Origin of the sequence: Buttiauxella sp. A111 (genome assembly GCF_014189855.1) — a bacterium.
In the GTDB taxonomy this organism is placed as follows: domain Bacteria; phylum Pseudomonadota; class Gammaproteobacteria; order Enterobacterales; family Enterobacteriaceae; genus Buttiauxella; species Buttiauxella selenatireducens.
In genome coordinates, this window is record NZ_BJFN01000004.1 from 1 (window position 1) to 230,686 (window position 230,686).

Genomic DNA, 230,686 nt, shown 5'->3' on the forward strand with positions numbered 1-230,686 from the left:
GGCTGCCAGAGACAACACATCGGTCTGGCCCAGCACGTTATCGGCAATCATTTTCAGGGTGCCGGAACGAATATCGGTATTCCCGACATAATCGTTGAGCGTGTTGGACAACGACACGGTGTTGCCCACGCCAGTGTCAATCGCCAGGTCACCGGTACCGGTGATTTTTGCGCTCAGGTCAGCCGCGTTGCCGCTCAGGCCTGCTGCATTCAGCGCCAGCGCATCAGCACCTGCCGTCAGCAGGTCAACCTGGGTCAGACCGTAGCTGATGTACAGGCCGTCAGCCGCATCACCGCTGGTCAGACGGTAGTCATAGGTGCCTTTCGCCACCGTACTGCCGTTCTGGGCAATATCTGCCGTAGTGCTGTCGCTAATAACGTTATCGTTCTGATCCTTGAGGATAAGTGCACCACCACCGCCGATAGCGGTGGTGTCAGACGCCGCCAGCTGTACCATCGTGGTGGCATCGTCCTGCGCCAGGATATCCAGCAACGTATCTGCCAGCGGGTGATCGTTGCTCACGCTGCCTTTGGCTACCTGCACTACGCCAGATCCGCTCAGATCCATGGATTCGGTGGTGTGTACGCTACCTTTGGCCACGGTTTCACCCGGGGTGCCGCTGTCAAATTTCAGCGTACCGCCGTTGAACTTCAGGCCACCGATGGTCTGCTTGCCGTCACCTACGTGCACGGTGCTGTAGCCGTCAAGACGCAGGGTTGCATCCGACAGCGCCTGGGTGTTGACGCCCGCCAGTTCCATATTGGCACGGCTCAGTGCCACGGTACCGTCAAAACCATCAGCCGCGTTTTTGCTGGTGAAGGTAAAGTTTTTATCTGTCCCCAGCTTCACCTGCATCAGACCCGTACCCGCCAGATGGCTTGCAAACACCACATCGTTAGCATGGGAGAGTGTCAGTGAACTGTCAGCATCGATATTAAAGCCTGTACCTGTTGCATCATTCTGACCGTCGCCCAGCGGCATCAGGGTATTATCCAGCGTCAGGTTGGAGCCACTGGTGGTGCCCTTAACGAGATTGACCTTTTCAAAACCGGATAACGACTCAGGGCTCGATAGATTGTAATCACTGCCAGTGATATTCAGGGTATCAGTCCCGCTACCTGCAACCAGGTGGTCAAACACGCCAATCGTATTTTCCCCCAGGTTATTGAGGTTAAAGGTGTCATTCCCTTCATCAGTGGTGAAATCAGTCCCTTTACTGCCCGCATCCAGGTTGACGGTGTTATTACCGGCCATCAGGTTCACGTGGCCGACAATCTTACCGCTGTTCTGGTTAGTGAAGGACATGCCCGTCCCTGTCAGCGTTTCTACCGCATTCTGATCTTTACTCGCCGCCTGAATGGTGCCGCTGTTTTTGAAGCTGGAGACAGCACCGTTATCAATATCGACGACGCTGCTGGTTGTGGACTTAGAGGTCAGAACGCCAGACTGGTTAATCTTTTTAGTCGTACCGTTAACGATAATCGCTGAACCGCCTGAGGCGTTGTTAACGTTGACGCTGACGCCGGTATCCAGATCGGTACTGGAGTTGGTCACCAGCCCTTTGCCCTGCGCCGAGGTCACATTAATGACCAGCTCCGACGAATGAGACATGTCCAGTTTGTTGGTTGTGGTAGAGGCATTAATATTTTCAAACAGGATCCCCGTGCCGCTGCCATTGACCGTGATAGTGCCGCTGTTTTGTTCCGCCATCGAAGCACCTGTGTGAACGCCGATACCATTACCCACATTAATGCGGGTTTTGGTCAGCGCAATGCCGGCGATATTGGCTTTGTTTTCAATAGCATTGCCACTGCCCGTTGCGGACATATTAATCGTCGCATTTTCGACTGTCAGGCCCGTCGAACCGGTATCCAGCAGCACACCATGCGCAGTACCTGCGGCGGAGGTTATCCCCGTACCGGTCAGCGCCAGCGAAGAACCGCTGTCCACATGATAGGCAGCCAGACCATCAACAGCATGAACTGAAGCGCTACCTGAGTTGGTGACCGTTGAATCACCCTTAATATGCACACCCGTTCCGTTGACCTTGATAGAGCTGCTGTTTGCCAGAATACCGGAGTCAACCAGAACCCCGGTGCTGCCAGCGCTGGTGAAGTTAATGGTTCCCTGGTGATCGAGTTTACCGCCGTTACGGGCGATATAGCCGGACGCGCCGCCCGAGGTATTTGCAGAGGTCAGGTCGGCATAACTGGTCAGCACTGAATTGCCTTTCAGGCTCGTCACTTCCGTGCCGTCGAGGCCATAATACTTACCGTCCACAATCCCAACGGTTGTCCCCGTACCGCTGATTTCACCGATGTCAGAACCGGCACTCAGTATCCCCTTAGCACCACCTTCTACCTTCACGGCTGTTGCACCGTCACCGGTGATATTAAGCTGAACATCCCCGCTGTCGAGCAGCGTGCCCGCGCCAGTGGCCAGAATGGCCGTAGAATTCACCCCGGAAGCCGTTATGTTCGTCGTATTACCAGAGGTATCCATAAAGCGAGCACCGGTATCGATGCGGTACAGGGTGGAGTCTTTCGTCGCCACTTCCTGGTTGGCATTACCCTGGCGCTCCACCATGGTGCCTGCGCCATAGGCGTAATAGCCAATTTGTTTTTCACCGGTGTTAAAGTTAACGGAACTGGAATCGGTAATAACGATTTTGCCTTTATTACGGGCATGGTGAGCAACGGCATTGTCGCCGTTAAGGTTCGTCGTGCCGGAAGCATTATATTTAGAGCCAGTCCCCTCCACCCAGGAGCCATAGTTAGCTAATTTCGTAACCGGGTCGAAGCCGCCGTTGATATTAATCACGCCGGTATTAGTAAATTCGCTGCCGCTCGTCAGTTTGAATGCAACGCTGTTGGCACCGTTGATGTTCACGGTGCCCGAGTTAGTCAGCTTGTTCTCCCCGGAGCCTGCACCGCCCGCAGCAATGACACCAATATTTTGCAGAACATTGCTTCCGTCACCGACCCCGTTAAGGTTAATGGTACCCTGCTGCTCAAGGCTGACACCTTTTCCACTTACAGACAATGCAACTGCATTACGCGCTTTGCTACCGACGGTGATAACGGAATCCGCCAGGGTCTGCACACGGGTATTTTGTTGAGCCCGGATCCCATAGGCTGGCATGGTAACAGCCAGATCGTCAACGGCTTCAGTCAACGAACCCATTGGCTTGCGACCAATATAGATCTCCCCGTCCTGAATCAGCGATGCGCTACCAGTCAGCTGTATACCCGTTGAATACATCAGATTGGTGACCCCCGGACCATCAGGCCGCGTTGCAATGTTAATCACCCCGCTGTTTTTGACTGTAGTGGTATCTCTGGCGTCTATACCATCCATCTCAGAAGTATAAACACCCAGTCCCCCAACGTTAATTATCCCATTGTTGGTGACATCGCTGGCCCCATAGGCTATCACGCCACGACCGGGGTGACGGCTGAGTTCGTCTGTAACAAGAGCGCGCGTAGTCCCCACATCAATCACGCCATTGTTCATCACGACAGCGTTGATGGCCCCGACAGCGTCTGCGCGGCCAAATTCAGACGATACGCCTATCTCACCGTTGTTGGTCAGAACAGCACCATCCTCCACTTTAATCACAGTCAAATCACTATTTTCTGTCTGCAGGCTGGCATCCGCAGCAATATTGACTTTGGCATCCGCCCCGGCGGCGTGAATAAATATACTGTTAGTTAAGTACCCAGGCTGGAGGATATCATCGGTCGCTTCAACAGGGTGCTCTGGCTTAATACCGATTACATTTAAGGCAGTACTGTAAGCCTTCGCCAGTTCGGCATCATATTTAGTGGGGGCTAACGCTCCAGACTGAATCGCGGCTATCACCGCATCGTTATATACTCTGAGGTCGTCGATATTGTTAACGGTGACGGATTCGCCTTTGTAGTTGTTGAATTTTCCCTGGTAAGTAATTTCATTAAATGAAATTGATGCAATTGCACCATTTTCATCCAGTGCCCCAATACCTGGACTGATATGATCGATATGTGTCTTTGAGTTATAATTCAGCGTTCCGCCAGCCTCAACGTCAAATACATTGCCGTTTTTGAAAATAGCGTTGAACTGATTTTCAGCCTGACTTTCCCAGTCGCTGCCATGGGAACCAATATCAACCGTCAGGTCGCCTCCGGACTTAACGGTGGCAATACGCATATTGATATATTGCTTATCACCCACCGCCTCCGGGCGGTATACATAGAAGCTGTCGATGTCTGTGGTGGTTAAATCATTGCTGTTATAAACAGGTAAAGCGACTTGTGTCTGGGTAATAGGGTCAAAATAGGTAATTGATTCTTTAGAGGGCAGCCTAAAAGCTTGACCACCATGACCTGCTGAGCCGGACGTAATTCGATCGTCATCAACAGCATGCTGTATGCTCTCTTTTACAAGACCAGCATCACCTCTTTCAAGCGCATTAAACCCTTTGCCCGAAGCGTCATTGGTCAATACCTGCCCACCAGAACTGATAATATGCTGCCCAAATAAATCATCGTTATCAGTCGGATTATAACTTTGAATATCAAGCGCAAAAGCCGAAGTCGCATGTAAAACTAAGGCTGATGAAATTAGCCTTGCCAGCAATGAGCGAGACAATTTGAATGATGAAGTATTTCTTGAAACTTCGTTGCTAACAACTGAGTTAGCACTCTTCACTGCGCCAAAGTTCCGAGCTAATTCTGAAGTAACCACAAAGCATTGCAGGCTAGTACTCCAAATCACTTTAAAAAATTTATTCATTACATCAACCTTACAGAAATCATTGTATTTAATTAAAAAATAAGGAGGTGTGCTTACGTTGTAGGGGTCAGGCTAAAATTAAATAATTGCCATCTGCCATAAGCCTTACACTCGCATGTGATTACTCGAGCATAGAAAACAGCATTTGAAGACACCGGCTTCATTGAGTTATTAACGAAAAATAAAGAACACGCGTAATTTATTCCAAAATTAAAATTCAGACAAACTACCAATGTTAATGACATGTTGTTTTTAATGTTAAAACCCGGGCTGGGTATAAAACAAACTCCATTGCTAATTCCTTTTATTTGAATGAGATGGCAAAAATATTTTTTTAGATCCCCAATCCGTAAAAACACAAATAAAATAAACAGAGCAAAATATCTACCATCGATCATGTCACCATTAAAAACGTCAAGAAAAATTTAATATATAAATAAATAATGCGTCCGAAAAAGTACTAAAAATACATTTAATTTATAAATTTATTCATTAGTCTTTTAAGGAAATTGTTTTTTTGAAATCTACTACTATCTTTATACGGTAACACTTGAGGATTCTTACTTGATTGTTCATGGATGGTTTACTCAGACTAAGGTTTCAACATGCACACGACTCCCCCTACACGACCAGAGGCTTCGATCAAGAGAATATTTTCAGCTTTAAAGCCGGTCAGCACTCCGCTGGAGGTCGTACCCAATAAAAGGTTGTCATGGGAGATCAAAGACATCCCTCAACTCTATATTGTTGAGCGTGGTGAGATTTCTGTGATTCGGGTATCCGATGGTTTGCTTATTGCCACATCCTACGATCAGAATATTTTCGGTATGTCAGAAGCCATACAGCCCATGCGCAGCCATTATTTGCGCTCGGAAAAGTCAGGGGTCATATTACGTGTGGATGCCAGCGTCGGCTTTGATGTGATCAGAACGCAAAACCTTTGGGAAGACGTCTCGATTGTGCTGTCTTACTATAATGGCTATCTTTTTTATCGGGACGCGTTGGTAGTGCAACAAAGAATTTATAAAATAGTCAGAGCTTATATACTTGAAATGGCGGAACTTTCAGTTGAGTCGCGTTTAACGATTCCTATTCTTGAATATATCCAGAAAAGAACTCACTTGTCTCGTAGTAGCATTTTAAATGCTGTCCAAATTTTAACAAACGGAGGCTATATTGAAGTTAAAAGAGGTGGCTATTTACTAAAAGCAGGAAAAATACCCAGAGATTATTAACGCATTCTGTTAGACGCCATGGCAGGTAAAGTTATAATAATAATACATCAGACAGTTCATCTTATGGTCTTTACATACCATAAGACACTTATCATTTTATCTTATTAAAAAACACAGTAAACACATTAAATTAATTTCACAACACACCAGATATAAAAGGATTTTGAATCATGTTTAATATAATTGTCATCCATTCAGACCAGTATTGGAAACAAGGGGCGGAGTCTATTCTGCGCAATCTAATAAATAAAGATGTCACCACCCGAGTATCGACAATGTTTAATCCTGGCATCGATATTGTTCTTATCGATCACGCTTCATTGCTGACCCTAAGTGAAAGTGAATGGAGTGGTAAAGCCATTGTTCTTGTTCATGATATTTCACCTCGCGATATGCTAAATGCTGGAGAGAAATGTAAGAATATTATTTACTCTGATGACACACCGGAACAGCTCAGCAATAAATTTTTAACGGCTGTCAAATTTATACACACAGGAAAATGGAGTCACGAAGCGAAAGCCCCTAATCTCAGATACCGGCTAACAAATAAGGAAATATCAATAATTAATGACCTGGCGAGAGGAATTGATTCCAGGGTGGTTGCTATGATGCACAAAACTACGATAAAAAATGTCAGCGCCCATAAACGCAATGCCATGCAAAAATTAAACGTCAGAACAACGAAGTCTCTTTTAAGCCGGCTTTCTCATATGCATGAGAATACTGCATCTATTCTTCTGCAACGTCATGTGCAAGGCTCGGTTGACGTAAGCACACCTTTTTAACGGTAGCTAATCTATACCCGTCATACTTCAAGCTGCTTATGCGTTGGCTGCACCCACTCACCCCAGTCACTTACTTGAGTAAGCTCCTGGGGATTCTCGTGTTTGCCGCCTTCAAGCAACTCGAATTATTTTGGGTATGAATTGACGCTCTCCCCTAAAAGAGAGCGCCATTCAACACGCATTCAATGCTAATTCAATTTCGCTTTCGAGAAATCGCTACCGTTGGTGCTTACCGTGTAACCCGTCACATTGCTGCGGGTCGCGTAGAAGGTTTTACCATTCGCCAGTGGGATCCACGGCGCTTGCTCATAAAACACCTCTTGTGCCTGCTCGTATAGTTTGGCGCGAACCGCAGGGTCGCTGGTCAATTTCGCTTTCTGCGTCAGCGCATCGTACTGTTTATCGCACCAACGCGCGGCGTTCGAACCACTTTCGATACTGCCGCAACCGAGCAGTGTATCCGCGAAGTTATCCGGGTCACCGTTATCGCTCATCCAGCCAAACAGTGCAGAGGAGTGTTCGCCTTTGCGCATGCCGGAGAGATACTCGCCCCACTCGAAAGTGACGATTTTCGCGTTTACACCGACTTTCGCCCAGTCATTCTGAATCATCTCAGCGATGCGGCGTGAGTTCGGGTTATAAGGACGTTGCACCGGCATCGACCATAAATCGGTTTCGAATCCCTTCTCAAATCCAGCTTGTTTCAACAACGCTTTGGCTTTCTCAGGATCATAACTGCGATCGCTCAGATCTTTATTAAAACCTAACATTGCTGGTGGAATAGGTGATTTCGCCACGGTGCCAGAGCCCATAAACACCGCATTAATAATCGCCTGTTTATCAACGGCGTAATTCAGAGCCTGGCGCACCAGCACGTTATCAAACGGTTTTTTCGTGGTGTTAAACGCCAGGTAACCGACGTTCAGGCCGTCGACGGTATGCAGTTGGAGGTCTTTGTTGGCCTTGATGGCTTCAAACTGGACCGGTGCCGGAGCCGGGATAATCTGGCATTCGTTCTTCTGCAATTTCGCCATACGGGTCTGCACATTTGGCGTGATGGAGAAGATCAGGTGTTTGGTTGGCACTTCGCCATTCCAGTAATTCGGGTTCGCCACATAGCGAATCAATGAATCGACTTTGTATTCCTGCAACGCATACGGGCCGGTGCCGATAGGTGCAGTATCCACCTTCTCAGGCGTCCCCGCTTTTAGCATTGCGTCGGCATATTCCGCCGACAGAATCGAGGCGAAATCCATGCCCCAGTCGGCAAGGAATGCCGCATTAGGTTCGCTCAGAGTGAACTGGACGTGATTGTCATCGATTTTCTTCACCTCAGTGATGAGCTTATCGAAGCCCACATCATTGAAGTATTCGTAATTGGCTTTTGAGACATTGTGGTACGGGTTTTTAGGGTCTTTCTGGCGCATCACCGAGAAAACAACGTCGTCTGCGTTAAAATCGCGCGTCGGTTTAAACGCTTTATTACTGTTGAATTTCACACCTTTACGCAGGGTAAACGTATAGGTTTTGCCATCCTTGCTGATGTCCCAGGCCGTTGCCAACGACGGCACCGGCACGTTATCGCTCGGGCGGAATTCTACCAGGCGGTTGTACAGCGTTTGCGAGCTGGCAACAAACGTGGGACCGGAGCTGGCGATTTGCGGGTTGAAGGATTCTGGAGAGGCTTCTGAACAGTAAACTAACGTGTTATTCGCGGCAGCGAAGGCGGTTGTTGCGGGTAATAGACTACTGAGCAACAGCGCGAGAAGTGTTTTCCCTGTCGACATATTTTTGCCTTTTGATGGATTTTTTCACAGGTCGACTGCGAACAGCGCCAGCCGACAAAACCTTTTTAGTGCAATCATCACAACATAGCCCATCGGGGCTGACAAATAACAAACCGCTATCATGTTATTCAAATTTGGCTGAATTTGCTCATTTCGACAGCAAGTGCGCCACAAACCGCTGCAAAGTACAGTCGCACAAAACCTGATAACCCCCCAATGACTTAAGTGCAATCCGTCGATAATTAGAAAAAATACCCGTCTCTTCCACCGTTTACTTGCGGAAAGTTTACGTAAAGTGGCAAGCGTGAAGATGGCTCAAGTTGAGCTGAAAACAGCAGGATTGATGACGTGGCAAAAACATTATTGCGCAGCGGATGCCTTGATGACTTCCTTTCGCTTGGCGAAAACGGGCAGACGGTGTTCGACTCAGCACTACAAATTCGCGAAACGTTACGCTTACGCAAACAGCAGGCTGTGGTCGACAGTCTGGCGATACCTCAGCCAAATGATGAAGGTGACAGAGTCGACTGGTATGCGCCTTTCGAAGGCACCGTCATCAGTTGGGCGGCGGCCAGCGACGAACAACGTAAAAAAGCCCTGCGCTATCTTGATAATGCCCAGGCCAACGTCGCGTCGTTAATTCAGCGCTGCCAACAGGCTGAAAAAACCGCTATCCAACTGTTTGGTTCGTTACTCGCCAATGCGTTGCAGTTCCCTGGCAGCCAGCATGTATATCTTGTTGACGGCAAACCGGTGCTCACGTTTTGGGGTTTTGTGAACCTCAATAGTGGCGCCCGTACTGATGCGCTGGATTGTTTGCGCATCAATGAAGAGCATGAACCGGTTATCGAGTTCCTGGCAGAACCGCCACCAGCCGCACCACCGGTCATCATACTCAGCGAACCGGATGAGCCACTCTATAGCATTGCGCCACCGGTTATTACAGCACCGGCAAATGAAACGCCGCAGGTGCAAGACCCCGCTCCTGAAATCGTGCCTCACGTGCTGCCAGTTAAAAAATCCAGGCGTTTGTTGCCCGTCGCCGCCATGATTGTTGCCTGCATCGCCGCCCCACTCACTTACTACCGGGTATCGGCATCGCACGCAGAACCTTTAGCTCAGGTTGCAGCCGAAGTTAAACCACAGCCGATCGCACCTGCTGTGATCCAGCCGGAACCCGTAAGCCAGGCTTCGACCCTGCCCGTTAGCCATGCGGCGGTAGTAGAAACACGGGTATCGCAGCCGGAACCCGTCGCGGTTGTCACCGCGCCGCCTGTCGACATCCCTAAAGGCGCGATGATTTTACCTGCTGATGCACTGAAACTCGGCTCCACCAAATTCCTTAACGGCACCTGGCGTGTGGTCATCAACGTTAAAGACTCCATCACCGGCAAGCCGCCAACGCTGCGTTATCAAATTGCCAATAACAAAGGCACTGTGCGCCTGGTACATGGCGACAGCATTGTGTGCAAAGCGGAGGTGTTTTCGGGATTGATGCAGTCCGGCACGCTGATGATCAAAACCCGTGGCAATGCGCGCTGTAGCGATGGTTCGCGTTACCCGTTGCCTGAAATTTCCTGCAATGCGGGTGTCAGCGATGTGGCGGAGTGCACCGGGCGCTACGAGGGCGACACCGTGGTTCCTGTGACGTTTAAAAAAGTGAGTGATTAATCCATGTTTGCCACCCTGTATCCCTATAAGCCGAGCGTGACGCTCATAAAAGACAGCGGCATTCAGTTTCTGGATTTCGGCCTTGCCCCACAACCAAACGCGCCGCACACCGGTCGCTTTGTGCGTAAAACGGCGAATGGCCCACTGCTTCGTCTTGATTACGACGTGGTGCCTGGCAAATTTACCCTGCCTGGCAGCATGGGTGCGGCGCCCGAAGTCGTCAAACCTGAAAGCACCATTACACTCGGCCATTCGCTGAAACTGCTGGATAAAACCTGGCTTCCGCTGCCTTTCCTGCGCTTTAACCCGCCACGTACTTTTGTGGGCGGCCCGGATAACTGGGCGCGAGTACAAATTCGTTGTCTTGAAACGCCCGATTCCGCAGGCAACACCGTGCGCATTACTCTGGCGCTGGATACCAAAATTCTTGCCGACGACAACCCTGCCGCACATCTGGCGCCGACACAAAGCGATGTGCGTAACGGTGCTCGCTTTGCGCTGGCCTGGCAAAACGAAGAAATTAACGATTTTATCGACCAGACCTGGGTTGATGGCTGGCTGCGTGAAGTGTTCACGCAGTTCGCTTCACGCCATGAGTCACGCAGCGAGCGCGAAATCAGTAACGCACTGAAAACCTTTGAGTATCAGGCGCATTACCTGAATATCATCGAGATGCTCGGCGCACAGCTTGCGGTGCCAGAGGTCAAAATAGTCACGGCGACGTTGCAATCTCCCGCTATCCCCGTTGATTTAGTTTTGGACGTGGGCAACACCCACACCTGCGGCGTATTAATCGAAGATCACGGTGAAGCGAATGACGGCCTGCGCCAGACCGCCGAGTTGCAAATTCGCTCGCTGAGCGAACCGCAAACCATTAATGAAGCGATGTTCACCAGCCGCCTCGAGTTCTCAGAAGCCAAATTCGGCAAGCAGCACTTCTCGGTCGAAAGTGGCCGCGATGACGCGTTTGTCTGGCCGTCGATTGCGCGTGTCGGTGATGAAGCCCGTAGCATGGCTTCCGCCCGTTTAGGCACTGAGGGAGCCAGCGGTATTTCCAGCCCTCGCCGCTACTTGTGGGATGAAACCCCTGCCAACCAGGACTGGCGCTTTAGCCAGATGGGGGTGAAAACACAACGCGAACCGCTGGCAACCGCTTATCCATTGATGAACTTAATGAATGACGACGGACAACCGCTTTATTCGCTGCCGTTAGAAGAAAGGCTGCCGGTTTTTTCACCGCATTACAGTCGCAGTTCGTTGATGACCTTGATGCTGTGCGAGCTGCTGGCGCAGGCGCTGATGCAAATCAACAGCGTCGGCTCGCGTCAAAGCATGGGCCATATCAATGCACCGCGTCAGTTGCGCACTCTTATCCTCACATTGCCTTCGGCGATGCCGAAACAAGAGCGTGAAATCTTCCGCCAGCGCATGCAGGAAGCGGTTGGTCTGGTGTGGAAAGCAATGGAGTGGCACCCGACAGACGACGGTTTTAGCAACGATCGAGATTTCCAGAAAAGCGTGGTTCCAGTACCCGATGTGCAGATGGAATGGGACGAAGCGACCTGTGGGCAACTGGTGTGGCTGTATAACGAAGCGCTGGTTAACTATGCCGGACAGAGCGGTAACTTCTTCAAAAGCCTCGCCCGTCCAGACCGCAAATTAGCCGCCGATGAGCTACCGGGGAAAACCTTGCGTGTCGCCTCGATTGATATTGGCGGGGGCACGACGGATATGGCCATCACGCAGTATCATCTGGATGATGGCGTCGGCAGCAATGTGAAAATCACCCCGCGCTTACTGTTCCGCGAAGGCTTTAAAGTCGCGGGTGACGACATTCTGCTGGATGTTATCCAGCGTTGCGTGCTCCCCGCGCTACAGGCGCAAATCCATCAAGCTGGAGTTGCGGACAGCACAGGATTAATGACCACGCTGTTTGGTGAGTCCGGGCGCATGGATACCCGTGGCACGCTGCGCCAGCAAACCGCGTTGCAACTGTTTATCCCTCTCGGCCATGCGGTGTTGTCGTGTTGGGAAAATAGCGATCCTGATGACCACCACGCCATGCTGGAAGCGACCTTTGGCGAGCTGTTAACCCAGCGCCCAACTGATAACGTGATTAACTATGTGCAACAGGCTGTGCAACATGCCCTGCCTGCCGACGCGCCCGCGTTTGATTTATTCAGCGTACCGCTACATGTTGAATTGGCTGATTTGCAAGACGCGCTGCTTGCCGGACACTTTACGCTAACTGCACCGCTGCAAGCGCTGTGTGAAGTGATCAACCACTACTGTTGCGATGTGTTGTTGGTCACCGGACGACCAGGCTGTTTGCCCGGCGTTCAGGCGCTATTACGCTACCAACAACCGGTGCCGGTAAACCGCATCGTCTGGCTGGATAACTATCAGACTCATGAATGGTATCCGTTTAGCCAACAAGGCCGCATCGGCAACCCGAAATCCACGGCGGCCGTGGGGGCGATGCTGTGCAGCCTGGCAATGGATTTACGACTGCCTGGTTTTAACTTTAAAGCGTCTGATATTCAGGCTTACTCCACGGTGCGCTATCTGGGGATGCTGGATGGCAACAATACGCTGGTTGAGAAAAACATTTGGTATCGCGATATCGATCTCGACGACCCTAAATCTACGCTGGATACGCGCCTGCATTTCCCACTGCGCGGCAATGCATGCCTGGGATTCCGCCAGCTCGATGATGCGCGCTGGCCCGCCACGCCGTTGTACACCCTCGCGATAAACTCGCCGCACCTGGCAAAAGCCATCGCCGGCGAAGGCGTGCTGAATGTGCGTTTACAGCAAACCCGTGAAGCTGACGCCTTTGTGCTGGCCGAAGCGTGGTTGCAGGATGGCAGCAAAGTGCCGCTCAACCAATTAAGTTTTAAATTGAATACGCTGGCTGGAAGCTATAGCGGTGCCAGCCATTACTGGATTGACAGCGGGAGCGTGTATCAAAAATGAATTCAACAACCTCAACGCTGCAACAGTTAGAAGATTGGGTTCAGCAGACTCGTCTGTCGGTTCCGTTAGTGGATAACGAAGCCGATGGGCTATTGCAAAAATTGGTCGCCATTCAACAACGCCAGCACCAGATTGACCTACAGACGGAGCAACCACTAACAATTGGGTTGTATGGTCACTCGGTGGCGGGTAAACATCACCTGCTCACCACACTGCTGGGCGATAACCACGAACGCATTGAGATTTTGCTCGGCGGGAAAGTGCTGGATTACCTGACGCACATCAACCCCGGCCACGCTCCTGACGTTGCGGTGCGTTTTACCTGTCGCGAGTTACCGGTTGCAGAACACTATCCCTTGCTGTTGACGTTGTATAACGCCTGCGAACTTGCCCAGCGCATGATTCGCCAGTATCACGCCACGTCATCTCCTCGTTTTGCGCAGCCGGAAGTTATCGCCGCAAAACTTAAAGAGTTACAGGTCAAACGCCTGGCACAACCGACACCAGGGATAACGCAGCATCAGCTGTCTGACATTGCCCAGACTTATCATGAAGCCGTGCGCCGTCAGTATCATCTGGATAATGCGCTGTGGCAGCAAATGGCAGAACTGCTGCCATGGTTGAGCAGTGCTGACCAGGCTTCGTTGCTGGCACCGCTTTGGGGCGACAACGCCATCCAAACCGCGCGCTGGCAGCAGCTTGTCGACATGCTTAATCACCTGGGCTGCGCCCGCAAGATTTTGGCTCCGGCTAATTTGCTGGTCGATACCTTCTTGCTGCCTGTTGAAGGTTTTTTGTTCCCGGCAACGCCGGACATGCAGGAAATCAGTGCCGACGTACTAGTCTGCCCGCTGTTCAATCACGAAATCGGTACCCAGGTGAGCCTCGCACAGCATGATTTGCAGCAACTCTGCGCGGAAATCACCCTGACGCTTAACCAGCCGCCGAAGCTTGCGCAGGTCGAGGTGGTGGATATTCCACTTGAGCAACTCGACAATTACGGCAACGCTCTCCAGCCCGATAAATTAGTGGTGTGTAATGCCGCCTCCGTTCGACAAGAAGTGAACGCTGCCGGTAAAATGCTGGCACGTTGGGTGGATAAAACCCAGGCCAACCACGCTACGACGCCCGGCTTAATTTGGGCGATTACACCGCGTGATGCCCGTTTTAGCGGAGCTAATCTGGATGAAGGTGTGCAACGTGTTATCGGTCTGCCGGGGAAACGTTGGGGTACGCTGCAAGCGCTGGACAGCCGCAATATGCACCGTTTGCTGGAGTGGCTTACGGACGCGCTGATCCCCGCGCAACGTACCCGTCGCATTGAGATGTTACACGCCGCGCTTAACACGAAAATCAACGATCTGTTCGCTCATCTTATCGAAGGCGAAGACCTGACGCCGGAGCGCGCACGTTCGCAGGCAGAAGATCTGGTGCGTACTCTGCAATCCCGCGCTGCCATTCATGGCGAACTGATCGCCAGCCTGTTGCCTGAGCGCCAGGTACTGCAACAATGCTGGTTGAACCATCAGCAATTACGCAAACAACAACCTGCCGAGTTTAGCCTCGATATCGACCTGTTCGCCGATGAAGAGAGCCATACTGCACAAATCAGCGATGTCAGTAACTTCGCCAATACGGTGCATGTGTTGTGGATTAATCATTTGCGCCAGTTGGCAACACGTCGGGAAATCGCCCATCTTTCAGGCATCGACAATACGCAACTCCAGGCGCTGTGCCAGTTACTGATTGTCGCCAGTTATCGACTGAAATTATCTCAGCAAATCGACACGGCATTGCGTCAGGGAGATGGCAGCATGGCGCAGGAAATTACCTGCGCCTGCGCGGTGCTGGGTGATTTTGTCAGTTGGTTAGGCTACGCACATATCGAACCAACGTTACGTCCCGCAAGCCGCGTCAATAAAGGCTCACCGGTATTTACTCCGCAAGCCCAGGCCAGCGCCAGTACACGGCTGGTTCGGTTAGGCGACCAACCTGCTCGCGGCAATACGCTGTATGTCTACGACTGGCTGGTTGCACTGTATACCCGAGCGCTTGAGAACATCGGTTATCGTCACCCGCAGGATGTTAGTGATGTCCAGAAAGCGCAGTTAGTTGCGCTACTTGGGGAGTAACCAGGCAGATGAGATTCTGGGTGAGTGAGTTATTCTCACCCAGATGACGGTGTTCAAAAAGCGGTCATCAGAATGTACGTTGCTTCCTTTCTCGTGTGTTGATCAATCAACGGGACCAACCGTCTGAAATGCTCACTGGCGCAATGCGCATCCAGCGCCGCACGATCAAACCATTCCTCTATAAAAATGAAATGACCTGACCTGGGTCCTTCCCATCAATATACAAATCATAGGCAATACAAAGAGGCTCTTGTTTAGTGGCCTCAACCAGCTCCCGGTACAAAGGGATGACAATTTCAACGTCCTCGGGCTTTATAAAATCTTCGGCGATGACTTTTAACATTTTGTCCTCAAATCTATTAGCTGACGTATCACTATATGGGGTTTGAGCGCGCGCGGGGTAAAAATATCAGCGCGGGTAAATCGCTGGGAAAACAACCTTATTCTGGCTACACTGGATGGCACCTTAACATTTCAATAACAAAAGAGGTGTCACATGCCGAACTCATCCCCTGTCTCTATTTCTATGCTCATCAATGGATTACCTGTTGGGGCACAGAACCAGGCCACATTTGAACGTCGTAATCCCCTCGATGAACAGGTCGCCACTATCGCCCCCGCCGCGACGGTCAACGATGCTCGTGCTGCGGTGGAAGCCGCAAACCAGGCCTTCGTCAGTTGGTCGCAAACCGGGCCGAATCAACGCCGCGCTTTGCTTCTGAAAGCGGCGGATGCGCTGGAAGCGAAACAAACCGCGTTTATCGCCGCGATGGCTTCAGAAACCGGTGCAACGGCGCAATGGGCAGAATTTAACGTGCATCTGGGGGCCGGACTGCTGCGTGAAGCCGCAGCACTCACTACGCAAATCAACGGCGACGTGATCCCTTCCGATGTGCCTGGCAATCTGGCCATGGCAATCCGCCAGCCTGCAGGTGTGGTACTGGGAATGGCACCGTGGAATGCGCCCGTCATCCTCGGCGTGCGGGCGATTGCTACCCCACTCGCGTGTGGTAACTGCGTCGTTCTCAAAGGCTCAGAAATATCGCCCGCCACTCACGGTTTAATTATCGACGCACTCAATGAAGCCGGATTCCCCGCTGGGGTTGTTAACTTTGTGACGAATGCCCCACAAGATGCCGCAAGTGTCGTCGAGGCGATGATTGCCCATCCGGCGGTGCGACGTGTGAATTTTACCGGCTCGACACACGTCGGGCGGATCATCGCCCAAACGTGTGCACGCTACCTGAAACCAGTGGTTTTGGAATTGGGTGGCAAAGCTCCGTTGCTGGTGCTGCACGACGCTGATATTGAGCTGGCAGTGAATTGTGCGGCCTTCGGGGCTTTTGCCAACTCGGGGCAAATCTGCATGTCGACTGAGCGAATTATTGTCGATGAGCGGATCGCCGATGACTTTGTCGCGAGGTTTGCTGCTAAGGCTGCGAGTTTGCCGTGTGGCGACCCGCGTCACGGCCCGACCGTTTTGGGCTCGGTCGTGGATGTGCAGACGGTTTCACGTTGCAATGATTTGATCGATGACGCGCTGGAAAAAGGCGCAAAACTGGTTGCGGGCGGCAAAGCGGATTCAACATTAATGCCTGCCACGGTTCTGGATTTTGTCACCTCAGATATGCGCATCTACCACGAAGAATCCTTTGGCCCGGTGAAAGGGATTATCCGCGCAAAAAGCGACGAGGAAGCGCTGGCTATAGCCAATGATAACGACCTCGGGCTTTCAGCCGCCGTATTCAGCCGCGACACCGCACGGGCATGGAATATTGCCAGCCGTATTCAAAGTGGAATTTGCCACATCAATAGTCCAACCGTACACGATGAAGCACAAATGCCGTTTGGCGGCGTCAAAGAGTCAGGTTACGGTCGATTTGGCGGGCTTGCGGGCGTCAACGAATTTACTGAGTTACGCTGGATAACTCTGCAAATGCAGCCACGTCCGCTGCCGTTCTGACAGCCGGGATAACGTACGCCAACCTGGCGTACGTTTTCTGCTAAGCCACTGGAATTCCCCTCGCTTTTCTGCCAGGATTTCACCACCTATCAACCCATTGAATATATAAGGAGGATCCCATGCTGTTTTGTGAAATGTTGTCTATTTCGCATACCCTTGGTGATCGCCATAGCTCAAGCGTTATCGATATCGCACTGCGATAATCCGGCTTGAGCGAAGCTAACGACTGCACCAACTAAACCTTCCCTCGGGCTTACCGGGTTATCGTCGAATTTGACGAGGCGTTCTATCGCCTAACTCTTGAGTAAGCACAATGAGCACATTATTAACCGCACAATCTCTTAGCCTTGATACCGCCTTTGGCCCACTGCTGGCAGACATTACCTTTACGCTGAAAAAAGGCGATCGCCTGGGTTTAATCGGCCACAACGGCTGCGGTAAAAGTACCCTTCTGAAACTGCTCGATGGCACTATTTCTGCAAATAGTGGCAGCGTGACGCGTGCGCATCACTGCCTGCTGGCGCGTGTCGAACAACATCTTCCTGAAGATTTGCATGCACTGACGCTACTCGATGCTGTGATGGCGCGACTAAGTGACGCGCAACAGCATACTGACGGCTGGCGGGCACAGGCTCTTCTGGCCAGCATGGGGTTTGATGAAGCCGCGTGGCAACTCACCGCCGGAACATTGAGTGGCGGCCAACATACGCGTTTATTGCTGGCGCGTGCGTTGATTACCGAGCCGGATCTTCTGCTGCTTGATGAACCCAGCAACCACCTCGATTTACCCACTTTGCTGTGGCTTGAACAGTTCTTACAAAACTGGAATGGCAGCTTTGTGTTGGTTTCCCACGATCAACATCTGCTGGATAGTGTGACCAACGGCACGTGGATTTTGCGCGACCGCACACTCAGTTTCTTCCAGTTACCCTGCTCTGTTGCACGCGCGGCCCTGGTTGAACGTGACCGTACCGACGCGCACCGCCATCAGGCGGAGCAAAAGGAAATCGACCGTATTGCAGCCAGTGCGAAGCGTCTCGCAATTTGGGGTCGGGTTTACGATAACGAAGACCTGGCGCGCAAAGCCAAGCAGATGGAAAAGCGCATCGACAAATTAAAAGACAGCCAAACCGAACTGAGTGAGGCAAATCTGTGGCAACTGATATTAAAAGGTGCAGCGTTACCGGCGGATCGTTTGCTGGAAATGCAAAACCTGGCTGTCAGCCCTGCGCCCGATTGCTCACCGCTGTTTACCCTGGCAATGCAGCGCCTGAAAAGTGGTGATCGGGTGGCAATAATTGGCCGCAACGGATGTGGTAAATCGTCGCTGTTACGCATGCTGTGGCAGCACTATTTACAGTCACAAAATCAGCCGCCGCAGGATGAATCTGGGATCCGCCTGCATCCTCGCGTCGAGATGGGTTATTACGACCAAACGTTGCACCAGTTAAAAGATGACGACACGTTGCTTCAAGCGCTCGAACCTTTTGCCCCATTAACCGAGCGCGACCGCAAAATGGCGTTAATCAGCGCGGGTTTTGCCTGGTTGCGGCACGGGCAAACGGTCAGCACATTAAGCGGTGGCGAGCGTTCCAGGCTGTTATTTGTTGGCTTGACGTTGGCGCGTTATTCATTGCTGCTGCTTGATGAGCCGACCAACCACCTGGATATGGAAGGCAAAGAGGCGTTGGCCGAAACGCTGCAAAGCTACGAAGGTGGCGTGTTGTTGGTGACGCACGACCGGACGTTAATCGCTAAAAGCTGTAATCGCTTCTGGTTGATTGATGATGGCGAGCTTAGCGAATGGCACTCTTTGGATGGATTGTATGCGCAACTGGCGAGTGAGAATGCGAGCGTTACGTTGTCACCATCAGCGTCGGAGTTGCCAACCGTGGTGGCAAACCCTTCGGCAGCAGATAGCTGGCTGGAACGGTTGGTCGAACTCGAGGAGAAGCTGACTCAGGACTTAGCACGCAAACCCGGCCATCAAAAACCGGCGTTACAGCAGCAGTGGCGCGAGGAGATAGCATCACTTAATTTGCGGCTGGAACTGGAGTAAGCGTTAATGTCGGATGTCGCTACGCTAACCCACTTACACAGACCCGTCACAGGGTCGTTGTAGGGGATTAGCGGCAGCGACATCCTTCAATTAATCGCGGTTAAAAAGTCGCCCAGTTATCGTCATCGTTCACCACGGTGCGCGCCCTGGACGAGGGCTGCTTAGGTTTTTCCTTCTTAGCCGCTATCGTGTGATGCTGGTTGTCTAAACGGAAAATGCCTACCGCCGCGGTTAAACGTGCAGCCTGTTCCTCAAGGGACGTCGCCGCCGCAGACGCTTCTTCAACCAGGGAAGCGTTCTGTTGCGTCACGTTATCCATCTCATGGATGGCAATACCCACTTGCTCAATACCACGGCTTTGCTCATCTGATGCTGCGGCAATTTCCTGCATAATATCGGTGACACGCCGCACGGCACTCACAATACCGGTCATGGTTTCTCCGGCGTGCGCAACCTGGTTTGAGCCACTATCAATCAGCGATACCGATTCACTGATCAGCCCCTCAATTTCTTTTGCCGCCTGGGCACTGCGTTGTGCCAGAGTGCGCACTTCGCTTGCGACCACCGCAAAACCGCGCCCTTGTTCACCGGCACGCGCAGCTTCTACTGCCGCATTGAGCGCCAGAATATTGGTCTGGAATGCGATGCTGTTGATCACCGCCGTGATCTCAGAAATTTTCTTCGAACTGGACGAGATATTGTTCATGGTGCTAACGACACCCGAAACAATCCGCCCGCCATCACTGGCTTTATTCGACGCCTCTTCCGCCAGTTTGGTGGCGTGATGGGCGTTATCCGCGTTCTGTTTTACGGTCGCCGTTAGCTGTTCCATGCTGGCTGCCGTTTCTTCAAGCGCCGCCACTTGCTGCTCGGTGCGTGCAGATAAATCCGTGTTGCCGGCAGAAATCTCGCTGGTGCCTTGATAAATTGCTTCGGCACCTGAACGCACCTCACCGACGGTGTTCACCAGTGAAGCCTGCATTTCCTGTAGGTTCTGATTGAGCTTGCCAATTTCGCTGCGTCCATGAGCGATCAACGCCTGGGTTAAATCCCCTTGAGCTATGTGTTCGATGCGCGTAGCCGCCTGTTGCAGCGGTTGAATCACCACCCGACGCAGCACCACAAAGGTGAAAACGGTCATGAAAATGGCCAGTGCAAATGCGCCAGCCATCAGCATCACACTCAGGTGCGAGCGAGCCTGAGCCTGTTCTTTAAGGGCAATCGCACGGTCGGTACGGATCTGAGCCGCTTGCACTAAGAGCTTGTTATAGTCGGCATCCAGCTTACGCGCTTGTTCGTTTTCATGGTTGATGATGGCTTCAAACATGCCGTTTTTGGCATATTTCATCATCGGAGCCATGCCTTTCGTCAGGTACTCGTTGAAGCGTTCGCGTAATTGGTTCTCCAGCGCTTCGCCTTCCTCAACTTTGTTAGCACGCGCCATATAGATGTCAAAACCGGCTTGTGCTTGCTTTATCAGCCTGTCGGCTTCAGCGATATTTGACTTCATATCCTCCATATCAGCCACGCGCCCGGCTGCACCCGCATGAATGATGTTTAAACGTGCACTGCGCAGATCGGTTGAACTGTCTGATAGACCGATGCGTACCTGAATTTCATTAGTGACGTCTTGCAGCGCTTTTTCACTTTGCACTAAATAGTAGCTCGCCAGGCCAACGCATAACGCGAACAGCACCAGAATCCCCACCAGGATGGAGGTAAACAACGGCACCAACCGAATGTGATGCCAGAAACGAACATTCCCCTGCGGGGCGATTTTTGTCTTTGCCATATCCTTGGTTTCTCTTTTTGTAAAAAGGGGTTTCTGTAAATGAGTCATCGGCCCTGCGAAACCAAAGGTTGAATGCAAAGTTACCGTTTTGTGGTGGGGTTAACACATTCATGCCTAAAAGATAGCCCGATCACAATTCCCCAGAAAAGTAGCCTGGCTTACAGACTGGTTAAAGAGGAGTAAACTATTTGTCATGATGAATGGCGTCACCGCGTGCGGTCGCCGTCGCCCAAAGGATAGATACCGGTAATATGAAATTTAAATCTGCTATTAAACCCTATCACGCTGCGGCCGGTGGCTGGGGCTCGCTTGAAGCCACGACTCGCTTTGTTATCGACAGCAAACACGCCTTAAAAAACCTGCGCAACCTGATGCGTATGAATAAAGCCAAAGGGTTTGACTGCCCGGGATGCGCGTGGGGCGATGACAATAAAAGTACTTTTAGCTTCTGCGAGAACGGCGCGAAGGCCGTCACCTGGGAAGCGACTCGCCGATTCATCGACCATGCGTTTTTTGCGCAGCACAGCGTCAGTAAACTGTACCAACAAAGCGATTATTTCCTTGAATATCAAGGGCGTTTAACCGAACCGCTCAGTTACAATCCACAAACCGACCATTACGAAGCGATAAGCTGGGATGATGCCTTTAAGTTGATCGCTCAACATATCAATGCGCTGGATAATCCCGACCAGATGGAGCTGTATACCTCCGGGCGCGCCAGCAACGAAGCCTCTTATCTGTATCAACTTTTTGGCCGTATGGTCGGGACGAACAACTTCCCTGATTGCTCGAATATGTGTCACGAAGCCAGCGGCAGCGGCCTGAAGCGCAGTATCGGCGTGGGTAAAGGCACGATTCATCTCAACGATTTTGATAAAGCCAATGCCATTTTCGTGTTTGGCCAAAACCCAGGGACCAATCACCCACGCATGTTGCACAGCTTGCGTCATGCCGCTGAAAACGGCGCGCAAATTGTCACCTTTAATACGCTGCGTGAACGCGGCCTCGAGCGATTCGCCGATCCGCAAAAGCCGTTAGAAGTGGTCACGCCGCTGGCGGGCAACATCAGCACGTATTATTACCAGCCCAATTTGGGCGGCGATATGGCGGCCATTCGCGGCATGGCGAAAGCGTTGCTGGAAACTCATCGTCAGCAACTGGCGCAAGGTCATGCAGGTATTTTTGACGCGAAATTTATCGCTGAACACACGCAAGGCGTGGAGGCCTGGTTTGCCGAAATCGACAACACCAGTTGGGAGCACATCACCCAACAATCAGGATTAACCGAACAGCAATTACGCGATGCCGCCGCGGTCTGGCAGCAGGCCGAGCGCGTGATTTGTACCTGGGCGATGGGGATAACCCAGCATAAACATTCGCTCAATACGGTACGTGAAATCGTTAACCTGCAACTGTTGGGCGGCCATTTGGGCAAAGAAGGTGCCGGACTTTGCCCGGTACGCGGCCACAGTAATGTGCAGGGTAATCGCACGATGGGGATTGATGAAAAACCCTCTGCGGCATTGCTCGATAGCCTGGCGGCGCATTTTGATTTTGAGCCTCCACGCGCGCGAGGTCATAACACCGTGGAAGCGCTTGCCGCCATGCTGCGTGATGAAGTTAAAGTGTTGATTGCACTTGGCGGGAATCTTGCGGCAGCAGCACCAGACAGCCCGCGCACCGAAGAAGCCTTGCAGCGCTGCGGCCTGACGGTCCATATCAGCACCAAACTCAACCGCAGCCATTTGGTGCCAGGTAAAGCGGCATTGATTTTGCCCACCCTTGGCCGTACCGAAGAAGATATGCAGGCCAGCGGGCGGCAGTTCATCACCGTCGAAGATTCGTTCAGTATGGTGCACGCTTCCGAAGGGATTGGGAAACCGATTGCTGACACTCAACGCTCAGAAACAGCGATTGTCACTGGTATTGCCGCGGCCGTTCTGGGGTGCGAGAAAGTAGACTGGCGAGCGTTGGCAGACAACTACGATTTAATCCGCGACCACATTGCCGCCACCCTGCCCGGTTTTAAAGACTTCAACCGGCAATGCGAAAAACCCGGTGGATTCTGGCTTGGGAATGCGGCCGCGCAGTTGCGCTTTAATACGCCATCGGGCAAAGCCGAATTCAGCGCCGCTCCGCTGCCAGAGTCTTTGTTCGGTGAGTTAACGGCACCGTTTGTACTCCAGACGCTGCGCTCCCATGACCAGTACAACACCACCATTTATGGGTTGGACGATCGTTACCGTGGCGTTTACGGCCAACGTGAGGTGTTGTTTATTAATCCGGAAGATCTTAGCGCGCTGGACTTACATGACGGTGATTTGGTGGATATTGAAACCATCTGGAATGATGGCATTACCCGTAAAGTCAGCGGATTCAAAATCGTGCCGTACAATATTCCGCGTGGCAATTTAGCCGCGTATTACCCCGAAACGAACCCATTGGTTCCACTGACAAGCGTCGGTGACGATACAGGTACGCCAACATCAAAATCTGTACCGGTAAAAATCAGCCGTACAGCTTCTGTGGCAGATAAACGTATCGCTTAAAAAGCAAAAACCTTTTGTTGTCTATACTTTGAAAAATAGACAACAAAAGGTGACTTATGCTTTGGCTTGAGCAAGGACTCTACGTAAAAATAGTGGAAATGGACAATGGGCCACGTCCGTTGCCTCTCCAGAGCGGTTTCAACTCCGAAACCTGTTATCGGGCGCTGGGGTGCTTTAATCCTTCTGAATCGTCTGACGCCTGGTACATTCTTTCTAACGACCGCGATGAAATCTGGTTTATCAGTAACCGACATTTACGCACCGTTTTCCTGAAACCCGAATTGCGTGAGTTTCGTCTCCCGCTGTCGACAACCCATCATTAAACCCTTGCCGGGTAATATTCCGATTACCCGACTCTCTCCCTCTTCTCACTCACCTTTTCGCAATAAATGCGAAATCTCTCATTAACAACTTTGCAATATCATAACGGGAGATTATGATACCCAGACATTAACCATTTGGTTCATTATTATGTGTCACACCGTTTTAACCCTCGTTAAAATCGAACGATCACATCAATTATTACACCAGACGGTACAAATCAAACGATCTCCTGCGACAAGGAGACGTTGTTGCACATGAAGTGTGCGGAACACACTTCGACAGGAGAACGTTATGGAAATTTACACTCCCCCACGCGGCCTGGCATTAGGATTGCTGTGGGTTCTTGGCGGGCTGATGGGTTTGATCGGCCTCGCTATTGGCATTGGCGGTGCTTATCTCGTGGCTCTTGGCGGAAGCTTTTATTTCCTGCTGATGGGCATCGCCATGCTCATCTCCGCCGTTTTGATTTTGAAAAAGAAAACTGCGGGCCTGGTGCTGTATGGCCTGGCATTCATCTGCTCACTATTTTGGGCCATCAGCGATGCAGGGATGGATTTTTGGCCGTTATTTTCGCGCCTGTTTACCTTTGCAGTGCTGGCATTTCTGTCCGCCATTAGCTGGCCGATTTTACGAGCTACGCACAGTAAGGCTGCGGTAAAAAAAGCGCCTGCTTATGGCATCGCCGCTCTGCTCGCTGTTTGTATGCTGGTGAGCGCAGGCTGGATGTTCGTGCCACAGGTACAAGTAGCCGCCAATGAAGACGTGCCGGTAAAACCGGTTGCGCCGGGTGATACGCAAAAAGACTGGAAACACTGGGGTAATACCCCTCACGGTGACCGTTTTGCCGCGCTCGATCAAATCAACAAAGCTAACGTCAGCAATCTGAAAGTGGCCTGGGTTGCTCACACGGGAGATATTCCGCAAAGCAACGGTTCAGGCGCTGAAGATCAAAACACCCCATTACAAGTAGGCGATACGCTGTTTGTCTGCACGCCGTACAGCAAAGTGCTGGCGCTGGATGTGGATTCTGGCAAAGAAAAATGGCGTTTTGACAGCAAGGCGACCGCACCAAACTGGCAACGCTGCCGTGGTTTAGGTTATTACGAAGAAACCACTCAACACGCCGTAGCGCCTGTGGCAGAGACTGCGCAACCTGCGCTCTGCCCTCGCCGCCTGTTCCTGCCGACCACCGATGCACGTCTGCTGGCGATTAACGCCGATAACGGCAAATTGTGCGAAGACTTTGGTGACCACGGTACCGTGGATTTGAAAGTCGGTATGGGCGAAGTCAAACCGGGTTATTACCAGCAAACCTCTACGCCATTGGTAGCGGGGAATGTCGTGGTTGTGGGCGGACGCGTGGCGGATAACTTCTCCACGGGTGAACCTCCTGGTGTGGTGCGCGCTTATGACGTTCACACCGGCAAACTGGCATGGGCGTGGGACCCAGGCAACCCGGCGATTACCGACGTTCCACCGGAAGGCCAGACCTATACACGCGGCACGCCGAACGTCTGGTCCGCAATGTCATACGACGAGAAACTCGGTTTGATTTACCTGCCGACCGGTAACGCAACACCTGATTTCTTCGGCGGCACACGTACTGCACAAGATGACAAATACAGCTCCTCTATTGTTGCGGTCGATGCGTCAACGGGCCAGGTACGCTGGCATTATCAAACCACCCATCACGATCTGTGGGATTTCGACCTGCCATCACAACCACTGCTATATGACTTACCCGACGGCAAAGGCGCTACCACGCCAGTCATTGTCCAGACTTCCAAACAGGGCATGATTTTCATGCTTAACCGCGAAACCGGTGAACCTGTTGCGAAAGTGGAAGAGCGTCCGGTTCCGCAGGGCAATATTGAAGGCGAACGCTATTCGAAAACCCAGCCGTACTCCGTCGGAATGCCAATGATTGGCAATGAAACCCTGACCGAGTCGGACATGTGGGGCGCAACCCCGATCGACTTGTTGATTTGCCGCATCGAATTTAAAGGGATGCGTCACGAAGGTGTATACACACCGCCTGGTCTGGATCGTTCCCTGCAATTCCCTGGGTCGCTTGGGGGAATGAACTGGGGCAGTGTTTCCGTTGACCCAAACAACAGCCTGATGTTTGTTAACGATATGCGTCTGGGGCTGGCAAATTACATGGTGCCGCGTGCAAACGTTGCGAAAAATGCCAGCGGCATCGAGATGGGTATTGTTCCAATGGACGGCACACCATTTGGCGCGATGCGCGAACGTTTCCTCTCACCGCTGGGCATTCCCTGCCAAAAACCTCCGTTCGGTACCATGTCAGCCGTTGACCTGAAATCAGGGAAAATCGTCTGGCAGGTGCCGGTGGGTACTGTGCAGGACACCGGCCCGCTTGGGATCCGCATGCGCCTGCCGATTCCAATCGGCATGCCAACGCTCGGTGCGTCGTTGTCCACGCAGTCCGGCCTGCTGTTCTTCGCGGGTACACAGGATTTCTATCTGCGCGCGTTTGATACCGCAAACGGTAAGGAAATCTGGAAATCACGTCTGCCGGTGGGCAGCCAGTCAGGCCCGATGACCTATGTGTCACCGAAAACCGGTAAGCAGTACATTGTGATTAACGCAGGCGGCGCTCGTCAGTCTCCTGACAGGGGTGATTACATCATCGCTTACGCGTTACCGGACGAGGAATAAGTAAAAAAAAGCGGGTGCACAATGCACCCGCTTCTTATGAGTTCCTGCCAGCCTACTTCACATCCACCTGATAAAAAATATGCTTACCAAACGGATCGACTTCGTATCCGGTGACTTCTTTGCGAACCGGCTCGAAAATCGTCGAGTGCGCAATCATTACCGCAGGCATTTGATCATGCATCATCTGCTGCGCTTCTTTGTATAACGCCACGCGTTTTTCATGATCGCTCGACGCCCTTGCCTCGAGAATCAGCTTATCAAACGGCTGATAACACCATTTTGCTGAGTTGGAACCCCCCTCTGCTGAACGGCAGGTAAACAGCGGGCCGAAGAAGTTATCCGGGTCGCCCGTGGCTGTCGTCCAGCCCATCAACGCAGCCTGATGCTCGCCACTTTTCACCCGTTTTAAATACTCGCCCCATTCGTAAGTGACGACTTTTGCCGTGACGCCGATTTTCGCCCAGTCAGCCTGAATCATTTCGGCCATACGTTTGGCGTTCGGATTATAAGGACGCTGCACGGGCATCGCCCAAAGATCGATGGTCATACCGTCGGCAAAACCGGCCTCTTTAAGCAGCGCTTTGGCTTTCTCTGGGTCATATTCGTAATCTTTAATCGTGTCGTCAGCGCTCCACACCCCCGGAGGCAAAAGGTTTTTCGCCGCCGTTCCGGTGCCACGGAATACCGCTTCAATAATGGCGGGTTTATTAATCGCCATCGCCAGCGCCTGGCGTACTTTTACGTTATCCAGCGGCGCTTTCTGGGTATTAAATGCCAGGAAACCGGTATTCAGCCCTGCTTTTTGCATCAGGTTAATATCGGCATTTTCCTTCAGGCGCGGCAAATCTGCCGGATTAGGGAATGGCATGACCTGGCACTCGTTTTTCTCAAGTTTTGCCACGCGAACTGAGGCATCCGGCGTTATTGAAAACACCAGCTTGTCGATTTTAGCTTTGCCTTGCCAGTATTCCGGGAACGCGGTAAACAGAATGCGCGAATCTTTTTGATATTGCGCCAGACGGTATGGCCCCGTGCCGACAGGATCCATATCCACACGTTCCGGCGTGCCGGCCTTTAACATCGCATCGGCGTACTCAGCAGAAAGTATGGAGGCGAAATACCAGCCCAAATCGGCAATAAATGGCGCTTCGGCGTGAGCTAATGTAAAGCGAACGGTATTATCATCGACTTTATCAATCGCCGTTATTAATTTGCCAAATTCAAGACTTTCGAAATTAGAATAGTTTCCATTGGAAACATTATGGTATGGGTGCTTTGGATCTTTCTGCCGCATAAATGAGAAGATGACATCGTCTGCGGTAAAATCGCGGGTCGGTTTGAAGTATTTATTGCTCTGGAACTTCACCCCTTTGCGCAGATGGAAGGTATAAACCTTACCATCGTCGCTTATGTCCCAACTTTCAGCCAGACTTGGCTGCAACTCAGTGGTGCCGGTTTTAAAATCAACGAGACGGTTATAAACCGGTACCGCACTGGCATCCACGCTGGTTCCCGATGTATATAACTGCGGATTAAAGTTTTCCGGTGAACCCTCGGAACAATATACCAAAGTCTTTGCCGCGACAGTGGAACTGACTGTCAGCGCTGCTATTACCAATGCGAGTTTTGTGGTTGTTGTGGTGATTGTTTTCATGCCTGCCCTTTTATTTATAATTTTTACCCAGAATAACGCTTGAACAAAGCAGCTTAATAAATAACATTAAAAGTCGATTGCAAACAAACGAATATATTCAATAAAGGAATAACAATGTCATCGCCGCTCGCAGACCAATTAACCGAACGCTTCTTCCGCTATCTGGCGATAACCAGCCAAAGCAAGGCAGGTGCAGCCACGCTGCCAAGCACGCCGGGTCAACATGAAATGGCGCAATTACTGGCACGCGAGCTGCGAGAACTGGGTCTGGATAACGTGGTTATCGACGAACATGCCACCGTGACTGCCGTCAAAAAAGGCAATGTTGCAGGTGCTCCACGCGTGGGGTTTATCACGCATATTGACACGGTTGATGTCGGGTTATCACCCGATATTTACCCGCAAGTTTTACGCTTTAACGGCAATGATTTATGCCTTAATCAAGAAAAGGATATTTGGCTGCGTACCGCTGAGCATCCGGAAATCCTCGCCTATCCAAACGAAGATATCATTTTTAGCGATGGCACCAGTGTTCTTGGGGCAGATAATAAAGCCGCCGTCACGGTGGTCATGGCGCTGCTTGAAAACCTGACACCAGACATGCAGCACGGCGATATTGTCGTCGCCTTTGTGCCCGATGAGGAAATTGGTTTATGTGGCGCAAAAGCGTTAGATCTCGCGCGCTTTGATGTTGATTTCGCCTGGACTATCGATTGTTGCGAATTAGGCGAAGTGGTTTATGAAAACTTTAACGCCGCGCATGCCGAGATTCGTTTCACCGGTGTGACCGCGCATCCCATGTCCGCAAAAGGCGTATTAGTGAACCCGCTGTTAATGGCTCATGATTTCATCAGCCATTTTGACCGAAACCAAACGCCTGAAAATACCGAAGGCCGTGAAGGTTATATTTGGTTTAACGGGATGAATACCACACAAAATGAAGCGATATTAAAAGCGAATATCCGTGATTTTGATAGCCACTCGTTTGAATCACGTAAACAACAGATCCGTGATGTCGCCGTTAAAATTGCCGCCCAACACCCGACAGCTAAAGTCGATGTCGAGATAAGCGACACTTACAGCAATATCAGTAATGCGATTAAAGAAGACCGTCGTGCGATTGATCTGATTTTTGACGCCATGAAAGAGCTGAATATTGAGCCTAAGATCATTCCGATGCGCGGCGGTACTGACGGCGCGGCACTTTCGGCAAAAGGCTTATTAACGCCGAACTTCTTCACCGGTGCGCATAACTTCCATTCCAAATTTGAATTCTTACCCCTGCGAGCCTTTGAGGCCTCATATAACGTAGCGCTAAAGCTCTGCCTGTTAGCGGCTAAATAAAAATCGATTGTCCTGAACAGTTGTTTTAATAAACCAGGCAAATTCAGCAGACCGTTGTTAGTATTATGTTACAAACACGTCATGAGGTGATGTAATGCAACAACAATGGTCTGCTGTAGATGAATATCTCGTGAATTCCTTGATCCCAGACGATCCCATTTTTGCAAAAATCCTTGCCAACAATAGCGCCGCCGGGCTTCCCGCCATTGATGTCGCCCCCAACCAGGGGCAATTTCTCCAGTTGTTGGTACAGATAACCCAGGCTACACGCATTCTTGAGATTGGCACGCTCGGGGCTTACAGCTCAGTATGGATGGCACGTGCATTGCCCGCTGATGGCAAGTTAGTGACGCTTGAGGCCAGCCCGCACCATGCAGAGGTTGCAAAGAAAAATATTCAGCTTGCGGGCCTTGAAACAGTTATCGAATTGCATCTTGGTCCCGCGGTGGAAACTCTACCGAAACTGGCTGGCTGCGCACCTTTTGATCTGATCTTTATTGATGCCGACAAACCGTCAAACCCCATTTATCTGGAGTGGGCATTGAAATACTCCCGTCCTGGCACACTGATTATTGGTGATAACGTGGTGAGAAATGGCGGCGTGATTAACCCTGAGAGCACCGACCCTGGCATAAAAGGGACACGCACATTTATCGAGTTGATGGGCAATAATCCCCGCCTTACTGCCACTGCGTTACAGACAGTCGGTAGCAAAGGCTGGGATGGTTTTTCTATCGCGCGCGTGAAAGGGCCAGATGTAGAAAACTGAAATATTTATAGGAGGCCAGTATTTGAAAATACTGGCCTCCCTGTTATTTCCGTCAGAAGCTGTACTTCACGCCGACCATCGCCGAGGTGTCGCTGTAGCCTTTATCCCCCACCTGTACTGCGACATTCCCCCACAGATTCAGGTTTGGATTAAGTTGCCCTTCCACGCCGGTTTTGATCTCCCCGACATCCTGTGCTCCCGCCTGGTTGAAGCTCACCGCGTCCATCCGGGTGCCGTATTTCTCGGTGTTGTGGATCCAGTTCACTTCCACAAACGGCTGGAAAGTCCGGTTTTTGCCGTCATCAATTTTATTATGCCCTTTCAGGAAGGTCCGCACGCCCAGACGCGTCTGCACATTATTATCCCCTTCACCCCTGACGCGGGTACCGTTACTCTCACGATGGTCGTCGGCGGTGACCCCCATCCAGATAACCTGCGCCTGCGGCTGAATGAACCATTCATTCAGTCCCCCCTGACTGCCGGCGTACTCGCTCAGCTTATGGGTGTAGCCCGCTTCCAGTGAGGCGGTGAGGCCGCTGGATTTGTAGGACTCGCCCTGAATATTCTGCCCTTTCACGTCATTATTAAACCAGCTGTACTGGGCCCAGCTGTCCAGATACAGGCCCTGTTTTGTCTCGTCATTCTGGTACCAGGTCGCGTAGAGCCCGGCACTGTAGCCACTGACGGTGCCATCTGAATGGTAGCCGGTAACATGCGAACGGCTGTTGCTGTTGTTGTGGCCATACCCGCCCATCACGCCAAGATGCCAGCGCTGCAGCTCATCCGGACTCCACTGCGCGATATCCCCACCCATCTGGATCACGTAACGGTTACTCTGGGTGTTGATTTGCCCGCTACTGTCTTTCGAGCGGTTATGCCCGCCGACCTGACGCAGCCACAGGCTGGTGACGTTTTTCTCGCCGGTCAGCGCATCGGTATACTGCGGCTCGCCCAGACGGTCATGCAATCGGGTGTTGAACAGGGTATTGGCCGCCACCAGGTTGGCGGTATAGCTGGCCGTTTCCGGACGAATAACCGGCGTACCCGGAGCATCCGGTGTTTTTGGGGAGACCGGTGTAGCTGGAGTTGCCGGTGTGCCTGGCACCACAGGAGTTTCAGGTGCTACTGGTGTTTCTGGTGCCACCGGCGGTGCGACATACAGGCTGGTCAGGAACCAGTCGGTACCTTTTTTCACCAGGCTGTAATCATAAGCGCCAGCCACAATACGCCCGGATTTGGTAAAGGTTCCGTCAGACTGGCCATTCACCTCCACCACGCGGATCCCCTCCACCGTCTGCGCTCCGCCACCACCGGCGTTATTCACTTTCATGAAGGTGTTGCCGCTGGTATTGCCGTTGACGACAATTTTATCCGTCACAGAGGCATCATCGCCAAGTACCGTGTTCAGCACGACGGTACCGCCCTGGCCGTTCCAGTTGGTGGCGGTCAGGGTGCGTCCGGTCGTCATCGGCAGCGCGGACGGCGCCACAACATTAAGGATACCGGCAAGATTGACATCATCCACCAGTGAATCGGCCGTCATGTTCCAGGTACTGGCGCTGTCGATGTTCACATCAGTCGGGTCAATCCAGCCGGTCAGTGTTGCACCGTTGCGCAGGGACAACGCGGTGTTGTCCTGGCCGGTGATATTGCTGACCAGTTGCGCTCCGCCGTTGCTGCCGTCCAGCACCAGTTCGCCTCCGTCAATACGGGTGTCGCCCGTCCAGAGGGTGTTACCTGACAGCGTCAGCGAGCCGTCACCGGATTTGGTCAGGCTGCCCTGACCAGAGACAGCTCCTGCGAGAGCCAGCGTGGTGGAAGGTGCTACGTCAATATTCCCGCCGCCTTGGCCTAACACGAGATCGCGCGCCGTCGAAATGCTGGCTGTTGTGGCAAGCGTGGCATGATTCAGAAGCGTCAGAACACCACTCACATCTCCCAAAGCCTCATCCGCGTTAATGGACAACGTGCCTTGGCTCACTTTCCACGGCGTCACTTGTGTTGTGGTGCCAGTTAAATGCCATGTACTGGCACCGGTTTTCTGGAAAGAGCTAAAGCCCTGAAACTGGCCATTACCACCAGTGGAGGCCAATTGTGCGACGTCAAAAACCGTTGCCCCTGTCCCCTGACTCTGCGTCGTATCGCCACCCAGCACCAGGGTATTCGTTGATCCGGTCATGCCGACCACATTGCCGACAAACGACCATCCGGCCTGTAATTCCAACTGGTTCACTCCACCAGTAAATTCAACGGCGTTCGCCTGCCTTTGTGCGCCACTACCAAACAGCGGGTTGCCGCTCATGCCACCGTTGATGGCTCCAGCATTAATAATGGATAAATATGCACCTTTAATCCCCGCGCCACCATCGCCAAGCCAGCCATTTGCAGCGTTTCCGCCTTCCGCACCACCTTCACCAGCACCGCCTGGTCCGGAACTACCAAATGTGAAGCTGGGCCCGCCGTTGCCGCCGGAAATCACGCCTTTGTTAGCCACCGATACCGTATTCTGACCGTTGCCCGACACCAGAATACCCGAGCCGCCACCGCCGCTTGCAGAGATGCTGGCGGACGGAAGAAGACCGCCATCGCCACCCGTGATAACGCCTCCGGCAAAGTTCGTGACATTGCTGTTGGTGACCACCGCAGCTCCGCCACCGCCGCCAGATTTTGCCCGGCCGCCGACGCCCCCGATGATTGTGTTGCCTTCGTTAGTCAGGCTGTTTTTTGTGCCTCCGGTCATCACAACACCAGTACCACCGCCGCCTCCCGCACTTCCCCCTGTGCCACCGGCTCCCCCGCTGATGGTTGCCCCGCTACCGGTGAGAAGAAGATTGCCATCGGTCACCACGCCAGTACCACCGCCACCGCTGCCGGTATCGAAGGTATCAGGGCCACCAACCCCACCAGCACCACCAGTAACCTTAGCTCCCTGGATAGTGAGCAATGTGTTTCCAGAAGCCATAATCCCGCTTCCGCCTCCACCGCCACCACCGCCTTGTCCTGGCCGACCGCCGTTAGAGCCATTAACACCTGCGACATCAGCGATCAACGTCTGTGATGTCGTCAACCGTATGCCCGGATCGCCCCCTAATCCGGCAGCAGTTCCTCCTTGCCCATTAGTCCCTTTGCCATCGTTAACACTTCCGTCGCCACCGGTTGAGGCACCGCCGCCTCCACCACCGCCTCCGGTTAACTGGCTTCCCGCACCTCCTGCCGTCACGGATGGCGCACCATCGCCTCCGGCGTGAGCATCAGTTATCGTTAAAGAGGTGACGACAAGAAAGGTAAATACGCCCCCTAACCAGATGAATTTTTTGGATCGAATGATATTGGTATGCTGTGGGCAGTGTCTGTCTACAGAAGTTTTACGTACAGTATTTGACATTATTTTCTCGTGATCTAGTTCAATCTTTATTAATAGCGTGCGCACATATCCGCTGAGCGAATAAATATGCACACAAGTTAATTGCGTTCTTATTTTCATGGGGGTGCAATGGCTGGATTTATATGCAAAACCATTTCGCGGTAATTTATACGCACGCCACTTAAATGTAAAAATGATTTTTGCGCATGGTGTTTTTCTCAAATTCCGATAGATTCATAACAACTTGAAATAAAAGAACATTAATAACCTAAAGGTAATGATGGTAAAATTAATGTGTAATATTGCACATTTAAAAAATGTGCAATAACTTTGGGATCTGTTTATTAAGCAGGGAACATTTTAAATTAAGGAGGCTTTTTAATTCTGTGACCTGGCGGGAATAATCTGAAGGAGATGATATCTGTAGAAGCAATAAATAGCTGGCTGAAGGGAGATATCGCCCCTGGCAGCCAGTTGATATCAGTCAGTACAAAAAATCTTCTTAACGTACAATATTTCCGTTTCCCCAACGGAGCCCTAAAAGACTAAGCCCCGTTAATGGACACACCGCCATCTACCAGTGAGGCGGTGCCTGTCACGAACGATGCTTCATCGGATGCGAGCCACAGTACCGCTCGCGCGATTTCTTCCGGTTTCGCAACGCGTTTAAGCGCATGAAGACCGGCCATATAAACTTGAGCTTCTTCGCTGGCGTTTTTGTCGCGATACATATCGGTATCTACCGCTCCGGGTAATACAGAATTGACGCGGATATTCTGTGGGCCAAATTCGGATGCCAGCGCCTGAGTTAAACCAATTAGCCCGGCTTTACTGGCGGCATAAGAGGCCACCTGCGGGAAAGCGAACGTGTAGCCGACAAAGGTTGAAGTAAAAATTACCGACCCGCCGCCATGTTTCAGCATTTCAGCAATTTGATGTTTCGCCCCGAGAAATGCGCCGGTCAGATTAATGGCCAGCGCATCGGCAAAACCTTCAGCAGAGACTTCTGTGCTCGGGCCGTTTTCACCCAACGTCCCCGCATTGTTAAAGGCAATATCCAGCCTCCCCCACGTTTCCACCGCTTTTGCCACCAGCGCTTTGGCGTAGGCTTCTTCGCGCACATCACCTGACAACGCAACAGCTTCACCACCCTCGGCTTTGATTTCTTCCACCAGTTTATCCAGTTCGGCTTCACGTCTTGCACCAACCACGACTTTCGCCCCTTCGGCAGCGAACAGTTTTGCAGTGACATAACCGATGCCTGAGCTGGCTCCGGTAATAATGGCAACTTTATCGACTAAACGTTTCATGGGGTACTCCGGCTTGATACGGTCAAATATTAACCGCTCAAGGAGTATGGTACGGATGGTGAAAACTTGCACAGACGCCTCTGAATCCCCTTGTTACTCATTTCGCTAACTCAGTGCGTCTGCTTTAAGGTAAAAATGAATGGGCTTTAACTAAAAATAATTTATATCGTTAGCCATAATAAATTAACCCGTTTTATTAGCCAGTACACAGAAAATATATATATATGAGAAACACCAATTACTTCATGGCATGAATAATTCAAAAGACACGAATTGTAATAAATTGTAACGATGTAAAATACGAGCTTATCTATAAAACCCAGTAAAAACACGGCCTGGTGTAATATTTAAATAAATTAAATGATTAACGATCCAACTAATAAAACATCACAATGAAACACTGTTTTATATTGTGAGATTTAAATCACATAATTCTCACATATTGATAATTAACATCCCAGCGAGAATTATTTTTATCATTTATCGCATGGAGCATCAGGAATGAAATCAGTTATAAAAATAAGCGCCGCCGCTTTAGTTTTGACCTCTTTATCGTCCGCAGCTGTCAGTATTGATTATCGACATGAGTACAAAGCGGATAGCAAAACCAATGCGGACCGCCTTAAAATTAGCCATACAACGCCCACTGGGTATTTTGCCAGCGTAGAAGGCAAACTTGCTGAAAGTACTAAAAAAACTGATGACGGTTTTAATGAAGGAAACGGGCGATACAGTGGAAGCGGTAGCGAATGGGAGCTTGGTAAAAACTTTAACATTGCCGATAATTTTATTCTCGCTCCGGCCCTTAATCTTGATAATGGCGATACGGCTATTGGTTATCGTGCGCAGATTAAAGCTATCTATAAATTCCTGCCAGAATGGGTGACCACTCTCCGCTGGCGTCCTGGGATGCAGGTCGATCAAAACTCTGATGTATCAAACAAATATTACAATCAATTCAACTGGGAGTTTGGTTATAACAGCAAGCTATTTTCTGTTATCGGTGATTTTGAATATCGTTTTACTAATTACGATGATTACAACGGCAACCATAATTACTGGCTCTATAATGTTGTTGCAAGTTATTCCGTTGATAAGAATTGGGTGCCCTATACCGAACTGGGGTATGTACCACGATATAATTCTGACCACGACAAGGATGACCATGAAATTCGTTATCGTTTAGGGATTAAATATATTTTCTAAATATACCCTTCATACTTCAAGCTGCTTATACGTTGGCTGCATCCGCTCACCCCAGTCACTTACTCAAGTAAGCTCCTGGGGTGAGCGGCTTTGCCGCCTTTAAGCAACTCGAATTATTTTGGGTATAAAGATATTCCCAGGCCGGATTCTCTTATGCTCAACCGACCTGGGAACCCCATTAACCATTATCCCGTGATAGCTTCCATCGCCTGCAATATGCGCTTATCAGAAATCGGGTACGGCGTACCTAATTGCTGTGCAAAGAAGCTGACGCGCAGTTCTTCAATCATCCAGCGGATTTCCAGCACATCGTCGTCAACACGGCGGGCTGGCGGCAGTTTATTCAGCCACTGCTGCCAGGTTTGCTGAACATGCTCCACTTTCAGCATTTGCACGCGATCGCGATGCGGATCGACCGCCATTTTCTCGAGGCGTTTCTCAATAGCGTTCAGATAACGCAGCGTATCGCCAAGACGTTTGTAGCCATTCCCGGTGACAAAACCGCGATACACCAGGCCGCTCATCTGCGCTTTCACATCCGACAGACCCAATGCCATGCTCATATCCACGCGCCCTTTGAGGCGTTTGTTGATATTGAATACCGCCGTCAGGATTTGTTCGACCTGCTTCGCAATTTCCACCACCGTGTCGTTAAGTTCGGCGCGCACTTTTTCATGCAGTGCAGCAAAGCCCTCCTCGCTCCACACTGGCCCGCCTGCCTGAGCAATCAGCTTATCAACGCCGCAAGAAATACAATCGTCGATCAAATCCAGCACTTTGCCGTACGGGTTAAAGTACAGGCCGAGTTTGGCTTTGTTCGGCAGTTTTTCATGCAGATATTTAATCGGTGATGGAATATTCAGCAGCAACAAACGGCGTAAACCGCGCCACATCGCCTGTTGCTGTTCGAGCGGATTATCAAACAGCTTGATTGCCACGCTCTCTTTTTCATCCACCAGCGCCGGGAACGCCTTCATGCGGTAATTGCCACGTTTTTGCTCGTAGCTTTCCGGCAATGAACCGAAACTCCAGATATGCAAACCACTTTGTTCGATGCCGTCGTCTGCCACCGCCGAGAGTGTTTGCTGGACTTTATCTTTCAGGCCACCTTTCAACTCGGTGAGATCTTTACCCTCTTTGAGTTTTTTGTTGTGCTCATCAACCACGCGGAAGGTCATTTTCAGGTGATCGGGCACCTGATCCCAATGCCAGTCTTCGCGGTCGATGGTGATGCCGGACATGCGGCGGAATTCACGTTCTAAACTTTCCAGTAATGGCAATTCCAGCGGCGTGGCGCGGCCTAAAAAAGCTTCGGCGTAGTTTGGCGCAGGGACAAAGTTGCGGCGCACAGGTTTTGGCAGCGACTTAATCAGCGCAATCACCAGTTCGCGGCGCACACCGGGAATTTGCCACTCGAAACCGGCCTCTTCAACCTGGTTTAGCAGCGGCAGCGGAATATGCACCGTCACGCCATCGGCGTCTGCGCCCGGTTCAAACTGATATGTCAGGCGCAGCTTGAGATTCCCCTGATGCCAGAAGTTCGGGTAGTCGAGTTTACTGACTGTTTCCGCGCCCTCTTTTATCAACATGCTCTTTTCGAAATTGAGCAGGTCCGGCGTCTCTTTACTGGCTTTCTTCCACCAGTTGTCAAAATGGCGGGCAGTAATGACGTCGAGAGCGATACGCTGATCGTAAAACTCAAACAGCGTGTCGTCGTCCACCAGAATGTCGCGGCGACGGGACTTATGCTCAAGTTCTTCAATTTCGTTGCGCAGTTTGAGGTTATCGCGGAAGAACGCGTGGCGTGTCTGCCAGTCACCTTCAACTAAAGCATGGCGAATAAACAGCTCACGGCACAGCGCCGGGTCAATCTGGCTGTAGTTCACACTGCGGGCTGCCACAATCGGCAAACCGTAAAGCGTGACTTTTTCCGTCGCCATCACCGCGCCCTGCGATTTCTCCCAGTGCGGTTCGCTGTAAGAGCGTTTTAGCAGATGCTGAGCCAGCGGTTCCACCCACTCCGGGTCGATACGCGCGGCAATGCGCCCCCACAGGCGGCTGGTTTCCACCAGTTCGGCAACCATCGTCCATTTTGGCGGTTTCTTGAATAAACCGGAGCCAGGGAAGATGGAGAAGCGTGCGTTACGTGCGCCGGTGTATTCCTGTTTATCGGCATCTTTCTGGCCGATATGTGAAAGCAAACCGGTCAGCAATGCGCAGTGAACGGAGCGGAAATCAGAAGGTTCGCTATTAATCGGCAAGCCTAACTCTTTCACCACCTGGCGCAACTGGGTGTAAATGTCCTGCCATTCGCGAACGCGCAGGTAGTTCAGGTAATCAAGTTTGCACTGGCGGCGGAACTGGTTAGACGATAGCTCTTTTTGCTGTTCACCGAGGTAGTTCCATAAATTCACATACGCCAGGAAGTCAGATTCTTTGTCATGGAAGCGACGATGTTTTTCATCCGACGCCTGCTGTTTGTCCATCGGACGCTCACGCGGATCCTGAATAGACAGGCCTGCGGTAATGATCATGACTTCACGCACACAACCAAATTTCTGCGCTTCCAGCACCATACGCGCCAGACGCGGGTCGACAGGCAACTGCGAAAGCTGGCGGCCAAGCGGCGTGAGTTTATACACGCTAAGGTCGGCATCGCTGGTGATAGCACCCAGCTCTTCGAGCAGGCGCACACCATCCTGAATATTGCGCTTATCCGGTGCTTCGACGAACGGGAATGCGGCGATATCACCCAGGCCAAGCGCAGTCATTTGCAAAATAACGGACGCCAGGTTGGTGCGCAGGATTTCCGGGTCGGTAAATTCCGGGCGCGACAGGAAATCGTCTTCGGAATAAAGACGAATACAGATCCCGTCAGAAACACGTCCGCAACGGCCTTTACGCTGGTTTGCCGAGGCCTGTGAAACCGGTTCAATCGGCAAGCGCTGCACTTTGGTGCGATAGCTATAACGGCTGATACGCGCGGTGCCGGGATCGATAACGTATTTAATGCCAGGCACAGTCAGCGAGGTTTCAGCCACGTTGGTTGCCAGCACAATGCGCCGTCCAACATGTGACTGGAAGACGCGGTTTTGCTCGCTATTCGATAAACGTGCATACAGCGGCAGCACTTCGGTGTGTGGTAAATTCAGCTTGTTTAGGGCATCAGCGGTGTCACGAATCTCGCGCTCACCGCTCATGAAAATCAGAATGTCTCCGGCGCTTTCATGGCCGAGTTCATCGACTGCATCAAAAATCGCCTGCAACTGGTCACGATCGGTATCGTCGGCATCTTCAACCATCGGGCGGTAACGCACTTCCACCGGGAAGGTACGGCCTGAAACTTCGATGATGGGCGCATTATTGAAATGACGCGAGAAGCGTTCCGGGTCAATGGTCGCAGACGTGATAATAATTTTCAGGTCCGGGCGCTTCGGTAACAGTTCACGCAAATAGCCCAACAGGAAATCAATGTTCAGGCTGCGTTCGTGCGCTTCATCGATGATGATGGTGTCGTACTGCATCAACAGGCGGTCTTGTTGAATTTCTGCCAGCAGGATGCCGTCGGTCATCAGCTTGACCATGGTGTTTTCACTGACATGGTCAGTAAAACGCACCTTATAGCCCACACATCCGCCCGGTTCAGTTTGCAGTTCTTCCGCAATACGGTTCGCAACGGTTCGCGCCGCCAAACGACGAGGCTGCGTGTGGCCAATCAAGCCTTTAACGCCGCGCCCCAGTTCCATGCAGATTTTGGGCAGCTGTGTGGTTTTACCCGAACCGGTTTCCCCGGCCACGATAACCACCTGGTGGTCACGAATGGCTTCGAGAATGTCCTGTTTTTTCTGACTGACAGGCAGATTTTCCGGATAAGTAATCTTAGGCCGCGACGCTTCGCGTAGCAGAACCTTACCCGCAGCCGCTTCGATTTCCACAGCCAGTGAATCAAACACGGCTTGCTGCGATTCAGGATTTTTCACCTTCTTCGCGCCATGCAAACGGCGAGAGAAGCGTTGTCTGTCGCGTAGCATTAGCCCGTCGAGGCGAGAGAATAATGAGGACAGTGAGGGTTTTATGTTTTCCATTGCGTAATCATCACGGCAGCGCACTGCCTGGTAAGTCTGTTTTATCAATTAGCGCTAGATTAGCACATTGCACCTTTTGACGCCTTGTTCAATAAAATCGAACATAGAGTTCGATATATTGCGCTATCACTGCAATCGGATTGTGAATAAAGTATTTCTCAGCGAACGGGCAATCTGTCCGAATGAACACAACAAAGGAATCACCCATGAGCAAAGTCTTAGTCCTGAAGTCCAGCATCCTGGCAGGTTACTCACAGTCAAATCAGCTGTCTGACTATTTTGTTGAACAATGGCGTGAACAGCATAGCGCAGATGAGATTACCGTGCGTGATCTGGCTGCAAACCCAATCCCTGTGCTGGATGGTGAGCTGGTTGGCGCGCTGCGTCCAAGCGATGCCCCACTGTCTCCACGTCAGCAAGAAGCACTGGCCCTGTCTGACGAATTGATTGCTGAACTTAAAGCACATGACGTGATTGTTATCACCGCACCGATGTACAACTTCAACATTCCAACACAGTTGAAGAACTATTTCGACCTGGTTGCGCGTGCAGGTGTGACTTTCCGTTACACCGAGAAAGGTCCAGAAGGCCTGATTACCGGTAAACGTGCTGTGATCCTGACCAGCCGTGGCGGCATCCATAAAGATACCCCAACCGACCTGCTGGTTCCGTATCTGAATATCTTCCTTGGCTTTATTGGTATTACTGATGTGAACTATGTGTTTGCTGAAGGTATTGCATACGGTCCGGAAGTGGCAAGCAAAGCACAAAGCGATGCTAAAGCGGCAATTGATAGCATCGTAACCGCATAATTCCTCGTCATCATTGACCGGGTAAAACGATTCAAAAAACGGCAAATATCATGTTTGCCGTTTTTTTATTGTTTCAGGCCGGAAAACTTAGCTTATTCAGCGCCTGTTGCAACAAAGACCTTTATTTCCCCAGGTAAATCTATCCAAACTTACGTGTGCCCACCACGCAGCAAATCACCCCAAATGTAATGACCACCATTTGCAAACTCACTGTTTCGTGAAGGAGTGTCGCCGAAAGTGCGAGACCAAAGAATGGCTGAAGCAATTGTAACTGCCCTACCGCAGCAATTCCGCCAACGGCGAGGCCTTTATACCAGAAAATAAAGCCTATCAGCATACTAAAAATTGATACGTAACCCAGCCCAAGCCAGGCCGGAGTACCAATGTTATTGAAGGTGACTGGCAGGGTTGCAAACGAGGCTATCAGCATAAAAGGAAGTGAAATCAGTAACGCCCAACTGATGACCTGCCAGCCACCAAGAGTCCTCGAGAGTTTTGCGCCCTCTGCGTAACCCAGGCCGCAAACCACCACGGATGCCAGCATTAATAAATCCCCAACCAGCGACACGGCCAGGCTTTGGTAAAGGGCGAAACCCACGACCAGCAGGCTACCCATAATCGAAAATATCCAGAACGCCAGATGTGGACGCTCGCCGCCACGGAGCACACCAAAGATAGCCGTAGCCAACGGTAAAAGACCGAGAAACACAATTGAGTGAGCAGATGTGACGTGTTGTAGTGCGATGGCTGTCAGCAACGGAAAACCGATGACCACACCGATCGCGACAATAACCAACGAGAAAATTTGGGATGCCAACGGGCGCTTTTCCCTGAAGCTTAACAGCAGAATCAGCGCCAGTACGCCTGCAATAGATGCCCTTGCAAAAGTCAGGAAAAAGGGATCGATCTCCAGTACCGCCAGACGGGTTGCCGGAAGCGATCCGCTAAAAATAACCACGCCAATCAGGCCATTTATCCATCCCGAGAACGAACCCGATTCCTTTTTGTTCACCACTGTATTAACCACGTTGACCTCATACCCGTCAGACAAAAAAGAGAAACCATCGTTTCTCGTTCATAGACACGCGGGATAATAGTCGCCACAATCCATGACAATCAAAATATTGTCATGGATACATTTAATGAAAGCGCGCTATAAAGCGATTGTTGATGAATTTGCTACGGCTATTCGTTCCGGCAAGCTGCCAGCGGGAACCCGGCTTCCCACGCACCGGGAGCTGTCTGCTGAAAAGCAGATTTCACTGGCGACCGCTACGCGCGTGTATGCTGAACTCGCATCCATGGGGCTGGTGAGTGGTGAAACCGGGCGCGGGACTTTTGTCAGGGAAATTTCCCTTCCCGCCGGGCTGGGTATCGATCAGCAAGCCGTAGCAACAGATGTGCTGGATTTGAACTTTAACTACCCCGCTCTCCCGGAACAGACTGAGCTACTCCGTGATGCATTACGACAGCTCACCACCACAGGCGACCTTGAAGCCCTGTTGCGCTACCAGCCTCACGCGGGTCGTCTCAGCGAACGCCAAACGATAGCTAATCATATTGCAAACGCTGGAATTGCACCTTCAGCCGACGATATTCTTATTGTTAACGGTGCACAGCATGGTCTTGCCGTTACGGTGATGGGGCTTCTGAAACCAGGAGATGTTGTTGCCGTCGATGCACTAACTTACCCAGGTTTTAAGACGCTAGCCGTAGCATTTAATCTGGAGCTGGAAGCCATTCCTTTTTCACCTGACGGGCCGGACCTCAACGCATTCAGGAAATTGTGCCAGCGCAGGCGTGTACGTGCGGTCTACACGATGCCCACCCTACATAATCCGCTGGGATGGGTGCTAAGCAAAAGGCAACGTCAGGAGTTTGTCGCCATTACCAGACAGCATGATCTCCTCATCATAGAAGATGCTGCCTATGCTTATCTGGCAAGCAGCCCGCCGCCTCCCATCGCCTTTTTAGCGCCTGAGCGAACCATTTATGTCACCGGTTTTTCCAAAAATATTGCGACCGGTCTGCGCATTGGTGCTGTCGTTTGTCCAGCTCCTTATCGACCTGCGCTGGAACGGGCGATTCGAGCTACAACCTGGAATACTCCATCGCTTATGACGACTCTCGTGTGCGGCTGGATACAGGATGGAACGGTCAACAAGCTGGAGTCACTCAAAAGGCAGGATGCGCAAAAGCGCCAGAATATTGCCCGAAAGGTGTTTGCTTCAATGCCGTATATTAGCCATCCGGCATCCTGGTTTATTTGGCTACCGCTGGCTGAAGAAGTGCGAGCTGAAAGTGTAGTTCGTCGCTTATTAGATAAGAATATTTCAGTCTCTACCGCCGAGCCCTTCAGCACGTCTCAAAACGTGCCGCACGCCATTCGTATTGCGTTGGGTTCAGTCAGTGAAGAAAGCCTTTACCAGGCTCTTATTACGGTGCGCGAGACAATTGAATATGAACAATATCGTTAAAGGCTTCTATAGAAGAATAAATATTAATAAAAAAGAAGAGGCTAAAAAGGTTAATCCAAACCACTCGGAATAAAGCAACGCAAAAGCAAATAAGCAATTCATCGCCCACCATATGAAGACCCGTTTGCGCAGCCCATTCCAGTCATATTGCGGATAACAAAATCTTAAAATAATAAAAGTTATCGTCGTCAGAATAATCAAAACGTTTTCATCCGTGAAACGCGGGCAGGAGTTAAGCATAAGTGTGGTTTTCACTCATTTTGCCTAACAGGGATTTAAAGCAATATTAACTGCGTGGGAATTGTTTTGCAATTAGTGTTATTTAATAAAAATAAGCACAATACATCAATGAGTTACAGGGGGGGTAATCGAAGAGGATAACACTGGTGAATACAATTGAAATATTATATTCATGAAGCAAATTATATTGCAGGGAAATGAATGAGTCATTGGGTGGTATTAACCACCCAATGACTTTTAACTTAATTTGCCAGCAATGGCTGTGCGGTCTTCTCAACTAACGCAAGCAGGAGTTTAATATCCTCGAGCGTAACAATTGGGTTCAGCAACGTCATTTTCAGGCAGGTAACACCGTTATGTTCCGTGACGCCGACGTTGGCACGACCGGAATCCAACAATGCATCACCAATTTTCTGGTTCAGCAGCGCAATAGCCGCATCATCACTGGCAGCTAACTGCTCAGGACGGAAACGGAACAATACGCTCGCCAGTTGTGGTTTCATCACCAGTTCCAGAGACGGCTGTTCAGCCACGTACTGTGCAACTTGCTGCGCGAGTGTCACACCGTGATCGATGATTGCGGCATACTGCTTCTGACCCAACGCTTCCAGACCCATCCACAGTTTCAGTGCGTCGAAACGACGAGTTGTCTGCAAAGATTTAGACACCAGATTTGGCACGCCAGCTTCTTCATCGAACTCAGAGTTCAGGTAAGCCGCCTGATAGCGCATCAATTCATAGTGACGGGCTTCTTTTAACAAGAATGCGCCACAGCTGATGGTCTGGAAGAATTGTTTATGGAAGTCCAGAGTAATGGAATCCACTAATTCAATGCCGTCCAGATAGTCACGATATTTCTCGGACATCAGCAACGCCCCTCCCCACGCTGCATCAACGTGCACCCAAATCTGGTGCTGCGCGGCAAAGGTCGCAATTTCACGCAATGGGTCGATTGCACCCGCATCGGTCGTACCGGCTGTCGCGACAATCGCCAGAATTTGCTCACCATTGGCTTGCGCCTGCGCCACTTTCTCACGCAGATCGTTGAAATCCATGCGTGCAAATTCGTCGGTTTTCACAAGCGTAACAGACTGGTATCCGAGGCCCATCAAAGCCATGTTCTTCTGCACCGAGAAATGGGCATTTTCAGAACACAGAACTTTAATCTTTCTCAGATCACCGATCAGACCATCCTGCTGGATGGAGTGACCCTGACGGGCAAAGAACGCGTCACGCGCCAGCATCAGCCCCATCAGGTTACTTTGGGTGCCGCCACTGGTGAATACACCCGCGTCGCCTGCCTGATAACCCACTTGAGCACGCAGCCATTCAATCAGCTTCATCTCGATGATGGTCGCTGATGGGCTTTGATCCCAGGAATCCATGCTCTGGTTGGTGGCGTTGATCAGCACTTCAGCCGCCTGGCTGATGACCAGACTTGGGCAGTGCAAATGCGCGACACACTGCGGATGATGTACCGACAGGCTGTCTTTCAAGAAGAACTCAATGGCACGTTCAATAGCAGCCTGGTTGCCCAGGCCCTGCGGATTAAAATCCAGTTGAATGCGCTCACGCAGTTCAGCAACGCTTTTGCCCTGATACATCTCAGGTTGCTGTAGCCACTGCACAACAGCCGCACTGGTCTGCGCAATCGCCTGCTGGTAGGCTTCCGTGCTTTGCGCAGAGCCTGCCAGAATCGGGTTTAAATCAGACATTGTGGTCATTCACTCCACTCAAACAGGTTTGATGCCGGACGCCAACAGCGCCTGCTCAAATTTGTCGAGGAAAATAGCCAGCTCATCGTTGGTGATCAGCAGGGATGGCAGCAGACGCAGTACGCAACCGTTACGGCCACCACGCTCCAGAATCAGGCCAGCTTTGAAGCAGTTTTTCTGCAGCAATGCGGACAACTCAGCGTCAGCCGGGTAGCAACCCATATGATCTTTCGCTTCGTTTGGTTTAACAATCTCAATACCGATCATTAAGCCCAGACCACGAACCTGGCCAATAACCGGGTAACGTTTTTGCAGATCAGCCAGTTTGCTTTTCAGCCACTCGCCCTGTGCTGCAACTTTGTCAGCAATCTTGTTTTCTGTCAGATGCTTCAGCGTGGTCAAGCCGGTTGCCATCGCCAGTTGGTTACCGCGGAAAGTGCCGGTGTGGTGGCCTGGTGACCATGCATCGAACTCTTTCTTGATACCCAGCACTGCCAGTGGCAAGCCGCCACCCACTGCTTTAGACATCACGATAATGTCCGGCTCAATGCCAGCGTGTTCGTAGGCAAACAGTTTACCGGTACGGCAGAAACCAGCCTGCACTTCATCGATGATCAGCAAAATGCCGTGTTCCTGGGTCACTTTGCGAATGCGCTGCAACCACTCTTTCGGCGCCGGGTTAACGCCGCCTTCACCCTGAACCGCTTCCAGAATGACAGCCGCAGGTTTGCGCACGCCACTCTCAACGTCGTTGATCAGGTTTTCGAAGTAATAGGTTAGTGCTTTAACGCCAGCTTCACCGCCAATACCCAGCGGGCAGCGGTACTGATGCGGGTAAGGCATGAATTGAACTTCAGGCATCATACCGTCGACAGCTTCTTTCGGAGACAGGTTGCCTGTCACAGAAAGTGCGCCGTGAGTCATGCCGTGATAGCCGCCGGAGAAGCTGATAATGCCTGCACGGCCTGTCACTTTCTTAGCCAGTTTCAGCGCCGCTTCAACGGCATCTGCACCAGATGGGCCGGTGAATTGCAGGCAATATTCTTTACCCTGTCCAGGCAATAAAGAGAGAAGATATTCGGAGAACTGGTCTTTCAACGGCGTGGTCAGATCCAGTGTATGTAACGGCAAGCCGCTAGTAATGACATTTTGGATGCTTTGCAGCACGTCAGGGTGGTTATGTCCAAGAGCAAGTGTACCTGCCCCCGCAAGGCAATCAAGATATTGATTATTCTCAACATCGGTGATCCAAACACCATTGGCTTTCGCAATTGCAAAAGGCAATTTACGTGGATAACTCCTAACATTCGATTCAAATTCAGCTTGTCTTGCTAAATAGGTTTCATTATTTCCGTTTAATGAATTCGCACCTAAACTGTCAATACGGACTTTATCCGTCATCATATCTCTCCTACAACTGCTAACTCGTTAATTTCGCAGCTGATTAAATGAATTAGAAAAACTAAGCACCTGTAAAAATCGCGGCCAATATAGGTTCTTTTTGCTCTCTGCTCAATAATTTATTTGTTCGATTTCTTAATGTTTCTGATTTGTAATACTTCCGAAAAACAGTGTAAAGATCGGCAACTGACCGCTCATGCTACAAAGAGAATGTTACACAGAGATTAAAGCGGTTAAAAAACAAATTATCAGCATTATATATAGGTTTTCGCGCTGTTCATGTGGGAGGTTACGGGAAGGTTTCAGGCGCTAAAACAGGCAAAATTACACATTTCAACAGACAAGTACTTTCTCAAGTGAAATCAATCTATAAAGAAGATAAGAGGAAGGGTTAAATAGAATAAAAATGAAGCACATCAATGATGTTTAATCGGTTGTTAACATATTTATATTTAAACACTTACAGCAATACAATTTAATAACACCCAAACGCAATGCCCACTCAGGTGAGCAACGGTCTTTTCCAATGTTCAAGGATTACCGCCGCACGCCTGATTGGATCGCCATCGCTCATGATGCTTTTCGCTTTAGTGACGTATTGACCCCGGTTGTCTGAGGTTGCCCGTGTGCCCAAACGCAGGCATTGGCGAAGATACTGGGTTGCTGGTTTGTGAGTCGCTCCCACCTAGCCCTGCCACGGTATCGCTTGTCCCGATACCAGCGACTGTATCACTCCCGAGCAAATCGATCGTGGTCTGGGCTGTCGTCGATAGCTGGCCGGTGGTCGTGGACGAGCTGTTTGAATTGGAATTGATGCTTGAGGTCGACGTCAATTGAGCGAGCGCTGCCGTGGTAACTAAAGATAACGCGACGGCCAGAATAAACTTTTTCATCAATTGTTCCCCATTCGATACCAGCTGTACGGAAGAAATCAGTGGCTTTTCGTCCCTAAACTGTAGTCCAGCACCTGAGGTAACGTGCTACTTTTTCATCCACTGCCCGTTAATACCGCGCACATATTCGCCCGGTTGCGCCCGCGCCACCAGCTTTTGCCCTGCCAGTTCAGCCACCTGGTTTGCCGATATGTTGTTGCTATCCGCCAGCTTTTGATAATTCTCCGAACGCGCTTCATTTATGCTTTTTACCAATGCCAGCGTTTCTTTGTCCTGCTTGATAGGGGCAATAAAACCGCTGAGTGTCTCCCCTACGCGGCCTTGCTGGCGGGCTTCGGACAACGTTAACGCCAAAACCTGGCAACTCATCATCATGCTCGCCAATACAACGCCTTTAACGATATTTTTCATGACGCTCACTCCGTGCCAAACAGATCGCTGCGGTTTTTAAGCAACGTTTCAACGTCTTTATCCACTTTAATATGAATCTCATGCTCGATTTTAACGTTCATATTTATGGTAATGGGCTCTTTTGGCGCCGCGACTTCGATACGCGGAGTACATCCCGTTAATGTGGCAATCCCTGTCGCCAGGAGTGTAGCGATGACGATCTTCATTGTGTTTCCTCACAAGCTTTATCGCGTGTCTGACAACGCACATCCGGTAGTGCGGTATGTTGCTCAAGCCAGGTTTGCAAATTATCCCCAAAACGCAAGCTGCGCCAAAGCGTAAAGAGGTTTTCCTGATGGCTGTAATTCAGCCGCACTTCGTTCCTTTTCCCTTCAACCTGACTGGTGCCGCGCACATTCGCCTGCAGTGTAAGTACACCAAGGTTATCTAAATTGATATGCGTCCAGGAATGAGAAATTTCCATATATCGCAACCAGTTAACAGCAACCCCTGCGGCAATATTGTTCTCAACAATGGCATCCGCCATGTCTTTATCCAGTCGTAATGTCAGCGGCCCTGGATTGGTCAGCCAGCCGTCTTTGATTATCCATTGCGGATGATTAAGCCACAGCGGCAGCGCACCGTTTACACGTCCGGACATCGTGAACTGTTTGGGGTTGACGGCCGTGACCAATTCGCTCGACGAGATGTTTTCTAAGCGTAGCAAGGCGGCGTCACGTTGTGGCATGCGCAGTTGTTGCACGCGCAATTTCCCCCCCAAAATATCGACGTTAACGTTACTGAGTGTCAGTGGGCGTTCGTCACTCCACGGATACCAACCTTCAAGATCAGCGGTGATATTGGTCGACGTAACCTGGTTTTTGACTTCCGCAACGCGCAACGTCACCGGCCCATCCGTCCCTAATTGCCAGGTACTGTGGCTGAAACGGAATGGCAGCACAAAATCAACACCATTAATTTGGTTATCCGGCATCCAGACACTGCCGCTTTTCACCACACCATGCCCACCGGCTTCAAAGCCCTGTCCCGCAGCCGCGGAAAAAGCGACCTGTGAATACAACGTGCCGTCTTTTAAGGTCATTTGCCAGTCGGCGGGGATCAACGGCTGGAATACCGTCAGCACTTGTTGCGGCCACCAGGCGTTACCGCGCAGGCGCTCCCCGTCCCAGCGGCCATTGACCCGCACCGGCCCAATCTCACCCGCATGCAGATCGCCTTTATACTGGAATGATGACGGGTCTTTGCCCGTAACGCTGAAGGCTAATACCGACGGTGGTAACGTACTACCGCCGCTAAAGGTCGTTTTACCGGCATTTAATGTGAACGAGCCCTCAAACGAGGGGTCCGATTCATCACGCTGCCAGTGCAGCGGCTTGTCGAGTTTCAGGCGTGGTTCGGTGACGAGCATTGAACCGTACTCAAGTTTGTCAAAGCCGGTCGAGAGCGACGTTAGCTCAATCACACTGTCGCGCCATTCACCATAACCGCGCACATCCCATTTCGCCTGCATCGGTGTGAACTCACCATTACCCCAGTATTTCCACCGCCACAAACCGGCATCCGGTAAAAAGTTGTCCGCTTTCCCATCCAGGTGAATCACAAAGTTGCCCATCTGATTCTCATGCGCACGCACGATAGCCTGCAATCGCCCGTCAACACCTTGTTGCGTGACACTCACCCCCGCAAGCGGCCAGCGAATTTCATCCACATCCAGAGCGTCGATCGCCCGCCCGCGGGAACGCAGCAACGCGCCAGGCCGGAACAGCAGTTTAGGGGTGGCAATTGCCCCGCTAATTTCGCCCGGCAGCATGGCGTAAAACACCATGCCATCCTGCTTGGCTTCACCGGTTAACTGCACCGGCAACGCGCTGTCAATCAAACTGAGTTTGCCGGGACCGATACTGAGCACCGCATTCGCTTTACCTGCGCTGCCCTCGGTGATGACATTCATCCGGCCACTTATTACGGCCTTTTCCAGCCCCTGTTTCCAGTCATCCACCCGTAGTGCAATCCCGCCACGCAGCGGAATACCTGCATATGGCCAGAACCACCGCCCACCATTCACTTCAAAAATCGTGTTGCTGACAGTCCAGGGCAGCGACACCAACGGTTCAACCGCACCCGGCTTTTCCACGGTTAATGATCCCTCTTCAGCCTGCCAGGCCAGGGCGACATCTACCCGTTCAGACTCTTGAGGAATGCGCAGTGTGGTCGCGAGATAGCCCTCTTCCGGCAAGCTGGTTGTGAGTGGCGGCAACGTGATTTGCCCGGCCAGTTCGAGCGGCTCCATCCCCGCTATCGCCTGAATCTTTAACTTTTGTAACGCTAATAACTGGCCGTTCAGTTGCGCATCTACACTTAAAGATGGGCCTGCGTAATGAAGAGTTTGCTGCTGGGGTGAAAGACTCAGGTTTAAGGCACCGGAGAACTGTTGAAACGGGGTAATATTGACCTTATCTATAGTAATAAGGCTTTCAGGTAGCAGTGATTGCCATTCAGCAAGCGTACGCGGTGCCGCCGGGCCTGACTGATCGAGCGGCATTTTACTGAGGCAATCGACGTCAAGATTGAGCGTATCAAGGTGGATACGCCAGCGTTTCGGATGGCTGAGAGTGGCGTCTTTAATGATTGCGAGTTCGCAATCCCCGGCGAGGTAGCGCAAGTCAGGAATAAGGATCGCGCCGCGTTTAAACCTCGGGCTTGCTTCCATGGCGATGCGTGTCCCTTTCGGCAGCCAGATCCCTGCAAGCGTAGGCAGCCAATTGGCGATAGTCATCGTGAGCGTCAACAACAGCAAGATAACGATCAGCAGCAACGCAATAATGGCTTTATATTTACCCTTCATGGGCGATTAAGATCCTGATTCAGCGACAATTTTGTACCCAGCCACGCAACATATGCAATGATTCTTGCATTATTCAAGCCGAGCGTGAAGATCAAGCCTGATTTAAGCGTAGCTAAGCTTGAGTGAGCAGCAGAATTTCATCCATAAAATTTTTGTTTAAGATTTGTATGATTATTTTAAGCGTGGTAATTTTACAACAATATCATTCTGGAGATAAGTCTCATGAAATTGGCAGTCTATAGCACAAAACAGTACGATAAAAAGTATCTGGAGCAGGTTAACACTGAATACGGCTTTGATCTTGAATTTTATGACTTCTTGTTAACCAAAAAAACGGCCAAAACGGCTCATGGCTGCGAAGGCGTCTGTATCTTCGTGAATGATGACGCGAGTCGTCCGGTGCTGGAAGAACTCAAAAACCAGGGTGTGAAATTTATCGCGCTGCGTTGTGCCGGTTTTAACAACGTCGATCTCGATGCGGCAAAAGAGCTCGGTTTGCCAGTGGTGCGCGTACCCGCCTACTCACCAGAAGCCGTGGCTGAACATGCCGTCGGCATGATGATGTGCCTGAACCGCCGTATTCACCGCGCTTATCAACGTACCCGTGATGCCAACTTCTCTCTGGAAGGGCTGACCGGTTTCACCATGTTTGGCAAAACTGCCGGTGTGATTGGTACGGGTAAAATTGGCCTTGCCGCACTGAGAATATTGAAAGGTTTCGGCATGCGTCTGTTGGCGTTTGACCCGTACCCAAGTGCGGCGGCGATTGAGCTTGGCGTGGAATATGTCGATTTACCTACCCTGTTTGCGCAGTCTGACATTATCTCCCTGCACTGCCCAATGACACCAGAAAACTATCATTTGCTTGATCGTGCGGCGTTCGAACAGATGAAAAATGGTGTGATGATTATCAACACCAGTCGTGGCGGTTTGATTGACTCTCAGGCTGCAATCGATGCCCTGAAAAATCAAAAAATTGGCGCGTTAGGTATGGATGTTTATGAGAACGAACGCGATTTGTTCTTCGAAGATAAATCTAACGATGTAATTCAGGATGATGTGTTCCGTCGCCTGTCTGCCTGCCACAACGTGCTGTTTACTGGTCACCAGGCATTTTTGACTGCGGAAGCGTTAACCAGCATTTCTGAGACTACGCTGGAAAACCTGCGTCAGTTAGAGAATGGTGAGACATGTGTGAACCAGGTTAACTAGTTTTAGTCTGGACGCCCTCACCCTAACCCTCTCCCCCAGGAGAGGGGATATCGGAGCGCTGTATTCTCCCTCGTCTTCAAGGAGAGGAGATAGGAACGCTATATTCCCCCGCTCCTTCAGAGGCAGAAAATAGAGCCCGGTATTCTCCCTCTCCTTCAAGGAGAGGGTCGGGGTGAGGATTGTTTTAGGATTATCCTTAAAGAATCACCACGCACTTTTTGCCAAAGTGTGTCCAACTCATTGATGAAATGAATAACTTAGGGAAAAGAGATGAAAAAATTAGCTTCTTTGGCTCTGGCTGCAATGGTACTGGCCGGTTGTGCACAATCTGGTGATAAATCGACTGTTACCGCACAAGATCTGCAACATCACCGCTATGTTCTGCAAACTGTAGACGGCAAACCGCTCACAGGCATTAAACGTATGCCGGAACTGAGCTTCGGTGAAAATATGCATATTTCTGGTGCGATGTGTAACCGCTTTATGGGCCAGGCAACGCTTGAAGGCGATACGCTGAAATCGAAAGGTCTGGGAATGACCATGATGATGTGTTCTGAGCCACAGTTAAACGAACTTGATCATATGATCAACGACATGCTGACCAATGGCGCAAAAGTCGGTTTGGCATCGCAACAACTGACGTTGAAAACCAGCCAGCATACTTTAGTTTATAAACTGGCCGATCTGGTTAACTGACAGGACTAGTACGCCCCACATGTTCCGGCGGCAAGCGCGTTTTCACTACAGCGTTTGCCGTTAGGCATCGCACACATCCCCGTTACCGAACCATCCAGCTGACGAGCAACGCTCAGCGAACCTCCTACCATTGCACAACTTGCCTGCCCCTGGCTGGACATTGCCGCGCGCATACCCGGTGGTACGTGAGCCGCGGTGGCTTGTTGAGGTGGTTCATTACTACATGCCGACAATAAAAGTGCGGCACAACCCGCTAAAAACGCAGCGCGCATTAATCCTCTCCCCCTAAACGTTGCAAAACCTAAGAATCATAAGCGCTGGTACGCCGTTCCGTCGAGGCCATAAGACCATAAAATGTGTGTGATTTTGCAATACAGATCACTTTACTGCGTAAAACACAACCAATCCCCCTTTTAAAAATATCAATATAGGCTCAACGCAGGACACAAAAGCGAAAATCACCTTCTGTGGGCTTTGCTAGAATTAAAACATTATTCTTCGGCTCGGCGCGGTTATGCGGGCCTTTTTATGTTAATTTTTTTGCGCAATGTAAGGGTGTCTTATGATCACTACCGACGGCAATGGTGCGGTCGCATCTGTGGCGTTTCGCGCCAGCGAAGTTATTGCCATCTACCCGATAACACCCAGTTCCACCATGGCGGAGCTTGCTGATGCCTGGTCCGGAGATGGCAGAAAAAACGTGTGGGGAGACACGCCACGCGTAGTAGAAATGCAGTCCGAAGCCGGAGCAATTGCCGCTGTTCACGGTGCGCTGCAAACGGGTGCCCTTTCCACTTCATTTACATCATCGCAGGGCTTACTGTTGATGATCCCGACACTCTACAAACTGGCTGGTCAACTCACGCCGTTTGTACTGCATGTGGCGGCACGTACGATTGCGACTCACGCACTCTCTATTTTTGGCGATCACTCGGATGTGATGGCCATTCGCCAGACCGGTTGTGCCATGCTATGCGCCAGCAGCGTACAGGAAGCCCAAGACTTCGCGCTGATTTCGCATATTGCCACGCTGAAAAGTCGTGTTCCCTTTATTCATTTCTTCGATGGTTTCCGCACATCGCATGAAATAAACAAAATAGTGCCACTTGCCGACAGCACCCTTCTGGAACTGTTGCCGCAAAAAGAGATTGATGAACATCGCGCCCGCGCGCTGAATCCGGACCATCCCGTTATCCGCGGCACATCGGCGAACCCGGATACCTATTTCCAGTCCCGCGAAGCCAGTAACCTGTGGTACGACGCGGTCTATGAGCACGTTGAACAGGCGATGGACAGTTTTGCCGCCGCAACGGGCCGCCAATACCATCCATTTGAATACTACGGCCACCCGCAAGCCGAGCGCGTCATTATTCTGATGGGTTCTGCCATCGGCACCTGTGAAGAAGTGGTCGACGAATTACTCACGCGCGGCGAAAAAGTCGGCGTGCTGAAAGTTCGCCTGTTCCGCCCATTCTCAGCCGACCATTTATTAGCCGTCCTGCCAGAATCAGTACGCCAAATTGCGGTACTTGACCGCACCAAAGAACCAGGCGCGCTGGCGGAACCGCTGTATCTCGACGTTATGACGTCTCTTGCCGAAGCCTTTAACCGTGGCGAGCGCGAAACGCTGCCGCGTGTGATTGGCGGGCGTTACGGTCTTTCTTCCAAAGAGTTTGGCCCGGATTGTGTGCTGGCTGTATTTAATGAATTAAAAGAAGCGAAACCGCGCCCGCGCTTTACGGTAGGGATTTACGACGATGTCACCAATTTGTCGCTTCCGTTGCCTGAAAACACCCTGCCGAACCGCGCCAAACTCGAAGCGCTCTTTTACGGTCTGGGCAGCGACGGCAGCGTTTCTGCCACCAAAAACAATATCAAAATCATCGGTAACTCGACGCCGTTCTTCACCCAGGGTTATTTCGTTTATGACTCTAAAAAAGCAGGCGGTCTGACCGTTTCCCATCTACGCGTCAGCGAACAGCCGATTAATTCGACCTATCTTATCGATCGGGCTGATTTTGTTGGTTGCCACCAGTTGCAGTTTATCGACAAATACCAGATGGCAGAGCGCCTGAAACCGGGCGGCATTTTCCTGCTTAACACGCCGTACAGCGCTGATGAAGTGTGGCACCGCCTGCCGCAAGAAGTTCAGGCGGTATTGAACCAGAAAAAAGCGCGCTTCTTTGTGGTAAATGCAGCAAAAATTGCCCGTGAATGCCATTTGGGTGCGCGTATCAACACGGTCATGCAGATGGCATTCTTCCATCTCACCCAGATTTTACCGGGCGACAGCGCACTGGCGGAGCTTCAGGGAGCGATTGCCAAGAGCTACAGCAGCAAAGGCCAGGAGCTGGTTGAACGCAACTGGCAGGCGCTGGCGTTAGCACGTGAATCCCTTGCTGAAGTGACCTTGCAAGAGGTGAACGAAAGCAGCCCAATGCGCCCTCCTGTGGTTTCTGACGCGGCACCCGATTTTGTTAAAACCGTCACCGCAGCGATGCTGGCAGGCCTTGGCGACGCGCTACCCGTTTCCGCGCTCCCCCCAGATGGCACCTGGCCGATGGGCACCACGAAGTGGGAAAAACGCAACATCGCCGAAGAAATTCCTATCTGGAAGCCAGACATTTGTACCCAGTGTAATCACTGTGTGGCTGCCTGCCCGCACTCAGCCATTCGCGCCAAAGTTGTGCCACCAGAGGCGATGGAAAACGCGCCTGCCGGACTGCAATCACTGGATGTGAAATCCCGCGATATGCGTGGGCAGAAATACGTGTTGCAGGTCGCGCCTGAAGATTGCACCGGCTGTAACCTGTGCGTCGAAGTCTGTCCGGCAAAAGACCGCCAGAATCCAGAAATCAAAGCGATCAATATGATGTCGCGCCTTGAGCATGTTGAAGAAGAGAAAGAGAACTATGATTTCTTCCTCAAAATGCCGGAAATGGATCGCACCAGCCTGGAACGTATCGATATTCGTACTTCCCAGTTGCTGACGCCGCTGTTTGAGTATTCCGGCGCATGCTCGGGTTGTGGTGAAACACCGTATATCAAACTGCTGACTCAGCTGTATGGCGACCGCATGTTGATTGCCAACGCCACGGGCTGTTCGTCAATTTATGGTGGTAACCTGCCGTCAACACCGTACACCACCGATGCCAACGGGCGCGGACCGGCCTGGGCGAACTCGCTGTTTGAAGATAACGCCGAATTTGGCCTTGGCTTCCGTCTCACGGTCGATCAACATCGCGCCCGCGTGATGCGCCTGGTCGGTAAGTTTGCCGATAAACTGCCTGCAGAGCTCAACGAGCAGCTTCACGCCGAAGCGACGCCAGAAGTGCGCCGCGAACAGGTTGTCGCATTACGTCAGCATCTGGCGAATATCGACGACCCGGACGCTCGCCAGCTCATTACAGATGCCGATGCGATGGTAGAGAAATCTATCTGGTTGATTGGTGGCGATGGTTGGGCGTATGACATCGGCTTTGGCGGTCTTGATCACGTCCTGAGTCTGACTGAAAACGTCAATATTCTGGTGCTGGATACCCAGTGTTACTCCAACACGGGCGGCCAGGCGTCGAAAGCGACACCGCTGGGTGCGGTCACGAAATTTGGTGAACACGGCAAGCGTAAAGCACGTAAAGATCTCGGCGTCAGCATGATGATGTACGGGCATGTTTATGTGGCGCAGATTTCACTTGGGGCGCAGCTCAACCAAACGGTGAAAGCGATTCAGGAAGCCGAAGCGTATCCTGGCCCGTCGCTCATCATCGCCTATAGCCCTTGCGAGGAACACGGTTACGACCTGGCGCTGAGTCACGATCAAATGCGTCAACTCACCGCGACCGGTTTCTGGCCGCTGTATCGCTACGACCCACGTCGTGCTGAGGAGGGCAAGCTGCCGCTGGCGCTGGATTCGCGTCCACCGTCTGATGCACTGGCTGATACGCTGATGAAAGAGCAGCGATTCCGTCGTCTGAATGCGCAGCAACCTGAAGTCGCAGAACAACTATGGAAAGACGCTGCTGCAGATTTGCAAAAACGCTATGACTTCCTGGCGCAGATGGCAGGGAAAGCGGAAAAAGCAGATAGCGAGTAAGTGAAGTGATTCGGTAATAATATCGGGCACGCATAGCGTGCCCGACTGACTTTATTTGAAGCTGATACGGACCACATCATCCGGGCTGGCCGGTTCTTTTTCGCGGCTACCCTCTTGCTTCACGCTAACAAACAGCTGCTGCCCGTCTGGCGAAAGTGCCAGGCTATTTGGCCACGCTGGCGTGTCGATCGTTTCCAATACTTTGTAGCTTTTCGCGTCAATCACGCTGACTTTACCGGCTTTACGATGGGTAACGTATATTTCGTTGCGCACCGGGTTAAACAGCACATCCAGCCCCAGCGGCACCTCAACTTTATTCAGCACTTTGCTGGTTTTGGTATCAACAACCAACAATTGCGGAGATTTCGAATCACTGATAAACGCGCGGTTGTTTGCACGATCCAACGCAATATTGAGATAGAAATGCTCGCCTTCAGTCTCAAGCTTCGTACGGGAAATAACCTTGTTGGTTTTGCTGTCGATGACGATAAATTCGTTATCGGCATTGGTCATGTAAATGCGCGCAGACTTCTCATCAATCGCCAGACCCGTCGCCATTTTTCCGAGATCTTTAATGGTGTCACGCAACTCAAGCGTGGTGCCGTCAATGACCCACAACACGCTGGACTCCCCCAAACCGCCCATATACAGGGTATTGGTGGCTTCGTTAACCACTAACTGGCGCGGCATCAGCGGGCGCACGGTTTCGGTACGTTTGGTGTCATCAACCACCAACGACTTAATCACATCACCCGTTTTGCTGTTGATGGCGGTCACTGCGCTGTTGGTGGTGTTGCCGAGGAACAGCGTGCCGGTGGTTTTGTTGAACGCCACACCGAACGGTTTCAGGTTGTTATGAATCGCCTGAGTCACTTCGAGCGTTGCCGGGTCAAGACGATAAACCACCCCGCCTTTATCCAGTTTGCGGCTTTGTGACGTAGCAACATACAGAGCAGATTGATCCGCACTATACGCCATTTCATACGCGCCTTTGCCGACAGGTTTTCTTTCTACCGTAAAGGAGGTATCAGCAAACAGTGAACTGGAAAATAGCAGGCTGGAGAGCATCAGGGCAGGCAACGCACGTAGGCGGGTTTGCGGTATAGCAGACATAAGTATCCTTAATATCCTTATCAATAGCAGGTGAAATTCTTTAGCTAACAAAACGTTAGCTAAAGAAATGAATCTTCGCTATTGATAATAATTATCATTAATGAATGATAAAGTAAATCATTACCATCGAATAATGGATATTAATGAATACCGTTACAGACCTCGTTCGCGCATCAATTGTGCAAGCGCTGCGTCCTTAGCCAGAAATTCCCAGGCGTTTATCACCGCGGCGGGGATATCAACATGACTAATAAAATCACGCCCTTGCGGCCCGTAGCCCTGTGCGTCATCCCTGATGCGAGGGATTTCCCCGAGTGCCAACGAGACATAACGCGCTACCGGCCATAAGCCCTTTTCATCCAGGCTAAAGGTGGTCTGGGTATCGTGACTGACCAGAACCGGAACAATGCCGGGCCAACTGCGCCAACGCGGTTTATGCGCTTCACTTTGCCAGACGCGATCAAATGTCGCGACGGTACGACGTTGCATGGTGGGGTCTTGAATAATAATCGCGCTCGCCGGGGTTATTTGCAGCGTTTGCATCAGGTCAAACGTAAAGCGGGCGTTCTCGCCGCAGTTGCTGGACTTCTCTTCCGTCAGCACTTTTTCAGCGGGGATCTTCCAGAACTGGGTGGCGATATCGCTGATAATAGCCGCTTCTGCACGCCCCGTGGTGGGAATGATGTTATAGCGTGGATGTTTAGCGATAGCGCCGTATAAAAAGGTGGTGGAATGCCCGATACCACCGGTTATCAGCAGCGGCAACTCACTGTTAGCCGCCAACTGGCAAGCCGCATCAATGGTAGGGATAACGGCATTCCCGGCGAGAATAATCAGTTCTCCATCAGACACTGCGGGCGGTGCATCAAACTCATTGTGAGAAAGCCACTCGCCCAACGTATTTATGGCATCGAGGGTCGTGGCCTGCAAAGCTGGAAATGTTGTCGTCAACATAACCCCTCCTTGTTAAAAACCAGCCCGCATCATACCGCAGGCGGCCTGGTTACTGTATAGGGGAGCTCTGAGTCAGGCTTCTTTCAAGACTATTTAGCCAGGATTCTCTGCCCCCGAGAAACCACCTTTTTGAACTCTTCGCACTGGGTATGATCTTGCGCGGTACATTTAGCGGCATGTTTCAGACCCTGACTGAGTATCCGCAGTTTGCGAATGGTTCTATCGATTTCTTGCGCCCGGTTATGCAGTTTTTCCCGGTCAATACTCACCTTATCCGGTGTTCCGAACATCCCCGCCATTTCATCAAGGGTGAAACCCGCTGTTTGACCCAAGGTAATTAACTGCAATTTATTCAGCACATTTTCAGAATATTGCCTTCTCAGCCCGTTACGACCCACGGACCTAATAAGCCCTTTCTTTTCATAAAAACGAAGCTTCGACGGCGCGACTCCAGAGAGTTTTGCGACCTGCCCAATGTCCAATTCTTTCATCGTTGACTTAAACCTCACTTTAAGTTGCACAATGACAGAAAGCTTAACACCATGAGATAAGAGAGATATAGCAATGGATACTGAACTGTTTTTTCGCATTGTTGTAACGGGTCTGGGTGCAACACTCATTATGGATATCTGGTCGATGGTTCAGAAGCATGTACTGTCTATTCCTAGTCTTGATTATGCCCTTGTTGGTCGATGGGTTTTATGGATGCCAAGGGGGATGTTTCATCACGACACCATTGTCACGACAACACCTATGCGCGGTGAAAAAGCCGCAGGTTGGGTAGCCCATTATGTTACCGGGGTTTTATTTTCCTTCATCCCGCTTGTGCTAAATGGTGCGACCTGGTTTTGGCAACCTTCTCTCGTGGCAGCTTTATTGGCTGGGATGTTGAGCCTGTTTGCTCCGTTTTTAATCATGCAACCCTTGCTCGGTTTTGGCGTCGCAGCAGCTAACCCCCCTCGCCCAGGACGCGCGCGTTTTCTGAGTGCTCTGACGCATTTGGCCTATGGTTTTGGACTTTATATTACTGCGAAGGTAATCGTGGTTTTTGCTGCATAAATAGAAGCCGAGCTGCGGCCTTGATTATTTAATGATTGGAATAGGTGTAAACATAAATGAGGCAGTTCTTTGCATCTCAGAAGAACTGCCTCATGCCTGACTAGCGCAAATTAAATCATTCTGGCTCATCACCGCTAAACAACTAAGTAAACTGATAAACCCGCGCCTCCCATGGGTGCAACCGATAAAGCTCATCCACCTTAGGGTAATTCCCCAGCACACATTCTGCCCACTCGAGCGGTAATTCTTCGCTCTGCCAACGGGCAGATTTCGACGACATATTGCAAAGCACCACAAACTCAGAACCTTCAAGCACGCGGCGATAAGCATAAATTTGCGCGTGATCTTTCAGCTCCAGTACATAGCGCCCGTAAATCAGCGTGCGTTCTTTCTTACGCAACTGGATTAGCGCGCGATAGAAATTCAGCACCGAATCCGGGTCTTGCTGTTGGCTTGCAACGTTGATCATCTCAAAGTTGGCATTGACCTTAAACCACGGTTTTCCGTCGCTGAAACCGGCGTTTGGCCAGGAGTTCCACTGCATCGGCGTGCGCGAGTTATCACGCCCGGTATTGGTCAGAAACGCGATGATTTCGGCTTCATCTTTGCCCTGCGCCGCCATCTCGCGCCAGGTGTTTTTCGCTGACACATCATCAAAATCATCCACTCCGTCGAAGCGGGTATTGGTCATGCCGATTTCCTGCCCCTGGTAGATAAACGGCGTGCCCTGCATCAGGAAAAACAGCGCAGCAATGCAGGTGGCGCTTTCTCGCCAGTGGTGTTCGGTGTCGCCCCAGCGTGAAGTAATGCGCGTAAGATCGTGGTTTTCTACATACAACGCATTCCAGCCTTTGCCTTCCAGCGCATCCTGCCAGGCGGTGAAAATTTTCTTCAGCACTGCGGGTTCAGGGCGCAAACCGGCTTCTGGTTCCCATAAACGAACGTGCTCAAACTGGAACACCATATTGAGTCGCCCGCGATGCTCACCCACCCACTCTTCAGCATGCTCGGAATCCAGGCCGTTCACTTCGCCAACCGTCACGATGTCATAATGTTGAAACACCTTCTGGCTCATGTCGTCCACATAGTCCAGCAGACCGTCATAATTAAGATGGCTTTTCATCGACGGTGCATAACGGTGTTTGTCAGGATTCGGCACATCGGCAAGCGTGGGTTCTTTTTTCATATGGCAGATGGCGTCGATACGGAAACCGTCAATACCTTTGTCCAGCCACCAGCGCATCATGTCGTACACCGCACGGCGCACATCGTGGTTTTCCCAGTTCAGGTCGGGCTGGCGGCGGGTAAACAAATGCAGAAAATACTGTTCGGTTTGTGGGTCAAATTCCCAGGTAGATCCTTTAAAGATCCCTTCCCAGTTATTGGGTTCTGCGCCATTTTTACCGTCGCGCCAGGTGTACCAGTCGCGTTTCGGGTTATCACGTGATGAACGGGACTCCAGAAACCACGGATGTTCATCGGATGTGTGGTTGACCACAAGGTCGATAATCAGCCGCATTCCGCGTGCGTGAACCTGTTGCAAAAGGCGGTCAAAATCTTCCATGGTGCCAAACTCAGCCATGATCTGCTGATAATCGCTAATGTCATAACCGTTATCGTCATTGGGCGATTTGTACATCGGGCAGATCCAAATCAGATCGATGCCGAGATCGTTGAGGTAATCGAGTTTTTCGGTGATACCGTTCAGGTCGCCGATTCCATCACCGTTGCTGTCATGAAAGCTGCGCGGATAAATCTGGTAAGCGACCGCCTCTTTCCACCAATTCGCCATGGTTACCTCCTCATCAATAATGCGAAAGATTCATAAGGTTGCAGTTCAATACTGACGGCCAGCCGATCACGGGGCGCGTAGTTGCTAATCAAGCATTCGCCATGCCAGTCCTGCATAGATTCCGGTATGTCGAGCGTGAGGTGCTCACAGGAGAAGTTGTTTATCACCAGCAGACGCTCGTCGTTTAGGGTACGTAGCCAGGCAAAAACCTGCGGGTGTTCAGGCATAACCGCCTGAAAATCGCCGTAAACCAACACAGGATAATTTTTGCGAAGCGCGATCAATTTTTGGTAATGCCACAGGATAGAATCCGGCTGTTCAAGTGCTGTCGCGACATTGATTTCACGGTAGTTGGGGTTCACGGCAATCCACGGTGTACCGGTGGTAAAACTTGCGTTCGGGCCGTTGTCCCACTGCATCGGCGTGCGGGCGTTATCGCGCCCGTTGGCATGGATGCCGAGCATCATCTCCTCGTGGCTGACACCTTCCGCCAGCCGCTCTTTATAAAGATTCAGGCTTTCGATATCGCGATAGTCGCTGATGGCTTCGAAACGCACGTTCGTCATGCCGATCTCTTCACCCTGATAGATATACGGCGTACCTTTCAGGCAGTGCAACGCAGTGGCGAGCATTTTAGCGGAGGACTCACGAAACGCCCCTTCGTCACCAAATTTCGACACTGCGCGGGGTAAATCGTGGTTGCTCCAGAACAGCGAGTTCCAGCCGTGATGCGCCAGCGCAGTCTGCCATTTTTCGATAACCGCTTTGAAGCTCGCCAGTTCAAACGGCTTACTGCGCCACTTCCCGGCGTGTTCATCCCAGAATTGTTTGATGTGATCAAACTGGAAAACCATCGACAGCTCTTCTCGTTCCTCGCCGCTGTAAAGCAAGGCGTCTTCCGGTGTCGCACTCCAGGTTTCGCCAACGGTAACGTAGTCGCCGTTGCCAAAGGTGGCGCGGTTCATCTGGCGGATCAGGGCGTGGAGATTTTTCCCGTTCGCCATAATCTGCTGATCTACCTCTTTGCCGATCAGGTCGATAACGTCCATGCGGAAGCCACCGATACCTTTCGCCAGCCAGCGATTCATCATGGCGTGGACTTCTTCATGAACACGCGGATTTTCCCAGTTGAGATCGGGCTGACGTACTGAAAACTGGTGCAAATAATATTCGCCACTGGCTTCGTTAAACGCCCAGCCGCTGCCGCCAAAATAGGAGCGGAAATCGTTCGGCGGGCCGCCGTCTGCCGCAGGTTTGCGCCAGATATAGAAATCGCGGTACGGGTTGTCTTTGGATTTCAGCGCTTCGATAAACCAGGGATGTTCATCAGAAGTATGATTGACGACTAAATCCATCAGAATGTGAATATCGCGTTTTTTCGCCTGTTGGATGAGAGATTCCATCTCTGCCATCGTGCCAAATTCGGCAGCAATATCTTCGTAGTCAGAGATGTCGTAACCGTTGTCGTCCATCGGCGAGCGATAAACAGGCGAGAGCCAAATCAGATTGATGCCGAGTTGTTGCAGGTAATCGAGCTTGCTAATGATGCCGTTGATATCACCGATACCATCGCCGTTGCTGTCCATAAAACTACGCGGGTAGATTTGATACACCACCGCGTTGTGCCACCATTTTTTTTCCATGGAGATCTCCTTAGGGATTGGCCCTCACCCCAGCCCTCTCCCACAGGGAGAGGGGGGAAAAGAATGTTCCTCACTCAGACCCTCTATGAGGACAGAATGTCCCCTCTCCCACAGAGAAAGGGGGAAAAGAACGTTCCTCACTCAGGCCCTCTATGAGGACAGAATGTCCCCTCTCCCACAGAGAAAGGGGGAAAAGAATGTTCCTCACTCAGGCCCTCCATGAGGACAGAATGTCCCCTCTCCTGGGGGAGAGGGTTAGGATGAGGGCCGGGATTAGAGCAAAACGACACCACGAGCTATTTGAGTTTAATTTCAAGTCTTTCAGTATGGCGCATCACCCACGGTTCGCTACCGTAGCCGCTGACAATGTGAGGAACATCGTTTATTGCAACGTAGTGCAACGGTTTGATTTCCTCTGGAAAGCATCGCGCGTTCCCACGCTACGGGGCTGAGCTATTCGACACTCGGCAATACGTTCACCAAACCGGTTTTGACCTTATTCCCGGTATAAATTGCCCCAGTGTTCCCCATAAGTCAGGGTGGCGTGGTCGGGAACCACGCCAGTGAGCGATCGCCGGGAGCGAATCGCGAACGACCCTGAACGTTGGGGATAAGCTGGGGTTTACCGCGAAGCGGCAATTTAAAACCGGGCGCCGAGGTCGCCAGGAGGGTGGCGTAACCCTCCTGGCACGTTCACCGTTAGCAGCGGTTACAGAGATAATCAGCCACACGGGTGAACGGGAAACCGCAGAATGACAGATATCACCCTAAACCCGAATAAACGCCCGCCCATCACTATTAAACAAATAACAACTCTCCGGCGGAAGCCGTAGGCCGATACGTCGGTCAGCCTGAATTTCAAGCCTGGAAGTATGGCGCATCACTAATGGTTCGCTACCGTAGCCGCCGTTAACGTAGAGTAGTGTCTCGTTGCCCATTTGCTCGACAAACAGCACTTCACCTTCGATATCTGCCTGCGCCAGGTCGGTAATCTGGATATGTTCAGGGCGGATCCCCAGTTGCACCGCTTGCCCCTCCGGCACGCCTGCACCGTTTATCGGCAGTGTGACTTCCTGACGATTCTCAAGCCGGACGTCGCTGCGCAATGCGCTGCCGTGCGTTAACACGCCAGGTATCAGATTCATTTTGGGCGAGCCAATAAACTGTGCGACAAACATATTTGCCGGGCGGTCATATAGCTCAAGCGGCGTACCCACCTGCTCAATTTGCCCCTGATTTAACACCACTATGCGGTCAGCAAGCGTCATCGCCTCCACCTGATCGTGGGTGACGTACAAAATGGTGGCGTTAATTCTTTTGTGAAGTGCGGCAATTTCCATGCGCATTTGCACCCGCAGTGAAGCATCAAGATTGGAAAGCGGCTCATCAAATAAAAAGAGCCTTGGTTCGCGCACAATGGCACGACCAATGGCCACGCGCTGGCGCTGGCCGCCGGAGAGATCTTTTGGTCGCCGATCGAGCAAAGGCTCGAGCTGCAAAATTCGCGCACTTTCGCGCACTTTTTCGTCGATATCTTTTACTGGCAGCTTCGCCATCTCCAGCGCAAACGCCATGTTCTGGTACACCGTCATATGTGGGTAGAGCGCGTAAGACTGGAACACCATACCGATACCGCGCTCTGACGGTGAATCATCGTTCACACAAACGCCGTCGATGCGCATCTCTCCTGCGCTTATCTCCTCAAGACCTGCGACCATCCGCAGCAAGGTGGATTTCCCGCAACCGGACGGCCCGACCACCACCACAAACTCCCCACTGTTCACTTCCAGATCGAGTGGTTTAATCACTTCCGACGTGCTGCCGTAGCGTTTTTGAATTTTATCGAGCACGAGTTGCGCCATGGTTATCCCTTAATCGCTCCGCTGGTAAGTCCGCTGACAATACGTTTCTGGAAGATGAGCACCAGTATGATAATCGGCAATGTCACCACCACCGACGCCGCCATAATGCTGCCCCACGGCAGCTCAAAAGTTGATGCGCCGCTGAACATACTGATTGCCACGGGTACGGTGCGTTTATCGCCGGAAATAATAAACGTCAGGGCAAACATGAATTCGTTCCACGCGCCGATAAACGCCAGCAGCCCGGTGGTGACCAGTGCAGGAGCCAGAATCGGTGCGAACACGCGGCGAATAATGGTCCAGGTTTTCGCCCCATCCACAATCGCCGCCTCCTCCAGCTCAACCGGAATCGACTTCATAAAAGTGGTCAGCACCCAGACGGTGAACGGCAGAGAAAAAGTGGTGTACGAAAGCACCAGAGCGCCGAGCGAGTCATAAAGTCCAAGAAAGCGCACCAGCTCAAACATGCCGGTTAGCACCGCTACCTGTGGGAACATCGACACGCACAGAATGGTGAACAGAAGGAATTTACGCCCACGAAACGGCACTCGCGCCAGCGCAAACGAGGCGGTGATCGCCACCAACAAGCAGATGCCCACAGTCACCGACGCCACCAGCACCGAATTAAGCAGACTGCGGGCGATGCCATTATCGACCAGCGCCACCACATAGTTATGCCAGTGATAACCACTGGGCAGATACGACGGTAAAAACAGCTCCTGCCCGGTGCGCAACGACGTCAGAATGGCGTAATAAAATGGGAAAACGCAGAACAGCACGGCGAGCGTTGCGCCTGCATAGATAACCAGATGGTGACCGAATTTTCGTTGCCGACGCGTGGTTTTCATCACCGCTTCTCCTTTTCGTTCAAACGTGAAACGCGGATAAAGCAGGCTGCAATCCCCGCCACCATCATGAACACCAGCACCGAGGCTGCCGAGCCGACGCCCATATCCTGATAGGAGATGATTTGCTCACGGGCATAACCGGAAACGGACATTGTCGCCTCGCTGTTGGAGGTCAGCACGAAAATCAAATCGAAGATGCGCATCGCGTCCATGATGCGGAAGATCAACGCCACAATCATGGCGGGCATGATTAGCGGTAGCGTGATGCGCTTAAACCGCTGCCAGGCACTGGCGCCATCTACGCGTGCGGCTTCGTAAAGATCGGTGGGGATCAGTTGAAGGGCCGCCAGCAACATTAATGCCATAAACGGCGTGGTTTTCCAGACATCAGCAATTACCACCGCCCACATCGACAGCGACGGTTCAGCAATCCACGCCAGATGCGCCTGGTAACCGAATATTTTCGCCAACAAGTCGTTCACCACGCCGTACTGATCATGGAACATCCAACCCCACATTTTGGCGCTGACGATAGTCGGAATGGCCCACGGCACCAGGATCGCCGTACGCACCAGCCCCTGGCCTCGAAACTTCTGGTTCATCAGCAGTGCCAGCAGCATGCCAAATAGCAGTTCTAACCCTACAGACACCACGGTAAACCACAACGTGTTACCGACTGCCTGCCACCAAAGCGGATCAACCAGCACGCCGCGGCTGTCACCACCGTTTGCGGCGTAATAGTTTGCCAGCCCCACCATTTGGTACTCGGACGGGTTGTCGAGCATTGCATTGGTGAAACTGAAAAAGAAGGTGCGCACCAGCGGCCAACCCGCCGCCAGTGCAAGAAGTAAGAGTGCGGGCGCCACCAGTATCCATGCGATACGGCGACGCCGCTGTTGGTAACCTGAGTGCGCCAATTAATGCCAGTCCTTACCTTTGACGCGTTCCAGACGTTTTTCCAGATCCGCCACGGCAGTCTTGCCGTCACTGCCGCCATTGAGCACCTTAAAGGTCACGTTGAAAATGGCGTTAGAGACACGCGGGTACTGGCTTTTGGTTGCCGTTGCCGGACGCGGAACCGCATTGGCGAAAATCTCTTTAAACAGCGTCAGATGCGGCGCGGTTTCCAGCACCGCTTTGTCCTCATATAAGGCCGAGCGCGTCGGTGCGAAGCCAAGATATTTCAGCTGCATTTTCTGCGAGTCGGCGTCGGTGAGGATTTTCAGCAGCGCAATGGCCGCATCTTTGTTTTTGGTGTTCGCATTGATTGACCACTGCCAACCGCCAAGTGCGTTGGCCGATTTGCCATCCGGCCCGGCAGGAAGTGGTGCGACGCCCACTTTGCCTTTCAGCGGGCTATCAGCCCCTTGTGAAAGCAAATAGGCGTAAGGCCAGTTGCGCATAAACAGCGCGTCGCCGTTCTGGAACACCGAACGCGATTCTTCTTCTTTGTAGCCTAACGCCCCTTTCGGGGTGATTTTCCCAATCCAGCCCGCCACCATATCCAGCGCGGCGGCGGCCTTCGGATTATTAATGGTCACGTTCCCTTTTTCGTCGATGAACGTGCCACCGCCGTAAGAATCAATCCATTCCAGCGCGTTACAGGTCAGCCCCTCATACGACTTACCCTGGAAGATCATGCCCCAGAAGTTTTTATGCCCGGCTTTGCGTTCTTCTTCCTGAATTTTGGTGGCGATACGCGTCAGGTCTTCCCAGGTTTTTGGCGGCTGTTCGTTGTATTTTTCCAGCAGATCTTTGCGGTAATAGAGCACACCCGTATCGAGATAAGCCGGAACCGCTTTGACTTTGCCGTTCACCGTGTCGTTTGCCCATGGGCCGGGGAAGAAATCGCCTTTCATATCGGCAACCGCATCGGTCAAATCGAGCGTTTGCTTATCCAGCAGCCCCACCCAGATGGTATCGGACTGGAACAAATCGACTGCTTTCTCATCTTTGGCCGCAAACAATTGCTGAAGTAAAGCCAGCTTCTCGTCAGATGCTGCAGGAAACTCGATGAACTCCAGCTTGTTGCTGGTCTGCTTTTCAAAACGGTCTTTGACGTAGTTGCAGTATTCCTTACCGCCGGGGGAGATCGGACATTCCATACGCAGAGTATCGGCCAGCGCGGCATTAGAAACGCCCGCCAGCGCTAAGGTAATAAGACTTAACGTCAGCTTTTTCATTGTTTCCTCTTTTGTTCAGACCAAATCGGAGGGAGGTGAAAAAACAGCACACCATTCAAAAGGCTAGTTAATAACCAATCCATGCGGCAACTTAGCACCCTAACCTTTGTACAAATTCTCGACGTGGTGCACGTATCGCTATTTTTTATTTCACTTTTGCGAGAGACACACTACGCGGCTCTGTTTTGATACGGTTTGGGGCAATATCGCTATCGCCCCGTCAATACCGTGAGAAGAGAGAAGTGTGATGCAAAGATTGAGGGAGATGACACGCAGCTCGGGAGGCTCACCACTCCAGCCATTCTCCGCCGCGTTGGCTACTTTCGCGTATTGCCTCAATGAATTTCATGCCGGAGATCCCCTGCTCAATACCCGGCAGCAAGGGCGCACTGCCGCCACGAATTTTGACGGCGGCTTCGCGGTAGATTTGCGCGAATCCTTCCAGATACCCTTCAGGATGCCCGGCAGGTGTTCGGCACTGGTGGCGCACTGAATCGTGGTTGTTCACCCCGTTTCGCGTGACAGTGTAACTGTTTCCGTGATGTGGATGGATTTCCAGAATTTCAGGCTGCTGCTGACGGAAGCTGATGCTCGCCCTGCTACCCACAATCCGCAGACGCAAATCGTTTTCAAAACCGGGTGCTACCTGGCTTGCCCATAAACGCCCTCTTGCACCATTGGCATAGCGCATTTCGGCGTACACTTCATCATCCAGCACCCGCCCTGGAATACGGGTTAATAGTTCACCACGCACCACTTCGGGCTCCATACCACTGACAAACGCCGCCAGTTGCCAGGCATGAGTGCCAATATCCCCGATAGCCCCGGCACCCGCCATCGCAGGATTACCGCGCCAACTGGCTTGTTTGTTGTCAGTCAACTCAAGGCGGTCGTTCAGCCAATCCTGCAAATACTCCACTTCAATGGCACGAATATCGCCGATTTCGCTGTTGGCAATCCGCGCGCGGGCTTCGCGCACCATCGGCAGTGCGCTGTAGTTATGGGTGAGAATAAAGTGACGGCCAGTGGTTTCGATGACCTGCGCAAGCCCCCTTGCTTCGGCAAGCGTGACACCGAGCGGTTTATCGCAAATCACGTGAATGCCGTGTTCCAGAAAAGCCTTTGCCACCGGAACGTGCAGGTGATTAGGCGTCACAATCGAGACCGCTTCGATGCCATCCGGGCGTGCGGATTCGCGCAGCACCATCTCCTGCCAGCTTGCGTAACAGCGATCACTTTCGACAAACAACCCTGCGCCGCTGCGCTTTGCGACTTCAGGTGAAGACGAAAACGCCCCGGCAACTAACTCAAACTGATCATCAAGCCGTGCGGCAATACGGTGTACGCCGCCAATAAACGAGCCTTCACCGCCACCGACCATACCTAAACGGATACGTTTCATGGTTACTCACTCCTCCAGCCCGAGCATACGACGCACCGCAGATGTTTCACTTTTGCTGTTTGCGAAGTCGTCAAAGGCATAGTCGGCCACCGGAATAATATGATCGACGATAAATTTGGCTCCTTCGCGCGCGCCCGCATCGCCTGATTTCAGGCAACACTCCCATTCAAGCGTAGCCCATCCGGCATAGTCATATTGAGCTAGTTTGCTGAAGATCCCCTTGAAGTTAATCTGCCCGTCGCCCAACGAACGGAAACGGCCTGCGCGGTCAATCCACGGCTGATAACCCGCGTATACGCCACTTTTTGCAGATGTTTGAAACTCAGCGTCTTTAACGTGGAAGGCTTTGATTCGCGCGTGGTAGTGGTCGATAAAACCGAGGTAATCCATGTGTTGCAGCAACATATGGCTCGGGTCGTACAGAATATTGCAGCGCGGGTGGTTATCAACCAACGCCAGAAAACGCTCGAAGGTGACGCCATCGTGCAAGTCTTCGCCGGGATGTAACTCAAAACAAACGTCTACGCCCGCTTCATCGAAGCAATTTAAAATAGGCAACCAGCGGGCGGCTAATTCACGAAACGCCTCGTCAATCAGCTGTTCGTTACGCGGCGGCCACGGGTAAAAATAGGGCCAGGCCAGTGCCCCAGAAAAAGTGGCATGCGCTTTCAGGCCTAAATTTTGTGAAGCGCGTGCGGCCTGTTTCAGGCTATTCACCGCCCATTGCTGACGAGCGCTGGCATCGTGTGCCACTTCCGGTGGCGCAAACCCAGAAAATGCCGCGTCATACGCCGGATGCACCGCAACCAGTTGCCCTTGCAGGTGAGTTGAAAGCTCGCTGATTTCCAGCCCACTTTTTGCCAACACAGCGCGAATTTCTGCGCAGTATTCCAGGCTTTGTGCGGCTTTGGCGAGATCGAAAATATGCGGTAAGTGTGTGGGGACTTGTACGGCTTTATAACCCAGACCCGCAGCCCAGACGGCAAGGGAGTCCAGCGAATTAAACGGGGGGTTATCCGTAATAAACTGCGAAAGAAAAATGGATGGCCCTTTCAGGGTTTTCATTACAACATCTCCTTAATCATCACCGTGCGTTGTTCACGAACCGCGCGATCCGCCGCCAGCACCACGGCCAGGCTTTCAATCGCCTGCTGCTGATGAAGCGCCAAATCGCTATCGTCGTATATGGCACGGGCAAAAAACTGTTGTTCGAGTTGGCACAAGGCGAAGTGGTCAGGCTCATGGGTTGCCGTCACCCACTCATCCTTATGAGCAAACTCGCCCTGCGGATTTAATTGGGCATGATGAATGCGTAACGACTCGGTACGCGTGTGCGCCTCGACATTCGCCGATTGCCCTTCACCCGCGGCTTCTCGCGCCACGATGGACACCGACCCCAGCGGGCCAATGACATCTTTAATAAAGAAGGCCGTTTGGCTCATCATCGGCCCCCAACCCGCTTCGTACCAGCCGACTGAACCGTCGGCAAAACGCACCTGAAGCTGGCCGTAGTTAAACTGCCCAAGGGGAATGTCGTCACTCAGGCGCGCGCCCACTGCGCTCACTGACAGCGGGCTGGATAGGGTCATCTGGCACATCACATCAAGGTAATGCACGCCGCAATCGACGATGGGCGAAAGCGACTGCATCAACATTTTGTGCGTGTGCCAGGCGCTACCGCTGCTTTGCTGATTGAGGTTCATGCGCATAACCAACGGTTTGCCAAGCCCGTGTGACAGCGTAATAAACTGCTGCCAGACGGGGTGATGACGCAGGATGTAGCCGACCACCAGTTTCTTGTCCGCAAGCTTTGCCGTCGCAACAACACGCTTTGCCCCGCTCACCGTTGTGGCAAGCGGTTTTTCAAGAAACACATGGCAACCGGCGGCAAGCGCCGTCAGCGCCAGCGCCTCATGGCTATCAGGCCAGGTGGCAATGCATACGGCATCAGCCTGAGTCTCTTTAATAGCCTGCTGCAAATTCTCGAACAGCGGAATGTCGGCCCCCAACTGCGCTTTCAGGTGAGTTTTCGACTCCCCGCGGGCCACCAGCCCGCAGAGTGTAAACTCGTCCAAATGCTGATACGCAAGGCTGTGGGCGGCCCCCATATTTCCGCAGCCCACGACCAATACGCGCAGCGGCTTATTTGCCATTCTGCTCAGCCTCTTTGTAATTGAAAGTGAAGAAGAAGATGGCTGAAATCACTACAGCGGCAATCGCTGGCATCCACCAGAACTGCTGCCATTGCAACAAGCCTTCGGCACCCTTCGCCGTCACCGAGCGGTTAAACACTGCGCCGCTGATTTGCGAACCTATCAGCATCCCTAAGCCATAGGTAAACAGCACTAACAGACTTTGTGCTTGCCCCTTCACTTTGTTCCCCGCCACTTTATCGGTGTAGATAAAGCCAATAACGAAGAAGAAGTCGTAACAAACCCCGTGCAAAATGATGCCGATGTAGATCATCCAACGGGTTTCTTCGGTGATCCCTAGCGCGAACATCGCATAGCGCAGGAACCACGACAACATACCGATCAGCAGCATCATCTTGATGCCAAGACGGCGGAAGAAGAACGGGATTAGCAGCATAAACAGCAGTTCAGACATCTGCCCGAGCGCCATGACGCCGCTGACGTTTTCAAAACCGACCGCCGAAATAAACGGTGCGGCATAAGCGTAATAAGCGGCCAGCGGAATGGAGATCAGCGTGGCGCAGATGATAAACACCATAAAGTGGCGTTGCTTGAGTAGCGCGAACGCATCCGCACATAACAGGTCACGCATCGACAGCGGTTTGCCACGATCCGGCGCAGGCGTATTCGGTAGCGTAAAGCTGTAGATCCCCAACACCACGGAGGCAATGGCGGCCAGCGTGAAGATACCGGTGCTGTCTGAAAGCCCGCTGGTGCCGACAATCAAGCCCGCCACAATCCAGCCGATGGTGCCGAATGCACGCACCACCGGGAATCCTTTTTCACTGTTTGCCAGACTATGGAATGCCACGTTGTTGCTCAGCGCGATGGTAGGCATATAGCAGAGCATGTAGGCGAAGATTATCCACAGCAGACCGCTCTGCCCACTTTCGAACATGCCAGGCAGCCACCACAGCAACGCCGCGCCGACCAGGTGCAGTACGCCGAGCACTTTCTGCGAGGCGAAGAAGCGGTCAACCAACATGCCCAGAACAAACGGCGATAAAATGGACGCAATCGGCCCGGTGGAATACGCATCGCCAATTAACGCGCTCAGGCCGTATTTGCCCATCACCACACCGAGGGTGACGTACCAGGCCCCCCAGACAAAAAACTCGAGAAACATCATTAACGACAGGCGTGGAATCACCCATTTATGGGTAACCACTTGTGCTCCAACAGCCGATTGAGAAGACATAAATCCTCCACTACAGGTTGCATCATTTATAGGTATGCCCTAAATAATTCGAGTTGCAGGAAGGCGGCAATCGAAGGAGTCCCGATGAGCTTACTCAAGTAAGTGATTCGGGCGACTGAGTGCAGCCAACGTACCTGCGGCTTGAAGAATGACGGGCATGTTTTTGTAATCGATTACATTCGCAGATCATTAAAAATGTAATCGATTTCAGCGGGGTTACCATCATGCTGATGAATTATTTGGTAGTATCAATTCAATTATGGAATGTGGTTCACAATTCAACCGATCGTGCAAAGGATCAACATGTCGATAGATAAAGTAGCGCGAATTGCGGGGGTTTCTACTGCGACTGTATCCCGTGTGCTGAACGGCAATCCTGCCGTGAAACCCGGCACGCGCGACAAAGTGCTGGCGGCGATCAAGGCGTGTGAGTATCAACCTAACCTGCTGGCGCGTCAGTTGCGAACCTCACGCAGCCGCATGCTGTTGGTGCTGGTGTCAAATATCACCAATCCCTTCTGCGCCCGCGTCGTGCGCGGCATTGAGGAAGAAGCGGAAAAGCACGGTTACCACATTCTGTTGTGTAATTCGGAATCCCGCCTGACCCGTGAATCGGCCTATTTGCGTCTGTTGAGCGGTAAAGTGGTCGACGGTGTTATCACCATGGATGCCATCAGTTGTTTGCCGGGGCTGACGACGTTAATCGGCGACTCGCCGTGGGTACAATGCGGCGAAGGCGATCCCGGTTATCGCGCCTCGTCGGTCACGATTGATAATTTTAAAGCGGCCGCCGCCGCAGTCGAGCACCTGACCAGCGCGGGTTACAAACGTATCGCCTTGATTAACGGCGATTTACGTTATCTCTATTCTCAGCAGCGGGAAGCGGGTTATCGCGCAGCCTGCGGCAAAAACTGGCAAGCCGTGGTGTATGCCGATGGCCTGGAATATCAGGCCGGAGTGCAAGCGATGGCGGAACTGTTTACCCTGCCAGAACCGCCTGATGCAGTTTTCGCCATTTCCGATGCGCTGGCGGGCGGCGCACTGCATTTCGCCCATGAACAGGGCCTGCGCGTACCTGAAGATGTCGCCATCATGGGCTTTGATGGCGTCCCTTTTGGCGCTGTCACCTTCCCTCCACTCACCACCATCGAACAGCCGATGCATCAACTCGGCGTGCGCAGCGTGCAGCTTCTGCTTGAGCGCATTGATAACCCGGAAGTGGAAACAGTGAATGAGATTCTGGAGTGGACGTTGGTCAGTCGGGGATCGGTATAATGTGTCGGATAGCGCTAGCGCTTATCCGACATTCAAAATTATTTATAGTTAATAATCCCAACCTGCTTCGCCATAAATAATTCGTTTCGTTCAACGATTTCTTCTACCACTTTGCCTTCAGCATTAAAGCGGAAATACGTTAACGCCGTCCATGTGACGTCTTTACCGTGAACATCAAATCCATGCCAGGTATTTGAGCCACGAGCGACATGTTTCAGATGCACCACCACCACATCTTCAGTCACCACCTCTTTGCTGAAGGTAGTGGAAATAGATTCATAGCGATCAATAACATGCTCGGTTAACGCACGTTTAAAGTTTTCAACTCCATGAATAGGCGCATCGCAATCAGGGCGGTGAATAATTACGTCTTGATCAAAATATTCCGTCACGCGCTGTGCATCTTTCCCATCGACGCAATATTTAAAGTATTTTTTTACCGTTTCCAGGTTATTCATCTTCATGTTTTACACTCCGCTTGGATTATTTAAATGGAGTCTAAGTCGGTTTGTGATATGCGTAAATAGCATATATATTGCACGTGGTATTCATAAAACGGATAGCACATGAGACTCGATCGGCTGGAACGCTGGGCGACCGTGCGGCACTTTCGCCTGGCCATCGCCCTCTTTGAATATGGCAGCGTGCTTCACGCTTCACGCGCGTTAAATGTATCCCAACCCACTGCCAGTAAATTGCTGCAAGACCTTGAAGATGCCGTCGGTGCAAAGCTGTTTTTGCGAAACCGCCGAGGAGTGACGCCGACCGAGCTTGGCCGCGCTTTTGTTGATCGCAGTAAAATGGTGCTGGCTCAGCTTGACCATGTTTCGCAGGCAATTAACGCCCTCGGCAAGGGGCATGCCGGGAGAGTGGCAATTGGCAGCGTGTTAACCGGCTCGAGCTATATCGTCCCGGCCGCCATTGCGCACCTTAGCGCGACCCGACCCGATATTCGGATAAAAATTGTAGACGGCGTCAGTGGTGAACTCGTCCCACGCCTGATATCCGGAGAACTGGATTTCTTAATTGGCCGATTATCCGATATTAGTTCCAGCGCCGTGGTGGCCCAGCAACCCCTATTTAGTGAAAGCGCCATGATCGTAGCCAGACGCGGTCATCCGCTGGAACAAAACCCCCATGCAACATTAGAAGCATTAAAAAAAGAGTCGTGGATTTTACCGCCACCTGAAACCACGTTACGCAAGCAATTCGATAACATTTTTAATCATGAAAATATCGACCCACCCCACGCTTCCATTGAGACCGTTTCATTCTTCAATATATTGTGGCTATTAAAGAAAACTGACTTGTTGGGGATCCTCCCGCAATCTATCGTCACGGATGCGGCCTACAGGAATGATCTTGTTCAGCTTTCGTCATTTCCCCCTCTTGTGCTGGAGCAAATTGGAATTTCCCGGCTAATGGGCTCTGAATTGTCCCCCGCCGCCTCGGCGCTGGTGGAATCCATACGCAGCGTAATGGAGATCAACGTTGCAAGATAAACGCTATGAATAAATTAACGCTTCTATAATAAATAGGATTGCGATTACCTTTATCTTATTGAGTATTCAGCATCTTGTTGAATGAGGGTATGAGAAGAACATGACGGTACAGGTTGCGCGCAGTTTTATTTTGTTCGTTGCGTTAATGCAGGCCAGTTCGGCGTGTTTCGCCGCGGCCGCCATTAACCCCAAAAAACACGCCGATTCGGTGCTCGCGCTAATGAGTTACACCGTCTGGCCTGACATCACCGCCAGCGACCTGAATATCGGGAGCGGAGGTGGTGAGAAGCAAGCCCTTTCCATTACCCAATTCGGCGGCGGCGCGACCGTAAGCAAAGAAGTCCCTATCTACCTTGAAGGAACGATGGGTTACAGCCGTTATGACCCGCAATTTGTTCTGTCTGACGGTACTGAAACTCGCAAAATACCGACTAAATGGAACAGTCTTACCGCCACCGGGGGGATTGGCTGGGATTTCAGTCTCTATACCGATAAATGGGGGGGCAATCTGGTATTGCGTCCCATCGCCAATTTTATGCTGGGTACCATGGCCAGTGATTTACGTATTGGTAGCTATGTCTTCAAAAGGCGCACCAACGCAGATTTCGATTTTCTCAATGGTGGGCGACTCAATGCGTATGGGCTAGGCGGTTCGCTGATGCTCGATTATGAATTGTTCTCAAAGCCGCAGGATATCGATGTTGAGTTGCGCTATTCCAATATGACCCTGCAAAGTTTCAGTGGCACTTCAGAAGCAGTCCAGGGCGAGGCCAACTCGCAAAATCTGGGGCTGTACCTGCGCCGCCGGGCGCCTATTTCCGACTGGGAACTGCTCAATAAACCGCTACGTTATGTGATGGAAGGTGCACATACGGAATATCTGGGTGAACAGCGCGGCCAACTCGGGTTTAACAGCCTGTCGTCCGTTGGGTTAGGGTTAGAACTCGACAGCAGTGATTATGATGTGTTCATCACCCGCACGCGGCTCGTTGCCCGTTATATGTTCGGCAATAACACCAACGGTTACGGCGTAGGCCTGGCGATGAGTTTTTAAGTTCAGGAAAGGTGGATGTCGCTTACGCTCATCCACCCTGAGCATCCGCTACTTCAACGCTTCCGGCAACTTAATCACCCACAGCTCGTTTTGCGATTCGGGTTTCTCCAGCGGTTTTAAGGCGATTTTAGTCGCGACTTCTTTACCGTCACGCGTCAAATGACCTTTGCCATCCACTTCATAATCGTCGGCTTTTGTATCCCCGGCATCCGGGTTTTCTAACACTGCTTGCAGGCCGAAGTCGTTGTCATTAATGATGGCGATCGTTTGGCTATCAATCAGTGTCATACCTTCGGCTTTCTCTTGCTGCCAGCCGAGTTTGCGCAGATCAACAACCTCTTTTTTCTCTGCCAATTTGATGCCACGTGCCGCCAATTGCGCCGCGTCATCAAATTCAGGTGCTTTTTCTTTATCGAAGGTACTCAGGTCACTTGCCTGGCGAAGATCGACCACATAAACCAGATTGCGCATCACTTTATTTTTATCGCCGCCCTGTTCGATGATCAGCAGGCGGTTATCGTCCAGCGCAACAATGTCACCAATTTTGGCGTCTTTGGCCTTCTTGTAGGCATCGACATCAATCGGGTAGCCATACATCTTGGTTTTACCCGTTTGCGGGTTGAAGCTCACCAGGCGAGTAAACTGCGCACTGTTTTTACTTTTACCGTCGATATCCAGCGTGCTTTGTACCGCCGCAATAATCCGCCCATCCGGCATCCGCGTAATACCTTCAAAACCACGGTTGGCCTGGCGCCATTTGAGAATGTTCGGCAAACCGCCCGCAACACCCTGCTCGCCTTGTTCTGCCTGCGGGCCGTACTTTTTGAGGATTTTCCCATTGCTGTCGATATTGATGATGAATGGGCCGTATTCATCGCACAGCCAGTAACCGCCGTTGCCGTCAGGCGTAATACCTTCGGTGTCCAGCCCGCGTTTGTCGCCTGACAATTGCTGCAAGGTATCGCTCAACGCGATTTCATTCGTCGCGCCAATCAACCCTTCTGGCAGAGGCAAACCGCTGATGGGGCCGTTTTCGTCATGCAGCGCGTGGGCTTCTGTGGCCAGTGCTTTGCCATCGGCCACACGCAGGGTCATCATCAATGGGACATATTTCGGGTTGGCAAAAATTTTCGACTCTTTTTTACCTGATTTTGGCGAATCCGCATTCGGGCCGCGATCGGTCACGGTGGCGAAAACCAGCGTTTCCCCTTCTTTACCCACAAACTGTAAGCCTGATCCCACGCCAACCGGTAATCCATCCGGGAAATTCGTGGCATACGCCCCCTGATATTCAACATGGTCACCCTGCGGAAATGTGACAACGTAACGGTCAACGTGCGGCTCCGCTGCCTGACTAGCCAGAGGTAACAAAGCGGTCAGTAATAACGCAAAAGGTTTTAATTTCATGATGTTCGCATCCGTCGTATTGGTCACCCATTTTGGTAAACGAGGTATAAAGCAACGATATGACACAATTATGACTATTTTCTGATGTGATTATTTGTATGGCTAAACATCCCGCCCGCCTTGCCGATAACCCTTTTGTACTGGCTGAAACGAGTCAGATCTTTTTTTTAACACAAGGGTATCGTATGTCAGTCAGACGTTTTTCGATTCTGGTTTTCAGCACATTGCTGATTATTTTCCTGGTCAGCACCGCATCAAACATCTGGTCATTAACCCGCAGCAATCAATCTCTGGATAACGTAAACCGTGAGATCAACGTGGTGTTATCGGTGATCGACCCGATTAACCACAGCCGCACCATGCGTGTTCGCGCAATAGAGGCGTTAGAGGAGCGTGAGCAAGGGTTGAACGAACAAGGACAGCAGGCGCTGGAAGGCGCGCAGGTCGTGCTGGGTAAGGCTAACTCTGCGTTTCAGGCTTATCTTGAAGCACCAAAACAACCGGGCGAACAGGTGCTGAGCGATGCTTATCAGAGTGCGTTTGTGAACTATCGTGAACAAGGTTTGCAACCTTTGCTGGATGCCGTCAAATCCAACGATGTCACGCGTGCTCGCACGCTGATGACATCCACCCTGCCACAACTGGATCGGCAGTTTGAGATAACGCTGGATAAACTGCTGACGTTTCGTCAGCAACACGCGCAGCAACTGAATCAGGATGCACAAGACAGCTTCAAACAAAGCCTGATGAGCATCGCGATTTTTGCGCTGATCTTCGCCGTCATTCTTGGCGCAGTCTACTGGCTGCTGAAAAAACGGGTGCTGAACGAGCTGGATAAAGCGAAATCCCATTGCACGGAAATCGCCAACGGCTTGCTGCATACGCCGATTGTCGCCACCGCCAAAGATGAAATTGGCGCGATGATGCGCGAGCTTGAGCAGATGCGTGTTTCTCTGGCAAATATTATCGGCCAGGTGCGCGAGTCGAGCCAGACCGTGGCTTACGCTTCTGAAGAGATCGCCGCCGGGAACACCGATCTCTCCGCCCGTACCGAAGAACAGGCATCATCGTTGGGCGAAACCGCCGCCAGTATGGAACAGCTTACTGTTACGGTGAAACTGACTTCTGACCATTCTCACCAGACAAATAAACTGGCGAGTGGCATGTTAGTTGCGGCCAATGACGGTAATGAAATTGTCAGTGAAGTTATTGATTCAATGCGTAATATTGAATCGAGCTCCAGCAAGATCGATAACATCATTAGCATCATCGAAGACATCGCTTTCCAGACCAATATTCTTGCGTTGAATGCGGCGGTAGAAGCCGCACGTGCTGGCGAACAAGGGCGTGGATTTGCCGTCGTCGCAAGCGAAGTGCGCAATCTGGCGCAACGTTCGTCGGTAGCCGCGAAAGAGATCAAAGAGTTGATTGAGCTTTCTGGCGAGCAGGTCAACATTGGTAGCAATCTGGTTAACCGCGCGGGCGAAAGCATGCAGCGTATTTCCAATGCGATTAAGCAAGTGACCAGTTTGATGGAAGAGATTGCGGTGTCTACCGGTGAGCAAAGCCGTGGCATCGAGCAAATCAACCAGGCCGTGGTGCAAATGGATGTGGTGACACAGCAGAACGCCGCGTTGGTAGAACAAGCTTCCGCGGCGGCCATGTCGCTCAAAGAGCAGTCACAGGCGCTTAATGAAACCGTGGCGGTGTTTAAGCTCGCGTAAAATCGGTAACAAGGGTGGATATTGCTGACGATCATCCACCCTGTATCCCCTCGTTACCAGACTTTCGCTGCAAGCTCCGTCACCAGACGCACTTTGTCCCATTGCTGTTCCGGTGTCAGGCTATTGCCCTCTTCTGTTGAAGCAAAACCACACTGTGGGCTCAGGCAGATTTGGTTGATATCGACAAATTTCGCGGCTTCTTGAATGCGCGCCTGAATCAACTGCGGATTTTCCAGCTCGCCATTTTTAGTGGTGATCAGGCCTAAAACTACCTGCTGATGGCCCGGACGCACAAAGCGCAAGGGTGCAAAATCACCGGAGCGATCGTTGTCATATTCAAGGAAAAAGGCATCGACGTTGACCGTACCAAACAGCACTTCAGCCACCGGCTCATATCCCCCTTCTGAAATCCACGTCGAGCGGAAATTGCCGCGGCAAACATGCAGGCCGACTTTCAAATCATCCGGTTTGGCTTCCAGCGCTTTATTCAGCACTTGTGCATAGATTTGTGCGAGTTGGTCCGGGTCATCACCACGCTCGCGGATCTCTTTACGCTGGGCGTCCGAACATAAATAGGCCCACACGGTGTCATCAAGTTGCAGATAACGGCAGCCTGCGGCGTAAAACGCCTGAATCGCATCGCGCCAGGTGGTAGCGAGATCGTCAAAATACGCCTTTAAATCAGGATATACCGTACTGTCGATAGCATTACGGCCACCACGGAAGTGCAACACACTTGGGCTAGGAATGGTCATTTTCGGCACGGCGTTGCCGCTGATACTTTTCAGATAGCGGAAATCGTCCAGCATAGGGTGTTCACCAAAACCCAGTTTGCCCACAACCCGTACGCTATGCGCTTTGGTTTGCACACCGTTGAATTGAATGCCCTGTTCTGACTCGTAGCGTTCCACACCTTGCAGACCATCAAAAAAGTCAAAATGCCACCAGGCACGGCGGAACTCGCCATCCGTCACGACGTGCAGGCCGCAAGCGCATTGCTGTTCAACCGATGCGCGGATGGCGTCATCTTCTACTTTTCGCAACTGAACGGCGTCTATTTCACCCACGGCAAATGCCTGGCGGGCATTTTTAATGGTGGCAGGACGTAAAAAACTACCGACGATGTCGGCACGGAATGGCGCTCGATGGGATAAAGACTGGGGCATGTGATTTCTCCGCTGACCCGGCTAACTGATTTAGCGAGGTGATAATTCATTATTTGAACATTTAGCCATCTGGATGGCTATCTTATGAAGTGGAGAATGGCAGATGCAGTGCATGTGGGCAAACGACGTTCTTTCATGAATATTGAAAATAATTCATGTTGTTAAGACAATGTGAAGTGTAAGTTGATCTACGTCACAGTTTGCCGTTAAATATGCTGTCCTGTTTTTGAGCCTCCCAATTATGATTGTTCGTCCGCAGCAACACTGGTTAATCCGCTTATTTGTCTGGCATGGTTCGGTTCTACAAAAAATCTATTCACGCCTGCTGTTGAATGTCGCGCTCTCGATTAGCGTGATTTTCTTTCTACCGTGGTATGAAACACTCGGCATAAAACTCACCATCGCCCCCTTCAGTATTCTTGGTGTCGCAATAGCGATATTTTTGGGTTTCAGAAATAGCGTCTGCTACGCCCGTTTTAACGAGGCCCGTACGCTGTGGGGGCAACTGGCTATCACTCAGCGTTCGTTATTACGCGAGACAAAAAGCCTGCTGGGCAGCAATGAAAGCCAGATAACGGCTTTTGTGAATTTGCAGATTGCGTTTTGCCATGCGCTACGGCTGACATTACGAAAGCGCCCGGTAGATGAGACGCTGAAGAAATACCTGTCCAGCGATGACTTACAGTGGGTGAGTCAAAGCCATGGACCATGCAATCGTATATTGCTGCTGATGGGGGACTGGTTAGCCGATAAGCGCAAACAGGGCCTGATTTCCGACGTCGTGTGGAGCAGTCTGAATCATCATCTTAACGATCTTTCGACGGTTGCCGGAGGCTGTGAGCGCATTGCCGGTACGCCAATACCGTTCGCCTATACGCTTATTCTGCATCGTACTGTCTATCTGTTTTGTATCATGCTGCCGTTTGCGCTGGTGACCGACCTGCATTACATGACGCCATTTTTGTCGGTGTTTATTTCGTATACCTTTATTTCGCTCGACACTCTGGCAGAAGAGCTGGAAGAGCCGTTTGGCACGGAAGACAATGACCTGCCGCTGGATGCCATTTGCAACACCATTGAGCGGGATTTACACGATATGGATGAGAGCGAGCAATTACCCGAGAAGTTGCGCCCGAACCGCCATTATAAACTCAGTTAACGGGCGCATTTCCTTCGGATTAAACCCAAGCTACTTCAGGATGCAGGGTTTAGAAGATCGGGCCGACAAAATCACGCTTCCCTAGCGGCACGCCTGCCTGACGCAGAATGTCGTAAGCCGTAGTGAAGTGGAAATAGAAGTTCGGCGTGGCAAATTTATACACATAGTTGCGGGCGGTGAAACGCAATTCATGCTCGCGTGCCTTCACCACGATTGGGCGCTCGTCGTCGCCATCGAGTTGCGCATCGGTAATGCCTTTCATGAACTCAACCGTTGCGGCAATGCGAGCCTGAAGCTGCGCGATCGTCGTTTCAGTATCTTCCATTACCGGCGCTTCAATGTCGGCCAGGCGTGCAACGGCACGTTTCGCCATATCCGTGGTGATTTGTACCTGACGCACCAGCGGGTACATGTCTGGCGCAAGTGCGGCCTGCAACAGACTTTCTTCAGATTTGTTGTTCTCTTTCGCCCAAACAGCCGCTTTTTCAAGAATGGCGGACAGGTTGCTCAAACCGAGGATGAACTGCGCATTGGTTTCGCTATAAATCGACATTGTTACTTCCTTTAATCATCACAAAAGTGAAGCCCAGATTACACTCAGTTAGCGTCCTGCGGGTAGCAGATTCACCACTCAGGCAAAGCTAAATCCCTCATCAGCCCAACCCGTAATTCCGCCAATCATTATTTTCACCGGACGCCCCAAACGCGCCAGTTTAAGCGCTGCGCGGTCGGCACCGTTACAATGTGGCCCGGCGCAGTAAACCACAAATAACGTATCCGCAGGCCATTCACTCATGCGCTCAGCAGACATATCCCGATGGCGTAAATGCAGCGCCCCTGGAATATGGCGACGGGCAAAGGCTTCCGGTGAGCCCACGACATGCAGCAGGACGAAATCCATGTCTTCTTCTTTCATCGCACTGTGAACATCATCGCAATCTGTTTCGAGGCACAGACGCTGGAAGAAATGAGCGGCGGCGATTTCAGGACTTGCAGCGGGAAAATCAGTAACGTAACTCATAGTGATTCCTCATGATGGTGAATGAATAGTGCTGAGTTATCACTATAGAGCGCGGGGTGTGTCTTGACGTGTGGCATAAATGACAGATAACGTGAAGATCATGACAATCGCCTGGGGCACTCATGCAAAACCCTCTTGTTGTCGCACTGGCGTATGACGGCCTGTGCACCTTTGAATTTGGTGTGGTTGTGGAAGTCTTCGGCCTGCCACGCCCGGAAATGGGCGAAAACTGGTATCGCTTTGCGGTCGCAGGAATCGAGCCCGGAGAACTTAAAGCGACCGGCGGGATCCGGTTGGCGGTGGACGGCGGTCTGTCTCTACTGGCACAAGCCGGAACGATTGTTGTACCTGGCTGGCGTGGAGCCGACGAACCCGTTCCCGAGGAATTATGCGAGGCACTACGCGCGGCACATTTGCGCGGTGCGCGAGTGATGTCGATTTGCTCCGGCGTGTTTGTGCTGGCCGCCGCTGGCTTGCTTAACGGTTTACAGGCTTCAACCCATTGGCGTTATACCGAAAAACTGCAACAGCGCTACCCAGAAATTCAGGTGATGCCGGATGTGTTGTATATCGATAACGGTTCGGTGCTGACCTCCGCAGGCAGTGCGGCGGGTATTGATTTAAGTCTGTATCTGGTACGGCGAGATTACGGCCAACTGGCCGCCAATAGCGTGGCTCGCAGGCTGGTTGTGCCACCGCATCGCGTCGGCGGCCAGGCGCAGTTTATCGAACAGCCGGTGCCTGTCGCTTATGAAAGCCAGCGCCTCAGCCCGCTGTTTGATTATCTGCAAAGCCATCTTGCCGATGAGCATACCGTTGAGTCGCTGGCGGCTTTTACCGGCATGAGCCCGAGAACGTTTTTACGTCGTTTTTCCGCGACAACCGGCACTACGCCTTCACGTTGGTTGCTCAATATGCGCCTGACACGTTGCCGTGATTTACTGGAAAGCAGCACGCTGTCAATTGACGAAATTGCCGAACGTGTTGGTTTTGGGAGTACCGCCACATTGCGCCACCATTTCCGCGCTAAGTTATCAACAACGCCTGTTGCCTACCGTAAGACATTTACTTCAGGTAACGAAAAAATGATTACCTCACGCTAAACAACGTGATAGAGATAACGGCATTATTTTGAAATTGAGCAGATGAATTTATCTGGAGTTGAAATGCGTAAATTGAATGTGTTGTTTTTTTCCGCGGCCCTGATGGCCGGTACTTTGCCAATGGCGTTCACAGCTAACGCCGAAAATGCGCCAGGCGCATCCCCTGCTGGGCAAACTTCTTCTTTTGAAATCACAGAGTTCCATGCAGATTACAAGCCATTCAAAATTGGCGACATCGTGCCGGATTTATACCGCACTAAGCCTTATCAGATTGATGCCTGGCAAATCAGACACCTGCCAGCGCCAGAGGCCGGGAGCCACTGGACATATATGGGCGGGAACTATGTGTTGATTACTGACGCAGAAGGGAAAATTTTACGCGCCATGAATGGCGATATTTTCTACGGGCACTAATTTTTTTGAAGCACTAAAAGAAAAAACCCTGACGCAACGCCAGGGTTTATTTTTCACTCACTCAACTCACATCAGAACCAGCACGTCGTGCCGTTATCCGCCTGACTTCCCCCCGTTGAAGCACAAGTTGGCAGACGTTTACCGTCATGGGTAATCATCGGCGTTTTGCTCTTATGGGCCACAGTATGTTTTTGATTCTGCGCTTTGCTTTTGTTGACATTGCAGCTGCCATCCGCCTCGGAAACTTGCGTACAACCGGAATGCTCAAGTTTGGCGCGGTAAGAGGCAGAAATTGCGAATGCCGGAGAAACCGTTCCTGCGACCAGTGCAGTGGTTAACAGTGCAAGGATAATCTTTTTCATCATTAACTCTCTTTTCTAAATATTATGAGTAAAACAGTGCCCCTGTTTTACATTGTGTTTGCTATATCCTTGCAGGCCCTCATTCCCGGAATGCTGTCTTGCTCGTTGGCAAGTCCATTGGGCAGGCTGCGATTCTGTCTACTTACATTCATAGCGTAAATGATCAAGAGGTGAAGTATTGCGTTGAATCAACCCCGGTTGAAACATCGTCGTCCCCAGGAGTTGTCTGATTGAATAATGACGGTGGGTTACAAATACGCTGAAGGGATGAACGAAAAAGCCCAGCACCAATGGATGCCGGGCCAGATTTATTACGCGGTACGCATCGCTTTAATCTTCGAGTAACCGTACTCAAAAATCATGTCAGTGGTACACATAAAGACAATCACATCACCCGACCCGCATTCTTCCAGCGTTTCGTTTAATTCCGCATCAAACTCTTTCGACAGTTGCGGCATCAACATCTGCATGTCGCCTGGATAATCTTCATCTTCGTCTGCTGGCATATCTTCAATTTTTGAACCGCGCACCACATAAACCAACACGTTTTTGTCGTTGAACACGATTGGTGCACGCAGATGCTTGCCCGTAGGATGCTTAGCCATTTTGTTACCCTTTTTCTTTATGCTGGAAATTTGGCGCTATCCTCGCAAAAGATGATGCGAAAAGACAGCCTCAGTGTAATGACAAGCCGTCGTTACCCACTAAGCTTGTCGGATATCAAAACTGAAACTGAGGTTAGTATGAATCAAAAAATGGCTGCGAAATGTCACTGTGGTGCCGTCGCCTTTACCGTGGAACTCACCGATGGATTTAATACCATTCGCCGCTGTAACTGCTCATTTTGCCGCATGCGCGGTGCGATCGCAGTCTCAGCTCCGCTCTCTGGTATCGACGTTACCAAGGGCAAAGATAAACTGACTGAATACCGCTTTAACACCGGCGAAGCGGTGCATTTTTTCTGTTCCGTATGCGGGATTTACACCTTCCACCAACGCCGTTCCAACCCCGAACAATACGGCGTTAACGTTGCCTGCATCGAAGGGGTTTCTCCGTTTGATTTCCCTAAGGTCACCGTTATGGAGGGTGCTCATCATCCGAAAGATGGCGGGGGTGGCGTGGCGGGGTATTTGACCTTTACAACAACACCATAAGTCGGGTGAGGATACCCATCGGTATCCTCATTAAGGACTAACGCCCTTCCCCAATTCGCCAAATTTTCTCCGCGTAGCGACCAACCAGCGCCAGCGAGATGGCAAGCAACAGGAAGAAAATCACTTTGTTGGTGCCGTCCCAGAACAGTTCGAAATATCGCGTGTAGAGATTAATGCCGAGAAAAGTTAACCCGAACCCACGCAGCATGCCATCGTCGGTTTTCAGGCTTATCCAGATGCACGCCACTGCCGCCAACGCAAACAGCAAAGACCAGTGCAACAGTTCAATTTGGCGCACGCTCTGCCAGATATCGACATCGTAATTGCCAAATATCGACAAAATCCACAGCGCGATAAACAGATACAGCAGCCCCATCGCTTTGCTGACGTTAAATAAATTGCGCTGCTGTAATGGCGTTTTAAGTAAATAACAGGCCGCCAGCAGCACGGCTCCGAATAACACAAATCGAATCGGGTAGTTCATGCCGAGCCAATATGCCCCCCATCCCGAAGCATAGCCCGTTGAGGAGCCGAAGAAGCTGCCTAATGCCAGCAGACAAAAAAGCCAGATAAGCCCCGAACGCGCCAGGTAGCCCATCACGCCATAAATCGCACAGCCCAGTAAAAATAGCGGAGCGACATTCCCGCTGCCGTTGTCCAGCGCCATGCCGACCTGCGATAAACTGAGCGCGGTGAATAACACGCCGAGGAACACGATCGCCTCATTGCTGTAGCGTTTTCCCGGTGTGCGTTTTTGGCGCTGAAAACCCCACGCGTAAAAAGCCATGGCTATTATCGCCAGAATAATGGCGCGGGTGGCATAGCCAAAATTAAACAGCAACGCCAACAGATATTCATCGGCGACCAGACTTCCGATGGCGATAATCACGCAAGCCAGCGCTACCCAGAAGGCGTAGCGGCTCATACGTTGCCAGTCAAAAAATTGCACCGAGAGATGTTGTTGCAGCCGCTGTTGTTCAGCCGCATCGATGACCCCTTCCTGACGCCAACCTTCCAGGGTGCGCTGGACGATCTTTTCCTGTTTGCGTGTTACTTTCATAAGGTTTTCCTGACCTGATTCCTGGCGTCACGTTACAACATTTTGTCGTAACCTAAGACAGGACACTTTCTGATTAGTGAATTTTAGCCGAGGATAAACCGATGCAGGACTGGAACCCCGCTCTCTATTTGCAGTTTGAAGCCGAACGCACCCGCCCGGCAGCTGAATTGGCCGCACGACTCAAGCACCCTGGTGCGCAACATGTTTCTGATTTGGGTTGTGGCCCCGGTAACAGCACCGCACTGTTGTGTAAAGCGTTCCCACAAGCGACGGTCACGGGCGTTGATAACTCCCCGGCGATGCTGGAAAAAGCGCGAACCGCTTTGCCTGATTGCCAGTTTGTGAACGCGGATGTGGCGCTATGGCAGCCTGAGGTGAAGCAAGATGTCATTTATGCTAATGCGTCTTTGCAATGGTTGGGCGACCATGCAACGCTGTTTCCACATCTTGCCGCACAACTCGCCGACAACGGAGTTTTAGCGGTACAAATGCCGGATAACTGGCAAGAGCCGACACACACACTGATGCGCCAGGTGGCTGCTGAGTTGGGTAGACCGGATTCAGGACGCGAAGCATTACTGGACGCACAAGAGTATTACGATGTGCTGGCACAATCAGGATGCACGGTGGATATCTGGCGGACCACCTATTTCCACGTGATGCCGTCTGCGCGAGCGATTATTGACTGGCTTAGTTCCACCGGTTTGCGCCCGTATCTCGCAAACCTTGATAACATTCAACAGCAGGCGTTTCTTGAGCGTTATCACGCATTTTTACAGAAAGCCTATCCGCCACAATCCGATGGCAATGTGCTGATGTTGTTCCCGCGTCTGTTTATTGTGGCGCGGAAAGCATCGGCCTGATGCCCTTCTGAGGCAGCGTTTCGACTTCACGCCAAAACGCTGCACTGTTATTTTGTGGAAACGGCCTGCCCCTGATACCAGCGGACACGCAATGTGTCGAAGGCCCAGTTATAAATCACGCTATACGGCAGGAAGAACAGGAAGAAACCAATCTCGACCATAAACGCCTGAAGCAGGGTAATGTCGAGCATCCAGGCAGCTATCGGCAAGCCGATCAGGATAAAGCCCCCTTCAAACCCTACGGCGTGCGCCACACGCAACGGCATTCGGCGCTTTTGGCCAACGGGGAAAAACTTATCGAAACCTGCGTTATAAATCATGTTCCATACCATCGCGACGGTCGACAGCATAATTGACAGCGCGCCCATCTGGAACAGCGGCTTATCCATAATCCAGGCCGCTACTGGCGCACAAATCGCAATCGCGATAACTTCGAAACCCACCGCATGCACGATGCGTTCGGCAAATGTTCTTTTTTGAGATTGCATAATCCACTCCAGACTCAGTCATAACATTGTGACTATGTCGCACATTGTCATCGATATTAGTGGTAGAATAAAGTCATTAACCATCGATAAAAACGATACATGCAGAATGATGAAATACTCTCCTGAATCCCTCGAAGCGTTTCTGCAAGCGGTTGAAACCGGCTCGTTCTCTGCGGCGGCTCGCAAACTTAAAAAGAGCCAGTCAACGGTGAGCAGTGCGATTGCCAATCTGGAAGCCGATCTCGGCTTGACGCTGTTTGACCGCCAGAGCCGACAGCCAATGCTGACCGAGCAGGGTAAGCACATTTTGCCGTACATCCAGTCGATTATGGCGGCAAGCGAGCGGCTCAATGAAGCCTCGGTGCGCCTGGGCTCAGATGTGGAACCGCGCCTGAGTTTTGTGCTGTCTGATGTCTGGCAAACGGCGCATCACGAATCCATTCTCCAGCGTTTTTCGCAACGCTTCCCGGATATCGAATTTGAATGCCTGATTGCCGAAGATGAAGACGTTATCGACCTGATTCAGATTGGCCGGGCGCACGTTGGCGTGTTGCGTGTGCAGCCACGTTACCCGGTTGATGTCAGCGTGGCGCGTTTGCAGGTCGGTGCAGAAATGGCCATTTTTATTCATCGACAGCATCCGTTAGCCCAATTGAAAACCGTTGAAATGGACAGTTTGCAGACGGTCCGTCAACTTCGTCTGAGCACATTTACTGATCCAACACGTAATAAAAGCGGCGGCCCGATGTGGTCTTCACCGTCGTTGTTGATGCTGCTGGAAATGGCGGAACAAGGGTTTGGCTGGGGGATTTTACCGCGTTGGTTGGTTAAGCAGTTTGGACACAATATTTTGCAGGAGCTGCCTGTTGCAGGCTGGCCACAGCGCATTGAAGTTGATGTTATCTGGTCAAATAAAACGCCCCCAGGACTTGCAGGGCGTTGGATGATCGATCAGTTGCGGATGCAGGAAGGCTAAGAAGGTTATTTCTTCTGCTTCGGTAAGGTCTTTAACAACTCATCCGGGCTGATAGACGCCACCACATCGCTGCCCGGCAATGGCATTTTGAGGATGTGGTTCTTCATTTTGCCAATGACGTGCATCTCGCACGGCCGGCAGTCAAATTTCAGCGTCAACACTTCATCCTGATGCACCAGTTGCATCGGGGATGCTTTCCAGCTTTTCACTGAACCTTTCGCCTGTTTCGGGCACAAGTTGAAGGCAAAACGCAGGCAATGCTTGGTGATCATCACCGGCACATCGCCCTTCTCTTCGTGCGCTTCATACGCAGCGTCAATCAATTTCACGCCGTAACGCTGATAAAACTCACGCGCTTTGTGGTTGTAAACGTTCGCCAGAAACGTGAGATGCTCTTCCGGATAGACAGGTGCCGGTACGCTCACCGCTTTACGGCTGCCACGTTGGTACTGCTGCAAACGCGCGTCACTCAGTTCATCAATCGCTTCGCGGCGTAACTGGTTAAGCTGGCTGTTGGGGATAAATAGTGCTGCCGGTAAATTCAGATCAACTTTGCGCGCCTGGTACATTGTCTGCCCCAGTTTTGCCAGGCTGTCACGCAGGTTGGCATAGGCTTTTTCAGGGTTATTCGCCACGTCAAACTGCCCTTCCAGCGTTTTGCTGACGCTGACGCCCTCTTCACTGGTAATGGTCAGAACCAGCTGTTCTTGCCAGCCGCTAAGTTCCAGATCCACCGCAATTCGACGTTCGCTGGACGTTTTAGTCAGCGCCTGTTGCCAGTTGTGATCAAGGTTGCGGTTCAGCGGATGATTCGGACGCACGTTTTTCAGGGTTTCCGGCATCTCGTTTGGCCAGACGCGGTACTGATTTTTACCAGTTTTCTCCACCGTATTGGCGCGGAAACCTACAATTTCACGCTTAATCAACACATTCAGACCATCGCCGTTGGTCAAAGAGTCCGTGACATTTACATCGAGGAAATCTTTACCCACTTTCAGCACTTCGCCCACTGGCAGGCCGATATATTTAGGCGAATCAAACGCGCCGATATCAATTTTACGCTCGTTAACAAAGTAATCGGTGCTACCGCGATGGAAGGTTTTATCCGGCGAAGGGATAAAGAAATGCGACGTCACACCCGCTGACGCGCGAACTAAATCCGTGCGCTGCTCCATTAATTCATCGAGCAACTGGCGGTAATACGAGGTGATGTTTTTCACATAGCTCATATCCTTGTAGCGCCCTTCAATCTTGAAGGAACGCACACCCGCATCAACCAGTGCCGCCAGGTTGGCGCTCTGGTCATTATCTTTCATCGACAGCAAGTGCTTTTCATAGGCGACAACGCGGCCTTGATCGTCTTTGAGCGTGTACGGTAAACGGCATGCCTGGGAACAATCACCACGGTTTGCACTACGCCCGGTCTGAGCGTGTGAAATATTGCATTGGCCGGAATACGCCACACACAACGCGCCGTGGATAAAGAATTCAATGGTGGCATCGACGTTTTCGTGAATGGCGCGAATTTGGTTGAGGTTCAGTTCGCGAGCCAGCACGATTTGCGAGAAACCAACATCAGAAAGAAACTTCGCTTTTTCTACGCTACGAATATCGCACTGGGTACTGGCGTGCAATTCAATCGGCGGCAGATCCATTTCCAACACGCCCATGTCCTGCACAATCAGCGCGTCAACACCCACCTGATACAGGTCGTGGATCATCCGGCGAGCGGGTTCAAGCTCGTTGTCATGCAAAATGGTGTTGAGCGTAACGAAAATCTTCGCCCCATAACGATGGGCAAACGGCACCAGTTCTGCAAGATCTTGCAGGCTGTTACCGGCATTATGGCGAGCGCCAAAGCCAGGCCCGCCGATGTAAACCGCATCCGCACCATGCAAAATAGCTTCGCGGGCGATGGCGGTGTCACGGGCTGGACTGAGTAGTTCGAGATGATTGGCGTGCAGGCGCATAGTGAATTTGTTTTCTGTGTTATGGGCGAAAGGCCGCTATTGTAGTCAGATTGGGCCTGCAATGCGATTCCTTCTTACCTTTCGATAACCCTCACGTCTTTCTGGAAATGGATAAATCCTAAAAAACGTTATTTTCATTACCTGCGCACTTTCATTCGGATATTTAAATAAATAAAAGTAAAGGAGTTGTAATTAATCCGACGAAAGCACAATGATATTTGCCAATGAGTTTATATAAAAAATAACAAAAATAATCTGAAAATGTCATTTCGATATAACAAATCAAAGTTGTTGTTTTTTAAATCATAAAAATCAATAAGTTAAAGCAGTTAAAAACACCAGGTCAGACCTCTTCTTTTGGCGTGACAACTCAAATACGATGCAGCCCATACATCAGGGGATACATCAGACCCACTATTTCCTGATGCAGAAACTCAGTCATTATTAATAATAATTTATAGGTACACCGCTATGAAATTGATGATAAGCAAAGGCTGTATTGCTGTAATTGTATTGTCTCTCGGCCTGACAGGATGCGGAATGGATAATATGACGCCCACTCAACAAGCGTTGTTGGCAGGTAGCGCCGCGGCGGCCGTAGGTGGCATTGCGTACGGTATTCATAAAAAACATGAAGCGGATAAAGAAAAACACAAACACGACGACAAAAATGATAATGACGATAACGATGACAATTCACGCCATGCCCACCGCTATCATAATGAGCAATGTTACGACCGCTATGGCGACTGGCGCTGTTAAGACGCCGCCTTCAAGATTCTTTTTCTAACCCCCGCGTGAGGTATTTCATTGCCACATCCAAAGAGAGAAGCTCTTGTGTGGCAATGTCATTAGTCTTAATAATGATTAACGGAGAGAGTGTTTTATAACATAAGGTTTTAATTTATAGTTGCACGGAGAAATAGTTTCACTACGTAATAACATTAACATTATTGTAGTAATACCATAAAAACCACGCAGCTTAGATGAATAAAAATGATAAAAAAAATAGATTACTCAAAGCTTTACCAGTCAGAAGGCACTAAGCTGTTATACAATAATTCGTTACCTGGCATTCTGATTACCTTTATTGCCTCAACCGTGCTTGCTTTCACTTTTGTCGACAGAAACGATTTTCAGGAAAAAACGACCTGGTGGCTGGTGATGACCTTGATCTTAGCCATACGGACTATTGATTCAAGGATGTGGACAAAAAGCCAAACCGAGGGAAACCCAAAAACCTGGTTGCTCCGATTTTCATGCGGTTGTTTACTCAGCGCTGTGATGTGGAGCGTCTATGCGGTTGTGTTCTACCCGACATTTTCTATTGAAGAATTGAGCACCACCAATGTCATTCTCGCCGCAATGGCCGGCGGTGCCAGCAGCCTGCTTTCTGCAAGTCTCCTGCTCGCGTCGCTATACAACATTATTATCCTGATGCCGATGTCAATCTTGCTCATGATGCAGCCTGAACAATATAAATTTAATCTTGGCAGCCTGGGTATTTGCTTCACAGTAATAATGATTATCTCATCTGCGCGCTCCGCAAATTATATTAAAGAAGCCATTTTATTGCGCTCCAGGAATAAAAAACTCGTCTCACGCATGGAAGAAACCATTCGTATAAGAACCGAGGAAGTGTATGAGATTTCAAATAAAGACGCGTTAACCGGTTTATACAATCGCACGGCTTTTTTATCCGCAGTCGTTCGCGTAGAGCAAGACTTTAAGCAACATCATATCGAGGGGTTTTCAATATTCTTTATCGATCTGGATGGCTTTAAAAATATTAATGATACGCTCGGCCACAATGCCGGCGACAGCGTGTTGGTGAATATCAGTGACCGGCTTAAAAGCTGTAACGCTGCCGACACGTTGATGTGCCGCTGGGGTGGTGATGAGTTTATCCTGCTGGTGAAAGAGAGCCGACATCAGGCAATCAGCGCTCTCGCGCAGCAAATTACAAACACCCTTTCGTTGCCGATTGACGTAGGCGGCCAAACTATCACTCTGAACGCGACCATTGGTATTGCGATCTGCCCAGAGCACGGCACTTCGATGACACGTCTTATTCAACTGGCTGATATCGCTATGTATTCGCAAAAAGACAAATATCCTGAACGCGTTGCTTTTTATAATCTCGATCTGGAACACAATCTGCTGCGTAAAATCATGCTCAACGAGGCGTTAAAAGGGGCTCTTGAGCGGCAGGAATGTCGTCTTGTGTATCAGCCCATTGTCGACTCCGCAGGCCAGATTGTCAGTTTTGAAGCCTTGATGCGCTGGCGTTATCAAGACCAGGAAATCTCGCCGGTTGAATTTATCCCGTTGATGGAGCAAAGCGGTCGCATCGTCGAAGTCGGTATTTGGGTATTGGAAGAAGCCTGTAAGACGTTGGCGAAGATGCGCCAATGCAATGCAGATATTTGCATGTGCGTGAATATTTCACTCATTCAGTTTTATGATAAAGGCTTTGTTAATCACGTTAAGCGGGTTATCGAACAATACGCAATACCCGGACATTTGCTGCATCTGGAAGTGACGGAATCGATATTCCGCTCCGACCAAATGCAAATTAACCAAATAGTGAGCCAGTTGCAGCAGTGCGGCGTGAAGTTATCTATCGATGATTTCGGAACGGGTTATTCGAGTCTTTCCGTTATCCAGAATATGAATATCGATTACATTAAAATCGACCGTTCCTTTATTCAGCATATTGAACAAAAGGGTTTGTCTATTGTGCAGGCGGTGATGAATATGTCCAAAAGCCTCAACTTTATGGTGATTGCTGAAGGCGTGGAAACGTATAAACAGCGCCAAATACTTGAACAATGCGGTATCCCCTATATGCAGGGTTACTATTTTTCCCGTCCGATGGAGCAATCGGAGGCGTGGAATTATCTCACCGCCGCGTCCAGTGAAATCCAGTATTAACGTGCAGATTTTTCAATATACACCAGGCTGTTGTTAACGGTTTGTAATGTTATAGTCCCGTGACGCTATACCCAAAATAATTCGAGTTGCTTAAAGGCGGCAAGGGAAAGAGTCCCGATGAGCTTACTCTGGTAAGTGATTCGGGCGATTGAGCACAGCCAACGCATAAGCAGCTCGAAGTATGACGGGTATATAACAAAAAAGGGAAAAAATGCGCACGTTAACCATTCCGTTACCCACGATTTTAACCGGGTTTGTCGCCGTATTAGTCGGCTACGCAAGTTCAGCTGCAATCATCTGGCAGGCCGCTGAAGCCGCGGGTGCTAACCCAATGCAAATCGCGGGTTGGCTCACGATGCTGGGAATTGGCATGGGTATCAGTACCCTGGTGCTGACGATTTGGTATCGCACGCCGATTCTCACCGCCTGGTCGACGCCTGGTGCCGCGTTACTCGCCACCAGCTTACCGGGGCATTCGCTGAACGAAGCCGTTGGGGTATTTATCTTCGCTTCGTTTTTAATTCTGCTCTGCGGCGCGACCGGTTTGTTTGCTCGCTTAATGCGACTGATCCCTTCGACATTATCGGCCGCCATGCTCGCGGGTATCCTGCTGCGATTTGGCCTTGATGCCTTTACGTCATTGCAGGGCAATTTTTTACTCGGCGTGAGTATGCTGCTTGGCTGGTTGTTGGCAAAAGCCTGGGCACCGCGTTATGCCGTCGTCGTTGCCATGGTTGTCGGCCTGCTGGTGTGCGTGATGAGCGGCAATCTGCAGAACGGCAGCGTGCCCGTTGCGATGGTGATGCCTGAATTTACGGCTCCGCACTTTTCGCTCGGCAGCATGCTCGGTATCGGTATTCCCTTCTTTCTCGTCACGATGGCATCACAAAATGCGCCCGGTGTGGCGACGCTGAAAGCCTCTGGTTTTGACGTCCCTGTCTCACCGCTGATTGTCGTCACCGCCGCCATTGCCCTGTTACTGGCTCCGTTTGGCGTATTTTCAGTTTGTATTGCTGCGATAACCGCCGCAATTTGCCAGGGGGCGGAAGCTCATCCTGATCCTTCAAAGCGCTGGCTTGCCGCAGCGGCTGCGGGAGTATTTTATTTGCTGGCGGGTATTTTTGGCGGCTCAATAACGACGTTGCTCACCGCTCTCCCGGTTGCTTACATCCACACTCTGGCGGGTCTGGCATTACTCAGCACCATTGCCGGAAGCCTGTACCAGGCGTTAAACCATGAACGAGAGCGCGATGCCGCGATAGTGACCTTTTTAGTCACGGCATCCGGGGTCAATTTATTGGGGATCGGTTCTGCTTTTTGGGGGCTGGTTGCGGGCGGAATGTGTTACGCGGTGTTCTCACTTTCCCGCCGCGCGTAGCTGCGAAGGTGTCACACCAAACGAGGCCTTAAAGCGATTGCTGAAATGGCTTGCGGAGCTAAACCCGCAAGCCATCGCAATATCGGTAAGCGTTAACGGGCTATTTTTCACCAGGTTTTCGGCGCGCAGCATGCGACGCTGCATCACATATTGATGAGGAGCGAGTTGTGTGGATTGCTTGAACATTCGTGCAAAATGAAACTCGCTCAAACCGGCTTCCAGCGCCAGTTCGGTCAGCGTTAAGGGTTCGCTAAGATGCTGTTCAATATAGGCCTGGATATTACGTAACACTGCGGGTGCCAGCCCTCCACGGACATTCGGCAAGCGCCATTGCACGTTGCTGTAGGTCTGAATCAAATGCGTCAGTAACAATGTTGACGCCGTGCTAAGCGTTAGATGGTTCGCCCGTTGTTGCCAGTCGCTACTTAACAGAAAATGGCGATACAACTGCGTGATGCGCGGGTCCTCACTGAAGATTTTCTCATCAAGCTGAATAGACGCCGGACTTCGATCCCAGATTTGCTCCGCAATGCCGCGCAAATGCGCATCCGTGCAATACAGATGTACAAACGAAAAATGATTGCGGATATCCCAGGTCGTTTCGACATCTTGTGGCATCAGGCAAAACCGGTCTGGCCCGCCGCCGTTTTTCCAGCCGGATAAGGTTTTATGATAGGTTTCCTGGCCCTCATTCACATACATGCTCAACGTATGGTGATCGCTGCATTGCGTTACACGATCAAGGCTGTTTGACCACGCCGACAATTGGATGCCCGAACCCAGCTGCACGTTATCTTCCAACACGGCATTGTGCTGGCGAAGATTTTCAAAAGCGTTATACGGCTGGGTCATCGCGAAATACCATCAAAGTTCAGAAGTGCCAGTTTAAGTAGTGCGCAGGTCTGTTACCAGATTTAAAGCATGACAAAAGTCTGGCAGGTAAAAAAACCGCAAGAATATGCAAGCCGCGCAAGCAAATGAAAGCATGCGATTGTGCATTCGCCGATACTCCCCCCTATCAGTTTGGGGAGACAAAAACATGAATGCGTTACTTTATATTTCTGTGGTGGTGATTTGGGGGACGACCTGGCTTGCTATCTATATGCAGCAAGGCGTGGTCTCAGTGCCCGTTTCAATTTTCTGGCGTTTTGCCGTGGCGGCGGTGGTGATGCTGGTCGTGCTGCGTTCATTGGGGCGTTTACGTCGAATCAGCTTGCGGGATCACCTCTTCTGTATGCTACAAGGCGGCTGTGTTTTCGGCTTCAACTTCGTCTGTTTTTATCATGCTGCGGCATACATCAGCTCAGGGCTGGAGTCGGTGATTTTTTCCATGGCGGTACTGTTTAACGCGGTCAATAGCATGATTTTCTTCCGTCAGCGCCCTCATAAAAACTTGCTGCCCGCAGCGGCACTCGGCATTTCTGGGGTAGTCGCGCTGTTCTGGCACGATCTGGTCGCCACACAACTGGCGCCCTCACTGCTGTTAGGCATCGGATTAAGTGCGCTCGGCACGTTTGGGTTTTCGCTCGGTAATATGATAAGCGCTCGCCATCAACGCCGTGGTCTGGAGACACTGTCGACCAATACCTACGCCATGTTTTATGGCACCGTCATTATGGGCGTACTGGCCATCCTGCGTGGCGATTCATTTATGCCCGAGTTCACACTGCGCTATATGGGCTCACTGTTCTATCTGGCGATTTTCGGCTCGGTGATTGCCTTCGGTGCCTATTTCACGCTCGTTGGGCGCATCGGTGCCAGTCAGGCGGCTTACAGTACTCTGCTGTTCCCGCTCGTCGCGCTCACTCTTTCGACCCTTTATGAAGGCTATGTCTGGCACAGTAACGCCATTATCGGGCTGGTGATGATTCTGCTTGGCAATTTGGTGATGTTTTCAAAACCGGGGATGTTTAACTTCCTGACCGGACGCAAACGCACCGCGTAAGAATGAAAAAGGGAGCTAAGCTCCCTTTCGCATCACGGGTATCGTCGTTAAATCTGGTTGGTATCGAATACGGTGGCATCGGCTGCCAGGTCATCAATCACCTGCTTGAGGGTGTCAACCGTCATCGTAGCCCCTTCGTTGTTCAAATTTTTACCTTCGCCCTTGCGCACCACACGCATCACCGGTTTATTGGTGGCCGCATCGATCAACTCAGCCTCGTAATAGAGGTTGGTGTTCATGGTACGGTGGCCCGTTGCCGCTTGCGTGCCGGCTACAACCAACGCGATTGGCACAACTTCATAGAATTGCAGGCCTTCTTTAGAGCAATCCACAGCAGTAATTGCACTGCGGAAAATCAAACTGTGCGGGCCGGGTTTCGCCACCAGTGGCTTACGAGACTCCGCCACAGCTTTAAGTTTGGTGTTGGTGTAGTCCAACAACGCCGCCAGTGTTTTTTCGCCAATTTGAGTTGACGGTTTTGGCTCTGGATAATAGATGACGGAATGGTAAACAACACTGTCGTATTGGCTTCCTTTAAAGTCAGGGTCGACCCAACGCATAATGGTTTTACCCGATCCCGATGTCGTTTTCTGTAGCTCAGAATAATCTTTTAAAAACCCCGAATATTTTTCAGGTGCTGGTACCGAAGAAGCACAACCCACTAACGCGAATATTCCGGCCAGGTAAGCCGCTTTAAAACATATTGTTAGCTTCATTAAAATTCCCTTTAAATTTCAAATAAGTGCGCGTGTTATAGCAATAAAAAGGAAAATCATAAAAGCTGAAAAATGCTAATTACTTAAAAATAAACCTTGCTGGTTAATATTTTTTTATTATCCTTATGAGAGCAATAATTATTTTACATGCATGATCTAATATATATATTAACTACAAATAATAAGGATTAAACATGATACCTCATCTGCGCATTGCACGACCGGTCACCGACCTCGCTCAAAGTAAAGAGATGTACTGTCTGGGGTTAGGTTTGCAGGATCTCGGGGGCTTTCACGAACACGATGGCTTCAGCGGCATTATGCTGGGGCGCGACGATTTAAGCTGGCATCTGGAATTTACCGTTTGCCACCGTCATCCGGTCGAACCTTCTGCCACCGTGGACGATCTGTTAGTGCTTTATTATCCAGATAACGCGCAATGGCAAAAAACCTGCCAGCAAATGTTGGAGGCAGGTTTTTTGACCATTAATAGTTTCAATCCGTACTGGGATGTCGCCGGACGAACATTTATTGATAACGACGGTTATCGCGTTGTGCTACAAAACCGCGCGTGGCCTGCGGTTTAAATTTTGCGTGCCAGCATAGTGGCAAAACGTAATTTAATGCGATTGCCTTGTTCATCGGTTTTATGCAACTCGCCGACATCTTCGTTGTATTTAATCAATTCCCAACCGGCATAATAATTACGCAGTTCACCTTCGACAAAGGCAAAAGGGAAACCGACAGTACAAGGGAAGTCCTTGGTATCCATTGCGGCGACAATCAGGTTATAGCCCCCTGCTTTGGTGCAACGCTGCATATCAGCAATCAACCCGGGGATGGTGTTGCGTTCCAAAAACATCATCACCACGGTCGAAAGAATGAAATCGTACTCACCTTCAATCTGTAATGCGTTCAGATCGACCACATCAGTAATGATGTTTTTCAGCCCTTCCGCTTCAATAATCTTATTCAGGTTGCTGATGCTCATCTGGTTTTTATCCCAAGCGTTATTGATATATTACAACCACCTGCATCAACATGGGGTGCTCCATGGGGTACTGACCAGCGAAAAAAAAGCCCCAAATAGGGGCTTATTTCGGATAAAAGACGGCGTGCTCATCCCGTGCTTTTCGCCGTTGGTTGTCGATATGCTCCGCTAAATCCTGGAGGTGAATCAGGCGCGGGGCTTTCTGCGTATCACCCAACCGGAAGGAGGGCAGCGGCAGTTTTCCCACAGCCGCTTTTTCCTCCGCCGTGCGTGGTTTCAATCCCAGATACTTCTCCGAAATGTCGGCCAGTGCAGGTGTTACAGTTTCAAACTCTGCCATGAGTAAAAAGAAGGTATTCATTCGGTTCTCTGTAGCTCCCGTAATACCATCCGTCCGAATCCTTTCGCAGATAGATGCGCTCTTCCGTGTCAATTCGGCGCATTGCTGGCTTACCGATTGCAAAACCACGACTTCGACCCTTGCCCAGCGCCAGGGATAATTTCATCTCATCCCCCGGCGCACCCTTCACACGAATCAGACCTTTTTCTTCGTCCAACTCCAGAAAGAAACGATCTGTTTCGACCTCCACCCTGTTGGATAAATAGCCACGAACACCACCGTTTGCATTCCATTTGAACCGGACGTAGGGGGCGCGACCTCTCTCCCAGTCAGGCGTCACTACATTCGTAAACCCCATCACGTAACTCCTTGCGGAGTAATGGCGCGGCGGGCGCTAACATTCTGCGCCTCCAGTTCTCCGCGCTTTAATTTAATCTTCCCACTAGCTCCGAAAACTTTGTGAATTGAGTACCCCAGCCACACCCGCTTGCAGCGCTCGAAAATGTCGTCATGTGGCACCAGGTGGGCGGCGGACTTATGGTAATAACTCCGGGTCATCCCCTGCCCTTCAGACTGGTGAATCAACACAGCGCCGTTTTCAACCAACCGCCGAACTAAGTGGTCGATGCGTACAACCCTCTCACCCACAAGGCGAGAAACTCCGACCATTGTTATCCCTGGATTTGCCATAATTACCGCCTCGCAAGCGTTGCGGAGTGGTGACGGTGCGGCCCTCATTCTGGAATCAACCCCGCTACATAACCCGGCGTTTTAATCTCGTTTTGAAGTTCTACGAACAGAGAAGACAACCAAGCTGGAGCGGCGCGGTGATTGCCGTTGCTGTCTGCCATTGGATTATTTACCCCAACAAGCTGAATCAGCGCGGCCTCAATGCGGCTCGTTTGCATGGCGGCGACCTCCTCTAGATCTGCGGCGTAATACTCCGGTGGCGGGCAGTCGTCAGCGCAAACAGTTTGGGCGGCATTCGGGCAGTGACCGCAACCACTAGCCACGGCGTCCAGGTCGCCAGCCTCAAAAGGGCGTTTAACTTCAGTGACCTGCGGGGCTGCCTTATCGTCTGGCATTTCATCGAACCACTTGACCCAGGCATCAACAAAACCTGGCGGCAAAGCCTTATCCATTGAAACATCAAAGCAACGACCCATCAGTCGGTTACGTGTAATGCCGCGTACTGTTTTTTCTTCCATGTTAAAAAGTCTCCGTTCTTACGTTTACTGCGTTTTCAACAGCTACCTGCGCGGCGGTTGACACATCCAGGCGCTGGGCCTCCTGGTTCCAGTCGGTCATGCTTTCGCGCTCTTTTTCGATGATCTTCATAGCTGCGTGGAAACGTGGGCGGGAAAGTCCGCGCCCGTTCTTAAAGATATCCAAACAGGAAGCAATGAAGCGATGTTCCGCTTCGGTCTTGCCATGTGTCTGGATACGGTCACGCAGACCGGAGGCGATGCCACGAAGCTGGATAATTTGCGCATTCTGCCCAGCAATAAAACCTTCCTTGTTGTGCAATTCGATGCGTAATGCAGCCCTTTCTTTTGATGACTGATTTAGTTGGCTGCGCAGTTCGTCAACCAGTTCTTCTAGAGCTATGGCTTTGCGGTTAAATAAATTCTTGAACATCGTTATTACCTTCCGTTGTTGTGTCTGTCTTCCCTGCGCGGCGAAACGCTGCAAATGAATAGGTTGTGTTGCGCGTGGTCGGCCTAGCCAGGTCTTCCACTGGGGCGCGGACGTGGGCGACGTTGTTGTAAAGCGCCTCCGCCTGATACCCATTGAGCCAAAAAGCTCTGTTAGGCTGTAACCGACTCACCACCCCATACCCCCTGTAGAGCGCTGATTGATGCCTGTTCGCGCTGATTTATTTCCCTGTCTAGCTCGCGGTTAGCGTGTCGATTAAATCCGGAGTCCTGGCGGTTCCACTCCCTCAAATCCTTGAGTTCTTCCAGTGACATAGCGCGAATTAACCGCATGAAAGTACCTGGCATTTCCATTTATAGATTTTCCGTTGTCAGTGCTAAAAGTTCGCGCTCTGTTCCATACGCCACGACGAATGACCGCCGCCCTGTATTCCCATGAATGGCGATTTTTCTCGCCTTCCGGTCATCAACCCGATGATGTCCCGGACACAAACAAAGAACCTCCAGCCAGCTCGCCCGCTGCGCTGCACCCTGCCCCTCCCTTATGTGATGAATCTCGCCAGGCGTGAACCACTCACCCGATTGAACGAAGCAAGCCACACACCCCAACTCCGCAACCTTGTTAACGTGTTCACGCTCCGCCTTTTTCATGCGCCGACCGTCAGCACGGCTTCAAGCGCAACCCACACAACAAACTTGAACGCGACACCAAACAGGCCCCAACCAAACACCAGAAAAGCAACCAGACCCAAGGCGTTTTTCATGTCTTAACCCTCACCAGAAAGGCACCGCGCCCCGTTATGTCCTGCGCCCAGGGTAGCTTCCTTGCCCCCCATCGGCGGCGGTCATAACTCACTTTGCAAGGGGCCGGGTCCGTCAGGTCGTAACGGATCACCCCATGGGCCGTGGACTTCTGAACCTGGTAACCGACCCGCAAACCAACCTCACTTGCTCCCATCCGACAGCCGTACACCCGTGCAACAGGCACCCCGTTTCGCAGTACCACGGCAATCCTTGACCTTTTATTTATTCCCTGCACTTGTAATCATTCCCTTCACTGCGTTGCGTAGAGCGTCAATGCTCACTTCAAATGTGTTGCACCAGTTGGTGAACTCCGTTTTTTTCCCCAGCAACAGGCCGGACAACGTGGCCTGCTCGCGTATGGTTAGCGGGCGAGCACGAAACTTGTTTTCTTCAGTTTTATGCATTCTGACCTTTGCCTTGATGCGATCCAGTGAGACACCGTAATCAAAACAAGACCTGCGGAATTCGCGGTCATGGAAGCCTAAAAAAGTCAGTAAGGCTTCGCGTTCGGCTTTCTTTAACATTGATACTGCTCCTTAAACGTCAATTCATTCGCGGCAAGTAACCACGCATCCCCCCAGCCCTGCGGGTCGCGGCGCATTAAACGCACCGCCGCCCGTTCGAATCGCTCCAGTTGCTCACGGCTGCAATGCCCGAACTGGAGGAAGTACCGATTCATGCAAAATAGGCCCACTGCTGGCGGCAACTCACGCATGCATCCACATACACAGCGCCACACTCTTCGGGCGGGTAAGTCACGAAACCGCCGAACCACAACCCCAGCGCAGTCTCCTTCAGAGCCTTGAAGTCCTCGCCAAACTTCTCTTTCACTCCCGACCCAATGGACTTCAGACGTTGGGATTCGGTGTACTCGTCGTAACCGCAATCACTCACTTGCTGGCGCTCATCAATAATCAGGTCAATGGCGGCGTCAATTTCCAGTGCTTCAGCGTGGGCCGCTTCAACCTCACCCATTGCAATCAGTTGAGCGGATACGCGCTGAAGGTCAGCAACAATCGCATTCTTGCGTTTGTAATTTGTTGGGAAGTCGTACACAGCAGCCAAACCCAGAACCTGCACGGTGCAATTCCATTCCGTCAGTGTGTCCGCCATTGTTTTGCTGTTGATTTCTTTGGTCAGGTCGTTAGCCAGGGCAATCAATGTGATTCGTGCTGCTGCGTTCATTTTCTCATTCCTATACGAGACTGTACCCATACGGTACTGCGCGGAATGAATATTAAAACGAGATAAGGCATTGTGTCTTGAGGTTTTAGTGCTATTTACACTTATATGTATAAGAGACTATTTATGTAAAGAAAAAGGACTCCGTAGAGTCCTTATTTATTATGTGGTTTCACGCTTTGTTTTTTGTAACACCTTGAAGACAGTGCTCCGCCCCATCCCAAGCGTTTTTACAATATCCTCAATTTTCCAACCTGCATTTCTCAGTTCGATTACCTGGCGGTGTTTTTCGTGGTTCGCCTGCTTACCTGGATAGCGCCCCAACTCTTTAGCCTTGCGTATACCTTCAGTCTGTCGGCGTCGACGATCCTCGTAATCCTTGCGGGCTATTGCTGCGAGCATATCCAGCAATAAAGAGTTAATTAACTCCATCATTCTCCCGCTGAAGTCGTCCGTCGTGGCGTTGACCATTGCCCAAGAGGTAGGAAGGTCCAAGGCCACTATCTTCACCCCCTTATCGGAAATGATGCGGCGGAGTTTTTCCCAGTCGGCGGTTCTCATGCGGGAAAGGCGGTCGACCTGTTCCAGTAGGATAACGTCGCCTGGTTCGCAATTTTCCAGCATTCGGAAAAGCTCAGGCCTGTCCAGTACCGCGCCGCTTTCATTTTCCACGTACCAACCAGAAATTCGAAAGCCCTGGGATTTTGCAAAATCCTTCAGGGCCTTTTCTGCCCGCATTGCGTCCTGCTCTTTCGTTGATGCTCTCATGTACGCATTAATAACCATCGTCATGATAAAAAGTCTCCTTTATCTGGGTAACATTGATACACGGTCCAATATACAACAAACCGCCTTTATCATGTGGACTAAAGGCGGTTCTTTTTAAATGGGTCTATTAGGCATACCTAAAGCGGACTGTTCACCTCATCGCTTAACCACTCGTTGCGCTTGTCCTTCCGAATTGTCGTCGTGGTTAATGACCGTCCCGTCATCACAGATTGTCAGGGCATCGCCCGCTAACCAAAACATCACATCACCCGCGCTGTAACTGTCGAAGTCGATAAGGTGTCCTGAGTCGGTAGAGATCCAAGCGCCGTCCTGGTCGACTTTTTTAACAAACACCTCGCCGACACACTGTTTTGCACTTGCGCCACCAGCAACGGACGCTAACAGCAATCCCATAATTAATTTTTTCATTTCTTCCGTGCTCTGTTTTCCATTTCAATCCCGATGAAAAGACTACCCCAGCCCCAGACCCCAGCAATCACGCACAAAGCAGCAAATGTGACCGCGACCGCTTTCAGTAAAAACCAAACATCGATATACATTTACCGCCCCGACCCATAAAAAAAGAGGAGACTCAATATATAGAGACTCCCTTCTTTGTCTTTATGCTTATCGTGCTAAACGAGGCTTTGCTACATTGGACCAACTGCGGGGACAACCCTTGCTGCGGCGGTCGCGGCCTCCTCCGCCAGCTTGCGGGCTTCGGTTACCTCCATTCGCGCCACCAGCGCAGAATGCTGCGCCTCAGTGATTACCCCGATTTCTAACAGTTCGGTGTAAACGTCACGACGTACCATTGTGTTAGCGTCGTGTCGGTGCCATGCCGCGTTATTGCCGGAATACGACGTTCTGATAGTGATTGAGCCTGTCGTGTCGTTGGTTACCATTTGCGTGGCAAAGGAGCCACCAACCCAGGATAAAAACGTACCGTATCCGCCACCAGGCGAGGCATTACCAATGCCGTTTCCGTCGTCGTATTGCCTCACCTCCATATAGCCATTGGCACGAACCGACCCAGGGTCGTTAATGTAGCTAATGCCGTTATAGTCAATGTACGCCGTGTTTCCGGCGTAATGTGCGTGGCCTGCCCGCCATGCGCCCCAAGTTCCGTCGTCGCCATTTCGCCACCTGGCGTACTGGCACCCCGAAACATAGCCGCTGTACGGCATCATAGTCTGGTGTTGATAGCCGCCGTTTAACGTGCCATACGTTGAGAGAACCCCGTTTAAACCAATGCCGTTATATGTGCCCGCATACATAAAGATTGATGCGTTAATGGGTGCGGTGTTTGCGTCGGTTCCAAACTGGTTGCCCCCGCCGTCAGTGCGCAGTGCGTAGGGAAGCAATGAAACAAACGGGTCGCCCAGTTGCGCCAACCCTGTAAGCTGCTGCGCCTGCCCACCGTCAGTGAAATACAGCTTCTTGCCGGAGTGACTCACAAAGCCATTGGATTGACAGCAAAGTGTTGCCCCAATATCCGACCAGATGGCGACACTATTCGAAGCGTCAGGCACCCCGACGCCGCCCTGATATCCCGCGTCCAGTGAACCCCAAAACCGAATGTAATTGGCTTGCGCGGCGTCAGCTTGCTCCAGTTGCAGGCCAAAGGATTTATCCGCCGCCGTCCTGATAACAATCGTTCCCTTGATGTATTTATACCCATTAGGGCGCTCGTTCATCAGTGAGACAATGGCGGTTTGCGCCTGCTCAATTTTGGTTAGCTCCGCTTCGATAAGCTTTGCGAACTCGTGACGGTTTGCGGGTACGTTGATTCGCGGGGCGCGGTACACCTGCGGCGCGGCTTTTGTCACCTGGCTTTCGGTATTGGTTGCGGTAGCGGCTGCGGCGCGGGTCGCGGCGTCCAGTTTCTGGCGGCGCTTGCTTTCTTCTGGTGTCATTCGCCCGAATCCTCGTGATAGATAGTCAATGCGGAAGGAATGGCACCACGTCCGAATAACTCCATTCTAAAGGCGTGGCATTGCCCTTCGGTCATCCATGTTTGGCGGCGCTCATCCACCAGCGACGCGAGGTCTTGTCTTTCCCAGTAGTATCCCGCGTCGGGTGATTCCGCGCCTGCGGTGGAAATAGACAGGGCATCAGCGCCGCGCCCGCGCAGCTCCGTTTTTGTGATGATTTGGCGCAACCCGTCGTTTAGGTCGATGGCCTTTCGCTCGATGTAGCAATGAAGGTCTTGCTCTTGCATTGCCCAGGTGCTTCCACTGAAAACGTGACGGCTTTCTTTGTAGCCGTTGTTTAGGTAGTAAATGCCGCCCGCCGCACAACTCCCAACCATAGCGCCCTGCGCGATTTTCAATTGCCCGCCGCCCCATTCTTCGGTGTCAGCGTCCCAGGCGTACGCGGCATCGTCCCAGCGTTCGGCGGACTCATCGCCAGGCGCAAGCGGGACAATAGCGGCGTCATAGATATAGGGCAGGGATTTTCGCCCCCACGTTTCAGCAATGTAGTTATATGTGAGGCACTGGGTTTTAGCGCAATCGTCCGCGAGTTGGTCGGTGCCTTTGGTCATTACCCATACTTCGTTAAGCTCTGGATAGTTGACCACGCGAACCGCGCCAGGCATTGGATTTACTACCACCTCTGCGAGCCAGTCACGAACAACACCCTCCGCCAGTGATTCCCAGCGCACGGAGTCATGACGCACAAAATCATTGCCCGTGAAAATGTAGTTATAGCCTTTGGCGTTGACCGCGCAAGAAAGGTCTTGCGCCCCAAGGTCGGAGTAAATGCGCTTGACGATAAACGGGCTGTTAGCGTTGCCGGAGGGCGTAAGGGCGAAGGTTTCGCGCTCCGTGTAAACGTAGAGCGTCCCGCCATTGTCGCAAGCGTCAATGATTTGTGAGTCGGTGCCTAAATCCATCCAGCCCGCGATTCCGTCAATCGTGGCGGCGGCATACTCAGGAGGTACGCGGTTAGCGGCTGTGTCGTCCCAGTTAATCGGGAAGGCGTTCTGCTGCGTGAATCCAGACCAGCGAACGCGGGCGGGGTACGGCTGCGAAATCCCCGCACCGTCCTCTTCGACCGTGTTAAGCATTAACAGGCGGTTGCCGAAGGCTACCATTTTGCGGCATGACCACTCGCGGGTAACAACAACCTGGTCACCTCCGGTCTGCTCGCCAAAGCCTGGCAGCGTGCTGAATGTCGTCCAATCGTACTGTTTGCCCTGCGGCGCTTGTCCAGCCATGCCGAAAAACGGGCAATTGTTAATTTGGCCTTTGTACATTGTCCAAGGCGTTTGAGGCCATGCGACGTGTGACAGGTATTTGTAATCCGGTGTATCCATGTTCTGGACATAGAACGACACAACCACCTCTTGCGTTTCAGTTGTGGCGGCGTGGCACGTGTACACCTGGCGGGCTTTGGCGCTGTATGCGTCAAATAAAATTGGCTGCACCAGATAGGCGGCATGGCTCTGCGCCGTGGCGGTCACGTCCGTTTGGTAATACGGCTCTTTTTTGCTGCCTAAGCACTGCTCAATCTCACGACCTGCAAAGCGGACGTTCAGGGCGTCGGTTAGTGCGTTGAGCGGCATTTCTACGGGGTCGGCGTCAAACACAATCCCGACCGCACCCAGTTTATTAATCATTGTTTTCATGATTCACCTGATAAAAAAGCGCCCGAAGGCGCTGTGGTTTATGCGATGCGTTCCCAGATGTAGTAACCGGTTCGCGGTGGCATAAAGGCGTCACCTGCTGCGTCAGTGCCTGCGCCGACTGTGATTGTGCCTGTTACGTCGTGGCTGTGGTCACCCGCCGCCCCCGTCCAATCCGCCAACATCCCGCCATTGCTGGACGATGACCCCTGAATGGTTTGCATCCCCTCCTGGTCTGAAGGGTTCGCGGGCATTTGGTGGCTGTGACTACCGCCGCCGCCCGTAGCCAAATCCCATGTTGGGGTGTGCGCGATAATGTGCGACGGGTGAACGCGAACGAATCCGGCGTTCCATCCGGCGTTAGTGTGAATCGGTGCGCCGTAGGTATCCGTCGTGTCACCAATTCCGCAAATCATGCCGTGCTTATGCTCCCAGGTGCCAAAGCCCAGCCAGGCGAACGGGCTGTTTGAGTTGGTCGTGATAATGACGGAGCCGACGGGGTAAAACAGGTTAATGACCTGACCCCAGTTGATTAGCGTTGCGTTCGCTACCGTAGACATATGTTGCGCAGTGTGAGAGCCGCCCAGCATTGGCACATAGTTGTCATTGGCCTCGTTGGTTACGCTAAATTGCTCTGGCACCCCCTCCGCTGCGGCGTAGTAGCGGATTTGCCGCCCGATTTTAGTCAGGTTGCTAAACGGCGCATCAAGCGCAACGTCAGCCTGCGGAAAGGTGTTTTGAAGCACCTGCTTAATGATTCGCAAATGGTCGTCGCCGTCGCGCTGCGGGTCGGTGGCTAAAGGCCATTCGGGGACTAAATCGGAAATCAGCACGGGGCTAGTTTCTAATGGCATCTTGTTTACCCTCTAGGCGGTCAAGACGTTTTTCAGTGTCGGCGTTAACTAGCTCTTGCGCTGCGGTTGAAAGCTCCAGCTTTGTGAGTAGTTTTTGGTTTTCCTTTCCGGTTGCGCCGTTCTCTTCGATTGTTTTAGCAATGGCATCGACCCGCTCGCCGTAGCGCCCCAGCGTTCCCGCCATTGTGAGCATAGAGATAACGACGCCGGAGCCGACAAGGGTTAATAGCCAGTGAGGTTTAGAAGGTGCGGATTCCTGCGACATTCTGCACCCCCGCGCCACTCTTGAATTTCTCGAATTGCATGTTCAAATTGCTGATTTCCGTAGCGGCGAGGCCTGCCCAAGCTTGCGCGGCCTTGCTGTCGCGGGTGAACACACCCAATACAGAGAGCGCCTGCCATAACAAGGCGTTTTCGGCTTCTTTGGTGTAGGCGTTTTCTTGCTGCATATCGGCGAGGCGCTGCGGCTTGTTCCATCCGGTCAAGTCGATTAATGCGGGGGCGACGATTTCCATGTTTGCGCCAACGATGGCATAAGCGCGGGACTCATCCACCAGCAACCGCCGTTGTACGATTTCGTCATAGCCCATCAATAGCCCGACCTGCCCATTAATGAGGACTTGCTCAAGCTCCATAATGGTTAGGGGAATTGACAGGCCGTCAGCGTTTACTTGCTTCGTGACGGTCATAGACGGAACGCGAAGGTTCCCATCCAGATGCGTTTCGGCTGCTCGAATGAACGCGGGGATTTGCGCCAGTGTCTTCTGGTCTGTTCGACCGGAAAACGCCTGGACCGCTTTCTTTAACTCTGCGTAAGTTGTAGGCATGGTCTACCTCGAAATCTAAGCCAGCCCGAAAGCCAGCTTTTTCCAGTGCCGAAATTAGGCGTATTTCAGTGTCTTTTTTTCGCTACGAAGCACCGAACAAATGCGGCGAATAACCTCGCCTTCTGGCGTGTCGGGAGTTGGTCGCCCGGTAAGAACCATGACGATATAGTCCACAATTTTCCCCTGGTCTTCAGGCTGAAGCGCATCCCACTCTGGCTGGGGTTCTTTGGTCAACGCTTCGCGTAGGGCGGTTACGCCTGCGTAGCAAATCTGGGCAATGGTTGAAACTTCGAGGGATAGTTTTGCGGTCACTTGCGGATTCCTTATCACAAAAAAGGGCGCGTCATGCGCCCTTGTGGGTTATTTGGCTTTTTTTGCCTTCTTTGGCGCTTTCGCTTCAGTTGCCATCACTGGTTGGTAATGACTCGCCATTACTGGAGGCGTTAGTGCTGTTTCAACACTCGCCATCATTACCGCAGTGACCGTTAAGGTCGCTTGCCCGCTTACGTTATTAGCAAGGCTGTCGGTGACTGACATCGTTACTGCGTAACTACCCGCCGCCGTTGGGGTTCCAGTAATCGCGCCCGTTTGCGCGTTAATGGTTAGGCCCAATGCGCCGCCACTTGCCGTCATGCTCCATACTTTAGAGTAGGAGCCATCGTCGGCATCAACCAGTGTTGCCACTGCTGTTTGGTTGTAGGCGGTTCCAACCGTTGCGCTTGTCAGGGCTGCAACGGTCACGGTTTTAATTACGCTGCCACGAAAGGGACGATTGCTGCGGACGACCATGGGTTACGGTGTCGTAGACCTAAGTCGACGTGCATCACCAACTTTTTAAAGTCACCCTGCTTGCCTGCAACGTCAGTGATAGGAGCGCGAAAAAGTGGGGATTCCCAGTCCTTGCTGTTGAACAGATAAACGGTGTTTGCTGGCATATGGCGGTTGTAGATAACGCGGACAGTTTGGCCCAGTGCGTCGGTAATGGTATTTACCTCAACAGTGATTTTGGTCGCGTTGTCACCTTCGAACATACGAAGACGGCTAGTCCCTTCCATTGCGCCGGAGATCACATCAGACATAGTTTCGGAACACATCAAGACTTCAGGCTTGCCGCCAGTGGTCCACAGAGCCGCCATGCCCGCGAAAATTTCAACAAGCGTTGGCTTTGCGCCTGCGGCTTCGATGTAAGTCACGGTGCCTGTCAGCGGATCACCTTCAATAGTAACGCCGCCATCAATAGAGGAAATCATAGACGCATAACCGCCCAGTTTGCGTGGAGAAACACCTTTGACTTCGGCTTTGGTAGCGCCGTTATTTAGGAATGAGTGCTCAATATCACGCTTCAGTTCTGAGGCTTTTTTAGTGGTCTGGTACTCAGATTCTTTACCGCGACCCCATGCGGCCTGGGCGTCAGCGTCGCCAGTTACCAGAACGGCCTTGCCCATTTTTTGCGTATAACCGACCATAGGAATGGTTGGCGCGAAAGTGTCGTCCAAGTCGTTGAAGTTGAAACCTTCAAACAGAGCGTTATTCGGGTCTACTGGTGCGTCGCTATCAGTCTGCCATTCGAATTTGGCGTTGCCCGTTGCCGCCTTTCCAATCATTGCCTGGAATGGATATTCATCGGGGGAAATATTAGAGATCCAATCGGCAAAGGATTGTTTGACGCCGTTAAGTTCGTAGGAATTGAGTTGTGGCATTTTTTAAGGCTTCCATTTGATACTAAAAAGAGCGCTCCATTCCTTGCGCCTTTTGTGCTGCTTTTTAGTTAACAGGATTTTGTGCCACCATGTAAAACCATGACAGCACAAAAAGCTAACTACTGACTTGAATCCACCCCCAATAGTGCCTCGATATCATCCACTAAATCAGGGTTCTGGTTTGCAACCACCAGCAAGCGGATAACGTTCTGGGCGTATTCTGGGTCCGTTGCTGTACTGGTCAGGAATCGTTTTGCGGCGGCTGCAAATTCTGGATTCGTCAGGGCCTTCGCCGCCATCCGGTCAAAGACAAGGCCAGATACAATCTGCTTGCCCATATCCACTGTAGAACGGTCCAGGAATCGGCGCGGGTTGTTCATGATGTGGGTTGCGCTGTTCGAATGGTTTCCCGCTGCGTAATACATTTTCATGCGATCGGAAATCAAAGCGAGGTCAGCAAGGTCGCCGGAATGACCAGCCCCAACCAACTCCCCAATGCCGTCTTTTTCCAGCTTGTTCCAGTTCGTCAGGAATCTGGCTGCACTGAATTGCGCGCCCTCGCTTCCTGCGGTCCCTGCGGATTCGCGCCCAGCACGGAGGATGTATTCACCTTTGATTTTACCTCTCACCCCTTCAGGCATAAGCGATAGCAACAGCTTCAGCTTATCCACTCCCAGCCCGCCGATATTGTTGGCGCTCGCTTTACCAAAGATTGCAGCATACAAAGCGCCATCACCTTGCGTGTCAAACAGTCGGCTGAGTCCCTTTTCATTCTGGGCAAACTTCGCCCATTCTTCCGTTGCCTTGTTGTATCTGGCGTACACCCCAAAGGCGGCGCGGTCATTTAGTTGTTGGCGAATGTCGCCATCAATGGCGCTGCGGAGTCGCAATAACTGCTGCTCGTCGGCTTTCTTCAGGCCCATGCCCAGGTCAATCAGCATGTTATCAATAGCCATTTTTGCACCAATAGCCCCCTCTAGTGTCATGCCGTCTTTTGCTTGTTCATTCAACATCTTACTAACACTGCGGAGTTCGGGCGCGACCAACATTTTAGCCATTGCTTTGTTATCACGGGCCACACGGGTCAGTTCGTGGATTGCTTCACGCACCTGCGGCATTTGGATGCGGAAATTACCTGCGGCGCGATAAACGTCCTGATAATTTCGGGTCCCGGCGTCGCGCCCCTCTTTCAGGAAGTTTTCCCAGGCTTCACGGATTGATGCGCCAGTCTCCTGCGGGGTTGCGTCAGCACGTGCACCAACGGCCTTGACCAAATTGTCATGGAATTTTTGGAGCGCCTCCTGGTTTGCGTCGTTGAATCGGCGCATGGTTCCGCCGCCCATCGCCGTCCCTTCCAATGCTCGTTCTCTGGTTAATGCGAATTTGTTTTTGGTCTTCATACCGTATGACGGTGTAAAGCCTTCAACATTCGCCGCCGCAAGGTCTAATTGCCCATCGTCTGCACCGCGCATTTTGCGGGCGATAGCCGCCGCCCATTTCGGAATCATAGCGTTTAAACCGACATTTAATCCCGCATCGACTCCGGTCTGAGTCAGGCTAATTTCCCCTGTATCTGCCAGTTGAGCACCCAATGACGACGCCACACCATCCGCCGCCCACATCCCGTATTTATTGCCAATCTTCCTAACCACTGGAGCGGCAAGGCGCGAAGCCCCCACACCACCAGCCAGCGCTGGCGCAAGGTCGCCCGTCAATTCACCAGCCTTGAACGCCAGGGAATTGCGGGTTTTGACGCCATCGGCAAGGCGGGACGGTTCGTAGGTCCCGTCACCAATACCAAACTGGTTACCCAGCCAACTGAATCCTGATTTTAAATGGTTCGCTCCCGTATCAATTGCGGTGTATAGGGACTTGTCGAAACCGTCGCTGAAGTCTTCAACCATGCCCGTTTCTTTCGGCAACGGTTTAAACTTCGGGGCGGACTCAATTTCCTTAATCCAGGCTGCGATTGCTTTTGCATCTTCAGTGTTTCCAGCTTCGTGGGCTGCTGCCAGCATCTTCCAAAGTTCTTCTACGGTTGGCATCACTTCAGCTCCCCATAGGTTTCCATAAGCTGTTGCTTATAAGACATATTCGGATTACCCGCCTTGTCTGTTGCTGGCATTTCTTGCGCCTGCTGCTGGCGCGACGATCCAGACAACTTCGACACATCTTGTCCGCCCAAATAGGCCATTGGTTCCAAAATACCACCAGCCTCCGCTTCAGAGTCCGCACCACGGCCCCGCATGAATTCAAACTTCTGTTGGATTACCTCCGCCTCATCGCCATAAAGGGGCATGTATTGGGCGCGAGCAATCTCCCACTCGTTTTCTGTTACGGCTGCGCCGGAGTCTTTGCGGACGATAGCGGCAATAACATCTGAGAGGGCGTTAACGTAGCGTTGTTCGCTGGCATCCAGTCCCATTGATGCAATTGAACCAGTCCCGATTGCTTTTGTAATCTCTCCCACGCGTCCTGGGTCGATTTGCCCTTGTAGAGACTCCACCACATCCAGCCCACGGTAAATACGGTTTGCGAACGCCGCGGCTTTGCGCTGCCCGTCCGTTGCTTTCATCATGGCCTTTTGCGCCTGTTGACGGGCGTTAGGTGCGGATGGGTCGAACATTACGGGGTTTCGCTGCGCCAGTGCCATGCGGTTGCGGGCGTCCAAGCTCTCACGACGGAAAGACATTGTTTCCCCGTGGATTTGTTCGCGCTGGCTGCGGTTCGCGGCCTGGTTATATTCGCGGGACCGTAGGGACTCGTCGCGGTAGTCACTGTTTTCGTCAAAGCGGCGTTGGCCTTCAATAAAGTTACGGTCACTTGTTCGGGTCTGCTCTTTGAATCGGCGCTCACTAAGCATGTCGTCGCGCTCCTGATTCAGGATTTCCTGATTACCGTCTTCGTAGTAAGCCAGAATTGCCTGGGCGGAGTAACCCTTCTTCGCCATGTCCGGTACATGCTCCCCACGCTTGCGCAGTGCGTGTCCGTAGTCATGAATAGCAATGGCTCCAAGCAAGCCACCAGTAAGCGCCGCGCCAGCGTCTTTGGTCGTTAGACCAACAATCAGGGCGGTCATGAATGAACCAACCCACATTTGTTTGTTGATTTCCTTCGGGGTCGGCGGGGTAACAAGGTCCTTTGGTCTTGCGGCGTCCCAGGCGCTTTCATCCTGATAAAATGGCGGTAAGGTGCTTGTCAGTTGGCTGTCGACAAGCTGGAGCGGTTGCGCGGCCTGGACGTTCGATAACGCGTCTTCAGTCTGTAATTGTTGGTCTAATTCCGTTTTCATTCGTCACCCCCTGCGACCTTGTTACTTTTTGACGCCTTTTCTACGGCTTCAGCGAAAGTTGTGGCCGTTTTTGCTGCCCCGGTGATCTTGCCCCCTTGCCATGCCTCTTCAAACGATTCTAGAGCGAACTGATAAAGGATTTCCTTTGCTCGTTGCGTTGAGATTTCCCCAGACATTGCCTTATCAATTGTTTCCTGAATGTATGGGTCCAGGTGTTCCGCTTTGTACTTGAACGCGGGGTAAGACTCGACAAGTCGCTCCGGCGACATTGAGCCTTCAAAATTCATGTAATGCGGCTGTTCGTAAGCTGGCGTTGGCTTTTGATGCCAGGTCACGCCGTCCGCGTTGGGGTTGTAGCCAGGGCGATAACCTTCCTGCGCTGCCCATTCGCGTTTCACTGGGTCGTTAATAGCTTCGGCGGATGGGGCCGCCTTAATGCGCCCCGCCAGGTCATCATACTGGGCAAACATTGCCCCGAATTGTTCGCGCATTCTCAAAAGAGGTTACTCCACTGATTCAGGTTATCTAATGGGGATTGACTTGCAGCCTTGCCAATCATTTGCGGAACTTGCATGGCGCTTGACGCATTGCCCGCAACGGGTTTTGCGCTGGCACTGGCTGTTGGGCCGCGACCACTGCCCGCCTTTTGTCCGGTTACCTTCAGAATCTGGGGCAAGGCATTTTGTAGGCCCTTGCTCCACCACTCGCCGGAGGAGGTCGCCGCCGTCGTCGCGCGTGGGTCCGCCACAACTTCCCCGACCGCCTCGCCAATACCAACCGCCTCCATTGCTCCAGTAAACCAACTCGCCATGCCCATCAGAACCACCCATTTTGTTTATCAGTTTCGGTTTCGGTGCTGCTTTCGGTCTTCAGTCCCGCGCCCGGCATTGTCACCGCCATAAGCGCCGCCATATCAATCCATTCTAAATTGCTGTTAATCATGTCGTTTTTACGGTTGTTATCCAGAACACTCTGGTTGTAGAACATCTCAAACAGACCCGCGTTAAACATGTTTTTAGTACCGGAGGAAATCAGATCACCACCAGCGCCCGCAATACCTTTGCCCGTTTGTAGCAGGTTTTGATTCAAGCCCAGCGCGGCGGAAAGTGCGTCCGTAGTCAGGCCGATGGCACCGCCCAGCACATCCGCCTGCATCCCGGCAATTCCAGCGGTCATGGCGTTCGCACCACTAGCAAGAATTGCGTTCGTAGAGTTTTCGGCGTTGCTGCTATTCATCACTGCGCCGTTACTCATTGTGCTTTGTGCGGAGGTTCCGAAGGCCGCGCCCATGCTCGCGTAAACATCATCCTGAATTGCAGCGGCCTGGCTTTCCATGAACGGGCTGGCGGCCCCCATGATGCCGGACACACCACTAGCGAAAGCCTCTTTCGTTCCGCCGTTTAATGCGCCCTGCATCCAGGCGATAGAGTCGGACATAAGCCCGCCCCCTTTCTGGACTAACGATTTACCCGCATCAATAGCCCCGCCGTTCCCATAGGACTCCAGCGCTTTTTGCATCGCTGGCGGCATTTCGGCAATGATGGATTCTTTGTAATCAATCGTGGGATTCGACTCGATAAAATCAATCATGACCGGACTGAGATACTCATACAGCCAGCTTTCGTTGCTGCTGCTACTGTTACTGCTGCTGTCGCTGTTTGCCCTTGCCATTACTTACCACCCCACAGGGATTGCATCCATTCACTGCTGCCCGCCTGCGCGGTTTCCTTGACCTTCGGCGGAGTTGCAGCCGTGGTCCCCTTTCCGGTCTTAATGACCTTTTTGGTCTGCTGCTGAAGTTTTGCCGCTGCGGTTTCGCGCTGGCTGCGGTAGGCGTAGGCATCCTTCAAGATTTCCATAAATGCTGGACTTACCACGTCCGCAAATTGGTCCATATTCATGACACCTTGAACAATGCCCTGGGCCTGCTTCATGTTGTCAGCGGTCCATCCGCGTTTTACTAATTGCGTTGCGACGTTCGCGGCGTTCTGGCGGCGGGCGTTGCTTAATGCCTGCTGGCGTTTCGCTTCAGTCTGCTGGGCTGCGGCTTCTAACATGCCTTTGCGGGTCTGGGCCTGCTGCAATGATTGGTGGGCTAACTGGTAATCCTGCGCATTGAGTTGCCCGGACGCCAGCGCCCGCTGTAGCTCCTCAATTTGCTTGTCTGTTTCAGTGACCGCCATCGCCTGAAATCGGGCGGCCTGGTCGTGAAACTGTTTAATGTTGTCCACAAGTGGCGCAATGGACTGGCTGAAAGCTTCGTTTGTGTTGTGGTGCTTCAGTGCTGCGGTTACTTGCTCCGCTGTGTACTCTGCGCCGTCGAACTGGTAGATGCTTTCGCCGTTGCCAGCGCTGCTCTCATCCCCTGGGCTAAGGTCGGATTGACTAGCGTCGTCAGTTGTTTTGTCTGGCTGTTGTGCTTCGCTGCGGTTTTCGTCGCCTTCGTTGACTTCTGGCGCTGGCGTTGCATCTCGAAAGAGGGCCGCAACGTCGAAGGCGGTAGACTGGCTGGATACATTCGGCTGATTGTCATTTTGAACTGTCACTTAAAGCGCTCCTTTGGTGGGTAAGTGGCCCGAATCCGTGGGCCGTCTTTTTTAGCAAATCACAAAATTACTCTGTTGTGCGAGTCTGAGCGGCTTCCTCTTCGTCGTTGTTATCTTCGATTACCTTTGCGGCCTCCAGTGTCTGGGCCTTGTTTGTCGCGTCGATATCAGCCACCAGCTTCAGCTTGTCCAGGTCGATTCCCTCCATAATCTCCTCAATTTCAGCCAGGACTTTAGCCGCTTCGTTCAATTTTTTCTGAGTGTCAGCGGTACTGTCCTGAACCTTCGCTTCCGCAAGCTTCGTTGTCGCAATGGCGTGGCGTAGTTGGCAAAGCGCCATGACCGCCTGCAACTTCTGTTGTTGCTCTGAAGGTTTCGGCATCTCTGAAGGCGGCGTAATGTATCGGGACACGTCTTCGCCATTGGTCACGGCGCGGAGGTAGTCGGCGAAAATCGTGTATTTGTTTTCCTCCGTGAAGTTCGCGGGCAAGGTTCCTGTCTGGGCTGCGGACTGATAGCACTGGAGCACGTTTAACGCGGCGTTAGCCCGATCACCTGCGGACTTGATGTCCACCTTCAGCCCGATGTCGTCACGAAGAACCTTAAACGGGATGGACTGCCCTTCGATATCAAGAACGGACCCAATTTCCTGCGCAACCAACAAGAAAATTCGGTAAGCAGGTTTGACGAATGTTTCCGCAAACACCTTTGCAATGCTGTTTTCGTTAATCTCGTCTTTTGCCTGGGTCAGCGCGATAGCCACGCCGGACTGTTGAACCTTTTGGGCTGCTTCCGCTGCTGATTGACCCGCACTACCCAACCGAGCGGCCTCAACATCATTCTGAAACTCACCCGCTAAAATCTGCATAGCTTGCGGGACGTCTGGAGTTGGTAAGCGGTTAATGCTGCCCTTCTGTTTGGTCAAGTACACCTTGCCTGGCTGCGTTCTATCGTTGAGCGCTGCTTTTGCCTGCGGGGTCAGCATACTGTCGACAATTTCAACGTCAGGATAAGCCGCGAAGTCTGCGCTACGCTGGATAGAGCGGCGGGCGCGGGTCGTGTTTTCCTGCGCTGATTTGGTGCGATCATACAAGCTTTCACCGTGGGCGCTGTTAGGGACAACGGACATTGCCCCCCAGATTAACGGGCAATATGGCACCTCTTCGTGCATCACGTAGGCGCTGTCAGTAGTCACAACGTGGTAAAGCTTTTCATCTGCGGAGTTGTAACACCCGCGCCAGTAGTGGTGAAACACGGTAATGATGTTGTTTAGCTCTTCCGAAGCACACACCGCCATTTCTTCCGTTGCCTGCGCATTAAGGTTTCCAGTGACTAACATCGACGTGTCGAGGCTGCGCCCGTTGTTGGTGTCCACATCGTTAGCGTTCACGACAGTTTCACGCTTATAGCCGCGTTTGATTGCTGCGGCATTGGTCAGCTCTTCCGCATAGGCGCAATAGTTAGCGGTCTGCGGACAAACAGCGCGGGGCGACAAAAAGAAATCCTTGAACGGAATCAGGTCAATTACTGGAAACTTGAACGTGTGAACACCTTGCTGCCAGCCAGTTGCGGTTGGGCCATCTTCTCCGTCTTCAAATTTCAGACTCGACTCAATGCTATAACCTGCGGTTTCCAACATTTTTTGGTCTGTCAGAACTTGCTGGGCGGGTGCGACGTCGTAGGTGTATTTTTCTGACTTTGTTACCTTTTCGTCATAGCCAACCAACCCTGCCTGATTGCCACTAATCAGGACCTCTTTCAGCGCCAAATAAATCTTAATTTCCCAGTCAGCAATCCCCAGCGCCATAGCGTGAACAGCGCGGGTTACGGCTGAAGCTAGTTTGTTTTCGGACTTCGCGTCCTTTGTGAAAGCCACTGGCGCTTTCTGGTCATCGGTAAAGATAGCCACCAGCGAAGGATGGACGGATTCAAAAGATTCCATCATTACCTGCCGGGCGGCAACGTCACCAGGAGCCAGGATTTCCGGTAATTCCCCGCGATAGAATCCCCATGCTTTGGCGTAGCGGTCCGCCAGTTCGGTTTGGCGGGTTACGGCTGCGTCTTTGTGGCGCATCACTTCGGTGTAAAGTTCTTGTTTGTTCATCCTGCAAAAGCTCCCATTGCTTGCGCGTAATCGTTGATTGCTGCGTATGCGACGTCCTGTCGTTTCTTGCGTTTGGCGCTGCTCATCGCTTCGCCGTCGTCCCTAACCCGTATCGCTGCAATTCGCATTGCGTCCAGGAAATGGTTGTTTTTGTCTGCGGGGATGGTCCGTTGACCACGCTTAACCCATTGGTAAAGCTGAAATTCCTTGAGCAAGCCTAGGCAGTTGCTAAAGATTTTCAACTCCCCATCCTGGAACCACTGCGCCAGCAAGTTAATGGACCCGACCAGGCTGCGGCGATTCGCCTCCAGTGGCGCAAGGTCTGGGGGGATCTCGAAGTTTTCATGATGTACGTTCGCGCCCTTCTCCCTCATGATTTCGGCGCGGGTCTGCTGTGTTCCTGGCTGAATGCCGTTACCGTCATGCGGGGACTTGACCACAATTCCAGGTAAGCCCAGCCCTTCAAAATCTAACTCGCCGTTAGTCGCTTCGTGCCAGTCGTTAGGCGCTGCGCCAACAATCTTTGCTGCCATATAGTCAGGCATATGGCTGTTCGCGTAGTGGTCGCGGTCCTGCTCGCTACTCCATTCGGTGAAAATGTATTTCTTCCCGTCGTCTGGGTTCATAGCCACGCTAACCACAATTGATGGGTCACTAATGCCCGAATAGCCAAAGTCGAGGGCGGACAATACAAGCCAGTGGTCTGGAATCTCAAAGGCCGCGACGGTCACCTGTTCCGGTGCATATGGATAGATAGCGCCGCTGCCCATGACAGGGATTCCAAGACTTCTCATTTTCCGCTGATAGTAGGGAATACGGGCCAATAGTGACTTTTTGACCTCTTCGGTCAGGTGGGGCGCGTCGTCCCAGGTCGCGTTTTGAAAGTAAATCTCTCCGGTGGCGTCATCACGACATTGAGCGTAGAAGTCCGTCGCCCCAACTTCGGGGGTTGCAGTACAAGCAATACAGCCCTTAGTGGTTGTAGTACGTGTCGTACATTGGGCAATGATTTCAAGCTCTCTTTCGGACTGCTCATCAACCCAGGCAAAGACGATTGATTGACCCATGTAGACTGTCTCGTCCTGAGTTGCAGAATAAAAATGAATCTCACTTTCCACCCCTGAAGCGTGTCTAACACGCAATGAAATTAACGATTCGCCACGCCTAACGATGGAATCCCACACAATCAACTCGCGCGGAATTGACCCGGTGCCGTAAGCGTTCGTGTTCCTAGCGTCATTGGTTCCAATCAACTCCTTTTGCAGGACCTTGCGCGTTGAGTCCGAGGAAATACCCACGGCCCACAACGTGCCAGCCTCACAACGGAAGCCGCGCCACCACGCTGGATATAGTCCGGTTGCGTGATAGGCAAATTCATGCGCCGCACCGTATGTCTTGCCGATACGGTTAGCGGCGGACAGGTAGCGAAGCAGAAAGCTGGACCCACTTTCGAACCATTTGACCTGGTAGTCATACGGCTGGAACAAGTCCCATTTAAAGTATTTGTTGAAGTGCTGCGCCATTCGAACAACATGGGGATGCGCCTTAATTGCCGCCTTGCCTGCGCGGGCTAATGCCTTTGCTGCTTCGCGGACCTTCTGGCGTTTCTCGAAGCCATCCAGCGTTAGCACGGTCACTTGCCAAACTCCTCAAGAATTCCGTCCAGTTCGTGGTCGTCAATCAGGAAGGTGTCGTTCTCATCCAGAACAACGGGGCCGGATGTCATGACCTGCGGGGCGGACTTGATTGTTTGAATCATGCCTTGTAACGCAATGGCCCTTTCTGTTGCTTTGGCCTTTGGGTTGTTAAGCACTGCGATGATTTGAGCGCCTACCCCCCCAACCGATTCAAAGGCGGCAAGGTCCCTTTGCGCACTGATAGCGCGGGCTGCTGCTGCCTGGCTGTTTTGGAATGCCGCCAGTTGCTGGAAGTGTTTGGCCTTTGGTTTTGCGCCTGGTGGAAGGAATCCGAGCGCCCTCATCAATCTTGTTTGTTCTTGAACTGCTCTTTTGCTTGCGGTCAGCCTGTCCTTTGCTGCATCCGCCTGCATTTCTGCGCGTGTTGCCACTCGACTGTACTCCCTAGTGAGTGCGTTTTTCTTTAAAAACCAGGCCAGCGAATAAGGCAAATCCCTGCCATCCAGGAAGCAAGACGTAAAAAGACATAGTTCGACCCAAAGGCCAAACTACGCCAGACGTTGAACGCACAACCGCGCCCCTCATGCCTTCCGAGGTTTTCTAACGTCCTTTTCACTCCGGCTACCGCTAACCGTGTTTCGGATTACTGGAATTTTAGCGCCTACGGTCACGCCGTCCGGTGTTCCAGTCTGTTGGCCCTCCGCACTGTTGCGAACTCAATCACGCGTCGGATAGTTACAAAGCCCCCAGGACACACCGCCCCGCTGCGACGTTCGACAATAGCGGGATTCCCTTACCCCAGACTTCCCAACCCCCCGCGTCAGCGGGGAAAAGTGCATATCTGAAGCTCTAGCGCCCAATGGTTAGGGCGCCAGCAAGAGTTGTATCTCTTTTTTAGGATTACATGACGTGGGCGGGGTGCTGCCAATCTGACAGCACGGATTGCTAAAGCGGGGTCTTTTTGGCGGTTAGCTCGTCAAAGCGTTCGTGAAGGGTTTCGGGGTACATTTCGCGGTAAACAGTCCACAAAGTTTTCAATGACTTATGTCCCGTAACCTGAGCAACCTCTTCAACCGTAAATCCGTATTCAAAGAGGCGACTCGCCCCCTCACGACGGGCGTCATGTAAGCGAATATCAGGGATGTTTAGCTTGTGTTTTATATCCTGGAAAAGCTGGCTCATGGTCTTAGGGTTGACCGGGAATATAAATTCAGGGGTTCGGGGCTGGCGCTGGACTATATTCCACGCCTCACCCAGCAGCGGAACAACCATGTGATTCCCCTGTTTCTTGCGCGGGTCTTTGCGGTCACGCACCAGGATAGACCGGGTTTCTGTGTTCAGGTCATCCCACCGGATGCGACACACCTCGCCCAGTCTCATGCATGACCAGATAGAGAACTCAAACAAATCATCATAGCGATTGCCCAAGCGCGAGCGGCGAGCATGAAGGGCTAAAACTTCGTGAAGCCTGACATATTCCTCCCGGCTTATTCTGCGGTTGCGGGTGTTCGATTTTGTCAGGACGTTGAGTCGTTGCAGGTAAATCCATGCGGCGCGGTACTCATCCACCAGCGCCTTTTCTCCATAGAACGGAAGCGCTACATCCAGCGCGGTCTTAACATACGAAAGTTCCGTAGCGACGGTTGACCCGGACACCTTCGCCCGTCGCGTCCTGGCGAACTCTACCCAGCGGGACATTGTTAGCTCAACCAGAGGAAAATCGACGATAGAGTATCGTTTTACCATGCCTAGTCGACCAATCTTGTCTGCCCCCTTTTTCATATTCGGATCTGCTAGATAGCGGTCTATTAGCTCGCCCAGGGTCATTCCCTTTTTCTTTACTGTTACGCCGCTCTCCAGTTCCGCCACGCGGTGAGCGCCCCATGCCTTCGCTTGCGCCTGGCGGGGAAAGGTTTTTGATTCGCGGTGAACGTATACGCCACCCTCTTTAATCCCAACCGTGACGCGGTATCGAGCAACACCTAGCGAGGTCGTTCTTTTTTCGACTGTGTAAAAGGCCATGTGGGGGACTCCCTGGGGGACTGAACAACGGGAAATATAGTAAAACCCGGTTAAATATGGGGTGCTGCGGGTCGCAATTTCACCACATGGCTGTGTAACTTACTGAATTTAAAGAAAGGAAAAAAGAGGGGTGTTTTTGCTCATCGGGTTTTTATCCCAGGCTGTCACATCAAACCCTTTTTGATTCAGATACAGACTATTGCGCCCACTGCCGCAGCCGAGATCTAACGTTTTTCCTGGCGGGACGATCGTTACCGCATTCAGTACTTCGGAATGGGTACGCGTTAAACCGTATTTCTCGGTGTAATAATTTTCAGAAGCCATCTTAATTTGTCCTTTTTGCAGGCCGTTCACTACACAACAGGAATTTACCCTGATAAAGCAGAACAATCGTGCGCAGTAACAACAGGCCAATAATAATATTGGTGAAGATAAATAGCGGCAACGCAATGGCGGTAAAAAGTCCGTCATTACTGCTGTGGCTCAGATGCAACGCGGTGGTAGCAAGGGCCGAAATACCAAACGAGAAGCTCCAGAACGACGCGTTAAATGGCTGCGACAAATACCAGGGTATCAGGCGCAACGTAAACAGCAGTTGCAGCAGTCCATAACCAAACAGCATTTTGGCGAAGAAATCCGGGTTTCCACCGTTAACACTCAGGTAAGCATTACACGCCACCAGCGCCGGAGCGAGCTGAATACCTAATGATGAACGCGTGGGAGCGGGCAACTCACCGCCACTTCGCAAACGCTGCAAAATCGCAGGTTCCAGACTCAACCAGGAAAACACCCCCGCCCCGAAGAATAAAATCCCAAGGTCATGATACCCCAACGCTCCGCAAGCCATGGCACTGATGAAATTATTTGCGACTGTCGGCAAATAAAGGCCGGGCGTGGTGTCACTCGCCGGAAGACGGCCTCGCCACAGTCCCGCACTTTGCCAGGCAGCGTAAATCAATTGCACCAACGCGCCGAAGGCAAACAACCCTACAGCAAGAGGACGAATATAAGGCTCAACTGCGATCGCAACCAGCATCGTGGTTGCAGGGAACAAGCTGACAAAGCTCCCCTTTAAACTGTGGTTAGCTTCTTCGAGAACGCTCTGCGGATATTTCACCAGACGCATAATAAAAGCCGCTGCCAATGCCAGCCAGATGGCAATCGCCAGGCTCTCTAACGCATCACCAATGACTGGCGATACCGACCAGACTTTAGCGGCATAACGCCACGCGAAACCCATGCCGATAACGCCAAGGACGATACCAAAATACCCTGCCGGGAGATTTAGCATGGTACGAATTGCTGACTTATTCATTAATTTGAAATCTTAAAATTTATTTTAGATCGTATTTTATGCGAATGCGCGTCAGAACGCCATCTGGGGATTTACCTGCTACGTTTTAAGCAGAGTCTGGAAAACACTGAGGCGAATCGGATGAACAAGTATCAGCTAACGGGTGATGCGAGGCTACATGATTATCTGATTGATGGAAAAAAGCAGCAGGTCAAACTGTGGCAGGTCATGGCACTTTGTGATTTCGCCGATGTTAAAGCCGGGCAACTAGGCGGGTGGATTGAAAACGAAGACAATCTCAGTCAGCACGGCCATTGCTGGATATATGGCAGCGAATGCGTGGTTTATGGCGGCTCAAGTGTCGCTGATGATGCGCAAATTCACGGCAGCTCTACCCTATGCCACCAGGCACACGTCAGCGGAAAAAGTTTCGTGGAACAATCACTGATCAGCGGTGAATGCCATATTTTCGATGCTGCTCGCATTCTGAATGGCAGCCAGATCATTGCCGTTCGCGGGCTGACCGCCGACGAAGACCAGTTACTGAAAATTTATGGAAACGCCACGGTTAACGCTTCCCGCGTGGTGCATCAGGCACAAATTTTTGGCCATGCCATCGTTAACAATGCTTTTATTGAACATCGTGCTGAAGTCTTCGGCCATGCCGTTCTGGAAGGCAACGACGAGAACAATATCTGGGTTTGCGACTGTGCTCGTGTTTTTGATAATGCACGAATTATTGCCGGGCGCGGTGACGACCAAATCCCAACAATTCGATACTCCTCGCAAGTTTATGGTAACGCGCTGATTGAAGGTGATTGCGTCTTAAAGCACCAGGTGAATATTTTCGATGACGCCACGCTTATCGGCGGGCCTATTCAGCTAGACAACCAGGTGCAAATCTACGGGCAGGCGCGCGTTACCGGCAATGTGCTCATCGAGAATAATGTGCAGATTTACGATAAAGCCGCCGTTGACGGGCTGGGCGGCGAACTCATTCATATTCGCGGAATTAAAGATATTAACGGCGAACAACGTATTACGCGTTCACCGTTCTATGGGTTGTTTTAAGAAAGGCGTTCGGATGAAACAATTTATTCCACACTGCCTACAATCCGCCCATAAATATTCTGGTCATGAAACTCGCCGTTTAAAAATTCGGCTTGCTTCAGACAACCTTCAAGGATGAAACCATTGCGTAACGCAACCTGATTACTGGCCAAATTGCTGACGATGCACTTAATCACAAAGCGGCGCACCACACCTTCGCGGGCATATTTTTCCACAATCGCCTGTATCGCGCGGGAAATAATCCCTTGCCCCTGGGCGTCTTTATCCAACCAGTAACCGATGTAAGCCACTTTATTGGTGGGCTCAATCTGGTTAAACGAAATGACCCCAACCATTTTCTGGTGCAGGAAGATCAGGAACATTTTCGCGTAGCCGCGATGATGCAGTATGTAATTGCCCTGCGCCATTTTGCGCGAGTCTTCGACCGACAGCACATATTGCGGCCAGTCCATCGCCGTTTGTAGCCAGGTTTTATTCTTCTGCACCAGAGCAAAAATCTCATCCGCGAAACGTTCATGAATAGAGTGCAGCGTCATGCCGTCGTCAATGTTAATCAGATCGTCTTGCCAGTTATCGGAATCCCGCACCCCGTCTCTCCTTTTTTCTCTATCAGAGGGAAATCATGGTGCAGAAAAAGCCATTGCACCACTGCTACTCCCCACAATTGCACAATGAATTTGCGATACACGGTTTACCGTCGCTGATCTGAACGATTCGCCACGCTGGTATAGATATTGCTTTACATCTTTGTAACCTAAAGGAGACACAGATGAAAGCGATCATAATAGGCGGCGGCATTGGTGGACTTACGGCGGCAATAGCCCTGAAAAGATGTGGCATGACAACGGAAGTCTATGAAGCAGTTAAAGAAATTAAACCCGTCGGTGCGGCGATTTCAATTTGGCCTAATGGCGTGAAATGTCTGAACTGGCTGGGTATGAAAGAACCGCTCCAGCAACTTGGCGGGACCATGGAATTTATGGCCTACAAAGAGTGTGTTGACGGCCAAACTCTGACCCGTTTTAGTCTCGATCCTTTAATCAAAAGTGTGGGTGAACGCCCCTATCCTGTCGCGCGGGCCGAGCTGCAAGAGATGCTGATGGATACCTATGGCCGCGAGGATATTCAGTTTGGCAAACGCGTAGCTAAGGTTGAAGAGTTTGATGGCGGTGTTCGGGCCTTTTTTGAAGATGGGCATGTAGCCGTTGGCGATGTATTAATTGCCGCTGATGGCACGCATTCTGCGATTCGGCCTTATGTTCTTGGACATCAGACAGAACGCCGTTATGCCGGCTATGTGAACTGGAACGGCCTGGTAGAAATTGACGAATCTATTGCTCCGGCCAATCAATGGACGACGTTTGTTGGTGAAGGTAAACGAGTTTCTTTAATGCCCGTTGCCGGTAATCGCTTCTATTTCTTCTTTGATGTGCCCTTAGAAAAAGGCTTACCTGAAGATCGCAACACCGTAAAAGCTGATTTAACACGCTATTTTTCCGGCTGGGCGCCCGCTGTTCAAAAATTGATTTCAGCCATTGACCCTGACACCACTAACCGAATAGAAATTCATGATATCGAGCCATTTATGCAGCTGGTACGTGGGCGCGTTGCGCTACTTGGCGACTCAGGTCATAGCACCACACCTGATATTGGTCAAGGGGGGTGCGCAGCAATGGAAGACGCCGTGGTGCTGGCGGTCGCATTGCAAACCAACTCACTAGGTATCGAAGATGCGCTACTGCGTTATCAGGAAAAACGCGCTTATCGTGTTAAAGATCTGGTACTTAAAGCGCGTAAACGCTGCGATGTGACTCACGGGAAAGATATGAGTGTCACACACAGTTGGTACGAAGAATTGAAAAGTGAAACCGGCGAACGGGTACTTTCCGGGATGCGGGAAACCATTCTCGGTGGGCCGCTGGAGTGATACCTGACACTGACTATTTCGGATGCCGCTTAAGCTTATTTGACCTGGCTAAACAGTTCGCGCATGTGAGATCCAGACTTTAAAAAGCCCCGTATTTCTACGGGGCCATCTGGCTTACTTATTTCATTATGCGGTCATCAACGTATTTACGCTTATCCGGTGCTGGTGGGAAGTAGTGATATAACCAGGTTTCACTGATGGCATCCCCCTGACAGCGCAGGAACATACGCATATCGACCGGGTCGGTAGAGTCGTCAGTCGGATACCAGTCAAACAGTATGCGGTAGCCGTTGAATGGCTCGACATACAAAATTTCAATCTGTTTGGCTTCGCCATTAGACAAAGTGATAACCGGCTCAATCCCTTTCGGTGCCGCCGCTTTCAAATCACCGCCAATAAAATCAATCGCGAAACGACGTGACCATTTCTCCGGGAAGTGCTCGCCTGGCGCCCAACCTTCCGGGAAGCTGCCCATGCCGGTACGCGTCGCGTAAACGCGTGCCAGCGGCGATTGGATCGGTGGCAATCCGCTCCAGTACAAACGGTATTTAAACTCCAGTTCGTCCCCAGCTTTCACCGCTTTTTCCGGCTGCCAGAAGCAGACGATGTTATCCAGTGTTTCACCCGTGGTTGGGATTTCCATCAGACCAATTGTGCCCTTGCCCCACTTGTTAAGCGGCTCAACCCACAGGCTTGGACGTTTGTTATACCACCCCATAATGTCCTGGTAGTTAGCAAACTCATGGTCTAATTGCAGCAAACCAAACCCTTTCGGGTTGTTGTCGGTGTAGGCGTTGTACTGCAACTTCTGCGGGTTATTCAGCGGGCGCGTCACCCATTCTCCGTTGCCACGCCACATCGCCAGGCGATCGGAGTCGTGAATTTGCGGGTGAATGGTGTCGCACATCCGACGTTCGTTGGTGCCACAAGCAAACATACTGGTCATCGGTGCGATGCCGAGCTGTTTAATATCTTCGCGCGCATACAGGTGATTATCGACATCCATCACCACGCGTTCAGCTTCACAACGGATGGTAAATTTATATGCTCCGGTGACGCTTGCGCTATCGAGCAGTGCGTAAACCACAAACTGGGTATCGCCCGCTTTCGCGGTTTCAAACCAAAATGAGGTAAAGTCCGGGAACTCTTCGAGTTGGTCGGTATAGGTATTTACCGCCAGTCCACGGGCAGATAAGCCGTATTGATAAGTGTTATCTACCGCACGGAAATAACTCGCGCCGAGGAAGGAAACCACGTCGCGGCGTGCCAGTTCCGGTGCTTTAAAGGCTTTAAAACCGGCAAAGCCGAGATCAATCTGGCCTTCAAGCTGTTTGGTATCTACGCCCGCATCGTTGTAATTAAACAACTCCGGGCGGAAGTGAATTTCACGTGCCTGATGCGATGACGGGTCCACCGAGAACATGCGCACACGGCGACGGAAGCCCATCCCCACGTGGAAAAACTGCACATCAAGCTGGCGGTTTTCAATGTTATTCCACAGAGAATGGCCGGCATCATATTGAATCGCGTTGTAAGCCTGAGGCGTTAAATTTGCCAGGGTGTCAGGCAATGGACGTGGTTTTCCGACCCAGGGTTTCTTCGACAGGTCATGGGCCATTGATTGGAGCACAGTGAAATCGAACGAAGTGGTACGACCATCGGCAATTTCAGACTCTGACGCGTAAGCGGCGCGTGAGAATAGCGTGGCAAGTGAAGTTGTGCCGCTGACTGCGGCGAGAGCCATGGAGGCTTTGATAAAACGTCTGCGGTTCATGCCTGAAAAATAGTCCTTCTTTGTCGATGTGTTTCGCCCCACCGGCTATACCCGTCATACTTCAAGCCACAGGTGCGTTGGCTGCGACCATGCGCCCCAGTCACATAGTTATCTATGCTCCTGGGGACTTATGCTCTGGCCGCCTTCCTGCGGCTCGAATTATTTGGGTATAGAAGCTGTTAAGATCGCACACTCTAGACAATATTCACTGAAAAACCAATCAGAGACACAGACCTTTACGCATCGGCCCGCAATTTTTTCATGTACATGAGAATACGATGAAAAAACGGCTCACAATGTGAGCCGTTAATCGGGTGATGCGCCTATTTTACGCTGACATCAATACCCGGGAAATACTTCTTCGCAAGCGCGGTAATCGTGCCGTCGGCGCGTACTTTTTCGATAGCTGTATCCAACTGTTTCTTGGTTTGCTCATCGCCTTTACGCAGGCCATAACCAATCCCGCTGCCCAGAATCGTGTCATCGCTGACCGGTTTGCCGATAAAGCCAAAACCTTTGCCCTGCGGCTTACTCAAGAAGCCCGCCTGGCCAGCTGCGGACATCACCAGCGACGCATCGATTCGGCCATTAAGCAAATCACCCCATGCCATATTCTGGTCTTTGTAGGAAACGACGGTAACACCGTGTTTTTCCCAATGTTCCTTCGCATAGGTTTCCTGAATAGAACCCTGCAGAACACCGATGGTTTTGCCCTTCAGCCCTTCGGGTGTCGCTTCCATTCCACTGTCTAGCTTGCCCACTAATTGAGAAGGAATACGGTAGATTGGCTGGGTAAAATCAATACTTTTACGACGCTGTTCGGTGATGTTCATTGCCGAGTTAATTGCATCGAATTTCTTCGCCACCAGCCCTGGAATTAACGCATCAAATGAGGTTTCTACCCATGTGCATTTCAGGCTCGCCGCTTTACAAATCGCGTTCCCCAGGTCGATATCAAACCCTTCCAACTCCCCTGCCGAGTTACGGCTTTCAAAAGGTGGGTATTCAGCTTCCACGCCATAGCGCATTTCGCTTGCCGCAAATGTAGAGAATGAAGCACACATCCCAACCAACAAACTTAACGCATAAACTTTTTTCATTATGACCTCGTATCAGCGTGGCTTAACCTGGCAAAGTGCCTGAGCACCCGCACGTAACGTAGCTTCATCTTTAGCAAATGACAAACGAATCAACTTGTTGTCTGTCCCATCGGTATAAAACGCGGAGAGCGGAATTGTCGCCACGCCATATTGAGTAATTAAACGTTTAACCATTTCACTGTCGGATTCATCGCTGAAATGACTGAACTTCGCCAACAGGAAGAACGAACCCGCACTTGGCAGCAGCTCGAATGGCGACTCCGCCAATAATGACTGCATTAAATCGCGTTTACGTTGATAAAACGCCGCCAGCGACAAATAGGTATCCGGGTTTGTCATATATTCAGCAAAGGCATGCTGCATTGGCGTATCGGCGGAGAACATCAGGAACTGATGCACTTTGCAGATTTCCGACATCAGCTCTGCGGGTGCCAGGCAATACCCCACGCGCCAGCCTGTCACATGGAAGGTTTTACCAAATGAGGAGACAATCACGCTGCGCTCGGCCAGCGCCGGATGCGTTGCCATGCCGTGATGGCGTTCACCATCAAACACGATGTGTTCATAGACTTCATCGGACAAAATAATGATGTCGGTATTGCGCGTCAGTGCCGCCAGCATTTCCAGATCGTGCGCGCTAAATACTTGTCCGCTTGGGTTGTGCGGCGTGTTAACGATGATCATGCGGGTACGTGGGCTAATGGCGGCACGTACTTCGTCCCAGTTGACGGTGAAATCTGGCAACGCCAGTTTCAGTGCCACGGGTGTCGCCCCCTGCAGACGCACAATCGGCGCGTAGCTATCAAAAGACGGTTCGAAGTAAATCACCTCATCACCCGGATGGACTAACCCGCTGATGGCCGAATAAAGCCCTTCGCTGGCGCTGGCGGTGATTAAGATTTCATCATCAACGTCATAACGTGAGCCGTAAAGCGTCGCCACTTTTTCAGCAATCAACGTTTTTAACGGCCTGTAACCGGTCATCGATGCATATTGGTTATGGTTATCCTGCATCGCTTTAGTGACGCCTGCGATCAGTTGCGGGTCAGGTGAAAAATTAGGTGCGCCCTGAGAAAGATTGATGGCGTTATGTTGCGCCGAGAGTTGGCCGATAACAGTAAAAATGGTGGTTCCAACATCCGGTAATTTTGAACGAAGTTGCACCGGGGTTTGCATAGTCATGGCCGCTCCTGTGAATTTGTGTTTATAGCCAAAATAATTCGAGTAGCAGACAACGCACATGCAACTTGAAGTATGACGGATATATTTGCATAACTATTCAAACTGTAACCGATTGCTACCACAATCGAATTGTTGTCATAATAGCCATGCAAAAAATTCATAGCTCAATGGAGATCCATCACATATGCGGCGCAATTTTCCTCTGAATACGGTTGATGCTTTCCTGGTGACGGCAAAACATTTGAATCTGACGCGCGCCGCCAAAGAGCTGTGTCTGACGCAAGGCGCGGTGAGCCGCAAAATATCCACCCTTGAAGAGTGGCTTGGCTATTCGCTGTTTGATCGTCATGCCCGGGGATTGCATTTAACTCCTCAGGGAAACGCTCTGCTGCCAGAAATGCAGCACGCCTTTGAACATTTGTTGAGTGTCGCCAACAACGCCTGTCTGAAATCCCGTGTAATTCGCCTGAAAGCCCCGACCTGCGCCATGCGCTGGCTGGTGCCTAAGCTTGTGCAACTCGAGAGCGCCGCCCCTGACATTCAGGTGGAGTTAACCACCACGGTTGAACATGGGGTTAATTTCAAAAACGAGTCTTACGATGCCGCAATTATTTTCGGCCAGCCTGACAACGGCGGCACGCTGCTGTTTGAGGAGTGCCTCACGCCGGTGATAAGCCAGCATTTGCTGCCAGATGAGCCGCTCACTGCCGACATCCTGAGCCGCTATACCTTTCTGCATCCGACTCGCGATCGTACCGATTGGTCACTGTGGCTGGCGCAAAATACCGACATCACGCCTGTTATGCATAAAAATCAACACTTCGACACTATGGATTTAGCCATCAGCGCGGCGATTCAAGGATTTGGCATTGCGATCGCCGATGTGACGCTGGTGGCGGAAGATTTGCGACGGGGCAGATTGGTACAGCCGTTTGCAAGCAGTGTGAAAACCGGTGCGTGTTACCGCTTGTCTTTGCGTCCTGGCAACGAAAACGACGCTGGGTTGGAGTCGTTTAAAGCGGGGTTACTGACGTTGAGTCTGTAGGGTTCCGGCCTGTTAAATATATTATTTATGACGGAAGCGGTGAAGGTTCCGTTCACTTCAGAAATTCCGTTACATGCAACCACCGAACCGGTGAACGTCATAGGGGAGCCGCCGTCGCTCCCCTATGGACCCCGACTCCCGGCAAATAAATCGCCGCTGCGCGGTAAACACCGTTTTTCACCCAACATTCGCGGTCGTTCGCGATTCGTTCCCGACGATCGCTCTCTTTCGCCGCTCCCGGCGGCTCAACCACGACTGAAGGGTAAAAACCGGCGCGATTTAAGCCGGAACCAACGTCAACGTCAAAACCTAAAGTCAAAAGCCGAAGCGGTTTTGACCTTGCTCCCGGTATAAATTGCCCCAGTGTTCCCCATAAGTCAGGGTGGCGTGGTCGGGAACCACGCCAGTGAGCGATCGCCGGGAGCGAGTCGCGAACGACCCTGAACGTTGGGGATAAGCTGGGGTTTACCGCGCAGCGGCAATTTAAAACCGGGCGCCGGGGTTGCCAGGGGGCTGGCGTGAGCCACCTGGCACGTTCACCGTTTACAACGGTTAAAGAGATTGTCAGCCGCACAGGTGAACGGAAAATAGCGGATTTACAAAGAGCGCACGCTCTTTTTGCTACCCCTGTAACATATTACCAACTTAGCCGTTGCACTGAACACATTCATCCGCATGATGTCGCCAGTTCCCTCCTGATGAAGATAACGATGATTTCCGTTGCTTTAGTTGATGACCATGTTGTGGTGCGCTCAGGTTTTGCGCAGTTGCTGAGCCTTGAGAGCGATATTGAGATTGTTGGGCAATACAGTTCTGCCGCCGAAGCGTGGCCCGCACTGATAAAAAGCCAGCCCGATGTCGCAGTGCTCGACGTCGCCATGCCAGACGAAAATGGTTTGAGTTTGCTCAAACGTCTGCGCCAACAGCGCCCTGGTTTTCGCGCCATCATCCTCAGTATTTATGACACGACCGCATTTGTGCAAAGTGCGCTGGATGCGGGTGCTGGCGGGTATCTCACCAAACGCTGTGGCCCGGAAGAACTGGTACAGGCAGTGCGTACCGTTGGTATGGGTGGCCATTACTTGTGTGCTGATGCGCTGCGTGCCCTGCGCCATGCGGGGCAACCGGCCAAAGTTCTGGAAGTCCTCACCCCACGCGAACATGAAGTTTTCGACTGGCTGATTAAAGGTGAAAGCGTGAAGCACATTGCTGAGCAACTCAATCTCAGCCACAAAACAGTGCATGTTCATCGCGCCAATATCCTCGGGAAACTGCAATGCGAAAGCACCATCGAACTGGTGCATTTTGCCCTCGAACACCAACTCTTAACCGGACACTAAATGTCTCGCTCGTGGCGTCATCTGCTGCTATCGCTGTTTATTGTTTTTGCCTGGGGGCTGACCTGGCTTGCCCTGTGGACCATCAGTTTTTATCTCACCAATAACGGTCAGCAAGCCACATTACTGTTACCGCAAGGTGTCCACCTGGCGTTGCTGATTTTACTGCACCGGCGTTACTGGCCTGCCCTGTTTATCCCGGTGCCCTTGATGCTCACCTGGCTTTGGCAACAGCAGTTGATGACCGAACCGGTGATGTTACTTTCACCGTTCCTCAGCGCCATTCCTGCGTTATTTGTTCAGCATTACTGGCACCGTTTTACGCTCTACTGGCAACGGTTATCGCTACTGATGGCGGCGATCGCCAGCGATGCGTTACTGCATACCTTAGTGTTAACGCCGTTTATCAACAGCTCCGCTTCCCAAACCTTGCTTGCCGCCTTTACTGGCGGTGTGGTGCTCACGCCATTCGTCTATTTGATTTATGAATACTTGCGCCAACAGCACCTCGAAAGCCTGCTGGCGCAGGAAACGCCCAACCCGCCACTGCGCACGTCATTGCTGGTCTGGTGCAGCCTGTTTTTCATCATTGGCGTCGGTGCGCAAATGGTGGTGTCGCCTGAAATTGAACGGCTTTTGCTGATTGTGGTGTTTTTGCCAAACGTGGTGATGGCGTACAAATTTGGTTGGCAAGGCGGTGTTCTGGCCGCGTTGTTGGGCAGCATGATGATTACCATCGCCCGTCAGATTGGCAGCGGATTTAACGGGTTGATGGAGATGGAACTGTTCCTTTCAACCCAGGCGCTGCTGGGTATTGGGCTTGGGATTGCGATAAGCCGCCAGCAGCATCTGGCGAACAATCTGCACCGCTATCGACAACGGCTGGAAGTTGAATTGCAGGCCAGACGCGAACTGATGGAGCAACTGGTGCACACAGAAGAGGACACCCGCAAGGACCTGGCGCGCGAACTGCACGACGAAATCGGCCAGAATATTACCGCGATCCAAATCCAGTCGATGCTGGTGAAACGCACCGCCAACGGAGAAGCCACGGTTCTCGCCGCCGAACAAATCAACCAACTCGCCCAACGTATTCATCACTCAACCCGCCATCTGCTGCGCCAGCTTCGCCCTCCTGTCTTAGACGAAATCTCACTCGATGAAGCGCTCCACCATTTGATACAGGAATTCGCTTTTACCGAACGCGGGATCCTCTGCCGTTTGCATTACGCTCTACCGGGCCAGCCGGCTAGCGAACCCGTGGTGTTCACGCTTTACCGCCTGGTGCAGGAATTACTCAATAATATCTGCAAACACGCTAACGCCAGCCTGGTTGAGATCTCACTGACTCAGCAACCCTGTGGCGTACGCCTTGAAGTCAAAGACGATGGGATCGGTTTTAGTGGCAACGCCCATACCGGACACGGACTACGAGGAATTGCCGAACGCATCCGCGCGTTAGGGGGCGATTTGCAGCTTGAAAGCCAATCCGGCACCCGCGTAATTGTTAACTTGCCCACACTTTTTCAACAAACTCAGGGATAACCAGGAAAAATTCCTGGTTGACTAAAACCTTGTCTCATCCCCTTTTCTTCGCCGTTTCCTATAGTCGCTTCAATCCAAAGGGACCCTAAGATGTCTGAACACGCTATTGGTCGTGATTATCGTTACTGGCGGCCACGTTTGCTGCTGTCGATGGTCGTGGGATACGCGGCTTTTTACCTGACACGCAAGAGCGTCAGCTTCGTCCTTCCTGCAATGCAGGTCGATTTGGCGTTAAGCAAAAGTGACATTGGTCTGCTGGGCACGCTGTTTTATCTGTCATACGGTTTATCAAAATTTGTCGCCGGATTGTGGCATGACCGCCGGGGCGCACGCTGGTTTATGGGTGCAGGTCTGCTGGCTACAGGGATATTGAACATTCTGTTCGCCTTTGGCAGTAACTTGCCGATGTTGCTGATTATCTGGACGCTGAACGGCTTCTTTCAGGGATGGGGATGGCCGCCATGTGCAAGGTTGTTGACGCACTGGTATTCGCGCAATGAGCGTGGCTTCTGGTGGGGATGCTGGAACACCTCCATCAATCTCGGCGGTGCGGCGGTTCCGCTGATTTCAGCGCTAATGGCGCTGTGGTATGGCTGGCAGGCGTCGTTATTTGTCTCCGGTGGCATCGGTATCCTCACCGGTATTTGGTTGTGCCGAAGCTTGACCGGCACGCCGCAAGAAATGGGATTGCCATCGGTGGGCATCTGGCGGCATGACCCGCTGGAGATGCGCCAGCAGCAGTTAAGCCCCCCAATGCCGCAGTGGCAGATGTTTCGCAGCACGGTACTGCAAAACCCGATGGTCTGGCTGCTGGGCGCGAGTTATGTGCTGGTGTATCTGATTCGCATCGCACTTAACGACTGGGGCAACATTTGGCTTTCTGAAAGCCACGGCGTGAATTTACTCAGCGCCAATGCCACGGTGATGCTGTTTGAAATGGGTGGATTGCTGGGCGCGTTGTTTGCCGGATGGGGTTCGGACTTGCTGTTTCGCGGCCAACGTGGGCCGATGATTTTACTGTTTGCGCTCGGGCTTTTTGTTTCGGTCGCCGCTCTGTGGTTGTCGCCCGTTCACCACTACGCGCTGCTGGCGGTCTGCTTTTTTGCCATAGGATTTTTTGTCTTCGGCCCGCAGATGCTGATTGGTCTTGCCGCCGTGGAGTGCAGCCATAAACAGGCGGCGGGCAGTGTCACTGGATTTTTAGGTTTATTCGCCTATTTGGGCGCGGCCCTGGCGGGATGGCCACTGTCGCAAGTGATTGAGCGTTACGGCTGGTCGGGAATGTTCGCGCTATTAACCGTCGCCGCCGCGCTGATTGGATTTTTGCTGATGCCGCTGTTAATGGCGGGTATCAGCGCGCAGGACAGGAGTGTTGGTGCCATGGATCCGGCAGTGACCTTACCTCAGGACCAATTATTTCAGGACAAATAGGATAATAATATGAAACTGACCGTGCTCTCTTCTCTGGTTGCTGCGGGTGTTGCGTTGGCTACCCTGTCCGGTGCCGCGCAAGCCAAAGGCCGTCTGGTGGTCTATTGCAGCGCAACCAATGAAATGTGTGAAACCGAAACCAAAGCGTTCAGCGATAAATACGACGTGAAAACCTCGTTTATCCGTAATGGTTCCGGCAGCACACTGGCGAAGGTGGATGCCGAGAAGAAAAACCCGCAGGCCGATGTGTGGTACGGCGGTACGCTGGACCCGCAATCGCAGGCCGGGGAAATGGACCTGCTGGAGCCGTATAAATCCGCAAACCTTGAGCAGATCATGCCGAAGTTCCAGGACCCAGCGAAGCGCAAAGGTAACTACTCCTCCGCGGTCTATATCGGCATTCTCGGCTTTGGGGTCAACACAGACCGCCTGAAAGAGAAAAACCTGCCGGTGCCGAAGTGCTGGAAAGATCTGACTAACCCGATTTATAAGGGCGAAATTCAGATTGCTGACCCACAAAGTTCTGGTACTGCGTATACCGCACTGGCCACTTTCGCGCAGCTGTGGGGGGAGGATCAGGCGTTTGATTACCTGAAAAAACTCAACGGCAACATTTCCCAGTACACCAAATCAGGGATTGCCCCGGCACGTAACGCCGCGCGTGGCGAAACGGCCATCGGCATTGGTTTCCTGCACGATTACTCACTGGAAAAAGAGAATGGCGCACCACTGGAACTGATTTCACCGTGCGAAGGCACAGGTTATGAAATTGGTGGCGTCAGCATCCTGAAAGGGGCGCGCAATATGGACAACGCCAAACTGTTTGTTGATTGGGTGTTGTCGAAAGAAGCGCAGGAACTCTCCTGGAAAAAAGGCAAGTCTTATCAAATCCTGACCAACACCACCGCCGAAAGCTCCCCGCTTTCCCTCAAGCTTGATGACCTGAAGCTCATCAACTACGACATGGACAAATACGGCGCGACCGACATGCGTAAAGCGCTCATCAGTAAATGGGTTACCGATGTGAAGATGGGTAATTAACCCACCAGCAGGTGACAACGTCTCGTCACCTGCTCCTTTTTTCTTTCGCCCGATGAGGCACTTATGTCTGAAACTTTACTTTTGCGTCCTACGCGAAAACGGGACGCTATTCTCTGGTGGGTGGGTCTGTGCTGGCTGGCATTTGCGCTGCTGCCAAGCTGGAGCCTGGATTACGGCCTGTTCGAATCGACTCGCGAAGAGCTATTCGACGCTTACAGCTGGTCGGGGCTGAATATCAGTCTGCTGTGGTATCTATTGCCTTCGCTGCTACTGTTGCGCCCGTTCAATGAACTGGGGCCAGAAAAACGCCAGCGTCACTATTTTGATGCGGGTTGGGCGTTGTTCTGTATGGCCTTTATTGTGGTCAGCGCAACGGTGACCGAACGCGGAATGGGCTACGCCACTATTGTGTTGTTTATCGCCCTGGGCATGGTTATCACTCTCGCGCTGACACGCCTGGAATGGCTGGGCGGCGACAGTTTTGTGATTGGATCACTGGTCGCGATTATCGCGCTGATTGGTGTGTTCATCGTCTGGCCAAGCATCGCGATTTTTATTCCGATGTTTACCACCGATACCGGTGAATTTGCCCCGCTGGCGTTTATGGCGGTGCTAAGCCAGGCACATATTATTCAGGTCATCATCAACTCCATCGCCCTGTCGATTGCGGTGGGGATTGGCTGTACATTCTTCGGTCTGGTGCTGGCGATTTACACCACCCGCATTGCCAAACGCAGCGCGATTATTGGCCGTATCTTCTCCATTTTACCTATCGTCACCCCACCATTCGTCGTCGGCCTTGGCGTCACGCTGATGATGGGCCGTTCAGGTTATGTGACCGAGTTGATGGTTGACTGGTTTGGGCTGACCAATACCAACTGGTTGTACGGGTTTACCGGTATCTGGCTGGCGCAGGTTCTGGCCTTTACGCCCATGGCGTTTATGATCCTCGATGGTGCGATTAAAACCATTCATCCTTCTCTGGAAGAAGCGTCTTATACCCTGCGTGCCACACGCTGGAAAACCTTCAAAGGGGTATTTTTGCCGCTGCTGAAACCGGCTCTGGCAAACGCCTTCTTGATTGTGATTGTGCAATCGCTGGCAGACTTCAGTAACCCGCTGGTGTTAGGCGGGAACTTCGACGTGCTCGCCACGCAAATCTATTTCTACATCACCGGTTCACAGCTTGATTACCAGGCCGCCAGTACACTCGGCGCATTCCTGCTGCTGTTCTCGCTGATGGTGTTCTGCATTCAGTACATGTGGATTGGTAAACGCTCGTATGTCACGGTTTCCGGTAAATCAAACCGTGGCGACGTGCAGCCGCTGCCGGTTACGCTGGTGTGGGCGGTGGTCGCATTACTCACAGTGTGGATTGCGTTTAACGCCCTGCTCTACGGCAGCATTTTCTACGGCAGTTTCACGGTGAACTGGGGTGTGGATTACACCCTGACGTTCGATAACTTCATCAAACTGTTTGGCCAGGGTATGAGCGACGGCGCGTGGCCTTCTCTGCTCGACACCTTGTTGTATGCCGGTATTGCCGCACCGATTACGGCATTCTTTGGGTTGTTGATTGCGTGGATTGTGGTCCGTCAGCAGTTCCGTGGCAAAAAGACCATCGAGTTCACCACCATGTTGTGCTTTGCCGTGCCGGGTACCGTGGCGGGCGTTTCCTACATCCTCGCCTTTAACAGCGCACCGGTTTACCTGACGGGCACCGCAGCCATTGTGATTATGTCGATGGTGATGCGTAACGTGCCAGTCGGCATTCGCGCTGGCATTGCCGGGCTGGGGCAAATCGACAAATCGCTGGATGAAGCGTCGCTGAGTCTGCGTGCAGGTTCGATGCGCACCATCATCAACATTCTGCTGCCGCTGTTACGCCCGGCGATTTTGTCCGCGCTGATTTACAGTTTTGTACGGGCGATTACTACCGTCAGCGCCATCGTGTTCCTCGTAACGCCGGATACGCGAGTTGCTACCGCCTACATTCTTAACCGCGTGGAAGATGGCGAATACGGCGTGGCCATTGCTTACGGCTCGATTCTTATCGTCGTAATGCTGAGCATTATTTTCATTTTTGACTGGCTGATTGGTGAAGCGCGTATCTCGCGTTCTAAAGCCAAAACCAACGCGTGATGATGGAGTAAAACATGACACAACCTCATTTTGTAGAACTGCGCAATGTCACGAAACGGTTTGGCAATAACACCGTCATTGCAGGCATTAATCTGGCGATCCCAAAAGGGGAAATGGTGACGCTCCTCGGGCCTTCAGGCTGCGGGAAAACCACCGTGCTGCGCCTGGTGGCTGGGCTTGAAAAACCGTCCGAAGGGCAGATTCTTATTGATGGCGAAGATGTGACGCATCGTTCCATTCAGCAGCGCGACATCTGCATGGTGTTCCAGTCATACGCCCTGTTCCCGCATATGTCGCTGGGCGATAACGTCGGTTACGGGTTGAAGATGCTTGGCACGCCGCGTGCAGAAATTAAAACCCGCGTCAAAGAAGCGCTGGCGATGGTGGATTTAGACGGTTTCGAAGACCGTTTTGTTGACCAGATCTCCGGTGGGCAACAACAGCGAGTGGCGCTGGCGCGAGCCCTGATCCTGAAGCCAAAAGTGCTGCTGTTCGATGAGCCGCTCAGTAACCTTGATGCCAACCTGCGCCGCAGCATGCGTGACAAAATCCGCGAGCTGCAAAAACAGTTCAACATTACGTCGCTGTACGTCACCCACGACCAGAGCGAAGCCTTTGCAGTTTCCGATACGGTACTGGTGATGAACAAAGGCGAAATCATGCAGATTGGCAGCCCACAAACGCTTTACCGCCAGCCTGCTTCCCGCTTTATGGCGAGCTTTATGGGTGACGCGAATGTGTTCCCGGCGCGTTTTGGCCATGATTTTGTCGAGATCCACGGTTACCGATTACCTCGCCCGCCGCAGTTAACCGCCACACAATCAATAGGCACTGTTGGCGTGCGTCCTGAGGCGATTACGTTGAGCGAGCACGGCGAAGAGAGCCAGCGTTGCGTGGTGCGCCATGTGGCATATATGGGGCCGCAATATGAAGTGACCGTGGAATGGCACGGCCAGGCGTTGTTGCTCCAGGTGAACGCCACGCGTTTGCAGCCTGACGTGGGGGATAATTATTATCTGGAGATCCACCCGTACGGCATGTTTATTTTGGCGGATGCGGCGTAGCAATAGCATTATTTTTCACTCCGGCGGGTGACCTTTATGTTTACCCGCCTCATCAAATAGTCACCACCGTGAATGCTTCCTCCGCACTAATATTTATTGCTATTATTTTTTGAAAAGTTCCTTCATCCTAAAACACATTAATCTTTAACATTTATCTAATAGTGCAACTTCAACGAATACCCCCCCCTTTACCAGTCCTGACACTCTCGCACAGAGTATATTTCAGTAAAGACCGTTGACTTGTTAATTAAGCAAAAACATATAATAAGGAAAAGTTTCTAACCCCAGGAAGGTGTGCAATATGTATAAGAGTATGACTGTTCGTGATGTACTAAGTTATGTTGATGACAATTTTGACAAAGGCATTGACATTGATGACATTACTAAACGTTCTGGTTATAGTCGTAGACATATCCAGGTGTTATTAAAGCAGTATATCGGCATCCCTATCGGCTTATATATCCGCAAGCGACGTATTACCAAGGCCTCTTATTTGCTCAGGCTGACTCATACACACCTAATTGATATATCACTAAAGTTGGGGTTCGATTCGCAACAGTCTTTTTCCCGTGAGTTCAAAAAGGCAACAGGCTTTACTCCGATGCAATACCGTAAAAATTCAACATGGGATCTGTCGTCCTTATACAGCGGCTTAAATTTAAATGAGATAATGATAAATTCAGTGCAATTCTTTACACTGCCGGAAGGTTATATCTCAGGATTTCATTATAATCATGTAGTGTCTATTCCACCAGAGCGTCACTCACATATAAGTCGTTTAAAAATCATATTTGATAAACTCATTAAAGGGAAAAAAGATATAATAGCATTAACTGACTTTATGCCTAACGAGGACTCAATAACATCTCTTAAAGTAAAAACGGTTATTGGCCTGCAAAATGATGTCGCTGGTTCAAGTTATAATCGGTGCAACTACTCTGCTGGTACTTACGTCTGCTTTTCGTTCAAATTCACTCCTGATGATTATGCCTCTTATACCAGACATATCTACATGGCACTATTACCGCTGTATAAATTAACCCGTAGGCCGAGTCCTGATATTGAGATTTTTCATTACAATGCCGAAAGCGAATCGTCAAATGCCATAGAGTGTACCTACTACATTCCTGTTGAGCCTCCATTAGGCGAAGAAGTGTTACCCCGCTCATCCATAATGCCGCTGAATTAAAATATCGGTAATCATTAATCTGCCAGCACTGGATGAGTTAAATGAAAGTATGGTTCTTCATTCAATTAACTCATCATAAATTACACGCCGCTTTTGATGAGTGCTCAGGCTATCTGTAAGTCTGGTGACCAGTGATGTTCAACTAACCTGCCAACGTTGTCTTCAACGGAGATATGCAATTGTGCGCATTCACCAGGTGCTAAATTGAACAATAATTGTGTCAGCGAATGCCGGGAACCTGCACGATATAAAACAGGTGTTTTATGGAGAGTTCTGTAGATTCCGTTATTTGTTTTGCTGAGCAATTCTACCGTCATCAATCCCGAAATATCCTTTTCAAACTCAGCAAAAACAGTGGCATGATGGTGCTCATACTCTTTGTAATGAGAGACCCATATTTTATTTTCAGCAGAACGGTGAGCTGAATGCATAATAAACCTCGCCAAATTTATTGGTAATTGATGTTAAAATAAACGAAGGTGCTGATTTTTCCTGGCCTAACATTATTCCCAAATTGATAGTACTGTGCAGAAAAGGGAATTGAGTATTTCCCCTCTCCATGATCAATCGGAACGAATTTTGTTTGCTGATTAAAATTTATCGGTTGCTGTTTATCATCCAATATCTGGACCCCGATACCTTTCGCCCCATTGTGGTCCAAATTTAACAAAACCCCTTGACTACTATTACTGCTTACAACCGGAGCAAACCAGTTTATGGAAAAAGTGGGGGTTGAAGCCATACTCCCCTGACATGCCATGTTTATATCAAAGGGTTTTCTTCCTGCAACGCTACTCTGTTTTGTAAACTTATTCAGTGCCACATCAGGTAGAATGACCTTATTCCTATGTTTGTTACTCACCTCGCAAGAACTTCGTAGTATATTCACGTAGGAGGCAGGTAATACAATATCAATAACAGGCACCGACTGCGTTACGCTTGTGATTTGCAAATTTATATTCCCTGAGGGAATGCTTGTATTTATATTGTCACCGATCTTTATTAACTCAATACTGATTTTGCTGCCTTTTAATTCATCTCCCGTGGCACTAAATTCAGAAGGCCATTGAATGATTCGCCCTGTTGACAACTCCAGCGTTACTTTAGCCCCAATCCCTTTTACGTTTGTTTGCAATACCCCGGGTAAGATTAATGCCGATTTATCACCTGTTATTTTTGCTGAAAATAAAATACTCCGACTACAGTTTTGGGGTTGAATGCTCTGCACAGCATACGTCCGTGAATGTAACACTGCGCCTGACTGGACTGTTCGCTTCATCATTATCGTTTCAGGTGAGGCAATGATTTTTTGGCTGCTCAGATTACAGTTTGCACTCGCACTGGAGTACACAGGAAACAATCCTAACATAAGCAACATCAAACGATTTATCGACATATCGCCTCCTGCGTTTTAAGCACAACGGTGCATTTAACCTGTCCTGTGGAAATATAAACTTCAGGAGAATGTGTCTCATCGATATATAACATCCCACCCTGCCCGACATAACCGACATGATTATTTTTGTTGTCACGAATAGTCGCACCAAAGGGTAGCGTTTGTTGGTCCTGTAGCCGTGGGCGAATAATTTGTTGTCGATTCAGTTTTGTTTCGAAAACCACGGAGACGACATTTCCCTGGTAAGGAGCGACCTTACTTTGCGTTTTCGCAAATGAGATACCCTCCTCAGCGCCTTTAGGGTCAATGATGATTTCATTAACTCGCCACGGACGTAACCACGGCATGATGGCATAACCGTTACTGTCAATCCGGGTTCCGGGCACGCCATCAAGATGAGCACCTTTAGCATCTGGCGCGTAGACCAGCGCGAGGGTGTCTGAGCGCTCAGGCGAAAAGGTCACGCCCCCAGCATGACCCACTACCAGGCCACTGATTCCGGTACTTGCCTGATGCCACGAACTCCCCTGGCTCCAGGTTCCATTTATCGTGGTGTACGGTGAGCGCCAGGTCCCATTTGCTCCCCAGTCCATTTCGCCGCCACGGGCATAACTGGTATTCGCTCCCCATACAAGATTATTTTCAAAGTCTGAAGAGGTGGTGAACCCTAAACGGGTATTGTGAGCTTTTCCATTATTGCTGTACGTTTCAGAAGAAATATGTGTATAGCCAGAATTAGACTTGGGCAGATAATAACTAAAGATAAGAGCTAGCTGATCGTCTTTAGTGACAGAGCCAAAATCATCCTCATTCCAGAAGCGCTGCGCTGAAATACTCCATGTCAGATTACCCCAGCTATTGGTATATCCCATTGCGTACTGCCGATAGCTATTTTGCTGATCCCAATATTTCTTGATAGAGCCTGATAAATAAAGCGAGCCCCATTGTTCAATCAACGGTTGATTCACACTTACGCTATAGGACTGTTTTTCTCGTAATACCTGATATTCGTTATTTGAATCCAACTCAGCAAGCGCATCACGCTGGCCATAATAATGTTGAGAATTCATTTTCCCCTCAAACCACAGCGAGGTCTGCAACCAGGGGATCGTTCGATTATAGCTAATACGATACTGCTGCCCCTGGTGATCGCGCTCATCATCATTAAAGCGAGAGTGCGTTATATCCAGGGCAATCGCCCCCAATGAAGTATTCAGGCCACTGCCTAGCAACGCAGATTGATAACGCTCAAATCCAGACGCTCCAGTGTAAAATGTCAGAGTGTTATTCACGCCATATTGCCAGGACACCTGCGCGGCAAGAGGATCTTGTTCATTATCACTCTCATCAACCGCCCCTATGGACAGGTTATAACGTGAAACACCAGGTTTGAGCAGTTGCGGCACCGTAGAATATGGGACTGAGAAACGACGAATACGCCCGTCAGATTCCTGCACGGTAACCAGTAATTCCCCCCCGGTATTGGCAGGCAATATCGAATCTATCGCGAACGGCCCTGCCGGTACTGAAGTCTGGTGAATGGTTCGCCCATCCTGCGACACGGTGATACGTGCGTTTGTTTCCGCGACGCCACGAATAATTGGAGCCCAGTTGAGTGTGTTATCCGGCCGCATCTGGTCTTCAGTTTCAAGCGCAATCCCAAGCAGGCTAATCCCATCAAACATCTGACTATCGGTATAAAACTGGCCCGCGCTGAGCATGGAATGCCAGCCAACGATGGGACGCTTTAACGTCGTACGATGACTTGAATAATGCTTACCGCTACGATTGTCCCAGTCGAGGCTACCCAAATGCTCCAGCAGCCATCCCCCGGCGCTGCCGCGAACATCCATTCCCAGCCACGCGCTATCGGAGGAGCTGCGGTTGTCACCACGCTGCTGCGCGCTGTAATAGTCCGCGCTGTAACCCAGGCTAATGGCGGGGATCCCCTGCTGCCATAATTCGGGTTGAATATAATTGCTGTCACTTTCAGACAAATAAGCCTGAGGGATCTCAAGATGTAAATCGAGTTGGCCACTATCGAGCTTCTCACGGGCATTACCGCTGGTGTCCCATTCAGCGATGTTTCCACAAAACGATTCACGCTCCGCCAACTGTTTGTTCATCTTCTGCGAGTTGATACCGATATTATTTAAGAGTTGCCCGGAATAACAACTCACCAGAGAGTTCCCGGAATTTTTTGTAAATATGAGTTCCTGACGACCACGCCAGACATCATTAACATAAATATCAACAATGTAACTCCCAGGTGCTAACTCTGTCGTATTGAATGAACTCAGGTCGTTATTTTTAGCATTCCCCATTAATATGGCATTATCGAATTCGTAGCGAACGTTACTTTCAGCATGAACTTCCATAGAAAATAATGAACCCTGTAAAATCAACAACGAAGTTATGGTGAGCTGCCTTTGAAATAAATCCCTTTTGCACAAAACCATAATCATTCCTTTTTATTTGTTAGCCACAACCTTTGTTTCTACAACTCCACCGTAATCATTCACAGCCTGAACCTGAAGGTGTTCTCCCTCTTTGACGTTATGCTTTATTAATACCTCCTTGTGGCTTTTAGGATCTATCATTAGGCCCTCAGCTAAAAGGTCATGTCCTGACATCGTGCGAACATCTGAAATCGTAAGAAAAAAAGGTGTTGGGTTAATTAGCGTGATACCGTTGTGATTGAGCTGAAGTTTTAACTTCTTCTCCGCCCCATCTCTTTCTCCCAACCCCTCCGGGCGCCAGAAAAACTTAAACCGTGAACGAATAACAAGATTTAATACAGCAGCATTGTCGACCGCTTTAGTTTTATCTACCGAAGGCACATCCAGTATATTCAACCACCAAAGTGACTCTCTATCGTTAGCAGCAATGACATGGCTGGGATTTTTTTTAATTCTTATTGATTGACCATTGCCCGCGTCCACTCTGACAATCGGTGGTGAGATGATAAAGGGTGTATTAATATCCTCGGGTAAGGCTTCTGAATCGCCTTCATCGAGCCAAATTTGGGCTAATGATGGCGAGTTCCCCGTGTTCGTCATTTGTACCGTGATTTCACGTACATTTTCAGGATAAACAAAACGCGTGCCATTGACGATGATATTATCAGCATACGCATTTAATGATGACAGTATAACCAGCAATGAAAATAGAACTTTCATTCAAACCTCTGCAGTAATAAATGCCATAGTAAGAAACTATGGCATAGTATGATTAGATATAAGTAATCATATAGCTTAACTGAGTCCGAATAGGACCTGCCGTGACAGGAGCACCACCAACATCTTTCGATTTAATATAGCCAACCTTGAATTTGTAGGTTAACCAACTATGATTTCCACTTTCACTACGGCTATAACTTTCTGGTTCAAATCCGACACTTTCATTATTAAGATCGATAAGGTCGTTATTGTATTTCATTAACACCAGTGCAGAATTACTCACGCTACCTTTGGTGTTATCTATCATATAGCCCTCAGAACTCAACTTACCCATTTTTGCCCAATAAAGTTTAGGCTTAATATTACCACCAACATAACAATCTTTAACTCTTATATTAAAATCTTTAGTTTTTACTGCAGTTGCAGTATTGATGAGTGTATTCATTACCGGTGCAAGTCTAATAGTCTGATTTTTGTCTTCACCACTAATAGTACATGAGTTTGAAAAAACCAGGCCAGTAAAGGTTATTATTCCTCTCGACTCATCATTTTGCCCCCCCATACCTGTAGCCATAGCAGAAGGTGCGACCAGCATACATGCGATTAAAGAAGCCATTGATACCTTATTCATAATACCTTCCTCATTTAAAGAGATATTCTCTACATGATCAGTAAAGTTGATGTACTACACACTGTCTCGTATATCGAATCAGGCTTTCGCCTATACGTTATTATGAGAAGTTAATTAACCATGTATATAAGACATTAAACGTATTCACCCATATTTCGCGAAGCAAATACCGAACAAAAACCTGTTGATTAGATCGTAAAAAATGAGCGATCGCATTGCACAATATGCCAAATAAAAAAGGCGTCATGGAAATATATTTCCACCATAGCCATGATCTTATAATCCATGCTTTATAGCGATTGATAATATGGATGTTAATTATTAAAAAGGAATCAACTTGTGTGCGATATGGAAAAGAAAATATTTCTGATCACTAACCCATCATTACAAAGTCAGCTCCTGCTGAATTTTCTAACGCAAGAAAGCGATGTTCCCGTTGTTTTCCTCAATGTTAATCAACCGCTCATACCGCAGGTCAGCGAAGATTCCATTGTTCTGTATGATGTTCAGGCATCAAGCCGCCGTGCAAGCAAGCGCTGGTCTGAATTATTAAATCGCAGTAAGGATAATTTTCGTGGTCATCTTATCAACTGCCCAAAATCTCTTTCGGTTTATGAAAAAATGTCCTGGCCCTTCTTTGAGTCAATGATTTTCTGTGATTGCTCAATGGAGGTGTTATTAGATTTGATCAGTAATACAGAACCGACACCGATTAAGAAGAGAGGAAGATATCTATCAAAAAGGTCGCTAACTTCACCCGCCACGCATGAACGCATTAATAATTTAACCGAGAGGGAGTGCGAAATACTCAATGAGATCTGTAAGGGGGAGTCAAACTTTAGAATTGCCAACAATTTTTTTATTAGTGAACACACTGTCAGAACCCATATTTATAATATCTTTAAAAAAATATCGGTAACCAACCGTATTCAGGCTGCAAATTGGGCAAACGACAGATTAAATAAGTTCGACTGCAATTTATAAGCAAGCGCATTTAACTGAAAAGTTTGAAAAACAGCGGTATGGGCTGAGGCGAAGGGCATGACCAATAATGCCCCCACCTCTACCCTTTCTGTCACGTGAATCTGCGACTTACAACAATCCACAACGCCTTTTACTGCGATCCGACGCCTGCTGATACAACTCAAATTCATCAGCGACCGGAGCGCCCAGTGCTTCTTCAAACGCACTTCGGCTGGAATGCCCGTGGCTGCGTTGGCCGCCTTCGCTTCCCAGGTTCGACTGGAAAATCCCTGCCGCACTGACGGGTAGGAAATCTTCATAAATAATCGGCTGCGCCACTAACCAGCCACGCTCAATTAATGGCTGAGGATCGTCGCCTGCTTTAATTGACTGGCGATGCGTTTCGCCCACGGGGGTTAAACGATAACGGAAATAGGCTAAATCCTGACATCGCATCAGCGTATCGCTGTCGGGCAGACGGGCGAAGATCTCTTGTAAATGCTGCTGATGGCTAAAGTTATCCTGCCCGCTACCCGCTTCACTGAGCAGTTCGTCGTATAACGCGCGCCCTTTCGGGGTTAATGCCACCCCGCGCTGCTCAATTTCCCCGAAGCGTGCGGTATGCGTGCCGTGATGCACATCGGCAAAAATGATCGGTTCTTCGAGCGCTTTAAAACTGGTTTGGCGCAGCAAGATTGGGAACATGCGGCGCGGTGGGCCTTCAATAATGGCTTTCGGCGCGATGCCATATTCCGGCATCAACGCTTGTACCCGGTCGATATCCAGGGTGCGCGGCGTCAGGTGGTTAATGTGGCAACCCCGGAAGCAGACCACATCGGCAATCAGACGATGTTGCTGATGAAATGCCTGGTATGTCTGCGCGTCGACCGTGGCATGGCTGTGCCAGCGGAAGGTTTCCAGCGCCTGCTCCACAAATTCATTGGCCTGTGCTTCGCTAAAAGCCCCCTGCTGGTCGTAGATATCGAGTAACGCCAGGCAACGCGGTGTGAAAATATTACGTTCTGCAAGAATCGCCGCAGCGGTGTTTCGCAGCGCCAGGTCATCAATCAATTCAAGGCGCAATAACGAGGTGAAAATGCGGAACGGATTGCGCGCCAGCGCCGCATCGTCAATCGGGCGAAACGCCGTGGAATGCACCGGAACGCCCGCCTGCGACAGGTCGTAATAGCCAACCGGATACATCCCCATCACCGCAAAAACACGGCGTAAGGTCGCCAGTTCTTCCGCCTTGCCAACGCGAATCGCGCCATGGCGCTCCACATTCAGCCGCGCCAGTTCGTCTGCATTTTCTAGCTGTTGTTGCAGATCGGGACTATTTTCCAGCACCGCCAGATTCACATCGGCGACTAACTCTAACAAGGTTCCGTACTGAGGCACCTCTTGCTGGTACATCGCCGACATTGCGTGCGAAAATTTTTCCCGAATATCATCAGCCGTGATGTTGTTCGCCATGATGTCGTATCTCCAGTGAATATTGCTGAAAGCGTAGAGGGTTGCGCGGAGGTTTAGGGCGAAGAATTTTCGTTTTGTGATCAACGATACAGCCCTGCATCAGAAGTAATGCTAACCCCCTATTGCATAACCAAAAGCTATGTAACACCACGCTTAAATTCACTTTAATTTAACAAATGATTAACCGAGACTGTGTGAGGAGATATTCAAAAACATAAAACATCCCTCGTGCCGGAGCTGCCTATGTCACAAATTTGGAAACCCCGTGAGCTCGTCCATCGCAACTATGATTCCCACCCGCCTGCATTCGCGCCAGGGTATAAAACCAGTGTGTTGCGCTCGCCTCGAAATGCGTTGATCTCGCTGCAAAACTCGCTGTCAGAAATTACTGGCCCGATATTTGGCGCCAACGATCTCGACCCGCTTGATAACGATTTGATCATGAATTACGCCAAAGACGGTTTGCCGATTGGCGAGCGCATTATTGTGCACGGTTATGTCCGCGACGGTTTCGGCCAGCCGATGAAAAACACGCTGGTGGAAGTGTGGCAGGCCAATGCTGGCGGGCGTTATCGCCACAAGAAGGACAAGTATCTTGCGCCGATCGACCCTAATTTTGGCGGCTGCGGGCGCGTGCTGACCGATGAAAATGGTTACTACTTTTTCCGTACCATCAAACCAGGTCCTTATCCATGGCGTAACCAGGCTAGCGACTGGCGTCCTTCTCATATTCACTTCTCGCTGTCCGGTGAATCCTTTGCCCAACGCCTGATTACGCAAATGTATTTTGAAGGCGACCCGCTTATTAAACAGTGCCCGATTGTAAAAACGATCAATAACGATGATGCAGTCCGCACGCTGATTGCCGAGCTGGATACCCATGCAGCCATCCCGCTCGACTGTCTGGCTTATCGCTTTGATTTGGTGTTACGCGGCCAACGCGCCACGTTGTTTGAAAACCGCACCCAAGGAGCCGTTTGATGAAAGATTATTTAGCGGAAACCGCCTCGCAAACTGCAGGCCCGTACGTACACATTGGCCTGGCTCCGCAAGCGGCTGGTTTCAATATTTTCGAGAAGAATTTTAGCCATGTGCTGACCAACTCCCACACCCAGGGCGAGCGGATTATCGTCGAAGGACGGGTGTTCGACGGTTCAGGTACACCGGTGCGTGATGTATTGCTGGAAGTGTGGCAAGCCAATGCCGCTGGACGTTATAACCATCCGGCGGATCAACAATCCAATAAAAAACTGGATGAAGATTTCCGTGGCTGGGGACGTACCTGTTCAGATTTCGACAGCGGTGTCTGGCGTTTTGACACCATCAAACCAGGCGCAGTAACTGGCCGCGATGGGCGCACGATGGCTCCACATTTGAATCTGTGGATTGTGGCGCGCGGGATTAATATCGGTCTGAATACGCGGATGTATTTTTCGGATGAGCAAGCCGCGAATGAGAGCGATCCGGTGCTGAATTTGATTGAGTGGGAAGTGCGACGTACTACGCTGATTGGCAAGCGTTCGATGCGCGGCAATGAGGTGGTATATACGTTTGATGTGTATCTTCAGGGGGAGAGGGAGACGGTGTTTTTTGATCTATAAATGTTCGCATTGCTGATTTCTTTATAAGAACAGTGAATGTTCCGTTCACCGTGCGTTCAGTGAACGGAACATATGCATTTTTTCATACACAACGGTGTTTGCCCCCTCACCATTTGTTATCAAACAACCTCAAATGTTAATTGTTTTTTGCTAGCAAGTTATCAAAATTAAACAACTTATCTTGTCAGCGCGGCGAGTCTGTTTTTAACATGAGGTTATGGAAAAAAACGGTTTGTTCAGTCAGCGCATTCGCTTGCGCCATCTTCATACTTTCGTAGCTGTCGCTCAACAGGGAACACTGGGGCGTGCGGCTGAAACACTTAATCTTAGCCAACCGGCGCTGTCGAAGACGCTTAATGAGCTTGAGCAGTTAACCGGCACGCGCTTGTTTGAGCGTGGGCGTCTTGGCGCACAAATGACGTTGATGGGTGAGCAATTCCTTACCCACGCCGTTAAGGTGCTGGATGCGTTAAATCACGCCGGGCAGTCGCTCAACCAGAAGGATGGCCAAAGCACTGCAGTTATTCGCGTGGGTGCGCTGCCAACTGCCGCGCTGGGCATCTTGCCAAAAGTTATCGGCCAGTTTCACAAACAACAAAACGATGTGACGCTGCAAGTTGCCACCATGAACAACACCATGCTGCTGTCGGGATTAAAATCTGGCGAGCTGGATTTAGGGATTGGCAGAATGTCCGACCCGGAATTGATGACCGGGTTGAATTATGAGCTGTTATTCCTCGAGTCTCTAAAACTGGTGGTGCGTCCAGGTCACCCGCTCCTGAACGAAAACATCACGCTGAGCAAAGTGATGGAATGGCCGGTGGTGGTTTCGCCAAAAGGGACGATTCCGCGTCAAAATGCCGAAACGCTGCTCTCCAGCCAGGGCTGCAAAATGTCAGCGACCTGCGTCGAAACGCTTTCTGCTTCGCTTTCCCGTCAACTTACCGTGGACTTTAACTACGTGTGGTTTGTGCCATCGGGGGCGGTGAAGGAGGATTTACGTCAGGGGATTTTGACGTCGCTACCGGTCGCGACGCAGGGTGTTGGCGAGCCTATTGGCATATTAACCCGAGTGGATACGCCGTTATCTCCCGCCGCGCAAATCTTGCTGGCCTCGATTCGTAAGTCAATTCCAGGTTAAAAAAATGGCGGGTGGCGCAAGCTTACCCGCCCTGGAAAACCCGTTCAGCAAACTTTGTCAGCAATCTGATGACTTACATCAGGGCATGTTGTCCATTGTGTTGCCATTCCCAGGACTCCTGACTTTCCATGTTAATCATTTTCAGACAGTGAAATGAGTGGATGCTGGCGTACAGGGCGAAGAAGTGTGACAGCACACTGCCCAACAGATATATCTCCCCTTCGCAGACAAAGGGCTCAGGGTTTACCCACAGCGTAGTGGACAGTCCCCGAACCGGCACGCCCCTGAATAAACGGTCAATCGGGCGGGATTCCATTTTTTCGATGGCGTCCAATTTTTGAGAAGAAAGCCGGGCCTGCTGTGGGTGATGAATGCCGGGTAAATCAAAGGTGCGCAGTACCTGAATCAGCGCTTCCTTGTCCAGCAGTGAAAGGTAGTTCAGGTTCATGCAGGAAATCAGCGACCAGTGCATATCGCCATCCGTCACCGGGTTTAACGGTTGGGTCGGACGAGTGACATTGCGAAACGTTGCCACCGCCGGGTTTTTGTCAACCGCGACACAGATATCACCGATATGCAGCGAAGCGGGTTGTAATCGGTTAGTACATATCAGCGAGGCAGTAAGAACCTCCCCCTCAATCCGGGAACTATCCGGTCCCTTGCCATCGGAGTGGACAAAGGCAATGGCATGATCCAGACCTCGATGAAACAGAGACGTTTTGGTGCGGTGATGCCAGTAAACCACTTCACGCTGGCGACTGTATTCAATCTGATGCTGGGCACCCTCGAATTCGGGCCAAATAAGCAACTTGTCACCAGGGCCTGGAATGCTGTCCGGAGCAGCAATTTTGCTGGAAACAGATTTAACCTGAAAAATATCGTAGTGCTCCAGGTTTTGCTGGCTGGCCCGTAACGGATATTCGGGCATGCGCCCATCGGGGCTGACAGGTTCAGCCTCATGGGCAAACAGATTTACCGCAGGGGTGCAATACAGGCGTAATGAATTCTTAGTCAGTTTGATATCCGCAGGCAGCGGCAGTTCAAAATGAAGACGTAATGTAAAAGCGTCTGTGGGGAAGTTTTCTGGCAACCGTGCGGCATTGCGCAGATGAAAGAAGAAAAAACTTTCCGGGTAGCAAAAATACTCCTGAAGTACCCGGTAACCGTTATGGACGTTTTTCGGCCACGGCAGCAGCGCGTCTTCACGTTCAAAACCTGCGGCGTCCAGCCACAGATCGGGCAGCGCCAGGCGATGCGGCCCGGCGACCAGTTCCGCATCCATTAAATGCTCGCTAAACCACAGATAGAGTTGCTGGCGGCTGTAATCCTCTTCATTTCCCAGCCAGAAAGTCAGTTTATTCAGATCAATCGAGCCGGGAGAGATGTTGCCCTCGGTCGAGAAATCAATCTCAATCACACCCTTTTTCAGGCTACTGCCGTTACGTACATCCCGGACAGACAGGGGTTGCAGCCAGGCATCACGTGCCAGAGTGAAATAACACGTGGGAGACGTCGTGGCGTCATCGTCCAGCGTTCTACGGCTGTCTGATGTGGCACGCGCAGCACCGGAAGAAATAAGCTCATCACGATGAACCTGAACAGGCCCGGAAAGCCGTGTGGTTATCGGTTGATATTCAATAACAGCCATCGAGGGCACGGGGCGCAGATAATTAGCCCACAGCCTGTTAATCAGGCCGTGCGTGAATTCAGGGAACTTATCCTCCAGTTTTTCCCGCAATCCACTGGAAAGAAAGGCGAAAGCCTCCATCAGGCGCTCCACATCCGGGTCGCCCCCCTTCTCCGCCAGAAACTGCGCGAGATGAGGTTTTTCCTTTGCCAGCAGATTGCCTAGCTGACGCAAATAATCCAGTTCTTCCCGATAATAACCTTCATCAAAAGCCATTATATTCACTCCACTTACCCGTGATGATAATTATCACACGCTTAAGCACTTCCCCGCGCCATTCAAATAAACCACCGCTGCACTTCCGTTCCGTTATCATGTTTCCCACTCCCTGTTCAGGTGATAAATAAATCGCATATTACGCGCAGGAAATAATATTAAAAGCACTTTCTCCGAATCTAAAATGGAGTTACCCTCAACTACCTTCACTGTAGAAAACAATAATAAACGAAACATTAACGCAATGATAACTGCAGGAAATAACATTATTTTAAGAAACAACAACCATTTATAACCCAAACGAATTAATAAGATTAAAGCACATTCACTGAAATTATGAAAAAGCAGATTAACAACCAAAATAACAATATAAAACACTGAATGAAGCATTTATTAAAAATGGTTTTAGTTTAGATACACCAATATTATCCATGATGATTTCACCTTATTTTTTGCATACAGACTTAATTACGCCGTAAACAAAAAGGTTGTCAGTAAGGAGTTACGTTTTTACGGGAGATGGCGGGTGCCGGAAACTTCGGCGGTAGCGTGCCTGAAAACAAGCGTAACACTGTACTGCCACAACCATTGGGTAGTGACAGTTTTTCTTGTGGATGCACCAGGGAGGTTATATGTCCTTAAAAGGGTTACGTTTTACACTGGAAGTCGACGGGCTGGCGGAAACAGCCACTGTAGTCGTCCGTTTCAATCTCGCCCAGCATTACTCAGTCCCCTTCCAGCTTAATGTCGATATCGCCAGTGGTCTTTCGGACCTGACGGCGACCGATTTCCTCGAAAAAAATGCCGTCCTGACGGTCTGGCAGGGAATGGAAGCACAGCGCACCGTCACTGGCATAGTCACCGCCGTGACGGTGGGTGAAAACAATCACTGGCAGATGGGTTACCACCTGACCATTTCCCCTCCGCTCTGGCGATGTGGTTTGCGCCAGAACTTCCGCATTTTCCAGCAGCAAGATATCCAGACTATCTCCGCCACTTTGCTTAACGAAAATGGCATCACGGAATGGACGCCAGTGTTCTACGATCCGCATCCGGCCCGCGAATTCTGCGCCCAGTACGGGGAAAGTGACCTGGCTTTCCTGGTTCGCCTGTGGGCAGAGGAAGGGATTTTCTTCTTTGACTGGCACGCGTCTGAAGGCGCGCAGCAAAAACTGGTGCTGTGTGATGATAAAGCCGGTATTTCCGGCAAGGCGTCGCTGCCCTTCAATCCCAATATCGCGACCGGAGTTGCCACCGAATGCATCAGCCAGTTTCGCTATCACGCACAGATCCGCCCCTCTTCCGTAGAAACCGAGGACTACACCTTTAAATCACCGAACTGGCAGGGCTACTACAACCGCGCGGGTGAAAACCTGAACGGCCAGCTGACGCAGTATGAAATTTTTGATTATCCGGGGCGCTTCAAAGATGAACAGCACGGGCGGAATTTTGCCCGCTACAGGATTGAAGGCTGGCGCAATGATGCAGAAATGGCGACGGGTTGCAGCAACTCACCGAAACTGTGGCCGGGAAAATGTTTCACGCTGACCGGGCACCCGTCTGATTCGTCAAACCGGAAATGGCAGGTGACGAGAAGTGTCCTGATCGGCGAGCAGCCGCAGGCACTGCATGGCAGCCAGGGTGTGGGGACGACTCTGAATAATCGCTTTGACGTCATCCCGGCAGACAGAACGTGGCGCCCCGGCCCGCTGCCCAAACCGAAAGTGGACGGCCCGCAGAGCGCCGTTGTCACCGGCCCGCCGGGGGAAGAAATCTTCTGCGATGAACATGGCCGGGTGCGGATACGTTTTCACTGGGATCGCTACAGCCCTGGAAACGAGAACAGCTCGTGCTGGGTGCGAGTGTCACAGGCGTGGGCGGGAGCCGGATTTGGCAACCTGGCAATCCCCCGCGTAGGCCAGGAAGTGATCGTCGATTTCCTCAACGGTGACCCGGATCAGCCCATTGTGATGGGGCGAACGTATCACCAGGACAACCGTTCGCCAGGCGGCCTGCCGGGCACCAAAACCCAGATGACCATTCGCTCGAAAACCTACAAAGGTAGTGGGTTTAACGAACTTAAGTTCGATGACGCAACTGGCAAGGAGCAGGTCTATATCCATGCGCAGAAGAATATGGATACGGAGGTACTCAATGATCGCACCACTACGGTAAAACATGATCACACTGAAACGATCACAAATAACCAGAAAATCACCGTGGGTGTGGGTCAGTCGGTCAATGTGGGAAGTAAGAAGGAAGCGGGTCATGATCAAAAAGTGACAGTGGCGAATGATCAAAATACAACTGTAGTTAATAATCAAATCACAGAAATTACTGAAGGGAATAAAACAACTGATATTAATAAGGGAGATCAGGAAATTACTCTTCATGAAGGGAAACAAACAATAACAGTTAAAAAAACCATTAGCATTAATTCAGAAGAGAAAATTGAATTTATCTGTGGCGATTCAAGAATTACGCTTTTAAAAAACGGAGAAATTACACTTAAAGGGAAAGTAATAAAAAATATTGCAGAGAATGAATATCAAGTGAATACAAAAATACTTTCTGCTGATGGTAGCGTTGAACAGGTATTAACCGGTGGAATATTGAAGTTGAATCCTTAATATATTTCGTTATTCAAAAGGGCATATGACATGGAAAAGTTTGCTGCAAGACAAACAGCAGATAAGGCAGCACATACAGGGCCGTTAAACTCAGGGAGCCTTGATGTCACCATTGGCGGTTTTCCCGCTGCCCGTCAAGGCGACACTTTTGTTTGTGTGTTGCATGGCCCTGGTGTTATTGCCGAGGGCTCAAAGACCGTCACAATCAATGGAATTCCTGCCGCGAGGATGGGGGATATAACCAGCTGTAAAGTTAAATCATTACCGCCAGGCAAAGGCAAAAAACCTGCGATTTCTCATTTTCTGACGCCAGTTAAAAATACCAACCCAGATGGTACAGCGAAGACAGAAAAACCAGACAATGTTGCACTGCGGGTATTAGGTATTTACACCACCCAGTCAGATGAGTCAGGTAACAATTCATTTGATCAAGCCAAAGCTGGACTTACGGCGATGGACTTCCAGTTAAAAAACCATCCTGGTGATAAGAATAGTGGCTTTGATACTAACTGGGGAGGAGCTGTTGGAAAACTTGAAGGTACTGCGGGGTTGAATGATAAAGACGGAGAATACGGGGCAGGAGCAAAAGGCAGAGCAACTGGGGTTTCCGGAAGTGCAGGGATAAACAGCGGTAAAGAAAATTCGGGGGATTATGCTGGTGCAAAGGCAGAAGGTCATGTGGGGTATGCAGACGGAAAAATTGAAGGGAATATTATTATTAAACCAGAAGACCAAAAATATGGCGGTGGCTTTGATATTGGTGCTGAGGCAGCCGCTGCTCATGGTGAGCTGGAAGGTGCTTTTGAGTCAAAATACTTTGCAGTAAAAGCAACACTTGGTGGATCTGCGGGAACGGTTGGGGCAGGAGCAGGATTGGCGGGCACTATAGATATTGATGATAAGGTATTAGAAATAAAAGTCTCCGGAAAAATAGCTTTATTACTAGGATTGAAAGCGGATCTCTCATTTCGGCTTGGGGATTACGATACAGCTGAGGAAAAATCAAAAGAGCTTTCCGGTTTAGTATTAACTGGTTTGCCCACAGTAATTATTGGAGGTTAATTATATGGCTAAAATAATAAAAGCATTACTTGCATTCAAACCTTTAATTAAAAATTCCGTAGTGCGATTCATTATTGGATTTCCAATAACACTAGGAGCATTACAACTATCAGAACATTATCAAGATATAAATAACACCTTAATGTCAAAAATTTTTTTAACACTCGCTGTCATACTCGCCTATTATTTAATCGTTCTCTCAGTGATAGATGGAATGACGGGGCGAATATACTCCTTTCACGAAACAAAAAACGCAGAAAATCTACACAGAAACCCTTTGAAATTTGCGTTCAGGCATCGAAATAAAATAGTTTTGTTCTATAAGGTGGGGTTTATCATTGCCTTGGGATATCCGCTTATCATGATGTGGTTTTTTGATTAATTTCTATAAAAGGAATAAAAGTGAACAATATTTCCCAATCACAGTTCCCATTCCCAAAGCAGGTTTCTTATTCTATTGATTATCAGAAAGAGTATTTCTGGCGCTGTGTTTACACCTCAACCTCCTCTGAAGCTTTGCATTATAAAATTGTATTGCCCTTGCAAGTTAAACCCATACTGACAAAACCGACAGAAATTGAAGATTTGGGATTAACAATGATTGGCTTATATCGCACTCTCAAAGCGGAAGAGACTCCCTACATGGAAGTCACAGTAGCTTATGAAGCGATTGGCAATGAAATGAATGGCAGTGACTGGCTTTACCATATCTTGGATTTAATGGGTGAGGAAATTATAAACAAAAGAACCTTCTTTTCTGAATCAGGTGAATATGCAGATGTGTTAACACAAAAAACGTATGGCACCGAAAATATGATTGCACGCTATCGCGTGATAAAAGATTCAGGTACAGAATCAGAAGGTGCGAACTTCTTTTTAATTAAGGCAACGTGCCATGAGAAAAATTATGCAGTGTTAAGTGAAGATCTATTACAAAGCATCGCTTGGTTTACGCTTATTCACGAAAATGAATGGAAGATGGCCGAATCCCTAAAAAGCATAAACTCTGAGTATCCTGAGCCTCTTTCCTTCTATTATCCTGCATCCTGGTCTGTGCAACAGGAAGAAGAAGATGTACCCGGTCTTAGCCATTACTCTCTTTCCCATATTACTGGGCAGGAGCAAAAGAAAATGATCAATCTTTTTTTCATGGTGCCAGAAAAGAAGGTTGCGGCACAATTTGTCAGCGACACACTGTTTCAACGGCTAGAAAATGTTCTTCATGTTCAATCGCCAGAGCTTAAGCAAGCAGTCAATAAACGCAATGCCAGATTGGACCAACTCTGGACGGGTTGTGTTGAACTCAATAGTGAGGACAAAATCAAACGCCATATACTGACGGTTCATGTCGGTTCGGTGGAGTCACTGTGGTTTTATTTTGAACAAATATCGCCATATGCGGAACAGAGATTTTATGACTGGGCGGTAATTAAGCGTGCTCAGGAAATCATTTTAAACTCATTAAATAATTATGATCTTCTTTGACTGGCACGCGTCTGAAGACGCGCAACAAAAACTGGTGCTGTGTGATGATAAAGCCGGTATTTCCGGTAAGGCGTCGCTGCCCTTCAATCCCAATATCACCGCTACAGTCTCCACAGAATGCATCAGCGAATTTCGCTATCACGCACAGATACGCCCTTCATCAGTCGAAACCGAGGACTACACCTTTAAATCACCGAACTGGCAGGATGTAATTCCACCGCTGTTATGATTTTTTAAAGTGGGATCATAACGAGCTACATGCATGCCACCCCGCTACGGGTGGCTTTTTTATGTCTGTTTGTTTTACTTACATCAAGGCATCCTTCCTATAGTAAACATAAGCGTCATCCACCCTAACCTACTATTTCGCGTCTATCTCATCAAACACCTGTTGGGCCAGATGCATCGTGGCATTGGCCGCAGGTAAACCGCAGTACAGCGCCGAGTGCATAATTAACTCTTTTAATTCATCACGCGTCACGCCGTTATTAAACGCCGCGCGCAGGTGCATTTTCAGCTCAGCTTCACGGTTTAACGCAATCAGCATGGCGATGGTTATCATGCTGCGGGTATGGCGTTCAAGGCCCGGTCGCGTCCAGATATCACCCCATGCGTAACGCGTAATGAAGTTCTGAAACTCCTCGTTAAGCGGCGTGAGTTGCGACAATGTGCGGTCAACGTGCTTATCTCCCAGCACCGCGCGGCGCACGTCCATCCCTTGCTGATAATACTCTTCATCCTTCATTTCAGTCGTCCTGTTGAATAAAGTTAAGCAGTGCGGTGTTAAAACCGTGTGCGTCTTCAATGTTGGAAAGGTGCGAGGCTTTGAGCGTCACCAGATGCGAACCGCTAACCTGACGCTGCATAAATTCGCTGTCTGCTACGGTGGTGACCGGATCGTGAACGCCTGCAATAAACAACGTCGGCAGGGAAATCGCGTCAATTTCGCCACGGAGATCGGCTGCGGCTAAGGCTTCGCAACAAGAGGCGTAACCTTCCGCGTCACTTGCCGCAAGGCTTGAACATAAGGCCTCTATTTGCGTGCCGTGATGTTTTACAAAATCTTCAGTGAACCAACGCGAGGGGGCGCTTTTCGCAATGGCGGACATCCCTTCGAGGCGAACGTTACGCGCACGCTCCAGCCAGCCGCTTTGCTCGCCGATTTTTGCAGCGCTGTTGGCGACCGTAATAGAAAGAAAACGCTCCGGTGCAAAACGTGCCAGCCATAATCCGGTGAGCCCGCCCATGGAAATCCCACAGAAATGCGCCTGCTGTACGCCAGCATCATCCATCACGCTGATAACGTCTTCGGCCAGTTGCGGTAAGCTGGTTTTGTCGTGTTTTGCGGTGCGTCCGTGGCCGTGTGTGTCATAACGCAGCACGCGGAAGTTCGCCAAAAGTGCCGCCATTTGTGGCTGCCACATCTCAAATGTGGTGCCCAGTGAATTTGATAACACCACGACCGGTGCACCACTCGGTCCTTCCAACTGATAATAATGGCTCATGTAGGCTCCCTGTTTTGTTGTGCTGCCCGTGCCAAAACCTGGTTGATGAATTTGTCGTTGCTACCCAGGGCATGTTGCGGGTCGAGCAGATGGGCAATTTGTGTCGAAGAAAGATGTGATGTGACTTGTGGATGTTGTGCGAGCAATGCCGCAAGCGGCTGGTTTTCGTCAAGCGCACGGTGGCATAGCTGTTCTACAAGATGATGCGCCGCCTGTTTACCGAGTGATTTCGCCAGCGCCAGTGTGATCGACTCCGCCATAATCAGGCCGTGGGTGATGTCCAGATTCGCGCGCATTTTGTCGGTGTTTACCTGCATCCCGCTGAAAAGCTCCCGCGTCGTTTGCATCACGCCGCCGGCAAGCGTGATCAGCTGAGGAAGGGTTTCCCACTCCGCTTGCCAGCCGCCGAGCGCCCTTTCGTGTTGCTGATTTTGGCTGGCATACAGTGTCGCCATCAGGCCAGGAATTCGGGTGGTAGCGGTCAGGATCGCCGCACAGCTCACCGGATTACGTTTGTGCGGCATGGTAGATGAACCGCCGCGACCAGGGGCAACCGGTTCACCCACTTCTGCCACTTCGGTCTGCATCAGCAATGAAAAATCGTTGGCGAATTTGCCCAGCGTCGTGCTCACTCCCGCAAACCAACTGGCGACTTCGAGTAGCCTGTCGCGCTGACTGTGCCATGGCGTATCGGGCTGATTCAGTGACAGCGAGTTGGCCAACGCCTGCACAACGGCGACGCCCTGCTCATTGAGCGAGGCCAGCGTGCCCGCAGCACCACCAAATTGCAGCACTAACACGCGAGGTTTCATTTCTTGCAGGCGCTCACTCCAGCGCAAAAGTGCGTCGAGCGTACCGGCCAGTTTCAAGCCAAATGTAATCGGCAGCGCATGCTGCATCCAGGTCCGCCCAGGCATCACACTGTGTTGATGACGCTGGATTTGTTCGATTAACGCAGAAATTAACTGCTCAAGAAGTGCTTCACTGGCGTCAATCGCCTCACGCAGTTGCAATATCAGGCCGGTGTCAATGACGTCCTGGCTGGTTGCCCCCCAGTGAACATAGCGCGCGGCCTGTTCGTCCTGTTGTTTGACGTTGGCCGTGAGCTGTTTGACCAGCGGAATGGCCAGATTTCCGGCTCCGGCGGCCGCCTGTGCTAAAGCCGGTATATCGAGTTTATCAGCCTGACACTGCGCGGAAATAATTGTCATTGACGACTCAGGCGTCACGCCACAAAGCGCTGTCGCCCGTGCCAGTGCCGCTTCAAAATCCAGCATCCGCTGTAGCGTGTTTTCATCGCTGAAAATCTCGCTCAACGGTGAGTCACGTAACATCGGGGTAAACAGTGTCATGCCTGCTCCTTAAACGCGTTCGATAATCAGTGCAATCCCCTGACCGACACCAATACACATAGTACATAGCGCGTAACGTCCACCGCTACGCTTTAGCTGATATGCGGCGGTCATCGCCAGACGCCCACCTGATGCACCAAGCGGATGGCCCAGCGCAATTGCGCCACCGTTCGGGTTCACATGCTCTGCGTCATCCGGCAGGCCAAGGTCGCGCATTACCGCCAGTGCCTGCGCGGCAAAGGCTTCATTTAATTCGATAACATCCATTTGTGCGAGGGTTAACCCGGTTTGTGCCAGTACTTTACGTACCGCAGGTGCCGGGCCAAAGCCCATAATCCGTGGTGCAACGCCTGCGGTTGCCACACCCACGACGCGCGCCAACGGCTGCAAACCGTGAGTGTTGAGCGCTTGCTCGCTGGCAAGTAGCAACGCACAAGTGCCATCGTTAACGCCCGACGCATTTCCGGCGGTGACGGTACCGTCAGCACGAACCACCCCTTTTAGTTTTGCCAGCGACTCGAACGAGGTGGAACGCGGATGTTCGTCACGGTTAAATAACAACGCTTCGCCTTTGCGTTGCGCGATGGACACGGGGATTAGCTCGTCGTCAAAAATACCCATTTCCTGAGCGCGCGCAGTACGAAGCTGGCTGCGTAAGGCGAAAGCGTCCTGATCTTCACGATTAATATTGAAGTCAGTCGCGACGTTTTCCGCCGTTTCCGGCATCGCATCCACACCGTATTGTGCTTTCATCAGCGGGTTGATAAAACGCCATCCGATGGTAGTGTCTTCCATTTTCATGCTGCGGCTAAACGCGCTTTCCGCTTTACCCATCACAAACGGCGCGCGTGACATGCTTTCCACACCACCGGCAATCATCAGATGGGTTTCACCGCTTTTAATTGCTCTTGCCGCCACGCCTAACGCGTCAAGGCTTGAGCCACATAAACGGTTGATGGTAGTGCCGGGTACGGTTTCAGGCATTCCCGCCAGCAACAACGCCATGCGCGCGACGTTGCGGTTATCTTCACCGGCCTGGTTCGCACAGCCGTAAATCACATCATCTACCGCCGACCAGTCGACATTGGGGTGTCGCGCCATTAATGCTTTCAACGGCAGTGCGGCTAAATCATCGCTACGCACTGTCGACAACGTGCCACCAAAACGACCAAACGGAGTACGCACTCCATCACAGATAAATGCTTGATTCATCATAGTTCCTTACGCGCTTTCTGCCAGTTGTTCGAAGCCAAGTGTGACCGGAGTAATACGTTGTAATTCTTCAAATGACAGGCCGTTAAAGATTTCGCGCACCACCGGTCCTTTGTCCGTGATATCAATCACCGCAAGGTCGGTATAAATGCGGCTCACACAGCCAATTCCGGTGAGCGGATAAGAGCAGCTTTCCACCAGTTTGCATTCGCCGTCACGGGTGAGGTGATCCATCATCACAAATACCTGGCGTGCGCCGATGGCTAAGTCCATCGCCCCACCGACCGCCGGTATAGAGTCCGGTGCGCCGGTGCTCCAGTTAGCCAAATCGCCGCTGGCCGACACCTGATAAGCACCCAACACGCAGATATCGAGATGGCCGCCGCGCATCATGGCAAAGGAGTCGCCATGGTGGAAAAAACATCCTCCCGTCAGCAGTGTGACGTGTTCTTTTCCGGCGTTGATCAATTCGGGATCTTCTTCGCCTTCAGCCGGTTTTGGCCCCATACCGAGCAAGCCGTTTTCACTGTGCAAAAAGATCTCTTTGTCTGCCGGAAGGTAGTTGGCAATGCGTGTCGGTAAGCCAATACCGAGGTTAACGTAAGCGCCTTCTTGGATATCACGAGCGACACGTTTTGCCATTTCATCACGGGTTAATTTTTTCACGTCTTTTCTCCTTAAGCGCTCTGTGCCAGTGCGTTTTCAACCGCCACCAGGCGCTGAACGAAAATGCCCGGCGTGATGATATGTTCCGGGTCGAGGTCGCCCAACGGCACTATACGGCTGACTTCAGCAATCGTGACGGTCGCAGCCGTTGCCATGATGGGCCCAAAATTACGGGCCGCTTTGCGATACACCAGGTTGCCCCAACGGTCGCCTTCGTAAGCTTTGATTAATGCGAAGTCAGCTTTCAGCGGGTATTCCAGCACATAGTGACGCCCGTCGATTTCACGCGTTTCTTTGCCTTCTGCGAGGGGAGTTCCATAACCGGTTGGCGTGAATACGGCGCCCAGCCCTGAACCTGCGGCCTGAATTCGTGCCGCAAGGTTGCCTTGTGGCACCAGTTCCAGCTCGACTTCACCACGGCGATACAGGTCATCAAAAATCTGTGAATCCACCTGACGTGGGAAGGAGCACACCATTTTGCGCACCCGTCCGGCTTTCAACAGTGCGGCCAGCCCGACTTCGCCATTCCCCGCGTTGTTATTAATAATCGTCAGGTCTTTCGCGCCCTGCGCTATCAGCGCATCGATAAGATGGGTTGGCTGGCCTGCGGTGCCAAAGCCACCAATCATGACGGTTGCCCCATCGAAAATTCCGGCAACTGCTTCTTCAAGCGAAACCACACTTTTGTTGATCATCACAGTTCTCCCTTGTGTGCGCATTTCGCACAAGATTGCGTTGTTCGAACAAAATGTGACCCCGTTAACGAAGCTGGTCAAGGGCGATAATCGAAATATGGTGCGATTATCGAACATCATGTATGTTTGTATTCGCAAGTGTGATCAACGGCGAAAATTTCAGGAGAACAGAATGGAAATTCAACGTGATGAGCTGGCTGCGGGTGACGGCGATCCGTTTAAAGGCGATCCTAATTTTATGGCGTCGCTGGCTCGAGGGCTGGAAGTGATTCAGGCCTTCACCCCACAGCGTCGGCAGTTGTCTATCTCACAAATCAGCCAAAAAACGGGAATTCCTCGCGCGGCGGTGCGCCGTTGCTTGTACACGCTGGGGAAGCTGGGTTTTGTCTACGCAGAAGATGGAAAATATTATCAGTTGAGGCCACGAATTTTATCGCTCGGCCATGCTTATCTGGCTTCAACGCCGCTGGCGAAGTCCACCCAGCCGGTGCTGAAACATTTAAGCGAAATGCTGAATGAGTCATGCTCGATTGCCACCCTTGATGGCGACGATATTCTGTATATCGCCCGCGCTTCCAGCTCACGCATCATGACCATTGATTTAGATATTGGCAGCCGCCTGCCCGCCTGGTCGACGTCAATGGGCCGCGTGTTACTGAGCTATCTACCGGAAGAACAACTCAACGATTTTCTCGGACGCATCACCATGATCCGCTACACCCCGCAAACGGTGGACTCGGTGAGTAAACTGCGCGAGGAGTTAAAACGCGTGCGCCAGCAGGGGTACGCGCTTAACGATCAGGAACTGGAGATGGGGCTGCGTTCAATTGCCGTCCCGCTGGTGAATCCAGACGGTGTGGTGGTTGCCGCGCTGAACGTTGGCGTTCACGCCGGCCAAGTCTCCGCGCAGGAGCTGCTAACCCGGGTGCTACCCAAACTGCAAACGGCAGCAGAAGAGTTGTCATTGTTGTTGAAATAAGATTAACGGCTGCGTTTTGCGTGGCGTTCCCAGTTTTCGACTTTTGCCTGGTCGGATTTTTTGAGCGCCACATAGCACGCCCCGCTTCCGCCGTGATGCGGCATTGCGCTGCAAAACGCCTGCACTACTTCAAATTCCGCCAGCCATCGGGCAACGTAGCTGCGTACGATATTGGCGTGGGATTTTTCTTCGCGCCCTTTCCCATGAACGATCAGCAGATTACGCAGCCCCTCTTTTTTGGCTTGCTGAATGTAAGCAAAAAGCAGCTGGCGGCATTGTTCTACGGGCTGGCGAATGAGGTTGAGGCTGGCTTCCTGTTTATATTTACCCTGCCGCAGTTTATCCAGCACACCGATTTGCAGCCCTTCTCGCTTAAATTCAAGCGGATTGCCGAGCGGAATAATTTCCAGAAAATCGGTGGTCAGAAAGTTATCAAGCTGCACGGTATCGAGTTTCTGCACCACCTTCTCTTTCACCGGTTTCAACCACTGACTGCTGTGACAGTCTTTCAGCGGTTTGACATCCTCCATGGCATCAAGAAATAGAGATTTTTCGTCAAGGCTCATGCGCAAATCCTCCAGGCTTAATTCTGAGGCCACTATAGCCGCCGATGTGCCGTGGCTCAATGCCCGATTAACGGCACTGACGACGAAATTGATTGATTAGCGCAACGGTCAGCGGTGCGGGGGAAGCATCACGCCGCTGAATTAAATAGTAGGTAGCCTGAGGCAGCGTTTCGACCACATGGATCTGCTTTAACGAGTGGGCAATCAATGGGTCATGGCCCAGTTCAGCGGGCAAAATACTCAAAAAATCACTTTGTGCGACCAGACTAATACAGGCAGAAAAGGTTTCACAGACCACGCTGATATTGGGCATTTCTGACCGTTTCTGGAACATTTCTTCCAGTTGTTTGTAATAACTGCCACGGGGGGTTGGCATCGTCCAGTTGTATTGCAGTAATTCTTTTATGGAGGTGGCATTTATCCCCGGATGGCCTTCACGGGCAAAAACCGCAAACGGTTTTTCGAGTAACCGTTCAAAGGTGAACTCGTGATCGTACGGCCCCTGATAATAGGTGTTTATCGTGAAATCCAGCTCCCCCTGGCGCAACGCATTGATCATCGAAACCAGTTGCCCTTCCATGATGCGCACTTTGACTTGCGGGTGTTTTTGGTGAAACGACGTGATAACCGGCGGCATTAGGGTGCGGGAAATGCTGGCCCCCAACCCAATATTGATCTGCCCGGCTAATTGGCCCTGGCGCTGCAAAATGTCCTCTTGCGCTGCGCGTAACTCTTCGAGAATAAGCTGTGCATGCTGATAAAAACTCTCTCCGCATTCGGTCAATGCCACGCCCTGGCTGCGGCGGATAAACAGACGTGCCGATAGCCCTTCCTCTAATTCTTTGATCGATTTTGTCAGCGCGGGCTGTGACATATTTAACGCCCGACTGGCTCCGCGAATACTGCCATTTTGCGTTACCGCCACGAATGCACGAATCTGATGGAGCTTAACCTGGAAGGTCACATCGCCTCCTGATAACCATTAGCTATCAACCGAAAGATTTTGGCATCTACTGTAATTCAATCTCTTGTGCCAGGGTAATCCTACGACGGCGAAATCTAACAAAAGCCGCTGAGTGATAAGTAAAAACTATCACAGCGTGAACCCGATCACAGAAGATGCTTTTACAGGAAAGGTTATGTCCACACTAGAACTGGCAGTACATGAGTTAGCACCGCGCATGCAGCACTGGCGGCGTGATTTTCACCATTTTGCAGAGTCCGGCTGGCTTGAGTTTCGCACAGCCACTCACGTCGCAGAAACGTTGCATCAGCTTGGTTATCAATTGGCGTTGGGCCGGGATGTCGTTGATGACGCGGCACGTATGGGCTTGCCGTCAGCGGAGGTGTTAGCGCGTGAAGAACAACGTGCGTTGGAACAAGGGGCTCTTGCCCACTGGCTACCGCATTTTTCAGGTGGATTCACCGGGATTGTTGCCACTCTCGAGACGGGACGCCCGGGCCCAACTCTCGCTTTCCGTGTTGATATGGATGCGCTGGATTTAGGCGAGATGCAACAGCCCGCCCATCGCCCATTTGCCGAGGGGTTTGCCTCGTGTAACGCAGGAATGATGCACGCTTGTGGGCATGACGGACACACCGCGATTGGGCTGGGTCTTGCCACCGTTCTGCAACAATTTTCCAGCCAGCTAAACGGCACCATCAAAATCATTTTCCAGCCTGCTGAAGAAGGTACACGCGGTGCGCGAGCGATGGTCGCTGCGGGTGCGCTCGATAATATCGACTATTTTACTGCCATTCATATCGGTACGGGCATCCCAACCGGCACCGTGGTGTGTGGTAGCGATAACTTTATGGCGACCACCAAATTTGATGTGCAATTTACGGGCATCGCCGCACATGCGGGCGGTAAACCTGAAGAAGGTCGTAACGCACTGCTCGCCGCCGCACAAACAGCGCTGGCATTACACAGCATCGCCCCGCATAGCGCGGGAGCATCACGCGTGAACGTCGGCGTTTTACAAGCCGGATCCGGGCGCAATGTGGTGCCCGCACAAGCCTTGCTGAAAGTGGAAACCCGTGGCGAAACCAATGTCATCAACGACTATGTGTTTGAACGCGCCCAAGAAATTATTCGCGGTACTGCAACCATGTATGGCATTGAAGCGGAGATTCGTTTAATGGGGGCGGCAACCAATAGCGAGCCATCGCCAGAGTGGGTGGCATTTATCCACCAGCAAGCACTTGAAGTGAATGGCGTCACGAACGTTGTCGATACCGTCAAAGGTGCCGCCGGGTCTGAAGATGCGACATTAATGATGGCGCGGGTGCAGGAGCAAGGTGGGAAAGCGTCGTATATGGTTTTCGGCACGCAATTGAGCGCCGGACATCATAACGAAAAATTTGATTTCGATGAGAGCGTGATGGAAGTTGCCGTGTGTACTCTGGCGCGCCTCGCACTTAATTTCCCCTGGCCGCGAGGTGTGTAATGAGTTCAATTTATCAGTTTGTTGATGATGTGATTGAAGCTAAACGCGACAAGTTTACCGCCATTGCTGATGATATCTGGGATCACCCGGAAACCCGTTTTGAGGAACACTGGTCAGCGGAACGCCTGGCTTACGCCCTTGAAGCTGAAGGGTTTAGTGTTGAGCGAAATGCCGGGAATATCGAAACCGCGTTTGTGGCAAGTTTTGGCGCAGGTCTGCCGGTTATTGCGCTGCTCGGCGAATACGATGCCCTCGCCGGATTAAGTCAGTGTTCAGGGGATGTCGTCCCAAACCCACTGACGGAAGGCGCTAACGGTCACGGCTGCGGCCACAATTTGCTGGGAACCGCCGCGTTTGCTGGGGCCGTGGCCGTTAAACAGTGGCTTGAGCAATACGGTGGCAGCGGAACGGTGCGTTTTTATGGCTGCCCTGGCGAAGAAGGCGGTTCAGGCAAAACGTTTATGGTGCGCGAAGGGCTTTTTGACGATGTCGATGCCGCCGTCACCTGGCATCCTGAAGCTTACGCAGGCATGTTCAGCACCAGTTCACTGGCTAATATTCAGGTGGCTTATCGCTTCCAGGGAATTGCTGCACATGCGGCCAACTCACCGCATTTAGGGCGCAGCGCACTGGATGCGGTCACCCTGATGACCACCGGAACGAATTTCCTTAACGAACACATTATTGAAAAAGCCCGCGTGCATTACGCCATCACCAACGCGGGCGGAATTTCGCCAAACGTGGTACAGGCGCAGGCCGAAGTGCTGTATTTGATTCGCGCGCCGGAAATGGCGCAGGCACAGCATATTTACGAACGCATCAATAAAATCGCTGAAGGCGCGGCGTTGATGACGGAAACCTCGGTGAATGTGCGTTTTGATAAAGCCTGTTCGAATTACCTGCCGAATCGCCAGTTAGAAAACGTGATGTATCAAGCGTTACAGGCGTTAGGTGTGCCGGAGTGGAGCGCGGAAGAAGTCGCATTTGCTAAAAAAATTCGTGCCACGTTGACCGAAAACGACCTGCAAAACAGCTTAAATAATATTGCTAACACCTCTGATGAAGAGGGAAAAGCGTTTGCTCGTCGTCACCGTGAAACCTTGCTTATCAACGAAATTGCGCCGTATGCCGCAAATGACAAAATCCTACCGGGATCAACCGATGTGGGCGATGTCAGTTGGAAAGTCCCGGTCGCACAATGTTTTAGCCCCTGCTTTGCAGTAGGAACACCGTTACATACCTGGCAATTGGTGAGCCAGGGGCGCACGTCTGTCGCGCACAAAGGGATGTTACATGCCGGGAAAGTGATGGCAGCCACCGCGCTGCAATTATTCACTCAACCGCAGACGCTGGAAGCCTGCCAAAGTGAGTTGCACGCACAACTTGCTGAACGCCCTTACCAGTGTCCGATTCCAGTAGGCGTGACACCGTCACCTTTAAAATAATAAATAAACAATAATTACCCAAAATATTCCGTGTTGCAGTCAGGCGGCAAGCGTGTGAATTCTCAAGTCAGTGACTGGGGTTTACAAGTGCCGCCAACACCGCTGTGGCGTGAGGTATGAAGGGTAAAACATAACAACACATGAGGTACGCCCATGAGTATGTCTTCCATACCCACGCAGTCCGGGCCGGGCAAGTTGTACGGTCTGGTCGAAAAAATTGGCAATAAAGTGCCCCATCCTTTTTTGCTGTTCGTCTATTTGATTGTCATTTTATCGGTGAGCACCGCCGTACTTTCGGCATTTAATGTGGGGGTACGAAACCCCGCTGACGGCAGTTTGGTTCAGGTAAAAAACCTGCTGAGTGCCGATGGTGTTCAGTGGTTTTTACCCAATGTGATTAAAAACTTCAGCGGGTTTGCGCCATTAGGGGCCATTCTGGCGCTGGTACTGGGTGCGGGGTTGGCAGAACGTGTCGGCCTGTTACCCAGCCTGATGGTGAAAATGGCATCGCATGTTAGTGCTCGTTACGCCAGCTATATGGTGTTGTTTATCGCTTTCTTCAGCCACATTTCGTCCGATGCCGCGTTGGTGATCATGCCGCCGATGGGCGCACTTATTTTCCTTGCCGTGGGTCGCCACCCGATTGCCGGTTTACTGGCGGCCATCGCCGGTGTCGGTTGTGGCTTTACCGCGAACTTATTGATTGTCACCACCGATGTGCTGCTTTCGGGGATCAGTACCGAAGCCGCTCATACTATCGACCCTTTGATGCACGTTAGCGTTATTGATAACTGGTATTTTATGGCGACCTCGGTGATTGTTTTGTCGATTGTCGGCGGGTTGATTACCGACAAAATCGTCGAGCCGCGTTTGGGTGTCTGGCAAGGTGAAAACAAAGAAAAACTTCAGCAATTAGATGATGTTCAACGCTTCGGTTTGCGTGTGACAGGGATTGTAGCATTGATGTTTGTTGCTGTTATCGCCCTGCTGCTCGTCCCGGAGAACGGTTTACTGCGTGATCCGGTGAAAGGCACCATTATTCCTTCCCCGTTTATTAGCGGAATTGTGCCGCTGATTATTCTGTTCTTTTTTGTCGTTTCGCTGGCTTACGGCATCGCCACCAGAAAAATACGTAAACAGGCAGATTTACCGCAGTTAATGATCGAACCGATGAAAGAGATGGCGGGTTTTATCGTGATGGTGTTCCCGCTGGCGCAATTTGTCGCGATGTTCAACTGGAGCAACATGGGCAAGTTTATGGCTGTCGGGCTGACTGATGTGTTGGAAGGCTCAGGTCTGAATGGTATTCCGGCGTTTCTTGGCCTTGCGTTGCTGTCTTCGTTTTTGTGCATGTTTATCGCCAGCGGCTCGGCTATCTGGTCGATTCTGGCCCCCATTTTTGTGCCGATGTTCATGATGCTCGGTTTTCATCCGGCGTTCGCTCAGATCCTTTTCCGTGTGGCAGACTCATCTGTCATCCCACTCGCCCCGGTTTCGCCTTTTATTCCATTATTCCTGGGCTTCCTGCAACGCTATAAACCCGATGCCAAATTAGGCACGTATTACTCTTTAGTATTACCTTACCCCCTGATCTTTTTGGGTGTCTGGTTGCTGCTACTGGTCGCGTGGTATCTTGTGGGCTTACCCATTGGGCCAGGGGTTTACCCACACCTGAGTTAACCGGAGCACAGAATGCTGACACTGTTAGAAGACAAAATCGTTACGCCATTAGGCCCGTTATGGATAATTTGCGACGAGCAATACCATTTGCGTGCAGTGGAATGGGAAGAACATAGCGACAGAATGGTGCAATTACTGGGTCTTCACTATGGTGTCAGCGGTTATCAGCGTTTGGCTTGTGCCAATCCTGACGGCCTGAGCGATAAACTGCGCGACTATTTTGACGGTGATTTGGCGGTAATTGAAACACTGCCAACTGCCACCGCAGGTACTGCGTTTCAGCGGGAAGTGTGGCAAACACTGCGTACTATCCCTTGCGGCCAGGTGATGCATTACGGGCAATTAGCGGACCACATTGGCAGGCCTGGCGCTGCCCGGGCTGTCGGCGCGGCCAATGGCTCAAACCCAGTCAGTGTAGTGGTGCCGTGTCATCGCGTTATTGGGCGTAATGGCACCATGACAGGCTATGCCGGTGGTGTGGGTCGAAAAGAGTGGTTATTGCGTCACGAAGGTTATTTGTTGCTTTAGGTAACTGTGCACTGATTGTTGGGCTTTTTTCGTGCAGAAACAATCAGTAATCAAAGATAATGTCATTAATTTCAATAGGATATTTCTTTATCCCTGATCTTAATAGCCGTTATATTCTGATTGCGCTTTCATCATACTTACGTGCTCAAGAAAAAGATGTTAAAATTGACTAATATCAATTACGGCCCGAGCATATCTATGATCCCTGAAAAGCGAATTATTCGACGCATTCAGTCTGGCGGTTGTGCTATCCATTGCCAGGATTGCAGCATCAGCCAATTATGCATCCCCTTCACACTCAATGAACATGAGCTTGATCAGCTTGATAATATTATCGAGCGTAAGAAGCCTATTCAGAAGGGACAAACCCTGTTTAAGGCAGGTGATGAGCTGAAGTCGCTGTACGCTATTCGTTCAGGGACCATAAAGAGCTACACCATCACTGAACAAGGTGACGAGCAAATTACAGGCTTCCATTTAGCCGGTGATTTGGTGGGCTTTGACGCCATTGGGACAGCAACGCATCCAAGTTTCGCGCAAGCGCTCGAAACCGCAATGGTTTGCGAAATCCCATTCGAAACCCTTGATGATTTGTCCGGTAAAATGCCAAACCTGCGCCAGCAGATGATGCGTTTGATGAGCGGCGAAATTAAGGGCGATCAGGATATGATCCTGCTGCTTTCCAAAAAGAATGCAGAAGAGCGTCTGGCCGCATTTATCTATAACCTTTCACGTCGCTTTGCCCAGCGCGGTTTCTCACCTCGTGAGTTCCGTCTGACCATGACGCGCGGTGACATCGGTAACTACCTGGGCCTGACCGTTGAAACCATCAGTCGCCTGTTAGGTCGCTTCCAGAAAAGTGGCATGCTGGCAGTGAAAGGCAAGTACATTACTATCGAAAATAGCGAAATTCTTGCACAACTCGCTGGTCAATCGCGTAACGTTGCTTGATTTCTGCTTCCCTGAGTCGGATCTCTAAATTTTCCTGATTTATTGATCCGGCAAAGGGTTATCACCTGTTTCAATCTACACATATAGGTTAATCTTACTTAACAGACTGTGGTTAAGCAGTTGTAAGGAGACCTGTATGGCAAAGTATCAAAACATGCTAGTCGCAATAGATCCCAATCAGGACGATCAACCCGCCCTGCGGCGTGCTGTTTACTTGCATCAACGGATTGGTGGCAGGATTAAAGCCTTTCTGCCTATCTATGATTTTTCCTACGAAATGACCACCCTTCTGTCGCCAGATGAGCGCACGGCTATGCGTAAAGGCGTCATTAGCCAACGTGCAGCCTGGATTAAAGATCAAGCCCAGTACTACATTGATTCAGGTGTCCCCATTGAAATCAAAGTGGTTTGGCATAATCGTCCGTTTGAGGCAATTATTCAGGAAGTGATAAGCGGTGGACACGACCTGGTGCTCAAAATGACGCACCAGCACGATAAACTGGAAGCGGTCATTTTCACCCCAACCGACTGGCATCTGCTTCGTAAATGCCCAAGCCCGGTATGGATGGTTAACGAAAAGCCATGGCCGGAAGGTGGACGAGCGGTCGTCGCAGTAAACCTGGCGAGTGAGGAGCAGTACCACAACGCACTCAACGAGAAGTTGGTTAAAGAGACGATTCGTCTTGCCGAAGATGTTAACCACACTGAAGTTCACCTCGTGGGTGCCTACCCGATAACCCCCATTAATATTGCCATCGAGCTTCCTGATTTTGACCCGAGTGTTTATAACGATGCCATCCGCGGCCAGCATTTAGTCGCGATGAAAGCGTTGCGCCAGAAATTTGGTATCGATGAGAAAATGACTCACGTCGAGAAAGGACTACCGGAAGAAGTGATCCCCGATCTGGCTGAGCATCTGCAAGCAGGTATCGTGGTTCTTGGTACGGTGGGACGCACCGGGCTATCCGCTGCTTTCCTCGGCAATACCGCTGAACAAGTTATTGACCATTTGCGCTGTGATTTGTTGGTCATCAAACCTGATGAGTACCAAACTCCAGTTGAAATGGATGACGATGAAGACGATTAACGTCCTAATTTGATAAAGAAAAGGCCGCCCATGCAGAACATGAGCGGCCTTTTTATTTGCCTGGGTGCTTAATCTCATACATAACACTAACGTGGCGGGGAAAATCCCCCGCCACTGACCTACTTAACCTCGTACTTACGACCTCATACAGGCTAACGATGCCGCCACCTCGATGCCTCCTTTTCGGTAATGGAGTTCACACAGTGAATCCTTTACCAGAAAAATAATCATGAGGATTGTCAAACAGATAACGATCAAACTAAACAGCCTGTTTTTCGACGACATCTTCGCCTCCTGCGTTGCAAACACAAAATTAAGAGGCTACTATCATGGTGTTCATGCATGAGAGGGCCTCGGGTTGGTTTAACTAACTCGGGGCTTTTTTCTGTCTGCTTTTCACCATACGGGTCGAAGCATTCAGCTTCAGCACCCGCCGATATTTTACTCACCACCCAGCGACTTATCTATTAAATTATTCCATAGATTCAGATGGTTGAATGTAATGTTGCATTCATTCCTGTGATGAGCAGGTGAAAAAAAACCGCCTGTTAAGACGGTTTTGGAATACAACTCGCAAATTAGAGCGCTTTAAGAATGGCTTCAACGCTGGCTTTAGCATCGCCAAACAGCATGTGCGTATTATCTTTAAAGAACAGCGGGTTTTGCACCCCAGCGTAACCGGTATTCATCGAACGTTTGAACACGATAACGTTCTGCGCTTTCCACACTTCCAGCACTGGCATACCCGCAATTGGGCTACGAGGATCTTCAAGTGCTGCTGGGTTAACGGTGTCATTCGCGCCGATAACCAGAACGGTGTCGGTGTCGGTGAAATCATCGTTAATTTCGTCCATTTCCAGAACCACATCGTACGGAACGCGGGCTTCTGCCAACAGAACGTTCATGTGGCCAGGCAAACGGCCTGCAACAGGGTGGATACCAAAGCGAACTTTGATACCACGAGCGCGCAGTTTCTCAGTGATTTCAGCCACAGGATATTGCGCCTGCGCCACCGCCATACCGTACCCTGGAGTAATGATCACAGACGTCGAGTTCTTCAACAGGTCAGCCGTATCTTCCGCATTGATTTCACGGTGCTCGCCCACTTCTTCACCTTCACCCGTAGAGGAGCCATCAGTGCCGAAGCCGCCCGCGATAACGCTGATAAAGGAGCGGTTCATCGCCTTACACATGATGTAAGACAGAATCGCACCGGAAGAACCGACCAGCGCACCGGTCACGATCAGCAAGTCGTTGCTTAGCATAAAGCCCGCTGCCGCTGCCGCCCATCCTGAGTAGGAGTTCAGCATGGAAACCACAACCGGCATATCTGCGCCACCAATCGACGCCACCAGGTGCCAACCAACAACCAGCGCGATGATCGTCATCACCAGCAATGCCAGAACTTGCAGGCCAACGCTTTCAGTGCGCACGAAGATAATCAACATGGCGAAGGAAATGACCAGCGCCGCGAGGTTCAGCTTGTGACGATTTGGCAGCATCAGCGGTTTGGAAGAGATCTTGCCGCGCAGTTTACCAAAGGCCACGATAGAACCTGTGAAGGTCACCGCACCGATGAAGATACCGAGAAACACTTCCGTTAAATGGATATTTTCCATTACCGGCTCAAGACCTGGCGCGTGATCAAGGTAGCTGTTGAAGCCAACCAGAACCGCCGCCAGACCAACGAAGCTGTGCAGAATCGCAACCAGCTCCGGCATCTCGGTCATCTCAACTTTTTTCGCGAGGTGAATACCAATGGCACCACCAATGACCATAGCCACGATAATCCAGACAACGTTGCCCGTTTCAGGCCCAAAGATGGTCGCAACCAGAGCGATCCCCATCCCAGCCATACCGAACAAGTTACCTTGTTTAGATGTTTCGTGTTTTGACAGCCCCGCCAGGCTGAAAATAAACAGAATAGCGGCAACAATGTATGCTGCTGTAACTAATCCACCAGACATGTGTTACCCCTTAGTTCTTCCGGAACATTTTCAGCATGCGCTGAGTGACGGTGAAACCACCAAAAATATTGATACTGGCAATCAGCACCGCGATAAAGCTCAGGAAGCTAACCCAGCCACCATGGCCAATTTGCAGCAATGCGCCAACCACGATGATCCCTGAAATGGCGTTTGTCACTGACATCAACGGTGTATGCAGTGCATGAGAAACGTTCCACACCACGTAGTAACCGACCACACACGCCAGTGCGAACACGGTGAAGTGGCTGAGGAACTCTTTCGGAGCGACATCCGCAAGCCAACCAAACAGAATAATCGCCAGGGCCATAAACGCATATTTACGCCATGGTGATGCAGGTTTTTTCTCTTCAACCGGCGCAGCAGCAGGTTTTGCTGCAGCTTGTGGCTGCGCAGAAACCTGAATCGGAGGCGCAGGCCAAGTCACTTCGCCATCGCGAATAACCGTCACACCGCGGATCACCACATCTTCGAAATCAACCACGGTATTGCCATCTTTCTCTTTGCAGAGCAGTTTGAGCAAGTTAACCAGGTTGGTACCGTAAAGCTGAGACGACTGGGTTGGCAAACGGCCCGGTAAATCGGTGTAACCGATAACTTTTACCCCGTTTGGCGTGACAGTCACTTTGTCCGCTACGGTGTATTCGCAGTTACCGCCGTTTTGTGCAGCCAAATCAACAATGACGCTGCCTGGTTGCATGGAATCAACCATTTCACGCGTGATGAGTTTTGGTGCCGGTTTGCCTGGGATCAGAGCCGTGGTAACAATAATGTCGACTTCTTTGGCCTGTGCCGCGAAGAGTGCCATTTCAGCTTTGATAAACGCCTCGGACATGACTTTGGCGTAACCATCACCACTGCCCGCTTCTTCCTTAAAGTCCAGTTCAAGGAACTCAGCACCCATACTTTGCACTTGTTCTTTTACTTCAGGACGGGTGTCGAACGCGCGGACGATTGCGCCAAGGCTGTTTGCCGCACCAATCGCAGCAAGACCGGCAACACCGGCACCGATGACCATCACTTTAGCCGGCGGTACTTTACCCGCTGCCGTAATTTGCCCGGTAAAGAAACGACCAAATTCATGAGCAGCTTCAACAATTGCGCGATAACCCGCAATGTTTGCCATGGAGCTCAGGGCATCAAGGGATTGCGCACGAGAAATACGCGGCACGGAATCCATCGCCATTACAGTGACGTTTTTGGCCGCCAGTTTTTCAAGCAATTCTGGATTTTGCGCAGGCCAGATAAAACTCACAAGCGTAGTACCTTCACGCAGGAGTTCGATTTCGCTGTCCTGTGGTGCATTCACTTTCAGAACAACGTCAGACTGCCAAACGTCAGCAGTATCTGAAATGGTTGCGCCAGCGTGTACAAACGCTTCGTCGTCGAAGCTTGCCAGTTTACCCGCGCCACTTTCGACTGCGACGGTGAAGCCAAGCTTCAGCAATTGCTCCACTGTTTTTGGCGTGGCTGCCACACGGGATTCTCCCGCCCATCGCTCTTTTGGTACCCCAATACGCATAGTATTCCCTTCCATCTGATATTTTTTGTTGATGGTTTGTCAGACATTGCCATGGCAATTCAGACACGTTGCCCGTTTAACACCCAAGGCAATCGTCATTTCCGTTACCCGTTCAATGAAAAATACATCTGTAACAAACTTTTTATAACCTACTGAAAATAACGCCTGTGATCTAGATCAGGATCTCAGTATTTGTATCATTATCGTAAAAGATTAGCGTTAAGCATCTCAGACAGCTCTTTTCGACTGACTTTCATCTGTGAGACCTGATAATCCGCTTTAACAGCGACCCAATTCACGATTCTGAGCCATCGCAAATTGCACATTTAACATTGTATTAACTAATTAAGTTGTAAGCTTTACCGCTTTAACTGGTCAAAGCACTCTTTTATTAACATATAAATTTTCGTTATGGAAAAAATCTACACTGAACCTTTGTAGGGTGAAAAATGGCGCAGACAGTTGCAGTGTTTCAATGCATAATCGGCGGCTAACAGGTAACCCACAGAGAATGCGGTATTTGTATTCATTTTGCGCAAGGCGAAGGATTATTTTTATGAAGCTCAAGACCACCCTTCTGGCGTCAGCACTGATTTCCCTTACTACGCTGTCCGCACAGGCAGCAACGGAATTGACACCGGACCAAGCTGCTGCTCTTAAACCTTTTGATCGCATTACCATCACTGGCCGTTTTAACTCGATTGGTGAAGCGGTGAATTCCGTTTCTAAACGTGCGGATAAAATGGGTGCGGCATCTTTCTACGTGTTGGACACTAACGATACCGGCAGCAGCGGTAACTGGCGTGTGGTTGCAGACGTGTATCATACTGATGCCCCTAAAGCTGAGAAACAGAATTACCGCGTAATCAATGGCGTGACTGAATTACCGAAAGACCAAGCATATGCTCTTGAGCCATTCGATACCGTGACAATCCAGGGTTTTTATCGCAGTCAGCCTGAAGTTAACGATGCCATTACGCGTGCCGCTAAACAAAAAGGTGCGGATTCGTACTTCATCGTGCGTCAAATCGACACCAACTCAGGCGGCAACCAGCGCATTACTGCGTTCATCTATAAAAAAGATGCCAAGAAACGTGTACTGCAAAGCGCTGATGCGATCCCTGCTAACTCCGAAGCGGGTAAAGCAGCGTTGGCTGCGGGCGGCGCGGCAGCTGCAAACGTTGAGATCCCAGGTGTTGCAACAACCAGTACCCCTACTACTGATGTCGGTCGCTTCTTCGAAACGCAAACCACTAAAGGTGGTCGTTACACTGTAACGCTGCCAGATGGCACAAAAATCGAAGAAGTGAATAAAGTGACTGCGGCGCAAATGGTTCCGTTTGATAGCGTGAAGTTCACGGGTCACTATAGCAGCAGCACTGAGGTGTCTTACCAGGTGGCTAAACGTGCCGCTAAGAAAGGCGCGAAGTACTACCACATCACCCGTCAATGGGAAGAGCGTGGCGGTAACCTGACGATTAGCGCTGATTTGTATAAGTAAGTTTTCACCTCGTTAAAACTTTCAAAAAGGGCCAGTTGTGCCCTTTTTTTATTTCCCCGCGTATTTTGTGGTTCATGCCATTGCAAGCAGCGCTTACACTCCGTAAAATCCCGCGCCTTAGTGTTACCCACCATTTTTATGCACAAAAGCATAATAATTATTCTGGCTCTATTTTGAATTTTACAGGACTGCAATGGAAAAGAAGCTTGGCCTCGCTGCATTAACTGCATTGGTTTTGAGTTCAATGCTCGGTGCTGGTGTATTTAGCCTACCGCAAAACATGGCGAGCGTGGCGAGTCCGGCAGCGTTGCTGATCGGCTGGGCCATTACAGGTGCTGGGATTTTACTGCTGGCACTGGCCATGTTGGTGTTGACCCGTTTGCGACCCGATCTCGATGGCGGGATTTTTACTTATGCGCGCGAGGGCTTTGGTGAGCTGATCGGTTTCTTTTCGGCCTGGGGCTACTGGCTTTGTGCGGTCATCGCCAACGTTTCATATTTGGTTATCGTTTTCTCGGCGCTGAGTTTCTTCACTGACACACCAGAATTGCGTCTGTTTGGCGATGGTAATACCTGGCAGTCGATAGTCGGTGCCTCAGTATTGTTGTGGATGGTGCACTTCCTGGTAATGCGTGGCGTGCAAACCGCTGCCAGCATCAACCTGGTCGCGACCCTTGCGAAACTTCTGCCGTTGGGCCTGTTTGTTGTACTGGCGGCGATGGCCTTTAAACTCTCGACCTTTAAGCTCGATTTCAGCGGGATTGCGCTGGGCGTTCCGGTTTGGGAACAGGTCAAAAACACCATGCTTATTACCCTGTGGGTCTTTATTGGTGTTGAAGGTGCCGTCGTAGTTTCTGCCCGCGCGCGCAATAAAAATGATGTAGGTCGTGCCACATTGCTGGCGGTCATTGCCGCATTATGCGTTTATCTGCTGGTGACGTTGCTTTCACTGGGCGTCATTGCACGTCCAGAACTTGCCGGAATGCGTAATCCGTCAATGGCCGGTTTGATGGTTGAAATGATGGGGCCGTGGGGTGAAATCATTATCGCCGCTGGGCTGATTGTTTCAGTGTGCGGAGCCTACTTAAGCTGGACGATTATGGCAGCCGAAGTGCCTTTCCTGGCCGCCACCCACAAAGCTTTCCCGAAAATGTTTGCCCGTCAGAACAAAAACAATGCGCCATCCGCGTCCCTGTGGCTCACTAATATCAGCGTACAAATTTGCCTGGTGTTGATTTGGCTGACCGGGTCGGATTACAACACCCTGTTGACCATTGCTTCAGAAATGATTCTGGTGCCCTACTTCCTGGTCGGTGCCTATTTGCTGAAAATCGCAACTCGTCCGCTGCATAAAGCAATTGGTCTTGGTGCATGTATTTATGGCTTATGGTTGCTTTATGCATCTGGCCCCATGCATTTACTGCTTTCAGTGGTACTGTATGCGCCTGGTTTATTAGTCTTTATGTACACACGCAGTACACATACACATGATATTGGGCTGAATTTGAAAGAAAAATCAGTCATCGTCTTCATGCTGGTGGCTGCGTTTCCGGCGACGTGGATACTGGTGAAATAACTCGCTTCATCGCACAAAACAGGTCAGAAAACAGGAGCCGCCAATGGGGATTGCATCATCCGCACGTCCAATTTTAATTACCGGAGCGGGTAAACGAATTGGTCTGGCTTTAGCTCAGCACTTTCTGGCCCAACAGCAACCGGTGATTATCAGTTACCGCACGCGTTATGCGGCGGTAGATTCTCTTGAGCAAGCCGGTGCAGTGTGTTTGTACGGGGACTTCTCGAGCAATGACGGCATTGAGCAATTTGCTGATGCCGTGAAACAACATTGCAGCGGCCTGCGCGCAATCTTGCATAATGCCAGTGCCTGGCTTGCGGAATCACCGGATGTATCACCCGCTGCGACTCTGGCAGCAATGCTACAAATTCATGTCCATGCTCCCTACCTGCTCAATCTTCACCTCGAATCTTTACTTCGCGGACAAGGTCATGCCAGTGCCGACATCATTCACTTCACCGATTATGTTGTTGAGCGCGGAAGCGACAAGCATATTGCCTATGCAGCCAGTAAAGCCGCGCTGGATAATCTGACCCGTTCCTTTGCCCGTAAGCTGGCACCTGAAGTTAAAGTGAACGCGATTGCACCCGCGATGATTATGTTCAACGAACATGACGATGCTCAATATCGCCAGAAAGCGCTCAACAAATCGTTGATGAAAATTGCCCCCGGTGAACAAGAAATTATTGCCCTGGTCGATTACCTGCTCAGTAGCCAATACGTCACCGGGCGAACACATGCTGTGGATGGTGGCCGCCCGCTTCGGTGAATCTGTTTATCCACCATATATGGTGTTAACCGTGTAACCAGGGTATGTTTTCCTTTTGATTCGATGTGCTGGCCATGAACAAAATCGTATACGTAGAAGACGATCCGGAAGTAGGAGCGTTGATTGCCGCTTACCTCGGCAAACATGACATCGACGTTATTGTCGAAAGCCGGGGTGATCGCGCCGAAGCGACTATTGCGCAACAGAATCCAGACCTCGTGCTGCTGGATGTGATGTTGCCAGGTAAAGATGGCATGACGTTGTGCCGTGATTTGCGTCCGCAGTGGGATGGCCCGATTGTCTTGCTCACCTCTCTCGACAGCGATATGAACCATATTTTGTCGCTTGAAATGGGGGCTAACGATTACATTCTTAAAACCACCCCGCCTGCTGTTTTGCTCGCTCGCCTACGTCTTCATCTGCGCCAGCGCGTCTCTGCGCAACTTACTGTCGAAAGCAGCACAAATGCGCTTAAACCTCACAAAGCAATGCGCTTTGGCACGTTGTGTATCGATCCGGTAAACCGTCAGGTCACGTTGGGTAGCGAAACCATTACGCTCTCAACCGCAGACTTCGATTTGTTGTGGGAACTTGCTACCCATGCGGGACAAATCATGGACCGCGATGCGTTGCTAAAAAACCTGCGCGGCGTGACCTATGACGGCTTAGATCGCAGCGTCGATGTCGCGATTTCCCGCTTGAGAAAAAAACTCTACGACAGCGCTACTGAGCCATTCAGAATCAAAACCGTGCGTAATAAAGGCTACCTTTTCGCCCCACATGCCTGGGAGAGTGAAGCGTAAATTTCTCTATCGAGAAAATGCTTCAATTGTGCAGTCGTCGCCCCTTCAGTAAAGTACGCGTTTTCGGTGCCAGCCCATCGAATTCGCGTCCTGCATTTTTTATTACCTTAAGTGAACGTTTAATTAAGTCGTCTGCACTATAGAAACACTCGCTCTCGATATGATAGATTCCACTACCGATATATTTATTCTCACATCACTTATTTAATATTTCATAAGAAGAGCAACTTTATTATTTCGATGTGTTTATTTTGTTATCGGTCTGTTTATTTACAACTTCCCAGACAATTCCATTGTTTATACAACGCTATTATTTGTTGCAAGCATGTTGCTAATAACAATTAAACCAGAATTTTTTAATGCTTTATTATGGACATTATAAACTCAGCCAAATGTACAAAAAACAATTCAGCACCTCCGTGAATATTAAAATCACAGAGTTTTATAATTCAGTTATTTGCTTAAAAACAACCCTTAATGAGCTTAATTGCTTTAGGTAATTTCGTGATAAAAGAGTGGCTTTACAACAATCTGCTACGTCGTTTAAATAACAGTCAGATCAAGTTGTTAAACAATCGCTATGCTAATGCCATTATCGCCAGCACGATGGCAATCGTTCCTCTTTCGATTGTACGTGGGCTTGTGATTACCGCGTCGGTCATCTGTGACACGGCAGGATTCAACAGCGCAGCCGTTTGGTTCATGCAATTGCAGATCGGCTTCTTAGCCCTGGCACCGCTGGTGATGAATATCTATATCGCCGTACACTGGGCCGTGAGAAACCGTCTTTCCCAAATTTTCTGTATTGCACTGAGCATAAGTACCCTGATGATTTTCCGTCGCATACTCGATAATAATGCGCAGTTTTTCCTCGATATTAGTATTCCTATGGCGTTAGCCTCAGGAATCATCGGCAATGTATTGCAGGAGATTGTCAGTAAAAAACTGCTCAAAATCCGTCAATGGAATGATAACACTAACATCACTATTGTCTCTTTTTTCATCACACTGGGAATTATCGCTCTGTTTAGCAGCGTAATAAAATTAGGAGCGGAAATTTACGTCACCAATGTGATGAGCTTCTTTAGCCATATTTCGGTGTATTTTTACCCGACAGATTTTTTACATGGTATTTCGTATGTGCTGTTACGCAGTGTGCCATGGTTCTTTGGTTTGCACGGTTATTATCTATTTATGGACATTGATGTCGCTTTTACTGCAGCTGCAAAAGTTAACATTAGCGAATGGCATGCAGGACATAGCGCGCTCAATATTCTCAGCCCGGTGTTTTATGATATGTGGTGTAATTCCGGAGGTACCGGAAACACGCTAAGCCTGATCATTTGTATTTTAATGCAACCAAAGAGCCCGCACAGACGTCTACTGAGTATTGCCGCCCCCATGGCGTTATTTAATATCAATGAGCCACTGATTTTTGGCTTCCCGATTGTACTCAACCCCGTGATGATAATTCCGTTTGTCCTGACACCATTAACGGCCTATCTGGTGGCCTACGGCGCGACCTATATGGATCTCATTCCACGAATTTCCGAAATCGTCAGTTGGTCAACTCCTGGACCGCTTAAAGTGTGGTTAGCCAGCGGCCATTCAGCGAGTGCGTTAATAGTGTATCTACTGCTGCTCGTCCTTGGGGTCATCATTTATCACCCATTCGTCAAAAGCTCGTTAAAACAATCCGTCGCTGAAAACACCAATCTGGATTTACTGACCGGCGAGATGAAAGTCAATCAGCCGGCTGACTTTGAAATGGTGCCCAATTACAGCCATGTCGTTGAGCAAAACAACTACATCGAGGCGCAGCGGCAAATTGAGAAGTTGCAAAGAGACGGGCAGTTCATCCTCTACTTCCAGCCCCAGGTGCGTATTGCAGACAGCAAAATAGTCGCTCTTGAGGTATTGATACGCCACCAAAGCGACGCAGGAAAAATCACTCCACCGGTGTTCCTGAAATATTATGAGCAGACCGGCATGATGCCGGAGATTGATTTCTGGGTGATGGAACATGCACTGGATTATGTCCGCGAGCATATGTCTGACTGCGAGAAGATGACGCTCTCAGTGAATATTTCACCTCAGACGCTGATCGACTACCGGCTTCCGAACATGGTACGTAAGGTGATGGCCACCCCTCTCCCGTCCGGGTGGAATCTGGAATTTGAAATAACCGAGTCACAAAAAGTGCAGGATCCGGTACGCGTCGCTGAAGTTCTGGAAAAACTGCGCGATCTAGGCATCAAGATTGCGCTGGATGACTTTGGTTCCGGATACTCAACGTTGCATTATCTGACACGCTACCCGCTGGATAAAATTAAACTCGATCGTTCTATGGTTCTGGGTTTAGCCAAACCCGATGGATTTAACTTCCTGCAGCAGGTCGTGAAGCTATGCACGGTGATTCAGTGTGAAATTTTAATTGAGGGTGTCGAAACTCAGCAAGAATTAGAACTGGTGCAAAAAGCAGGAATTGAGCTGTGCCAGGGCTTTTTCTACTATCGGCCATTACCGGGAGACGTGGTTTACCCACTCCTGAAGGAACAACGACAGCAAGCAAGTCATGCCCATCAACAGGTTGCTGCAACGGTATAGCGCCCTCATTTCTGCACGGATACTCCAGAGTTCTGCACGCCAGATATTGTAAGCAGGGGCAAACCCTGCTTACATAGCCAGCCAGATGGGGCATGAAATTTCTAAAACGACGCCACTCCTGTCCCCATAGCGCGCCTGGACTCCAGGAGGCTGCCCCAACCAACTGATAAGCCGGTGATTTCCGTTGAAAAAGTTATTTATTCAGTTCTATCTTTTGCTGTTCGTCTGCTTCCTGGTGATGACCATGCTGGTTGGCCTGGTATACAAATTCACCGCTGAGCGTGCTGGCCGCCAGTCGCTGGATGATTTGATGAAGAGCTCGCTGTATTTGATGCGCAGCGAGTTGCGTGAAATCCCGCCTCGCGACTGGAACCGCACTATCAAAGATCTCGACCTTAACCTGTCCTTTAAACTCCATATCGAGCCAATGGACAAGTTCAAACTTGATGAGATAACAATGCGTCATCTGCGAGAAGGCGAAATTGTCGCCCTCGACGACGAATACACCTTTATTCAGCGTATCCCCCGCAGCCATTATGTTCTTGCCGTCGGCCCGATTCCCTATCTCTTTTTCTTGCATCAAATGCGCTTGCTGGATGTGGCACTGATGGCATTTATTGCGATCTCGCTCGCCTTCCCGGTTTTTATTTGGATGCGGCCCCATTGGCAGGACATGCTGAAACTGGAAACAGCGGCGCAAAGATTAGGTAAAGGGCATCTTGATGAGCGTATCCATTTCGACAGCGCTTCAAGTTTTGAGCGTTTAGGTGTCGCATTCAACCAGATGGCAGACAGCATCAACGCACAAATTGCCAGTAAGAAGATGCTGATTGACGGAATTGCGCATGAACTGCGAACACCACTGGTGCGCCTGCGTTATCGCCTTGAGATGAGCGACAACCTGACGGATGCGGAATCATTGGCGCTAAACCGTGATATTGGCCAACTGGAAGCCTTGATTGAAGAGCTGCTGACTTACGCGCGCCTCGACCGCCCGCAAACGGAGTTGCAACTGGCAAGTGTGGATGTTCCACGCTGGCTTGATGAGCACATTGCTGATGTCAGAATCATTCATCCTCAGCTCGATATTCAACTGGATATTCCATCAGCAGGTGATTTTGGTTTAATCGATCTGCGCCTGATGGAGCGTGTCACCGATAATCTGGTCAATAACGCGCTGCGTTACAGTAATGAGAAATTGCGAATCAGTCTGTGGCTCGACAACAGAACCGCAATTTTACAAGTTGAGGACGATGGTCCAGGTATTCCAGCAGAAGAACGCGAACGGGTATTTGAACCGTTTGTTCGCCTTGACCCCAGCCGCGACCGCGCCACGGGTGGATGCGGTCTAGGACTTGCGATCGTTCATTCTGTCGCAACGGCGATGGAAGGTTCGGTGGGCGTAGACAGCGGTGCACTGGGCGGCGCCCGCTTCCGCTTTAGCTGGCCAATCAAAACGGAATCCCCTTTAGCGTTAGCCTCCGTAACGCCGCGCCGCTAAAAATCATGTTTCCCTGCCAGGCCATCGAAACGACGATGGTCAGGTTCATCTCCCTGTGTTATAAATCCATAAGTATGTTGTAACTAATGAGTGGCAAAATGGCAAAATATGATTTGATTGAACGCCTGAACAGCACCTTCCGCGAGCTTGAGCACGACTTACATCAACTTCGTGAGCAACTCGATAGTTACAGATTGTTGGTGGGACGTGTGTTCCCCTTACCCACCGTGGATAAAGGGAAGGAACATGATGCCGTCACGAAAATAGAAGTGACTCAATTACTGGGGCACGTGGCACATCAGTCTACCCTTTCCCATTTTACGCGCTTGTTCATCCAGCAACAGTCGGAGAAAATCAGCAGCAAAGCCGCTGTACGCTTGCCTGGCGCCGTTTGTTATCAGGTCGATGAGAGAGAACGCGAACAAACACTGGCACTGATTGAACGCATCAATCAGCGTAAACAGGCGTTTGAAAACATTGTCAGTGTGGAATCCGGTTTACCCAGCGTGCAGCGTTTTGAATGGGTACACCGCCAACTTCCGGGGCTTATCACGCTCAACGCTTACCGGACTATCACCCTGCTGGACAATCCCAGCACGCTCAATTTTGGCTGGGCGAATAAGCAAATAATTAAGAACTATTCCAGACGCGACGTTATCGAGATACTTGAAAAAAGTCTAAACGCTAATCGCGCTGTGCCCCCGTATACCCGTGAGCAATGGGCTGAACAAATTACCCGAGAACTCAATGACATCAGTCGTTTATCGGATAATACGCGCCTGAAAATCAAGCGCCCCGTCAAGGTGCAACCTGTGGCCCGAGCCTGGTATCAGGAACGCAAAAAACAGGTTCAGCATGCCTGCCCTTCGCCTCTGGTCGTCCTGTGTAATCCTGACAACGGTGAAATGCCGCCGGATATTGGCGAGTTGCTCAATTATGATGCGGATAATATCCGCCATCGCTACAAACCAGATGCGCAACCGTTGCGGTTGGTGATCCCGCGCCTGCATCTTTACTGCGAAGAATAGATACAGGCGCGATGAAGCTTACTGTTTCATACTGCCGACCATCTCTTCCGGGCGTACCCAGGCATCAAATTCGTCCTCAGTCAGATAACCCAGCTTTAACGCAGATGCCTTCAGTGTCAGCCCTTCTTTATGGGCTTTCTTGGCAATCTCTGCGGCTTTGTCGTAACCAATATGGGTATTGAGTGCGGTCACCAGCATCAGCGATTCATTCAGCAACTGTGTGATTCGGTCCCGGTTAGGTTCGATACCCACCGCACAATGTTCGTTGAAACTTTCCATGCCATCAGCTAACAAACGCACCGATTGCAGGAAGTTATGAATCACCATCGGGCGATATACGTTGAGCTCAAAGTTACCCGAAGCGCCGCCCATATTGACCGCCACGTCGTTACCCATCACCTGGCAACACAACATAGTCATCGCTTCACACTGCGTCGGGTTGACTTTGCCTGGCATAATTGAACTACCGGGTTCGTTTTCAGGAATGGCGATTTCGCCAATTCCGCAGCGCGGCCCTGAGGATAACCAACGGACATCGTTGGCAATTTTCATCAACGATGCCGCTAACCCTTTTAATGCTCCATGGCAATGAACCAGCGCATCACAAGTTGCCAGTGCTTCAAATTTATTCGGTGCAGTAATGAACGGTTGGCGAGTAATCTCAGCCAGCTCTTTTGCGACGCGTACCGCGTATTCAGGATGGGTATTCAGTCCAGTTCCCACCGCCGTGCCGCCTAATGCCAGCTCCGCAACGTGCGGCAAGCTGTTTTCGACATGTTTGAGATTATGTTCAAGCATGGCCACCCAGCCGGAAATCTCCTGGCCAAGGGTTAGCGGTGTCGCATCCTGCAAGTGCGTACGACCAATTTTAACGATGTCGCGGAAAGCGTCGGCCTTGTCTTGCAACGTCGCTTTCAACACGTTTAATTGTGGGATGAGCTGTTCACGCACCGCGATCAGCGCCGCAACGTGCATGGCTGTCGGGAATACGTCATTTGAGCTTTGGCTCTTATTCACGTCGTCATTGGGATGAACGTTGCGCTCCATTCCGCGCACACCGCCAAGAATTTCACTTGCCCGGTTTGCCAGTACTTCATTCATATTCATGTTGCTCTGGGTACCAGAGCCTGTTTGCCAGATGGCGAGCGGGAACTCGTCGGGATGCTTACCGTCCAGCACTTCGTCAGCCGCCTCGATAATGGCTTTACCTCGGGTGTTGTCCAACAAGCCGAGATCCATATTCACCTTCGCGGCAGCGCGCTTGGTTAATGCCAACGCCTGGATCAGTGCCGTGGGCATTTTTTCAGTGGAAATGCGGAAGTGCTCAAGTGAGCGCTGAGTTTGTGCGCCCCACAGTTTATCTGCCGGGACGTCAATTGGGCCCATTGAGTCTGATTCACTACGAACGGCTACCATTTCATTCTCCTTAGATTTTGAGCAAAAAAAACCGCCCTTATGGGCGGCTTATAATGTTTACTTCACGCATCGCGTACATTGAGAGGCGTGTATTTTCTGGAAGAAGTCATTGCCCTTGTCATCGACCAGAATAAAGGCTGGGAAGTCTTCGACTTCGATTTTCCAGATAGCTTCCATCCCCAGTTCCGCGTACTCGACACAGGTCAGGCTCTTGATGCTTTGTTGCGCCAGAACCGCAGCTGGACCGCCGATACTACCCAGATAGAAACCACCGTGTTTATGGCAAGCATCCGTCACCTGTTGGCTACGGTTACCTTTTGCCAGCATCACCATGCTGCCGCCATTGGCTTGCAGCAGATCGACATACGAGTCCATACGTCCTGCGGTTGTCGGCCCCAACGAGCCCGATGCATAACCGTCTGGCGTTTTGGCCGGGCCTGCGTAATACACAGGATGATCCTTGATGTATTGCGGTAAACCTTCACCGTTATCGATACGTTCTTTGAGTTTAGCGTGGGCGATGTCACGTGCCACAATAATCGTGCCACTTAAAGAAAGGCGGGTGGAAACCGGGTACTGCGATAACTGTTTTAAGATCTCACTCATTGGGCGATTCAGGTCGACTTTTATCGCCTCACCTTCCCCCGCCTGACGCAGTTCCTGCGGAATAAATTTGCCAGGATTATGCTCGAGTTTCTCAATCCAGATACCGTCACGATTGATCTTCGCTTTAATGTTGCGGTCAGCGGAACAAGAGACGCCCATACCTACCGGGCATGACGCCCCGTGGCGCGGCAAACGCACAACGCGAATATCGTGGGCGAAATATTTACCACCAAACTGCGCACCCAGCCCCAGATTCTGCGCTTCTTTGAGCAGTTCTTCTTCAAGCTGAACATCGCGGAAGGCCTGGCCGTGTTCATTACCTTCCGTTGGCAGCCCATCGTAATATTTGGTGGATGCCAGTTTGACCGTTTTCAGCGTGGCTTCGGCTGAAGTTCCACCAATCACAAACGCCACATGGTACGGCGGACAGGCAGCAGTACCGAGGCTACGCATTTTATCAACAAGGTAATCTTTCAGGCGGCCAGGACTCAGTAGCGCCTTCGTTTCCTGATACAGATAGGTTTTGTTCGCTGAGCCGCCGCCTTTGGCAACGCAGAGGAATTTATATTCGTCACCGTCAACGGTGTACAGGTCGATTTGCGCTGGCAGGTTGGTGCCAGTGTTGACCTCTTTGTACATGTCCAGCGCGGCGTTTTGCGAATAGCGCAGGTTATCTTCAATAAAGGTGTTGTAGACGCCGCGAGACAGCGCTTCTTCATCACCGCCACCGGTCCAGACACGTTGGCCTTTTTTGCCCATGATGATCGCCGTGCCGGTATCCTGGCAGGTCGGCAAAATGCCTTTCGCAGCGATTTCGGAGTTACGCAGGAATTGGAGCGCGACGTACTTATCGTTTTCAGAGGCTTCAGGATCATTCAGGATATCGGCCACTTGCTGTTGGTGAGCGGGGCGCAACATAAACGAGGCATCATGGAATGCGTGTTGGGTCAGTAACGTGAGGGCTTTGGGGTCAACTTTCAGGACTTCCTGCCCTTCGAACTCTGACACTGAAACATAATCACTGCTTAGCAAGTAGTATTCTGTTTCGTCTTTTTTTAACGGGAACGGCTCTTGATAATGAAAGGCTTTATTCGACATTGTTCTCTCACTTACGACATTTATTTTTAACTCGCCAATATGCTACACAATTATTTAACAAAAACTGAGACTAGTACGACTTTTTACTCCCCTGGTTACTTCATCTCAGATAATTGGTTTAATAGCCGGAACTTTAGCTAGATTACAACAGGGCTTGATAATGCAAAAACTCATCAACTCAGTGCAAAACTATGCATGGGGAAGTAAAACTGCGTTAACGGAACTTTATGGCGTGCAAAATCCAGAAAACGTGCCGATGGCAGAACTCTGGATGGGCGCACATCCGAAAAGCAGCTCAAAAATTCTTGAAAATGGTCAACCGCGTTCACTACGTGATGTCATTGATGCTAACAAGCCCACGCTATTAGGTAAGGCCGTGGCAGAGCGTTTTGGTGAGTTGCCGTTTCTCTTCAAAGTGTTGTGTGCCGATCAACCCCTTTCCATTCAGGTTCACCCGAACAAAAAAGCCTCTGAAATAGGTTTTGCCAAAGAGAACGCGGCAGGTATCCCTTTAGATGCGGCCGAGCGTAACTACAAAGATCCAAACCACAAACCCGAGCTCGTGTTCGCATTAACACCGTTCCTCGCCATGAATGCATTCCGCGAATTTGCCGATATTGTTTCGCTGCTGCAGCCTGTCTCAGGCGCGCATCCGGCCATCGCGCATTTCTTGCAAGAGCCTAATGCTGAACGTTTGTCACAGCTTTTCGCCAGTTTGCTGAACATGAAAGGTGATGAGAAGTCACGCGCGTTGGGCGTATTAAAAGCCGCGCTAAATAACCAACAGGGCGAGCCGTGGGAAACCATTCGTGTCATTTCTGAGTTCTACCCGGATGACAGCGGCTTGTTCTCGCCACTGCTGTTAAACGTGGTGAAATTGCAGCCAGGTGAAGCGATGTTCCTGTTCGCCGAAACGCCGCACGCTTACCTGAAAGGTGTCGCGCTGGAAGTCATGGCAAACTCCGATAACGTGCTGCGTGCGGGTCTGACGCCAAAATACATCGACATTCCTGAGCTGGTCGCAAACGTGAAGTTTGAACCTAAACCGGCAGATCAATTGCTGACACAACCCGTGAAACGGGCGAGCGAGCTAGACTTCCCTATTCCGGTTGATGATTTCGCCTTCTCTTTGCACGATCTCAGCGCTCAACAAACCCCGCTCGCCCAAACCAGTGCGGCTATCGTGTTTTGTACCGAAGGCGAAGCGGTATTGAGTAAAGACCAACAGCAACTGGTGCTCAAACCGGGTGAATCTGCCTTTATCTCCGCAGAAGAATCACCGGTTTCTCTCAGCGGCGTTGGCCGTGTAGCGCGCGTCTACTCCAAAATCTGAGTTGTAAGCAACTTACTGATTTTTTATGGATAGATTGCTAAGCTCTTTAGGATATACCCAAAATAATTCGAGTTGCAGGAAGGCGGCAAGAGAATGAGTCCCGATGAGCTTACTCAAGTAAGTGATTCGGGCGATTGAACGTAGCCAACGCACATGCAGCTCGAAGAATGAAGGGTAAACGTTTCTTAAATGCCTGCTGGCATTTCAATCGTCTGCCGGAGGACTACCGGCAGGCGCACTTAATATGGACGACGACAGAATGAAAAAATCACTGGTTGCTGTAGGTGTCATTGTGGCTTTGGGTGTGGTGTGGACGGGCACAGCCTGGTACACCGGTAAACAGCTTGAAGGCCGCATGGCGGAGATGGTGGGTAATGCTGACGCCGTATTGAAAAAAGCCTCGCCTGAAGCAGGTTTAACGCTAAGCTACCAGGACTATCATCGTGGTCTGTTCCATAGCTCAATGCAACTGGTTATCAAACCCACTGCGGGAATGACCAGTGCGATTCTCAAGCCTGATCAAAGCATCGTTTTCAATGAAATCATCGATCATGGCCCGTTCCCCTTCGCACAGCTGAAAAAATTCAATCTGCTGCCGTCCATGGCATCCGTTCATACCACGCTTGTGAACAATCCGACGACTAAACCTTTGTTTGATATTACTAAAGGTCTGTCGTTTATCGATGCGCAAACGCGTATCGGCTATAACGGTGATACCTCTTCAGATATCGATTTGCTGCCACTGGACTACGTTAAAGGCGAAGAGAAAGTCGCTTTCAGCGGTGGTCAGTTCAATGCGGATGTCGATGGCAAGGGCGACAAGATTTCCATCCGCGGTGAAGCACAAAGCGGCCTGGTGAATACCAGCAATGAGTATGGCCAGCACGTGCAGATGACCTTTAACGGCATCAAAACCGAAGGCGATAGCAGCCGTAGCGAATTTATCGAGCGTATTGGTAGCCAAAAAGCGTCTATCGAAAAACTCGCTATTTCCGTTGAAGGCAAAGAAATGGCCGTTGTGGAAGGCTTAAGTATCAATGCCAAATCCGAATTGCAGGAAGATAAAAAGCATCTTTCCGGCCAAATCGATTACACCCTGAACTCACTAAAAGTGCAGAACCAGGATATTGGCAGCGGCAAATTAACGTTAAAAATCGGTAACCTCGATGGCGCAGCGGTTCAGGAGTTCAGCAGTAAGTACAATGCTGAGTCGCAAAAACTGCTGGCAGACCCCGCAACCGCGCAGAATCCAGAAGCTTATCAGCAGCAAATTGTCGAACTGTTTGCCGCTAACCTGCCTCTGCTGTTGAAAGGGGATCCGGTGATCACCGTGGCACCGTTAAGCTGGAAGAATGCAAAAGGTGAAAGTAGCTTTAATCTTTCGCTGTTCCTGAAAGACCCTGCCCTGACGACGACCGAGCCAACCACGCCGGAAGAGCAACTGAACCGTGTCGTGAAATCGCTGGATAGCAAGCTGGTTATCCCAGTGGATATGGCAACTGCGTTTATGACTCAGGTAGCCCAGCTTGAAGGCTACCAGCCAGCCGAAGCCGCTAAACTTGCTGAACAGCAAATTAAAGGCCTGGCTGCAATGGGGCAAATGTTCCGTGTGACCACAATGGAAGACAACAAAGTGGTCTCCAGCCTGCAATACGCGAATGGCCAGGTAACGCTGAACGGACAGAAAATGCCGCTAAGTGATTTACTGGGTATGTTCGGCATGCCAGGTATCGACGATCAATCCGCTCCAGCGCCAGAACTGGAAGCTCCTGCAACTCCTGCTGCGCCAGCAGTACCGCAGCAGTAATACTGACTTTTTGTCTCTGTAAAAGCCTCCTTCGGGAGGCTTTTTTTAAATTAATGTGTCCTCATTCGTAAACACAAATTTCTGGAGATGGATATTGATGTTGACCGGCCTTAATCATTTGACACTCGCAGTAAGCAACGTGGCCCGCAGTTTCGATTTTTATGTACATCAGCTTGGCTTCACTCCACGCGCAAAATGGGCAAAAGGCGCTTACTTGTCTCTGGGCGACCTTTGGTTGTGTTTATCGCTTGATACGGTAGATGACAAAAGTGATTACACCCATTACGCCTTTACCATTTCAGAGCAGTACATCGTCAGTTTCAGGGAAAAACTGCGTGCTGCGAGGATCGAGGAGTGGAAGGACAACACGAGTGAAGGTGCATCACTTTACTTTCTTGATCCAGATGGCCACCGGTTAGAAGTTCACAGCGGAGGCCTTGAAACCAGACTTCAGGCCTGCAAAGAAAAGCCCTATGAAGGAATGATCTTTTACTAACCCAGCATCGCTAACTTTTCCGTACCACCAGTCTCGCGGGCATTATCTGGCTGCGAACTTCTTCGTTGTCGTTTTGTACGCGTTTCAGGATCCGTTGCCCGGCGCTGCGGCCAATTTCACGTGCAGGCGTCGACACCCAGGTTAACGGTAAATCATCCAGCTCATCGTCCATCACCTCGGCGAATGCGGCCAATGCGACGTGTTGGTCGTAATAACTGTCGATGCTTCCTTCACCGCTTTGCCGTCCGGCTCGCAGTAAACCAAACCACGCGCCCATCGCTACGGTGCTGTTATGACAAAGTACAGCGGTGATGGTCGGGTTATGTTGTAAAAGCGTAGTTATTGCATCGGCCGCCTTCTTCTGGCTGGGTTCGCATTCGATTATCCATTCACTGTGGAAAGGCAAACCGTATTTCAGCAAGGTTGCGCAGTAGCCGCCGACACGCTCGGCACGGGTTAATGAAGAACCGTCACCGCCCAACCAGGCAATACGCTGATGGCCGCGCTTGATCAGGTGCTCCGTCACTAGCTGCGAGGCTTGCATGTTGTCTGGCCTGATAATATCGGCATCGTCGAGATAACTGGCTCGCGAAACAAAGACAAGAGGGAGATTTTTTTGTTCCGCAACAGTACGCATATCCGCGCCCTGTCCTGCCGCGCCGGCCACAATCACGCCGTCCACGCCCTGTGAAACCAGTGTCTCAAAGCAGCGCTGCATATGCTGGCCCTGAGCGCCGCTTTGTGTCAGAAAGAGCAATTTCCCCTGTTTTTCCAGCTCATCAGTCAGGCCCGCAGTCAGTTCTGCATAGAAAGGATTGCACAGATCGCGCACGATCAAGCCAATAACGCCACTCTGACCGCCACGCAAGGAGACGGCTTGCCGGTTACGCACGAACCCCAGCTTTTCTATGGCTTCGTTCACACGCAATCCCGTCGCCGGTGAAATGCGCCCTTTGCCACTGAGTACCAGAGAAACCGTGGTAACAGATACCCCGGCCGCTTCAGCAACCTCATTTATGGTGATTTTCTTTTCCTGAGTCGTCATTAGAAAGACGAATCCTCCATGAAACTAAATGTGGGGGTAAAACGTTTTATCTTAATGCGTATATTAGGCCCTGTACCGAGATTTGGATCTGTGAGCTAACGCGCAATAAAGCTTGGTAAAACGTTTTATCATCCGCTTCGTTTTGTTCCCCTACCCATTTATCAACCAAGGTCAAGGAGTCGTTATGGCGGCTAATACACCACAAAAAATTACGCTTTGGGAGTTTTTTCAAAACCTTGGCAAAACCTTTATGTTGCCCGTGGCGCTGCTGTCGTTCTGCGGCATTATGCTGGGTATCGGCAGTTCGCTGAGCAGCCATGATGTGGTGACGCTGTTACCGGCATTAGGGAATCCCGTTTTACAGCTCATATTCGTCTGGATGAGCAAAGTTGGATCGTTTGCATTTAGCTTCCTGCCAATTATGTTCTGTATCGCCATTCCTTTAGGGCTGGCTCGCGAGAACAAAGGTGTCGCTGCGTTTGCTGGTTTTGTTGGTTACGCAGTCATGAACCTGGCAGTGAACTTCTGGCTGACCGCAAAAGGCATTCTCCCGACGACTGACGCCGCTATTCTGAAGGCGAACAACATCCAGAATATCCTCGGTATTCAGTCCATCGATACCGGTATTTTGGGCGCGGTGATTGTCGGGGTGATTGTTTTCCTGCTGCATGAACGTTTCCACAATGTCCGCCTGCCAGATGCACTGGCGTTCTTTGGCGGTACTCGTTTTGTGCCTATCATCACTACTCTGGTGATGGGTCTGGTTGGTCTGGTGATTCCGTTGATTTGGCCGGTATTTGCTGCGGGTATCAACGCACTGGGCAATATGATCAACAGTGCTGGCGTATTTGGTCCGATGATCTTCGGGACTGGCGAGCGTTTATTATTGCCGTTTGGTTTGCACCACATTCTGGTGGCTCTGATCCGCTTTACTGAAGCTGGCGGTACGATGGATGTTTGCGGGCACAGCGTGAGCGGTGCGTTAACTATCTTCCAGGCACAATTGAGCTGCCCGACTTCTCACGGTTTTGCGGAGAGTGCGACTCGCTTCCTGTCTCAGGGTAAAATGCCAGCGTTCCTTGGCGGCTTACCGGGTGCTGCATTGGCCATGTACCACTGTGCTCGCCCTGAAAATCGTCACAAAATTAAAGGCCTGCTGATTTCCGGCGTTATTGCTTGCGTCATCGGCGGTACAACAGAACCTCTGGAATTCCTGTTCCTGTTTGTGGCTCCGGTTCTGTATCTCATCCATGCTCTGCTGACTGGCCTTGGCTTTACTGTGATGGCCGTGTTGGGCGTTACTATCGGTAATACTGACGGTAACATCATCGATTTCGTGGTATTTGGTATTCTGCACGGTCTGGCCACCAAGTGGTATCTGGTGCCGGTTGTTGCTGCGATTTGGTTCACTGTTTACTACGTGATCTTCCGTTTCGCGATTACCCGTTTCAATATCAAAACCCCAGGTCGTGATGTCGAAAGCGCGGTAGAAAAAGCAGTTGTGGGTCAGGTGGGGAAATCCGGTTACAACGTGCCTGCAATCCTTGCAGCGCTGGGCGGTAAAGACAATATTGTCTCACTGGATAACTGCATCACCCGTCTGCGTTTATCAGTGAAAGATATGTCGTTGGTGGACAGTGCCGCACTGAAAAACCTGCGTGCCATTGGCGTGGTGCAGCTTAACCAACATAATCTGCAAGTGGTGATTGGGCCGCAGGTCCAGTCGGTAAAAGATGAAATGGCGCATCTGATGCAAACTGCTCAGGCGTAAATCACAGTGGGCGCTCCGGCGCCCACTTGTTGTGAGGTGATATGTTCGATTTTTCCACCCCCGTTGACCGACATGGAACCTGGTGTACCCAGTGGGATTATGTCGCAGACCGTTTCGGCGCCGCCGATCTCCTGCCCTTCACCATCTCTGATATGGATTTCCCGACCGCTCCGGTCATTCTTGATGCATTACAAAAGCGCTTATCTCACGGTGTTTTAGGTTACAGCCGTTGGAAGAATGACGAGTTTCTTGGTGCGATTGCGCATTGGTATCAGACGCGTTTTAACAGCGTGATTGATAAAGAGTCGGTGGTTTACGGCCCGTCCGTTATCTATATGGTTTCACAGCTGATTCGCCAGTGGTCAGTCCCAGGTGATGCGGTACTTATCCATACTCCAGCTTATGATGCGTTTTACAAAGCGATTGAAGGGAATCAACGCCAGGTCTTTAGCGCGCCGTTGCATAAAACGGATAGCGGCTGGATGTGCGATATGGCTGCACTGGAATCGCACCTGGCTAAACCTGAATGTAAAATCATGCTGCTGTGCAGCCCGCAAAACCCGACCGGGAAGGTCTGGACGCGCGAGGAACTGGAAACCATGGCAACGTTGTGCGAGCGGCACGGCGTCAGAGTTATCAGTGATGAAATACATATGGATATGATCTGGGAAGGCCACGTTCATACGCCGTGGTGCGAGGTGGGCAAAGGCCAATGGGCGCTGTTCACTTCCGGCTCCAAGAGTTTCAATATCCCGGCATTAACCGGCGCATATGGCCTGATAAACGACGCCAATGAACGCCAGCAGTATCTGAATGTGCTCAAAGGCCAGGATGGGCTGTCATCGCCGGCAATCCTTGCAGTGGTTGCCCATATTGCTGCTTATCAGGAAGGAGCGGCATGGCTGGACGAACTGCGCACTTACCTGCAAGGCAATCTTCATTATGTGGCAGACACGTTGAACCGTGAATTTGCACAACTCAACTGGCAACCACCGCAATCAACCTATCTGGCGTGGATTGATTTACGTCCGCTGGGAATTGATGACAACGCGCTGCAAAAAGCGCTGATTGAGCAGCAAAAAGTCGCCATCATGCCGGGATATACGTACGGTGAGGAAGGAAAAGGCTTTGTGCGCCTGAATGCCGGTTGCCCACGCGTTAAACTCGAAGAAGGCGTGAAGCGATTAATTAGGGCAATAAAGTCGCTGCAGTAAGTATTCAGGGGAGGAAACTCCCCTTTTTAATACCTTATTGTTAAGGCGCAGCCAACGCATAAGCAATTTGAAGAATGACGGATATATCAATGGATTTGCCAAAGGGGGCTGTTTTATTTATCGCTTTGTACCATGCTAGTTATACCCGTCTGTTTTGCGGAAGAATATTCACGTTTGGCATGCAATTAATTCTTCTCCTCAGAGAGCATTATGCAAAAATCAGTCATTCCGCTCATCACCGCGGTATTATTTTTCCTTACAGGCACTTTCATTCTAAACCTGCAACTCTGGTTTTCTGCTGGTTTCGCAAACACCGCTGGAGCAGTGAGAGCCGCTAAAAGTATTGACGGGATCCTTGAAGAAGCGCGGGTTGCCACCGGGGAAGGAATGGCTATCGCTGAAGCCGAATGTACATCAGAGGCGCAATACCGGCTCGGGACTGAGGCTGCGTTAGAGCCCCATCTCAGAACCATTCTGATTATTAAGCATGACAAAATATGGTGTTCCTCTCTCCCCGGAAATCGCCTGTTGCTGGCTAACATAGCCGAACTCCCTGACACTATGCTCGCGCTTGTTCAGGCAAGATACAGCCTGAATGGTTTGCCTGTACTGCTTTACCAGACGTCTATACAAGAAGGAAAAATTATTGTGACCATCAGTGACTCTCACATTCGGGATGCACTGAACACCTCACTTAAAAATACCCATTTCATGTTAGTCGTTCATGGCCGGGCAATTGGCCTTACTGGTGCGGTTAAGGATCATTCCAGCAGCGATGAAAAATACGGTTTTGTGCAGTCAAACAATTACCCGTTCAGGGTCGTCTATAACCATCCTGCATTTTTCAGCCTACAACGGCTGTTTGACCAGGGGGCTGGGATGCTGCTGTTTATTCTGCTGATCTCATGCGCCGTGGCATATTCCTTACATAAATACTTCAACAAATACACCACTCCAGAAGACACATTACGCAGTGCCATCGATAACGGCGAGATTGTGCCTTTTTATCAACCCATCGTGAATGGCAGAACAGGAACGCTTCGGGGGGTGGAAGTTCTGGCTCGGTGGAAACACCCGACAGCCGGTTTTATTTCACCAGCGTCCTTCATACCGATTGCCGAAAAATCAGGTCTGATTGTGCAGTTAACTCAGTCCCTGATGGCACAGGTCATTGCCAATATGAATGCCATTACCAGTAAATTACCTGAGGGTTTTCACCTCGGGATCAATTTTAGCGCCACGCATATTAATTCCCCTGCTTTCCTCGATGACTGCATGCAATACCGTGACAGTTTCCAATGCAAGGATTTGACGCACGTGATTGAGGTGACTGAACGGGAACCTTTAAACGTCGACGAGCAACTCATTACTAAACTCAATATCCTGCATGACAGTGGTTTTGCCATCGCACTGGATGATTTTGGTACAGGCTATTCGGGGCTTTCTTACCTCAATGATTTACAAATTGATTATATTAAAATCGACCAGAGTTTCGTGGGTAGAGTGAATGAAAATGCGGAGTCCACCATACTGCTTGATTGTGTTATTGACCTGGCGAGCAGGCTGTCATTAAGCATTGTGGCGGAGGGCGTTGAGACATTGGCGCAGGTGGAATACCTGAACCGGCACAACATCACATTTCTTCAGGGATACTATTTCTACAAACCTGTCAGCTTTACGGAGCTGGTAAAAATACTGTTGTCCAGGCCCAGAGAAAAGGTTGTCATTGAATGAACCTGTGCCTTTTAAGGTGAGTGTTACAGCCTCTTACTAATCCTGGTATTTCCAATACATTCTTTGTCAGACATAAAGTACGCGAACAACGTTAAACTTATTCACCCCAACCCAGTCAATCTGGATTTTTGAATGCCAGCGCTTAAAAAATTTCACCTCCTGACAATAGCCTCAGCTCTCTTGCTGCCATTAACCGCATTTTCGTCCCCTGACGTACAGGTCGGTTTCTCGCCTGAAGGTTCCGCACGTGCATTGGTGCTGAAGACAATTAATCAGGCACACACTTCGATAGAAATGATTGGCTATTCTTTCCAGGCTCCAGATATCGCACAGGCACTCGTAAATGCACACTCTCGCGGCGTTAACGTGCGTGTTGTGGTGGATGAAAGACGCAATCGGGTTAAAGCCAGCATGAATACGATGCAGTATGCCGCGTCCCACGGGGTTGAACTACGAATTGACGGGCATTACCACATACAGCACGACAAGACGATTATCGTTGACGATCGCACTGTCGAAACGGGTTCGTTTAACTTCGCCCCCTCCGCCGAGACTGAAAACTCAGAAAATGTCGTCGTGATAAACGATATGCCAGACGTGACTCGGCAGTATATTGCACACTGGCAGTCGCGCTGGGACTTGGGCAAACCCTATGCGGTTTAAGTGTTAAATCACGGATAAAAAAAGACCAGCAATCGGAAAGCTGGTCAATCATATGCAGGCGCAGATTATCTTGCTACGAGCTGAACGCTCATTGAATTGTTATGTCGAGAGCATTATCAAATGCGCTTTGAGTATAGAGCAAGGAAAAAAATACGGGGCAAGGATGGAACGGAATTCGATGTGTATGCCGATCATCACACCTGGATGAATTGCCGCTTTCTGCTTTTATTTTCAGGTAATTATCTTTGTTTCTAATAGCTTACAACACCGTGCTATAATGTACCGCACTTTAATCAATAAAAGAGTGCGACCATGATTGATACCTCCATCCCATTAACCGATTTGCACCGCCATCTTGATGGTAATATTCGTGCACAAACGATCCTCGATCTAGGCCGCCAGTTTAACCTGTCACTCCCGGCTGATTCTCTTGAAGCCCTTCGTCCTCATGTACAAGTCGTGGAAACCGCGCCTGATTTGGTTAGTTTCCTGCAAAAACTCGACTGGGGCGTGAAAGTCCTGGCCTCTCTGGATGCCTGTCGCCGTGTGGCATGGGAAAATATTGAAGATGCCGCGCGTAACGGCCTGCATTATGTGGAGCTGCGCTTCTCGCCAGGATATATGGCGATGACGCATAACTTGCCGGTCGCCGGTGTGGTAGAAGCGGTGATTGAAGGCGTGCGTCAAGGTTGCCGCGATTTTGGTGTTGAAGCACGTCTGATCGGCATTCTGAGCCGTACGTTTGGTGAGGCCGCATGTGAAGCTGAGTTGGATGCCCTGCTGACTCATCGCGACCACATTACCGCGCTTGACCTTGCAGGTGATGAACTGGGTTTCCCGGGCAGCTTATTCTTGAACCACTTTAGCCGCGCACGCGATGCCGGCTGGCATATCACCGTCCACGCGGGCGAAGCAGCTGGTCCGGAAAGTATCTGGCAGGCGATTCGTGAACTGGGTGCAGAGCGTATCGGTCACGGTGTGAAAGCTGTTGAAGATCCGGCACTGATGGATTTCCTGGCTGAACACGGTATCGGTATCGAATCCTGCCTGACATCAAATATTCAAACCAGCACCGTGGCATCTTTGGATAAGCATCCATTGATTACCTTCCTGAATAAAGGTGTGCTGGCGACCATTAATACCGATGATCCGGCAGTCCAGGGAATCGATATTATTCATGAATATACTGTTGCGGCCCCGCAAGCGGGTCTGAGCGCGGCACACATCCGTACCGCGCAAGAGAATGGTTTGAAAATTGCCTTCCTGAGTGAAGCGGAAAAGCAGGCGCTGATCGCTAAAGTTCGCGCCGCGTAAACATTCCATCCTTCGTCAAACGCTTGAGTCAGGAGACTGACTCAAGCGCTCTCTTTTCCTTCGCCGTTTTGCGTGCATAACGCTGCGCAAGCACCGCACAGACCATCAATTGCACCTGATGGAATATCATCAATGGCAAAACCATCATGCCCACGGCACTGGCCGGGAACAGCACGTTTGCCATCGGCACACCGTTCGCGAGGCTTTTTTTGGAGCCACAGAACACAATGGTAATTTCGTCCGCCGTGTTGAACCCTATAAACCGCGCAACCCAAGTATTGACTACCAGAACTATCGCCAGCAACACAATTGAGCAGCCCAAAATGGCTAACAACGCGGTGCCATTAACCTGCTGCCAAATGCCTTCCACTACCGCTTCGCTAAAGGCCACATACACCACCAGCAAAATAGATGACCTGTCGGTCATGCTGATCAGTTTTTTATGTTTATCGACCCAACGACCAATCAGTGGGCGCGACAAATGCCCCACCACAAACGGCACCATCAATTGCAGGATGATTTTGCCAATGGCATGCAGTGTGTCGGTGGTGCCTTCCTGCGTATTCATTAATGCACCGACTAAAACCGGCGATAGGAAAATCCCCAGAATACTGGATGCCGAAGCGCTACACACCGCCGCCGCAACGTTTCCCCCTGCGACCGACGTGAAGGCAATTGCCGACTGTACAGTCGCGGGCAACGCACAGAGGTACAGGAAGCCCATGTACAGCGGTTGATTCAGGATACCAGGCGAAAGAAAGCCCATCGCCAGCCCCAACAGAGGGAAAAGCGCGAAGGTACTGAGGAAAACCACAAGATGGAGTTTCCAGTGCCCCATGCCTGCCACAATCGCATCCCGGGAAAGTTTTGCCCCGTGCATGAAAAACAGCAGCGCAATCGCGGCCGTAGTCAGGTATTCAAATGCAGTTTTAACCGCACCTTCGCAGGGGAAAAGCGAAGCAATGACCACGACAGCGATCATAATCAGTAAAAAAGTATCGATTTTCAGACGCTGCAACCACTTCATCCGACTTCCTTCTACATTTGCCAATATTTTTGACGTTGAATCAAACCAGCCGAACTCGCGAACGTTCGGTCTCAATAGTAATTGATGTCATTCTTGATGATGTACGTTTCAACTTTGGACGGCTTAGCATTGAGATCGGTAATGTTCAGCACACATTCCAGTGGATTAAAATGGCCGTCGTAATCGCAGGTTTGTTTAACCTGCGCAATAGATTTACCGTTGAGCATACTTTCAGAAGTGAAATCGAGTTTTTTCTTGAGGTCACTACCTGTTTTCGCGGTGATAGTCAGGGTTTCATCATTCGATTGCGTCGTTTTGCCTAACGGGAAACCGTCCGCATCGTAGCGATAAACTATCGATGTCTCTTTACCGTGTGCTGCGACCACAAAGCCTTTATCGTCGGTTTCATAAGTGAGGACCGCCTGGGGTAACTCCGCCAGTTGGCATTTACCCTGCAGTTTCACGCGTCTTTCATGGGTAATGGCATCGATATAATAGTTAGCATTCAGCACAAGCGTAGCGCCGGTGTTGCTTTCCAGATCATGAAATTCAAGTTCGTTAAAACACCCTTCTTCCGACACCAGACCCACGACGCGTTTTATCACTTCGCCCTTCTGATTGATGAGCGTTTGGGTGAAATCTTTGACTGGCCCACGTAATGGATCAAAGTCGAACTCATTTGAAAAGCTGGCCATTTCTGGCGTATAGGAGAGCGTATTATTCTGATTATCACACCCGGCAACAGAGGCTACCAACGCACTAAGGATAATGATTTTCTTCACGTAAATCCGGCTCCGACTTGAAATGTAACGTACATGATATACCCAAAATAATTCAAGTTGCTTAAAGGCGGCAAACCCGTGACAAATCTGTCTGGAACAGATTTGAACAGCGCTTGCGCTGGCCCGTAGGGTGAGCCTCATGGATGAGGCTCATCAATCCCCAGGAGCTTACTTAAGTAAGTGACTGGGGTGAGCGGGTGTAGCCAACGCATAAGCAGCTTGAAGTATGAAGGGTATAAGCAAATACAACACTTTACACTACAACTACTATGCTTATACAACGCCCCTAAGATAAGGAAGAGATGATGAAACGCTCAATTTGGCTGGGTGTATGTCTGTTAATCGCGACCACTCCGGTACTCGCCGCGCAGACGTCATGCGATACAGTCAAGGCCGACATTCAGCAAAAGATTATTAAAAATGGTGTCCCGGAAACGGGGTTTACTTTGACGATAGTGCCAAACGATCAGGCCTCTCAACCTGATGCACAAGTTGTTGGCCACTGCGCTAATGATACTCAGAAAATTCTCTATACGCGTACCAGCAGCGGAAACTATCCCGCTAGCGGCGGAAATACTCAGGACGGTACACCGACTGAACCACAGTAATCATGCCATCGGGGCGTTTTCGCCCCATCACACCTAACATAACTAACTGTATAATAAAAAGATTAATCAATAGCAAATCACAAACTGACCCAGTGTGTTTTAGATATGACTTGTGGTGATTTATTTTTAAACATAATAGTTCGTGTGGTTTAGCCCTGTTTTGCGGTATTTCCATTTTTTTTGTTAAACGCAAAACGTTAGGAAACTGCAAATGGCTTTAATTTCTTGCAAGGAATGCCAAAAAGAAGTGTCGAGGTCCGCAAAAGCATGTCCACATTGTGGTATCAGCAAACCGGCTGCCACCAAAGAGAAAACGGTTAAAGGCTTTTTGGGTTTGGTGACTCTCATTTTGGGCGGGTTGATTTGGTTTGGCTCGGTAAATGCCCAAGGAAATGCCCAGGAAAATGTTCAGCAAAATGAAAATGTTAACGAACCCACAGCGTCGAAAGAAATCGTAAGTTACACCGCCATTCAATTGTCGAAAGCATATGAAGAAAACGAAGTGGCTACCGATGAGGCACTGAAAGGCAAGCGGGTCAATGTCACAGGCCAGGTGGAATCAATAGACAAAGATTATTCCGGCACGATATTTATCCATCTCAGCACGTTAAATGAGTCTATGCCCGCCAGAATGGATATTGCGGAGAGGCAAAAAGCCGTGGCAACGTCGCTTCGTAACGGCGACAAAATTAGTATCACATGCGAAAAAATGTCGCGATTGGTTGGAGAACCTTATGGCAGTGATTGCGTCTTTAACCCACCCGCTGATACGCAACCTGTTACTGCAACCATGTCCCCTCAGTCTGCTGAAAATAAAACGTTTAACTGTGACGAGACAGACCCTGGCTGCCTGGTGGCAAAAGTCATCCTGAGCGCCTGGCCTGAATGCTTGAGAGGCATTGAAAAGGAAGCAGGAGAAAACTTTAAATGGGGTAACGGGGGAAACGTTTCTGGTTATGATCAAATAACCAATATTGGGACTGTTGATGGCAACAACATTAGCGTTACTGATGAAAATGGGGTCACTTCTCAGTTAAGTTATACATGTAAAATAGATATATCAACCAAACGCGTACTATCTGTAAACATCAATAAGTAGCGCAATAAACTGCAGTGTTAATAAGGGGCTTTCGCCCCGTTTTACCTCACCCCCACCTCCAGCAAGTTTCATGCAACTCTCCGCCCTAACTTTGATGCGTGTTAACAACACCTACTCCTAAATAGGTAAAAATCATTTTCGGTCGATAATATTCGCTTGTTAAGCAATATTTCGCTTTGCCGTCATGAATACAAAACAACCACAACAACAAAGACATCCTGAGATAACACGTCATGGAGTGAGTTATGTCGAACCAATCTTGCCCTAATGGAATAACCCGTCGAAACCTGATGAAGACCAGCGCCATTGGCGGGCTGGCCCTCGCGGTGGGGGGAATATCCCTGCCATTTGGCTTGCGAGCCGCAGCCACGGCGGTGGGAGATGCTGTTTCCCCTGCTGAAGATAAAGTCGTTTGGGGAGCCTGTTCAGTAAACTGCGGTAGCCGCTGCGCCCTGCGTTTACACGTGCGCGATAATGAAGTCACCTGGGTTGAAACGGATAACACCGGTAACGATGTCTATGGTGATCACCAGGTACGCGCCTGCCTGCGTGGCCGTTCAATTCGCCGACGTATTAACCATCCTGAGCGCCTGAACTACCCAATGAAGCGCGTCGGTAAACGTGGTGAAGGGAAATTTGAGCGAATCTCATGGGATGAAGCGCTGGATACCATCACTAACAGCCTGAAAAACACAGTAGAAAAATACGGTAACGAAGCGGTCTACATTAACTACACTTCGGGGATTGTTGGCGGCAACATCACGCGTTCCTCACCCAGCGCATCGTTGATTACTCGCCTGATGAACAGCTACGGCGGCTTCCTCGGCCAATACGGCACCTACAGTACCGCGCAAATTGCCTGCGCCATGCCGTACACCTACGGCACCAACGATGGAAACAGCACCTCCGATATCGAGAACAGTAAGCTGGTCGTCTTGTTCGGTAATAATCCTGCCGAAACCCGCATGAGCGGAGGCGGCATCACCTATTATCTGGAACAGGCGCGTGAACGATCCAATGCGCGAATGATTGTTATCGACCCTCGCTACACCGATACCGCAGCCGGACGTGAAGATGAGTGGCTCCCTATTCGTCCAGGTACAGATGCCGCATTAGTTGCCGGTATCGCCCACGTATTGATTACCCAAAACCTCGTCGATCAACCCTTCCTCGATAAATACTGTGTCGGATACGATGAGAAAACGCTGCCGGAGGGCGCCCCTGCCAACGGTCACTATAAAGCCTGGATCCTCGGTCAGGGCGATGACGGCGTTGAAAAATCCCCGCGTTGGGCATCAGCAATTACCGGTATTCCAGTTGATAAAATCATCAAACTTGCCTACGAAATTGGCAGCACCAAACCGGCGTATATCGCGCAAGGTTGGGGACCACAACGCCAGGCAAACGGCGAACTGACTGCCCGCGCCATCGCTATGTTGCCGATTTTAACCGGAAACGTGGGAATTAGCGGAGGTAACAGCGGTGCGCGTGAATCCACTTACACCATCACCATTGAGCGTATGCCGGTATTAGTCAACCCGGTGAAAACGCAAATCTCCTGCTTTAGTTGGACTGACGCGATTACACGCGGCCCGGAAATGACCGCCAAACGCGATGGCGTGCGAGGGAAAGATAAGCTCGACGTGCCCATTAAGTTCATTTGGAACTACGCCGGTAACACCATTATCAACCAGCATTCTGACATCAACAAAACGCACGATACGCTGCAAGACGATAGCAAGTGCGAGATGATTGTGGTCATCGAGAACTTCATGACCTCTTCGGCAAAATACGCCGATATCCTGCTGCCGGACTTAATGACCGTCGAACAAGAAGACATCATTCCTAACGACTACGCCGGCAATATGGGTTACCTGATTTTTATCCAACCCGCCACGGAACCGAAATTTGAGCGCAAGCCAATTTACTGGATCACCAGCGAAGTGGCTCGTCGTTTAGGGCCGGATATTCATCAGAAATTTACCGAAGGACGCACTCAGGAGCAGTGGCTACAGTTTTTGTACGCGAAGATGCTGGAAAAAGATCCTCAATTACCGTCGTATGAAGAACTGCGCGCAATGGGGATTTATAAACGTAAAGACCCGAACGGTCATTTTGTCGCGTACAAAGCGTTCCGCACCGACCCAGACGCCAATCCATTAAAAACGCCTTCCGGTAAAATCGAAATCTACTCCAGCAAACTTGCAGACATCGCCGCCAGTTGGGAGTTAGAAAAAGACGAAACCATCAGTCCACTGCCTATTTACGCCTCCACCTTCGACGGCTGGGATGCACCAGAGCGCAGCTCGTATCCGCTTCAACTGTTCGGCTTCCATTACAAAGCCCGTACCCACTCGAGCTACGGCAATATTGATGTGCTGAAAGCCGCCTGCCGCCAGGAAGTGTGGATTAACCCAATTGATGCCCAGGCTCGTGGTATCGCCAACGGCGATATGGTGCGGGTGTTTAATGGTCGCGGTGAGTTGCGTATTCCGGCAAAAGTCACGCCGCGCATCATGCCTGGAGTGACAGCGATGGGCCAGGGTGCCTGGCACGAAGCCAACATGGCCGGTGACCGTATCGACCACGGCTCATGCATCAACACGTTGACCACTCAGCGCCCTTCCCCTTTAGCGAAAGGGAATCCGCAACATACTAATCTGGTCGAAATCCAAAAGGCATAGGGAATAGCTGATGACAACCCAATATGGTTTTTATATTGATTCCAGTCGTTGCACCGGCTGCAAAACTTGCGAGCTGGCCTGTAAGGACTACAAAAATTTATCCCCCGACGTCAGCTTCCGTCGCATTTATGAATATGCAGGTGGCGACTGGCAGGAAGACAACGGCGTCTGGCAGCAAAATGTCTTTGCCTATTACTTATCCATTGCCTGCAACCATTGCGAAGATCCCGCCTGTACCAAGGTCTGCCCTAGTGGTGCGATGCACAAACGCGAAGACGGTTTTGTGGTGGTGAATGAGGACGTTTGTATTGGCTGCCGCTACTGCCATATGGCCTGCCCGTACGGTGCGCCGCAATACAATGCTGAAAAAGGCCACATGACCAAATGCGATGGCTGTTACACGCGCATTGCTGAAGGCAAGAAGCCAATTTGTGTTGAATCCTGCCCGTTACGTGCACTGGATATGGCACCGATTGACGAACTGCGTAAAAAATATGGTGTGCAAGCCGCTATTGCTCCGCTGCCGTCGGCGCACTTCACCAAGCCAAATATTGTGATTAAACCCAATGCCAACAGCCGCCCTTGTGGGGATAAAACCGGCTATCTGGCGAATCCAGAGGAGGTTTGAGATGGGAAGCGGATGGCATGAATGGCCGTTGGTGTTGTTTACTGTACTGGGCCAGTGCGTCGTTGGAGCGGTAATCGTGATGGGACTGGCATGGAATGCCGCCAGTAATAACAGCGAATTACAGCAACGGGTCGTTCGATCCATGTTCTTTGTCTGGCTGATCATGGGCATTGCATTTATCGCCTCGGTGATGCATCTGGGTTCACCCCTGCGAGCGTTCAACTCGCTTAATCGCGTCGGGCAATCGGCATTGAGCAATGAAATTGCCAGTGGCTCGGTGTTCTTTGCAGTTGGCGGTTTATGGTGGTTGCTTGCAGTACTGAAAAAAATGCCGGTTGCGATTGGCAAGGTGTGGCTGGCTGCAACCATGGTGCTGGGGCTGGTGTTCGTCTGGGCAATGACCCGCGTCTACCAGATTGATACCGTGCCAACCTGGCACAATAGTTACACGACGTGGAGTTTCTTTTTGACGGTTCTTCTGGGCGGCCCGCTACTGGGAACACTGCTGCTCCAGACGGTACGATATTCATTCCACGGCAGTAAACTCGCGACGCTTAGCGCTTTAGCTCTGTTTGCGGCAATGGCCATCATCGTATTGCAAGGCAGCGAACTGGCGGATATTCAGAACTCAGTACAGCACGCCAGCGCGTTAGTACCTGATTATGCCTCGTTGCAGGTGTGGCGTATTGCACTGATAGCGCTCGGATTGGGCTGCTGGATTTGCCCAATGGTACGACGCACCCCGCCCAAAACAGCCGGATTATTGTTGGGATTAATATTGGTCATTGTCGGTGAATGTATTGGTCGTGGAATTTTTTACGGCCTGCATATGACCGTCGGCATGGCGGTAACAGGTTAATTGATACAAAATGCGCGGGGTAACTCGCGCAACAAGGAAGAGAATGATGTCTAACACTACGCAAAGACTGGCGACTATCGCCCTGACAGGAAAAGTACTGGGCGCGCTGTATTATCAAGCCCCCACCAGTCAGGATGTCGCCGCACTTTACGCCACACTTGAAGACCCTGAATGGGCAAAACAATGGCCGGTTCAGCACGCCGAGTTGGATGCCATCGCGACACGCATGGCTGAGGGCTTTAACTATTCGCAAGAATCATTGAGCGAAGCCTGGCAACGTCTGTTTATCGGCCCTTACGCATTACCGGCTTCGCCATGGGGCTCTGTTTATCTCGATAAAGAGAATGTGCTGTTTGGTGACTCGATGCTTGAGCTGCGCCAGTGGATGCGCGAAAACGACATCGCCAATGAGCAAGAAAGTAACGAGCCTGATGATCATATCGGGATTTTGTTGATGCTGGCTGCATGGCTCGCAGAAGAAGGCATGATGCAAAAAGTAGATGAACTGCTCGCCTGGCATATTCTGCCGTGGAGCGGACGTTTTCTGGAGCTGTTTATCGCAAATGCCGAACATCCGTTTTATCAGGCATTGGGCGAATTAACCCGTATTACGCTTGCCGACTGGAGCAAAGAGTTATTGATTCCCGTCGCGCAAAAAGAGATTTATTTCTGATAACCGGCTTCAATCCCGCTCGTCACTGGGCGGGAACGTTAAGAGCTGCGATGATTAAAAGTGACACTGTCACGACAAAACACCATCATCCCTTCAGCATTTCGTTGTGGTTAATGGCCTTCATGGCGCACAATATCCCTCTTTTCCCGCTACGCTAATTGGCATGCATCGCTTACACCACTTCCCGGACATGAAAGGCATGTTACGGCGGCTGATTTTCGCCGTCTGGATTGGCGTCGCCTCAGCGATAGTCGTCTGGCTGTTTCGCCAGTCGATGTACTTTCTGGAAGGCCTATTTTTGGGGGATCACAGCGGCAGCCTGGTTGCCGCCGCTGCGGCACTGCCATCATGGCGACGATTGCTCACCCCTGCATTGGGTGGGTTGCTTGCCGGTACGCTTCTTTGGGCGTGGCAACGCGCTACGCGCCAGCGCCCTTCTGCGCCCACTGACTACATGGAAGCCATTGAAACGGGCGACGGACGCTTAGATGTTGGAGCCAGCCTGGTTAAATCGGCAGCCTCGCTGATAGTGGTCGCCAGCGGCAGCGCCATTGGCCGTGAAGGGGCGATGGTGCTACTGGCAACCGTTTTTGCTTCTGTATTCGCGCAGCGTTGCTCTCATAAAGACGAATGGAAGTTGTGGGTCGCCTGTGGCGCAGCCGCCGGGATGGCAAGCGCCTATCATGCGCCGCTGGCGGGTAGCTTGTTTATCGCAGAAATTCTGTTTGGTACCCTGATGCTTGCCTCCCTTGGCCCAGTGGTGATTGCCGCCGTCTGCGCCTTGCTGATGACCCACCTATTAAACGACGAGCAAACGCTGCTTTATACTGTCCGCGCACTCAGCGCCCCACAGCCGGTTCAATATCTACTGATGGCGTCGCTCGGCCTGCTTGCGGGTATTGCAGGGCCGCTGTTTCTTTGGTTGATGGCGCAAAGCAGTAAACTGTTCCAGCGTTTGCAGTTAACCCCTCCGTTACAACTTGCGTTAGGGGGATTGCTGGTTGGGCTGCTTTCGCTTATCACACCGCTGGTTTGGGGCAATGGTTACAGCGTAGTGCAGTCATTTCTCTCGCAACCGCCCGCGCTGCTGTTCGTGGCTGGGATTCTGGTCTATAAATTGGCGGCAGTACTGGCAAGCAGTGGCTCAGGTGCCCCAGGCGGTGTGTTTACCCCAACGTTATTTGTCGGCGCGGCCCTGGGAATGTTAGTGGGGCAATGGTTTGGAATATGGACGTGGAGCGGGGATAACGTGGCAATTTTGCTGGCGCTTACCGGAATGGCAACGCTTTTGGCTGCCACCACGCATGCACCGATAATGTCTACGCTGATGGTTTGTGAAATGACGGGGGAGTTTACACTGCTCCCCGGTTTACTGGTGTCGTGCGTGATGGCATCAGCGCTCTCGCGCTGGTTACGCCCGCAGACGGTCTATACTCAACGCGCCGCTAAGACGGGATAAATCGATGTAGTTTGCCAGTTCACGCTGTTCTGCGCGTGGCAAATAAGGCAGCTCACCCACCAGCGGTCCCGGCAGTTTTTTACTGAGTACATCAATGATTTCAGCGTAGTGCGCAAGCCCTGGATTGATGCGGTTCGCCACCCAGCCAATCAACGGTAAGCCGTCATTAGCAATGGCCTGAGCCGTCAGCAAGGCGTGATTAATACACCCTTCCTGAATACCCACAACCATCAATACCGGTAATTGCTCCTGCACCACCCACTCGGATAACGGACGTAAATCGTTCATTAAACTGCGCCAACCACCAGTGCCCTCAACCACAACGTGATCCACAAGGCCGGTTAAATTTTTCAGCCCGTCAGACAGCAGCGAATAGTTGATTTGGCAATTGTGGCTAACGCTGCTTTCTTCTTCGCTCAGCGCGATAGGGTTGATGGCTTCATAAGCCAGTGAAACAGTGGAAACACTTTGCAGAACTAACGCATCTTTGTTGCGCAGGCCCTCTGGCGTCTCTTTACACCCTTTGGCCACCGGCTTATAGCCGACAACACTTTTGCCACTGGCTGCAAGCGCCTGCAACAAGGCGCGAGAAACCACAGTCTTCCCGACTGCAGTATCGGTACCTGTTATAAAGAAACGCGTAAGCATGACTAACTCCCAAGGCAATGCTTCAAATACCCGTCTTTCTCAGTGAGGTAAGACGGATATTAGTGATTAGAAATTGAATAATTCAGGAGTGAAAGTCTAAAAGAATAGTGATTCGACCAGTTTGAGATAGCGCAATTTTTAGTGGATCAGCCTACGACATTACCCTTGCAGCAGACGAATCAATAACGAACCGTTATACATTGCGTCTTTTACCAGCGCCGCACCGGCCATGGTTCCACGGTGATTATATTGCGTGCTTTCGACAATCATGTGCGCGCTATACGCCGGTAACGACTGTTGACGAATGCAATCAGTGATCGCCGGATGCAGAATTTCTGCGGCTCGGTTGAGTGGCGAACCAATCAGGATTTTTTGTGGATGGAACAAATTGACCATAATCGCAAGTATTCGACCAACGTTGGTGCCTACCCCGAGAATAATATCTTTCGCTAATAGGTCGCCGTTGAGCGCGGCATCACACAACGATTCGACGGTGAGTGGCTGTTCATGCAGCATGGAGCCCATCGACTGGCTCATGCGCAACTGAGCTAACTCCAGCACGCTGTCAATGCTGGCTATCGTTTCAAGGCAACCGTTATTGCCGCAATAGCAGCGCTTGCCGTAGGGGTCGACCTGAGTATGACCAATTTCGACCAGGCTGCTGCTGCCTGCATGGAGCAGGCGCCCATCGGTAATGACACCGGCACCGACGTTATCATCAATGACCACCTGAATCACATCACGCGCGCCCTTTGAAGCACCAAACAGGCCTTCGGCCATCGTCCACGCGCTTATATCGTGTTGAACATACACCGGCACGCCAGTGTAGTTTTCAAGGATCTCGCCAAGTGGCATATCACAGACGTCATAAAACGGCATGCGATGGACGATGCCGCGCTTGGTGTCGATAATCCCGGGCATCGTGATGGCAATCGCGGTGAGGCGTTCGAGCTTTTGCTGGTGGCGGATAAAGAACTGGTCGATTTGTGCGATGATCCGCTCGATGAGCGGCTGCGCATCTTCAACACTGAGCGAAACGGTATCTTCAACAATCAGTTTGCTGCTTAAATCATGCAGACCGAGAGAAATTTCCCCACGGCTGATTCGCACGGACAAATAGTGCCATGCTTCAGTTTCCAGCATCAGCCCCACAGCAGGACGCCCGCGGCTGCCAGGATCCTGAATTTCAGTTTCCTGCACCAGATGGGCTTCAATCATTTCACGAACAATTTTCGTGATGCTGGCAGGAGCGAGTTGCGCCAGACGAGAAAGATCGATTCGCGACACCGGTCCATGGGTATCAATCAGACGATAAACAACGCCCGCATTGGTTTGCTTAATCTGATCGATATGGCCAGGTTGGCTATCAGCAACCACTTGCGACTCCCTTTATTTTCGCGCTTCGAAATAAACTTTGGGCTATGGTGAAACACTTCAACCAGAGGAGTCAAATATTTACGTAGGGTTGTGATTTACCGCACATATTAGGCCGCTTTAATCGTCTTTTAGAACCATTATTGACTGAGTCAGCAAGGCGGAGATTCTAAGTGCTGCGGCTGACAATTCGCGATGTTTTGGCCACACTAACCACATTTCTGACTGCGCCTCGGATTCTTCGATGGGCAACCAAACCACTTCCGATAAATGAACACGTTTAAATGATGCCGGAAGAATCGAAACTCCCAGCCCCGCAGACACCAGCCCGATTATTGTCATCGCCTCGCCCACTTCCTGCGTGATATAGGGCGTGATTCCATGGCGCTGTAACAGGCCGAGAATATCGTCATACAGACCGGTTCCGACATGAGGGTCAAAAAAGACAAACGGTTCGTTCGCCAGCTGTTGCAGAGAAATCGCCGCGCATTGGGCAAGCTTGTTGTCGCGGTGCACCATCGCCAGCAGGGGTTCCCGCAACACCACCTTCCAGTCCAGCGTGTCCGGAAGCCGCGTATTTCGCATTAATCCCAGTTCAAGTTCACCATCATTAAGCGGCGCGATTTGCTCGCGGGTGTTAATTTCCCGCATCTGCAAATGCACATCGGGATAACTGCGACGAAAAGTCGACAGACTGTCAGATACCGTTTTGATAAACGGCGCAGAGGAGGTGAAACCAATGCGTAATTCACCCGCCTCCCCTTGATGCAACCTGGCAGCCCTCCCGGCTGCGATCTCAACCTGGCTTAAAATCTGCCGCGCATCATGCAAAAACTGACGCCCCGCAGCGGTCAGGCTCACACTTCGGTTGGTTCTCGCCAGTAAACGTGCACCAATTTGTTGTTCAAGGATTTGAATCTGCTGACTCAGCGGTGGCTGTGAGATACGCAGGCGCGCCGCCGCACGACCAAAATGGAGCTCTTCCGCAACCGCTACGAAGTAACGCAGATGCCGCAATTCAATATTCATATTTTAAACATATCAATTGAGATTATTAATATATTAGACAGAACATTAGCGATTTTCTACTCTGAACAGAGACTTCAAAAGCGTATTAAGGACCCATTTTGAGCCGTACAACCCTCGTCGACACCGCAGAGGCAGAAGATGTTGACGACAGAATTTCACTCCAGCCTGCCACTTATATTAAACGGGGTTCGCCTCAGTTCATGCGCGTCACCCTGGCACTATTTTCTGCAGGACTCGCAACCTTTGCGCTGCTTTATTGCGTGCAACCCATCCTGCCGGTGCTGTCGCATGAGTTTGGCGTATCCCCCGCCAGTAGCAGCGTTTCCCTTTCGGTTTCTACCGCCATGTTGGCGATTGGGCTGCTGTTTACCGGGCCACTTTCTGATGCCATTGGCCGCAAACCCGTGATGGTGACCGCATTATTGCTCGCTTCAAGCTGCACACTGCTCTCCACCATGATGACCAGTTGGCAGGGGATATTAGTGATGCGCGCCTTGATTGGGTTATCGCTAAGTGGGGTCGCCGCCGTGGGTATGACCTATCTGAGTGAAGAAATTCACCCAAGCGTGGTAGCCTTTTCAATGGGGCTGTATATCAGCGGCAACGCGATTGGAGGCATGAGTGGCCGTCTGTTAAGTGGAGTCCTGACCGATTTCTTTAACTGGCGCATCGCGGTCGCCGGCATCGGCTGTTTCGCCCTGGCCTCAGCCCTCATGTTCTGGAAAATCCTGCCTGAATCCCGACACTTCCGCCCTTCTTCCCTGCGCCCTAAAACCCTGTTCATTAATTTCCGTCTGCACTGGCGTGACCCGGGATTGCCGCTGTTATTCGCTCAGGGCTTTTTACTGATGGGCGCGTTTGTCACCCTGTTCAATTACATTGGTTATCGCTTGATGCAAGGGCCATGGTATTTGAGCCAGGCGGTGGTCGGCTTACTGTCAGTGGTGTATTTAATCGGAACCTGGAGTTCACCTAAAGCCGGAGCGATGGCCGCAAAATTTGGTCGTGGCCCTGTCATGATCTTTTCTACCGCGGTGATGCTGCTCGGTTTGGTGCTAACCGTATTCTCACCCCTCGTGATTATTTTCATCGGGATGCTGCTTTTTTCTGCCGGATTCTTCGCCGCGCACTCGGTCGCCAGTGGCTGGATTGGCCCGCGTGCGAAACGTGCGAAAGGGCAAGCCTCATCATTATATTTGTTTAGTTATTACCTTGGCTCAAGCCTTGCCGGGACGTTTGGTGGGATTTTCTGGCACCAGTTCGGATGGGCCGGTGTGGCAAGTTTTATCGGCTCTCTTTTGGTCATCTCATTGTTAGTGGGGACGCGTTTGCATCATCGCGCACATTAACTCTGCCACAGCCTCGTTTTCGGGATGGCTTTTTGCTATTTTCGCTTGCGTACATCATCTCTTCACGAGGCTCTATGGAAAAGCAAAACTACAATCACCTCACCCGCACCTTCCAGCGTCTTTCCCGTTTTGGACACCTCTCAGCCATCGCTGGCTGGGATATGTTCACCAATATGCCGCCTAATGGCAGCACAGCTCGCGGTGAAGCCCTGGCTGAACTCAGCGTTTTGCAACACCAAATCCTGACCGATAAAAAAATAGCCACGCTGTTACAAGCTGCGGTTCAAGAAGACCTTAACGATGTTGAACGCGCCAACCTTCGTGAAATGACCCGCCAATATCAAGAAGCCATTTTACTGCCTGCTTCACTGGTAGAAGAGAAATCGCTGGTGGGTACGCGCTGTGAGCATGGCTGGCGAACTCAACGCCCCGCCAATGACTGGCAAGGTTTCGCCGCCAATCTGAAAGACGTGGTTCGCGTTTGCCGTGAAGAGGCTAAACTTCGCGCCGATGCCAAAGGAAAATCCCGCTACGACGCACTGTTAGATATTTACGAACCGGGCATGAGCAGCGCCAAACTCGATGTGTTATTCGGTGATTTACGCAGTTGGTTGCCTGAATTACTGCAAAAAGTGGTCGATAAGCAGGCGAAAGAATCTGTCATAACACCAGCAGGCCCGTTCGCCACCCATGACCAACGCGAGCTAGGTCTGGAAACCATGAAGTTGCTGGGCTTTAACTTTAACGGCGGCAGACTGGATGTCAGCGCTCATCCCTTCTGCGGCGGCGTTCCGGAAGATGTGCGCATTACCACGCGCTACGACGAGTCCGATTTGGTCAGTGCATTGTTTGGCGTTATCCACGAAACAGGCCACGCACGCTATGAACAAAACCTGCCGCGTGAATGGCTCGGCCAGCCGGTCGCATTAGCACGTTCGACGGCGATCCACGAATCCCAGAGCCTGTTCTTCGAGATGCAACTGGGTCGAAGCAAAGAGTTCCTGAAACTGCTCTTGCCGAAGGTGATCGCGCGGTTCGGCAAGCAGCCTGCATTTGAAGCATCGAACTTTATTGCCGTGAACCAACGCGTTGAACGTGGGTTTATTCGCGTCGATGCCGATGAAGTGAGTTATCCGGCCCACGTCGTTTTACGCTACGAAATTGAGCGGGCGCTGATTGATGGCGATATCGAGGTTGAGGATATCCCGGCACTTTGGGATGAGAAAATGCAGCACTGGCTGGGGCTGTCCACCAAAGACAACTTCCGCAACGGCTGTATGCAAGATATTCACTGGACGGATGGTGCGTTTGGTTACTTCCCATCGTACACGCTGGGTGCGATGTATGCCGCGCAACTGTTCAATGCCGCCAAACTCGCATTGCCGCAGCTCGAAGCAGATATTGCCGAAGGTAACTTCAGCGCGTTGTTCGACTGGTTACGTCAGAATATCTGGCAGCACGGCAGCCGGTTCACCACCTCAGAACTTATCACCAACGCGACAGGTGAAGACCTTAACCCGCTCTATTTCCGCAAACATTTAGAAGCACGCTATTTGTAATCACCTTAAATACCCAAAATAGTTCGAGTGGTAGAAAGGCGGCAAGCACGTGAGCCCCAGGAGCATAGATAACAATGTGACTGGGGCAGCCCACGCATCAACAACTTGAAGTATGACGGGTGGTTTGTACAAACCGTTACACGCCGATACCAATCACTCACTGAAGCCCTTGATCCACATGTTTATAGTTCATCTCAACGGCCCCGCTGGGGTTTAAACATAAACAAATTCGAGGATGTCGAGATGAATAAAGTATTAGCTCTGGTAGTTGCCGCTGCAATGGGTCTGTCCTCTGCCGCTTTCGCTGCTGAAACAACTGCAACTCCAGCACCTGTTGCAACCTCTTCTGCTGCTAAAGCTCCTGCTGCAAAAACCACTCATCATAAAAAACACAAAAAAGCAGCCACCGAGCAAAAAGCTCAAGCCGCTAAAAAACACAAAAAAGAAGTGAAGAAAACTGAAGCAGCAAAACCTGCTCAGGTTGAACAAAAAGCGCAGGCAGCTAAAAAGCACCACAAAAAACCTGTAGCTAAAGCAGATGCTGCTAAACCTGCTGCGCAAAAAGCCCAGGCGGCTAAAAAACACCACAAAAAACCTGCAGCCAAAACTGAAGCTGCAAAACCAGCCGCTCAGCCAGCTGCATAAGTTGTTACCCGTGAGCATTCGCGTAGCGGCTAACGCCGCCTGAAGAATCACGGGTCTATCGGGGCAACCCCGAAAGCATAGCCACACTAAAAACACCCGGTTCGCCGGGTGTTTACTTCCGGAGTCTGGATGATGTTGCGACGCTATAGTTTTGAAATCATCCTCACGCTGCTCATCCTTTGCGGCATTATTACGCTAAGCTTCTGGCTGTAATGACTTTTTACTCCCACTTTCTGTGCGACCCGTCTATAGTTAATCCATTCGCTGGGTTTATATAAAAATCAAAATTAATCGCCCCATCAGAGAGTGATATGCGCAAAAAAGTTGTGATGCTGTTAGGAGTGTTGTGTTTTTTACCGGCCCTTTCCCACGCTGATGGCGAGAGCGCAGCTGACGTCAAAACGCTGTTTTTTGGTAAGGATGACCGCACGCGAGTTACCGATCCTGCAAGTTCTCCGTGGGATGCCATTGGCCAGCTTGAGACTGCCAGTGGTAATTTGTGTACCGCAACCTTAATTTCCCCCCACCTCGCATTGACCGCGGGACATTGCTTGCTGCAACCGCCGCGCGGAACACCTGACAAAGCCATTGCTTTGCGATTTGTCTCGCATAAGGGAACCTGGCGCTACGAAATTCATGGCATTGAAGGACGAGTGGAATCCACGCTTGGTCATCGTCTGAAACCTGATGGAGAGGGATGGATTGTCCCGCCGGGTGCGGCTCCCCATGATTTTGGCCTGATTGTGTTACACAACCCACCATCCGGTATCACGCCATTGCCACTGTTCGAAGGCGACCGCAATGCACTCACCGAAGCACTCAAAAACCAGAATCGAAAAGTCACACAATCAGGTTATCCGGAAGATCATCTGGACTCCCTTTATACCCATAACGATTGCCTGATTACGGGCTGGGCGCAGAAAACGGTACTTTCACATCAGTGCGATACTTTGCCTGGAGACAGCGGCTCACCGTTAATGCTGAAAACAGAAAATGGCTGGCAATTAATTGCCGTACAAAGTTCGGCACCTGCGGCGAAAGATCGCTATCGCGCCGACAACCGCGCCATTTCGGTGACCGGTTTTCGTGATCAATTACAGAAATTAGCCAATCAATAATTTCACCGCCCGGTCTTCACGCCGGGCGGTTTTTCTTTTACGCCAGTTTGATGAGTACCATCCCTGTGAGCAGTAACACCAGGCCTATCCAGCCTTTACGATTGAGCCGTTGACCAAACAATATCCAACCGGCCGCCACGGTTGCGATAATACCAAACCCGCCCCATAGCGCATACGCTACCGACAATTCAATACCTTTAACCGCCTGTGACAGCGCACTGAAGGCCGCCAGTACCGCACAAAGCGATAGCACGCCATAACCAAAACGGCGGAAACCATCGGAGTGTTTCAGGAAAATGTTAGCCATAATTTCCAGCACGATTGCCGCCAGAAGCCACAATGCGTGCACCCATTCAAACGACGGCATGTTGACTATCCTTTACTGGTTTTAAGGCCTTTTCTTTTTTTGTGGCGGTGCCTGATTTAATCAGCGCAATCCCGACCACCAGCGTAGTGAGTCCCATTATTTTCAGAAGTGAGATGGACTCATCAAACAGCAGAACACTGAATAAAGTAATAAATAAAATACCGATGCCTTCCCACATGGCATAAGCGACCCCGAGGGCGATTTTTTTAACCGAAAATGATAATAAAATATAAGATAGCGTGATCATTAACAGCATGAAAATATACCCTATGTTGTCATCGCTAACGCTTGACCATTTCATAGATAAAGTGCCGGTAATTTCCGCAACAATCGCAAGTGCTAATAAAATCCAATAGATCATGATCTCTCTCCTGACAGAGAAAATAGCCGTACTACAGCTTAAAACGCGCTAAAAATAAGCAACGAAAAAAATAAAAAGGCTGTTAAACGTTATCCCTAAATAATTCGAGTTGTAGGACTAAAACGTCAAAAGCGTTTTAGAACAGCGATGAGGTCGCACGAGTGCAGTCAATGCACCGACAGCTTGAAGTATGACGGGATAAAACGGGAGAAAGATCTAAAGCGCGTTACGCCAGTGTTGCTCACCGGAAAGAGAAAAAGCAGAAGAAAAAGAAGGAGATTGACGGATTTCTAACATGTTGAACAGCTTGTTCGTAAGCATAATGTCCATAGTTTTCACAACTTATCCGCGTTGTTGCTTCTCATCAGTTGCGGATAGTAAATTGTCCTCAGTAGTTATACATACGCAATTTGTACCATATCCAGGAATGTACTTGCCTCCCCTTTTCAATTCTTTACGAAGATTCCCACAAAAAATAACGGTGTATTACTTAATTGCGCCCCCGTATTATACGGTTAATTAAGGAATGAATAATTGCGCGGGAGATAATCAATAGTGGCAAAACCCATTATTACGTTAAGTGGATTAAAAATCGTCATCATGTTGGGGATGTTAGTGGTCATCCTGGTGGGCATAAAAGTGGCGGCGGATATCATCATTCCGTTTATTTTGTCGCTGTTTATTGCCATCGTTCTCAACCCGATGATACGCCGCCTGGAACGGATGCATGTCCCGCGAGTGCTGGCGATTACCATGGTTATTTCGGTGATTATCTTCTTCGTTGTGCTGCTGCTTGCCTATCTTGGCACCACACTCAATGAGCTGACACGGACACTGCCGCAATATCGTGCATCATTTATCTCTCCGCTCCAGGCCATGGACCCGTGGCTGCAACGGGCCGGGATCACGGTATCGGTGGACGAACTGTTCAAGTATATCGATCCCAATGCGGCTATGACGTTAGCCACAAGCCTGATCACTCAGCTTTCCAACGCGATGTCCTCAATCTTTTTATTGCTGCTAACCGTAGTATTTATGCTGATTGAAGTGCCGCAATTACCAATAAAACTTCATCAATTGATGTCTCGCCCAGAGGTAGGCATGGGGGCAATTCAGCGAGCACTGGACAGCGTAAGTCGTTATCTGGTGCTGAAAACGGCGATAAGCCTGGTCACCGGCCTGGTGGTCTGGATTATGTTGGCCATGCTCGATGTGCGTTTTGCTTTCGTCTGGGCGCTGCTCGCCTTCTCGCTCAATTACATTCCCAACATCGGTTCGGTACTGGCAGCCATCCCCCCTGTCGCGCAAGTGTTGGTATTCAGTGGTTTGTATGAGGCATTGTTGGTGGTTGCCGGTTATCTGGCTATCAACCTGGTGTTCGGCAATATCATTGAGCCACGCATGATGGGCCGAGGTTTAGGATTATCCACTCTGGTAGTGTTCTTATCGTTGATATTCTGGGGTTGGCTTTTGGGGCCGGTGGGTATGTTGTTATCGGTTCCGCTCACTATTGCCGTGAAAATTGCTCTTGAGCAAAACGAAGGCGGCAAAAGTATTGCTGTGCTGCTCAGTGATGTGACTAAAAACTAAACTACCAGAGCCGTTTACCATCGGTAGGCGGCTCTGGCGTCTGTTTACAGGGTATAACCCGGTTTTTTGGCAAGCGTATCAAGAGCCGGAGCGATCTCTTTATCGTAAACATCCTCTTTCCAACGGTCTTTCTGGATAGGGGTTAACGCGACAGATAATGATTCATCTGTTGAATTGAAATGTTTCTTGAGTACGGCACAGATATCGGCGGCCAGCGCTTCTTTTTGCTCGTCAGTCAGTTCACGCGGAAAGTGTTTTACAGTGATATGCGGCACAGTGGTTCTCCCCTTTATTGGAAACAATATACTTACGTTAAGCACCCGTTCGTTGCAACAGCTAAGGCAGGCAAATCGCCGCAAATTCCGCAAGGCTGAAACCATAGTGCGGGTCATTGACGCTCAGACCAAATTTGTCCTGAAGCAACTGATACAACTCCGCTGCATCGTCTATCGTTCGCGGCTGTCCGTCGTTAAATTGCCGATCGTTTTGCGTCAACGTGGTGCCATCGGCTTTTTTCAAACACATCATTAAATGATGATAGAAATGCGATTGAGGCCAGGTCGAAACATAATGGTTGGCGACCTCGAAGTCTGATGCGTACTGGGGCTGTAAATCAAATCGATACAACGGCAGCCATTCATCCTGTTGTTGAATACTCAGCAGATAATCATCATCGATTTGCGTCAACCGATAATCACCAAAGTCGGTGTTCTGCACCACATCTCTCTCTAAACGCAGCGCAGACGTCAGCGTTTTGCCACCAAAACCCACATCCGCCAGATAGCGTTGCTGGTTTAGGGTGATAAGTAACAAGCGATGCGTGCGAGGCGGCATCTCGGTGGGTTGTGAGATCAATACTCGGGCACCCAGGTCTTCAACCACAAAACCGATATGCTCAAGCGCCGCACGCAGCAATGAGTTTTGCTCGTAGCAGTATCCACCCCGCCCTGCGACCACAAGTTTTTCAAATACGGCGTCTATATCTAAGCGGATTTCACGCCTTAGTAACACATCTATATTTTCAAACGGTATCGCGCACGTATGCAGCAGATGAATGCGTTGTAAGGTTTCGAGGTTCGGTTTTGCCTCGCCCCGGAAAGCGATGCGAGTGAAATACGCCTGAAGGTCAAAAGCCATGATCTCAATCTCTTAAAAATAGATGAGTTCACTATAATGCGTTTTTTTGCCCGTAAATGATCGATAATGCCAAATACACTCCGGAAAATGAGCGCTATAAGGAAACCCGCCGTGAAAACCAAATCGATGACGCTTTACGATGTGGCGAAACATGCCCATGTTTCCTATCAAACGGTCTCGCGCGTTATCAATCAGGCAGAACATGTTTCTGATAAAACCCGGCGAAAAGTCGAAGCTTCAATGCGGGCGCTCAATTACGTTCCCAACCGTGTAGCACAGCAACTGGCAGGGAAACTGAGCCAGAACATTGGCCTGGTGACCAGTAATTTGTCGCTGCATGCACCGTCGCAAATCGCCTCAGCCATTAAGACTCAGGCCAGCAAACTTCACTTTAACGTGATGATGTCGATGATTGAGCAGCCTGATATAGAAGCCTGTAAAAATGCGGTCAACAGTTTGCTGTCTCAGCGCGTTGACGGCTTGATTATTAACATTCCGTTGGAAGATGAGCAGGCACAAACTCTCACCGAAATGTGTGGTCATGTTCCGGTGTTATTCCTGGATGTTTCACCCGCGCTGAATATAGACAGCATTACTTTTGATGCGACGGCCGGTACGCATCTGGCGATTGAGCATCTGGTTGCGCAAGGTCATCAGCGTATCGCGTTACTGAACGGGCCGCTCACTTCCGTCTCTGCCCGCCTACGCCTTGAGGGTTGGCAACAGGCGCTGGCGCAGCACCAGTTGCATGCCGCGGCTCAATTACAAGGAGACTGGAGTTCGCAATCGGGTTATCTCCAGACGCTTGCGCTGCTCGGCCAGGGGGGAAAATTCACCGCGCTATTGGTAGCCAATGATCAAATGGCGTTGGGGGCTTTACGCGCGCTGAATGAATCGGGCTTATCCGTGCCAGGACACGTTTCGGTCATTGGCTATGATGACACTGAGGATAGCGCCTGCTTTATTCCACCGCTCACCACCATCAAACAGGACTTTAAAGCGCTGGGCAGTGCGAGCGTTGACCGTCTGCTTGAACAAATTCACTCGCCGAATCAACCGGTGCCAGCCTCCGTACTTCCGGTCACGCTGATTGAGCGTAAAACCACTGCAGCCCCAAACGCCTTCACCGCATCGCCACAGGCGCTGGCGGAGGCACTGACGGTGCTCGCCCGTCAGGTCGCACAGCTCAAATGATTTCTGTGAATCCCCTCACCTGAAACTGTTTTGCTGCTTTACATTGCCGCTCACAAAAACCATAGTGATTTAAATTGTGAGCGCATCGCAAAAACGTAAAGGAACCTTCAGCATGACATGTCTATCGGGTACAGTCGCCGCATCACTGGCAGCGATTCTTGGCCGACGCGACTGGGAAAACCCAGCCGTCACGCAACTCAACCGCCTGGCCGCTCATCCGCCGTTTGCCAGTTGGCGTGATGAACGTGAAGCCTGCAATGACGCGCCTTCAGCGAGTCTGATAAGTCTTAACGGTGACTGGCAGTTTAGCTACTTTACGCAACCCGAGAAGGTTCCAGAAACCTGGCTGTCTGCGAACTTACCCGATGCACAAACTTTACCCGTCCCTTCAAACTGGCAAATGCACGGTTTTGATGCCCCTATTTATACCAATGTCACGTATCCGATCCCGGTCACACCGCCGTGCGTTCCGGAAGAAAACCCTACCGGTTGTTACTCGCTCACATTTAATGTTGATGCTTCCTGGCTCGAGAGTGGACAGACACGGATTATTTTTGATGGCGTGAACTCTGCATTCCACCTGTGGTGCAACGGCCACTGGATAGGTTACGGACAGGACAGCCGCCTGCCCTCTGAATTTGACCTCAGCAAAGTACTCAATGCCGGGGAAAACCGGATCGCGGTCATGGTGCTGCGTTGGTGCGACGGTAGTTATCTCGAAGATCAGGATATGTGGCGGATGAGCGGAATTTTCCGCGATGTAACGCTGCTGCATAAACCCGCGACTCAGTTGAGCGATGTTAAGATCGCAACGCATCTTAATGAAGATTTTAGCCACGCCATTGTTGAAACGCAGGTGGTAGTAAAAGGTGTAAATGACCGCGCGGTGCAAGTCTGTCTGCAACTGTGGCGTGACCAACAGTGTGTAGGGGAAAAACAGCAGGCGCTCGGCAGTGAGATTATTGATGAACGTGGTGCATACAGTGACCGCACTACGCTCAAAATCCCGCTGGCCAACCCACTTCTCTGGAGTGCCGAAGAGCCTCATCTTTATCGCGCAGTGGTGATTTTGCGCGATGAGCAAGGCGTAACCATAGAAGCAGAAGCCTGGGACGTCGGCTTGCGTAAAGTCGAAATTCATCAGGGATTGTTGAAGTTAAACGGCAAACCCTTGCTGATCCGTGGCACCAATCGCCATGAGCATCATCCGGTTAATGGCCAGGTCATGGATGTTCAAACCATGCGCCAGGACATCTTGCTCATGAAGCAGCACAACTTTAACGCGGTACGCTGCTCGCATTATCCAAATCATCCAATGTGGTATCGCCTGTGCGACCGTTACGGCCTGTATGTGGTAGATGAAGCGAACATTGAAACCCACGGCATGGTGCCGATGAATCGCCTGAGTGACGACCCGGTCTGGCTGCCAGCGATGACAGAACGCGTGACCCGCATGGTACTGCGCGATATCAACCATCCCTCGATTATCATCTGGTCGCTCGGTAACGAGTCCGGCCATGGTGCTAACCATGATGCCCTTTATCGCTGGATAAAATCAGTCGACCCTTCACGCCCGGTGCAATATGAAGGCGGCGGTGCCAACAGTGCCGCCACCGATATTATTTGCCCCATGTATGCGCGCGTCGACCAGGATCAGCCCTTCCCGGCCGTACCAAAATGGTCAATTAAAAAGTGGATCGGCATGCCCGATGAAACGCGCCCGCTCATTTTGTGTGAATACGCCCACGCTATGGGCAACAGCTTTGGCGGCTTCCATAAATATTGGCAAGCGTTCCGTCAGTATCCGCGTTTGCAAGGCGGTTTTGTCTGGGACTGGGTGGATCAATCTCTCGTCAAACATGACGAGAACGGCGAACCCTTTTCGGCGTATGGCGGTGATTTTGGCGACAAACCAAACGATCGACAGTTCTGCATGAATGGCCTGGTATTTGCCGACCGCACACCGCATCCGGCGCTGTATGAAGCTCAGCAAGCGCAACAGTTTTTCCAGTTTGAGCTTCATCGCGAAACCCCATTACGCCTTGAAGTTACCAGCGAATATTTGTTCCGCCACAGTGATAACGAACGCTTGCTTTGGCACGTTTCGCAAGCGGGCACACGGCTTGCTGAAGGTGAAGTGCGGCTCGATATCACACCGCAGGGTAAACAGGTTATCGTTCTCGACTCACTTCCTGCCATTACTGAAAATGGCGACGTATGGCTGACCGTAAAGGTACAGCAAATTAACGCCACAGACTGGTCTGAGGCTGGGCATATTTGCGCCTGGGACCAGTGGCAACTTGCGGGCGTCCTTCTCGCAACGACACCACCCGTTAACGGCGAGTCCCCAACGCTTGAGGTCAGTCATTGTCATTTTGATATCCGCCATGGCCGCCATCATTGGCAATTCAATCGTGAAAATGGATTACTGAGCCAATGGTGGAAAGCCCAGCAACCCACGCTGTTACAGCCGCTCCAGGATCAGTTCACCCGTGCTCCGTTAGATAACGATATCGGTGTCAGTGAAGTGACACGCATTGATCCCAATGCCTGGGTCGAACGCTGGAAAGCGGCGGGGTTGTACTCACTTGAATCCCAGTTGGAATACTGTGAGGCTGAAGCCCTGGCAAATGAAGTTCAGGTACGTACGGTGCATAGTTGGCAGCACGACGGAAAATCGTTGTTTATCAGCCGCAAACTTTGGCGAATCGATTGCATGGGCACACTCCACGTCAGTGTGGATGTTGACGTTGCTTTTGGCACTCCTCCACCTGCGCGTATCGGGCTTAGCTGCCAGTTAGCGCAGGTTGACGCACAAGTGAGCTGGCTGGGTCTGGGTCCGCACGAGAACTATCCCGATCGTCAGCAATCGGCTCTGTTTGATTACTGGCAGCGCCCGCTTCAAGCGCTATATACCCCGTATGTTTTCCCAACGGAGAACGGGCTGCGTTGTGAAACTCAAAGCCTGGAATATGGCGATCATCACTGGCAGGGTAAATTCCACTTCAACATCAGCCGCTTTAGCCAACAGCAATTGCGCGAAACCTCGCATCGCCATTTGCTCGTGGCGGAGCCTGGTACGTGGCTAAATCTGGATGGTTTCCACATGGGCGTAGGGGGAGATGACTCCTGGAGCCCCAGCGTTTCACAAGAGTTCCTGCTTGATAAATCCCACTATCACTATGCGATAAGCTGGCAACGACGCTAGTACCCACATCCGGAGCAGAACGCCGCCCTCGTTCTGCTCCGGTTATATTCAATCATTTTTTAGGCGTAGTTCCACCGACCTGACGGCTTGTGGAGGCATAGGCCAAAAGCTCAGCTGTGTCGTTGTTTAACGCACGTTTCAAGCCCGGCGTTAAAACGCCATGTTCGCGATGTCGCCCAGTCCAGGTCGCCTCCCAACCCAATTCCGCTTTTTTTGTCAATGAAACCACGATGTGATTACCCCGCAATTCAATAAAATTGGGGGTAATGACAGTGATAGTCGCTGGTTTACCGTCGATATAAGCTGCTGCAAAATTCTCATCGACGCGAACTTCATGGTATCCCTTAAAGTTTAATTGGCCATCCGTGGCAATTCGTGCAGCGGTTTCTGAAGCAGAAGAAAATAAAGCCGCAGCCAAAATAACCCCCATTCCCATTTTTTGCCTTATTCATCACACAAATAACGCGATGCCATTAAGAATAATCTGCAACATAAATATACCGTCAGAATATAAAGTCAATCGCCCATATTAAATTTAAAGGCTATTCGTTTAGATTTAATTTAATAATCTTCCTTGGTTTACTTTTGTTAGCTTAATAACATTAATGCCATTAACACATTTCACAAATTTACAATCTTTTACTGATCTGTCCACTGAGCGGCAAAGCATCAACGTTCAAATTAGTGCTTAATATCATTGAAAACAGACGTTAAAGAATATAATTCTTATTTACGCTCGAAAAACATAATTATTATTTCAACTTCAAGCTACCAGATCGCTATAAACCAGAATATTTACCTTTTAACTGGTTGCACCAGTGATCAGAAAACCCACTCCACACTATGAGACATTTCTTATTTAGAGCAATTTTGGAGCTCAATTGATTTACGTCAATCAAAGACATAGAGCGTGTTTACTCGAATGTTTGGCATGCTATTTATTATGCCCGTCACAACAAATGTTATAATTACAACATCACGAGATGCATCATGAGTAACACTGATCCAAAAAAGAAAAAGAGAACGCCCATTGGGAAGTTTATGCTATGGCTGTTCTATTTATTCTGTATTTATGCTGTTTTCTGTTTATTTAAAGCAGGTGTAGCCTTTAGCCATATACACGCGGCCACAGGGCAGGAATTAGGCGTCAGAGCCGGAGAGTTTGCCGGGACATTAATCATTCTCATATATCTCGGATTTATTGGTGGGATTACCGGCCTTCTGGCCTGGTTAACTCGCGCGAAATAACCTTAGCACCGTGAATACACAACGCTTTAATTCAGGATATCTGGAATGAACAAATTTTTAAGATTTGCGTCAATTGTTTTGCTGCCGACAATTTTCCTGGCGGGATGCGTCATCGCAGAACCGACGGAACAGGCTCACCATCATCATGTGAAGAATCAGAGCCAGGATGCACAGGGCGTGCCTGAGTCTCAACAAATTCAGCAACGCGATGAAACCATCGACTGTAGCCTCCCTTTACCTGTTGATGCGGTCAATTCACAAATTGATGCTTATGACCGTCAGTGTCATTAACGTAAATTAGTTTTCCCCCTCAAGCGACGGTCTGCGCATTGGCAGCCGTCGGTCTCTATCTCCTTATCTGTTAACAAAAAGACATTAGCGTCCTGTAGCGTTTATGAGTAGGATTTAGCGCCCTTTTTGCCATGACGCTGAAATTAAAAAAAAGCCAGGCAAAACGGTGGGTATCTTTTTAACAACACGACAGGGACCACAATGCAAACACTACATAAAACGGAAGTGGAAAAGCACGCGGCTAAACGGCGCTGGCTGAATTCTCACGATTCCGGGTATCACAAAGCGATGGGCAACCGTCAGGTTCAGATGATTGCCATCGGCGGAGCCATTGGCACCGGCCTCTTTTTAGGTGCAGGCGCGCGACTGCAAATGGCTGGCCCCGCATTAGCACTGGTGTATCTGGTGTGCGGGATCTTTTCATTCTTCATTTTACGTGCGCTAGGTGAATTGGTGCTGCACCGCCCGTCGAGCGGCAGCTTTGTCTCTTACGCCCGCGAGTTTCTGGGCGAAAAAGCCTCTTATGTTGCGGGTTGGATGTACTTCGTCAACTGGGCAATGACCGGCATTGTCGATATCACCGCCGTCGCGCTTTACATGCACTACTGGGGCGCATTCGGTGATGTGCCGCAATGGGTCTTTGCCCTTTGTGCGCTGGGGATTGTCGGCACCATGAACATGATTGGCGTGAAATGGTTCGCCGAAATGGAGTTCTG

198 protein-coding genes and 3 pseudogenes (1 of these 201 cut by a window edge) are annotated in these 230,686 nt (G+C 50.8%); 93 read left to right on the forward strand and 108 right to left on the reverse strand.

The genetic code is table 11. The annotated features are described in order from the left end of the window. A partial coding sequence (locus BSPA111_RS12305; RefSeq protein ID WP_183271452.1) for an autotransporter outer membrane beta-barrel domain-containing protein occupies positions 1 to 4,773 on the reverse strand: 4,773 nt, incomplete at its 3' end. A gap of 605 nt (positions 4,774 to 5,378) precedes the next feature. On the opposite strand from BSPA111_RS12305, the gene BSPA111_RS12310 reads away from it, so the two are divergent. Beyond that, a complete protein-coding gene (locus BSPA111_RS12310) occupies positions 5,379 to 6,008 on the forward strand; it encodes a helix-turn-helix domain-containing protein (RefSeq protein ID WP_183271453.1) in 630 nt (209 codons plus the stop codon). A 170-nt stretch (positions 6,009 to 6,178) separates the two neighbouring features. Further along, on the forward strand, positions 6,179 to 6,793 hold the full coding sequence (locus BSPA111_RS12315; protein WP_183271454.1) for a LuxR C-terminal-related transcriptional regulator: 615 nt from the start codon (positions 6,179 to 6,181) through the stop codon (positions 6,791 to 6,793). 188 nt (positions 6,794 to 6,981) lie between these two features. Here BSPA111_RS12315 and BSPA111_RS12320 read toward each other — a convergent pair whose 3' ends face one another. Next, positions 6,982 to 8,580, reverse strand: coding sequence for an ABC transporter substrate-binding protein (locus BSPA111_RS12320; protein ID WP_183271455.1), 1,599 nt, complete (start codon positions 8,578 to 8,580; stop codon positions 6,982 to 6,984). Positions 8,581 to 8,928: 348 nt separating this feature from the next. On the opposite strand from BSPA111_RS12320, the gene BSPA111_RS12325 reads away from it, so the two are divergent. The 3 genes from BSPA111_RS12325 to BSPA111_RS12335 are packed head-to-tail and all read left to right on the forward strand — an operon-like array spanning position 8,929 to position 15,359. Then, a complete protein-coding gene (locus BSPA111_RS12325) occupies positions 8,929 to 10,251 on the forward strand; it encodes an SrfA family protein (protein ID WP_183271456.1) in 1,323 nt (440 codons plus the stop codon). Between the two features lie 3 nt (positions 10,252 to 10,254). Then, the gene (locus BSPA111_RS12330) at positions 10,255 to 13,227 is read left to right on the forward strand and encodes a virulence factor SrfB (RefSeq protein WP_183271457.1); all 2,973 of its coding nucleotides are present in this window, start codon (positions 10,255 to 10,257) and stop codon (positions 13,225 to 13,227) included. Next, on the forward strand, positions 13,224 to 15,359 hold the full coding sequence (locus tag BSPA111_RS12335) for a virulence factor SrfC family protein (protein WP_183271458.1): 2,136 nt from the start codon (positions 13,224 to 13,226) through the stop codon (positions 15,357 to 15,359). Before BSPA111_RS12330 ends, BSPA111_RS12335 begins: the two co-directional genes overlap by 4 nt. Before the next feature lie 53 nt (positions 15,360 to 15,412). Here the strand turns inward: BSPA111_RS12335 and BSPA111_RS12340 are convergent. Next, a pseudogene (locus BSPA111_RS12340) lies at positions 15,413 to 15,702 on the reverse strand (putative quinol monooxygenase). Between the two features lie 153 nt (positions 15,703 to 15,855). Between BSPA111_RS12340 and BSPA111_RS12345 the strand changes: the two are divergent. Both BSPA111_RS12345 and BSPA111_RS12350 read left to right on the forward strand, forming a co-directional pair. Next, positions 15,856 to 17,322: an aldehyde dehydrogenase gene (locus BSPA111_RS12345; RefSeq protein ID WP_183271459.1), complete on the forward strand. Its 1,467-nt coding sequence runs from the start codon at positions 15,856 to 15,858 to the stop codon at positions 17,320 to 17,322. A gap of 313 nt (positions 17,323 to 17,635) precedes the next feature. Continuing rightward, entirely contained in the window at positions 17,636 to 19,381 is a 1,746-nt protein-coding gene (locus tag BSPA111_RS12350) for an ABC-F family ATP-binding cassette domain-containing protein (RefSeq protein WP_183271460.1), read from the forward strand. 100 nt (positions 19,382 to 19,481) lie between these two features. On the opposite strand, the gene BSPA111_RS12355 is transcribed toward BSPA111_RS12350, so the two are convergent. Further along, the gene (locus tag BSPA111_RS12355; RefSeq protein ID WP_183271461.1) at positions 19,482 to 21,173 is read right to left on the reverse strand and encodes a methyl-accepting chemotaxis protein; all 1,692 of its coding nucleotides are present in this window, start codon (positions 21,171 to 21,173) and stop codon (positions 19,482 to 19,484) included. 251 nt (positions 21,174 to 21,424) lie between these two features. Between BSPA111_RS12355 and BSPA111_RS12360 the strand changes: the two genes are divergently transcribed. From BSPA111_RS12360 to BSPA111_RS12370, 3 genes are all read left to right on the forward strand, one after another. Continuing rightward, positions 21,425 to 23,722, forward strand: a complete 2,298-nt coding sequence (locus tag BSPA111_RS12360; RefSeq protein ID WP_183271462.1) for an FdhF/YdeP family oxidoreductase — start codon at positions 21,425 to 21,427, stop codon at positions 23,720 to 23,722. Between the two features lie 56 nt (positions 23,723 to 23,778). Further along, the gene (locus tag BSPA111_RS12365) at positions 23,779 to 24,045 is read left to right on the forward strand and encodes a hypothetical protein (RefSeq protein ID WP_183271463.1); all 267 of its coding nucleotides are present in this window, start codon (positions 23,779 to 23,781) and stop codon (positions 24,043 to 24,045) included. 292 nt (positions 24,046 to 24,337) lie between these two features. Next, positions 24,338 to 26,728, forward strand: a complete 2,391-nt coding sequence (locus BSPA111_RS12370) for a glucose/quinate/shikimate family membrane-bound PQQ-dependent dehydrogenase (RefSeq protein WP_183271464.1) — start codon at positions 24,338 to 24,340, stop codon at positions 26,726 to 26,728. Positions 26,729 to 26,780: 52 nt separating this feature from the next. Here BSPA111_RS12370 and BSPA111_RS12375 read toward each other — a convergent pair whose 3' ends face one another. Continuing rightward, entirely contained in the window at positions 26,781 to 28,382 is a 1,602-nt protein-coding gene (locus BSPA111_RS12375) for an ABC transporter substrate-binding protein (RefSeq protein WP_183271465.1), read from the reverse strand. A gap of 114 nt (positions 28,383 to 28,496) precedes the next feature. Here BSPA111_RS12375 and pepT point away from each other — a divergent pair, with 114 nt between their 5' ends. Next, positions 28,497 to 29,726 (forward strand): peptidase T, encoded by a 1,230-nt coding sequence (gene pepT, locus BSPA111_RS12380; protein WP_183271466.1) that lies wholly within the window; start codon positions 28,497 to 28,499, stop codon positions 29,724 to 29,726. Between the two features lie 94 nt (positions 29,727 to 29,820). Then, on the forward strand, positions 29,821 to 30,495 hold the full coding sequence (locus BSPA111_RS12385; RefSeq protein ID WP_183271467.1) for an O-methyltransferase: 675 nt from the start codon (positions 29,821 to 29,823) through the stop codon (positions 30,493 to 30,495). 52 nt (positions 30,496 to 30,547) lie between these two features. Here the strand turns inward: BSPA111_RS12385 and BSPA111_RS12390 are convergent, their stop codons facing one another. Together BSPA111_RS12390 and BSPA111_RS12395 are read right to left on the reverse strand one after the other, a co-directional pair. Next, on the reverse strand, positions 30,548 to 33,880 hold the full coding sequence (locus BSPA111_RS12390) for an autotransporter outer membrane beta-barrel domain-containing protein (protein WP_183271468.1): 3,333 nt from the start codon (positions 33,878 to 33,880) through the stop codon (positions 30,548 to 30,550). Positions 33,881 to 34,404: 524 nt separating this feature from the next. After that, a complete protein-coding gene (locus BSPA111_RS12395) occupies positions 34,405 to 35,169 on the reverse strand; it encodes an SDR family oxidoreductase (protein WP_183271469.1) in 765 nt (254 codons plus the stop codon). Between the two features lie 501 nt (positions 35,170 to 35,670). Between BSPA111_RS12395 and BSPA111_RS12400 the strand changes: the two genes are divergently transcribed. Continuing rightward, positions 35,671 to 36,375 carry an oligogalacturonate-specific porin KdgM family protein gene (locus BSPA111_RS12400; RefSeq protein ID WP_183271470.1) on the forward strand — a complete coding sequence of 235 codons (705 nt, stop codon included), beginning with the start codon at positions 35,671 to 35,673 and terminating at the stop codon, positions 36,373 to 36,375. A gap of 185 nt (positions 36,376 to 36,560) precedes the next feature. On the opposite strand, the gene hrpA is transcribed toward BSPA111_RS12400, so the two are convergent. Continuing rightward, positions 36,561 to 40,460: an ATP-dependent RNA helicase HrpA gene (gene hrpA / locus BSPA111_RS12405; RefSeq protein ID WP_183271471.1), complete on the reverse strand. Its 3,900-nt coding sequence runs from the start codon at positions 40,458 to 40,460 to the stop codon at positions 36,561 to 36,563. Between the two features lie 206 nt (positions 40,461 to 40,666). On the opposite strand from hrpA, the gene azoR reads away from it, so the two are divergent. Further along, on the forward strand, positions 40,667 to 41,272 hold the full coding sequence (gene azoR / locus BSPA111_RS12410; RefSeq protein WP_183271472.1) for an FMN-dependent NADH-azoreductase: 606 nt from the start codon (positions 40,667 to 40,669) through the stop codon (positions 41,270 to 41,272). A gap of 139 nt (positions 41,273 to 41,411) precedes the next feature. On the opposite strand, the gene BSPA111_RS12415 is transcribed toward azoR, so the two are convergent. After that, positions 41,412 to 42,299 carry a DMT family transporter gene (locus tag BSPA111_RS12415; RefSeq protein WP_183271473.1) on the reverse strand — a complete coding sequence of 296 codons (888 nt, stop codon included), beginning with the start codon at positions 42,297 to 42,299 and terminating at the stop codon, positions 41,412 to 41,414. A 115-nt stretch (positions 42,300 to 42,414) separates the two neighbouring features. Between BSPA111_RS12415 and BSPA111_RS12420 the strand changes: the two genes are divergently transcribed. Beyond that, positions 42,415 to 43,749 carry a PLP-dependent aminotransferase family protein gene (locus BSPA111_RS12420; RefSeq protein WP_183271474.1) on the forward strand — a complete coding sequence of 445 codons (1,335 nt, stop codon included), beginning with the start codon at positions 42,415 to 42,417 and terminating at the stop codon, positions 43,747 to 43,749. 482 nt (positions 43,750 to 44,231) lie between these two features. Here the strand turns inward: BSPA111_RS12420 and BSPA111_RS12425 are convergent, their stop codons facing one another. Continuing rightward, on the reverse strand, positions 44,232 to 45,704 hold the full coding sequence (locus tag BSPA111_RS12425) for an aspartate aminotransferase family protein (RefSeq protein ID WP_183271475.1): 1,473 nt from the start codon (positions 45,702 to 45,704) through the stop codon (positions 44,232 to 44,234). 18 nt (positions 45,705 to 45,722) lie between these two features. After that, the gene (locus tag BSPA111_RS12430; RefSeq protein ID WP_183271476.1) at positions 45,723 to 47,108 is read right to left on the reverse strand and encodes a diaminobutyrate--2-oxoglutarate transaminase; all 1,386 of its coding nucleotides are present in this window, start codon (positions 47,106 to 47,108) and stop codon (positions 45,723 to 45,725) included. A gap of 621 nt (positions 47,109 to 47,729) precedes the next feature. Between BSPA111_RS12430 and BSPA111_RS12435 the strand changes: the two genes are divergently transcribed. After that, positions 47,730 to 47,942: a hypothetical protein gene (locus tag BSPA111_RS12435; RefSeq protein WP_183271477.1), complete on the forward strand. Its 213-nt coding sequence runs from the start codon at positions 47,730 to 47,732 to the stop codon at positions 47,940 to 47,942. A gap of 143 nt (positions 47,943 to 48,085) precedes the next feature. Here BSPA111_RS12435 and BSPA111_RS12440 read toward each other — a convergent pair whose 3' ends face one another. The 3 genes from BSPA111_RS12440 to BSPA111_RS12450 are packed head-to-tail and all read right to left on the reverse strand — an operon-like array spanning position 48,086 to position 51,254. After that, positions 48,086 to 48,409, reverse strand: a complete 324-nt coding sequence (locus BSPA111_RS12440) for a YdbL family protein (RefSeq protein ID WP_183271478.1) — start codon at positions 48,407 to 48,409, stop codon at positions 48,086 to 48,088. Between the two features lie 5 nt (positions 48,410 to 48,414). Then, a complete protein-coding gene (locus tag BSPA111_RS12445; RefSeq protein WP_183271479.1) occupies positions 48,415 to 48,615 on the reverse strand; it encodes a YnbE family lipoprotein in 201 nt (66 codons plus the stop codon). After that, positions 48,612 to 51,254: a YdbH family protein gene (locus BSPA111_RS12450; protein ID WP_183271480.1), complete on the reverse strand. Its 2,643-nt coding sequence runs from the start codon at positions 51,252 to 51,254 to the stop codon at positions 48,612 to 48,614. The genes BSPA111_RS12445 and BSPA111_RS12450 overlap by 4 nt, the downstream gene beginning before the upstream one ends. 222 nt (positions 51,255 to 51,476) lie before the next feature. Between BSPA111_RS12450 and BSPA111_RS12455 the strand changes: the two genes are divergently transcribed. Further along, complete coding sequence (locus BSPA111_RS12455) at positions 51,477 to 52,466, forward strand: 2-hydroxyacid dehydrogenase (protein ID WP_183271481.1); 990 nt, start codon at positions 51,477 to 51,479, stop codon at positions 52,464 to 52,466. A 270-nt stretch (positions 52,467 to 52,736) separates the two neighbouring features. Continuing rightward, entirely contained in the window at positions 52,737 to 53,162 is a 426-nt protein-coding gene (hslJ, locus tag BSPA111_RS12460) for a heat shock protein HslJ (protein ID WP_183271482.1), read from the forward strand. A gap of 5 nt (positions 53,163 to 53,167) precedes the next feature. Here hslJ and BSPA111_RS12465 read toward each other — a convergent pair whose 3' ends face one another. Further along, positions 53,168 to 53,434 carry a DUF333 domain-containing protein gene (locus BSPA111_RS12465; RefSeq protein WP_183271483.1) on the reverse strand — a complete coding sequence of 89 codons (267 nt, stop codon included), beginning with the start codon at positions 53,432 to 53,434 and terminating at the stop codon, positions 53,168 to 53,170. Between the two features lie 290 nt (positions 53,435 to 53,724). Between BSPA111_RS12465 and nifJ the strand changes: the two genes are divergently transcribed. Next, positions 53,725 to 57,255: a pyruvate:ferredoxin (flavodoxin) oxidoreductase gene (gene nifJ / locus BSPA111_RS12470; protein WP_183271484.1), complete on the forward strand. Its 3,531-nt coding sequence runs from the start codon at positions 53,725 to 53,727 to the stop codon at positions 57,253 to 57,255. Between the two features lie 51 nt (positions 57,256 to 57,306). Here the strand turns inward: nifJ and BSPA111_RS12475 are convergent, their stop codons facing one another. The 3 genes from BSPA111_RS12475 to BSPA111_RS12485 all read right to left on the reverse strand — a co-directional run bounded on the left by BSPA111_RS12475 (position 57,307) and on the right by BSPA111_RS12485 (position 59,813). Further along, positions 57,307 to 58,368, reverse strand: a complete 1,062-nt coding sequence (locus BSPA111_RS12475; RefSeq protein ID WP_183271485.1) for a YncE family protein — start codon at positions 58,366 to 58,368, stop codon at positions 57,307 to 57,309. Between the two features lie 153 nt (positions 58,369 to 58,521). Then, positions 58,522 to 59,322, reverse strand: a complete 801-nt coding sequence (locus tag BSPA111_RS12480; protein WP_183271486.1) for a YdcF family protein — start codon at positions 59,320 to 59,322, stop codon at positions 58,522 to 58,524. An 89-nt stretch (positions 59,323 to 59,411) separates the two neighbouring features. Next, positions 59,412 to 59,813: a helix-turn-helix domain-containing protein gene (locus tag BSPA111_RS12485; protein WP_183271487.1), complete on the reverse strand. Its 402-nt coding sequence runs from the start codon at positions 59,811 to 59,813 to the stop codon at positions 59,412 to 59,414. A gap of 73 nt (positions 59,814 to 59,886) precedes the next feature. Here BSPA111_RS12485 and BSPA111_RS12490 point away from each other — a divergent pair, with 73 nt between their 5' ends. Continuing rightward, a complete protein-coding gene (locus BSPA111_RS12490; RefSeq protein WP_183271488.1) occupies positions 59,887 to 60,381 on the forward strand; it encodes a DUF2938 family protein in 495 nt (164 codons plus the stop codon). Positions 60,382 to 60,523: 142 nt separating this feature from the next. On the opposite strand, the gene BSPA111_RS12495 is transcribed toward BSPA111_RS12490, so the two are convergent. The 10 genes from BSPA111_RS12495 to BSPA111_RS12540 all read right to left on the reverse strand — a co-directional run bounded on the left by BSPA111_RS12495 (position 60,524) and on the right by BSPA111_RS12540 (position 73,501). Beyond that, positions 60,524 to 62,173 carry an alpha-glucosidase gene (locus BSPA111_RS12495; RefSeq protein WP_183271489.1) on the reverse strand — a complete coding sequence of 550 codons (1,650 nt, stop codon included), beginning with the start codon at positions 62,171 to 62,173 and terminating at the stop codon, positions 60,524 to 60,526. A gap of 2 nt (positions 62,174 to 62,175) precedes the next feature. Continuing rightward, positions 62,176 to 63,816, reverse strand: coding sequence for an alpha-glucosidase (locus tag BSPA111_RS12500; RefSeq protein WP_183271490.1), 1,641 nt, complete (start codon positions 63,814 to 63,816; stop codon positions 62,176 to 62,178). A gap of 767 nt (positions 63,817 to 64,583) precedes the next feature. After that, on the reverse strand, positions 64,584 to 65,678 hold the full coding sequence (locus BSPA111_RS12505; protein WP_183271491.1) for an ABC transporter ATP-binding protein: 1,095 nt from the start codon (positions 65,676 to 65,678) through the stop codon (positions 64,584 to 64,586). Between the two features lie 2 nt (positions 65,679 to 65,680). Then, positions 65,681 to 66,526, reverse strand: a complete 846-nt coding sequence (locus BSPA111_RS12510; protein ID WP_183271492.1) for a carbohydrate ABC transporter permease — start codon at positions 66,524 to 66,526, stop codon at positions 65,681 to 65,683. Beyond that, a complete protein-coding gene (locus BSPA111_RS12515; protein WP_255459272.1) occupies positions 66,526 to 67,443 on the reverse strand; it encodes a carbohydrate ABC transporter permease in 918 nt (305 codons plus the stop codon). The genes BSPA111_RS12510 and BSPA111_RS12515 overlap by 1 nt, the downstream gene beginning before the upstream one ends. Beyond that, positions 67,444 to 68,709, reverse strand: a complete 1,266-nt coding sequence (locus tag BSPA111_RS12520) for an ABC transporter substrate-binding protein (RefSeq protein ID WP_183271493.1) — start codon at positions 68,707 to 68,709, stop codon at positions 67,444 to 67,446. Between the two features lie 286 nt (positions 68,710 to 68,995). Beyond that, on the reverse strand, positions 68,996 to 70,111 hold the full coding sequence (locus BSPA111_RS12525) for a Gfo/Idh/MocA family protein (protein WP_183271494.1): 1,116 nt from the start codon (positions 70,109 to 70,111) through the stop codon (positions 68,996 to 68,998). A gap of 6 nt (positions 70,112 to 70,117) precedes the next feature. Then, entirely contained in the window at positions 70,118 to 71,176 is a 1,059-nt protein-coding gene (locus BSPA111_RS12530) for a sugar phosphate isomerase/epimerase (RefSeq protein ID WP_183271495.1), read from the reverse strand. Continuing rightward, complete coding sequence (locus BSPA111_RS12535; protein ID WP_183271496.1) at positions 71,176 to 72,264, reverse strand: Gfo/Idh/MocA family protein; 1,089 nt, start codon at positions 72,262 to 72,264, stop codon at positions 71,176 to 71,178. Before BSPA111_RS12535 ends, BSPA111_RS12530 begins: the two co-directional genes overlap by 1 nt. Continuing rightward, on the reverse strand, positions 72,254 to 73,501 hold the full coding sequence (locus BSPA111_RS12540; RefSeq protein WP_183271497.1) for an MFS transporter: 1,248 nt from the start codon (positions 73,499 to 73,501) through the stop codon (positions 72,254 to 72,256). Before BSPA111_RS12540 ends, BSPA111_RS12535 begins: the two co-directional genes overlap by 11 nt. A gap of 303 nt (positions 73,502 to 73,804) precedes the next feature. Here BSPA111_RS12540 and BSPA111_RS12545 point away from each other — a divergent pair, with 303 nt between their 5' ends. Next, the gene (locus BSPA111_RS12545; protein WP_183271498.1) at positions 73,805 to 74,776 is read left to right on the forward strand and encodes a LacI family DNA-binding transcriptional regulator; all 972 of its coding nucleotides are present in this window, start codon (positions 73,805 to 73,807) and stop codon (positions 74,774 to 74,776) included. A gap of 38 nt (positions 74,777 to 74,814) precedes the next feature. Here BSPA111_RS12545 and BSPA111_RS12550 read toward each other — a convergent pair whose 3' ends face one another. Continuing rightward, positions 74,815 to 75,240, reverse strand: a complete 426-nt coding sequence (locus tag BSPA111_RS12550) for an ester cyclase (RefSeq protein WP_183271499.1) — start codon at positions 75,238 to 75,240, stop codon at positions 74,815 to 74,817. Positions 75,241 to 75,342: 102 nt separating this feature from the next. Between BSPA111_RS12550 and BSPA111_RS12555 the strand changes: the two genes are divergently transcribed. After that, a complete protein-coding gene (locus tag BSPA111_RS12555) occupies positions 75,343 to 76,278 on the forward strand; it encodes a LysR family transcriptional regulator (RefSeq protein ID WP_183271500.1) in 936 nt (311 codons plus the stop codon). 145 nt (positions 76,279 to 76,423) lie between these two features. Next, entirely contained in the window at positions 76,424 to 77,332 is a 909-nt protein-coding gene (locus tag BSPA111_RS12560) for a hypothetical protein (protein ID WP_255459285.1), read from the forward strand. A 48-nt stretch (positions 77,333 to 77,380) separates the two neighbouring features. Here BSPA111_RS12560 and BSPA111_RS12565 read toward each other — a convergent pair whose 3' ends face one another. Continuing rightward, on the reverse strand, positions 77,381 to 78,739 hold the full coding sequence (locus BSPA111_RS12565; protein WP_183271502.1) for an esterase-like activity of phytase family protein: 1,359 nt from the start codon (positions 78,737 to 78,739) through the stop codon (positions 77,381 to 77,383). A 185-nt stretch (positions 78,740 to 78,924) separates the two neighbouring features. Between BSPA111_RS12565 and BSPA111_RS12570 the strand changes: the two genes are divergently transcribed. After that, positions 78,925 to 80,463 (forward strand): methyl-accepting chemotaxis protein, encoded by a 1,539-nt coding sequence (locus BSPA111_RS12570; protein WP_183271503.1) that lies wholly within the window; start codon positions 78,925 to 78,927, stop codon positions 80,461 to 80,463. A gap of 53 nt (positions 80,464 to 80,516) precedes the next feature. Here the strand turns inward: BSPA111_RS12570 and BSPA111_RS12575 are convergent, their stop codons facing one another. Next, positions 80,517 to 81,629: a cobalamin-independent methionine synthase II family protein gene (locus tag BSPA111_RS12575; RefSeq protein ID WP_183271504.1), complete on the reverse strand. Its 1,113-nt coding sequence runs from the start codon at positions 81,627 to 81,629 to the stop codon at positions 80,517 to 80,519. Between the two features lie 241 nt (positions 81,630 to 81,870). Between BSPA111_RS12575 and BSPA111_RS12580 the strand changes: the two genes are divergently transcribed. Beyond that, positions 81,871 to 82,788, forward strand: a complete 918-nt coding sequence (locus BSPA111_RS12580; protein ID WP_183271505.1) for a bestrophin family protein — start codon at positions 81,871 to 81,873, stop codon at positions 82,786 to 82,788. A gap of 49 nt (positions 82,789 to 82,837) precedes the next feature. On the opposite strand, the gene BSPA111_RS12585 is transcribed toward BSPA111_RS12580, so the two are convergent. Both BSPA111_RS12585 and BSPA111_RS12590 read right to left on the reverse strand, forming a co-directional pair. Next, a complete protein-coding gene (locus BSPA111_RS12585) occupies positions 82,838 to 83,341 on the reverse strand; it encodes a DUF1993 family protein (RefSeq protein WP_183271506.1) in 504 nt (167 codons plus the stop codon). Between the two features lie 78 nt (positions 83,342 to 83,419). Next, complete coding sequence (locus tag BSPA111_RS12590; RefSeq protein WP_183271507.1) at positions 83,420 to 83,809, reverse strand: rhodanese-like domain-containing protein; 390 nt, start codon at positions 83,807 to 83,809, stop codon at positions 83,420 to 83,422. 122 nt (positions 83,810 to 83,931) lie between these two features. Between BSPA111_RS12590 and ftrA the strand changes: the two genes are divergently transcribed. Together ftrA and BSPA111_RS12600 are read left to right on the forward strand one after the other, a co-directional pair. Beyond that, positions 83,932 to 84,912, forward strand: coding sequence for a transcriptional regulator FtrA (gene ftrA / locus BSPA111_RS12595; RefSeq protein WP_183271508.1), 981 nt, complete (start codon positions 83,932 to 83,934; stop codon positions 84,910 to 84,912). 63 nt (positions 84,913 to 84,975) lie between these two features. After that, positions 84,976 to 85,326, forward strand: a complete 351-nt coding sequence (locus BSPA111_RS12600; RefSeq protein WP_183271509.1) for an RcnB family protein — start codon at positions 84,976 to 84,978, stop codon at positions 85,324 to 85,326. A gap of 71 nt (positions 85,327 to 85,397) precedes the next feature. Here BSPA111_RS12600 and BSPA111_RS12605 read toward each other — a convergent pair whose 3' ends face one another. Both BSPA111_RS12605 and BSPA111_RS12610 read right to left on the reverse strand, forming a co-directional pair. After that, a complete protein-coding gene (locus tag BSPA111_RS12605) occupies positions 85,398 to 85,691 on the reverse strand; it encodes a hypothetical protein (RefSeq protein WP_183271510.1) in 294 nt (97 codons plus the stop codon). Between the two features lie 308 nt (positions 85,692 to 85,999). Beyond that, positions 86,000 to 86,293: a hypothetical protein gene (locus BSPA111_RS12610; RefSeq protein ID WP_183271511.1), complete on the reverse strand. Its 294-nt coding sequence runs from the start codon at positions 86,291 to 86,293 to the stop codon at positions 86,000 to 86,002. Between the two features lie 138 nt (positions 86,294 to 86,431). Between BSPA111_RS12610 and BSPA111_RS12615 the strand changes: the two genes are divergently transcribed. After that, entirely contained in the window at positions 86,432 to 86,842 is a 411-nt protein-coding gene (locus tag BSPA111_RS12615) for a GFA family protein (RefSeq protein WP_183271512.1), read from the forward strand. A gap of 37 nt (positions 86,843 to 86,879) precedes the next feature. Here BSPA111_RS12615 and BSPA111_RS12620 read toward each other — a convergent pair whose 3' ends face one another. Continuing rightward, entirely contained in the window at positions 86,880 to 87,902 is a 1,023-nt protein-coding gene (locus tag BSPA111_RS12620; protein WP_183271513.1) for a DUF2157 domain-containing protein, read from the reverse strand. 101 nt (positions 87,903 to 88,003) lie between these two features. Between BSPA111_RS12620 and tam the strand changes: the two genes are divergently transcribed. After that, positions 88,004 to 88,765 carry a trans-aconitate 2-methyltransferase gene (tam, locus tag BSPA111_RS12625; RefSeq protein ID WP_183271514.1) on the forward strand — a complete coding sequence of 254 codons (762 nt, stop codon included), beginning with the start codon at positions 88,004 to 88,006 and terminating at the stop codon, positions 88,763 to 88,765. Positions 88,766 to 88,812: 47 nt separating this feature from the next. Here tam and BSPA111_RS12630 read toward each other — a convergent pair whose 3' ends face one another. Continuing rightward, entirely contained in the window at positions 88,813 to 89,253 is a 441-nt protein-coding gene (locus BSPA111_RS12630) for a multidrug/biocide efflux PACE transporter (protein ID WP_183271515.1), read from the reverse strand. Between the two features lie 109 nt (positions 89,254 to 89,362). On the opposite strand from BSPA111_RS12630, the gene BSPA111_RS12635 reads away from it, so the two are divergent. Further along, positions 89,363 to 90,229, forward strand: coding sequence for a LysR family transcriptional regulator (locus BSPA111_RS12635; protein WP_183271967.1), 867 nt, complete (start codon positions 89,363 to 89,365; stop codon positions 90,227 to 90,229). 5 nt (positions 90,230 to 90,234) lie between these two features. Here the strand turns inward: BSPA111_RS12635 and BSPA111_RS12640 are convergent, their stop codons facing one another. After that, positions 90,235 to 92,199, reverse strand: coding sequence for a U32 family peptidase (locus tag BSPA111_RS12640; RefSeq protein ID WP_183271516.1), 1,965 nt, complete (start codon positions 92,197 to 92,199; stop codon positions 90,235 to 90,237). A 540-nt stretch (positions 92,200 to 92,739) separates the two neighbouring features. On the opposite strand from BSPA111_RS12640, the gene BSPA111_RS12645 reads away from it, so the two are divergent. The 3 genes from BSPA111_RS12645 (at position 92,740) to BSPA111_RS12655 (ending at position 96,511) form a co-directional block, all read left to right on the forward strand. Continuing rightward, positions 92,740 to 92,961 (forward strand): hypothetical protein, encoded by a 222-nt coding sequence (locus BSPA111_RS12645; RefSeq protein WP_183271517.1) that lies wholly within the window; start codon positions 92,740 to 92,742, stop codon positions 92,959 to 92,961. 234 nt (positions 92,962 to 93,195) lie between these two features. After that, entirely contained in the window at positions 93,196 to 95,133 is a 1,938-nt protein-coding gene (locus BSPA111_RS12650) for a bifunctional diguanylate cyclase/phosphodiesterase (RefSeq protein WP_183271518.1), read from the forward strand. A gap of 211 nt (positions 95,134 to 95,344) precedes the next feature. Further along, the gene (locus BSPA111_RS12655) at positions 95,345 to 96,511 is read left to right on the forward strand and encodes a benzoate/H(+) symporter BenE family transporter (protein WP_183271519.1); all 1,167 of its coding nucleotides are present in this window, start codon (positions 95,345 to 95,347) and stop codon (positions 96,509 to 96,511) included. Here the strand turns inward: BSPA111_RS12655 and BSPA111_RS12660 are convergent. Beyond that, positions 96,491 to 97,363 carry an AraC family transcriptional regulator gene (locus tag BSPA111_RS12660; protein WP_183271520.1) on the reverse strand — a complete coding sequence of 291 codons (873 nt, stop codon included), beginning with the start codon at positions 97,361 to 97,363 and terminating at the stop codon, positions 96,491 to 96,493. The genes BSPA111_RS12655 and BSPA111_RS12660 overlap by 21 nt on opposite strands. A gap of 187 nt (positions 97,364 to 97,550) precedes the next feature. Between BSPA111_RS12660 and BSPA111_RS12665 the strand changes: the two genes are divergently transcribed. Then, positions 97,551 to 98,456 (forward strand): DMT family transporter, encoded by a 906-nt coding sequence (locus BSPA111_RS12665; RefSeq protein WP_183271521.1) that lies wholly within the window; start codon positions 97,551 to 97,553, stop codon positions 98,454 to 98,456. 47 nt (positions 98,457 to 98,503) lie between these two features. Here the strand turns inward: BSPA111_RS12665 and BSPA111_RS12670 are convergent, their stop codons facing one another. Further along, positions 98,504 to 99,172 carry a DUF3313 domain-containing protein gene (locus BSPA111_RS12670; protein ID WP_183271522.1) on the reverse strand — a complete coding sequence of 223 codons (669 nt, stop codon included), beginning with the start codon at positions 99,170 to 99,172 and terminating at the stop codon, positions 98,504 to 98,506. 194 nt (positions 99,173 to 99,366) lie between these two features. On the opposite strand from BSPA111_RS12670, the gene BSPA111_RS12675 reads away from it, so the two are divergent. Next, on the forward strand, positions 99,367 to 99,759 hold the full coding sequence (locus tag BSPA111_RS12675) for a VOC family protein (protein WP_183271523.1): 393 nt from the start codon (positions 99,367 to 99,369) through the stop codon (positions 99,757 to 99,759). Here BSPA111_RS12675 and tehB read toward each other — a convergent pair. From tehB to tehA, 32 genes and pseudogenes are all read right to left on the reverse strand, one after another. After that, positions 99,756 to 100,193, reverse strand: a pseudogene (tehB, locus tag BSPA111_RS12680) (tellurite resistance methyltransferase TehB); the annotation flags it as partial. The gene BSPA111_RS12675 and the pseudogene tehB overlap by 4 nt on opposite strands. A 73-nt stretch (positions 100,194 to 100,266) precedes the next feature. Beyond that, positions 100,267 to 100,524 (reverse strand): pyocin activator PrtN family protein, encoded by a 258-nt coding sequence (locus BSPA111_RS12685; protein WP_183271524.1) that lies wholly within the window; start codon positions 100,522 to 100,524, stop codon positions 100,267 to 100,269. After that, positions 100,490 to 100,861 (reverse strand): hypothetical protein, encoded by a 372-nt coding sequence (locus BSPA111_RS12690; RefSeq protein WP_183271525.1) that lies wholly within the window; start codon positions 100,859 to 100,861, stop codon positions 100,490 to 100,492. The genes BSPA111_RS12685 and BSPA111_RS12690 overlap by 35 nt, the downstream gene beginning before the upstream one ends. A 376-nt stretch (positions 100,862 to 101,237) precedes the next feature. Beyond that, a complete protein-coding gene (locus BSPA111_RS12695) occupies positions 101,238 to 101,711 on the reverse strand; it encodes a hypothetical protein (RefSeq protein ID WP_183271526.1) in 474 nt (157 codons plus the stop codon). A 1-nt stretch (position 101,712) separates the two neighbouring features. Continuing rightward, positions 101,713 to 102,141, reverse strand: coding sequence for a hypothetical protein (locus tag BSPA111_RS12700; RefSeq protein ID WP_183271527.1), 429 nt, complete (start codon positions 102,139 to 102,141; stop codon positions 101,713 to 101,715). 170 nt (positions 102,142 to 102,311) lie between these two features. Beyond that, on the reverse strand, positions 102,312 to 102,491 hold the full coding sequence (locus tag BSPA111_RS12705; protein ID WP_183271528.1) for a hypothetical protein: 180 nt from the start codon (positions 102,489 to 102,491) through the stop codon (positions 102,312 to 102,314). A 21-nt stretch (positions 102,492 to 102,512) separates the two neighbouring features. After that, on the reverse strand, positions 102,513 to 102,809 hold the full coding sequence (locus BSPA111_RS12710) for a Ref family recombination enhancement nuclease (RefSeq protein ID WP_183271529.1): 297 nt from the start codon (positions 102,807 to 102,809) through the stop codon (positions 102,513 to 102,515). A gap of 371 nt (positions 102,810 to 103,180) precedes the next feature. Next, positions 103,181 to 103,486: a hypothetical protein gene (locus tag BSPA111_RS12715; protein ID WP_183271530.1), complete on the reverse strand. Its 306-nt coding sequence runs from the start codon at positions 103,484 to 103,486 to the stop codon at positions 103,181 to 103,183. Beyond that, positions 103,480 to 103,641, reverse strand: a complete 162-nt coding sequence (locus tag BSPA111_RS12720) for a hypothetical protein (protein ID WP_183271531.1) — start codon at positions 103,639 to 103,641, stop codon at positions 103,480 to 103,482. The genes BSPA111_RS12715 and BSPA111_RS12720 overlap by 7 nt, the downstream gene beginning before the upstream one ends. After that, positions 103,638 to 104,147, reverse strand: a complete 510-nt coding sequence (locus BSPA111_RS12725) for a hypothetical protein (protein WP_183271532.1) — start codon at positions 104,145 to 104,147, stop codon at positions 103,638 to 103,640. Before BSPA111_RS12725 ends, BSPA111_RS12720 begins: the two co-directional genes overlap by 4 nt. 159 nt (positions 104,148 to 104,306) lie before the next feature. Further along, entirely contained in the window at positions 104,307 to 104,930 is a 624-nt protein-coding gene (locus BSPA111_RS12730; protein ID WP_183271969.1) for a recombinase family protein, read from the reverse strand. 138 nt (positions 104,931 to 105,068) lie between these two features. Continuing rightward, entirely contained in the window at positions 105,069 to 105,341 is a 273-nt protein-coding gene (locus BSPA111_RS12735) for a hypothetical protein (protein WP_183271533.1), read from the reverse strand. Positions 105,342 to 105,562: 221 nt separating this feature from the next. Next, positions 105,563 to 106,828 carry a hypothetical protein gene (locus BSPA111_RS12740; protein ID WP_183271534.1) on the reverse strand — a complete coding sequence of 422 codons (1,266 nt, stop codon included), beginning with the start codon at positions 106,826 to 106,828 and terminating at the stop codon, positions 105,563 to 105,565. After that, the gene (locus BSPA111_RS12745; RefSeq protein WP_183271535.1) at positions 106,825 to 108,543 is read right to left on the reverse strand and encodes a hypothetical protein; all 1,719 of its coding nucleotides are present in this window, start codon (positions 108,541 to 108,543) and stop codon (positions 106,825 to 106,827) included. The genes BSPA111_RS12740 and BSPA111_RS12745 overlap by 4 nt, the downstream gene beginning before the upstream one ends. A 38-nt stretch (positions 108,544 to 108,581) precedes the next feature. After that, positions 108,582 to 109,394 (reverse strand): hypothetical protein, encoded by an 813-nt coding sequence (locus BSPA111_RS12750; RefSeq protein WP_183271536.1) that lies wholly within the window; start codon positions 109,392 to 109,394, stop codon positions 108,582 to 108,584. After that, positions 109,378 to 109,659, reverse strand: a complete 282-nt coding sequence (locus tag BSPA111_RS12755) for a hypothetical protein (RefSeq protein ID WP_183271537.1) — start codon at positions 109,657 to 109,659, stop codon at positions 109,378 to 109,380. The genes BSPA111_RS12750 and BSPA111_RS12755 overlap by 17 nt, the downstream gene beginning before the upstream one ends. Continuing rightward, on the reverse strand, positions 109,634 to 110,221 hold the full coding sequence (locus BSPA111_RS12760) for a hypothetical protein (protein WP_183271538.1): 588 nt from the start codon (positions 110,219 to 110,221) through the stop codon (positions 109,634 to 109,636). Before BSPA111_RS12760 ends, BSPA111_RS12755 begins: the two co-directional genes overlap by 26 nt. A 54-nt stretch (positions 110,222 to 110,275) precedes the next feature. Then, positions 110,276 to 110,533 (reverse strand): hypothetical protein, encoded by a 258-nt coding sequence (locus tag BSPA111_RS12765; protein WP_183271539.1) that lies wholly within the window; start codon positions 110,531 to 110,533, stop codon positions 110,276 to 110,278. Positions 110,534 to 110,581: 48 nt separating this feature from the next. Further along, positions 110,582 to 110,962, reverse strand: a complete 381-nt coding sequence (locus tag BSPA111_RS12770; protein WP_183271540.1) for an Ig domain-containing protein — start codon at positions 110,960 to 110,962, stop codon at positions 110,582 to 110,584. Between the two features lie 8 nt (positions 110,963 to 110,970). Further along, positions 110,971 to 111,921 (reverse strand): DUF5309 family protein, encoded by a 951-nt coding sequence (locus tag BSPA111_RS12775; RefSeq protein ID WP_183271541.1) that lies wholly within the window; start codon positions 111,919 to 111,921, stop codon positions 110,971 to 110,973. A 119-nt stretch (positions 111,922 to 112,040) separates the two neighbouring features. Beyond that, positions 112,041 to 113,966 carry a hypothetical protein gene (locus tag BSPA111_RS12780; protein ID WP_183271542.1) on the reverse strand — a complete coding sequence of 642 codons (1,926 nt, stop codon included), beginning with the start codon at positions 113,964 to 113,966 and terminating at the stop codon, positions 112,041 to 112,043. Beyond that, complete coding sequence (locus BSPA111_RS12785) at positions 113,966 to 115,213, reverse strand: hypothetical protein (protein WP_183271543.1); 1,248 nt, start codon at positions 115,211 to 115,213, stop codon at positions 113,966 to 113,968. The genes BSPA111_RS12780 and BSPA111_RS12785 overlap by 1 nt, the downstream gene beginning before the upstream one ends. After that, entirely contained in the window at positions 115,210 to 115,710 is a 501-nt protein-coding gene (locus BSPA111_RS12790) for a hypothetical protein (protein WP_183271544.1), read from the reverse strand. Before BSPA111_RS12790 ends, BSPA111_RS12785 begins: the two co-directional genes overlap by 4 nt. After that, positions 115,707 to 116,024, reverse strand: a complete 318-nt coding sequence (locus BSPA111_RS12795) for a hypothetical protein (RefSeq protein WP_183271545.1) — start codon at positions 116,022 to 116,024, stop codon at positions 115,707 to 115,709. The genes BSPA111_RS12790 and BSPA111_RS12795 overlap by 4 nt, the downstream gene beginning before the upstream one ends. 5 nt (positions 116,025 to 116,029) lie before the next feature. Continuing rightward, a complete protein-coding gene (locus BSPA111_RS12800; RefSeq protein WP_183271546.1) occupies positions 116,030 to 116,884 on the reverse strand; it encodes a hypothetical protein in 855 nt (284 codons plus the stop codon). After that, a complete protein-coding gene (locus BSPA111_RS12805) occupies positions 116,884 to 117,759 on the reverse strand; it encodes a hypothetical protein (protein ID WP_183271547.1) in 876 nt (291 codons plus the stop codon). The genes BSPA111_RS12800 and BSPA111_RS12805 overlap by 1 nt, the downstream gene beginning before the upstream one ends. Before the next feature lie 67 nt (positions 117,760 to 117,826). After that, positions 117,827 to 119,863, reverse strand: coding sequence for a hypothetical protein (locus tag BSPA111_RS12810; protein ID WP_183271548.1), 2,037 nt, complete (start codon positions 119,861 to 119,863; stop codon positions 117,827 to 117,829). Then, positions 119,860 to 121,500 carry a terminase large subunit domain-containing protein gene (locus tag BSPA111_RS12815; protein WP_183271549.1) on the reverse strand — a complete coding sequence of 547 codons (1,641 nt, stop codon included), beginning with the start codon at positions 121,498 to 121,500 and terminating at the stop codon, positions 119,860 to 119,862. The genes BSPA111_RS12810 and BSPA111_RS12815 overlap by 4 nt, the downstream gene beginning before the upstream one ends. After that, positions 121,497 to 121,931: a hypothetical protein gene (locus tag BSPA111_RS12820; RefSeq protein WP_183271550.1), complete on the reverse strand. Its 435-nt coding sequence runs from the start codon at positions 121,929 to 121,931 to the stop codon at positions 121,497 to 121,499. Before BSPA111_RS12820 ends, BSPA111_RS12815 begins: the two co-directional genes overlap by 4 nt. Positions 121,932 to 122,445: 514 nt before the next feature. Next, positions 122,446 to 123,522, reverse strand: a complete 1,077-nt coding sequence (locus tag BSPA111_RS12825; protein ID WP_183271551.1) for a tyrosine-type recombinase/integrase — start codon at positions 123,520 to 123,522, stop codon at positions 122,446 to 122,448. A gap of 138 nt (positions 123,523 to 123,660) precedes the next feature. Continuing rightward, positions 123,661 to 123,846, reverse strand: a pseudogene (locus BSPA111_RS12830) (tellurite methyltransferase); the annotation flags it as partial. Position 123,847: 1 nt separating this feature from the next. Continuing rightward, positions 123,848 to 124,837, reverse strand: a complete 990-nt coding sequence (gene tehA / locus BSPA111_RS12835; RefSeq protein WP_183271552.1) for a dicarboxylate transporter/tellurite-resistance protein TehA — start codon at positions 124,835 to 124,837, stop codon at positions 123,848 to 123,850. A 120-nt stretch (positions 124,838 to 124,957) separates the two neighbouring features. On the opposite strand from tehA, the gene ydcK reads away from it, so the two are divergent. Further along, positions 124,958 to 125,887 carry a YdcK family protein gene (gene ydcK / locus BSPA111_RS12840; RefSeq protein ID WP_183271553.1) on the forward strand — a complete coding sequence of 310 codons (930 nt, stop codon included), beginning with the start codon at positions 124,958 to 124,960 and terminating at the stop codon, positions 125,885 to 125,887. Between the two features lie 23 nt (positions 125,888 to 125,910). On the opposite strand, the gene rimL is transcribed toward ydcK, so the two are convergent. Further along, positions 125,911 to 126,474, reverse strand: coding sequence for a 50S ribosomal protein L7/L12-serine acetyltransferase (gene rimL / locus BSPA111_RS12845; protein WP_183271554.1), 564 nt, complete (start codon positions 126,472 to 126,474; stop codon positions 125,911 to 125,913). Between the two features lie 182 nt (positions 126,475 to 126,656). Here rimL and hpxO point away from each other — a divergent pair, with 182 nt between their 5' ends. Next, entirely contained in the window at positions 126,657 to 127,814 is a 1,158-nt protein-coding gene (gene hpxO, locus BSPA111_RS12850; RefSeq protein WP_183271555.1) for an FAD-dependent urate hydroxylase HpxO, read from the forward strand. Between the two features lie 118 nt (positions 127,815 to 127,932). Here the strand turns inward: hpxO and BSPA111_RS12855 are convergent, their stop codons facing one another. From BSPA111_RS12855 to BSPA111_RS12865, 3 genes are all read right to left on the reverse strand, one after another. Further along, positions 127,933 to 129,588 (reverse strand): glucan biosynthesis protein D, encoded by a 1,656-nt coding sequence (locus BSPA111_RS12855; RefSeq protein WP_183271556.1) that lies wholly within the window; start codon positions 129,586 to 129,588, stop codon positions 127,933 to 127,935. 323 nt (positions 129,589 to 129,911) lie between these two features. Further along, positions 129,912 to 130,688: an ABC transporter substrate-binding protein gene (locus tag BSPA111_RS12860; protein ID WP_183271557.1), complete on the reverse strand. Its 777-nt coding sequence runs from the start codon at positions 130,686 to 130,688 to the stop codon at positions 129,912 to 129,914. A 12-nt stretch (positions 130,689 to 130,700) separates the two neighbouring features. Then, positions 130,701 to 131,870: a pyridoxal phosphate-dependent aminotransferase gene (locus BSPA111_RS12865; protein WP_183271558.1), complete on the reverse strand. Its 1,170-nt coding sequence runs from the start codon at positions 131,868 to 131,870 to the stop codon at positions 130,701 to 130,703. A gap of 184 nt (positions 131,871 to 132,054) precedes the next feature. Here BSPA111_RS12865 and BSPA111_RS12870 point away from each other — a divergent pair, with 184 nt between their 5' ends. After that, positions 132,055 to 132,915 (forward strand): LysR substrate-binding domain-containing protein, encoded by an 861-nt coding sequence (locus BSPA111_RS12870; protein WP_183271559.1) that lies wholly within the window; start codon positions 132,055 to 132,057, stop codon positions 132,913 to 132,915. A 97-nt stretch (positions 132,916 to 133,012) separates the two neighbouring features. Here the strand turns inward: BSPA111_RS12870 and BSPA111_RS12875 are convergent, their stop codons facing one another. Then, positions 133,013 to 133,234, reverse strand: coding sequence for a hypothetical protein (locus tag BSPA111_RS12875; RefSeq protein ID WP_183271560.1), 222 nt, complete (start codon positions 133,232 to 133,234; stop codon positions 133,013 to 133,015). A gap of 391 nt (positions 133,235 to 133,625) precedes the next feature. Here BSPA111_RS12875 and BSPA111_RS12880 point away from each other — a divergent pair, with 391 nt between their 5' ends. From BSPA111_RS12880 to BSPA111_RS12910, 7 genes are all read left to right on the forward strand, one after another. Further along, positions 133,626 to 134,255, forward strand: a complete 630-nt coding sequence (locus tag BSPA111_RS12880; RefSeq protein ID WP_183271970.1) for a response regulator transcription factor — start codon at positions 133,626 to 133,628, stop codon at positions 134,253 to 134,255. Further along, a complete protein-coding gene (locus BSPA111_RS12885) occupies positions 134,256 to 135,797 on the forward strand; it encodes an MASE1 domain-containing protein (RefSeq protein WP_183271561.1) in 1,542 nt (513 codons plus the stop codon). 90 nt (positions 135,798 to 135,887) lie between these two features. Beyond that, a complete protein-coding gene (uhpC, locus tag BSPA111_RS12890; RefSeq protein WP_183271562.1) occupies positions 135,888 to 137,228 on the forward strand; it encodes an MFS transporter family glucose-6-phosphate receptor UhpC in 1,341 nt (446 codons plus the stop codon). A gap of 9 nt (positions 137,229 to 137,237) precedes the next feature. After that, a complete protein-coding gene (locus BSPA111_RS12895; RefSeq protein ID WP_183271563.1) occupies positions 137,238 to 138,269 on the forward strand; it encodes an ABC transporter substrate-binding protein in 1,032 nt (343 codons plus the stop codon). Positions 138,270 to 138,332: 63 nt separating this feature from the next. Beyond that, complete coding sequence (locus tag BSPA111_RS12900; protein ID WP_183271564.1) at positions 138,333 to 140,411, forward strand: iron ABC transporter permease; 2,079 nt, start codon at positions 138,333 to 138,335, stop codon at positions 140,409 to 140,411. 14 nt (positions 140,412 to 140,425) lie between these two features. Continuing rightward, the gene (fbpC, locus tag BSPA111_RS12905) at positions 140,426 to 141,475 is read left to right on the forward strand and encodes a ferric ABC transporter ATP-binding protein (protein ID WP_183271565.1); all 1,050 of its coding nucleotides are present in this window, start codon (positions 140,426 to 140,428) and stop codon (positions 141,473 to 141,475) included. 313 nt (positions 141,476 to 141,788) lie between these two features. Then, on the forward strand, positions 141,789 to 142,664 hold the full coding sequence (locus BSPA111_RS12910; RefSeq protein ID WP_255459273.1) for a helix-turn-helix domain-containing protein: 876 nt from the start codon (positions 141,789 to 141,791) through the stop codon (positions 142,662 to 142,664). 104 nt (positions 142,665 to 142,768) lie between these two features. Here BSPA111_RS12910 and BSPA111_RS12915 read toward each other — a convergent pair whose 3' ends face one another. The 5 genes from BSPA111_RS12915 to BSPA111_RS12935 all read right to left on the reverse strand — a co-directional run bounded on the left by BSPA111_RS12915 (position 142,769) and on the right by BSPA111_RS12935 (position 147,870). After that, positions 142,769 to 143,095, reverse strand: coding sequence for a hypothetical protein (locus BSPA111_RS12915; RefSeq protein WP_183271567.1), 327 nt, complete (start codon positions 143,093 to 143,095; stop codon positions 142,769 to 142,771). Between the two features lie 17 nt (positions 143,096 to 143,112). Then, positions 143,113 to 144,060, reverse strand: a complete 948-nt coding sequence (locus tag BSPA111_RS12920) for a fimbrial protein (protein ID WP_183271568.1) — start codon at positions 144,058 to 144,060, stop codon at positions 143,113 to 143,115. Next, positions 144,051 to 146,438 carry a fimbria/pilus outer membrane usher protein gene (locus BSPA111_RS12925; protein ID WP_255459274.1) on the reverse strand — a complete coding sequence of 796 codons (2,388 nt, stop codon included), beginning with the start codon at positions 146,436 to 146,438 and terminating at the stop codon, positions 144,051 to 144,053. The genes BSPA111_RS12920 and BSPA111_RS12925 overlap by 10 nt, the downstream gene beginning before the upstream one ends. A 93-nt stretch (positions 146,439 to 146,531) precedes the next feature. Beyond that, the gene (locus tag BSPA111_RS12930; RefSeq protein ID WP_183271570.1) at positions 146,532 to 147,239 is read right to left on the reverse strand and encodes a molecular chaperone; all 708 of its coding nucleotides are present in this window, start codon (positions 147,237 to 147,239) and stop codon (positions 146,532 to 146,534) included. A 52-nt stretch (positions 147,240 to 147,291) separates the two neighbouring features. Next, positions 147,292 to 147,870, reverse strand: coding sequence for a fimbrial protein (locus BSPA111_RS12935; protein WP_183271571.1), 579 nt, complete (start codon positions 147,868 to 147,870; stop codon positions 147,292 to 147,294). 348 nt (positions 147,871 to 148,218) lie between these two features. On the opposite strand from BSPA111_RS12935, the gene BSPA111_RS12940 reads away from it, so the two are divergent. Next, positions 148,219 to 148,854: a LuxR C-terminal-related transcriptional regulator gene (locus BSPA111_RS12940; RefSeq protein WP_183271572.1), complete on the forward strand. Its 636-nt coding sequence runs from the start codon at positions 148,219 to 148,221 to the stop codon at positions 148,852 to 148,854. A 108-nt stretch (positions 148,855 to 148,962) separates the two neighbouring features. Here the strand turns inward: BSPA111_RS12940 and BSPA111_RS12945 are convergent, their stop codons facing one another. Then, positions 148,963 to 150,306 (reverse strand): VOC family protein, encoded by a 1,344-nt coding sequence (locus BSPA111_RS12945; RefSeq protein ID WP_183271573.1) that lies wholly within the window; start codon positions 150,304 to 150,306, stop codon positions 148,963 to 148,965. A 243-nt stretch (positions 150,307 to 150,549) separates the two neighbouring features. On the opposite strand from BSPA111_RS12945, the gene pcaH reads away from it, so the two are divergent. From pcaH to pcaQ, 3 genes are all read left to right on the forward strand, one after another. Continuing rightward, positions 150,550 to 151,287 (forward strand): protocatechuate 3,4-dioxygenase subunit beta, encoded by a 738-nt coding sequence (pcaH, locus tag BSPA111_RS12950; protein ID WP_183271574.1) that lies wholly within the window; start codon positions 150,550 to 150,552, stop codon positions 151,285 to 151,287. After that, positions 151,287 to 151,907: a protocatechuate 3,4-dioxygenase subunit alpha gene (pcaG, locus tag BSPA111_RS12955; protein ID WP_183271575.1), complete on the forward strand. Its 621-nt coding sequence runs from the start codon at positions 151,287 to 151,289 to the stop codon at positions 151,905 to 151,907. Before pcaH ends, pcaG begins: the two co-directional genes overlap by 1 nt. Positions 151,908 to 152,124: 217 nt before the next feature. After that, positions 152,125 to 153,048 carry a pca operon transcription factor PcaQ gene (gene pcaQ, locus BSPA111_RS12960; protein ID WP_183271576.1) on the forward strand — a complete coding sequence of 308 codons (924 nt, stop codon included), beginning with the start codon at positions 152,125 to 152,127 and terminating at the stop codon, positions 153,046 to 153,048. A gap of 73 nt (positions 153,049 to 153,121) precedes the next feature. Here the strand turns inward: pcaQ and tssF are convergent, their stop codons facing one another. Further along, positions 153,122 to 154,951: a type VI secretion system baseplate subunit TssF gene (tssF, locus tag BSPA111_RS12965; protein ID WP_183271577.1), complete on the reverse strand. Its 1,830-nt coding sequence runs from the start codon at positions 154,949 to 154,951 to the stop codon at positions 153,122 to 153,124. A gap of 632 nt (positions 154,952 to 155,583) precedes the next feature. Between tssF and BSPA111_RS12970 the strand changes: the two genes are divergently transcribed. The 5 genes from BSPA111_RS12970 to BSPA111_RS12990 are packed head-to-tail and all read left to right on the forward strand — an operon-like array spanning position 155,584 to position 160,357. Beyond that, on the forward strand, positions 155,584 to 157,581 hold the full coding sequence (locus BSPA111_RS12970; protein WP_183271578.1) for a type VI secretion system tip protein VgrG: 1,998 nt from the start codon (positions 155,584 to 155,586) through the stop codon (positions 157,579 to 157,581). A 30-nt stretch (positions 157,582 to 157,611) separates the two neighbouring features. Next, entirely contained in the window at positions 157,612 to 158,643 is a 1,032-nt protein-coding gene (locus BSPA111_RS12975) for a PAAR domain-containing protein (RefSeq protein WP_183271579.1), read from the forward strand. A 4-nt stretch (positions 158,644 to 158,647) separates the two neighbouring features. Further along, positions 158,648 to 159,025 (forward strand): hypothetical protein, encoded by a 378-nt coding sequence (locus tag BSPA111_RS12980; RefSeq protein WP_183271580.1) that lies wholly within the window; start codon positions 158,648 to 158,650, stop codon positions 159,023 to 159,025. Between the two features lie 20 nt (positions 159,026 to 159,045). Continuing rightward, positions 159,046 to 160,128 (forward strand): hypothetical protein, encoded by a 1,083-nt coding sequence (locus BSPA111_RS12985; RefSeq protein ID WP_183271581.1) that lies wholly within the window; start codon positions 159,046 to 159,048, stop codon positions 160,126 to 160,128. Further along, complete coding sequence (locus BSPA111_RS12990) at positions 160,115 to 160,357, forward strand: contractile injection system protein, VgrG/Pvc8 family (protein ID WP_183271582.1); 243 nt, start codon at positions 160,115 to 160,117, stop codon at positions 160,355 to 160,357. The genes BSPA111_RS12985 and BSPA111_RS12990 overlap by 14 nt, the downstream gene beginning before the upstream one ends. 132 nt (positions 160,358 to 160,489) lie before the next feature. On the opposite strand, the gene pcaC is transcribed toward BSPA111_RS12990, so the two are convergent. From pcaC to BSPA111_RS13020, 6 genes are read right to left on the reverse strand one after another with little or no spacing between them, the layout of a single operon-like run. Then, a complete protein-coding gene (pcaC, locus tag BSPA111_RS12995) occupies positions 160,490 to 160,873 on the reverse strand; it encodes a 4-carboxymuconolactone decarboxylase (RefSeq protein WP_183271583.1) in 384 nt (127 codons plus the stop codon). Between the two features lies 1 nt (position 160,874). Further along, positions 160,875 to 161,633, reverse strand: coding sequence for a 3-oxoadipate enol-lactonase (gene pcaD / locus BSPA111_RS13000; RefSeq protein WP_183271584.1), 759 nt, complete (start codon positions 161,631 to 161,633; stop codon positions 160,875 to 160,877). Beyond that, positions 161,630 to 162,985 (reverse strand): 3-carboxy-cis,cis-muconate cycloisomerase, encoded by a 1,356-nt coding sequence (locus BSPA111_RS13005; RefSeq protein WP_183271585.1) that lies wholly within the window; start codon positions 162,983 to 162,985, stop codon positions 161,630 to 161,632. The genes pcaD and BSPA111_RS13005 overlap by 4 nt, the downstream gene beginning before the upstream one ends. A gap of 9 nt (positions 162,986 to 162,994) precedes the next feature. Further along, the gene (gene pcaF, locus BSPA111_RS13010; protein WP_183271586.1) at positions 162,995 to 164,197 is read right to left on the reverse strand and encodes a 3-oxoadipyl-CoA thiolase; all 1,203 of its coding nucleotides are present in this window, start codon (positions 164,195 to 164,197) and stop codon (positions 162,995 to 162,997) included. Positions 164,198 to 164,206: 9 nt separating this feature from the next. After that, entirely contained in the window at positions 164,207 to 164,863 is a 657-nt protein-coding gene (locus BSPA111_RS13015) for a 3-oxoacid CoA-transferase subunit B (protein ID WP_183271587.1), read from the reverse strand. 11 nt (positions 164,864 to 164,874) lie between these two features. Further along, on the reverse strand, positions 164,875 to 165,558 hold the full coding sequence (locus BSPA111_RS13020; protein WP_183271588.1) for a 3-oxoacid CoA-transferase subunit A: 684 nt from the start codon (positions 165,556 to 165,558) through the stop codon (positions 164,875 to 164,877). A 172-nt stretch (positions 165,559 to 165,730) separates the two neighbouring features. On the opposite strand from BSPA111_RS13020, the gene BSPA111_RS13025 reads away from it, so the two are divergent. After that, on the forward strand, positions 165,731 to 166,537 hold the full coding sequence (locus BSPA111_RS13025; protein ID WP_183271589.1) for an IclR family transcriptional regulator C-terminal domain-containing protein: 807 nt from the start codon (positions 165,731 to 165,733) through the stop codon (positions 166,535 to 166,537). A gap of 2 nt (positions 166,538 to 166,539) precedes the next feature. Here BSPA111_RS13025 and smrA read toward each other — a convergent pair whose 3' ends face one another. Both smrA and BSPA111_RS13035 read right to left on the reverse strand, forming a co-directional pair. Beyond that, a complete protein-coding gene (gene smrA, locus BSPA111_RS13030) occupies positions 166,540 to 167,103 on the reverse strand; it encodes a DNA endonuclease SmrA (RefSeq protein ID WP_183271590.1) in 564 nt (187 codons plus the stop codon). Between the two features lie 67 nt (positions 167,104 to 167,170). Next, complete coding sequence (locus tag BSPA111_RS13035; protein ID WP_183271591.1) at positions 167,171 to 168,067, reverse strand: LysR family transcriptional regulator; 897 nt, start codon at positions 168,065 to 168,067, stop codon at positions 167,171 to 167,173. 175 nt (positions 168,068 to 168,242) lie between these two features. Between BSPA111_RS13035 and BSPA111_RS13040 the strand changes: the two genes are divergently transcribed. From BSPA111_RS13040 to uspE, 6 genes are all read left to right on the forward strand, one after another. Then, complete coding sequence (locus BSPA111_RS13040; RefSeq protein WP_183271592.1) at positions 168,243 to 169,553, forward strand: M20 family metallo-hydrolase; 1,311 nt, start codon at positions 168,243 to 168,245, stop codon at positions 169,551 to 169,553. Then, complete coding sequence (locus tag BSPA111_RS13045) at positions 169,553 to 170,998, forward strand: M20 family metallopeptidase (RefSeq protein WP_183271593.1); 1,446 nt, start codon at positions 169,553 to 169,555, stop codon at positions 170,996 to 170,998. The genes BSPA111_RS13040 and BSPA111_RS13045 overlap by 1 nt, the downstream gene beginning before the upstream one ends. Before the next feature lie 153 nt (positions 170,999 to 171,151). Then, positions 171,152 to 172,678, forward strand: coding sequence for a p-aminobenzoyl-glutamate transporter (gene abgT, locus BSPA111_RS13050; protein WP_183271594.1), 1,527 nt, complete (start codon positions 171,152 to 171,154; stop codon positions 172,676 to 172,678). Positions 172,679 to 172,690: 12 nt separating this feature from the next. Further along, entirely contained in the window at positions 172,691 to 173,206 is a 516-nt protein-coding gene (gene ogt / locus BSPA111_RS13055) for a methylated-DNA--[protein]-cysteine S-methyltransferase (protein ID WP_183271595.1), read from the forward strand. 198 nt (positions 173,207 to 173,404) lie between these two features. Next, the gene (gene fnr / locus BSPA111_RS13060; RefSeq protein WP_183271596.1) at positions 173,405 to 174,157 is read left to right on the forward strand and encodes a fumarate/nitrate reduction transcriptional regulator Fnr; all 753 of its coding nucleotides are present in this window, start codon (positions 173,405 to 173,407) and stop codon (positions 174,155 to 174,157) included. Positions 174,158 to 174,293: 136 nt separating this feature from the next. Beyond that, positions 174,294 to 175,244 carry a universal stress protein UspE gene (gene uspE, locus BSPA111_RS13065; RefSeq protein ID WP_183271597.1) on the forward strand — a complete coding sequence of 317 codons (951 nt, stop codon included), beginning with the start codon at positions 174,294 to 174,296 and terminating at the stop codon, positions 175,242 to 175,244. Positions 175,245 to 175,379: 135 nt separating this feature from the next. Here uspE and BSPA111_RS13070 read toward each other — a convergent pair whose 3' ends face one another. From BSPA111_RS13070 to pntA, 3 genes are all read right to left on the reverse strand, one after another. Further along, positions 175,380 to 175,529: a Hok/Gef family protein gene (locus BSPA111_RS13070; RefSeq protein ID WP_183271598.1), complete on the reverse strand. Its 150-nt coding sequence runs from the start codon at positions 175,527 to 175,529 to the stop codon at positions 175,380 to 175,382. Between the two features lie 293 nt (positions 175,530 to 175,822). Continuing rightward, positions 175,823 to 177,211 carry a Re/Si-specific NAD(P)(+) transhydrogenase subunit beta gene (gene pntB, locus BSPA111_RS13075; RefSeq protein ID WP_183271599.1) on the reverse strand — a complete coding sequence of 463 codons (1,389 nt, stop codon included), beginning with the start codon at positions 177,209 to 177,211 and terminating at the stop codon, positions 175,823 to 175,825. A gap of 10 nt (positions 177,212 to 177,221) precedes the next feature. Further along, positions 177,222 to 178,751, reverse strand: a complete 1,530-nt coding sequence (pntA, locus tag BSPA111_RS13080; RefSeq protein WP_183271600.1) for a Re/Si-specific NAD(P)(+) transhydrogenase subunit alpha — start codon at positions 178,749 to 178,751, stop codon at positions 177,222 to 177,224. Between the two features lie 556 nt (positions 178,752 to 179,307). Here pntA and ydgH point away from each other — a divergent pair. From ydgH to tus, 7 genes are all read left to right on the forward strand, one after another. Then, positions 179,308 to 180,252: a DUF1471 family protein YdgH gene (gene ydgH / locus BSPA111_RS13085; protein ID WP_183271601.1), complete on the forward strand. Its 945-nt coding sequence runs from the start codon at positions 179,308 to 179,310 to the stop codon at positions 180,250 to 180,252. Between the two features lie 193 nt (positions 180,253 to 180,445). Continuing rightward, complete coding sequence (locus tag BSPA111_RS13090; protein WP_183271602.1) at positions 180,446 to 181,828, forward strand: amino acid permease; 1,383 nt, start codon at positions 180,446 to 180,448, stop codon at positions 181,826 to 181,828. Positions 181,829 to 181,871: 43 nt separating this feature from the next. Continuing rightward, the gene (gene folM / locus BSPA111_RS13095; RefSeq protein WP_183271603.1) at positions 181,872 to 182,597 is read left to right on the forward strand and encodes a dihydromonapterin reductase; all 726 of its coding nucleotides are present in this window, start codon (positions 181,872 to 181,874) and stop codon (positions 182,595 to 182,597) included. A 74-nt stretch (positions 182,598 to 182,671) separates the two neighbouring features. Next, complete coding sequence (gene rstA, locus BSPA111_RS13100; protein ID WP_183271604.1) at positions 182,672 to 183,400, forward strand: two-component system response regulator RstA; 729 nt, start codon at positions 182,672 to 182,674, stop codon at positions 183,398 to 183,400. Between the two features lie 477 nt (positions 183,401 to 183,877). Continuing rightward, complete coding sequence (locus BSPA111_RS13105) at positions 183,878 to 186,007, forward strand: EAL domain-containing protein (protein ID WP_183271605.1); 2,130 nt, start codon at positions 183,878 to 183,880, stop codon at positions 186,005 to 186,007. Between the two features lie 184 nt (positions 186,008 to 186,191). Further along, on the forward strand, positions 186,192 to 187,508 hold the full coding sequence (gene rstB / locus BSPA111_RS13110; RefSeq protein WP_183271606.1) for a two-component system sensor histidine kinase RstB: 1,317 nt from the start codon (positions 186,192 to 186,194) through the stop codon (positions 187,506 to 187,508). 98 nt (positions 187,509 to 187,606) lie between these two features. Beyond that, positions 187,607 to 188,536, forward strand: a complete 930-nt coding sequence (gene tus, locus BSPA111_RS13115) for a DNA replication terminus site-binding protein (RefSeq protein WP_183271607.1) — start codon at positions 187,607 to 187,609, stop codon at positions 188,534 to 188,536. Between the two features lie 18 nt (positions 188,537 to 188,554). Here the strand turns inward: tus and fumC are convergent, their stop codons facing one another. Both fumC and fumA read right to left on the reverse strand, forming a co-directional pair. Then, the gene (gene fumC / locus BSPA111_RS13120; RefSeq protein ID WP_183271608.1) at positions 188,555 to 189,952 is read right to left on the reverse strand and encodes a class II fumarate hydratase; all 1,398 of its coding nucleotides are present in this window, start codon (positions 189,950 to 189,952) and stop codon (positions 188,555 to 188,557) included. 57 nt (positions 189,953 to 190,009) lie between these two features. Then, on the reverse strand, positions 190,010 to 191,656 hold the full coding sequence (gene fumA, locus BSPA111_RS13125) for a class I fumarate hydratase FumA (RefSeq protein WP_183271609.1): 1,647 nt from the start codon (positions 191,654 to 191,656) through the stop codon (positions 190,010 to 190,012). A 160-nt stretch (positions 191,657 to 191,816) separates the two neighbouring features. Here fumA and manA point away from each other — a divergent pair, with 160 nt between their 5' ends. From manA to fos, 3 genes are all read left to right on the forward strand, one after another. After that, positions 191,817 to 192,989: a mannose-6-phosphate isomerase gene (gene manA / locus BSPA111_RS13130; protein WP_183271610.1), complete on the forward strand. Its 1,173-nt coding sequence runs from the start codon at positions 191,817 to 191,819 to the stop codon at positions 192,987 to 192,989. Positions 192,990 to 193,248: 259 nt separating this feature from the next. Beyond that, positions 193,249 to 194,796, forward strand: coding sequence for a YdgA family protein (locus BSPA111_RS13135; protein ID WP_183271971.1), 1,548 nt, complete (start codon positions 193,249 to 193,251; stop codon positions 194,794 to 194,796). 97 nt (positions 194,797 to 194,893) lie between these two features. Continuing rightward, entirely contained in the window at positions 194,894 to 195,292 is a 399-nt protein-coding gene (gene fos / locus BSPA111_RS13140; protein WP_183271611.1) for a fosfomycin resistance glutathione transferase, read from the forward strand. 10 nt (positions 195,293 to 195,302) lie between these two features. Here the strand turns inward: fos and BSPA111_RS13145 are convergent, their stop codons facing one another. Then, complete coding sequence (locus BSPA111_RS13145) at positions 195,303 to 196,337, reverse strand: Mal regulon transcriptional regulator MalI (RefSeq protein ID WP_183271612.1); 1,035 nt, start codon at positions 196,335 to 196,337, stop codon at positions 195,303 to 195,305. 184 nt (positions 196,338 to 196,521) lie between these two features. On the opposite strand from BSPA111_RS13145, the gene malX reads away from it, so the two are divergent. The 5 genes from malX to add all read left to right on the forward strand — a co-directional run bounded on the left by malX (position 196,522) and on the right by add (position 203,033). Then, a complete protein-coding gene (gene malX / locus BSPA111_RS13150) occupies positions 196,522 to 198,108 on the forward strand; it encodes a maltose/glucose-specific PTS transporter subunit IIBC (protein WP_183271613.1) in 1,587 nt (528 codons plus the stop codon). Between the two features lie 41 nt (positions 198,109 to 198,149). Beyond that, the gene (locus BSPA111_RS13155) at positions 198,150 to 199,322 is read left to right on the forward strand and encodes a MalY/PatB family protein (protein ID WP_183271614.1); all 1,173 of its coding nucleotides are present in this window, start codon (positions 198,150 to 198,152) and stop codon (positions 199,320 to 199,322) included. 210 nt (positions 199,323 to 199,532) lie between these two features. Next, positions 199,533 to 201,056: a cyclic diguanylate phosphodiesterase gene (locus BSPA111_RS13160; protein ID WP_183271615.1), complete on the forward strand. Its 1,524-nt coding sequence runs from the start codon at positions 199,533 to 199,535 to the stop codon at positions 201,054 to 201,056. A gap of 132 nt (positions 201,057 to 201,188) precedes the next feature. Then, positions 201,189 to 201,719, forward strand: a complete 531-nt coding sequence (locus BSPA111_RS13165) for a phospholipase D family protein (RefSeq protein ID WP_183271616.1) — start codon at positions 201,189 to 201,191, stop codon at positions 201,717 to 201,719. A 312-nt stretch (positions 201,720 to 202,031) separates the two neighbouring features. Further along, positions 202,032 to 203,033, forward strand: a complete 1,002-nt coding sequence (gene add, locus BSPA111_RS13170) for an adenosine deaminase (protein ID WP_183271617.1) — start codon at positions 202,032 to 202,034, stop codon at positions 203,031 to 203,033. Between the two features lie 28 nt (positions 203,034 to 203,061). Here the strand turns inward: add and BSPA111_RS13175 are convergent, their stop codons facing one another. Beyond that, on the reverse strand, positions 203,062 to 204,060 hold the full coding sequence (locus BSPA111_RS13175; protein ID WP_183271618.1) for a bile acid:sodium symporter family protein: 999 nt from the start codon (positions 204,058 to 204,060) through the stop codon (positions 203,062 to 203,064). A gap of 71 nt (positions 204,061 to 204,131) precedes the next feature. Then, the gene (locus tag BSPA111_RS13180; protein ID WP_255459275.1) at positions 204,132 to 204,842 is read right to left on the reverse strand and encodes a YnfC family lipoprotein; all 711 of its coding nucleotides are present in this window, start codon (positions 204,840 to 204,842) and stop codon (positions 204,132 to 204,134) included. A 305-nt stretch (positions 204,843 to 205,147) separates the two neighbouring features. On the opposite strand from BSPA111_RS13180, the gene BSPA111_RS13185 reads away from it, so the two are divergent. The 7 genes from BSPA111_RS13185 to clcB all read left to right on the forward strand — a co-directional run bounded on the left by BSPA111_RS13185 (position 205,148) and on the right by clcB (position 212,852). Beyond that, entirely contained in the window at positions 205,148 to 205,450 is a 303-nt protein-coding gene (locus tag BSPA111_RS13185; protein WP_183271620.1) for a DUF1161 domain-containing protein, read from the forward strand. Positions 205,451 to 205,661: 211 nt separating this feature from the next. Beyond that, entirely contained in the window at positions 205,662 to 206,549 is an 888-nt protein-coding gene (locus BSPA111_RS13190; protein WP_183271621.1) for a hypothetical protein, read from the forward strand. A 245-nt stretch (positions 206,550 to 206,794) separates the two neighbouring features. Then, complete coding sequence (ynfE, locus tag BSPA111_RS13195) at positions 206,795 to 209,233, forward strand: selenate/tellurate reductase subunit YnfE (RefSeq protein ID WP_183271622.1); 2,439 nt, start codon at positions 206,795 to 206,797, stop codon at positions 209,231 to 209,233. A gap of 10 nt (positions 209,234 to 209,243) precedes the next feature. Further along, positions 209,244 to 209,861, forward strand: coding sequence for a DMSO/selenate family reductase complex B subunit (locus BSPA111_RS13200; RefSeq protein WP_183271623.1), 618 nt, complete (start codon positions 209,244 to 209,246; stop codon positions 209,859 to 209,861). Between the two features lies 1 nt (position 209,862). Then, positions 209,863 to 210,720 (forward strand): dimethyl sulfoxide reductase anchor subunit family protein, encoded by an 858-nt coding sequence (locus BSPA111_RS13205; RefSeq protein ID WP_183271624.1) that lies wholly within the window; start codon positions 209,863 to 209,865, stop codon positions 210,718 to 210,720. A gap of 46 nt (positions 210,721 to 210,766) precedes the next feature. Further along, on the forward strand, positions 210,767 to 211,393 hold the full coding sequence (gene dmsD, locus BSPA111_RS13210) for a Tat proofreading chaperone DmsD (protein WP_183271972.1): 627 nt from the start codon (positions 210,767 to 210,769) through the stop codon (positions 211,391 to 211,393). Positions 211,394 to 211,556: 163 nt separating this feature from the next. Beyond that, positions 211,557 to 212,852, forward strand: a complete 1,296-nt coding sequence (gene clcB / locus BSPA111_RS13215) for a voltage-gated ClC-type chloride channel ClcB (RefSeq protein WP_183271973.1) — start codon at positions 211,557 to 211,559, stop codon at positions 212,850 to 212,852. Here clcB and bioD read toward each other — a convergent pair. From bioD to BSPA111_RS13230, 3 genes are all read right to left on the reverse strand, one after another. Continuing rightward, positions 212,805 to 213,500 carry a dethiobiotin synthase gene (gene bioD / locus BSPA111_RS13220; RefSeq protein ID WP_183271625.1) on the reverse strand — a complete coding sequence of 232 codons (696 nt, stop codon included), beginning with the start codon at positions 213,498 to 213,500 and terminating at the stop codon, positions 212,805 to 212,807. The genes clcB and bioD overlap by 48 nt on opposite strands. 159 nt (positions 213,501 to 213,659) lie before the next feature. Further along, on the reverse strand, positions 213,660 to 214,877 hold the full coding sequence (mlc, locus tag BSPA111_RS13225) for a sugar metabolism global transcriptional regulator Mlc (RefSeq protein ID WP_183271626.1): 1,218 nt from the start codon (positions 214,875 to 214,877) through the stop codon (positions 213,660 to 213,662). A 117-nt stretch (positions 214,878 to 214,994) separates the two neighbouring features. After that, positions 214,995 to 215,903, reverse strand: a complete 909-nt coding sequence (locus tag BSPA111_RS13230) for a LysR family transcriptional regulator (protein WP_183271627.1) — start codon at positions 215,901 to 215,903, stop codon at positions 214,995 to 214,997. Between the two features lie 98 nt (positions 215,904 to 216,001). On the opposite strand from BSPA111_RS13230, the gene BSPA111_RS13235 reads away from it, so the two are divergent. From BSPA111_RS13235 to BSPA111_RS13250, 4 genes are all read left to right on the forward strand, one after another. Continuing rightward, positions 216,002 to 217,252 (forward strand): MFS transporter, encoded by a 1,251-nt coding sequence (locus BSPA111_RS13235; RefSeq protein WP_183271628.1) that lies wholly within the window; start codon positions 216,002 to 216,004, stop codon positions 217,250 to 217,252. 74 nt (positions 217,253 to 217,326) lie between these two features. Further along, positions 217,327 to 218,811 carry a carboxypeptidase M32 gene (locus BSPA111_RS13240; RefSeq protein WP_183271629.1) on the forward strand — a complete coding sequence of 495 codons (1,485 nt, stop codon included), beginning with the start codon at positions 217,327 to 217,329 and terminating at the stop codon, positions 218,809 to 218,811. 243 nt (positions 218,812 to 219,054) lie between these two features. Next, positions 219,055 to 219,456, forward strand: a complete 402-nt coding sequence (asr, locus tag BSPA111_RS13245) for an acid resistance repetitive basic protein Asr (protein ID WP_183271630.1) — start codon at positions 219,055 to 219,057, stop codon at positions 219,454 to 219,456. Between the two features lie 311 nt (positions 219,457 to 219,767). Continuing rightward, positions 219,768 to 220,574 carry a serine protease gene (locus BSPA111_RS13250; protein ID WP_183271631.1) on the forward strand — a complete coding sequence of 269 codons (807 nt, stop codon included), beginning with the start codon at positions 219,768 to 219,770 and terminating at the stop codon, positions 220,572 to 220,574. Between the two features lie 37 nt (positions 220,575 to 220,611). Here BSPA111_RS13250 and mdtI read toward each other — a convergent pair whose 3' ends face one another. Together mdtI and mdtJ are read right to left on the reverse strand one after the other, a co-directional pair. Then, positions 220,612 to 220,941: a multidrug/spermidine efflux SMR transporter subunit MdtI gene (mdtI, locus tag BSPA111_RS13255; protein WP_183271632.1), complete on the reverse strand. Its 330-nt coding sequence runs from the start codon at positions 220,939 to 220,941 to the stop codon at positions 220,612 to 220,614. Next, complete coding sequence (gene mdtJ, locus BSPA111_RS13260; RefSeq protein ID WP_183271974.1) at positions 220,928 to 221,305, reverse strand: multidrug/spermidine efflux SMR transporter subunit MdtJ; 378 nt, start codon at positions 221,303 to 221,305, stop codon at positions 220,928 to 220,930. Before mdtJ ends, mdtI begins: the two co-directional genes overlap by 14 nt. Positions 221,306 to 221,857: 552 nt before the next feature. On the opposite strand from mdtJ, the gene BSPA111_RS13265 reads away from it, so the two are divergent. Further along, positions 221,858 to 222,892 carry an AI-2E family transporter gene (locus tag BSPA111_RS13265; RefSeq protein WP_183271633.1) on the forward strand — a complete coding sequence of 345 codons (1,035 nt, stop codon included), beginning with the start codon at positions 221,858 to 221,860 and terminating at the stop codon, positions 222,890 to 222,892. Positions 222,893 to 222,936: 44 nt separating this feature from the next. Here the strand turns inward: BSPA111_RS13265 and pptA are convergent, their stop codons facing one another. Beyond that, complete coding sequence (gene pptA, locus BSPA111_RS13270) at positions 222,937 to 223,167, reverse strand: tautomerase PptA (protein ID WP_064547288.1); 231 nt, start codon at positions 223,165 to 223,167, stop codon at positions 222,937 to 222,939. A gap of 61 nt (positions 223,168 to 223,228) precedes the next feature. Further along, positions 223,229 to 224,029, reverse strand: coding sequence for an arylamine N-acetyltransferase (locus BSPA111_RS13275; protein ID WP_183271634.1), 801 nt, complete (start codon positions 224,027 to 224,029; stop codon positions 223,229 to 223,231). Positions 224,030 to 224,116: 87 nt separating this feature from the next. Between BSPA111_RS13275 and BSPA111_RS13280 the strand changes: the two genes are divergently transcribed. Beyond that, a complete protein-coding gene (locus tag BSPA111_RS13280) occupies positions 224,117 to 225,223 on the forward strand; it encodes a LacI family DNA-binding transcriptional regulator (protein ID WP_183271635.1) in 1,107 nt (368 codons plus the stop codon). A 112-nt stretch (positions 225,224 to 225,335) separates the two neighbouring features. Further along, the gene (locus BSPA111_RS13285; RefSeq protein ID WP_183271636.1) at positions 225,336 to 228,431 is read left to right on the forward strand and encodes a beta-galactosidase; all 3,096 of its coding nucleotides are present in this window, start codon (positions 225,336 to 225,338) and stop codon (positions 228,429 to 228,431) included. 52 nt (positions 228,432 to 228,483) lie between these two features. Here the strand turns inward: BSPA111_RS13285 and BSPA111_RS13290 are convergent, their stop codons facing one another. Further along, positions 228,484 to 228,849 (reverse strand): hypothetical protein, encoded by a 366-nt coding sequence (locus tag BSPA111_RS13290; protein WP_183271637.1) that lies wholly within the window; start codon positions 228,847 to 228,849, stop codon positions 228,484 to 228,486. Positions 228,850 to 229,421: 572 nt separating this feature from the next. On the opposite strand from BSPA111_RS13290, the gene drpB reads away from it, so the two are divergent. The 3 genes from drpB to ansP form a co-directional block, all read left to right on the forward strand. Beyond that, complete coding sequence (drpB, locus tag BSPA111_RS13295) at positions 229,422 to 229,679, forward strand: cell division protein DrpB (RefSeq protein ID WP_183271638.1); 258 nt, start codon at positions 229,422 to 229,424, stop codon at positions 229,677 to 229,679. A 45-nt stretch (positions 229,680 to 229,724) separates the two neighbouring features. Further along, positions 229,725 to 229,970, forward strand: a complete 246-nt coding sequence (locus BSPA111_RS13300) for a hypothetical protein (protein WP_183271639.1) — start codon at positions 229,725 to 229,727, stop codon at positions 229,968 to 229,970. A gap of 201 nt (positions 229,971 to 230,171) precedes the next feature. Further along, on the forward strand, positions 230,172 to 230,686 hold the 5' end (the start) of the coding sequence (gene ansP / locus BSPA111_RS13305) for an L-asparagine permease (RefSeq protein WP_183271640.1). 967 nt of this gene lie beyond the right edge of the window; the window shows 515 of its 1,482 coding nt (coding positions 1-515); it begins with the start codon at positions 230,172 to 230,174; the stop codon falls past the right edge of the window.

Excerpts from the sequence above, each read along its gene's own strand:
- BSPA111_RS12690 (WP_183271525.1), bottom strand. The coding sequence starts at position 100,861 with ATGGGGTTTACGAATGTAGTGACGCCTGACTGGGAGAGAGGTCGCGCC.
- BSPA111_RS13230 (WP_183271627.1), bottom strand. The coding sequence starts at position 215,903 with ATGAATATTGAATTGCGGCATCTGCGTTACTTCGTAGCGGTTGCGGAA.
- tssF (WP_183271577.1), bottom strand. The coding sequence starts at position 154,951 with ATGGCTTTTGATGAAGGTTATTATCGGGAAGAACTGGATTATTTGCGT.
- BSPA111_RS12425 (WP_183271475.1), bottom strand. The coding sequence starts at position 45,704 with ATGTCTGATTTAAACCCGATTCTGGCAGGCTCTGCGCAAAGCACGGAA.
- BSPA111_RS12585 (WP_183271506.1), bottom strand. The coding sequence starts at position 83,341 with ATGTCGATTTATAGCGAAACCAATGCGCAGTTCATCCTCGGTTTGAGC.
- pcaG (WP_183271575.1), top strand. The coding sequence starts at position 151,287 with ATGAAAGATTATTTAGCGGAAACCGCCTCGCAAACTGCAGGCCCGTAC.
- BSPA111_RS12695 (WP_183271526.1), bottom strand. The coding sequence starts at position 101,711 with ATGGAAGAAAAAACAGTACGCGGCATTACACGTAACCGACTGATGGGT.
- BSPA111_RS12920 (WP_183271568.1), bottom strand. The coding sequence starts at position 144,060 with ATGTCGATAAATCGTTTGATGTTGCTTATGTTAGGATTGTTTCCTGTG.
- BSPA111_RS13250 (WP_183271631.1), top strand. The coding sequence starts at position 219,768 with ATGCGCAAAAAAGTTGTGATGCTGTTAGGAGTGTTGTGTTTTTTACCG.
- tam (WP_183271514.1), top strand. The coding sequence starts at position 88,004 with ATGCAGGACTGGAACCCCGCTCTCTATTTGCAGTTTGAAGCCGAACGC.
- BSPA111_RS12315 (WP_183271454.1), top strand. The coding sequence starts at position 6,179 with ATGTTTAATATAATTGTCATCCATTCAGACCAGTATTGGAAACAAGGG.
- BSPA111_RS12730 (WP_183271969.1), bottom strand. The coding sequence starts at position 104,930 with ATGGTTATTAATGCGTACATGAGAGCATCAACGAAAGAGCAGGACGCA.
- BSPA111_RS12935 (WP_183271571.1), bottom strand. The coding sequence starts at position 147,870 with ATGAATAAGGTATCAATGGCTTCTTTAATCGCATGTATGCTGGTCGCA.
- BSPA111_RS12530 (WP_183271495.1), bottom strand. The coding sequence starts at position 71,176 with ATGAAAACCCTGAAAGGGCCATCCATTTTTCTTTCGCAGTTTATTACG.
- BSPA111_RS12440 (WP_183271478.1), bottom strand. The coding sequence starts at position 48,409 with ATGAAAAATATCGTTAAAGGCGTTGTATTGGCGAGCATGATGATGAGT.
- BSPA111_RS12330 (WP_183271457.1), top strand. The coding sequence starts at position 10,255 with ATGTTTGCCACCCTGTATCCCTATAAGCCGAGCGTGACGCTCATAAAA.
- dmsD (WP_183271972.1), top strand. The coding sequence starts at position 210,767 with ATGTCTAACACTACGCAAAGACTGGCGACTATCGCCCTGACAGGAAAA.
- BSPA111_RS12945 (WP_183271573.1), bottom strand. The coding sequence starts at position 150,306 with ATGGCGAACAACATCACGGCTGATGATATTCGGGAAAAATTTTCGCAC.
- BSPA111_RS12355 (WP_183271461.1), bottom strand. The coding sequence starts at position 21,173 with ATGGCAAAGACAAAAATCGCCCCGCAGGGGAATGTTCGTTTCTGGCAT.
- BSPA111_RS12560 (WP_255459285.1), top strand. The coding sequence starts at position 76,424 with ATGCAGGCCAGTTCGGCGTGTTTCGCCGCGGCCGCCATTAACCCCAAA.
- BSPA111_RS12780 (WP_183271542.1), bottom strand. The coding sequence starts at position 113,966 with ATGCCAACCGTAGAAGAACTTTGGAAGATGCTGGCAGCAGCCCACGAA.
- BSPA111_RS12445 (WP_183271479.1), bottom strand. The coding sequence starts at position 48,615 with ATGAAGATCGTCATCGCTACACTCCTGGCGACAGGGATTGCCACATTA.
- BSPA111_RS13275 (WP_183271634.1), bottom strand. The coding sequence starts at position 224,029 with ATGGCTTTTGACCTTCAGGCGTATTTCACTCGCATCGCTTTCCGGGGC.
- folM (WP_183271603.1), top strand. The coding sequence starts at position 181,872 with ATGGGGATTGCATCATCCGCACGTCCAATTTTAATTACCGGAGCGGGT.
- fumC (WP_183271608.1), bottom strand. The coding sequence starts at position 189,952 with ATGGTAGCCGTTCGTAGTGAATCAGACTCAATGGGCCCAATTGACGTC.
- BSPA111_RS12575 (WP_183271504.1), bottom strand. The coding sequence starts at position 81,629 with ATGCCCCAGTCTTTATCCCATCGAGCGCCATTCCGTGCCGACATCGTC.
- BSPA111_RS12910 (WP_255459273.1), top strand. The coding sequence starts at position 141,789 with ATGACTGTTCGTGATGTACTAAGTTATGTTGATGACAATTTTGACAAA.
- BSPA111_RS12310 (WP_183271453.1), top strand. The coding sequence starts at position 5,379 with ATGCACACGACTCCCCCTACACGACCAGAGGCTTCGATCAAGAGAATA.
- manA (WP_183271610.1), top strand. The coding sequence starts at position 191,817 with ATGCAAAAACTCATCAACTCAGTGCAAAACTATGCATGGGGAAGTAAA.
- BSPA111_RS12715 (WP_183271530.1), bottom strand. The coding sequence starts at position 103,486 with ATGTTAAAGAAAGCCGAACGCGAAGCCTTACTGACTTTTTTAGGCTTC.
- BSPA111_RS12750 (WP_183271536.1), bottom strand. The coding sequence starts at position 109,394 with ATGCCATTAGAAACTAGCCCCGTGCTGATTTCCGATTTAGTCCCCGAA.
- BSPA111_RS13145 (WP_183271612.1), bottom strand. The coding sequence starts at position 196,337 with ATGACGACTCAGGAAAAGAAAATCACCATAAATGAGGTTGCTGAAGCG.
- BSPA111_RS13205 (WP_183271624.1), top strand. The coding sequence starts at position 209,863 with ATGGGAAGCGGATGGCATGAATGGCCGTTGGTGTTGTTTACTGTACTG.
- BSPA111_RS12705 (WP_183271528.1), bottom strand. The coding sequence starts at position 102,491 with ATGCGGTTAATTCGCGCTATGTCACTGGAAGAACTCAAGGATTTGAGG.
- BSPA111_RS12375 (WP_183271465.1), bottom strand. The coding sequence starts at position 28,382 with ATGAAAACAATCACCACAACAACCACAAAACTCGCATTGGTAATAGCA.
- BSPA111_RS12670 (WP_183271522.1), bottom strand. The coding sequence starts at position 99,172 with ATGAAGCTAACAATATGTTTTAAAGCGGCTTACCTGGCCGGAATATTC.
- BSPA111_RS12430 (WP_183271476.1), bottom strand. The coding sequence starts at position 47,108 with ATGATGACGGATAAAGTCCGTATTGACAGTTTAGGTGCGAATTCATTA.
- BSPA111_RS12450 (WP_183271480.1), bottom strand. The coding sequence starts at position 51,254 with ATGAAGGGTAAATATAAAGCCATTATTGCGTTGCTGCTGATCGTTATC.
- nifJ (WP_183271484.1), top strand. The coding sequence starts at position 53,725 with ATGATCACTACCGACGGCAATGGTGCGGTCGCATCTGTGGCGTTTCGC.
- BSPA111_RS12880 (WP_183271970.1), top strand. The coding sequence starts at position 133,626 with ATGATTTCCGTTGCTTTAGTTGATGACCATGTTGTGGTGCGCTCAGGT.
- BSPA111_RS12395 (WP_183271469.1), bottom strand. The coding sequence starts at position 35,169 with ATGAAACGTTTAGTCGATAAAGTTGCCATTATTACCGGAGCCAGCTCA.
- BSPA111_RS12650 (WP_183271518.1), top strand. The coding sequence starts at position 93,196 with ATGATAAAAAAAATAGATTACTCAAAGCTTTACCAGTCAGAAGGCACT.
- BSPA111_RS13045 (WP_183271593.1), top strand. The coding sequence starts at position 169,553 with ATGAGTTCAATTTATCAGTTTGTTGATGATGTGATTGAAGCTAAACGC.
- BSPA111_RS12365 (WP_183271463.1), top strand. The coding sequence starts at position 23,779 with ATGCTTTGGCTTGAGCAAGGACTCTACGTAAAAATAGTGGAAATGGAC.
- BSPA111_RS12555 (WP_183271500.1), top strand. The coding sequence starts at position 75,343 with ATGAGACTCGATCGGCTGGAACGCTGGGCGACCGTGCGGCACTTTCGC.
- BSPA111_RS12870 (WP_183271559.1), top strand. The coding sequence starts at position 132,055 with ATGCGGCGCAATTTTCCTCTGAATACGGTTGATGCTTTCCTGGTGACG.
- BSPA111_RS12620 (WP_183271513.1), bottom strand. The coding sequence starts at position 87,902 with ATGAAAGTAACACGCAAACAGGAAAAGATCGTCCAGCGCACCCTGGAA.
- BSPA111_RS12755 (WP_183271537.1), bottom strand. The coding sequence starts at position 109,659 with ATGTCGCAGGAATCCGCACCTTCTAAACCTCACTGGCTATTAACCCTT.
- rstA (WP_183271604.1), top strand. The coding sequence starts at position 182,672 with ATGAACAAAATCGTATACGTAGAAGACGATCCGGAAGTAGGAGCGTTG.
- BSPA111_RS12600 (WP_183271509.1), top strand. The coding sequence starts at position 84,976 with ATGCGTAAATTGAATGTGTTGTTTTTTTCCGCGGCCCTGATGGCCGGT.
- drpB (WP_183271638.1), top strand. The coding sequence starts at position 229,422 with ATGAGTAACACTGATCCAAAAAAGAAAAAGAGAACGCCCATTGGGAAG.
- BSPA111_RS12925 (WP_255459274.1), bottom strand. The coding sequence starts at position 146,438 with ATGGAAGTTCATGCTGAAAGTAACGTTCGCTACGAATTCGATAATGCC.
- BSPA111_RS12525 (WP_183271494.1), bottom strand. The coding sequence starts at position 70,111 with ATGAAACGTATCCGTTTAGGTATGGTCGGTGGCGGTGAAGGCTCGTTT.
- pepT (WP_183271466.1), top strand. The coding sequence starts at position 28,497 with ATGTCATCGCCGCTCGCAGACCAATTAACCGAACGCTTCTTCCGCTAT.
- BSPA111_RS13105 (WP_183271605.1), top strand. The coding sequence starts at position 183,878 with ATGAGCTTAATTGCTTTAGGTAATTTCGTGATAAAAGAGTGGCTTTAC.
- uspE (WP_183271597.1), top strand. The coding sequence starts at position 174,294 with ATGGCAAAGTATCAAAACATGCTAGTCGCAATAGATCCCAATCAGGAC.
- BSPA111_RS12345 (WP_183271459.1), top strand. The coding sequence starts at position 15,856 with ATGCCGAACTCATCCCCTGTCTCTATTTCTATGCTCATCAATGGATTA.
- BSPA111_RS12660 (WP_183271520.1), bottom strand. The coding sequence starts at position 97,363 with ATGACCCAGCCGTATAACGCTTTTGAAAATCTTCGCCAGCACAATGCC.
- BSPA111_RS12735 (WP_183271533.1), bottom strand. The coding sequence starts at position 105,341 with ATGAAAAAATTAATTATGGGATTGCTGTTAGCGTCCGTTGCTGGTGGC.
- BSPA111_RS12860 (WP_183271557.1), bottom strand. The coding sequence starts at position 130,688 with ATGAAAAAAGTTTATGCGTTAAGTTTGTTGGTTGGGATGTGTGCTTCA.
- pcaQ (WP_183271576.1), top strand. The coding sequence starts at position 152,125 with ATGGAAAAAAACGGTTTGTTCAGTCAGCGCATTCGCTTGCGCCATCTT.
- mdtI (WP_183271632.1), bottom strand. The coding sequence starts at position 220,941 with ATGCCGTCGTTTGAATGGGTGCACGCATTGTGGCTTCTGGCGGCAATC.
- BSPA111_RS12490 (WP_183271488.1), top strand. The coding sequence starts at position 59,887 with ATGGATACTGAACTGTTTTTTCGCATTGTTGTAACGGGTCTGGGTGCA.
- BSPA111_RS13160 (WP_183271615.1), top strand. The coding sequence starts at position 199,533 with ATGCAAAAATCAGTCATTCCGCTCATCACCGCGGTATTATTTTTCCTT.
- clcB (WP_183271973.1), top strand. The coding sequence starts at position 211,557 with ATGCATCGCTTACACCACTTCCCGGACATGAAAGGCATGTTACGGCGG.
- BSPA111_RS12635 (WP_183271967.1), top strand. The coding sequence starts at position 89,363 with ATGAAATACTCTCCTGAATCCCTCGAAGCGTTTCTGCAAGCGGTTGAA.
- BSPA111_RS12645 (WP_183271517.1), top strand. The coding sequence starts at position 92,740 with ATGGATAATATGACGCCCACTCAACAAGCGTTGTTGGCAGGTAGCGCC.
- BSPA111_RS12740 (WP_183271534.1), bottom strand. The coding sequence starts at position 106,828 with ATGACACCAGAAGAAAGCAAGCGCCGCCAGAAACTGGACGCCGCGACC.
- BSPA111_RS12745 (WP_183271535.1), bottom strand. The coding sequence starts at position 108,543 with ATGAAAACAATGATTAATAAACTGGGTGCGGTCGGGATTGTGTTTGAC.
- hslJ (WP_183271482.1), top strand. The coding sequence starts at position 52,737 with ATGAAAAAATTAGCTTCTTTGGCTCTGGCTGCAATGGTACTGGCCGGT.
- BSPA111_RS12535 (WP_183271496.1), bottom strand. The coding sequence starts at position 72,264 with ATGGCAAATAAGCCGCTGCGCGTATTGGTCGTGGGCTGCGGAAATATG.
- ynfE (WP_183271622.1), top strand. The coding sequence starts at position 206,795 with ATGTCGAACCAATCTTGCCCTAATGGAATAACCCGTCGAAACCTGATG.
- BSPA111_RS12545 (WP_183271498.1), top strand. The coding sequence starts at position 73,805 with ATGTCGATAGATAAAGTAGCGCGAATTGCGGGGGTTTCTACTGCGACT.
- tehA (WP_183271552.1), bottom strand. The coding sequence starts at position 124,837 with ATGAATAAGTCAGCAATTCGTACCATGCTAAATCTCCCGGCAGGGTAT.
- pcaH (WP_183271574.1), top strand. The coding sequence starts at position 150,550 with ATGTCACAAATTTGGAAACCCCGTGAGCTCGTCCATCGCAACTATGAT.
- ogt (WP_183271595.1), top strand. The coding sequence starts at position 172,691 with ATGCTGACACTGTTAGAAGACAAAATCGTTACGCCATTAGGCCCGTTA.
- BSPA111_RS12540 (WP_183271497.1), bottom strand. The coding sequence starts at position 73,501 with ATGTCTTCTCAATCGGCTGTTGGAGCACAAGTGGTTACCCATAAATGG.
- BSPA111_RS13040 (WP_183271592.1), top strand. The coding sequence starts at position 168,243 with ATGTCCACACTAGAACTGGCAGTACATGAGTTAGCACCGCGCATGCAG.
- ftrA (WP_183271508.1), top strand. The coding sequence starts at position 83,932 with ATGCAAAACCCTCTTGTTGTCGCACTGGCGTATGACGGCCTGTGCACC.
- BSPA111_RS13020 (WP_183271588.1), bottom strand. The coding sequence starts at position 165,558 with ATGATCAACAAAAGTGTGGTTTCGCTTGAAGAAGCAGTTGCCGGAATT.
- BSPA111_RS12370 (WP_183271464.1), top strand. The coding sequence starts at position 24,338 with ATGGAAATTTACACTCCCCCACGCGGCCTGGCATTAGGATTGCTGTGG.
- BSPA111_RS12455 (WP_183271481.1), top strand. The coding sequence starts at position 51,477 with ATGAAATTGGCAGTCTATAGCACAAAACAGTACGATAAAAAGTATCTG.
- BSPA111_RS12720 (WP_183271531.1), bottom strand. The coding sequence starts at position 103,641 with ATGAATCGGTACTTCCTCCAGTTCGGGCATTGCAGCCGTGAGCAACTG.
- BSPA111_RS13165 (WP_183271616.1), top strand. The coding sequence starts at position 201,189 with ATGCCAGCGCTTAAAAAATTTCACCTCCTGACAATAGCCTCAGCTCTC.
- BSPA111_RS12885 (WP_183271561.1), top strand. The coding sequence starts at position 134,256 with ATGTCTCGCTCGTGGCGTCATCTGCTGCTATCGCTGTTTATTGTTTTT.
- BSPA111_RS12640 (WP_183271516.1), bottom strand. The coding sequence starts at position 92,199 with ATGCGCCTGCACGCCAATCATCTCGAACTACTCAGTCCAGCCCGTGAC.
- asr (WP_183271630.1), top strand. The coding sequence starts at position 219,055 with ATGAATAAAGTATTAGCTCTGGTAGTTGCCGCTGCAATGGGTCTGTCC.
- BSPA111_RS13175 (WP_183271618.1), bottom strand. The coding sequence starts at position 204,060 with ATGAAGTGGTTGCAGCGTCTGAAAATCGATACTTTTTTACTGATTATG.
- BSPA111_RS12320 (WP_183271455.1), bottom strand. The coding sequence starts at position 8,580 with ATGTCGACAGGGAAAACACTTCTCGCGCTGTTGCTCAGTAGTCTATTA.
- BSPA111_RS13135 (WP_183271971.1), top strand. The coding sequence starts at position 193,249 with ATGAAAAAATCACTGGTTGCTGTAGGTGTCATTGTGGCTTTGGGTGTG.
- BSPA111_RS12825 (WP_183271551.1), bottom strand. The coding sequence starts at position 123,522 with ATGGCCTTTTACACAGTCGAAAAAAGAACGACCTCGCTAGGTGTTGCT.
- BSPA111_RS13280 (WP_183271635.1), top strand. The coding sequence starts at position 224,117 with ATGAGCGCTATAAGGAAACCCGCCGTGAAAACCAAATCGATGACGCTT.
- pntA (WP_183271600.1), bottom strand. The coding sequence starts at position 178,751 with ATGCGTATTGGGGTACCAAAAGAGCGATGGGCGGGAGAATCCCGTGTG.
- BSPA111_RS12335 (WP_183271458.1), top strand. The coding sequence starts at position 13,224 with ATGAATTCAACAACCTCAACGCTGCAACAGTTAGAAGATTGGGTTCAG.
- BSPA111_RS12590 (WP_183271507.1), bottom strand. The coding sequence starts at position 83,809 with ATGAGTTACGTTACTGATTTTCCCGCTGCAAGTCCTGAAATCGCCGCC.
- pcaD (WP_183271584.1), bottom strand. The coding sequence starts at position 161,633 with ATGAGCCATTATTATCAGTTGGAAGGACCGAGTGGTGCACCGGTCGTG.
- BSPA111_RS12500 (WP_183271490.1), bottom strand. The coding sequence starts at position 63,816 with ATGGAAAAAAAATGGTGGCACAACGCGGTGGTGTATCAAATCTACCCG.
- BSPA111_RS12665 (WP_183271521.1), top strand. The coding sequence starts at position 97,551 with ATGAATGCGTTACTTTATATTTCTGTGGTGGTGATTTGGGGGACGACC.
- BSPA111_RS12990 (WP_183271582.1), top strand. The coding sequence starts at position 160,115 with ATGATCTTCTTTGACTGGCACGCGTCTGAAGACGCGCAACAAAAACTG.
- BSPA111_RS13155 (WP_183271614.1), top strand. The coding sequence starts at position 198,150 with ATGTTCGATTTTTCCACCCCCGTTGACCGACATGGAACCTGGTGTACC.
- BSPA111_RS12980 (WP_183271580.1), top strand. The coding sequence starts at position 158,648 with ATGGCTAAAATAATAAAAGCATTACTTGCATTCAAACCTTTAATTAAA.
- BSPA111_RS12565 (WP_183271502.1), bottom strand. The coding sequence starts at position 78,739 with ATGAAATTAAAACCTTTTGCGTTATTACTGACCGCTTTGTTACCTCTG.
- abgT (WP_183271594.1), top strand. The coding sequence starts at position 171,152 with ATGAGTATGTCTTCCATACCCACGCAGTCCGGGCCGGGCAAGTTGTAC.
- BSPA111_RS13240 (WP_183271629.1), top strand. The coding sequence starts at position 217,327 with ATGGAAAAGCAAAACTACAATCACCTCACCCGCACCTTCCAGCGTCTT.
- BSPA111_RS12495 (WP_183271489.1), bottom strand. The coding sequence starts at position 62,173 with ATGGCGAATTGGTGGAAAGAGGCGGTCGCTTACCAGATTTATCCGCGC.
- fbpC (WP_183271565.1), top strand. The coding sequence starts at position 140,426 with ATGACACAACCTCATTTTGTAGAACTGCGCAATGTCACGAAACGGTTT.
- BSPA111_RS13300 (WP_183271639.1), top strand. The coding sequence starts at position 229,725 with ATGAACAAATTTTTAAGATTTGCGTCAATTGTTTTGCTGCCGACAATT.
- BSPA111_RS12900 (WP_183271564.1), top strand. The coding sequence starts at position 138,333 with ATGTCTGAAACTTTACTTTTGCGTCCTACGCGAAAACGGGACGCTATT.
- BSPA111_RS12710 (WP_183271529.1), bottom strand. The coding sequence starts at position 102,809 with ATGAAAAAGGCGGAGCGTGAACACGTTAACAAGGTTGCGGAGTTGGGG.
- BSPA111_RS12485 (WP_183271487.1), bottom strand. The coding sequence starts at position 59,813 with ATGAAAGAATTGGACATTGGGCAGGTCGCAAAACTCTCTGGAGTCGCG.
- BSPA111_RS12420 (WP_183271474.1), top strand. The coding sequence starts at position 42,415 with ATGAAAGCGCGCTATAAAGCGATTGTTGATGAATTTGCTACGGCTATT.
- BSPA111_RS12700 (WP_183271527.1), bottom strand. The coding sequence starts at position 102,141 with ATGTTCAAGAATTTATTTAACCGCAAAGCCATAGCTCTAGAAGAACTG.
- BSPA111_RS12785 (WP_183271543.1), bottom strand. The coding sequence starts at position 115,213 with ATGAAAACGGAATTAGACCAACAATTACAGACTGAAGACGCGTTATCG.
- BSPA111_RS13285 (WP_183271636.1), top strand. The coding sequence starts at position 225,336 with ATGACATGTCTATCGGGTACAGTCGCCGCATCACTGGCAGCGATTCTT.
- BSPA111_RS12510 (WP_183271492.1), bottom strand. The coding sequence starts at position 66,526 with ATGAAAACCACGCGTCGGCAACGAAAATTCGGTCACCATCTGGTTATC.
- BSPA111_RS12400 (WP_183271470.1), top strand. The coding sequence starts at position 35,671 with ATGAAATCAGTTATAAAAATAAGCGCCGCCGCTTTAGTTTTGACCTCT.
- BSPA111_RS12895 (WP_183271563.1), top strand. The coding sequence starts at position 137,238 with ATGAAACTGACCGTGCTCTCTTCTCTGGTTGCTGCGGGTGTTGCGTTG.
- BSPA111_RS12800 (WP_183271546.1), bottom strand. The coding sequence starts at position 116,884 with ATGGCAAGGGCAAACAGCGACAGCAGCAGTAACAGTAGCAGCAGCAAC.
- ydgH (WP_183271601.1), top strand. The coding sequence starts at position 179,308 with ATGAAGCTCAAGACCACCCTTCTGGCGTCAGCACTGATTTCCCTTACT.
- BSPA111_RS12610 (WP_183271511.1), bottom strand. The coding sequence starts at position 86,293 with ATGGCTAAGCATCCTACGGGCAAGCATCTGCGTGCACCAATCGTGTTC.
- BSPA111_RS12760 (WP_183271538.1), bottom strand. The coding sequence starts at position 110,221 with ATGCCTACAACTTACGCAGAGTTAAAGAAAGCGGTCCAGGCGTTTTCC.
- add (WP_183271617.1), top strand. The coding sequence starts at position 202,032 with ATGATTGATACCTCCATCCCATTAACCGATTTGCACCGCCATCTTGAT.
- malX (WP_183271613.1), top strand. The coding sequence starts at position 196,522 with ATGGCGGCTAATACACCACAAAAAATTACGCTTTGGGAGTTTTTTCAA.
- bioD (WP_183271625.1), bottom strand. The coding sequence starts at position 213,500 with ATGCTTACGCGTTTCTTTATAACAGGTACCGATACTGCAGTCGGGAAG.
- hpxO (WP_183271555.1), top strand. The coding sequence starts at position 126,657 with ATGAAAGCGATCATAATAGGCGGCGGCATTGGTGGACTTACGGCGGCA.
- BSPA111_RS12465 (WP_183271483.1), bottom strand. The coding sequence starts at position 53,434 with ATGCGCGCTGCGTTTTTAGCGGGTTGTGCCGCACTTTTATTGTCGGCA.
- fos (WP_183271611.1), top strand. The coding sequence starts at position 194,894 with ATGTTGACCGGCCTTAATCATTTGACACTCGCAGTAAGCAACGTGGCC.
- BSPA111_RS12550 (WP_183271499.1), bottom strand. The coding sequence starts at position 75,240 with ATGAAGATGAATAACCTGGAAACGGTAAAAAAATACTTTAAATATTGC.
- BSPA111_RS12605 (WP_183271510.1), bottom strand. The coding sequence starts at position 85,691 with ATGATGAAAAAGATTATCCTTGCACTGTTAACCACTGCACTGGTCGCA.
- BSPA111_RS12360 (WP_183271462.1), top strand. The coding sequence starts at position 21,425 with ATGAAATTTAAATCTGCTATTAAACCCTATCACGCTGCGGCCGGTGGC.
- BSPA111_RS13025 (WP_183271589.1), top strand. The coding sequence starts at position 165,731 with ATGGAAATTCAACGTGATGAGCTGGCTGCGGGTGACGGCGATCCGTTT.
- BSPA111_RS12675 (WP_183271523.1), top strand. The coding sequence starts at position 99,367 with ATGATACCTCATCTGCGCATTGCACGACCGGTCACCGACCTCGCTCAA.
- BSPA111_RS12855 (WP_183271556.1), bottom strand. The coding sequence starts at position 129,588 with ATGAACCGCAGACGTTTTATCAAAGCCTCCATGGCTCTCGCCGCAGTC.
- BSPA111_RS12970 (WP_183271578.1), top strand. The coding sequence starts at position 155,584 with ATGTCCTTAAAAGGGTTACGTTTTACACTGGAAGTCGACGGGCTGGCG.
- azoR (WP_183271472.1), top strand. The coding sequence starts at position 40,667 with ATGAGCAAAGTCTTAGTCCTGAAGTCCAGCATCCTGGCAGGTTACTCA.
- BSPA111_RS12725 (WP_183271532.1), bottom strand. The coding sequence starts at position 104,147 with ATGAACGCAGCAGCACGAATCACATTGATTGCCCTGGCTAACGACCTG.
- BSPA111_RS12775 (WP_183271541.1), bottom strand. The coding sequence starts at position 111,921 with ATGCCACAACTCAATTCCTACGAACTTAACGGCGTCAAACAATCCTTT.
- BSPA111_RS12930 (WP_183271570.1), bottom strand. The coding sequence starts at position 147,239 with ATGAAAGTTCTATTTTCATTGCTGGTTATACTGTCATCATTAAATGCG.
- fumA (WP_183271609.1), bottom strand. The coding sequence starts at position 191,656 with ATGTCGAATAAAGCCTTTCATTATCAAGAGCCGTTCCCGTTAAAAAAA.
- BSPA111_RS13005 (WP_183271585.1), bottom strand. The coding sequence starts at position 162,985 with ATGACACTGTTTACCCCGATGTTACGTGACTCACCGTTGAGCGAGATT.
- uhpC (WP_183271562.1), top strand. The coding sequence starts at position 135,888 with ATGTCTGAACACGCTATTGGTCGTGATTATCGTTACTGGCGGCCACGT.
- BSPA111_RS12475 (WP_183271485.1), bottom strand. The coding sequence starts at position 58,368 with ATGTCTGCTATACCGCAAACCCGCCTACGTGCGTTGCCTGCCCTGATG.
- BSPA111_RS12940 (WP_183271572.1), top strand. The coding sequence starts at position 148,219 with ATGGAAAAGAAAATATTTCTGATCACTAACCCATCATTACAAAGTCAG.
- BSPA111_RS13090 (WP_183271602.1), top strand. The coding sequence starts at position 180,446 with ATGGAAAAGAAGCTTGGCCTCGCTGCATTAACTGCATTGGTTTTGAGT.
- BSPA111_RS13070 (WP_183271598.1), bottom strand. The coding sequence starts at position 175,529 with ATGTCGTCGAAAAACAGGCTGTTTAGTTTGATCGTTATCTGTTTGACA.
- BSPA111_RS13185 (WP_183271620.1), top strand. The coding sequence starts at position 205,148 with ATGAAACGCTCAATTTGGCTGGGTGTATGTCTGTTAATCGCGACCACT.
- BSPA111_RS12385 (WP_183271467.1), top strand. The coding sequence starts at position 29,821 with ATGCAACAACAATGGTCTGCTGTAGATGAATATCTCGTGAATTCCTTG.
- pntB (WP_183271599.1), bottom strand. The coding sequence starts at position 177,211 with ATGTCTGGTGGATTAGTTACAGCAGCATACATTGTTGCCGCTATTCTG.
- BSPA111_RS13200 (WP_183271623.1), top strand. The coding sequence starts at position 209,244 with ATGACAACCCAATATGGTTTTTATATTGATTCCAGTCGTTGCACCGGC.
- pcaC (WP_183271583.1), bottom strand. The coding sequence starts at position 160,873 with ATGAAGGATGAAGAGTATTATCAGCAAGGGATGGACGTGCGCCGCGCG.
- BSPA111_RS12915 (WP_183271567.1), bottom strand. The coding sequence starts at position 143,095 with ATGCATTCAGCTCACCGTTCTGCTGAAAATAAAATATGGGTCTCTCAT.
- BSPA111_RS12520 (WP_183271493.1), bottom strand. The coding sequence starts at position 68,709 with ATGAAAAAGCTGACGTTAAGTCTTATTACCTTAGCGCTGGCGGGCGTT.
- BSPA111_RS13190 (WP_183271621.1), top strand. The coding sequence starts at position 205,662 with ATGGCTTTAATTTCTTGCAAGGAATGCCAAAAAGAAGTGTCGAGGTCC.
- pcaF (WP_183271586.1), bottom strand. The coding sequence starts at position 164,197 with ATGAATCAAGCATTTATCTGTGATGGAGTGCGTACTCCGTTTGGTCGT.
- tus (WP_183271607.1), top strand. The coding sequence starts at position 187,607 with ATGGCAAAATATGATTTGATTGAACGCCTGAACAGCACCTTCCGCGAG.
- BSPA111_RS12810 (WP_183271548.1), bottom strand. The coding sequence starts at position 119,863 with ATGAACAAACAAGAACTTTACACCGAAGTGATGCGCCACAAAGACGCA.
- BSPA111_RS12480 (WP_183271486.1), bottom strand. The coding sequence starts at position 59,322 with ATGTTGACGACAACATTTCCAGCTTTGCAGGCCACGACCCTCGATGCC.
- fnr (WP_183271596.1), top strand. The coding sequence starts at position 173,405 with ATGATCCCTGAAAAGCGAATTATTCGACGCATTCAGTCTGGCGGTTGT.
- BSPA111_RS12615 (WP_183271512.1), top strand. The coding sequence starts at position 86,432 with ATGAATCAAAAAATGGCTGCGAAATGTCACTGTGGTGCCGTCGCCTTT.
- BSPA111_RS12865 (WP_183271558.1), bottom strand. The coding sequence starts at position 131,870 with ATGACTATGCAAACCCCGGTGCAACTTCGTTCAAAATTACCGGATGTT.
- BSPA111_RS12795 (WP_183271545.1), bottom strand. The coding sequence starts at position 116,024 with ATGGCGAGTTGGTTTACTGGAGCAATGGAGGCGGTTGGTATTGGCGAG.
- ydcK (WP_183271553.1), top strand. The coding sequence starts at position 124,958 with ATGAACAAGTATCAGCTAACGGGTGATGCGAGGCTACATGATTATCTG.
- hrpA (WP_183271471.1), bottom strand. The coding sequence starts at position 40,460 with ATGGAAAACATAAAACCCTCACTGTCCTCATTATTCTCTCGCCTCGAC.
- BSPA111_RS12655 (WP_183271519.1), top strand. The coding sequence starts at position 95,345 with ATGCGCACGTTAACCATTCCGTTACCCACGATTTTAACCGGGTTTGTC.
- smrA (WP_183271590.1), bottom strand. The coding sequence starts at position 167,103 with ATGAGCCTTGACGAAAAATCTCTATTTCTTGATGCCATGGAGGATGTC.
- BSPA111_RS12630 (WP_183271515.1), bottom strand. The coding sequence starts at position 89,253 with ATGCAATCTCAAAAAAGAACATTTGCCGAACGCATCGTGCATGCGGTG.
- BSPA111_RS12390 (WP_183271468.1), bottom strand. The coding sequence starts at position 33,880 with ATGTCAAATACTGTACGTAAAACTTCTGTAGACAGACACTGCCCACAG.
- BSPA111_RS12570 (WP_183271503.1), top strand. The coding sequence starts at position 78,925 with ATGTCAGTCAGACGTTTTTCGATTCTGGTTTTCAGCACATTGCTGATT.
- BSPA111_RS12975 (WP_183271579.1), top strand. The coding sequence starts at position 157,612 with ATGGAAAAGTTTGCTGCAAGACAAACAGCAGATAAGGCAGCACATACA.
- BSPA111_RS12505 (WP_183271491.1), bottom strand. The coding sequence starts at position 65,678 with ATGGCGCAACTCGTGCTCGATAAAATTCAAAAACGCTACGGCAGCACG.
- BSPA111_RS12350 (WP_183271460.1), top strand. The coding sequence starts at position 17,636 with ATGAGCACATTATTAACCGCACAATCTCTTAGCCTTGATACCGCCTTT.
- BSPA111_RS12685 (WP_183271524.1), bottom strand. The coding sequence starts at position 100,524 with ATGAATACCTTCTTTTTACTCATGGCAGAGTTTGAAACTGTAACACCT.
- BSPA111_RS12580 (WP_183271505.1), top strand. The coding sequence starts at position 81,871 with ATGATTGTTCGTCCGCAGCAACACTGGTTAATCCGCTTATTTGTCTGG.